This is a genomic window from Micromonospora sp. HNM0581 (assembly GCF_012726175.1).
GTDB lineage: Bacteria > Actinomycetota > Actinomycetes > Mycobacteriales > Micromonosporaceae > Micromonospora.
Map to the genome: position 1 here is coordinate 288,358 of NZ_JAASAD010000001.1, position 227,509 is coordinate 515,866.

223 protein-coding genes, 4 tRNA genes, 6 pseudogenes and 1 riboswitch (2 of these 234 running past the window's edge) are annotated in these 227,509 nt (G+C 70.0%); of the genes and pseudogenes, 60 read left to right on the plus strand and 173 right to left on the minus strand.

From position 1 onward, the window contains the following. The 10 genes from thiC to HCA58_RS01340 form a co-directional block, all read right to left on the minus strand. Positions 1–1,326, minus strand: the 5' portion of a protein-coding gene (thiC, locus tag HCA58_RS01295) for a phosphomethylpyrimidine synthase ThiC (protein ID WP_169595880.1). Its footprint begins 267 nt before the window's first position; the window shows 1,326 of its 1,593 coding nt (coding positions 1–1,326); the start codon lies at positions 1,324–1,326; its stop codon lies off the left edge, out of view. Between the two features lie 14 nt (positions 1,327–1,340). Next, on the minus strand, positions 1,341–2,129 hold the full coding sequence (gene thiD / locus HCA58_RS01300; RefSeq protein WP_169595881.1) for a bifunctional hydroxymethylpyrimidine kinase/phosphomethylpyrimidine kinase: 789 nt from the start codon (positions 2,127–2,129) through the stop codon (positions 1,341–1,343). Continuing rightward, complete coding sequence (locus tag HCA58_RS01305) at positions 2,126–2,887, minus strand: thiamine phosphate synthase (RefSeq protein WP_169596154.1); 762 nt, start codon at positions 2,885–2,887, stop codon at positions 2,126–2,128. Before HCA58_RS01305 ends, thiD begins: the two co-directional genes overlap by 4 nt. A 62-nt stretch (positions 2,888–2,949) precedes the next feature. Then, on the minus strand, positions 2,950–3,723 hold the full coding sequence (locus tag HCA58_RS01310) for a thiazole synthase (RefSeq protein WP_169595882.1): 774 nt from the start codon (positions 3,721–3,723) through the stop codon (positions 2,950–2,952). Positions 3,724–3,728: 5 nt separating this feature from the next. Next, entirely contained in the window at positions 3,729–3,929 is a 201-nt protein-coding gene (gene thiS / locus HCA58_RS01315; RefSeq protein ID WP_169595883.1) for a sulfur carrier protein ThiS, read from the minus strand. Further along, positions 3,920–5,107 carry a glycine oxidase ThiO gene (gene thiO / locus HCA58_RS01320; RefSeq protein WP_169595884.1) on the minus strand — a complete coding sequence of 396 codons (1,188 nt, stop codon included), beginning with the start codon at positions 5,105–5,107 and terminating at the stop codon, positions 3,920–3,922. Before thiO ends, thiS begins: the two co-directional genes overlap by 10 nt. Beyond that, positions 5,101–5,727 (minus strand): thiamine phosphate synthase, encoded by a 627-nt coding sequence (gene thiE / locus HCA58_RS01325; RefSeq protein ID WP_169595885.1) that lies wholly within the window; start codon positions 5,725–5,727, stop codon positions 5,101–5,103. The genes thiO and thiE overlap by 7 nt, the downstream gene beginning before the upstream one ends. Continuing rightward, positions 5,722–5,830: riboswitch (TPP riboswitch) on the minus strand. It overlaps the preceding gene by 6 nt. A gap of 141 nt (positions 5,831–5,971) precedes the next feature. Then, a complete protein-coding gene (locus HCA58_RS01330; protein WP_169596155.1) occupies positions 5,972–6,922 on the minus strand; it encodes an aldo/keto reductase in 951 nt (316 codons plus the stop codon). 59 nt (positions 6,923–6,981) lie between these two features. Further along, complete coding sequence (locus tag HCA58_RS01335) at positions 6,982–8,661, minus strand: ATP-binding cassette domain-containing protein (RefSeq protein ID WP_169595886.1); 1,680 nt, start codon at positions 8,659–8,661, stop codon at positions 6,982–6,984. A 47-nt stretch (positions 8,662–8,708) separates the two neighbouring features. Beyond that, the gene (locus HCA58_RS01340; RefSeq protein ID WP_169595887.1) at positions 8,709–9,314 is read right to left on the minus strand and encodes a methyltransferase; all 606 of its coding nucleotides are present in this window, start codon (positions 9,312–9,314) and stop codon (positions 8,709–8,711) included. Between the two features lie 130 nt (positions 9,315–9,444). Here HCA58_RS01340 and HCA58_RS01345 point away from each other — a divergent pair, with 130 nt between their 5' ends. Further along, positions 9,445–10,566: a hypothetical protein gene (locus HCA58_RS01345; protein WP_205807228.1), complete on the plus strand. Its 1,122-nt coding sequence runs from the start codon at positions 9,445–9,447 to the stop codon at positions 10,564–10,566. A 31-nt stretch (positions 10,567–10,597) separates the two neighbouring features. Here the strand turns inward: HCA58_RS01345 and truA are convergent, their stop codons facing one another. From truA to HCA58_RS01625, 56 genes are all read right to left on the minus strand, one after another. After that, complete coding sequence (truA, locus tag HCA58_RS01350; protein WP_169595888.1) at positions 10,598–11,428, minus strand: tRNA pseudouridine(38-40) synthase TruA; 831 nt, start codon at positions 11,426–11,428, stop codon at positions 10,598–10,600. A gap of 92 nt (positions 11,429–11,520) precedes the next feature. After that, positions 11,521–12,081, minus strand: coding sequence for a 50S ribosomal protein L17 (gene rplQ / locus HCA58_RS01355; protein ID WP_169595889.1), 561 nt, complete (start codon positions 12,079–12,081; stop codon positions 11,521–11,523). Between the two features lie 34 nt (positions 12,082–12,115). After that, positions 12,116–13,138, minus strand: coding sequence for a DNA-directed RNA polymerase subunit alpha (locus tag HCA58_RS01360; RefSeq protein WP_169595890.1), 1,023 nt, complete (start codon positions 13,136–13,138; stop codon positions 12,116–12,118). Positions 13,139–13,236: 98 nt separating this feature from the next. After that, positions 13,237–13,863 carry a 30S ribosomal protein S4 gene (gene rpsD, locus HCA58_RS01365; protein ID WP_169595891.1) on the minus strand — a complete coding sequence of 209 codons (627 nt, stop codon included), beginning with the start codon at positions 13,861–13,863 and terminating at the stop codon, positions 13,237–13,239. 13 nt (positions 13,864–13,876) lie between these two features. Beyond that, a complete protein-coding gene (rpsK, locus tag HCA58_RS01370) occupies positions 13,877–14,284 on the minus strand; it encodes a 30S ribosomal protein S11 (RefSeq protein WP_013288613.1) in 408 nt (135 codons plus the stop codon). A gap of 119 nt (positions 14,285–14,403) precedes the next feature. Further along, the gene (rpsM, locus tag HCA58_RS01375) at positions 14,404–14,784 is read right to left on the minus strand and encodes a 30S ribosomal protein S13 (protein ID WP_169595892.1); all 381 of its coding nucleotides are present in this window, start codon (positions 14,782–14,784) and stop codon (positions 14,404–14,406) included. 214 nt (positions 14,785–14,998) lie between these two features. Further along, positions 14,999–15,112, minus strand: a complete 114-nt coding sequence (gene rpmJ / locus HCA58_RS01380; protein ID WP_012184307.1) for a 50S ribosomal protein L36 — start codon at positions 15,110–15,112, stop codon at positions 14,999–15,001. A gap of 92 nt (positions 15,113–15,204) precedes the next feature. After that, positions 15,205–15,426: a translation initiation factor IF-1 gene (infA, locus tag HCA58_RS01385; RefSeq protein WP_007073013.1), complete on the minus strand. Its 222-nt coding sequence runs from the start codon at positions 15,424–15,426 to the stop codon at positions 15,205–15,207. Positions 15,427–15,656: 230 nt separating this feature from the next. After that, the gene (locus tag HCA58_RS01390; protein ID WP_169595893.1) at positions 15,657–16,142 is read right to left on the minus strand and encodes a DUF1707 domain-containing protein; all 486 of its coding nucleotides are present in this window, start codon (positions 16,140–16,142) and stop codon (positions 15,657–15,659) included. An 86-nt stretch (positions 16,143–16,228) separates the two neighbouring features. Next, positions 16,229–17,080 carry a type I methionyl aminopeptidase gene (gene map, locus HCA58_RS01395; protein ID WP_169595894.1) on the minus strand — a complete coding sequence of 284 codons (852 nt, stop codon included), beginning with the start codon at positions 17,078–17,080 and terminating at the stop codon, positions 16,229–16,231. Between the two features lie 88 nt (positions 17,081–17,168). After that, positions 17,169–17,822, minus strand: a complete 654-nt coding sequence (locus tag HCA58_RS01400; protein ID WP_169595895.1) for an adenylate kinase — start codon at positions 17,820–17,822, stop codon at positions 17,169–17,171. Beyond that, positions 17,823–19,145, minus strand: coding sequence for a preprotein translocase subunit SecY (gene secY / locus HCA58_RS01405; protein WP_169596157.1), 1,323 nt, complete (start codon positions 19,143–19,145; stop codon positions 17,823–17,825). It abuts the gene before it with no gap. A gap of 231 nt (positions 19,146–19,376) precedes the next feature. Next, complete coding sequence (gene rplO / locus HCA58_RS01410) at positions 19,377–19,820, minus strand: 50S ribosomal protein L15 (RefSeq protein ID WP_164447881.1); 444 nt, start codon at positions 19,818–19,820, stop codon at positions 19,377–19,379. Next, a complete protein-coding gene (rpmD, locus tag HCA58_RS01415) occupies positions 19,820–20,002 on the minus strand; it encodes a 50S ribosomal protein L30 (protein WP_169595896.1) in 183 nt (60 codons plus the stop codon). The genes rplO and rpmD overlap by 1 nt, the downstream gene beginning before the upstream one ends. Beyond that, positions 20,002–20,616 (minus strand): 30S ribosomal protein S5, encoded by a 615-nt coding sequence (rpsE, locus tag HCA58_RS01420; RefSeq protein ID WP_169595897.1) that lies wholly within the window; start codon positions 20,614–20,616, stop codon positions 20,002–20,004. Before rpsE ends, rpmD begins: the two co-directional genes overlap by 1 nt. A gap of 34 nt (positions 20,617–20,650) precedes the next feature. Continuing rightward, positions 20,651–21,040 (minus strand): 50S ribosomal protein L18, encoded by a 390-nt coding sequence (gene rplR, locus HCA58_RS01425; protein ID WP_169595898.1) that lies wholly within the window; start codon positions 21,038–21,040, stop codon positions 20,651–20,653. Then, positions 21,037–21,579 (minus strand): 50S ribosomal protein L6, encoded by a 543-nt coding sequence (rplF, locus tag HCA58_RS01430; RefSeq protein ID WP_169595899.1) that lies wholly within the window; start codon positions 21,577–21,579, stop codon positions 21,037–21,039. The genes rplR and rplF overlap by 4 nt, the downstream gene beginning before the upstream one ends. Before the next feature lie 74 nt (positions 21,580–21,653). Continuing rightward, on the minus strand, positions 21,654–22,061 hold the full coding sequence (rpsH, locus tag HCA58_RS01435; RefSeq protein ID WP_018784557.1) for a 30S ribosomal protein S8: 408 nt from the start codon (positions 22,059–22,061) through the stop codon (positions 21,654–21,656). A 96-nt stretch (positions 22,062–22,157) separates the two neighbouring features. Next, on the minus strand, positions 22,158–22,343 hold the full coding sequence (locus HCA58_RS01440) for a type Z 30S ribosomal protein S14 (protein WP_007073023.1): 186 nt from the start codon (positions 22,341–22,343) through the stop codon (positions 22,158–22,160). Between the two features lies 1 nt (position 22,344). Next, positions 22,345–22,914 carry a 50S ribosomal protein L5 gene (gene rplE / locus HCA58_RS01445; protein WP_169595900.1) on the minus strand — a complete coding sequence of 190 codons (570 nt, stop codon included), beginning with the start codon at positions 22,912–22,914 and terminating at the stop codon, positions 22,345–22,347. Further along, positions 22,914–23,228 carry a 50S ribosomal protein L24 gene (gene rplX, locus HCA58_RS01450; protein WP_169595901.1) on the minus strand — a complete coding sequence of 105 codons (315 nt, stop codon included), beginning with the start codon at positions 23,226–23,228 and terminating at the stop codon, positions 22,914–22,916. Before rplX ends, rplE begins: the two co-directional genes overlap by 1 nt. Before the next feature lie 82 nt (positions 23,229–23,310). Beyond that, the gene (gene rplN, locus HCA58_RS01455; RefSeq protein WP_007073026.1) at positions 23,311–23,679 is read right to left on the minus strand and encodes a 50S ribosomal protein L14; all 369 of its coding nucleotides are present in this window, start codon (positions 23,677–23,679) and stop codon (positions 23,311–23,313) included. Positions 23,680–23,773: 94 nt separating this feature from the next. Beyond that, positions 23,774–24,052, minus strand: a complete 279-nt coding sequence (rpsQ, locus tag HCA58_RS01460; protein WP_093403616.1) for a 30S ribosomal protein S17 — start codon at positions 24,050–24,052, stop codon at positions 23,774–23,776. Next, complete coding sequence (gene rpmC, locus HCA58_RS01465) at positions 24,049–24,285, minus strand: 50S ribosomal protein L29 (RefSeq protein WP_169595902.1); 237 nt, start codon at positions 24,283–24,285, stop codon at positions 24,049–24,051. The genes rpsQ and rpmC overlap by 4 nt, the downstream gene beginning before the upstream one ends. Then, the gene (gene rplP, locus HCA58_RS01470; protein WP_007465292.1) at positions 24,285–24,710 is read right to left on the minus strand and encodes a 50S ribosomal protein L16; all 426 of its coding nucleotides are present in this window, start codon (positions 24,708–24,710) and stop codon (positions 24,285–24,287) included. The genes rpmC and rplP overlap by 1 nt, the downstream gene beginning before the upstream one ends. A gap of 3 nt (positions 24,711–24,713) precedes the next feature. Next, the gene (rpsC, locus tag HCA58_RS01475) at positions 24,714–25,580 is read right to left on the minus strand and encodes a 30S ribosomal protein S3 (protein WP_169595903.1); all 867 of its coding nucleotides are present in this window, start codon (positions 25,578–25,580) and stop codon (positions 24,714–24,716) included. Continuing rightward, a complete protein-coding gene (gene rplV / locus HCA58_RS01480; RefSeq protein ID WP_164447883.1) occupies positions 25,580–26,035 on the minus strand; it encodes a 50S ribosomal protein L22 in 456 nt (151 codons plus the stop codon). The genes rpsC and rplV overlap by 1 nt, the downstream gene beginning before the upstream one ends. Positions 26,036–26,075: 40 nt before the next feature. Then, entirely contained in the window at positions 26,076–26,357 is a 282-nt protein-coding gene (gene rpsS / locus HCA58_RS01485; RefSeq protein WP_013735950.1) for a 30S ribosomal protein S19, read from the minus strand. Positions 26,358–26,369: 12 nt separating this feature from the next. Further along, positions 26,370–27,209, minus strand: a complete 840-nt coding sequence (gene rplB, locus HCA58_RS01490; protein ID WP_169595904.1) for a 50S ribosomal protein L2 — start codon at positions 27,207–27,209, stop codon at positions 26,370–26,372. A 12-nt stretch (positions 27,210–27,221) separates the two neighbouring features. Continuing rightward, on the minus strand, positions 27,222–27,524 hold the full coding sequence (rplW, locus tag HCA58_RS01495) for a 50S ribosomal protein L23 (RefSeq protein ID WP_093403611.1): 303 nt from the start codon (positions 27,522–27,524) through the stop codon (positions 27,222–27,224). Next, entirely contained in the window at positions 27,521–28,171 is a 651-nt protein-coding gene (gene rplD / locus HCA58_RS01500; protein WP_169595905.1) for a 50S ribosomal protein L4, read from the minus strand. The genes rplW and rplD overlap by 4 nt, the downstream gene beginning before the upstream one ends. Continuing rightward, complete coding sequence (rplC, locus tag HCA58_RS01505) at positions 28,168–28,833, minus strand: 50S ribosomal protein L3 (protein WP_169595906.1); 666 nt, start codon at positions 28,831–28,833, stop codon at positions 28,168–28,170. The genes rplD and rplC overlap by 4 nt, the downstream gene beginning before the upstream one ends. 11 nt (positions 28,834–28,844) lie before the next feature. After that, the gene (gene rpsJ, locus HCA58_RS01510) at positions 28,845–29,153 is read right to left on the minus strand and encodes a 30S ribosomal protein S10 (RefSeq protein WP_007073037.1); all 309 of its coding nucleotides are present in this window, start codon (positions 29,151–29,153) and stop codon (positions 28,845–28,847) included. Positions 29,154–29,504: 351 nt separating this feature from the next. Further along, entirely contained in the window at positions 29,505–30,698 is a 1,194-nt protein-coding gene (gene tuf, locus HCA58_RS01515; RefSeq protein ID WP_169595907.1) for an elongation factor Tu, read from the minus strand. Between the two features lie 222 nt (positions 30,699–30,920). Next, positions 30,921–33,017 (minus strand): elongation factor G, encoded by a 2,097-nt coding sequence (fusA, locus tag HCA58_RS01520; protein ID WP_169595908.1) that lies wholly within the window; start codon positions 33,015–33,017, stop codon positions 30,921–30,923. Positions 33,018–33,091: 74 nt separating this feature from the next. Beyond that, complete coding sequence (gene rpsG, locus HCA58_RS01525; protein ID WP_093403604.1) at positions 33,092–33,562, minus strand: 30S ribosomal protein S7; 471 nt, start codon at positions 33,560–33,562, stop codon at positions 33,092–33,094. 1 nt (position 33,563) lies between these two features. Beyond that, positions 33,564–33,938, minus strand: coding sequence for a 30S ribosomal protein S12 (gene rpsL, locus HCA58_RS01530; protein ID WP_013735958.1), 375 nt, complete (start codon positions 33,936–33,938; stop codon positions 33,564–33,566). A gap of 536 nt (positions 33,939–34,474) precedes the next feature. Beyond that, complete coding sequence (locus HCA58_RS01535) at positions 34,475–34,849, minus strand: hypothetical protein (RefSeq protein WP_346775837.1); 375 nt, start codon at positions 34,847–34,849, stop codon at positions 34,475–34,477. A gap of 438 nt (positions 34,850–35,287) precedes the next feature. Continuing rightward, positions 35,288–35,653, minus strand: a complete 366-nt coding sequence (locus HCA58_RS01540; protein WP_169595910.1) for a hypothetical protein — start codon at positions 35,651–35,653, stop codon at positions 35,288–35,290. 159 nt (positions 35,654–35,812) lie between these two features. Continuing rightward, complete coding sequence (locus tag HCA58_RS01545) at positions 35,813–39,727, minus strand: DNA-directed RNA polymerase subunit beta' (RefSeq protein ID WP_169596158.1); 3,915 nt, start codon at positions 39,725–39,727, stop codon at positions 35,813–35,815. Between the two features lie 127 nt (positions 39,728–39,854). Next, positions 39,855–43,286, minus strand: a complete 3,432-nt coding sequence (locus tag HCA58_RS01550; RefSeq protein ID WP_169595911.1) for a DNA-directed RNA polymerase subunit beta — start codon at positions 43,284–43,286, stop codon at positions 39,855–39,857. 579 nt (positions 43,287–43,865) lie between these two features. Continuing rightward, entirely contained in the window at positions 43,866–44,255 is a 390-nt protein-coding gene (gene rplL, locus HCA58_RS01555) for a 50S ribosomal protein L7/L12 (RefSeq protein WP_169595912.1), read from the minus strand. 55 nt (positions 44,256–44,310) lie between these two features. Then, entirely contained in the window at positions 44,311–44,856 is a 546-nt protein-coding gene (gene rplJ / locus HCA58_RS01560; RefSeq protein WP_169595913.1) for a 50S ribosomal protein L10, read from the minus strand. A gap of 504 nt (positions 44,857–45,360) precedes the next feature. After that, positions 45,361–46,077, minus strand: a complete 717-nt coding sequence (gene rplA, locus HCA58_RS01565; RefSeq protein ID WP_169595914.1) for a 50S ribosomal protein L1 — start codon at positions 46,075–46,077, stop codon at positions 45,361–45,363. An 83-nt stretch (positions 46,078–46,160) separates the two neighbouring features. Then, positions 46,161–46,592 (minus strand): 50S ribosomal protein L11, encoded by a 432-nt coding sequence (gene rplK / locus HCA58_RS01570; RefSeq protein ID WP_093403591.1) that lies wholly within the window; start codon positions 46,590–46,592, stop codon positions 46,161–46,163. A gap of 193 nt (positions 46,593–46,785) precedes the next feature. Beyond that, entirely contained in the window at positions 46,786–47,508 is a 723-nt protein-coding gene (nusG, locus tag HCA58_RS01575; RefSeq protein WP_169595915.1) for a transcription termination/antitermination protein NusG, read from the minus strand. Positions 47,509–47,547: 39 nt separating this feature from the next. Next, positions 47,548–47,937, minus strand: coding sequence for a preprotein translocase subunit SecE (gene secE / locus HCA58_RS01580; protein ID WP_169595916.1), 390 nt, complete (start codon positions 47,935–47,937; stop codon positions 47,548–47,550). A 211-nt stretch (positions 47,938–48,148) separates the two neighbouring features. Further along, positions 48,149–48,221, minus strand: a tRNA-Trp gene (locus HCA58_RS01585). Positions 48,222–48,346: 125 nt separating this feature from the next. Then, positions 48,347–48,739, minus strand: a complete 393-nt coding sequence (locus tag HCA58_RS01590; RefSeq protein WP_169595917.1) for a MaoC family dehydratase — start codon at positions 48,737–48,739, stop codon at positions 48,347–48,349. A 1-nt stretch (position 48,740) separates the two neighbouring features. Next, positions 48,741–49,187: a MaoC family dehydratase N-terminal domain-containing protein gene (locus HCA58_RS01595; RefSeq protein WP_169595918.1), complete on the minus strand. Its 447-nt coding sequence runs from the start codon at positions 49,185–49,187 to the stop codon at positions 48,741–48,743. 122 nt (positions 49,188–49,309) lie between these two features. Continuing rightward, positions 49,310–49,477 (minus strand): 50S ribosomal protein L33, encoded by a 168-nt coding sequence (gene rpmG, locus HCA58_RS01600; RefSeq protein ID WP_169595919.1) that lies wholly within the window; start codon positions 49,475–49,477, stop codon positions 49,310–49,312. A gap of 133 nt (positions 49,478–49,610) precedes the next feature. After that, positions 49,611–49,683 (minus strand) — tRNA-Met (locus tag HCA58_RS01605). 25 nt (positions 49,684–49,708) lie between these two features. Then, a tRNA-Thr gene (locus tag HCA58_RS01610) sits at positions 49,709–49,781 on the minus strand. A gap of 92 nt (positions 49,782–49,873) precedes the next feature. Further along, a complete protein-coding gene (locus tag HCA58_RS01615) occupies positions 49,874–52,402 on the minus strand; it encodes a bifunctional diguanylate cyclase/phosphodiesterase (protein ID WP_169595920.1) in 2,529 nt (842 codons plus the stop codon). Between the two features lie 55 nt (positions 52,403–52,457). Further along, positions 52,458–52,604 carry a hypothetical protein gene (locus tag HCA58_RS01620; protein WP_169595921.1) on the minus strand — a complete coding sequence of 49 codons (147 nt, stop codon included), beginning with the start codon at positions 52,602–52,604 and terminating at the stop codon, positions 52,458–52,460. Positions 52,605–53,199: 595 nt separating this feature from the next. After that, a tRNA-Tyr gene (locus tag HCA58_RS01625) sits at positions 53,200–53,283 on the minus strand. A 142-nt stretch (positions 53,284–53,425) separates the two neighbouring features. Between HCA58_RS01625 and HCA58_RS01630 the strand changes: the two genes are divergently transcribed. Next, positions 53,426–53,926 carry a YajQ family cyclic di-GMP-binding protein gene (locus HCA58_RS01630; RefSeq protein ID WP_169595922.1) on the plus strand — a complete coding sequence of 167 codons (501 nt, stop codon included), beginning with the start codon at positions 53,426–53,428 and terminating at the stop codon, positions 53,924–53,926. 218 nt (positions 53,927–54,144) lie between these two features. Here the strand turns inward: HCA58_RS01630 and HCA58_RS01635 are convergent, their stop codons facing one another. The 8 genes from HCA58_RS01635 to HCA58_RS01670 form a co-directional block, all read right to left on the minus strand. Next, positions 54,145–55,404 (minus strand): MFS transporter, encoded by a 1,260-nt coding sequence (locus tag HCA58_RS01635; RefSeq protein WP_169595923.1) that lies wholly within the window; start codon positions 55,402–55,404, stop codon positions 54,145–54,147. Between the two features lie 153 nt (positions 55,405–55,557). Further along, positions 55,558–56,430 (minus strand): zinc metalloprotease HtpX, encoded by an 873-nt coding sequence (gene htpX / locus HCA58_RS01640; protein ID WP_169595924.1) that lies wholly within the window; start codon positions 56,428–56,430, stop codon positions 55,558–55,560. A gap of 118 nt (positions 56,431–56,548) precedes the next feature. Next, positions 56,549–58,021 carry a proton-conducting transporter membrane subunit gene (locus HCA58_RS01645; protein WP_169595925.1) on the minus strand — a complete coding sequence of 491 codons (1,473 nt, stop codon included), beginning with the start codon at positions 58,019–58,021 and terminating at the stop codon, positions 56,549–56,551. Beyond that, positions 58,018–59,550 (minus strand): NADH-quinone oxidoreductase subunit M, encoded by a 1,533-nt coding sequence (locus HCA58_RS01650; RefSeq protein ID WP_169595926.1) that lies wholly within the window; start codon positions 59,548–59,550, stop codon positions 58,018–58,020. Before HCA58_RS01650 ends, HCA58_RS01645 begins: the two co-directional genes overlap by 4 nt. Continuing rightward, the gene (locus HCA58_RS01655) at positions 59,547–61,532 is read right to left on the minus strand and encodes an NADH-quinone oxidoreductase subunit L (RefSeq protein ID WP_169595927.1); all 1,986 of its coding nucleotides are present in this window, start codon (positions 61,530–61,532) and stop codon (positions 59,547–59,549) included. The genes HCA58_RS01650 and HCA58_RS01655 overlap by 4 nt, the downstream gene beginning before the upstream one ends. Further along, on the minus strand, positions 61,529–61,930 hold the full coding sequence (nuoK, locus tag HCA58_RS01660; protein ID WP_346775838.1) for an NADH-quinone oxidoreductase subunit NuoK: 402 nt from the start codon (positions 61,928–61,930) through the stop codon (positions 61,529–61,531). Before nuoK ends, HCA58_RS01655 begins: the two co-directional genes overlap by 4 nt. Next, positions 61,927–62,490, minus strand: a complete 564-nt coding sequence (locus HCA58_RS01665) for an NADH-quinone oxidoreductase subunit J (protein ID WP_169595928.1) — start codon at positions 62,488–62,490, stop codon at positions 61,927–61,929. The genes nuoK and HCA58_RS01665 overlap by 4 nt, the downstream gene beginning before the upstream one ends. Next, entirely contained in the window at positions 62,487–63,122 is a 636-nt protein-coding gene (locus tag HCA58_RS01670; RefSeq protein WP_169596159.1) for an NADH-quinone oxidoreductase subunit I, read from the minus strand. The genes HCA58_RS01665 and HCA58_RS01670 overlap by 4 nt, the downstream gene beginning before the upstream one ends. Before the next feature lie 150 nt (positions 63,123–63,272). On the opposite strand from HCA58_RS01670, the gene HCA58_RS01675 reads away from it, so the two are divergent. Beyond that, entirely contained in the window at positions 63,273–64,304 is a 1,032-nt protein-coding gene (locus HCA58_RS01675) for a glutathione S-transferase C-terminal domain-containing protein (protein ID WP_169595929.1), read from the plus strand. Between the two features lie 157 nt (positions 64,305–64,461). Here HCA58_RS01675 and HCA58_RS01680 read toward each other — a convergent pair whose 3' ends face one another. Continuing rightward, a complete protein-coding gene (locus HCA58_RS01680) occupies positions 64,462–65,424 on the minus strand; it encodes a complex I subunit 1 family protein (protein WP_169595930.1) in 963 nt (320 codons plus the stop codon). After that, positions 65,424–66,134 carry an NADH-quinone oxidoreductase subunit C gene (locus HCA58_RS01685; RefSeq protein ID WP_169595931.1) on the minus strand — a complete coding sequence of 237 codons (711 nt, stop codon included), beginning with the start codon at positions 66,132–66,134 and terminating at the stop codon, positions 65,424–65,426. The genes HCA58_RS01680 and HCA58_RS01685 overlap by 1 nt, the downstream gene beginning before the upstream one ends. Positions 66,135–66,282: 148 nt before the next feature. On the opposite strand from HCA58_RS01685, the gene HCA58_RS01690 reads away from it, so the two are divergent. Next, the gene (locus HCA58_RS01690; protein WP_346775839.1) at positions 66,283–67,329 is read left to right on the plus strand and encodes a glucose 1-dehydrogenase; all 1,047 of its coding nucleotides are present in this window, start codon (positions 66,283–66,285) and stop codon (positions 67,327–67,329) included. A 97-nt stretch (positions 67,330–67,426) separates the two neighbouring features. Here the strand turns inward: HCA58_RS01690 and nuoB are convergent, their stop codons facing one another. The 3 genes and pseudogenes from nuoB to HCA58_RS01705 all read right to left on the minus strand — a co-directional run bounded on the left by nuoB (position 67,427) and on the right by HCA58_RS01705 (position 68,795). Continuing rightward, positions 67,427–68,005 (minus strand): NADH-quinone oxidoreductase subunit NuoB, encoded by a 579-nt coding sequence (nuoB, locus tag HCA58_RS01695; protein WP_169595933.1) that lies wholly within the window; start codon positions 68,003–68,005, stop codon positions 67,427–67,429. 99 nt (positions 68,006–68,104) lie between these two features. Then, a pseudogene (locus HCA58_RS01700) lies at positions 68,105–68,479 on the minus strand (MFS transporter); the annotation flags it as partial. Position 68,480: 1 nt separating this feature from the next. Continuing rightward, entirely contained in the window at positions 68,481–68,795 is a 315-nt protein-coding gene (locus tag HCA58_RS01705; protein ID WP_169595653.1) for an MGMT family protein, read from the minus strand. 61 nt (positions 68,796–68,856) lie between these two features. Here HCA58_RS01705 and proB point away from each other — a divergent pair, with 61 nt between their 5' ends. Next, complete coding sequence (proB, locus tag HCA58_RS01710; protein WP_346775840.1) at positions 68,857–69,966, plus strand: glutamate 5-kinase; 1,110 nt, start codon at positions 68,857–68,859, stop codon at positions 69,964–69,966. An 82-nt stretch (positions 69,967–70,048) separates the two neighbouring features. Next, positions 70,049–71,293, plus strand: a complete 1,245-nt coding sequence (locus HCA58_RS01715) for a glutamate-5-semialdehyde dehydrogenase (RefSeq protein ID WP_169595935.1) — start codon at positions 70,049–70,051, stop codon at positions 71,291–71,293. Between the two features lie 8 nt (positions 71,294–71,301). On the opposite strand, the gene HCA58_RS01720 is transcribed toward HCA58_RS01715, so the two are convergent. The 6 genes and pseudogenes from HCA58_RS01720 to HCA58_RS23090 form a co-directional block, all read right to left on the minus strand. Further along, positions 71,302–72,123 (minus strand): squalene--hopene cyclase, encoded by an 822-nt coding sequence (locus HCA58_RS01720; protein WP_346775841.1) that lies wholly within the window; start codon positions 72,121–72,123, stop codon positions 71,302–71,304. Positions 72,124–72,250: 127 nt separating this feature from the next. Further along, positions 72,251–73,505, minus strand: a pseudogene (gene moeZ / locus HCA58_RS01725) (adenylyltransferase/sulfurtransferase MoeZ). Positions 73,506–73,559: 54 nt separating this feature from the next. Next, positions 73,560–74,375, minus strand: coding sequence for a DUF3152 domain-containing protein (locus HCA58_RS01730; protein WP_169595936.1), 816 nt, complete (start codon positions 74,373–74,375; stop codon positions 73,560–73,562). Between the two features lie 59 nt (positions 74,376–74,434). Beyond that, positions 74,435–75,286 carry a DUF3152 domain-containing protein gene (locus tag HCA58_RS01735; RefSeq protein ID WP_346775842.1) on the minus strand — a complete coding sequence of 284 codons (852 nt, stop codon included), beginning with the start codon at positions 75,284–75,286 and terminating at the stop codon, positions 74,435–74,437. Between the two features lie 97 nt (positions 75,287–75,383). Then, the gene (locus HCA58_RS01740; protein ID WP_169595938.1) at positions 75,384–76,358 is read right to left on the minus strand and encodes an alpha/beta hydrolase; all 975 of its coding nucleotides are present in this window, start codon (positions 76,356–76,358) and stop codon (positions 75,384–75,386) included. A 23-nt stretch (positions 76,359–76,381) separates the two neighbouring features. Beyond that, positions 76,382–77,638 (minus strand): annotated as a pseudogene (locus tag HCA58_RS23090) (hypothetical protein); the annotation flags it as partial. 1,650 nt (positions 77,639–79,288) lie between these two features. On the opposite strand from HCA58_RS23090, the gene HCA58_RS01750 reads away from it, so the two are divergent. The 5 genes from HCA58_RS01750 to HCA58_RS01770 all read left to right on the plus strand — a co-directional run bounded on the left by HCA58_RS01750 (position 79,289) and on the right by HCA58_RS01770 (position 84,120). Next, positions 79,289–79,927 (plus strand): TetR/AcrR family transcriptional regulator, encoded by a 639-nt coding sequence (locus HCA58_RS01750; RefSeq protein ID WP_169595940.1) that lies wholly within the window; start codon positions 79,289–79,291, stop codon positions 79,925–79,927. Positions 79,928–79,989: 62 nt separating this feature from the next. Then, entirely contained in the window at positions 79,990–80,217 is a 228-nt protein-coding gene (locus tag HCA58_RS01755; protein WP_099849490.1) for a DUF3107 domain-containing protein, read from the plus strand. Between the two features lie 426 nt (positions 80,218–80,643). Next, the gene (locus tag HCA58_RS01760; protein ID WP_169595941.1) at positions 80,644–82,317 is read left to right on the plus strand and encodes a DEAD/DEAH box helicase; all 1,674 of its coding nucleotides are present in this window, start codon (positions 80,644–80,646) and stop codon (positions 82,315–82,317) included. A gap of 55 nt (positions 82,318–82,372) precedes the next feature. Further along, a complete protein-coding gene (locus HCA58_RS01765) occupies positions 82,373–83,548 on the plus strand; it encodes an SAM-dependent methyltransferase (RefSeq protein WP_169595942.1) in 1,176 nt (391 codons plus the stop codon). Between the two features lie 119 nt (positions 83,549–83,667). After that, complete coding sequence (locus tag HCA58_RS01770) at positions 83,668–84,120, plus strand: helix-turn-helix domain-containing protein (RefSeq protein ID WP_169595943.1); 453 nt, start codon at positions 83,668–83,670, stop codon at positions 84,118–84,120. Between the two features lie 4 nt (positions 84,121–84,124). On the opposite strand, the gene HCA58_RS01775 is transcribed toward HCA58_RS01770, so the two are convergent. Continuing rightward, positions 84,125–85,177 (minus strand): hypothetical protein, encoded by a 1,053-nt coding sequence (locus HCA58_RS01775; RefSeq protein ID WP_240955373.1) that lies wholly within the window; start codon positions 85,175–85,177, stop codon positions 84,125–84,127. Positions 85,178–85,246: 69 nt separating this feature from the next. Beyond that, positions 85,247–87,427 (minus strand): DEAD/DEAH box helicase, encoded by a 2,181-nt coding sequence (locus tag HCA58_RS01780; RefSeq protein WP_169595944.1) that lies wholly within the window; start codon positions 87,425–87,427, stop codon positions 85,247–85,249. Between the two features lie 93 nt (positions 87,428–87,520). Here HCA58_RS01780 and HCA58_RS01785 point away from each other — a divergent pair, with 93 nt between their 5' ends. Further along, the gene (locus tag HCA58_RS01785) at positions 87,521–88,318 is read left to right on the plus strand and encodes a hypothetical protein (protein WP_169595945.1); all 798 of its coding nucleotides are present in this window, start codon (positions 87,521–87,523) and stop codon (positions 88,316–88,318) included. Here HCA58_RS01785 and HCA58_RS01790 read toward each other — a convergent pair. Then, positions 88,317–88,418 (minus strand): annotated as a pseudogene (locus HCA58_RS01790) (branched-chain amino acid ABC transporter permease); the annotation flags it as partial. The gene HCA58_RS01785 and the pseudogene HCA58_RS01790 overlap by 2 nt on opposite strands. A gap of 128 nt (positions 88,419–88,546) precedes the next feature. On the opposite strand from HCA58_RS01790, the gene HCA58_RS01795 reads away from it, so the two are divergent. Further along, the gene (locus HCA58_RS01795; protein ID WP_169595654.1) at positions 88,547–89,266 is read left to right on the plus strand and encodes a hypothetical protein; all 720 of its coding nucleotides are present in this window, start codon (positions 88,547–88,549) and stop codon (positions 89,264–89,266) included. A 214-nt stretch (positions 89,267–89,480) separates the two neighbouring features. Here the strand turns inward: HCA58_RS01795 and HCA58_RS01800 are convergent, their stop codons facing one another. Continuing rightward, the gene (locus tag HCA58_RS01800; protein WP_169595946.1) at positions 89,481–90,602 is read right to left on the minus strand and encodes a glycerophosphodiester phosphodiesterase; all 1,122 of its coding nucleotides are present in this window, start codon (positions 90,600–90,602) and stop codon (positions 89,481–89,483) included. A 191-nt stretch (positions 90,603–90,793) separates the two neighbouring features. Here HCA58_RS01800 and HCA58_RS01805 point away from each other — a divergent pair, with 191 nt between their 5' ends. After that, positions 90,794–92,128: a potassium transporter TrkG gene (locus HCA58_RS01805; protein ID WP_169595947.1), complete on the plus strand. Its 1,335-nt coding sequence runs from the start codon at positions 90,794–90,796 to the stop codon at positions 92,126–92,128. Next, a complete protein-coding gene (locus tag HCA58_RS01810; protein ID WP_169595948.1) occupies positions 92,118–92,786 on the plus strand; it encodes a TrkA family potassium uptake protein in 669 nt (222 codons plus the stop codon). The genes HCA58_RS01805 and HCA58_RS01810 overlap by 11 nt, the downstream gene beginning before the upstream one ends. Here HCA58_RS01810 and HCA58_RS01815 read toward each other — a convergent pair. The 7 genes from HCA58_RS01815 to HCA58_RS01845 form a co-directional block, all read right to left on the minus strand. Continuing rightward, the gene (locus tag HCA58_RS01815) at positions 92,762–94,540 is read right to left on the minus strand and encodes a serine/threonine-protein kinase (RefSeq protein ID WP_169595949.1); all 1,779 of its coding nucleotides are present in this window, start codon (positions 94,538–94,540) and stop codon (positions 92,762–92,764) included. The genes HCA58_RS01810 and HCA58_RS01815 overlap by 25 nt on opposite strands. Positions 94,541–94,611: 71 nt before the next feature. Next, on the minus strand, positions 94,612–96,165 hold the full coding sequence (locus tag HCA58_RS01820) for a fused MFS/spermidine synthase (RefSeq protein WP_169595950.1): 1,554 nt from the start codon (positions 96,163–96,165) through the stop codon (positions 94,612–94,614). 36 nt (positions 96,166–96,201) lie between these two features. Continuing rightward, positions 96,202–97,206: a hypothetical protein gene (locus HCA58_RS01825; protein WP_169596163.1), complete on the minus strand. Its 1,005-nt coding sequence runs from the start codon at positions 97,204–97,206 to the stop codon at positions 96,202–96,204. 290 nt (positions 97,207–97,496) lie between these two features. Then, positions 97,497–98,306, minus strand: a complete 810-nt coding sequence (locus HCA58_RS01830; protein WP_169595951.1) for an inositol monophosphatase family protein — start codon at positions 98,304–98,306, stop codon at positions 97,497–97,499. Then, positions 98,299–98,751 carry a response regulator gene (locus HCA58_RS01835; RefSeq protein WP_169595952.1) on the minus strand — a complete coding sequence of 151 codons (453 nt, stop codon included), beginning with the start codon at positions 98,749–98,751 and terminating at the stop codon, positions 98,299–98,301. The genes HCA58_RS01830 and HCA58_RS01835 overlap by 8 nt, the downstream gene beginning before the upstream one ends. Further along, entirely contained in the window at positions 98,748–100,595 is a 1,848-nt protein-coding gene (locus HCA58_RS01840) for a sensor histidine kinase (protein WP_169595953.1), read from the minus strand. Before HCA58_RS01840 ends, HCA58_RS01835 begins: the two co-directional genes overlap by 4 nt. After that, positions 100,592–101,797, minus strand: a complete 1,206-nt coding sequence (locus tag HCA58_RS01845) for a fused response regulator/phosphatase (protein ID WP_169595954.1) — start codon at positions 101,795–101,797, stop codon at positions 100,592–100,594. Before HCA58_RS01845 ends, HCA58_RS01840 begins: the two co-directional genes overlap by 4 nt. A 202-nt stretch (positions 101,798–101,999) precedes the next feature. Between HCA58_RS01845 and HCA58_RS01850 the strand changes: the two genes are divergently transcribed. Beyond that, on the plus strand, positions 102,000–104,378 hold the full coding sequence (locus HCA58_RS01850; protein ID WP_169595955.1) for a M28 family peptidase: 2,379 nt from the start codon (positions 102,000–102,002) through the stop codon (positions 104,376–104,378). Positions 104,379–104,384: 6 nt separating this feature from the next. Here the strand turns inward: HCA58_RS01850 and HCA58_RS01855 are convergent, their stop codons facing one another. The 3 genes from HCA58_RS01855 to HCA58_RS01865 form a co-directional block, all read right to left on the minus strand. After that, complete coding sequence (locus tag HCA58_RS01855) at positions 104,385–104,639, minus strand: Smr/MutS family protein (RefSeq protein ID WP_013736060.1); 255 nt, start codon at positions 104,637–104,639, stop codon at positions 104,385–104,387. Positions 104,640–104,746: 107 nt separating this feature from the next. Then, positions 104,747–105,112, minus strand: a complete 366-nt coding sequence (locus tag HCA58_RS01860) for a tetratricopeptide repeat protein (protein ID WP_169595956.1) — start codon at positions 105,110–105,112, stop codon at positions 104,747–104,749. Positions 105,113–105,236: 124 nt separating this feature from the next. Further along, on the minus strand, positions 105,237–106,007 hold the full coding sequence (locus HCA58_RS01865; RefSeq protein WP_169596164.1) for an ROK family protein: 771 nt from the start codon (positions 106,005–106,007) through the stop codon (positions 105,237–105,239). Between the two features lie 61 nt (positions 106,008–106,068). Between HCA58_RS01865 and HCA58_RS01870 the strand changes: the two genes are divergently transcribed. Together HCA58_RS01870 and HCA58_RS01875 are read left to right on the plus strand one after the other, a co-directional pair. Next, positions 106,069–107,706: an ABC-F family ATP-binding cassette domain-containing protein gene (locus HCA58_RS01870; protein WP_169595957.1), complete on the plus strand. Its 1,638-nt coding sequence runs from the start codon at positions 106,069–106,071 to the stop codon at positions 107,704–107,706. A 76-nt stretch (positions 107,707–107,782) separates the two neighbouring features. Next, positions 107,783–108,508, plus strand: coding sequence for a methyltransferase domain-containing protein (locus HCA58_RS01875; RefSeq protein WP_169595958.1), 726 nt, complete (start codon positions 107,783–107,785; stop codon positions 108,506–108,508). A 63-nt stretch (positions 108,509–108,571) separates the two neighbouring features. Here the strand turns inward: HCA58_RS01875 and HCA58_RS01880 are convergent, their stop codons facing one another. Next, positions 108,572–111,397: an adenylate/guanylate cyclase domain-containing protein gene (locus HCA58_RS01880; protein ID WP_169595959.1), complete on the minus strand. Its 2,826-nt coding sequence runs from the start codon at positions 111,395–111,397 to the stop codon at positions 108,572–108,574. A 154-nt stretch (positions 111,398–111,551) separates the two neighbouring features. Further along, positions 111,552–111,770: a zinc ribbon domain-containing protein gene (locus HCA58_RS01885; protein WP_169595960.1), complete on the minus strand. Its 219-nt coding sequence runs from the start codon at positions 111,768–111,770 to the stop codon at positions 111,552–111,554. 38 nt (positions 111,771–111,808) lie between these two features. On the opposite strand from HCA58_RS01885, the gene HCA58_RS01890 reads away from it, so the two are divergent. Both HCA58_RS01890 and HCA58_RS01895 read left to right on the plus strand, forming a co-directional pair. After that, positions 111,809–112,978 carry a lytic transglycosylase domain-containing protein gene (locus tag HCA58_RS01890; RefSeq protein ID WP_169595961.1) on the plus strand — a complete coding sequence of 390 codons (1,170 nt, stop codon included), beginning with the start codon at positions 111,809–111,811 and terminating at the stop codon, positions 112,976–112,978. 72 nt (positions 112,979–113,050) lie between these two features. Beyond that, complete coding sequence (locus HCA58_RS01895; protein WP_169596165.1) at positions 113,051–114,067, plus strand: GNAT family N-acetyltransferase; 1,017 nt, start codon at positions 113,051–113,053, stop codon at positions 114,065–114,067. A gap of 5 nt (positions 114,068–114,072) precedes the next feature. Here the strand turns inward: HCA58_RS01895 and hemB are convergent, their stop codons facing one another. The 7 genes from hemB to HCA58_RS01930 form a co-directional block, all read right to left on the minus strand. Continuing rightward, a complete protein-coding gene (gene hemB, locus HCA58_RS01900; RefSeq protein ID WP_169595962.1) occupies positions 114,073–115,056 on the minus strand; it encodes a porphobilinogen synthase in 984 nt (327 codons plus the stop codon). Between the two features lie 35 nt (positions 115,057–115,091). Continuing rightward, complete coding sequence (locus HCA58_RS01905) at positions 115,092–116,672, minus strand: uroporphyrinogen-III synthase (RefSeq protein WP_169595963.1); 1,581 nt, start codon at positions 116,670–116,672, stop codon at positions 115,092–115,094. Beyond that, the gene (gene hemC / locus HCA58_RS01910) at positions 116,669–117,640 is read right to left on the minus strand and encodes a hydroxymethylbilane synthase (protein WP_169595964.1); all 972 of its coding nucleotides are present in this window, start codon (positions 117,638–117,640) and stop codon (positions 116,669–116,671) included. Before hemC ends, HCA58_RS01905 begins: the two co-directional genes overlap by 4 nt. Then, the gene (locus tag HCA58_RS01915) at positions 117,637–118,965 is read right to left on the minus strand and encodes a glutamyl-tRNA reductase (protein WP_169595965.1); all 1,329 of its coding nucleotides are present in this window, start codon (positions 118,963–118,965) and stop codon (positions 117,637–117,639) included. The genes hemC and HCA58_RS01915 overlap by 4 nt, the downstream gene beginning before the upstream one ends. Next, positions 118,962–119,732 carry a redox-sensing transcriptional repressor Rex gene (locus tag HCA58_RS01920; protein WP_169595966.1) on the minus strand — a complete coding sequence of 257 codons (771 nt, stop codon included), beginning with the start codon at positions 119,730–119,732 and terminating at the stop codon, positions 118,962–118,964. Before HCA58_RS01920 ends, HCA58_RS01915 begins: the two co-directional genes overlap by 4 nt. A gap of 336 nt (positions 119,733–120,068) precedes the next feature. Beyond that, positions 120,069–120,737 carry an HAD hydrolase-like protein gene (locus HCA58_RS01925; protein WP_169595967.1) on the minus strand — a complete coding sequence of 223 codons (669 nt, stop codon included), beginning with the start codon at positions 120,735–120,737 and terminating at the stop codon, positions 120,069–120,071. Between the two features lie 38 nt (positions 120,738–120,775). Next, positions 120,776–121,027 carry a glutaredoxin family protein gene (locus HCA58_RS01930; RefSeq protein WP_169595968.1) on the minus strand — a complete coding sequence of 84 codons (252 nt, stop codon included), beginning with the start codon at positions 121,025–121,027 and terminating at the stop codon, positions 120,776–120,778. Between the two features lie 492 nt (positions 121,028–121,519). Between HCA58_RS01930 and HCA58_RS01935 the strand changes: the two genes are divergently transcribed. The 3 genes from HCA58_RS01935 (at position 121,520) to HCA58_RS01945 (ending at position 123,747) form a co-directional block, all read left to right on the plus strand. Continuing rightward, entirely contained in the window at positions 121,520–121,666 is a 147-nt protein-coding gene (locus HCA58_RS01935) for a hypothetical protein (protein WP_169595969.1), read from the plus strand. After that, the gene (locus HCA58_RS01940) at positions 121,663–122,610 is read left to right on the plus strand and encodes an ECF subfamily RNA polymerase sigma factor, BldN family (protein WP_169595970.1); all 948 of its coding nucleotides are present in this window, start codon (positions 121,663–121,665) and stop codon (positions 122,608–122,610) included. The genes HCA58_RS01935 and HCA58_RS01940 overlap by 4 nt, the downstream gene beginning before the upstream one ends. A gap of 279 nt (positions 122,611–122,889) precedes the next feature. After that, positions 122,890–123,747 carry a DUF5667 domain-containing protein gene (locus HCA58_RS01945; protein ID WP_169595971.1) on the plus strand — a complete coding sequence of 286 codons (858 nt, stop codon included), beginning with the start codon at positions 122,890–122,892 and terminating at the stop codon, positions 123,745–123,747. 99 nt (positions 123,748–123,846) lie between these two features. Here the strand turns inward: HCA58_RS01945 and HCA58_RS01950 are convergent, their stop codons facing one another. The 5 genes from HCA58_RS01950 to HCA58_RS01970 form a co-directional block, all read right to left on the minus strand. After that, complete coding sequence (locus tag HCA58_RS01950; protein WP_169596166.1) at positions 123,847–124,746, minus strand: lysophospholipid acyltransferase family protein; 900 nt, start codon at positions 124,744–124,746, stop codon at positions 123,847–123,849. Between the two features lie 56 nt (positions 124,747–124,802). Further along, positions 124,803–125,876: an NAD-dependent epimerase/dehydratase family protein gene (locus HCA58_RS01955; protein WP_169595972.1), complete on the minus strand. Its 1,074-nt coding sequence runs from the start codon at positions 125,874–125,876 to the stop codon at positions 124,803–124,805. A gap of 117 nt (positions 125,877–125,993) precedes the next feature. Then, the gene (locus HCA58_RS01960; protein WP_007465623.1) at positions 125,994–126,095 is read right to left on the minus strand and encodes an AURKAIP1/COX24 domain-containing protein; all 102 of its coding nucleotides are present in this window, start codon (positions 126,093–126,095) and stop codon (positions 125,994–125,996) included. 221 nt (positions 126,096–126,316) lie between these two features. Then, positions 126,317–126,526 carry a helix-turn-helix domain-containing protein gene (locus tag HCA58_RS01965; protein ID WP_007465625.1) on the minus strand — a complete coding sequence of 70 codons (210 nt, stop codon included), beginning with the start codon at positions 126,524–126,526 and terminating at the stop codon, positions 126,317–126,319. A 367-nt stretch (positions 126,527–126,893) separates the two neighbouring features. Next, entirely contained in the window at positions 126,894–127,814 is a 921-nt protein-coding gene (locus HCA58_RS01970; protein ID WP_169595973.1) for a proline dehydrogenase family protein, read from the minus strand. 69 nt (positions 127,815–127,883) lie between these two features. Here HCA58_RS01970 and HCA58_RS23300 point away from each other — a divergent pair, with 69 nt between their 5' ends. The 3 genes from HCA58_RS23300 to HCA58_RS01985 are packed head-to-tail and all read left to right on the plus strand — an operon-like array spanning position 127,884 to position 129,935. Next, complete coding sequence (locus tag HCA58_RS23300) at positions 127,884–128,189, plus strand: hypothetical protein (protein WP_240955375.1); 306 nt, start codon at positions 127,884–127,886, stop codon at positions 128,187–128,189. Between the two features lie 2 nt (positions 128,190–128,191). Further along, entirely contained in the window at positions 128,192–129,358 is a 1,167-nt protein-coding gene (locus tag HCA58_RS01980; protein ID WP_169596168.1) for a glutathionylspermidine synthase family protein, read from the plus strand. Positions 129,359–129,377: 19 nt separating this feature from the next. Further along, on the plus strand, positions 129,378–129,935 hold the full coding sequence (locus HCA58_RS01985; protein ID WP_169595974.1) for a CGNR zinc finger domain-containing protein: 558 nt from the start codon (positions 129,378–129,380) through the stop codon (positions 129,933–129,935). Between the two features lie 26 nt (positions 129,936–129,961). Here the strand turns inward: HCA58_RS01985 and HCA58_RS01990 are convergent, their stop codons facing one another. Both HCA58_RS01990 and HCA58_RS01995 read right to left on the minus strand, forming a co-directional pair. Further along, positions 129,962–130,768, minus strand: a complete 807-nt coding sequence (locus HCA58_RS01990; protein ID WP_346775843.1) for a sugar phosphate isomerase/epimerase — start codon at positions 130,766–130,768, stop codon at positions 129,962–129,964. A 76-nt stretch (positions 130,769–130,844) separates the two neighbouring features. After that, positions 130,845–131,789 carry a Ppx/GppA phosphatase family protein gene (locus HCA58_RS01995; protein ID WP_169595975.1) on the minus strand — a complete coding sequence of 315 codons (945 nt, stop codon included), beginning with the start codon at positions 131,787–131,789 and terminating at the stop codon, positions 130,845–130,847. A 72-nt stretch (positions 131,790–131,861) separates the two neighbouring features. On the opposite strand from HCA58_RS01995, the gene HCA58_RS02000 reads away from it, so the two are divergent. After that, positions 131,862–132,671, plus strand: a complete 810-nt coding sequence (locus HCA58_RS02000) for a hypothetical protein (RefSeq protein WP_169595976.1) — start codon at positions 131,862–131,864, stop codon at positions 132,669–132,671. A gap of 23 nt (positions 132,672–132,694) precedes the next feature. Here HCA58_RS02000 and HCA58_RS02005 read toward each other — a convergent pair whose 3' ends face one another. Both HCA58_RS02005 and HCA58_RS02010 read right to left on the minus strand, forming a co-directional pair. Next, on the minus strand, positions 132,695–133,378 hold the full coding sequence (locus HCA58_RS02005) for a response regulator transcription factor (protein WP_169595977.1): 684 nt from the start codon (positions 133,376–133,378) through the stop codon (positions 132,695–132,697). Between the two features lie 56 nt (positions 133,379–133,434). After that, a complete protein-coding gene (locus HCA58_RS02010; protein ID WP_346775844.1) occupies positions 133,435–134,724 on the minus strand; it encodes an ATP-binding protein in 1,290 nt (429 codons plus the stop codon). Between the two features lie 200 nt (positions 134,725–134,924). Between HCA58_RS02010 and phoU the strand changes: the two genes are divergently transcribed. Then, the gene (phoU, locus tag HCA58_RS02015; RefSeq protein WP_169595978.1) at positions 134,925–135,569 is read left to right on the plus strand and encodes a phosphate signaling complex protein PhoU; all 645 of its coding nucleotides are present in this window, start codon (positions 134,925–134,927) and stop codon (positions 135,567–135,569) included. A gap of 65 nt (positions 135,570–135,634) precedes the next feature. On the opposite strand, the gene HCA58_RS02020 is transcribed toward phoU, so the two are convergent. Further along, entirely contained in the window at positions 135,635–136,402 is a 768-nt protein-coding gene (locus HCA58_RS02020) for a phosphoglyceromutase (RefSeq protein WP_169595979.1), read from the minus strand. Between the two features lie 151 nt (positions 136,403–136,553). On the opposite strand from HCA58_RS02020, the gene HCA58_RS02025 reads away from it, so the two are divergent. Then, positions 136,554–137,861, plus strand: coding sequence for an MFS transporter (locus tag HCA58_RS02025; protein ID WP_169595980.1), 1,308 nt, complete (start codon positions 136,554–136,556; stop codon positions 137,859–137,861). A gap of 410 nt (positions 137,862–138,271) precedes the next feature. On the opposite strand, the gene HCA58_RS02030 is transcribed toward HCA58_RS02025, so the two are convergent. The 3 genes from HCA58_RS02030 to mshA form a co-directional block, all read right to left on the minus strand. Further along, positions 138,272–138,970 (minus strand): hypothetical protein, encoded by a 699-nt coding sequence (locus tag HCA58_RS02030; protein WP_169595981.1) that lies wholly within the window; start codon positions 138,968–138,970, stop codon positions 138,272–138,274. A 77-nt stretch (positions 138,971–139,047) separates the two neighbouring features. Next, entirely contained in the window at positions 139,048–139,581 is a 534-nt protein-coding gene (locus tag HCA58_RS02035; RefSeq protein WP_169595982.1) for a YbjN domain-containing protein, read from the minus strand. 124 nt (positions 139,582–139,705) lie between these two features. After that, positions 139,706–141,055, minus strand: a complete 1,350-nt coding sequence (mshA, locus tag HCA58_RS02040) for a D-inositol-3-phosphate glycosyltransferase (RefSeq protein WP_169595983.1) — start codon at positions 141,053–141,055, stop codon at positions 139,706–139,708. A 188-nt stretch (positions 141,056–141,243) separates the two neighbouring features. On the opposite strand from mshA, the gene HCA58_RS02045 reads away from it, so the two are divergent. Both HCA58_RS02045 and HCA58_RS02050 read left to right on the plus strand, forming a co-directional pair. Continuing rightward, positions 141,244–142,008: an SDR family oxidoreductase gene (locus tag HCA58_RS02045; protein ID WP_169595984.1), complete on the plus strand. Its 765-nt coding sequence runs from the start codon at positions 141,244–141,246 to the stop codon at positions 142,006–142,008. Further along, positions 142,005–142,802: a class I SAM-dependent methyltransferase gene (locus HCA58_RS02050; RefSeq protein ID WP_205807399.1), complete on the plus strand. Its 798-nt coding sequence runs from the start codon at positions 142,005–142,007 to the stop codon at positions 142,800–142,802. Before HCA58_RS02045 ends, HCA58_RS02050 begins: the two co-directional genes overlap by 4 nt. A gap of 44 nt (positions 142,803–142,846) precedes the next feature. Here HCA58_RS02050 and HCA58_RS02055 read toward each other — a convergent pair whose 3' ends face one another. Next, on the minus strand, positions 142,847–143,929 hold the full coding sequence (locus HCA58_RS02055) for a UDP-N-acetylmuramate dehydrogenase (protein ID WP_169595986.1): 1,083 nt from the start codon (positions 143,927–143,929) through the stop codon (positions 142,847–142,849). A gap of 70 nt (positions 143,930–143,999) precedes the next feature. Between HCA58_RS02055 and HCA58_RS02060 the strand changes: the two genes are divergently transcribed. The 8 genes and pseudogenes from HCA58_RS02060 to HCA58_RS02090 all read left to right on the plus strand — a co-directional run bounded on the left by HCA58_RS02060 (position 144,000) and on the right by HCA58_RS02090 (position 150,819). Continuing rightward, complete coding sequence (locus HCA58_RS02060; protein ID WP_169595987.1) at positions 144,000–144,764, plus strand: maleylpyruvate isomerase family mycothiol-dependent enzyme; 765 nt, start codon at positions 144,000–144,002, stop codon at positions 144,762–144,764. A 245-nt stretch (positions 144,765–145,009) separates the two neighbouring features. After that, positions 145,010–145,152 (plus strand): annotated as a pseudogene (locus tag HCA58_RS23305) (carbohydrate ABC transporter substrate-binding protein); the annotation flags it as partial. Beyond that, positions 145,151–145,321 (plus strand): annotated as a pseudogene (locus HCA58_RS02065) (carbohydrate ABC transporter permease); the annotation flags it as partial. The pseudogenes HCA58_RS23305 and HCA58_RS02065, both read left to right, overlap by 2 nt. Continuing rightward, positions 145,318–146,691: a GH1 family beta-glucosidase gene (locus tag HCA58_RS02070; protein WP_169595988.1), complete on the plus strand. Its 1,374-nt coding sequence runs from the start codon at positions 145,318–145,320 to the stop codon at positions 146,689–146,691. The pseudogene HCA58_RS02065 and the gene HCA58_RS02070, both read left to right, overlap by 4 nt. A gap of 19 nt (positions 146,692–146,710) precedes the next feature. Continuing rightward, the gene (locus HCA58_RS02075; RefSeq protein WP_169595989.1) at positions 146,711–147,718 is read left to right on the plus strand and encodes a LacI family DNA-binding transcriptional regulator; all 1,008 of its coding nucleotides are present in this window, start codon (positions 146,711–146,713) and stop codon (positions 147,716–147,718) included. Positions 147,719–148,157: 439 nt separating this feature from the next. After that, positions 148,158–148,949 (plus strand): hypothetical protein, encoded by a 792-nt coding sequence (locus HCA58_RS02080; RefSeq protein ID WP_169595990.1) that lies wholly within the window; start codon positions 148,158–148,160, stop codon positions 148,947–148,949. Between the two features lie 8 nt (positions 148,950–148,957). Continuing rightward, positions 148,958–150,163 carry a histidine kinase gene (locus HCA58_RS02085; RefSeq protein WP_169595991.1) on the plus strand — a complete coding sequence of 402 codons (1,206 nt, stop codon included), beginning with the start codon at positions 148,958–148,960 and terminating at the stop codon, positions 150,161–150,163. Next, positions 150,160–150,819 (plus strand): response regulator transcription factor, encoded by a 660-nt coding sequence (locus HCA58_RS02090; RefSeq protein WP_205807240.1) that lies wholly within the window; start codon positions 150,160–150,162, stop codon positions 150,817–150,819. The genes HCA58_RS02085 and HCA58_RS02090 overlap by 4 nt, the downstream gene beginning before the upstream one ends. Here the strand turns inward: HCA58_RS02090 and HCA58_RS02095 are convergent. After that, positions 150,816–151,433, minus strand: a complete 618-nt coding sequence (locus HCA58_RS02095) for a sigma-70 family RNA polymerase sigma factor (RefSeq protein ID WP_346775845.1) — start codon at positions 151,431–151,433, stop codon at positions 150,816–150,818. The two genes, HCA58_RS02090 and HCA58_RS02095, sit on opposite strands and share 4 nt — an antisense overlap. Before the next feature lie 394 nt (positions 151,434–151,827). On the opposite strand from HCA58_RS02095, the gene HCA58_RS02100 reads away from it, so the two are divergent. Continuing rightward, entirely contained in the window at positions 151,828–152,586 is a 759-nt protein-coding gene (locus HCA58_RS02100) for a hypothetical protein (RefSeq protein WP_169595993.1), read from the plus strand. Next, complete coding sequence (locus HCA58_RS02105; RefSeq protein WP_169595994.1) at positions 152,583–152,984, plus strand: DUF4913 domain-containing protein; 402 nt, start codon at positions 152,583–152,585, stop codon at positions 152,982–152,984. The genes HCA58_RS02100 and HCA58_RS02105 overlap by 4 nt, the downstream gene beginning before the upstream one ends. 84 nt (positions 152,985–153,068) lie before the next feature. Here HCA58_RS02105 and HCA58_RS02110 read toward each other — a convergent pair whose 3' ends face one another. The 11 genes from HCA58_RS02110 to HCA58_RS02160 form a co-directional block, all read right to left on the minus strand. Continuing rightward, positions 153,069–153,899 carry a hypothetical protein gene (locus tag HCA58_RS02110; protein WP_205807241.1) on the minus strand — a complete coding sequence of 277 codons (831 nt, stop codon included), beginning with the start codon at positions 153,897–153,899 and terminating at the stop codon, positions 153,069–153,071. 4 nt (positions 153,900–153,903) lie between these two features. Further along, on the minus strand, positions 153,904–155,667 hold the full coding sequence (locus HCA58_RS02115; protein ID WP_169595995.1) for a TraM recognition domain-containing protein: 1,764 nt from the start codon (positions 155,665–155,667) through the stop codon (positions 153,904–153,906). Beyond that, entirely contained in the window at positions 155,664–157,472 is a 1,809-nt protein-coding gene (locus HCA58_RS02120; RefSeq protein WP_346775846.1) for an ATP/GTP-binding protein, read from the minus strand. Before HCA58_RS02120 ends, HCA58_RS02115 begins: the two co-directional genes overlap by 4 nt. After that, complete coding sequence (locus HCA58_RS02125; RefSeq protein ID WP_346775847.1) at positions 157,469–158,968, minus strand: SCO6880 family protein; 1,500 nt, start codon at positions 158,966–158,968, stop codon at positions 157,469–157,471. Before HCA58_RS02125 ends, HCA58_RS02120 begins: the two co-directional genes overlap by 4 nt. A gap of 27 nt (positions 158,969–158,995) precedes the next feature. Then, on the minus strand, positions 158,996–160,264 hold the full coding sequence (locus tag HCA58_RS02130; RefSeq protein ID WP_169595996.1) for a hypothetical protein: 1,269 nt from the start codon (positions 160,262–160,264) through the stop codon (positions 158,996–158,998). Position 160,265: 1 nt separating this feature from the next. Next, a complete protein-coding gene (locus HCA58_RS02135) occupies positions 160,266–161,009 on the minus strand; it encodes a hypothetical protein (RefSeq protein ID WP_169595997.1) in 744 nt (247 codons plus the stop codon). A gap of 64 nt (positions 161,010–161,073) precedes the next feature. After that, positions 161,074–161,400: a hypothetical protein gene (locus HCA58_RS02140; protein WP_169595998.1), complete on the minus strand. Its 327-nt coding sequence runs from the start codon at positions 161,398–161,400 to the stop codon at positions 161,074–161,076. A 53-nt stretch (positions 161,401–161,453) separates the two neighbouring features. Continuing rightward, positions 161,454–162,176 (minus strand): hypothetical protein, encoded by a 723-nt coding sequence (locus HCA58_RS02145; RefSeq protein ID WP_346775848.1) that lies wholly within the window; start codon positions 162,174–162,176, stop codon positions 161,454–161,456. Continuing rightward, complete coding sequence (locus HCA58_RS02150; protein ID WP_169595999.1) at positions 162,173–162,727, minus strand: hypothetical protein; 555 nt, start codon at positions 162,725–162,727, stop codon at positions 162,173–162,175. Before HCA58_RS02150 ends, HCA58_RS02145 begins: the two co-directional genes overlap by 4 nt. Positions 162,728–163,004: 277 nt before the next feature. Beyond that, the gene (locus HCA58_RS02155; protein ID WP_169596000.1) at positions 163,005–163,949 is read right to left on the minus strand and encodes a zf-HC2 domain-containing protein; all 945 of its coding nucleotides are present in this window, start codon (positions 163,947–163,949) and stop codon (positions 163,005–163,007) included. Positions 163,950–164,019: 70 nt separating this feature from the next. Continuing rightward, a complete protein-coding gene (locus HCA58_RS02160; protein ID WP_169596001.1) occupies positions 164,020–164,589 on the minus strand; it encodes a sigma-70 family RNA polymerase sigma factor in 570 nt (189 codons plus the stop codon). Positions 164,590–164,974: 385 nt separating this feature from the next. Between HCA58_RS02160 and HCA58_RS02165 the strand changes: the two genes are divergently transcribed. After that, positions 164,975–166,594, plus strand: a complete 1,620-nt coding sequence (locus tag HCA58_RS02165) for a ricin-type beta-trefoil lectin domain protein (RefSeq protein WP_169596002.1) — start codon at positions 164,975–164,977, stop codon at positions 166,592–166,594. Positions 166,595–166,664: 70 nt separating this feature from the next. Here the strand turns inward: HCA58_RS02165 and HCA58_RS02170 are convergent, their stop codons facing one another. Next, positions 166,665–168,155 carry a S8 family serine peptidase gene (locus tag HCA58_RS02170; protein ID WP_169596003.1) on the minus strand — a complete coding sequence of 497 codons (1,491 nt, stop codon included), beginning with the start codon at positions 168,153–168,155 and terminating at the stop codon, positions 166,665–166,667. Positions 168,156–168,364: 209 nt separating this feature from the next. Here HCA58_RS02170 and HCA58_RS02175 point away from each other — a divergent pair, with 209 nt between their 5' ends. Continuing rightward, positions 168,365–170,335 (plus strand): hypothetical protein, encoded by a 1,971-nt coding sequence (locus HCA58_RS02175; protein WP_169596004.1) that lies wholly within the window; start codon positions 168,365–168,367, stop codon positions 170,333–170,335. On the opposite strand, the gene HCA58_RS02180 is transcribed toward HCA58_RS02175, so the two are convergent. The 3 genes from HCA58_RS02180 to HCA58_RS02190 form a co-directional block, all read right to left on the minus strand. Continuing rightward, the gene (locus HCA58_RS02180) at positions 170,314–171,915 is read right to left on the minus strand and encodes a hypothetical protein (protein WP_169596005.1); all 1,602 of its coding nucleotides are present in this window, start codon (positions 171,913–171,915) and stop codon (positions 170,314–170,316) included. The two genes, HCA58_RS02175 and HCA58_RS02180, sit on opposite strands and share 22 nt — an antisense overlap. A gap of 118 nt (positions 171,916–172,033) precedes the next feature. Further along, on the minus strand, positions 172,034–173,281 hold the full coding sequence (locus tag HCA58_RS02185; protein ID WP_169596006.1) for a ricin-type beta-trefoil lectin domain protein: 1,248 nt from the start codon (positions 173,279–173,281) through the stop codon (positions 172,034–172,036). Positions 173,282–173,412: 131 nt separating this feature from the next. Beyond that, positions 173,413–174,204 carry an EI24 domain-containing protein gene (locus tag HCA58_RS02190; protein ID WP_169596007.1) on the minus strand — a complete coding sequence of 264 codons (792 nt, stop codon included), beginning with the start codon at positions 174,202–174,204 and terminating at the stop codon, positions 173,413–173,415. Between the two features lie 154 nt (positions 174,205–174,358). Here HCA58_RS02190 and HCA58_RS02195 point away from each other — a divergent pair, with 154 nt between their 5' ends. Next, on the plus strand, positions 174,359–175,354 hold the full coding sequence (locus HCA58_RS02195) for a YafY family protein (protein ID WP_169596008.1): 996 nt from the start codon (positions 174,359–174,361) through the stop codon (positions 175,352–175,354). A gap of 77 nt (positions 175,355–175,431) precedes the next feature. Here HCA58_RS02195 and HCA58_RS02200 read toward each other — a convergent pair whose 3' ends face one another. From HCA58_RS02200 to HCA58_RS02220, 5 genes are all read right to left on the minus strand, one after another. Continuing rightward, complete coding sequence (locus tag HCA58_RS02200) at positions 175,432–176,346, minus strand: SDR family oxidoreductase (protein WP_169596009.1); 915 nt, start codon at positions 176,344–176,346, stop codon at positions 175,432–175,434. 101 nt (positions 176,347–176,447) lie between these two features. After that, entirely contained in the window at positions 176,448–177,335 is an 888-nt protein-coding gene (locus tag HCA58_RS02205) for an alpha/beta hydrolase (protein ID WP_169596010.1), read from the minus strand. After that, positions 177,332–177,646 carry a DUF2516 family protein gene (locus HCA58_RS02210; RefSeq protein ID WP_169596011.1) on the minus strand — a complete coding sequence of 105 codons (315 nt, stop codon included), beginning with the start codon at positions 177,644–177,646 and terminating at the stop codon, positions 177,332–177,334. The genes HCA58_RS02205 and HCA58_RS02210 overlap by 4 nt, the downstream gene beginning before the upstream one ends. Positions 177,647–177,715: 69 nt before the next feature. After that, on the minus strand, positions 177,716–178,504 hold the full coding sequence (locus tag HCA58_RS02215; RefSeq protein WP_169596012.1) for a hypothetical protein: 789 nt from the start codon (positions 178,502–178,504) through the stop codon (positions 177,716–177,718). Then, on the minus strand, positions 178,501–179,154 hold the full coding sequence (locus tag HCA58_RS02220) for a helix-turn-helix transcriptional regulator (protein WP_169596013.1): 654 nt from the start codon (positions 179,152–179,154) through the stop codon (positions 178,501–178,503). The genes HCA58_RS02215 and HCA58_RS02220 overlap by 4 nt, the downstream gene beginning before the upstream one ends. 112 nt (positions 179,155–179,266) lie before the next feature. On the opposite strand from HCA58_RS02220, the gene HCA58_RS02225 reads away from it, so the two are divergent. Beyond that, the gene (locus HCA58_RS02225; RefSeq protein ID WP_169596014.1) at positions 179,267–180,064 is read left to right on the plus strand and encodes an alpha/beta hydrolase; all 798 of its coding nucleotides are present in this window, start codon (positions 179,267–179,269) and stop codon (positions 180,062–180,064) included. Between the two features lie 115 nt (positions 180,065–180,179). Here the strand turns inward: HCA58_RS02225 and HCA58_RS02230 are convergent, their stop codons facing one another. From HCA58_RS02230 to HCA58_RS02245, 4 genes are all read right to left on the minus strand, one after another. Beyond that, positions 180,180–181,133: an asparaginase gene (locus HCA58_RS02230; RefSeq protein WP_169596175.1), complete on the minus strand. Its 954-nt coding sequence runs from the start codon at positions 181,131–181,133 to the stop codon at positions 180,180–180,182. A gap of 99 nt (positions 181,134–181,232) precedes the next feature. Further along, a complete protein-coding gene (locus HCA58_RS02235; RefSeq protein WP_169596015.1) occupies positions 181,233–182,060 on the minus strand; it encodes a 3-keto-5-aminohexanoate cleavage protein in 828 nt (275 codons plus the stop codon). 132 nt (positions 182,061–182,192) lie between these two features. After that, positions 182,193–183,305, minus strand: a complete 1,113-nt coding sequence (locus HCA58_RS02240) for a folate-binding protein YgfZ (RefSeq protein ID WP_169596016.1) — start codon at positions 183,303–183,305, stop codon at positions 182,193–182,195. Next, positions 183,302–183,730, minus strand: a complete 429-nt coding sequence (locus tag HCA58_RS02245; RefSeq protein WP_169596017.1) for a Fur family transcriptional regulator — start codon at positions 183,728–183,730, stop codon at positions 183,302–183,304. Before HCA58_RS02245 ends, HCA58_RS02240 begins: the two co-directional genes overlap by 4 nt. A 66-nt stretch (positions 183,731–183,796) precedes the next feature. Here HCA58_RS02245 and HCA58_RS02250 point away from each other — a divergent pair, with 66 nt between their 5' ends. Then, positions 183,797–184,645 carry an aminotransferase class IV gene (locus tag HCA58_RS02250; RefSeq protein WP_169596018.1) on the plus strand — a complete coding sequence of 283 codons (849 nt, stop codon included), beginning with the start codon at positions 183,797–183,799 and terminating at the stop codon, positions 184,643–184,645. 65 nt (positions 184,646–184,710) lie between these two features. On the opposite strand, the gene HCA58_RS02255 is transcribed toward HCA58_RS02250, so the two are convergent. After that, positions 184,711–185,304 (minus strand): FABP family protein, encoded by a 594-nt coding sequence (locus HCA58_RS02255; RefSeq protein ID WP_169596019.1) that lies wholly within the window; start codon positions 185,302–185,304, stop codon positions 184,711–184,713. Positions 185,305–185,479: 175 nt separating this feature from the next. Further along, positions 185,480–185,584: a small membrane protein MtfM gene (gene mtfM / locus HCA58_RS23795; protein WP_277351194.1), complete on the minus strand. Its 105-nt coding sequence runs from the start codon at positions 185,582–185,584 to the stop codon at positions 185,480–185,482. A gap of 23 nt (positions 185,585–185,607) precedes the next feature. Here mtfM and HCA58_RS02260 point away from each other — a divergent pair, with 23 nt between their 5' ends. The 3 genes from HCA58_RS02260 (at position 185,608) to HCA58_RS02270 (ending at position 188,473) form a co-directional block, all read left to right on the plus strand. After that, positions 185,608–185,970, plus strand: coding sequence for a DsrE family protein (locus HCA58_RS02260; RefSeq protein ID WP_169596020.1), 363 nt, complete (start codon positions 185,608–185,610; stop codon positions 185,968–185,970). A gap of 74 nt (positions 185,971–186,044) precedes the next feature. Next, on the plus strand, positions 186,045–186,425 hold the full coding sequence (locus tag HCA58_RS02265) for an SCP2 sterol-binding domain-containing protein (protein ID WP_169596021.1): 381 nt from the start codon (positions 186,045–186,047) through the stop codon (positions 186,423–186,425). Next, positions 186,422–188,473, plus strand: coding sequence for a glycogen debranching N-terminal domain-containing protein (locus tag HCA58_RS02270; RefSeq protein WP_169596022.1), 2,052 nt, complete (start codon positions 186,422–186,424; stop codon positions 188,471–188,473). The genes HCA58_RS02265 and HCA58_RS02270 overlap by 4 nt, the downstream gene beginning before the upstream one ends. Positions 188,474–188,505: 32 nt before the next feature. Here HCA58_RS02270 and HCA58_RS02275 read toward each other — a convergent pair whose 3' ends face one another. Together HCA58_RS02275 and HCA58_RS02280 are read right to left on the minus strand one after the other, a co-directional pair. Beyond that, positions 188,506–189,366: a hypothetical protein gene (locus HCA58_RS02275; RefSeq protein ID WP_346775849.1), complete on the minus strand. Its 861-nt coding sequence runs from the start codon at positions 189,364–189,366 to the stop codon at positions 188,506–188,508. 12 nt (positions 189,367–189,378) lie between these two features. Continuing rightward, positions 189,379–189,918 (minus strand): winged helix-turn-helix domain-containing protein, encoded by a 540-nt coding sequence (locus HCA58_RS02280; protein WP_169596023.1) that lies wholly within the window; start codon positions 189,916–189,918, stop codon positions 189,379–189,381. A gap of 286 nt (positions 189,919–190,204) precedes the next feature. Between HCA58_RS02280 and HCA58_RS02285 the strand changes: the two genes are divergently transcribed. Further along, positions 190,205–194,575 carry a S8 family serine peptidase gene (locus HCA58_RS02285; protein WP_169596024.1) on the plus strand — a complete coding sequence of 1,457 codons (4,371 nt, stop codon included), beginning with the start codon at positions 190,205–190,207 and terminating at the stop codon, positions 194,573–194,575. A 61-nt stretch (positions 194,576–194,636) separates the two neighbouring features. Here HCA58_RS02285 and HCA58_RS02290 read toward each other — a convergent pair whose 3' ends face one another. The 5 genes from HCA58_RS02290 to HCA58_RS02305 all read right to left on the minus strand — a co-directional run bounded on the left by HCA58_RS02290 (position 194,637) and on the right by HCA58_RS02305 (position 198,106). Beyond that, positions 194,637–194,972: a DUF1416 domain-containing protein gene (locus HCA58_RS02290; RefSeq protein WP_169596025.1), complete on the minus strand. Its 336-nt coding sequence runs from the start codon at positions 194,970–194,972 to the stop codon at positions 194,637–194,639. A gap of 1 nt (position 194,973) precedes the next feature. Further along, on the minus strand, positions 194,974–195,822 hold the full coding sequence (locus HCA58_RS02295; protein WP_169596026.1) for a sulfurtransferase: 849 nt from the start codon (positions 195,820–195,822) through the stop codon (positions 194,974–194,976). Between the two features lie 211 nt (positions 195,823–196,033). Continuing rightward, entirely contained in the window at positions 196,034–196,111 is a 78-nt protein-coding gene (locus HCA58_RS23950; protein ID WP_311202345.1) for an Ms5788A family Cys-rich leader peptide, read from the minus strand. Positions 196,112–196,183: 72 nt separating this feature from the next. After that, positions 196,184–196,963: a DUF2993 domain-containing protein gene (locus HCA58_RS02300; protein WP_169596027.1), complete on the minus strand. Its 780-nt coding sequence runs from the start codon at positions 196,961–196,963 to the stop codon at positions 196,184–196,186. Positions 196,964–197,074: 111 nt separating this feature from the next. Beyond that, positions 197,075–198,106 (minus strand): hypothetical protein, encoded by a 1,032-nt coding sequence (locus HCA58_RS02305; protein WP_169596028.1) that lies wholly within the window; start codon positions 198,104–198,106, stop codon positions 197,075–197,077. 246 nt (positions 198,107–198,352) lie between these two features. Here HCA58_RS02305 and HCA58_RS02310 point away from each other — a divergent pair, with 246 nt between their 5' ends. From HCA58_RS02310 to mshD, 3 genes are all read left to right on the plus strand, one after another. After that, complete coding sequence (locus tag HCA58_RS02310) at positions 198,353–199,096, plus strand: response regulator transcription factor (RefSeq protein WP_346775850.1); 744 nt, start codon at positions 198,353–198,355, stop codon at positions 199,094–199,096. Between the two features lie 87 nt (positions 199,097–199,183). Next, entirely contained in the window at positions 199,184–200,044 is an 861-nt protein-coding gene (locus HCA58_RS02315) for a polysaccharide deacetylase family protein (protein ID WP_169596030.1), read from the plus strand. A gap of 53 nt (positions 200,045–200,097) precedes the next feature. Beyond that, the gene (gene mshD / locus HCA58_RS02320; protein WP_169596031.1) at positions 200,098–201,024 is read left to right on the plus strand and encodes a mycothiol synthase; all 927 of its coding nucleotides are present in this window, start codon (positions 200,098–200,100) and stop codon (positions 201,022–201,024) included. A 10-nt stretch (positions 201,025–201,034) separates the two neighbouring features. Here the strand turns inward: mshD and HCA58_RS02325 are convergent, their stop codons facing one another. Continuing rightward, complete coding sequence (locus HCA58_RS02325; RefSeq protein WP_169596032.1) at positions 201,035–201,865, minus strand: NUDIX domain-containing protein; 831 nt, start codon at positions 201,863–201,865, stop codon at positions 201,035–201,037. A gap of 69 nt (positions 201,866–201,934) precedes the next feature. Between HCA58_RS02325 and HCA58_RS02330 the strand changes: the two genes are divergently transcribed. Beyond that, positions 201,935–202,903 (plus strand): Gfo/Idh/MocA family oxidoreductase, encoded by a 969-nt coding sequence (locus HCA58_RS02330; protein WP_169596033.1) that lies wholly within the window; start codon positions 201,935–201,937, stop codon positions 202,901–202,903. Positions 202,904–202,963: 60 nt separating this feature from the next. On the opposite strand, the gene HCA58_RS02335 is transcribed toward HCA58_RS02330, so the two are convergent. The 4 genes from HCA58_RS02335 to HCA58_RS02350 all read right to left on the minus strand — a co-directional run bounded on the left by HCA58_RS02335 (position 202,964) and on the right by HCA58_RS02350 (position 206,275). Beyond that, on the minus strand, positions 202,964–203,968 hold the full coding sequence (locus HCA58_RS02335) for an inorganic phosphate transporter (RefSeq protein WP_169596034.1): 1,005 nt from the start codon (positions 203,966–203,968) through the stop codon (positions 202,964–202,966). A gap of 4 nt (positions 203,969–203,972) precedes the next feature. Beyond that, entirely contained in the window at positions 203,973–204,599 is a 627-nt protein-coding gene (locus HCA58_RS02340; RefSeq protein ID WP_169596035.1) for a DUF47 family protein, read from the minus strand. A 143-nt stretch (positions 204,600–204,742) separates the two neighbouring features. Continuing rightward, a complete protein-coding gene (locus HCA58_RS02345) occupies positions 204,743–205,663 on the minus strand; it encodes a PPK2 family polyphosphate kinase (protein ID WP_169596036.1) in 921 nt (306 codons plus the stop codon). 105 nt (positions 205,664–205,768) lie between these two features. Then, on the minus strand, positions 205,769–206,275 hold the full coding sequence (locus tag HCA58_RS02350) for a DUF402 domain-containing protein (protein ID WP_169596037.1): 507 nt from the start codon (positions 206,273–206,275) through the stop codon (positions 205,769–205,771). Positions 206,276–206,414: 139 nt separating this feature from the next. Here HCA58_RS02350 and HCA58_RS02355 point away from each other — a divergent pair, with 139 nt between their 5' ends. Then, positions 206,415–208,565: an ATP-dependent DNA helicase gene (locus HCA58_RS02355; RefSeq protein WP_169596038.1), complete on the plus strand. Its 2,151-nt coding sequence runs from the start codon at positions 206,415–206,417 to the stop codon at positions 208,563–208,565. Positions 208,566–208,649: 84 nt separating this feature from the next. Here the strand turns inward: HCA58_RS02355 and HCA58_RS02360 are convergent, their stop codons facing one another. Then, a complete protein-coding gene (locus HCA58_RS02360) occupies positions 208,650–209,948 on the minus strand; it encodes an AI-2E family transporter (RefSeq protein ID WP_169596039.1) in 1,299 nt (432 codons plus the stop codon). A 167-nt stretch (positions 209,949–210,115) separates the two neighbouring features. On the opposite strand from HCA58_RS02360, the gene HCA58_RS02365 reads away from it, so the two are divergent. After that, positions 210,116–210,454 (plus strand): co-chaperone GroES, encoded by a 339-nt coding sequence (locus HCA58_RS02365; RefSeq protein WP_169596040.1) that lies wholly within the window; start codon positions 210,116–210,118, stop codon positions 210,452–210,454. Between the two features lie 87 nt (positions 210,455–210,541). Next, a complete protein-coding gene (locus HCA58_RS02370) occupies positions 210,542–210,709 on the plus strand; it encodes a hypothetical protein (RefSeq protein ID WP_169596041.1) in 168 nt (55 codons plus the stop codon). Positions 210,710–210,759: 50 nt separating this feature from the next. On the opposite strand, the gene HCA58_RS02375 is transcribed toward HCA58_RS02370, so the two are convergent. Together HCA58_RS02375 and HCA58_RS02380 are read right to left on the minus strand one after the other, a co-directional pair. Further along, positions 210,760–212,256, minus strand: a complete 1,497-nt coding sequence (locus HCA58_RS02375; RefSeq protein WP_169596042.1) for a PrsW family intramembrane metalloprotease — start codon at positions 212,254–212,256, stop codon at positions 210,760–210,762. A gap of 57 nt (positions 212,257–212,313) precedes the next feature. Continuing rightward, positions 212,314–213,570, minus strand: coding sequence for an FUSC family protein (locus tag HCA58_RS02380; protein ID WP_346775855.1), 1,257 nt, complete (start codon positions 213,568–213,570; stop codon positions 212,314–212,316). Positions 213,571–213,807: 237 nt separating this feature from the next. Here HCA58_RS02380 and HCA58_RS02385 point away from each other — a divergent pair, with 237 nt between their 5' ends. Next, on the plus strand, positions 213,808–215,208 hold the full coding sequence (locus HCA58_RS02385) for an FAD-linked oxidase C-terminal domain-containing protein (protein WP_169596044.1): 1,401 nt from the start codon (positions 213,808–213,810) through the stop codon (positions 215,206–215,208). A gap of 22 nt (positions 215,209–215,230) precedes the next feature. Here HCA58_RS02385 and HCA58_RS02390 read toward each other — a convergent pair whose 3' ends face one another. Both HCA58_RS02390 and HCA58_RS02395 read right to left on the minus strand, forming a co-directional pair. Continuing rightward, entirely contained in the window at positions 215,231–215,395 is a 165-nt protein-coding gene (locus tag HCA58_RS02390; RefSeq protein WP_240955377.1) for a hypothetical protein, read from the minus strand. A 42-nt stretch (positions 215,396–215,437) separates the two neighbouring features. After that, entirely contained in the window at positions 215,438–217,261 is a 1,824-nt protein-coding gene (locus HCA58_RS02395; RefSeq protein ID WP_169596045.1) for a glycerol-3-phosphate dehydrogenase/oxidase, read from the minus strand. 117 nt (positions 217,262–217,378) lie between these two features. Here HCA58_RS02395 and HCA58_RS02400 point away from each other — a divergent pair, with 117 nt between their 5' ends. Continuing rightward, positions 217,379–219,874, plus strand: coding sequence for a S8 family serine peptidase (locus HCA58_RS02400; RefSeq protein WP_169596046.1), 2,496 nt, complete (start codon positions 217,379–217,381; stop codon positions 219,872–219,874). Positions 219,875–219,947: 73 nt separating this feature from the next. On the opposite strand, the gene HCA58_RS02405 is transcribed toward HCA58_RS02400, so the two are convergent. Beyond that, entirely contained in the window at positions 219,948–221,129 is a 1,182-nt protein-coding gene (locus tag HCA58_RS02405; protein ID WP_346775851.1) for a benzoate/H(+) symporter BenE family transporter, read from the minus strand. Between the two features lie 60 nt (positions 221,130–221,189). On the opposite strand from HCA58_RS02405, the gene HCA58_RS02410 reads away from it, so the two are divergent. Then, on the plus strand, positions 221,190–221,744 hold the full coding sequence (locus HCA58_RS02410; protein ID WP_169596048.1) for a helix-turn-helix domain-containing protein: 555 nt from the start codon (positions 221,190–221,192) through the stop codon (positions 221,742–221,744). A gap of 81 nt (positions 221,745–221,825) precedes the next feature. On the opposite strand, the gene HCA58_RS02415 is transcribed toward HCA58_RS02410, so the two are convergent. The 6 genes from HCA58_RS02415 to HCA58_RS02440 form a co-directional block, all read right to left on the minus strand. Beyond that, entirely contained in the window at positions 221,826–223,001 is a 1,176-nt protein-coding gene (locus tag HCA58_RS02415) for a histidine decarboxylase (RefSeq protein ID WP_346775852.1), read from the minus strand. Beyond that, complete coding sequence (locus tag HCA58_RS02420) at positions 222,998–223,918, minus strand: hypothetical protein (RefSeq protein WP_240955379.1); 921 nt, start codon at positions 223,916–223,918, stop codon at positions 222,998–223,000. Before HCA58_RS02420 ends, HCA58_RS02415 begins: the two co-directional genes overlap by 4 nt. A 16-nt stretch (positions 223,919–223,934) precedes the next feature. Further along, entirely contained in the window at positions 223,935–225,380 is a 1,446-nt protein-coding gene (locus tag HCA58_RS02425) for an APC family permease (protein WP_169596049.1), read from the minus strand. Between the two features lie 305 nt (positions 225,381–225,685). Continuing rightward, positions 225,686–225,943, minus strand: a complete 258-nt coding sequence (locus tag HCA58_RS02430) for a hypothetical protein (protein ID WP_169596050.1) — start codon at positions 225,941–225,943, stop codon at positions 225,686–225,688. Positions 225,944–226,195: 252 nt separating this feature from the next. Beyond that, positions 226,196–226,714 carry a hypothetical protein gene (locus HCA58_RS02435; protein ID WP_169596051.1) on the minus strand — a complete coding sequence of 173 codons (519 nt, stop codon included), beginning with the start codon at positions 226,712–226,714 and terminating at the stop codon, positions 226,196–226,198. A gap of 192 nt (positions 226,715–226,906) precedes the next feature. Then, positions 226,907–227,509, minus strand: partial view of a helix-turn-helix transcriptional regulator gene (locus tag HCA58_RS02440; RefSeq protein ID WP_169596179.1) — the 3' portion only. 573 nt of this gene lie beyond the right edge of the window; the window shows 603 of its 1,176 coding nt (coding positions 574–1,176); the start codon falls outside the window, past its right edge; the stop codon is at positions 226,907–226,909.

Here is a 227,509-nt window from a genome sequence, read left to right on the forward strand (position 1 = left end):
CCATGCCTGCGCCCCAGGATGCCCCTTGGCCAGGTCAGCCGCGTGCGCCGCGATCTTGTACGCGATCACACCTGCCTTCACGTCATCCCGGTCCGGCAGCCCGAGGTGCTCCTTGGGCGTGACGTAACAGAGCATCGCAGTGCCGAACATGCCGATCATCGCCGCCCCGATGGCCGAGGTGATGTGGTCGTAGGCGGGGGCGACGTCGGTGGTCAACGGGCCGAGGGTGTAGAAGGGCGCCTCGTGGCACCACTCCTGCTGAAGGTCGACGTTCTCCTTGATCTTGTGCATCGGCACGTGTCCGGGCCCCTCGATCATCACCTGCACGTCGTACTCCCAGGCGACCTTCGTCAGCTCACCGAGGGTACGCAGCTCGGCGAACTGTGCATCGTCGTTGGCGTCCGCGATCGAGCCGGGCCGCAGACCGTCACCGAGGGAGAACGTCACGTCGTAGCGGGCCAGGATCTCGCACAGCTCCCGGAAGTTGGTGTAGAGGAAGTTCTCCTCGTGGTGCGCCAGGCACCAGGCCGCCATGATGGAGCCGCCCCGGGACACGATCCCCGTGACCCGGTCCACCGCCAGCGGCACGTACGGCAGCAGCACCCCGGCGTGCACCGTCATGTAGTCCACGCCCTGCTCAGCCTGCTCGATCACGGTGTCCCGGAACACCTCCCAGCTGAGCTGCACCGGATCGCCGCCGACCTTCTCCAGCGCCTGGTAGATCGGCACCGTGCCGATCGGCACCGGAGAGTTGCGCACGATCGCCTCGCGCGTCTCGTGGATCCGCTTGCCGGTGGACAGATCCATCACCGTGTCCGCGCCCCAGCGGGTGGCCCAGGTCAACTTCTCCACCTCCTCGGCGACCGAGGAGCTCACCGCAGAGGTACCGATGTTCGCGTTGACCTTGACCAGGAACGCCTTGCCGATGATCGCCGGCTCGCACTCCGGGTGGTTGACGTTGAGCGGCAGCACGGCCCGGCCGGCAGCGATCTCGTCCCGGACGAACTCCGGCGCCATCCCCTCCCGGATCGCCACGAACTCCATCTCCGGCGTGACCACACCGGACCGCGCGTACGCCAGCTGCGTCGGCCTCTTGCCGCCCGAACCAGCCAGTGGGGTTCCGGCACCTCGTACCGGCGCCACGTCGGCCCGCTCGGCGATCCACGGTCCCCGAAACGGCGCCAGCCCCACCTCCGGGTCCGAGCCCGGTCCGGAGGTGTCGTAGAGCCGCAGTGGTGGGTTGTCGCCGGTCAACTCCACCTCCGCGAACGGCACCCGGATGTCCGGTCGTGACCCTTCGACGTACACCTTCTGACGTGCCTGCATGACAGCCTCCCTGATCAGACGGACCAGCCGAAGTGGTCCATCGGTCCACGTCCCGCACCCAGCTCCCACTCCCGCGCGCCGGTCAGCGCACGGGTCACGTACTCCTTGGCGGCGCCGACCGCCGACGGCACCGGATCGCCAAGGGCCAGCCGCACCGTCACGGCCGCCGAAAACGAGCAACCGGTGCCGTGGGTGTGCCGGGTCGGCACCCTCGGGGCACGCAGCACCGTCGTGCCCTCCGGGCCGTGCAGCACGTCCACCGCCTCCGCACCGGCATCCACGTCACCGCCGGTGACGATCACCCATTCCGGTCCACCTGCCGCCAGGGCCCGCGCCGCCGTGGTCATCTCTGCCACATCGGTCACCGCTGCCCCGGTGAGGGCGGCAGCCTCCGCGCTGTTCGGTGTCGCCACCCGGGCGTACGGCAGCAACCGCTCCACCGCCTCCACCACGCCGAGCCGGTGCCCGCTGGTGGCCACCAGCACCGGGTCGACGACCAGTCGCGGCAGCCGGCCGGCCGCCGCCGCATCGGCGATCGCCGCCGCGACGGCCGGGGTGCCCAGCATCCCGGTCTTGACCGCACGCACCGCGAAGTCCGACAGCACACTGTCGAGCTGATCGGTGACCAGACGCGGAGGCAGCGGCAGCACCGCGTCCACGCCCCGGGTGTTCTGCGCGGTGACCGCCGTCAGCACGCTCGTGCCGTACGCACCGAGCGCGGCGAACACCTTCAGATCGGCTTGGATGCCGGCACCACCGCCGGAGTCGGAACCGGCGACGGTCAGCACAGTGGTGGGGGTCACGGCAGTTCCTCTCGGTCGTCTCGGTTCTGTTGCGTGGCTGCGGTCGAGGTCGGCGGCCCCGCCCTCCATGACCCCGCCAGGACCCGCGGTTCGGTGGTGCAGGCGGCGGTGAGAGCGGCAGCAGTCCGCTGTGGATTCTCGGCGCGCATGACGGCGCCGAGGACCGCCACACCGCAGGCTCCCGCCCGTACGCAGGCGTGCACCTGGGCGGGACTCTCGATGCCGCCGAGGGCCAACGCCGGCACCGGGCTGACCCGGATCAGCGCGGCGAGTCCTTCGGGTAACAGGGGCGGGCCGTAGCCGGGTTTGGTCCGGGTGGGATAGACCGGCGAAATCGTGACGTAGTCCTCGGTGGTCAGACGGCGCAGTTCGACCGCGTCGTGACAGGAGCGACCGACCAGGTCGGCCGGGGGCGGCGGATACGGACCAGCCGCCGGCAGCTGTAGCGCAATCGGAGGGCGGGCGATCTCGCTGGCTCCGCCCCAGGCACCGGAGCTGGGCTGCTCAACGGTGGCCGAACGGTCGGATTCGGCGTCCAGCAACGGGTCGGGGCCGGCGACGATCAACGTTCCGCCGGCCTCGGCCAGGATCGACCGCAGCTCGACGGCGAGGGCGAGGCGTTCCACCCGCGGCAGGTCCCTCTCCCGCAACACGACCCAGCGCACTCCGCCGGCCACCACCGCCGCCACCACCCGGACCAGCCCACCCCGCGCCAGTCGTCGATCGGTGAGCACGACCACGCCGGAGACCGGCGAAATCCTGGTCGGACAGCGTCCCTGGCAGGACACCCCCTGGCCAAGATCGACCGAGTCTGTCCCGGTCACAGGTCGGGTCGACCTTCGTCCGGTGTGGAGGCCAGAGCGTGGAAGCGGCGGGGGATACGACCGGCGGCGTGGGCCAGCCGGCCGGCCTCGACCGCGTACCGCATCGCGGTGGCCATCATCACCGGATCCGCTGCCCTGGTCACCGCGCTGGCGAGCAGCACCGCGTCACAGCCCAGTTCCATCGCCGACGCGGCGTCGGAGGCGGTACCGATACCGGCGTCCAGGATCACCGGCACGCCCACGTCCTGCCGGATGAGCCGAATGTGGTGCGGATTGTTGATCCCCAGGCCCGAGCCGATCGGGGCACCGGCCGGCATCACCGCCGCGCAACCGACGTCTGCCAGCCGCCGCGCCAGCACCGGGTCGTCGGAGGTGTACGGCAGCACGGTGAACCCGTCGTCGACCAGTTCCTCGGCGGCGCGCAGCAGTTCCACCCCGTCGGGCAGCAGTGTCCGCTCGTCGCCGATCACTTCGAGTTTGACCCAGTCCGTCTCGAACGCGTCCCGGGCCAGCCGGGCCACCTTCACCGCTTCACCGGCCGTGTAGCAGCCGGCCGTGTTGGGCAGCAGCCGCACACCGCACCTGTCGAGCAGCTCCAGCAGGCCGCCCGAGCCACCCGGCACCGTCTCCACCCGGCGCAGCGCCAGGGTGACCAACTCGGTACCGGAGGCCCGGATCGCCTGCTCCAGCACGTGCAGATTGGCCGCTCCACCGGTGCCGAGGATCAGCCGGGAGCGGAACCGCACTCCACCCAGTTCGAAACCGTCCATCCGACTCACCCGCCCTGTGCGGCGCTGAGCACTTCGACCCGGTCACCGCCGCGCAGCACGGTGGCCGACCAGCCGGTACGCGGCACCACCTCGCCGTTGACCGCCACCGCTACCCCGCGCTGCTGGCCGGTCACGTCGCGGACCAGGTCCGCGACCGTCAGCCCGTCCGGCAGGCTGCGCCCGGCTCCGTTCACCGTCAGTTCCACGAGTCGTCCTCCGTCGACAGCCGAAAGTTGGGGCGGGTAGCGCTGCCGACGCCGGCCGGACCGACGAACCGGTCCGGCCGGAACGGCGCGAGCAGCGGGTCGGGGCTGCCGACGCCGGTGACCAGATCGGTGATCAGGTCAGCGGTGACCGGTGCAAGCACGATCCCGTGGCGGTGGTGACCGGCGGCCACCAGCACGCCCGGGTGCCCCGGCAGCGGGCCGAGGATCGGGGCATTGTCCGGTGTGCCCGGACGCAGCCCCGCCCGCGTCTCCACCAGGTCGTACTCGGCGATCTCGGGCAGCAGGTCGACGGCTGCCCGCAGCAGCCGCAGCACCGCTCCGGCGGAGACCTCCAGGTCGGAGCGCTCCTCGACGGTCGCTCCGACGACCACCTCGCCACTGTCGCGGGGCACCAGGTAGACCTGCTCCCCGTCGGCGTACCCCCGGATCACGTGCCGGAAGCCTGGCGGCCCGCCGTCGGGTGCGCGCAGTCGCAACACCTGTCCCTTCACCGGACGGACCGGCAGCCCGGTCAGGGCCGCGGTGCCGCAGCCGGCGGCGACAACTGTCACGGCGGCCGTGACCTCGGACAGCCGACGCACCGGCTCGGCGACCAGCCTGGCTCCCGCCCGTTCCGCCGCCAGCCGTAGTGCCGGCACCAGCCGGCGTGGATCGACCTGATGGTCGGTGGCGGCGAGCGCGCCGCCACGTATCCGCGGTGCCAGCGCCGGCTCGCGTTCGCGCAGCTGCGACGGGCGCAGTGGCGTCACCGGCAACCCCAACTCCTGCTGGTACGCCCAGAGCCGACGCGTCTGCGCGAGGTCGTCGGCGGTCAGACCGACCATCAGGGTGCCTTCGGTGCGGTAGCCGATGTCGCTGCCGACCGCCTCGCCCAGCTCGGCGGCGAACCCCGGCCAGCGCCCGGCCGACTCGGTGAGTAGGCCGGTCAGTTCCCGCTCACCGAAGTACGCCTCGGCGACCGGCGCCAGCATCCCGGCGGCGACGTGCGAGGCACCCGACCCGGGTGCCGGGTCGTGCACGGCCACCCGCAGCCCGCGTGTCGCGCACCGCCAGGCGACCGCCCATCCGATCGGTCCACCCCCGACCACCGCCACATCCGGTGCAAGGGAGGACCCTCTGTCGACGCTTCCGGTGGCGGCGGGGCCCCCGGCTAACACGAAAGGCCCCGTAGCAGCTGGGCGGCGGCGTACGCGGGGTCGCCGGCCCCGGATAGCGCACCGACCACCGCCACCCCGTGCGCGCCGGCGGCCCGCAACTCGGGTACGTCCGTCGCCGTCACCCCGCCGATGGCGACAACCGGTACCCCGACCGCCTCGACCACCGCTCGGACACCGGCCACGCCGATCGGCGGTGGTAACCCGTCCTTGGTGACGGTGGTGCGGCACGGCCCCACGCCCAGGTAACTCGCTCCGGCGGTGGCCGCCGCCAACGCGGTTGCCGGTTCCCGCGCGGTGGCGCCCAGTACCGCCGCCGGGCCGAGCACCTGCCGGGCCGCCGCCACGGGTAGATCGTCGGCACCGACGTGGCCACCGGCGGCGCCGGTGGCCAGTGCCACATGCAGTCGGTCGTTGACCAGGCAGGGCACTCCGTACGGCGTGCAGAGGGCCAGCACCTGCCGGGTCAGCTCGTACGCCTGACGGTCGGTGGCCTCGTCCTCGACGCGGACCTGCACCACCAACTCGGTGCGTGCCACCGGCAGTACGGCACGCAGCACGGCGAGGGTGTCCCGCCCCGGTCGGGTGTCGGTGATCAGGTGCAGTCGTCCCAGGGACGGCACGGCAACTCTCCTCCCTGCGCCGGCATTACCCGGATCAGGTTCGACGGTCGGGGGCTCACAGCCCCCCTCTCAGCCCGGTCGACCGGGCTCCCGTGGGTCACTTGGGTGCCACCGTACGGCACATCGCGCGGCCTGCCAAGACGCTGGGCAGCACAGGGCGCGGCGCGACTGGTGCGGTGGCCAGGAGCCTCTGCGGCGCGGTGCCGGGCCGACGCGGCCGGGTGAAGGTTTCCGCGCACCGCCCCTAGCGGTCGAGGACCGCCCGGAGGGCCTTGAGGTCGGTGTCGGTTGGTTGCCAGGCGCCTGCCTCGGCGTTGGCGCGCACCTGTTCCGGTGTGGTGGCACCGGCGATGACGGAGGTGACTGCCGGCTGGGCGGCGAGCCCACCGATCGCCACGTGCAGCATCGGCACCTGCCGTTGCGCGGCGTACGCCTCGATGCCCTCGATGGTGTCCCAGTCGGCGGCGGCGAGCCGTTGCGCGTACCGGCCGCCACCGGACAGGCGGCTGCCGGCGGGTGGTGCCTCACCCCGCTTGTACTTGCCGGTGAGCAGCCCGTTGGCCAGCGGGAAGAACGGCAGCATGCCCAACCCGAACCGGTCGCAGGCCGGCAGCACCTCGATCTCGGCATCCCGGTTGAGCAGGCTGTAGTGGTTCTGCGCGCTGACGAACCGGGCGAAGCCCCGGGTCTTCGCCGTCCAGTCGGCGTCGGCGATCTGCCAGCCGGCGAAGTTGGAGTTGCCGAGGTACCGCACCTTGCCGGCGCGGACCAGATCGTCCAGGGCGGACAGCGTCTCGTCGATCGGGGTCCCCGGGTCCGGCTCGTGGAACTGGTACAGGTCGATGTGGTCGGTGTCCAGTCGACGCAGTGACGCCTCGACCGCCCTGATCACGTACCGCCGCGAGCCCCGCACCCCGAAGTCGCGTCCGTTGCTGCCGGCCATCGACATGCCGAACTTGGTGGCCAGCACCACCTCGTCGCGGCGGCCCTTGAGGGCCGCACCGAGTTGCGCCTCCGACGCGCCGTGGGGCTCGCCGTAGATGTCGGCGGTGTCGAAGAAGTTGATGCCGGCGTCGAGGGCCGCGTCGACCACCGCGCGGGTGCCGTCCGGGTCGAGTTTGCGGCCGAAGTTGTTGCAGCCGATCCCCACGACGGACACCACGAGCCCGGAGTCGCCCAACCGGCGATAGGTCATCTCACTCACCAGGTCACCCTATGTCGCCTCGTAGGCCGGTCGCAGGGGCCCGGGGCCAGCTAGGCCACGTCCCAGACCGGCTCGTCGGTTTCGACCACTTCGCCGTCGCCCCGGAACAGCAGGAACCGGTCGAAGGTGCGGGTGAACCAGCGGTCGTGGGTGACCGCCACCACCGTGCCGGAGAATGCGGTGAGTCCGGTTTCCAACGCCTCGGCCGAGGCCAGGTCGAGGTTGTCGGTGGGCTCGTCGAGCAGCAGCATGGTCGCACCGGACAGTTCCAGCAGCAGCACCAGAAAGCGGGCCTGCTGCCCTCCGGAGAGGGTGCCGAAGCGCTGGTCGCCCTGCCCGGCCAGTTCGTACCGGGAAAGCGCCGCCATCGCCGCATGCCGGTCCATGCCGGTCCGGTGCTCGTCGCCCCGCCAGAGGATCTCCACGAGGGTCCGCGTCATCAGCTCGGGTCGGTCGTGGGTTTGCGAGAAGTGTCCTGGGCGTACCCGCGCGCCGAGCCGGGCCGTTCCGTCGTGCGCCACCGGCGCAAGCGCCGCCGCGGCATCGACGGGGCCGTTGGCCGGGTCCGGATCTGTTCCACCGCGGGCCAGCAGGCGTAGGAAGTGGGACTTGCCGGTGCCGTTGGCACCCAGCACCGCGAGGCGGTCGCCGTACCACAACTCCAGGTCGAAGGGGTAGGTCAGGCCGTCCAGTTCCAGCTGCTCGCAGATCAGTGCGCGCTTGCCGGTCCGGCCGCCGGCCAGCCGCATCCGGATGTCCTGCTCCTTCGGCGGTACGGGTGGTGGCCCGGCCTCCTCGAACTTGCGCAGCCGGGTCTGTGCCGCCTGGTACCGCGAGGCCATGCCGGAGTTGTACGCGGCTTTCTGCTTGTACATCAACATCAGCTCGCGCAGCTTCTGGTGCTCCTCGTCCCACCGTTTGCGCTGCTCGTCGAGACGGTCGTGCCTCGATACACGCGCCGCGTGCCAGCTGGCGAAGCCACCCGGGTGCACCCAGGCGCTGCCGCCCTCCACCGCGACCACCCGATCGGCGGTGTGTGCCAGCAGTTCCCGGTCGTGCGAGACGTAGAGCACCGACTTGGTCGACTCCCGCAGCCGCGCCTCCAGCCAACGTTTGCCGGGCACGTCGAGGAAGTTGTCCGGTTCGTCGAGCAGCAGCACCTCGTCGGGGCCGCGCAGCAGCAACTCCAGCGCGAAGCGCTTCTGCTGACCGCCGGAGAGGGTCCGGACCAGGCGCTGGCGGGCGGCGTCCCAGGGCAGGTCCAGGACGATGGTGGCGACGGTGTCGAAGAGCACCTCGGCGTCGTACCCGCCGGTCTCGCCCCAGGCGGCCAACGCGTCGGCGTACGCCAGTTGGGCCTTGCCTGCGGCGGTGCTGTACTTGCCACGCAGTTCGGCGTCGCGCATGGCCGCCTCGGTCTCGGCGAGCCGGCGTCCGGCGTCGCGCAGCGCGGGCGGCGCCAGCGACAGGGCGAGGTCAGCGAGCGTCGACTCGTCACCGATCATGCCGATGAACTGGCGCATCACGCCCAGCCCACCGGTACGCGCGATCGCGCCGGTGTGCACCGGCAGGTCACCGGCGACCATCCGCAGTAGCGTCGTCTTGCCGGCACCGTTCGGCCCGACAAGCGCCACCTTGGCGCCCTCACCGACCCGGAACGACACCTCGGCGAAGAGTTCCCGCCCGTCCGGCAGGACATGCCCGACCGCCGCCACGTCCACGTATCCCACGGGGGCATCCTGCCCGAGCCGGCCCGGCGGGCCAACTGTTTACCCGGTCAGGGGGTGACGCGCAACACCCGGAACCCTTTCTGGCTGGCGTGTCGTGCCACCTGCCAGCCCTGCCCGACCAGCCAGCTCTGCAACGAGTCGCCGCCCAGGTGGCGGGCCACCACCAGCCAGGCCACCCCGTCCGGCGTGAGCCGGGGCAGCCAGTGCAACAGCATCCGGTGCAGTTCGTCCTTGCCTATCCGGATCGGCGGGTTGGACCAGATCTGTGCGAAGCGGAGATCGTCGGGTACCTCCTCGGGGGCCGTCACCCGCACCCGCTCGGACAGACCGAGCCGGGTTGCGTTGCCGACGGTCAGCTGCCGGGCCCGCTCGTTCACGTCGACCGCCCAGATCGTGGCCGTGGGTGCGACGTTGCCGAGCACGCAGGTGATCGCTCCGAATCCGCAGCCGAGGTCGAGCAGGTCACCGGCGGTCGTGGTAACCGGTAGGTCGGCCTTGCGCAGCAGCACGGCGGTGCCGGGGTCGAGGCGGCTGGCCGAGAAGACTCCGGACGCCGAGGTGAGGGTGTAGTCACTCCCGGCGACGGTGAACTGCACCTCGCGCGCTTGAGCTGGCGTGTTCGGCTCGGCGGTGAAGTAGTGGTCCCCGGTCACGTGGGTCATTCTCGCACCGGGTGCGGATCGGACCGAAGGTGCGCCGACTGCGGTGGTTCCGACACGTCCATCAACTACGTTTCCCAGCGAAATACCCACTAAAGGGATAAAAATCCCTACTCTGGTCGACATGGTGTATCGGTACGACTCCGATGAGGACGCATACGTCCCGTACCGGGACGACGAGCCCGAGAACAGCTCGCCCCCGCCCAGCCCACCCCCGGCCGGGCCGTCCCCGTCGCGCTTCCCCACCCCGTCACTGGCCCGCCCGAACCAGATCCTGCTGCCGTCGTCGGCACCGCCACGCGGCGTCTCCCCCGCCACGAAACCGCAGAACCCGGCACCACCACGCAGCGACCCAGCCCCGGCCGCCCACGAGGAACCGACACCGGCCAGCGTAGCGACACCGGCCGGCGTAGCCGCGACGCCGGAGGCACGCGTCACGCCTGGCGTACCTCGGCCACGTCGGGTCGGCGGACGCACGTGGCAGATCCTTATCGGTGGTGCTGCGGCACTGGTACTGCTCGCCCTCTGCGGTCTCACCGCCGCCACGCTGCTGGACGGTCGAACCCTGACCGGGCAGCAGGCCGGGTCCACCGCCGCGCCGGACACCGCAGGCGGGTCGGCGACCGCCGAGGCCAGCGAGCTCGACTCCCGGGACACCGACCAGGCTCCACTCACCGCCCGCGAGGTGTTCCCTGCCAGCACGTTGGCCCTCGGCGACGGCGGAAACGGCTACGAGGTGCTCCGCACCCAGTCCAGTGACACCTGCACGGTGGCCGCCACCGGCGAGGTTTCGGAACTGCTGGTTCGGCTCGGCTGCAATCAGGTCGTCCGGGCCACCCTCCGCACACCGGACGGGGACCACCTGGTCACCACGGGGCTGTTCAACCTCACCGACCGGTCCAGCGCCGAGCGGGCCCGGGACCGGATCCGCCAGTTGCTGGACGAGCGGCAGGGCCGTTTCCGCGGCATGTCGGCGGGAGACGACACCGATGCTGTCACCACCGCACCGGCCCGGGTCGGCTGGCAGGTACGCGGCCACTACATCGCCTACGCGCTGGTCACCCGTACCGACGGTGCCACCATTCGCTCCGGTGACACCGGCGTACGCGAGATCCTCTTCGACATGCTCGAACAGCACCTCAACCAGAGCGTGCTGGGGCGGCGTGCCGCAGGGGGGACGGCCAGCCAGCCGACCGGAAGCCCCGCCGACGACACCGGTGCTCAGAACGGGTCCACCGCGGACTGACCGACCCACGACGGCGGGCGGGCCCGGCGGTTCAGCTGTCGACAGGCACCCGTAGCCGTCTGGTCGCCTCAGCCCGGATCGCATAGTCGGTGGGATCGTCGGGGTAGCCGACCGCCACCAGGGTCAACCCGTGCGCCGGTGCCACCGTCACCTCGCTGGCCCGCTGCTGACGGGACAGCAGATCGACCGGCCACCGCACCGGCCGTCGACCGTCACCGGCGACCAACATGGCGCCAACCAGGCTACGGACCATCGCCTGGCAGAACGCGTCGGCCTGGACGGTGGCGACCAAAATCCCGTCGACGTCCCGCCGCCACTCCAGTCTGGTCACCTCCCGCAGCGTGGTGGCGTTCTCCTTGCGGCGGCAGTACGCGGCGAAGTCGTGCTCTCCCACCAGTCCAGCCGCCGCAGCGGTGAGCCGGTCGAGGTCCAGCGACCTCGGCCAGGCCAGGATCTCGTGTCGACGTAACGGCTCGCAGCCCCACCGCTCATCCGTGACCCGGTACTCGTAACGCCGGAACGTCGCCGAGAACCGGGCATCGAAGGTGAGCGGCACCGAACGTATCGCCCGGACCCGCACATCGGTCGGCAGCAGCCGGGCCAGCCGACGCAGCAACCGCCCCTCGTACGCCTGCCAGACGTCGACGGGCAGATCCAGGTGGCAGACCTGCCCGCTGGCATGCACCCCCGCGTCGGTGCGGCCGGCGACGGTCAGCCCGGTTGCGACACCGCCGCCGAGCACCAGATCCAGTGTTTCGACGAGCACCCCCGCGACCGTTCGCCGCTGCGGCTGGACGGCCCAGCCGGAGAAGGCCGTGCCGTCGTACGCGACGTCAAGTCGCAACCGGGTGCGCTCGCCCACCGTGGTACCTCCTAGACGAATCAGGCCCGGCATCCCCGTGATGGGGATGCCGGGCCCGACAAACGGCCTCAGGCCTGCCTCACCGGCCTTGGTCAGGCCTTGCCTTCCTCGGTGGCCAGGTCGCTGTCCCCGCGGGCGGCGGCGGTGTCACCGGAAGCCGACTGCGGCGGCTCGGCGTCCTGGTCCGCCGGACGCGACTCGGGCGCCTCGTCGGCCGGGGCCAACGCCTCGACCTTGTCCTGCTGGGCGGCCTTACGACCAGCGGTCTTCTTGTTCGCCTTCGGCTCGGCGACCTGAAGCTCCTCGACCAGCTCGATGATCGCCATCGGGGCGGCGTCACCCTTACGCGGACCGGTCTTCACGATCCGGGTGTAGCCGCCGTTGCGGTTGGCGTACCGAGGCGCGATCTGGTCGAACAGGGCGTAGACCACGTCCTTGTCCTTGACCACGGTCAGCACCCGTCGGCGCGACGCGAGGTCGCCCCGCTTGGCCTTGGTGATCAGCTGCTCGGCGAGCGGTCGCAGCCGCCGAGCCTTGGTCTCGGTGGTCTGGATCTTGCCGTGCTGGAACAGCGCGGTGGCCAGGTTGGCCAGCATCAGCCGCTCGTGCGCGGGGCTGCCGCCGAGGCGGGGGCCCTTGGTGGGCGTGGGCATGCTTGGTGCTCCTCAGGTGTGGCGGCAGCGCGGACTAGAGCTGCTCGGTCTCGCGGTAGTCGTCGGTGTCGTAGTCCGCCTCGCCGAAGGCGTCCACGACGTTCGCCGGGTCGAAGTTCGGAGCCGAGTCCTTCAGCCCGAGACCCATCCCGGCGAGCTTCATCTTGACCTCGTCGATCGACTTCTGACCGAAGTTCCTTATATCGAGGAGGTCGGCCTCGGTACGCCCTATCAGCTCACCGACGGAGTTGATGCCCTCGCGCTTGAGGCAGTTGTAGGAGCGGACGGTCAGGTCCAGTTCCTCGATCGGCAGGGCGAGGTCCGCCGCCAGCTGCGCGTCCTGCGGTGACGGGCCGATGTCGATCCCCTCGGCCGTCTCGTCCAGCTCACGGGCCAGCCCGAACAGCTCCACGAGCGTCGAACCGGCCGAAGCCAGGGCAGTACGGGGTCCCATCGACGGCTTGGTCTCGACGTCGATGATCAGCCGATCGAAGTCCGTCCGCTGCTCGACCCGGGTCGCCTCGACGCGGTAGGTCACCTTGAGCACCGGGGAGTAGATCGAGTCGACCGGGATCCGCCCGATCTCCGCGCCGGCCTGCTTGTTCTGTGCCGCCGTGACGTAACCGCGGCCCCGCTCGACGGTCAACTCCATGTCGAGCCGGCCCTTGCCGTTGAGGGTGGCCAGCTTCAGGTCCAGGTTGTGCACCGAGACACCGGCCGGAGGCTGGATGTCACCGGCGGTCACGTCGCCCGGGCCCTGCTTACGCAGGTACATGCTTACCGGCTCGTCGTGCTCGGAGCTGACGCAGAGCTCCTTGATGTTCATGACGAGCTCGACCACGTCCTCCTTGACCCCGGGGATCGTGGTGAACTCGTGCAGCACTCCGTCGATCTTGATCGAGGTGACGGCCGCGCCCGGGATCGACGACAGCAGCGTGCGCCGCAGCGAGTTGCCCAGGGTGTAGCCGAAGCCCGGCTCCAGCGGCTCGATGGTGAACCGGGAGCGGGTCTCGTTGATCGACTCCTCGGAGAGGGTCGGTCGCTGGCTGATGAGCATGTCTTCTCTTCTCTTCCGGGGCGCCCGCCATATGACGCCCACGACACAAACTGTTCCGGTGGCCCACCCCGCCGGGGGCGGGCCACCGCAACGAGCCCCTACTTGGAGTAGAGCTCGACGATCAGCTGCTCCTGGACCTGGGTGTCGATGACCTGCCGGGCCGGCAGCGAGTGCACCAGGACCTTCATCTGGCTGGGGATCGCCTCCAGCCACGCCGGTACGGTCTTGGAGCCGGCCTCGGCCTGGGCCACGATGAACGGGGTGAGCTCCTTGCTCTTGACCCGGACCTCGATGATGTCGTGCTCCTTGACGCGGTACGACGGAATGTCGACCTTCTTGCCGTTCACCGTGAAGTGACCGTGCTTGACCAGCTGACGGGCCATGTCCCGGGACTTGGCGTAGCCGGCCCGGTAGACCACGTTGTCCAGCCGCGACTCGAGGATCTGCAGCAGCACCTCACCCGTCTTGGCCTTCTTACTCACGGCTTCCTCGTAGTAGCCGCGGAACTGCTTCTCAAGCACGCCGTAGACGCGGCGGGCCTTCTGCTTCTCACGGAGCTGGAGCAGGTACTCCGTCTCCTTCGTGCGGCCGCGGCCGTGCTGCCCGGGCGGGAACGGCCGGGACTCGAACGGGCACTTCGGACCATCGCACTTGCTGCCCTTGAGGAACAGCTTCATCTTCTCCCGCCGGCAACGGCGGCAGTCGGCACCGGTGTAACGAGCCATCTCTCTCTACCTCTCAGACCCGACGACGCTTCGGCGGACGGCACCCGTTGTGCGGCTGCGGGGTGACGTCGGAGATCTGCCCGACCTCGAGGCCCACGGCCTGCAGCGAACGGATGGCGGTTTCCCGGCCCGAGCCGGGGCCCTTGACGAACACGTCGACCTTGCGCATGCCGTGCTCCATGGCCCGGCGCGCGGCGGCCTCGGCGGCCAGCTGCGCGGCGAACGGAGTCGACTTGCGGGAGCCCTTGAAACCAACCTGGCCGGACGAGGCCCAGGAGATGACGGCACCAGTCGGATCGGTGATCGAGACGATGGTGTTGTTGAAGGTGCTCTTGATGTGCGCCTGCCCGTGGGCGACGTTCTTGCGTTCCTTGCGCCGGACCTTCTTGACAGCGGCTCCGGCACGAGCCTTCGGTGGCATAAGTCTGTGCGCTCCTGAATGGGTTCTGGCTTCTCGCCCCGTTGATTTCGTAGACACCGGTTCCGGTAGGAGTCCGGCCTACCTTGACGGAGAACGACCAGAAATTCCGGTTGAAAGAACTACTTCTTGCCGGGCTTCTTCTTGCCGGCGACGGTCCGCTTCGGGCCCTTGCGGGTCCGGGCGTTGGTCTTGGTCCGCTGGCCACGCACGGGCAGGCCCCGGCGGTGCCGGATGCCGGCGTAGCAGCCGATCTCGACCTTGCGGCGGATGTCAGCGGCGACCTCGCGGCGCAGGTCGCCTTCAACCTTGAAGTTGGCCTCGATGTGGTTGCGGAGCTGGACCAGCTCCTCGTCCGTGAGGTCTCGGACGCGCTTGTCCGGCGAGATGCCGGTGGCGCTGAGCGTCTCCAGGGCGCGGGTGCGACCCACGCCGAAGATGTAGGTGAGCGCGATCTCCATCCGCTTCTCGCGGGGAAGGTCGACGCCGACTAGACGTGCCATGTGCGGGCGTACTCCTCGTGGTGTGCTGGCGAAGGTGTGGACCCGCCCCACCCCGCTACCGGCCGTCCCTGTACTGCCGACGCAGATGACGTCGGCGACCGGGATCGGTCGTTGCCCGAGCGGGCCCCGGCCTTCGACCGGGGGTCGACCACGAACAGGTACGCACTGCGCACCATCCGCGGCTGGGACGAGCATGTGAAATGTGCGGGCTGGTTCAGCCCTGGCGCTGCTTGTGGCGCGGGTCGGTGCAGATGACCATGACCCGGCCGTGCCGGCGGATCACCCGGCACTTGTTGCAGATCCTCTTGACGCTCGGCTTGACCTTCACGGTTGCCTTACTTCCCATCTGGCCCGGCGCCACGAGGCGCGACACCGGACGTCGAAGACGGACACGGGACGTTTCCCGGGCCGCCGTCAGGCTTACTTGTAGCGGTAGACGATGCGCCCGCGGGTCAGGTCGTACGGCGAAAGCTCCACGACGACCCGATCCTCCGGCAGGATGCGGATGTAGTGCTGCCGCATCTTGCCGCTGATGTGAGCCAGCACCTTGTGGCCGTTGGCAAGCTCCACGCGGAACATGGCGTTCGGCAAGGGCTCGATGACCCGACCTTCGATCTCGATGGCTCCGTCTTTTTTCGGCATGTCCTCCGCTGTCCTGACGTCGGTTGCTCCGGACGGCCCACAACGTCTTACACGGGGTGCTTGACCAAGATCAGGCTTCCCGCGCCAGCCGCGGCTCCGCGGCCCGCCGAAGCGCTGGCGGGCATGGCAGAGTGGACGCTGTGCGCCGATCCGAAAGTGTACGCCCGCCAGCACGTCACCGCCAAACCGACCGGCCAGCTGGGCACAACCGGGTGTCAGAAACGGGACTTTCAGCCCAAATCACCACGGTTGCGGGGCCACCCTGGTTCGCTCGTCTCCACCCCGGCGTCGTCGCGGATGCCACCGTCGCCGTCGGCCACTCGCCCTTCCCCCGTGCCCCCCTCGGCCGCCCGCCCCGCCACGCTGCCACCACCGGCCGCCAGTGACGTGACAGCCCAGACGGCCACCACGATGCCCACCGCCCTCAACCACGGTTTCCAGACCTTGACCAGCCAGCGCACGGCCATTCCACGTCCGGCCTCGGCGGGCACCGCCTCGCCCCCGCTGCGAGGTGTCGGCAACACCACGCCGGAAGGCGCCGGCAGGTCACTGACGAGGGCATCCAGGTCGGCGTACGTGCGAGCGGCATAGGTCTGCTGCAACCGGTCGTCGTACTCGTGCAGGTCGAGTCGACCCTCGTCGAGGGCGACCCGGAGCTGTTCGGCGACAGCCTGCCGGTCGACGTCCGCTGCCCGCATCACGTCCCGCTCGTCCATGCCGGCAAGCATGCCACCGCACGGCCAGCATCGGATGCCGACCGACCCCGGTGACGCGGCCTCGGCGCCTCCGTCGAGGCCCGCGCCTATCCAGCCGACGTGTTGCTCGGCTGGCGTGCGGTGACCAGGTCGCCCAGGCGGGCCCGGCCCCCGTCAGCAGCGGTCAGCACCCACACACCGTCGGGCAGCAGGGCCATGGTGTGCTCGACGTGCGCGGCTCGCGAACCGTCACGGGTCACGACGGTCCAGCCGTCGGCGAGTTCCGCCGTACGCGGCGAACCCATGGTGATCATCGGCTCGATGGCCAGTGCCAGCCCCGGCACCAATCGTGGCCCCTTGCCCGGCCGCCCGTGGTTGAGCACGTGCGGATCCTGATGCATCTCGGTACCGATGCCGTGGCCGCCGTAGCCGTCGACGATGCCGTACCGTCCGGCCTTGCGCACCGCGCGTTCCACCGCATGCGAGATGTCGGTCAGCCGACCCCTGCCGCTGGCCGCGCCACGCGCGGCCGCCGCGATCCCGGCCCACATCGCGTCCTCGGTGACCTCGGCCATCCGCAGCAGCGCCGGATCGACCTCACCCACGCCGACCGTGATCGCCGCATCACCGTGCCACCCGTCGAGCACCGCACCGCAGTCGATCGAGATCAGGTCACCGTCGGCGAGAACCTGCTTCGGTGAAGGGATCGCGTGCACGATCTGCTCGTTCACCGACGAGCAGATCGACGCCGGGAAACCGTGGTAGCCCTTGAACGACGGTGCCGCTCCCGCCTCGCGGATCGTCGTCTCGGCGATCGCGTCCAGGTCTGCGGTGCTCACGCCAGGGGCGATCGCCTCCCGCATCCGGCGAAGCGCCGACGCGACCACGAGGCCCGCGGCACGCATCTTCTCGATCTGCTCTGGAGTCTTCAGCTGGATGTCCAGCTGGGGACGACGCATGAAGGCGCAACCTTTCGTTACCGAAACAGCGGGATACGCCCGGCGTACCCCGCTGTCAGCACTCTATCCGGCGGGAAGCCGGGCGACCTCAGCCCCCGTAGGAACGGAGGGCATCGATGGCGCGGACCGTGACGTCCTCCACCGGGCCGGTGGCGTCGATGCCGACCAGTTTGCCCTGCGCGCCGTAGTAGTCCACGAGCGGCGCGGTCTTCTCGGCGTACTCCCGCAGCCGGGCTGCGATGGTCTCCGGCTTGTCGTCGTCCCGCTGGAACAACTCCGCGCCACACCGGTCGCAGATGCCCTCCCGGCTCGTCGAATCGAACTCGACGTGCCAGATCTTACCGCAGCCCCGGCAGGTACGCCGACCGGAGAGCCGCCGGATCACCTCGTCGTCGTCGACAACGAGTTCGAGCACGATGTCCAGAGCGGTGCCGAGATCGGCGAGGAGCTTGTCCAGTGCGGCGGCCTGCGGGGTGGTACGCGGAAACCCGTCGAGCAGGAAACCCTCGGCAGCATCCGGCTCGGCGAGCCGATCCCGCACCATGTTGATGGTCACCTCGTCCGGCACGAGCTTGCCAGCGTCCATGTACCGCTTGGCCTCGACGCCGAGCGGGGTGCCCTGCGACACGTTCGCCCGGAAGATGTCGCCGGTCGAGATCTTCGGCACGGACAGGTGCGCGGCAATGAACTCCGCCTGTGTGCCCTTGCCCGCACCCGGCGGGCCAACCAGAACCAGTCTCATCTACCGCAGGAACCCTTCGTAGTTCCGCTGCATCAGTTGGCTCTCGATCTGCTTGCTCGTCTCGAGAGCCACACCGACCATGATCAGCACTGCGGTACCACCGAACGGGAAGTTGAGGTACTGCTGCCGGTCCAGCCAGATGAAGAAGAAGTTCGGCAGGATCGAGATGATCGCGAGGTACAGCGCACCCGGCAGGGTGATGCGGCTAAGGATGAAGTCCAGGTAGTCGGCGGTCGGCTTACCGGGACGGATGCCCGGCACGAAGCCGCCGTACTTCTTCATGTTGTCCGCGACCTCGGTCGGGTTGAACGTGATCGAGACGTAGAAGTACGTGAAGAAGATGATCAGCAGGAAGTAGACCGCGATGTAGATCGGGCTGGTCGGGTCCACCAGGTTGTTCTGAATCCACGCCTGGGTCTTGCCCGGGTCGTTCTGGTCGAAGAACTGCAACGCCAGCTGCGGAAGGTAGAGCAGCGACGAACCGAAGATGACCGGGATCACACCCGCCTGGTTGACCTTCAGCGGGATGTAGGTCGAGGTGCCGCCGTACATCCGCCGGCCGATCATGCGCTTGGCGTACTGCACCGGGATGCGGCGCTGCGCCTGCTCGATGAAGGTGACCGCCGTGATGACCACCAGGACCAGCGCGATCACGAGCAGGAACTTCCACCAACCCTGGCTCTCCTTGATCCGCCAGCCCTCGCTGGGAAGCCGGGCCGCGATCGAGGTGAAGATCAGCACAGACATGCCGTTGCCGACGCCGCGGTCGGTGATCAGCTCACCGAGCCACATGACCATGCCGGTGCCGGCGGTCATCGTCATCACCAGGATGGACAGGGTCAACCAGTCCGGGATGCCGGTGCCGGTCGGGATGATCTCCTCGTTGCACTGGTTGTTGAACAGCTGCCCGGAGCGGGCCAGTGCCACGAACGCCGAGGCCTGCAGGATGCCCAGCCCCAGCGTCAGGTAGCGGGTGTACTGGGTGATCTTCGCCTGGCCGGCCTGACCCTCCTTACGGAGCTGCTCCAGCCGGGGAATGACCACCGTCAGCAGCTGCAGGATGATCGACGCGGTGATGTACGGCATGATGCCCAACGCGAAGATCGACAGCTGCAGCAGCGCGCCGCCGGAGAAGAGATCGAGCAGGTTCAATACGCCAGTGGAGCCCTCGATGGCCTCCAGGCACTTCTGTACGTTGCCGTACGAGACACCCGGGCTGGGTACGGTGGCGCCGAGCCGGTAGATCGCGATGATGCCGACCGTGAACAGCAGCTTCTTACGCAGGTCAGGCGTACGGAACGCACTGAGAAAGGCGGACAGCAACTTCTCCTCCTGCGCGAGGCGGGCCGCCGGTCGTCCCTGGCGGGTCGGGGTGGGTCCGGGCAAGCGCCCGATATCCATGGCTGGGAAGGGACTCTAACAGCCCGATCCCGGTCCGGGCAGATGTGCCCGGCTACATAAACCGGATCCGATGTTACCGGGCGCACAGGCCCGCAGTAGACCATGGTGCCCGCCAGTTGGAGTCAACTGGCGGGCGCCATCGATGAAACTGCACTACAGCTCGGTGACCGAGCCACCAGCGGCTGTGATCTTCTCCTTGGCGGACGCGCTGAACGCGTGCGCGGAAACCTGGAGCGCCACCCCACCGAGGTCCCCGGTGCCGAGGACCTTCACCGGCTGTCCCTTGCGGACCGCGCCGGCCTCGACCAGTTCGGTCGGGCCGACCTGGCCACCGTTGGGGAACAGCTCGGCCAGGCGGTCCAGGTTCACGACCTGGAAGACCACCTTGAACTTGTTCTTGAAGCCCTTCAGCTTCGGCAGGCGCATGTGGATGGGCATCTGCCCACCCTCGAACGCCGCCGAGATGTTCTTCCGGGCCTTCGAACCCTTGGTACCGCGACCGGCGGTCTTGCCCTTGGAGCCCTCACCGCGACCCACGCGGGTCTTCGCGGTCTTGGCACCCGGCGCCGGACGCAGGTGATGGACCTTGATCGTCATTACTCGACCTCCTCGACCTTCACGAGGTGGTTGACCGTGAAGATCATGCCGCGGATCTCGGGCCGGTCCTCCTTGACCACCACGTCATTGATCCGCTTGAGACCGAGCGACCGCAGCGACTCGCGCTGGTTGTGCTTGGTCCCGATGTCGGAACGGACCTGGGTGACCTTGAGACGTGCCATCAGGACGCCACCTCCGCCCGTGAGGCCAGCATGGCCGCCGGCGCGACATCCTCGACCGGCAGGCCACGCCGAGCAGCCACGGCCTCCGGGGACTCCAGCCCCTTCAGCGCGGCCACGGTGGCGTGCACGATGTTGATCGGGTTCGACGAGCCGAGGCTCTTGGAGAGCACGTCGTGGATACCCGCGCACTCCAGCACGGCACGAACCGGACCACCGGCGATGACACCCGTACCGGCCGACGCCGGCTTGAGCAGCACCACTCCGGCGGCGTCCTCGCCCTGCACCGGGTGCGGGATGGAGGAGGCGATCCGCGGCACCTTGAAGAAGTGCTTCTTGGCCTCCTCGACACCCTTGGCAATCGCCGCAGGCACCTCCTTGGCCTTCCCGTAACCCACGCCGACCGTGCCGTCGCCGTCGCCCACGATCACCAGGGCGGTGAAGCTGAAGCGACGACCGCCCTTCACGACCTTGGCGACGCGGTTGATCGCGACGACCCGCTCGAGGTGCGGGGTCTTCTCGGCGGGCGCGTTTCCGCGGCCGCCCTCACGGCGGTTGTCGCGGCGACCACCCTCGTTGCCACCGGACCCGCCGCCACGGCGCTGTTGACCTGGCATCAGCAGCCTTCCTTCTCTCTCGTGACGGGGACTGTCAGAACTCGAGCCCGGCTTCGCGGGCGGCGTCGGCGAGCGCGGCGACCCGCCCCGCGTACCGGTTGCCGCCGCGGTCGAAGACGACCTTGGAGATGCCCGCGGCCTTGGCCCGCTCGGCCAGCAGGGTGCCGACCTTGCCAGCCAGGGCGCTCTTGTCGCCCTCCGTACCGCGCAGCGAGGCGTCCAGGGTCGAGGCCGACGCCAAGGTGTGACCCTTGGTGTCGTCCACGACCTGGGCGACGATGTGCCGCAACGAACGGGTGACCACGAGACGGGGACGCGCGGCGGTGCCGCTGACGTTCTTGCGCACTCGGAAGTGCCGCCGCGCCCGCCCGACGGCACGCTTGGCGGCGACGCCGCGGCGGCGCTTGAGCAGCGTGGCGCTCACTTCTTACCTGCCTTTCCGGCCTTACGACGAATCACTTCGCCCTGGTACTTCACGCCCTTGCCCTTGTAGGGCTCCGGCGGGCGGATCTTCCGGATGTTAGCGGCGACCTCACCGACGAGCTGCTTGTCGATGCCGGCCACGTGGAACAGCGTCGGCCGCTCCACCGTGAAGGTGATGCCCTCGGGGGCCTGCACCTGCACCGGGTGCGAGAACCCGAGCGCGAACTCCAGGTCCTTGCCCTTGGCGGTGACCCGGTAACCGGTGCCGGCGATCTCCAGGCTCTTACGGTAGCCCTCGGTCACCCCGACGATCATGTTGGCGACCAGGGTACGGCTGAGGCCGTGCAGCTCCTTGGCCTTACGCTCGTCGTTCGGGCGGTTGACGCTCAGCTGCCCGTCCTCGACCCGCTCGATGGTGATCGGCTCGGCCAGAGTATGTGACAGCTCACCCTTGGGGCCCTTGACCTTGACGGTCCGGCCGTCGATCGTCACGTCGACACCGGACGGCACCGGGATCGACTTACGTCCAATACGCGACATTATCGATCATTTCCTTCGTTCGCGACTGCGGGGCTCCGCTGCGCTGCGCTCCTCGCGCTCACGGCACGCCTCCGTTACCAGACGAAGGCGAGGACTTCCCCGCCAACGCTCCGCTTGCGGGCCTGCCGGTCGGTCAGCAGTCCCTGGGACGTCGAAATGATCGCCACGCCCAGCCCACCGAGCACCCGGGGGAGCCCGTCCGACTTGGCGTACACCCGCAGACCGGGCTTGGAGACGCGCTTGATACCGGCCAGACTCCGCTCCCGGTTCTGGCCGTACTTCAGCTCGACGACCAGTCGCTTGCCGACGGCACCCTCCTCGGGCTCCTCGACCGACCAGGTGGCGATGTATCCCTCGGACTTGAGGACCTCGGCGATGTTCGCCTTGATCTTCGAGTACGGCATCGTCACCCGGTCGTGGTACGCCTGGTTGGCGTTACGCAGACGCGTGAGCATGTCTGCGATCGGGTCGGTCATCGTCATGAAAACTCGTCAACCTTTCTCGCCGGGGTTCCCGCGACACGCGCAGGCCTACGGCGAAGAGACAGTCCAGCTGACGCGCCGCAGCGCGCTGGGCTATTACCAGGAAGCCTTGGACACGCCGGGCAGCTCACCGCGGTGGGCCATCTCCCGGATACACACCCGGCAGAGCCCGAACTTGCGGTAGACCGCCTTCGGACGCCCGCACCGCTGGCAGCGGGTGTACGCGCGAACCGAGAACTTCGGCTTCGCGGCCGCTTTGAGGATCAGCGCCTTCTTGGCCATCTCAGTTCTCCTTGAACGGGAAGCCCAGGAGCTTCAGCAGCGCCCGGCCCTCGTCGTCGGTCGTGGCGGTCGTGACCACCGTGATGTCCATGCCCCGCTGGCGATCGATCTTGTCCTGGTCGATCTCGTGGAACACCGACTGCTCGGTCAGCCCGAACGTGTAGTTGCCGTGCCCGTCGAGCTTGCGCCCGTCCAGGCCGCGGAAGTCACGGATACGCGGCAGCGCGATCGACAGCAGCCGGTCCAGGAACTCCCACATCCGGTCGCCGCGCAGGGTCACCTTCGCGCCGATCGGCATGCCCTCCCGCAGCTTGAACTGCGCGATGGACTTCGTCGCCCGCCGGACCTGCGGCTTCTGGCCGGTGATGGTGGCCAAGTCGCGGACCGCCCCGTCGATGAGCTTGGCGTCCCGGGCAGCCTCGCCCACGCCCATGTTCACGACGATCTTGACCAGCCGCGGCACCTGCATCGGGTTGCCGTACTCGTACTTCTCGCGCAGCTGGGCGATGATCTCGTTGCGGTACCGCTCCTTGAGGCGCGGCATCGTCTTGGTCTCGGTAGCCGTGGTCATCACAGGTCCTTACCGGTGCTACGCGCGATGCGAACCTTCTGGCCGTTCTCGTCGAAGCGGTAACCGACACGGGTCGGCTTACCGTCGGAGTCCACGACCATCACGTTCGAGACGTGGATCGGAGCCTCCTGGGTGACGATGCCACCGGTCTTGGCGCCACGCTGGGTGGTGCTGATGCGGGTGTGCTTCTTGATCCGGTTCACGCCCTCGACCAGGACCTTGTCCTGCCGTGGGTAGGCCGCGATGACCTTGCCCTTGGCACCCTTGTCCTTACCGGCGATGACGACGACCGTGTCGCCCTTCTTCACCTTCATGCCTGCGCCTCCCTGCGGTCGGCGCGCGCCTGAAGCTTGCACCTACTGAGCCTGCTGGTTCGCTCGCTCCGCTCGCTCACGGTCACAACACCTCCGGCGCGAGAGAGATGATCTTCATGAACCGCTTGTCCCGCAGCTCACGGCCGACCGGGCCGAAGATACGGGTACCGCGCGGGTCCCCGCCGTCCTTGATGATGACAGCGGCATTCTCGTCGAAGCGGATGTACGAGCCGTCCGGACGCCGCTTCTCCTTGGCGGTGCGGACGACAACAGCCTTGACCACGTCGCCCTTCTTCACACCGGCGCCCGGGATCGCGTCCTTGACGGTGGCCACGATGACGTCGCCGATGCTCGCGTAGCGCCGACCGGAGCCACCGAGAACCCGGATGCACAGGATCTCCCGGGCACCCGTGTTGTCGGCGACACGCAGTCGCGACTCCTGCTGAATCACGTCTATCTCCTATGTCTGCCGGTTCTCCGGCCGCCGGGGCGGCCGGAGCCTGGCGGAACCTGCGCCCGACCTCTGGGCCGAGCTCGAGCCTTCGCTACTTGGCCTTCTCGAGGATCTCCACGAGCCGCCACCGCTTGGTGGCGGAGAGCGGCCGGGTCTCCATGATCAGGACGCGGTCGCCGATGCCGGCCGAGTTCTGCTCGTCGTGGACCTTCAGCTTGCTGGTCCGGCGCATGATCTTGCCGTACAGCGCGTGCTTGACCCGGTCCTCGACCTCGACCACGACGGTCTTTTCCATCTTGTCGCTGACCACGAGGCCCTCACGGACCTTGCGCCGGCCCCGCGGCTTGGTGGGAGTCGTGTTCTCGCTCATCCTGCAGTCACCTCAGTCGGCGCGGCCGAGAGCCCCAGCTCACGCTCACGCATGATCGTGTAGATCCGGGCGATCTCCCGACGGATAACCTGCAGCCGCCGGTTGTTGTCCAGCTGCCCGGTTGCGGCCTGCACGCGGAGGTTGAACAGCTCCGCCTTGGCCTCGCGCAGCTTCGCGACCAACTCCTCCTCGGAGAGCTCACGCAGCTCGGCGGCCTTAACGCCCGCTGCCATCAGGATTCACCCACTTCGCGCGTAACAATGCGGCACTTCATCGGGAGCTTGTGGATCGCGCGACGCATCGCCTCTCGCGCGATCTGCTCGTTCGGGAAGGACATCTCGAAGAGAACCCGCCCGGGCTTGACGTTCGCGACCCACCACTCGGGCGAGCCCTTGCCGGAACCCATTCGGGTTTCCGCCGGCTTCTTGGTGAGGGCCTGGTCCGGGAAGATGGTGATCCAGACCTTGCCGCCACGCTTGATGTGACGGGTCATCGCGATACGCGCCGACTCGATCTGCCTGTTGGTCACGTACGCCGGCTCCAGAGCCTGGATCCCGAACTCGCCGAACACCACCCGGTTGCCGCCCTTGGACGCGCCGCTGCGGTCCGGGTGGTGCGGCTTGCGGAAGCCCTTCGGGGGCTTGCGCGGCATCAGCATCTGTCAGCCCTCCTGCTGCGTTTCTGCCGGAGCCGAGGCCGCAGCCGCGACAGCGGCGCTGTCCACCGGCTCGCCACTCGGCGTCTCGGCCTGCTGCGCGACGGTCGTCGCGGCAGCCCGGCCGGCCTCGGTGCCACCGGAGGTCGTGCCGGACGAACCCGACCGACCACGGCGCGACCGATCCGGCCGGTCGCCGCGCTCCCGGCGCGGGCGCGACGGAGCCTCAGCCGGAGCCTCCCGACCCGGCACCGCGTCACCCTTGTAGATCCAGACCTTCACACCGATGCGGCCGAAGGTGGTACGGGCCTCGAAGAAGCCGTACTCGATGTTGGCCCGCAGCGTGTGCAGCGGCACCCGACCCTCGCGGTAGAACTCCGTACGGCTCATCTCGGCGCCGCCGAGGCGACCCGAGACCTGCACCCGGATGCCCTTGCACATCGGGTTCTTCATCGCCGACTGCATCGCCTTACGCATCGCACGACGGAAGCTGACCCGGCTGGAGAGCTGCTCGGCCACGCCCTGGGCGACGAGCTGTGCATCCGACTCGGGGTTCTTCACCTCGATGATGTTCAGCTGTACCTGCTTGCCGGTGAGCTTCTCCAGCTCGCCACGAATCCGGTCGGCCTCCGCACCCTTACGGCCGATGACGATGCCCGGCCGTGCGGTGTGGATGTCGACGCGGACCCGGTCGCGGGTGCGCTCGATGTCGACCTTGGAAATGCCGGCGCGCTCCAGCCCCTTGGACATCATCCGGCGGATCTTGACGTCCTCGCCGATGTAGTCCTTGTAGAGCTTGTCCGCGAACCAGCGGGACTTCCAGTCGGTCGAGATGCCGAGCCGGAACCCGTGCGGGTGAACCTTCTGACCCATTACTCGGCGCCCTCCGTGTTGCTCTGCGTCTCGGCCGGCGCGGTCTGCTTCGCCGGAGCCGCCTTGTTCGCCGACTTCCTCGGCGCGGCCGGCGCGACCGCCTCGACCGCCACGGTGATGTGGCAGGTGCGCTTACGGATCCGGTACGCCCGGCCCTGCGCCCGCGGCTGGAACCGCTTCATCGTCGGGCCCTCGTCCACGAACGCCTCGCTGACGAGCAGCGCGTCGGGGTCCAGCCGCTCGTTGTTCTCCGCGTTGGCGATCGCGCTCGCGAGCACCTTGTACACCTGCTCGCTCGCCGCCTGTGGCGCGAACTGCAGCACCGTGAGCGCCTCCTTCGCGGGCAGGCCGCGGACGAGGTTGACCACCCGGCGCGCCTTCATCGGCGAGATGCGCACGTACCGCGCAACCGCCCGCGCGCCCGGAAGCACCGGAGCGTCGCCCTTTCCTGGCATCGCTGTAACCCCTTGATCCTCTATCCGTATGCCCGCGGCGTCAGCGCCGGCGGCTCTTCCGGTCGTCCTTCTCGTGACCCTTGAACGTGCGGGTCAGCGCGAACTCGCCGAGCTTGTGCCCGACCATCGCCTCGGTCACGAACACCGGGACGTGCTTGCGTCCGTCGTGCACGGCGATCGTGTGCCCGAGCATCTCCGGGATGATCGTCGAGCGGCGCGACCAGGTCTTGATGACGTTCTTCGAGCCCTTCTCGTTCTGCGTCTCCACCTTCTTGAGCAGGTGGTCGTCGATGAACGGGCCCTTCTTCAGGCTGCGAGGCATGTCTTATCTCCCTCAGCCGCGCTTACGCGTGGCGTAGCGACGGCGGACGATCAGCCGGTCACTCGGCTGGCCCTTACGACGGGTGCGGCCCTCGGGCTTGCCCTGCGGGTTGACCGGGTGGCGACCACCGGAGGTCTTGCCCTCACCACCACCGTGCGGGTGGTCGACCGGGTTCATGGCGACACCACGGACGGTCGGGCGCTTGCCCTTCCAGCGCATCCGGCCCGCCTTGCCCCAGTTGATGTTTGACTGGTCGGCGTTGCCGATCTCACCGACACTGGCGCGGCAGCGCACGTCCACCCGCCGGATCTCACCGGACGGCATACGAAGGGTCGCGTACGCGCCCTCCCGACCGAGTAGCTGGATGCCGACGCCAGCGGAACGGGCCAGCTTCGCGCCACCACCCGGCCGCAGCTCCACGTTGTGGATCGTGGTACCGACCGGGATGTTACGCAGCGGCAGGTTGTTGCCCGGCTTGATGTCGGCGCTCGGACCCGACTCGACGGCGTCGCCCTGCTTCAGGTCCTTCGGCGCGATGATGTAACGCTTCTCGCCGTCGGCGTAGTGCAGCAGCGCGATCCGCGCGGTGCGGTTCGGGTCGTACTCGATGTGCGCCACCTTGGCCGGCACACCGTCCTTGTCGACCCGCTTGAAGTCGATGATCCGGTACTGACGCTTGTGACCACCACCCTGGTGCCGGGCGGTGATCCGGCCGTGCACGTTCCGACCGCCCTTCTTGGGCAGCGGAGCCAGCAGCGACTTCTCGGGCGTCGACCGGGTGATCTCGGCGAAGTCCGCGACGCTGGAGCCACGCCGGCCCGGCGTCGTCGGCTTGTACTTACGGATAGCCATTGTCTACACCCCTCAGCTGACCGGGCCGCCGAAGGCCTCGATGCGGTCGCCCTCGGCCAGCTTCACCATCGCCCGCTTGGTGTCCTTGCGCTTACCGAACCCGGTACGGGTCCGCTTACGCTTGCCCTCGCGGTTGAGCGTGTTGACCGTCAGGACACGGACGTTGAAGATCTGCTCGATAGCGATCTTGATCGCCGTCTTGTTCGCGTCCGGGTGCACCAGGAAGGTGTACCAGTTGCGGTTCAGCTCGCTGTAGCTCTTCTCCGAGACGACCGGCGCGACGATGATGTCGCGCGGATCGGCGATCGTGCTCACTTGCCACCCTCCTCGGTGGTCTCGGCCGGCACGCCCAGGAACTCGTCCAGGGCCTCCTTGGTGAAGACCACGTCGTCGGCCACCAGCACGTCGTACGTGTTGAGCTGGCCAGCCTCGATCAGGTGCACCCGCGGCTCGTTGCGCAGCGACACCCAGTTCAACTCGTCGATGCTGCTCAGCACGACCAGCACCCGCCGGGCGGTGGTCAGTTTGGCGAGCGCCGCCAGAGCGGCCTTCGTCGACGGCTTATCGCCCGAGACGAACGCTTCGACGACGTGCACCTGACCGGCACGTGCCCGGTCCGAAAGGGCGCCACGCAGCGCGGCGGCCTTCATCTTCTTCGGGGTGCGCTGGCTGTAGTCGCGCGGCACCGGGCCGTGGACCACGCCACCGCCGGCGAACTGGGGCGCGCGGATCGAGCCCTGACGTGCCCGGCCGGTGCCCTTCTGCTTGTACGGCTTCTTGCCGCCGCCGGCTACCTCACCCCGGGTCTTGGCCTTGTGGGTGCCCTGTCGGGCGGCAGCGAGCTGCGCCACGACGACCTGGTGCATCAGTGCGATGTTGGCCTGCACGTCGAAGATGTCGGCGGGCAGCTCGACCGCACCGGTCTTGGTGCCCTCTGAGTTGAGGACGTCAACGGTGGTCACTTGCCCGCACCGCCCTTCTTCGCCTTGGCCTTGGCCGCGGTACGGACCAGGACCAGCGCGCCCTTGGGGCCGGGAATGGCGCCACGGACGAGCAGGAGGTTGTTCTCGGTGTCGACCGCCTGGACGGTCAGGTTCTGCACGGTGTAGCGCACGCCGCCCATGCGGCCGGCCATCCGGGTGCCCTTGAAGACACGACCCGGGGTGGCGCAGGCACCGATGGAGCCCGGCGAGCGGTGCTTACGCTCGACACCGTGGCTGGCGCGCAGACCGTGGAAGCCGTGCCGCTTCATCGGGCCGGCGTAACCCTTGCCCTTGGTCTTGCCGGTCACGTCGATCGAGGCACCGGCCGGGAACTCCTCGACCGTGACCTCCTGGCCGAGCGAGTAGTCCGCGGCGTCGCTGGTACGCAGCTCGACGATGTGCCGGCGCGGGGCCACGTCGGCCTTGGCGTAGTGCCCGCGCAGCGGCTTCTTGGCCTTACGCGGGTCGATCGTCCCGTACGCCAGCTGGACCGCGGAGTAACCGTCCTTGTCGGCGTCACGAACCTGGGTGATGACGCAGGGGCCGGCCTGAACCACGGTCACCGGGACAACGCGGTTGTTGTCCCAGACCTGGGTCATGCCGAGCTTTGCGCCCAGGATCCCCTTAACTTGCCTGTCCATGTGTCCGGTCCCTACAGCTTGATCTCGATGTCGACGCCAGCCGGCAGGTCGAGGCGCATGAGCGAGTCGACCGTCTTCGGGGTCGGGTCGATGATGTCGATCAGTCGCTTGTGCGTACGCATCTCGAAGTGCTCGCGCGAGTCCTTGTACTTGTGCGGCGAGCGGATGACGCAGAAACGGTTGATCTCCGTGGGCAGCGGCACCGGGCCCGCGACCTGCGCCCCGGTACGCGTCACCGTCTCGACGATCTTCCGAGCCGAGGAGTCGACGACCTCGTGGTCATAGGCCTTGAGCCGGATGCGGATCTTCTGTCCCGCCATGGTGGCTTCTGTTCCTTCTCTCGATGCCGCTGTGTTGCGGGTGCCTGTGCCGGCTGGCACAGAGCCCTCTTCGCCCACCCCCGCGGTCGGGCGTGTCGCGCCCTGGGGCCAGGCTCCGCCCCGGGACACCGGAGCGATCCTGACCGCGGTGGGTCCAAGCGCCGGGTCACACTGAGGCGACCTGAACGCCGCGCGAGGGTGGTTGACGGGCGAGCCGCCAACCACCCCACGCCCGACTGCTCTGCCTACCCGGCGGTTCGGCCGAAGCCCAACACGGGTGGCGAACTGTCGTTACGCAACCTGACTAGTATGCCGCACGACCGGCGGCCGGTCTAATCGGGGTTACCCAGCTCACTTGATGATCTTGGTGACGCGACCAGCGCCGACCGTACGGCCACCCTCCCGAATCGCGAACTTGAGGTTCTCCTCCATCGCGATGGGCTGGATCAGCTTCACGGTCATCGTGGTGTTGTCGCCCGGCATGACCATCTCGGTGCCCTCGGGGAGGGTGACGACACCGGTGACGTCGGTGGTCCGGAAGTAGAACTGCGGACGGTAGTTCTGGAAGAACGGGGTGTGCCGGCCACCCTCCTCCTTGGAGAGGATGTAGACCGTCGCCTCGAACTCCGTGTGCGGAGTCGTGGTGCCCGGCTTCACGACCACCATGCCGCGCTCGACGTCCTCACGCTTGATGCCGCGCAGCAGCAGACCGACGTTCTCACCCGCACGGGCCTCGTCGAGCAGCTTGCGGAACATCTCGATGCCGGTGCAGACCGTCTTCTGCGACTTCTCGCGGATGCCGACGATCTCCACCTCCTCGTTCGGCTTGAGGATGCCGCGCTCGGCGCGGCCGGTGACGACGGTGCCCCGACCGGTGATCGTGAAGACGTCCTCGATCGGCATCAGGAACGGCTTCTCGGTCTCGCGCTCGGGCTGCGGGATCGCCGTGTCAACGGCGTTCATCAGCTCCATCAGGCGACCGGTCCACTCCGGGTCGCCCTCCAGGGCCTTCAGCGCCGAAACCCGCACGACCGGCAGGTCGTCGCCCGGGTACTCCTGGGACGAGAGCAGCTCGCGGACCTCGAGCTCGACGAGCTCCAGCAGCTCCTCGTCGTCGACCATGTCGCTCTTGTTCAGCGCCACGACGATGTACGGCACGCCGACCTGGCGGGCCAGCAGCACGTGCTCGCGGGTCTGCGGCATCGGGCCGTCGGTCGCCGCGACCACCAGGATCGCGCCGTCCATCTGGGCGGCACCGGTGATCATGTTCTTGATGTAGTCGGCGTGACCGGGGCAGTCGACGTGCGCGTAGTGCCGCGCCTCGGTCTGGTACTCGACGTGCGCGATCGAGATCGTGATGCCGCGCGCCTTCTCCTCCGGCGCCTTGTCGATCTCGTCGAACGGCGTGTACGGGTTCAGGTCCGGGAACTGGTCGTGCAGGACCTTGGTGATGGCCGCCGTCAGCGTCGTCTTACCGTGGTCGATGTGACCAATGGTGCCGATGTTGACGTGCGGCTTAGTCCGCTCGAACTTCGCCTTCGCCACTGGTGTCCTCCTGTGGACTTCTTGGTTCGTTCGCCCCGGCGCGCCAGGAGCGGCGCTTAGGACTCTGTCGACAGCCTTTCCGGCCTGACGGCCGGAGAGCTTTGTGGGTTCTGCGGCGATGAAGCCTACAGGCCCGGAATTCACACAATCCGACCGAGGTGGTCGCGGTCGGGGATCTCCTCCCGCGACCACCATCGGATCACCGATCAGATCAGGTGAGCGTCACTCACCCGTCGCCTTGGCGATGATCTCCTTGGCCACGGAGGTCGGAACCTCCGCGTAGGAGTCGAACTGCATGCTGTAGCTAGCCCGGCCCTGGGTCTTCGACCGCAGGTCGCCGACGTAGCCGAACATCTCCGACAACGGCACCAGGGCCCGGACGACACGGGCGCCGCTGCGCTCCTCCATCGCCTGGATGATGCCGCGTCGGGAGTTGAGGTCGCCGATGACGTCACCCATGTTCTCCTCGGGAGTGGTGACCTCAACAGCCATCATCGGCTCGAGCAACGCGGGATCGGCCTTGCGGGCCGCGTCCTTCATCACCATCGAGCCAGCGATCTTGAATGCCATCTCCGACGAGTCGACCTCGTGGTACTGGCCGTCCAGCAAGGTCAGCTTGACGCCGACCAGCGGGAAGCCGGCGAGGATGCCGTACTGCATGGCGTCCTGCGCGCCCGCGTCCACCGAGGGGATGAACTCCCTTGGGATACGCCCACCGGTAACGGCGTTCGCAAACTCGTAGGTCGGTGCGTCGTTGCCCAGCGGCAGCGGCTCCAGACTGACGATCACCCGCGCGTACTGGCCGGATCCACCGGTCTGCTTCTTGTGGGTGTACTCGACCTTCTCCACCGTGCGGCGGATGGTCTCGCGGTACGCCACCTGCGGCTTGCCGATGTTCGCCTCGACGTTGAACTCACGGCGCATCCGGTCGACCAGGATGTCCAGGTGCAGCTCGCCCATACCGGAGATGACCGTCTGGCCGGTCTGGTCGTCCAGCTTGACGCGGAAGGTCGGGTCCTCCTCGGCCAGCCGCTGGATGGCGGTGCTCAGCTTCTCCTGGTCGGCCTTGGTCTTCGGCTCGATGGCCACCTCGATGACCGGCTCGGGGAAGGTCATCGACTCCAGGATGACCGGATTCGCCGGGTCGCAGAGGGTGTCACCGGTGGTGGTCTGCTTCAGCCCCTGCACCGCGATGATGTCGCCAGCCTTGGCGGAGCCGCGCTCCTCCCGCTTGTTGGCGTGCATCTGGTAGATCTTGCCGACCCGCTCCTTGCGGTCCTTCGTGGAGTTGACCACCTGGGACCCGGATTCGACCACGCCGGAGTAGACCCGGACATAGGTGAGCTTGCCGAGGTGCTTGTCAGTCTGGATCTTGAACGCCAGGCCGGAAAAAGGCTCCGACGTGGAGGGCTTACGCTGCATCGGCGTCTCACCGTCGGTCGCCGTACCCTCGATCGCCGGGATGTCCAGCGGCGAGGGCAGGTACTCGATGACGGCGTCGAGCATGGGCTGCACGCCCTTGTTCTTGAAGGCCGAGCCGCAGAGCACCGGGTTGGCCTTGCTGGCGATGGTGGCGCGCCGGATGGCGGCCTTGATCTCCTCGAGGGCGATCTCCTCACCCTCCAGGTACTTCTCCATCACCGAGTCGTCGACGTCGGCCAACGTCTCCATCAGCTTCTCGCGCCACTCCGCAGCGGAGTCGGCCAGCTCGGCCGGGATCTCCTCGATCGCGTAGTCCTCACCCTTCTGGGTCTCCCCGCGCCAGGTGAGGGCGCGCATCTCGACCAGGTCGACGACGCCGATGTGGTCACCTTCGAGCCCGATCGGGATCTGGAGCACCAGCGGGGTGGCGTTCAGCCGGTCGATCATCATCTGCACGCAGCGGAAGAAGTCGGCACCCGTCCGGTCGAGCTTGTTGACGAAGCACATCCGCGGGACGTTGTACTTGTCCGCCTGACGCCAGACGTTCTCCGTCTGCGGCTCCACGCCGGCCACGCCGTCGTAGACCGCGACCGCACCGTCCAGGACTCGCAACGACCGCTCCACCTCGACCGTGAAGTCGACGTGGCCGGGCGTGTCGATGATCTGGATCGTGTGGCCCTTCCACTCGCACTTCGTGGCGGCGGAGGTGATGGTGATACCGCGCTCCTGCTCCTGCTCCATCCAGTCCATGACGGCAGCGCCCTCGTGGACCTCACCGATCTTGTACGTGATACCGGTGTAGAACAGGATTCGCTCGGTGGTAGTGGTCTTACCGGCATCGATGTGCGCCATGATGCCGATGTTGCGTACGTTGGCGAGCGCGTCTGCGGCGGCCACTTCAATCCCTACTTATCGTCGTCCCGACACAACTGGTGGCGGTCCCGGCACCTGATGGCACCGGGACCAGGGTGTTACCAGCGGTAGTGCGCGAAGGCCTTGTTGGACTCGGCCATCTTGTGCGTGTCCTCGCGCCGCTTGACAGCGGCACCGAGGCCGTTGCTCGCGTCGAGCAGCTCGTTCATCAGCCGCTCGATCATGGTCTTCTCACGCCGGGCGCGGGCGTAGGTCACCAGCCAGCGCAGGCCCAGCGTGGTGGCCCGGGCCGGCCGGACCTCGACCGGAACCTGGTAGGTGGCGCCACCGACACGGCGGCTGCGCACCTCGAGGGTCGGCTTGACGTTGTCCATGGCGCGCTTGAGGGTGACGACCGGGTCGGTGCCGGACTTCTCCCGGCAGCCCTCCAGGGCGGCGTAGACGACGCGCTCGGCGAGCTGACGCTTGCCGCGCAGCAGAATCTTGTTCACCAGCTGCGTGACCAGCGGCGAGTTGTACACCGGGTCAGCGACCAGCGGTCGCCGCGGAGCAGGTCCCTTACGCGGCATGTCAGCTCTTCTCCTTCTTCGCGCCGTAACGGCTGCGCGCCTGCTTGCGGTTACGGACGCCCTGGGTGTCCAGCGAACCGCGAACGATCTTGTAACGCACACCGGGGAGGTCCTTCACCCGGCCACCACGCACGAGCACGATCGAGTGCTCCTGCAGGTTGTGCCCGACACCGGGGATGTAGGCGGTCACCTCGACCTGGCTGCTGAGCTTGACACGAGCGACCTTGCGCAGCGCCGAGTTCGGCTTCTTCGGGGTGGTGGTGTACACCCGGGTGCACACGCCCCGCCGCTGCGGAGATCCCTTGAGCGCCGGGGTCTTGGTCTTGGTCGTCTTCGCCTGACGGCCCTTTCGGACCAACTGCTGAATGGTGGGCACCGGGTTTCTCCGCTCCCTTCGGCCACTGTTCGTGGCCGCGCCGTCTGCCGTAGCCGATCTGGTGACCGGCCCTCCTACATTCCGGCCAGGGCCACCTCACGGAGGTCCCGGCACCCGCGGTCGGGCGTGTCGCCCTGGTCGCGGTTCCCCGTACGGCGCTCGCGCGCTGATCCGGGGTCTGTCACCGGCACACGGGTCGCCGCAGGCCGGATCTCTGGCTCAGTCGTGGTGCCGTCCGAACATCGGAACACCGTCTCCGGCGCACGCACGAGTTGCCCGGGCTGGCCCGGGCACAAGGGGAAAGAGTACCTACCACAGCCGTGCAGGTCAAAACGGAAGACCTGCCGGACGTCAAACCACTTGCCGGCTCGCCTCTGTCGCCCCGCCCGCCCATGATGGGCACCTACGGACACCAGTGTACCGGCTCAACCGGGCACCGGCCCGCGAGCCCCCGAGCCCGCCGTTTCCTGGCCCGACGATCGGGCGGCGTCCGCATCGAGGGCCTCGGGCGAACCGAGACGAGACCCGACCTCCACTCACTGGGCCAGAACCAACAGCAAGGCCAGCCCCACCCCAAGCAAACAGAGCAACAGGCCGACCCCACCACAGCTGACCCCTGCGACGGCCAGGCCACGTCCGGTGAACCGGACCGCCGGAGGAGGCGCGGGGCGTCGAATCTGCCGCATCCCGAGCAGCCCGGCCACCACTGCGCCAGCGCCGGTCAGACCACCCAGGGCCGCGAAGGCACCCGCCGCCCAGGCTCCGTTCGCCCCTCCCCCGACGGCGCCGAAGCAGACGACCAGGATCGAGACCAGGATCGACGTGACACCCGCCACCAGTGAACCGACCGCCAGACCGGAAGCGACCGGAGGCACGTCCAGGTGTACCACCGCGAACGGGGTCCCGGGCACCGGCTCCACCCGCCTCGGCGGCCGGGAACGCTCCTGCGAGGGTGGCGGCGGCATCCAGCCCGTACCGCCGACTGGCCACCTCGCGGCCGACGGCACCCACGGCACCGGGCCGGCTGCCGGTGTCCCGAGGGCGGCGGAGGAAGGCGACGCCGAGCCGGGCGGCGGGCCGAGAGGAGGGTAGACAGGCGATACTCCGGGTGCTGACGGCGACGACGTCGGTGTGTCGGTCTCCTCCCGGTCCGGCCTGGACCACACCGTCAGATCGGTGTCGGGGCACCCGGCGGTGGGCTGAGCGGATTCGCCGCTCTCGGGACGCGCCGGTTCCGTCACGGGATCCTCCTCGTCGGGCAGCGTCCACGCACCGCGCGACGGACACCGGTCAGGCTACCGCCGGCAGTCCGGCCCCGGTGCCCGGCGCGGTGGCTCACAGTCGCCCACTCAGTCGACGTTCGGCGCGAAGTCCTGCCCGTACGGCGCCTCGGCGAGCCGGACCACCCCGATCACCAACGCCACCACCAGGCTCACCGCGACCAGCACCAGGCCCGTCCAAGCCAGCCGCTCGCCGCGACGCAGCCAGGCCGCCCCGGTGAGGAAACCCGCCGAGGCGTACGCCTCCCGACGCGCCTGTCGAGCCAGCTGCAGGGCCACAGTGGCCGGCACCACGCCACCGATCAGCAACCCCGTCATAGCCGCCATCAGACCAAGGGCGAAAACCGCCCGGGCCTTGGTCGCCCGGACCGGATCCGGGTCCAGCGGGTGACGCGGTGCCGACGCGAGGGGCGCCGATCCGGGTGCGATCGTCATGACCACATGATGCCTCCGCCGACGGACGTCCGCGCCGTACCCGACGCACGAGGTTCAACTGCGTGCCGCAACCGTCCCCACAGAGCCGGCAGACGGGCGGACACACGAGAAGGCCCCGGCGCAGGGCGCACACCGGGGCCTTCCACGTCACTACGCGAGCTAGCGGTACGACCCGAAGTCGAAGTCGTCCAGCGGAACCGCCTGGCCGCTGGCCGGCCCGAAGCCGTAGTCGGTCTCCGGGTACCCGGTCATCGAGTAGACCTTGGCCTTCGCCTCCTCGGTCGGCTCCACCCGAACGTTGCGGTACTTGCTGATACCGGTACCGGCCGGGATGAGCTTACCGATGATCACGTTCTCCTTGAGACCGATGAGCGAGTCGCTACGGGCGTGGATCGCCGCGTCGGTGAGCACCCGGGTGGTCTCCTGGAAGGAGGCCGCCGAGAGCCAGGAGTCGGTGGCCAGCGAGGCCTTGGTGATGCCCATCAGCACCGGGCGACCGGCAGCGGGTTCGCCGCCCTCGCCGACGAGCCGGCGGTTCTCCGACTCGAACAACGCCCGGTCGACGAGCACACCCGGCAGGAACTCGGTCGAGCCGGAGTCGATGACCGTCACCCGCTTGAGCATCTGGCGAATGATGATCTCGATGTGCTTGTCGTGGATCAGCACACCCTGGGAGCGGTAGACCTCCTGGACCTCCTGGGTCAGGTGGACCTGGACCGCCCGGGGGCCGAGGATGCGCAGCAGCTCGTGTGGGTCGATGGTGCCCTCGGTGAGCTTCTCGCCGACCTCGACGTGGTCGCCGTCGTGGGCCCGCAGCCGGACCCGCTTCGAGATCTTGTCATAGACGATCTCGTCGCTGCCGTCGTCCGGGATCACCACGATCTTGCGCGACCGCTCGCCGTCCTCGATCCGGATCCGGCCGGGGGTGTCGGCGATAGGTGCCTTGCCCTTCGGGATCCGAGCCTCGAAGATTTCCTGGACACGCGGCAAACCCTGGGTGATGTCCTCACCCGCGACACCACCGGTGTGGAAGGTACGCATCGTCAGCTGAGTACCCGGCTCACCGATGGACTGAGCGGCGATGATGCCGACCGCCTCACCGACGTCGACGATCTTGCCCGTCGGCAGCGAGCGACCGTAGCACGCACCGCAGACGCCCAGCTTCGACTCGCAGGTGAGCACGCTGCGCACCCGGACGGTCTCGACCCCGGCAGCGACGATCCTGTCGACCAGGATCGAGTTGATGTCCGCGCCCCGCTCGGCGACGACGGTGCCGTCCGGCCCCTTGATGTCGTCGGCCAGGGTACGGGCGTGCACGCTGGTCTCCGCGTGCTCGTGCACCACGAGAGTGCCACCTTCGGCGGCCACCGCACTGCTGGCGTCGATCCGCTGACCCACCTGCATCGGGATGGCCCGGTCGGTGCCGCAATCCTCCTCGCGGATGATGACGTCCTGCGAGACGTCCACCAGACGTCGGGTCAGGTAACCCGAGTCGGCGGTACGCAGGGCGGTGTCCGCGAGGCCCTTCCGCGCACCGTGCGTGGAGATGAAGTACTCCAACACGGACAGACCCTCCCGGTAGCTGGCCTTGATCGGCCGCGGGATGATCTCACCCTTCGGGTTGGCCACCAGACCACGGATCGCCGCGATCTGCCGGAGCTGGAGCAGGTTACCGCGAGCACCCGAGTTGATCATCTTCCAGAGCGGGTTCTCCTGCGGCAGCGCGGTGTCCATCTCCTTGGCGACCTCGTTGGTCGCCTTGGTCCAAATCTCGATGAGCTCGCCGCGACGCTCCTCGGCGGTCATCAGACCACGCTGGTACTGCTTGTCGATCCGGTCAGCTTCCTTCTCGTACCGCTCCAGGATCTCCCGCTTACGCGGCGGAGCGATGACGTCCTCCATACCGATGGTCACGCCGGACCAGGTGGCCCAGTGGAAACCGGCCTCCTTCAGCCCGTCGAGGGTGGCAGCGAGCGCCACCTTCGGGAACCGCTCGGCGAGGTCGTTGACGATCGCGGAGAGCTGACCCTTGCGGATCTCGTAGTTCACAAAACGGTAGCCCTGCGGCAGGGTCTCGTTGAACAGCACCCGGCCGAGGGTGGTCTCCACCGTCAGCGGCTCACCCGGCACCCAGTCGTCGGGCGCGGTCCACGGCTGCCCACCGGCACCGTTGTCCACCTCGACGACGTCCCGAAGCCGGATCTTCACCGGCGCCTGCAGGTGCAGCTCACCATTGTCGTACGCCATCCGCGCCTCGGCGTCCGAGCTGAACGCCCGGCCCTCCCCACGCTCACCGGCGGTGAGGTGGGTCAGGTGGTAGAGCCCGATGACCATGTCCTGGGTGGGCATGGTCACTGGCTTGCCGTCAGCCGGCTTGAGGATGTTGTTCGACGACAGCATCAGGATCCGCGCCTCGGCCTGAGCCTCGGCGGACAGCGGCACGTGCACCGCCATCTGGTCACCGTCGAAGTCGGCGTTGAACGCGGTACACACCAGCGGGTGGATCTGGATCGCCTTACCCTCGACCAGCTGCGGCTCGAAGGCCTGGATGCCGAGTCGGTGCAGGGTCGGTGCCCGGTTGAGCAGCACCGGGTGCTCCCCGATGACCTCTTCCAGCACGTCCCACACGACCGGCCGCTGCCGCTCGACCATCCGCTTGGCGGACTTGATGTTCTGGGCGTGGTTGAGGTCGACCAGCCGCTTCATCACGAACGGCTTGAACAGCTCCAGCGCCATCTGCTTGGGCAGGCCGCACTGGTGCAGCTTGAGCTTCGGGCCGACCACGATCACTGAACGGCCGGAGTAGTCGACACGCTTACCCAGCAGGTTCTGACGGAACCGGCCCTGCTTGCCCTTGAGCATGTCGGACAACGACTTGAGCGGACGGTTACCCGGTCCCGTGACCGGCCGGCCGCGGCGGCCGTTGTCGAACAGCGCGTCGACGGCCTCCTGCAGCATCCGCTTCTCGTTGTTGACGATGATCTCGGGTGCACCGAGGTCGATCAGTCGCTTGAGCCGGTTGTTCCGGTTGATCACCCGGCGGTAGAGGTCGTTCAGGTCACTTGTCGCGAACCGGCCACCATCGAGCTGCACCATCGGGCGCAGATCCGGCGGGATGACCGGCACGCAGTCCAGCACCATGCCGAGCGGCGAGTTGCGGGTGTTCTGGAACGCCGCAACGACCTTGAGCCGCTTGAGCGCCCGGATCTTCCGCTGGCCCTTCCCGGTACGGATGGTCTCCCGCAGATTCTCGGCCTCGGCCTCAAGGTCCATGTTCTGCACCAGAGCCTTGATCGCCTCAGCACCCATGCCGCCGGTGAAGTACTCACCGAAGCGGTCACGCAGCTCGCGGTAGAGCAGTTCGTCGGTGACCAGCTGCTTCGGCTCCAGCTTGCGGAAGGTGTCGAGCACCTCGTCCAGGCGGTCGATCTCGCGCTGGGCCCGGTCGCGGATCTGGCGCATCTCGCGCTCTCCGCCCTCCTTGACCTTGCGCCGGACGTCCGCCTTCGCGCCCTCGGCCTCCAGCTCGGCCAGATCTGCCTCGAGCTTGGCCGCACGCTTCTCGATCTCCGAGTCGCGGCTGTTCTCCGACTGACGCTTCTCGGCCAGGATCTCGTTCTCGATGGTCGAGAGGTCACGGTGACGCGCTTCGGCATCAACGCTCGTCACGACGTACGAGGCGAAGTAAATGATCTTCTCGAGGTCCTTCGGGGCGAGGTCCAGCAGGTAACCCAGCCGGCTCGGCACGCCCTTGAAATACCAGATGTGGGTCACCGGAGCCGCAAGCTCGATGTGGCCCATCCGCTCACGGCGGACCTTCGAGCGGGTCACCTCGACGCCGCAGCGCTCACAGATGATGCCCTTGAACCGGACCCGCTTGTACTTGCCGCAGTAGCACTCCCAGTCCCGCTGCGGACCGAAGATCTTCTCGCAGAAGAGCCCGTCCTTCTCCGGCTTGAGGGTGCGGTAGTTGATCGTCTCGGGCTTCTTGACCTCGCCGTGCGACCACTGACGAATATCGTCCGCGGTCGCCAGCCCAATTCGCAACTCGTCGAAAAAGTTGACGTCGAGCACGTTCAAATCCCTCACACGTCGCTTGGTGCGTCAGCAGCTCACCGGGTTTTGGTTTCGGGGCGGGGTGACCCACGAAGGATCAAACCTGACCGCCCGGAGTGGGTCGCCCCGCCCCGAAACCCCAACGTCACACTTCCTCGACCGAGCTCGGCTCACGCCGGGACAGGTCGATACCCAGTTCCTCCGCGGCCCGGAACACCTCGTCGTCGGTCTCACGCATCTCCAGGGCCACGCCGTCGCTGGAAAGCACCTCGACGTTGAGGCACAGCGACTGCAGCTCCTTGAGCAGCACCTTGAACGACTCCGGGATGCCCGGCTCCGGGATGTTCTCGCCCTTGACGATGGCCTCGTAGACCTTCACCCGGCCGAGAACATCGTCGGACTTGATCGTCAACAACTCCTGCAGGGCGTACGCGGCACCGTAGGCCTGCATCGCCCAGCACTCCATCTCACCGAAGCGCTGACCACCGAACTGCGCCTTACCACCCAGCGGCTGCTGCGTGATCATCGAGTACGGGCCGGTCGAACGAGCGTGGATCTTGTCGTCGACCAGGTGGTTGAGCTTCAGGATGTAGATGTAACCGACCGCGATCGGGTCAGGCAGCGGCTCACCGGAACGACCGTCGAACAACTGCGCCTTACCGGAGGAACCGATCAGCTGCCGACCGTCACGGTTGGGCAGGGTCGAGGCGAGCAGACCGGAGATCTCCTCCTCCCGGGCACCGTCGAAGACCGGAGTGGCCACGTTGGTGTCCGGCACGGAAGAGTCGGCACCGATGCCCTGGAGCTGCCGCTTCCACTCGGCGTCGTCACCCTCGACCTGCCAGCCCGTCTTGGCCACCCAGCCCAGGTGAGTCTCCAACACCTGGCCGATGTTCATCCGGCTCGGCACACCCAGCGGGTTGAGCACGATGTCGACCGGGGTGCCGTCCTCCAGGAACGGCATGTCCTCGATCGGCAGGATCTTGGAGATGACGCCCTTGTTGCCGTGCCGGCCAGCGAGCTTGTCACCGTCCTGGATCTTCCGCTTCTGCGCGACGTAGACCCGGACCAGTTCGTTGACCCCCGGCGGCAACTCGTCGCCGTCCTCCCGGGAGAAGGTACGCACCCCGATGACCGTGCCGGTCTCACCGTGCGGCACCTTCAGAGAGGTGTCCCGGACCTCACGGGCCTTCTCGCCGAAGATCGCGCGAAGCAGCCGCTCCTCCGGGGTCAACTCGGTCTCACCCTTGGGCGTGACTTTGCCGACCAGGATGTCACCCGGGACGACCTCGGCTCCGATCCGGATGATCCCACGCTCGTCCAGGTCGGCGAGCATCTCCTCGCTGACGTTCGGGATGTCGCGGGTGATCTCCTCCGGGCCGAGCTTGGTGTCCCGTGCGTCGACCTCGTGCTCCTCGATGTGGATCGAGGTGAGCACGTCCTGCTGCACGAGGCGCTGCGACAGGATGATCGCGTCCTCGTAGTTGTGCCCCTCCCAGGTCATGAACGCCACGAGCAGGTTTCGCCCGAGCGCCATCTCGCCCTCGTCGGTGCACGGACCGTCGGCGATGACCTGGCCGGCCTCGACCCGGTCGCCCTCGAAGACGACCGGCTTCTGGTTGACGCAGGAGCCGGCGTTGGAGCGGCGGAACTTGTGCAGGAGGTACGTCCGACGGTGGCCGTCGTCCTGGTGGACGGTGATGTAGTCGGCGCAGAGATCCTCGACCAGGCCACCGACCTCGGCCACGACCACGTCGCCGGCGTCGACGGCGGCACGGTACTCCATGCCGGTGCCGACCAACGGGGACTCGGCCTTGACCAGCGGCACCGCCTGGCGCTGCATGTTCGCGCCCATCAGGGCCCGGTTCGCGTCGTCGTGCTCGAGGAACGGGATCATCGCGGTCGCGACCGAGGTCATCTGCCGCGGCGACACGTCCATGTAGTCGACGGCGGCCGGCGTCACGTCCTCGGTCTCGCCGCCCTTACGACGGACCAGGACGCGGTCCTCAGCGAACGAGCCGTCGGCCCGCAGCGGCGCGTTGGCCTGCGCCTTGACGAACCGGTCCTCCTCATCCGCGGTCAGGTAGTCGATCTGGTCGGTGACCCGACCGTCGATGACCTTCCGGTACGGCGTCTCGATGAAGCCGAACGGATTGACCCGGGCGAAGGTGGACAGCGCGCCGATCAGACCGATGTTCGGACCTTCCGGCGTCTCGATCGGGCACATCCGGCCGTAGTGGGACGGGTGCACGTCACGAACCTCGAAGCCGGCCCGTTCCCGGGACAGACCACCTGGGCCGAGCGCGCTCAGCCGACGCCGGTGGGTCAGACCCGCCAGCGGATTGGTCTGGTCCATGAACTGGGACAGCTGCGAGGTGCCGAAGAACTCCCGGATCGCGGCGACCACCGGACGGATGTTGATCAGGGTCTGCGGCGTGATCGCCTCGACGTCCTGGGTGGTCATCCGCTCGCGGACGACCCGCTCCATCCGGGACAGGCCGACCCGAACCTGGTTCTGGATCAACTCACCCACGGTACGCAACCGCCGGTTACCGAAGTGGTCGATGTCGTCGGCCTCGTAGCCCTCCTCACCGGCGTGCAGCCGGCAGAGGTACTCCACGGTGGCGACGATGTCGTCCTCGGTCAGCGTGCCGGTGGTGATCGGCACGTCCAGCTCGAGCTTCTTGTTGAACTTGTACCGCCCGACCTTGGCTACGTCGTACCGCTTCGGGTTGAAGAAGAGGTTGTCGAGCAGGGTCTGGGCGTTCTCGCGGGTCGGCGGCTCGCCAGGGCGCAGCTTGCGGTAGATGTCGAGCAGCGCCTCGTCCTGACCGGCGATGTGGTCCTTCTCGAGCGTCGTCATCATGAGCTCGGACCAGCCGAACTTCTCACGGATCTGCTCGGCCGACCATCCGATGGCCTTGAGCAGCACCGTGACGGCCTGTCGACGCTTCCGGTCGATGCGTACGCCGACCGTGTCGCGCTTGTCGATGTCGAACTCCAGCCAGGCACCCCGGCTGGGGATGACCTTGACGCTGGAGAGGTCGCGGTCGGAGGTCTTGTCCGGCTGCTTGTCGAAGTACACGCCCGGCGACCGGACGAGCTGGCTGACCACCACACGCTCGGTGCCGTTGATGATGAAGGTGCCCTTCGGCGTCATCATCGGGAAGTCACCCATGAACACCGTCTGGCTCTTGATCTCGCCGGTGGTGTTGTTGGTGAACTCCGCGGTCACGAACAGTGGCGCACAGTAGGTGAGGTCCTTCTCCTTGCACTCCTCGATCGAGGCCTTGACCTCGTCGAAACGCGGCGCAGAGAAGGAGAGCGACATGGTGCCGGAGAAGTCCTCAATGGGACTGATCTCGTCGAGAATTTCCGCGAGACCCGAGCGTGCGTGCGGGTCGTTCGCCGACCGGCCCTGCCAAGCCTCGTTGCCGACGAGCCAGTCGAAGGACTCGTTCTGAATGGCAAGGAGGTTGGGGACCTCGAGGTGTTCGGTGATCCGACCGAAGGAAACTCGGCGGGGAGCGAATGCGCTCGACGTACGACTGGTCTTCGCAGGGCGGGAAGCTGCCAAGATGCGTCCTTCCGAGGACCGGTGCTGCAGAACGGCTGGTACGCGTGCACTCCAATGACCCCACCGAGAAATATCCACATGCGGACATTTCCGAGCAGGGGTCAAGTCGGAAGGCAGCGCAAACTAGCAGTGTAGCCGAGAGGCTAACCGCTGTCCAGCCCACCCCGCAGGTCGTTGCGGAACGCGCCTCGGGCTCCCTCGAACGGGTCTCACCGGGCCGCTCGGAACGCAACGTCCCTGTCGGGCCGCTTGGGTCTGCGTGGCGAGTGGTGCTGCCGCTGCAATACCCGCGCGGTGGCCGTCGCAAGCGCGGAAGGTCTTGCTGATGTCAGCGTGCCTGGCAGGCCAGGGTCGCGTCAAGGGCCCTTGTCTGCATCGGGCGCCCTTTCCCACCCACGAGCGAGCCCGACGGCAGGATCGACGCAGCACACAGCCAGCCCGAACCACAGTCGACGCCCTGCTCAGGGCGATCAAAGGCAGGGCACGAACACGGCGGGCGGCGATCCACTGTCGGATCGCCGCCCGCCGTGACGTGATGTGCCCGGTTCCTACGAGCCGGACCGCCAGGTGGGACTCAGGTCACTTGAGAGTGACCTTGGCGCCCTCGCCCTCGAGCTTGGCCTTGGCCTTCTCGGCGGTCTCCTTGTTGGCCTTCTCCAGGACCGCCTTCGGAGCGGCCTCGACCAGGTCCTTGGCCTCCTTGAGGCCCAGGCCGGTCAGCTCCCGCACGACCTTGATGACCTGGATCTTCTTGCCACCGTCGGCGTCGAGGATGACGTCGAACTCGTCCTTCTCCGGCTCGGCCTCGGCGGCAGCGCCGCCGGTGGCCGGACCCGCCATCATCATCGCGGCCGGAGCGGCGGCGGTGACCTCGAAGGTCTCCTCGAACTGCTTCACGAACTCGGAGAGCTCGATCAGCGTCATCTCCTTGAACGCGTCGAGCAGCTCGTCGGTGCTGAGCTTCGCCATGTCTGGCGTCCTTTCCTCATGATTCAAACTAAGAACGTGGTGCACCGGCGCGGTCTCAGGCCGCCTCGGTGCCTTCCTTCTCGCGCTTGTCCTGCAGTGCAGCCGCCAACCGGGCGGTCTTCGACAGCGGGGCCTGGAACAGGGCCGCAGCCTTGCTCAGGTTGCCCTTCATCGCGCCGGCCAGCTTGGCCAACAACACTTCGCGGGACTCCAGGTCGGCGAGCTTCGTGACCTCGGCCGCGGAAATGGCCTTGCCCTCGAAGACACCGCCCTTGATGACGAGCTTCGGGTTGGCCTTCGCGAAGTCGCGAAGACCCTTCGCCGCTTCGACGACGTCGCCCGAAACGAAAGTCAGCGCGGTAGGACCGGTGAACAGCTCGTCAAGGCCGGAGATGCCCGCGTCCGCCGCAGCACGCTTGGCCAGCGTGTTCTTGGCAACCGTGTAGCTGGTCTCCTTGCCGAGTGAGCGCCGCAGCTGGGTTAGCTGGGAGACCGTCAGACCGCGGTACTCGGTCAGCACGGTGGCACCCGCGCTGCGGAAACTCTCGGTCAGCTCTGCGACGGCCGTGGCCTTGTCGGCCCGGATCGGCTTGTCCGCCATGTCCCTCCTCTCTCGTTGCTCGAGGCTGATCCACCGTCGCAGGTGAGCCTGTGACGGGGCCTAGGTGCCGAGACAACAGAAGAGCCCCGGCGCAGGCGCTCGGGGCGAGGGACGGCGGGATCAGACGGTCGTCGAAGGACCACCGGAAGCTGCCGATGTCGCTTGCCGCCCTGCGCGGGTCGCCCGTTGTCGCGGGACCTTCGACCGTGCCGAGGCACGGTGACCAGCGGTCTCTGGGTGGAACTTCACGCACAACAAGCTGTGCGACGTTACGAGGTTACGCGACCCGGCACCGACCTGCCAAACCGCCCCTAAGTACGGCTGGTCACCGCCGTGCAACAGCACGCAGAACAGCCGACCACGCACCACGTCGATGATGCCGGTCGACGGAGGCACCGGAACACAGCAGCGCCGACCGAGACGATGATCCGGCCGGTCCGGCGGGCACAAAGGACGCGGGGCTCCGCCACCAGGTGGCGGAGCCCCGCAGCGCGTAGGTCTTGCTCAGCTGTCGGCCGAACCCTCCTGCAGGTTCTTCACCACATTCGGGTCGACCGGTACGCCCGGCCCCATCGTGGTGGTGAGGGTGACCTTCTTGAGGTACTTACCCTTCGCGGCCGACGGCTTGGCCCGCAGCACCTCGTCGAGGACCGCCGCGTAGTTGTCGACCAGCTGGGCCTCGGAGAACGAGGACTTACCGATAATCAGGTGCAGGTTCGAGTGCTTGTCCACCCGGAAGGTGATCTTTCCGCCCTTGATGTCGGACACGGCCTTGGTGACGTCCATGGTCACCGTGCCGGTCTTCGGATTCGGCATCAGACCGCGCGGGCCCAGGATCCGCGCGATCCGGCCGATCTTGGCCATCTGGTCGGGGGTAGCGATCGCCGCGTCGAAGTCCAGCCAGCCGCCCTGGATCCGGGCGACCAGTTCGTCGGTGCCGACCTCGTCGGCGCCGGCGGCGACAGCCTCCTCGGCCTTCGCGCCAGCCGCGAAGACAATCACACGGGCGGTCTTGCCGGTGCCGTGCGGCAGGTTGACCGTGCCGCGGACCATCTGGTCCGCCTTGCGGGGGTCGACGCCGAGGCGCATCGCGACCTCGACCGTGGCGTCGAACTTGACGGCGGTGGTCTCCTTGGCCAGCTTGACGGCCTCGACCGGGGTGTAGAGCTTGGACCGGTCGATGACCTCGGCGGCCTTGCGGTAGCTCTTGCTGCGTTGCATCTGCTGTTTACTCCTGTGGTCTCTGGCGGGCCGCGATGCTCGCGTGCCCTCCCACGATCCGTACGGTTCGGTGTCAACCGACGTCAGTCGGTGACGTTCAGACCCATCGACCGGGCGGTACCGGCGATGATCTTCTCAGCCTGGTCGAGGTCGTTGGCGTTCAGGTCAGCCATCTTCTTCTCGGCGATCTCCCGCAGCTGGGCACGGGTCACCGAGCCGACCTTCTGCGTGTGCGGGACACCCGAGCCCTTCTGCACACCGGCAGCCTTGATCAGCAGCCGGGCGGCGGGCGGGGTCTTCAGCACGAAGGTGAAGGACCGGTCCTCGTACACACTGATCTCGGCGGGGACGATGTCGCCCCGCTGCGACTCGGTCTGCGCGTTGTACGACTTGCAGAACTCCATGATGTTCACGCCGTGCTGACCGAGCGCAGGACCGACCGGCGGTGCCGGGGTGGCCTGGCCTGCCGGCAGCTGAAGCGTGAACGTCTTGACGAGCTTCTTCTTCGGAGGCATGTCTCTTCCTGGGGCTTGGAACTGGGAAAGGTTCACACGACACAACCATCGGTGCACGCACGGTCAGCGCGCATGCGACGGCGGCGACGTTCTAGGGTAGCGCAGACCTGATTCCCGGCAGCCACGGAGGTTGGCCAGGCAGGTGAACCCGACGGCGTCGGCAACCGGCGACCTGTCGCCGGTTGCCGACGGCTCAGATCTTGGCGACCTGGTTGAAGTTCAGCTCCACCGGCGTCTCCCGACCGAAGATCGACACCAGCACCTTGAGCTTCTGCTGGTCAGCGTTGATCTCACTGATCGTGGCCGGCAGGGAGGCGAAAGCACCGTCGGTGACCGTCACCGAGTCGCCGACCTCGAAGTCGAGGACCTTCACCTCGGGCTTGGCCCTCTTCTGCTCGGTCTCCACAGCCGGTGCCAGCCACTTGAGGACCTCGTCGAGGCTCAGCGGCGCCGGCCGGTCGGCGCGGTCCGTGGCGCCGACGAAACCGGTGACCCCGGGGGTGTTCCGTACGCAGGAGTAGGACTCCGCGGTCAGCTCCATCCGGACGAGAATGTAGCCGGGGAACACCTTGGCCTGTACCTGAGAACGCTTGCCGTTCTTGACCTCGACCTCTTCCCGGGTCGGCACCTCGACCTGGTAGATGTAGTCCTCCATGTCGAGGGACGTGATCCGGGTCTCGAGGTTGGTCTTGACCTTGTTCTCGTAGCCCGCGTACGAGTGCACCACGTACCAGTCGCCCGGCGCGTACCGCAGCTTCTGCCGCAGCTCCGCGACCGGGTCGAAGTCTTCCTCGGGAGCCGGCTCGGTCAAGGCGAACTCCGGCTCGCTGGCGGCCTCGACCGACTCGTCTCCAGCCGCCGTGGCCACCGTGGACTGCTCGTCCGGGGTGTCGGCGGTCTCGTCGTACTCAGGCACGCTTGCTCACTTCCGTCACTATCGGCACGTATCAGCCGGTCAGCTGGGGTTGCCGAAGACCCACAGCACACCCTTGGCGAAGGCGAAGTCGAGGCCGGCCACGATCGTCAGCATCACCGTGACGAACGCGATCACCACCGCCGTGTAGGTCAGCAGTTCCTTACGGGTCGGCCAGATGACCTTACGCAGTTCGGCCACGACCTCGCGGATGAAACGCGCGATGCGGCCGAACAGGCCCACCTTGTCGCCGTCGGTACGCGTCTTACGGCCGTCGGCGGAATCCGCCTTGGCCCGCGAACGAGTGGCGGTGCGACCCCGCGAAACCGGCTCGTCCGCGTCGGTGGCGTCATCGTCGGCGCTGTCGTCGACGACCTCGTCGTGCAGGCGCTCGTCGTCGGCGTCCTCGCCGTGCCGCTTGTTGTCGGCCACTTCGCCCTCCGTCGCGGGATGTCGGTGTCGCACGCGGGGCGCGTGCGCGGCGCTTGGTCACGCCGGCCGGACCAACCGTCCCGGGACGGGCCGCGGCCGGCGGATCACCGGAAGGGCCCCGATGCCTCGGAACCTCCCCGCCGATGCCACCACCACGGGCCGGACGCCACCAGAAGGTGGCGCGACCCACGGAACGGTCAGGCCTGAGGCGCAGGGGTGACAGGACTTGAACCTGCAGCCTGCGGTTTTGGAGACCGCTGCTCTGCCAATTGAGCTACACCCCTGTGCGGCAAGACTCGCCCCACCCGGCCACACGACCAGGCAGGAGTCACATGCCCCACGGCGGACCAGTGTACGGGTACCGACCCGACTTTCCCAACCGGTCCGCCTGACGCGCCGCGCGGCGTCGTCAGCCGGCCGTGCGGACAGTAGCCCGCGCCTGCGACAGCACCTTCTCCCCGAGGCAGGTCGCGGTGACGTCCAGCCTGGTCAGACCCTCCTCGGTCGTCTCACGGACCACTGCGGTGACAACGATCTCGGTGCCGACGTTGTCGTCGGGAACCACCACCGGCCGGGTGAACCGCACGCCGAAGTCGACGACCGCGTCGGGCGAACCGGCCCAGGCGGTGACCGCCCGACCGACGAGCGCCATGGTGAACATGCCATGGGCGATCACACCGGGAAGACCGACCTTGGTGGCGAACCGGTCGCTCCAATGGATCGGGTTGAAGTCGCCCGAGGCACCGGCGTAACGGACCAGGTCCGCCCGGGTCACCCGGAACGTCTGAGCGGGAAGTTCCACGTCACGCCTCCCCGCGTACGACAAGCTTCGACCAGACCGTGACCACCGGTTCCCCGGCGGTGGTGCTCACATCGGTGCGGGTGGTCAGGAACTCGTGGCCACCACGACTGGTGATGTCCTCGACGGTGTTCACACAGATCAGCTCGTCGCCGGCCACCACCGGCCGGGTGTACGCGAACCGCTGGTCGCCGTGAACCACCCGGCTGTAGTCGATGCCTAGTGCCGGATCCTCAACCAACTGCCGGCTGGCCGCCATCGTGATCGCCACCGGAAACGTCGGCGGCGCGACCACGTCCGGGTGGCCCAGCGCACGGCCGGCCGCCGGATCGTGGTGGGCGGGGTCGTTCGCACCGATCGCCGTTGCGAACTCGCGGATCTTCTCACGGCCCACCTGATAGGGGGCGGTCGGCGGATAGGTCCGACCGACGAAGGACTGGTCCAGGGGCATGCCGCGAACCTACACGCAAAGCGCGATCGCCGATCCGAGCGGTCGACGTCGGCCCAGGCCGCGCCGTCCGTACGGACCGGCGATCATGACGTGTGGATCCGGACCCAGCGGCCCGGACGGGTTCAGCGCGTCTCGCGGTGCAGGGTGTGCCGCCCGTCCCGGCGGCAGAACTTCTTCAGCTCGACGCGGTCCGGGTCGTTACGGCGGTTCTTACGCGTGATGTAGTTGCGCTCCTTGCACTCCACACACGCCAAAGTGATCTTCGGCCGGACATCGGTCGCCTTCGCCACGGCGGAGTGCCTTCCTCGATAACGGATACAACTACGGCGCTGAAGCCTACGTGCCACCTGGTCGGACACGCAAAGCGGGCGCCTGTGGCGCCCGTCCCACCGACCGCCGGAGATTCTCCGGAGCGGACGAGAGTAGCGGTGGCCGGACTTGAACCGGCGACACAGCGATTATGAGCCGCTTGCTCTGCCATCTGAGCTACACCGCCGCGGTGGGCCCAGCCGGACCCTCTGAGCCCCCTTACGGAATCGAACCGTAGACCTTCTCCTTACCATGGAGACGCTCTGCCGACTGAGCTAAGGGGGCCTGCGCGATCACTCGGTGCCCGCGCAGAGCTAAGAGTACACGGCCCGATGGAGCTGGTGAAATCGGATCCCCAGGGACGTCGTACGCCCAGCTCAAGGCACCACACGCAGCCTTGGAAGCTCGCTACTGGCGATCGACTCCGGATCGATCTGGGCGCCGAACCACGCCTCCAGACGCTCGAACGGCAGCGGACGGCTGAACAGGAACCCCTGGCCGACCTCACACCCGATGTCCTGGAGCAGCTCCAGGGTCAACTCGCTCTCCACACCCTCCGCCACCACCGTCAGACCGAACTGCTGGGACAGGGTGACGACGGCGTTGACGATTGCCAGGTCCCCCGGGTCGGTGGCCATACCCTGCACGAAGGAGTGGTCCACCTTCACCTCGTGTACCGGCAGACGACGCAGATGAGCCAACGAGGAACTCCCGGTGCCGAAATCGTCCACCGACAGCCGTACACCCAGGTCGCGCAGGCGGCGGAGGGTCGGGATCGGACGCTCGGTGCCGTCGAGAACGCCGGCTTCGGGAATCTCCAGGGTCAGCAGCTGGGCCGGGACACCGTACTCCGCAAGCAGCCCCCGGACCTGCTCCGGAAAGTGCTGGTCGAGAAGCGTACGCGCGGACAGGTTGACCGCGACGGCGAGCGACTGGTCGCCGTGCGCCCAGTCCCGGCTGTGCCGCAGCCCCTCGCGGAGCACGAACTCGGTGAGCCGGCCGAGCTGGCCGGTGTGCTCCGCCACGGCGACGAAGTCCGCCGGAGCGACCGAACCGTGCGTCGGGTGTTCCCACCGCGCCAGGCACTCGACCCCGATGAGCCGGCGGTCCCGCAGCGTCACCTTGGGTTGGTAGTAAACCTCGAGCTCGCCGTTGTCGAAGGCGTTGCGTAGGTCACCGGCGAGACCGAGCCGGTGCAGCGACCGCGACTCCAACGCCGGCGTGTAAAGCTGCACGCTGCCCGGAACCGCCTTCGCCGCCGTCGCCGCCACGTCGACCCGCTGCAGCAGGTTCGCCGGCGCGTCACCATGATCCGGGTGTACGACCACCCCGACCGCGGTGTCCACGTCCAGCGTCAGCGAGTCGAAGACCATCTCGTCGCGGATCTGTTCCCGCAACTGGCCGGCGAGCTCGACCGCTGCCTCCGCGCTCTCCAACCGCAACGTCACCAGGAACTCGTCGCCACCGGCCCGCCCGACCAGCGCGGCCGACGGCACGCAGCCACGCAGCCGGTCAGCGACCTCGACCAGAACCTTGTCCCCCGCCGCGTGCCCCAGGGCCTCGTTGACCTGGCGCAGCCGGTCGACGTCGAAGAGCAACAGCGCGACCACCTCGCCCGGAGCACGGACCCGGACCGCCTCGGCCAGCGCACCGAGGATGCGGCGGCGGTTGGGCAGCTTGGTGAGCCCGTCGTGATACGCGTCGTACCGCAGCCGGTCGACCAGGCGGGAGTTCTCCAGCGCGACCGCAGCATGCGCGGCGACCGTCTCGAAGACGGTGATGTCCGAGGTACGGAAGAAGTTGGTGTCGCCGAGCCGATTCGCGACCTCTATCGTGCCGATGACCGCTTTGCCCGACCGCAACGGCACCACGATCACGTCCTTGGCCGTGGCCCGTCCCATCGGCTCGCGCAGCAGCGGGTCGGTGCCGAGTCGGCTACCGATCGCCACCGTCTCTTGGCGGGTCACCGCCGCCGTTCGCAACTCGGCCGGGGTCAGCGCTGAGTCGAGTAGTCCCGGCTTGCCCTCCTGCGCGGTCAGTAGCACCTCCGGGTGCCGCCCCTGAGCCGGCAACCAGAGGGTGGCGTACTCGGCCTGCATGAGGCTCCGGATCCGGACCAGCAACGCGTCGATGAGCGTGCCGTCCGACCCGCTCTCCGTCATCGCCTTGGTCAGCTCGTACATGTCGGCGAGCGTGCGATGCTGACGCATGAACTGGGTATAGGAGCCATAGACCAGCGCGAACGCGACGGCCAGCCCGGCGAACAGCAGGACAGCCCACGGGGTGCTCTCCAGCGCGATGATGATCAGCAGCCCGATGGAGAGGTTGACCGCGACAGTGAGCAACATCGGCGGCGCGGCGCGGAGCAACTCCCGCCCGGCCTGCCAGCCCTGGACCACTGAGATCACCGCGACCACAGCGGCCAACGCGACGAGCGTGTTGGTGCTGACCGCCACCAGCAGCATGCCCCACGTACCAGGTCCGACGCCCTCCGGCAGCGGCAGCAGTCTGTAGACCGTCGCCGCGAGGGACGTCCCGGCCGCCGCGAGCGCGAGATTGAACCAGAACTTCGCAGGCAACAGTTTGCGCCGCAACTGCACCACGAGCGTGGCGACCGTGTACGCGAGCACCACGGACAGTGGTGGCAACAGGTAGAGCCCGACAACCAGAGGAATCTCAGTCGGGGTGACCGCCAGTGCCTGACGGCGGACCACAACGTTGATCGTCGGCCACGCCGCAGCCACCATCGCCACGGCGAACAGCAGGGTCAGCGGCAACTCGCCCAGGGCAGGATCAGCGGTCAGGCCGAGAAGCAGTGAGAGGAGAACAGCACAGAGTGCCAGTGGCCCGGTGATGAACCAGGCAAACTCCGTCCGCCGACGGTTGAGGCGAGGGCGAGACGGCATGGTCCCCCTCAGAAAGTGGATCAGCGTCCGGCGAACACGCCCGAGCCGAGACCCGTCAGGAAAGGAGCGTACCCAGCAGCGGCATGTTCCACTCGAAGCTGTTCGTCGCGGAGTTGAGTTCGACGGCAACGCCCGACACGACTACCAGGCTGGAGACCAGCAGCAGGGAGCCGATCAGACGACCCAGGCGTTGAGCAGACATGGTTGCTCCTGGTGGGGTGACTAAGTATGTAACGAGGGCTCCCCGATGGTGCCACAGCGGATAGGCCGCTGGAAAGTTGACAGCGCCGATGTCCATCCGGTTGTCGCGACGTTCCGGCACATGCGTACCAGCTGACCGTGGATCCGAGCAGGTCAGGAAGTTCGGGTTCGTGGCGAACAAGGAAGAAGTGGCCAACCGGCTATTAGCCGGCCAGCGGGACGAAGCGGATCTTGCGGACAACCGGCCGACACTTTGGACGGTCACCACACCACGGACGGCCTGAGCCTCTACCAACGAAACGCCCGCCTACTCCTCGTCACCACTCGCAGCGGGCACCCCGGCTGCCAGAGTATGCGGGAGACGCCACGCCAGCCACCCCCATGGATGTCTTGCCCGAAACTCGACAGCGGCCCGCACGGCCCCAGCCTGCAAGCACACAACAGCCAAAGGTGGGCACACACGGTAGCCGGCCGGCTCCTCAGCGGCGACGTGACCACCAACGCTCGCCTCGACCAAGGCCAGAGCGGGACTGAGCGAGACCACGAGAAAGGCCCCTGACCGGCGTTCCTCGCTGGTCAGGGGCCGTTGGTGCACCTGGTGGCGGGTAGAGGATTCGAACCTCTGTAGCTTTCGCGACGGATTTACAGTCCGCTCCCATTGGCCGCTCGGGCAACCCGCCAGGGCATGCCTCCGCGCCGTGGCGCGGCGGCGGAAGCAAGGATAGCGGCTCCACCCGCTCCCTTTGCAACCGGGTACCGTCAGGGAGTCGTACCCTGGGCAACCAGGGCCAAAGGATCACAAACCGGCCGGACAGCAGGAGCATGAGTATGGCAGCGAACCCGTCGTTCGACATCGTGAGCAAGGTCGACCGTCAGGAGGTCGACAACGCCCTCCGGCAAGCGGAGAAGGAGCTCGAGACGCGGTTCGACTTTCGGGGCACGGGCGCAGGGATCTCCTGGTCGGGTGAGGAGGCGATCAGCCTCCAGGCAGAGACCGAGGAGCGGGTCCGGGCCGCGTTGGATGTGTTCAAGGAGAAGCTGGTCAAGCGGAGCATCTCGCTGAAGTCGCTGGACGCGGGCGAGCCGCGCCCGTCGGGCAAGGTCTTCAAGCTCGACGCCAAGGTGATCCAGGGCATCGACCAGGACAAGGCGAAGGTGATCAGCAAGAAGATCCGCGACGAGGGCCCCAAGGGCGTACAGGCCCAGATCCAGGGTGACCAGCTGCGCGTCACCGGCAAGAAGCGGGACGACCTTCAGGCGGTCATCGCGCTACTCAAGGCGGAGGACTTCGGCGTTGCCCTCCAGTTCACCAATTACCGCTGAGCTGCGCAGTCGCACGACTGCGGTGGTTGCGCCCCGGTGTTGCCTGGGCGGAACCGCCGCGGTCGCACCGATGCCGCCCGCCCACCGTTGATCCCGGGTCGTGGTGGTGAGGAGGCTTTTCTGGTTGGCGCCCCGCTTCCGGTCGCGCGACGCCGGGGTTTCGACGAGCTGGGCCGACCCGCAGGGCGGTCGCCGGTTCGCCTTGACGACTGGTCGGGTCAGACCGCGGCGGGCTGCTCGGCGCGGACGGCGGTGGCCTCGGCACGAGTGATGGGGCCAGCCGGCAGGCCGGCGACTGCAGCTCCGACGGCAACTGCGGTTCCAGCGAACAGGAACGCCCACGGTACTCCGCCGGCGTGGTCGACGATCAGGCCGGAAACGGCGCCGCCGACCGCGCTCGCGCCGACCGACATGGTCACCACCCAGGTGTACGCCTCGTTCAGCATGCCGGTCGGCGAGATCCGCCCGACCAGGGTGTTCTCCAGGGTCAGCGCGGGAGCGATGGCGGCTCCGCCGAAGAGTAGGGCGGCGCCCAGCGCTTCCGGTGTCGGCATCATGGCGAAGACGGCGAAGCTTCCGGCGAGTACGGCGAGCAGCCAGGCGAACAGGCGCGTCATGTTGCGGGCCGGGCGGCGGACCCCGAACCAGAACCCGCCTATCGCACTGCCGATTCCCCAGACGGCCAGCAGCAGGCCGGCGAGGCCGTTCGGGTCGTCGGAGTTGTAGCGGGTCGCGAATGCCGGGACGGTCACGCCGGCCGCCCCGAAGGCGATGCCGATGCTGGCCACGCAGAGCAGCAACGCCGGAAAGCCGGCGACTCGAAGTGGACCGAGGCCACGGGCGTGGTGTTCCCGGGAGTGCGGACGCCAGCCACGCATGGCCTTGCCGAGAGCGACCGGCAGGGTACCGACCAGGGTCACCACCGCGGCGCCGATCAGCGCTGCCCCGGCGTCGGCGACGAGCACGAACCCGGCCACCAGCAGCGGACCGAGCACGAAGACGATCTCGAATAGTGTGGTTTCGGCGGCCAGTGCCGTGTTGCGCAGGTGGTACCGACCGGAGTTGACGTTGGTCAGGCCGTTCCAGGCGCCGCGGATCGCGGCGGTCATCGGCGGGTACGTTCCGCCGGCCGCCGCCGAGGTGAGCAGGACCAGCGCGAAGGGGACGGAGTCTGTGCGGGCCGCCCAGAGCAGCCCGACCAGCGCCAACGGGTGGGCGAGAGCGGTGCCGAGGAGTACCGGGGTGGGACCGATCCGGTCGGCGATCCGGCCGGCAACCGGGCTCAGCGCGGCACCGGACAGGGCGTAGCAGCCGCCGGCCACGGCTGCTAGCGAGTAGCGTCCCGTCACTCCTTCGACGACGAGCAGCAACGCGAGCGGTGTCATGCCGATCCCGAGTCGCCCGATGATGCCGGTGATCAGCAGGGTCGGTGCGCCGGGAATCTGCCAGACAGCCAGGTATCGGCGCAGCCCAGCCACTGCGAACCTCCACGGGATGTAATGAGCGAGAATCGTTTAGACCCTAACGCCCCACCGTCGGCCCACCACCCGGCCGAGAGGTTTGGCGACGCTCACCTGTCCGTGGCGGGGGCGTCGTGGCTGCCGGCAGTCCGATCGCCGCACCACGGCTGTTCATCGCTGGTGGCGCACCGGGCCGGTACGACTCGCCAGCTGTTCGAGCCGGGCGACCCGCTGTTCCATCGGCGGGTGGGTGGCGAAGAGCGCGGCCACTCCGCCGCCCCGGAACGGGTTGGCGATCATGAGGTGGGCGGTGCTGGTGAGCTGCCCCTCGGCGGGCAACGGGCGCCGCTGGGCACCCATGTGGATTTTGCGAAGGGCGCTGGCCAGAGCCAGTGGGTCCCCGGTCAGCTCGGCGCCAGATACGTCCGCCTGGAACTCGCGACTTCGGCTGATCGCCAGTTGGATGACGGTCGCGGCGATCGGTCCCAGGATGATGGTGAGCAGCAGGACCAGCGGGTTGGGGCTGTCCTCGTCGTTGCCGCCGAGCGGGATGAAGAGGGCGAGGTTCGCCAGCATGGTGATGATGCCGGCCAGGCCGGCTGCCACGCTGGAGATGAGGATGTCCCGGTTGTAAACGTGGGACAACTCGTGGCCGATGACGCCGCGCAGCTCACGGTAGTCGAGCAGCTCGACGATGCCCTGCGTGACGCAGACTGCCGCGTTCTGCGGGTTGCGTCCGGTGGCGAACGCGTTGGGCTGGGCGGTCGGGCTCACGTAGAGCCGGGGCATGGGCTGCCGGGCCGCGGCGGCCAGTTCCCTGACCATGTGGTACAGCTCGGGGAACTGTGCCTCGCTCACCGGCTGCGCCCGCATCGAACGTAGCGCCAGCTTGTCGGAGTAGAAGTACGTGACGCCGTTCATCACCAGCGACACGAGTACGGCGATGACCAGCCCGCCACTGCCACCGAGCCAGTAGCCCACCGCCAGGATCAGCGAGGTGAGCAGGCCGAGCAGCGCGGCGGTCTTCAGACGGTTGTGGTGCACGATCTCTCCTTCGGTGCGCGGATGACTGGATCCGCTGACCGGTACAACACCCAGGTACCCGCAAACCATCCGTCCCATGACTGCGAGTTACCTGAGTGGCGGGCGGGCGACCCGGGGTTCAGCCTCCGGCGAGATCGAGGACGATCTGCGGGGCGAAGCCGACGATCACAGCCAGCACCGTCGTCACCGCCAGTGCCGCAGCCACCGCGCGGGCCGGTCGGACGCCGACGGCCGTGACTTCGCCAGCCGGCGCGTAGAGCAGCGCGGCAGCTCGCAGGTAGTAGGCGAGGCCGATGACCGCGTTGACCGCCACCACCAGGGCGAGCCAACCGGCGCCTCCGCCGAGCAGCGAACGGACCACGGTGACCTTGGCGAACAGCCCGGCCAGGCCGGGCGGCAGGCCGGCGAGACCGATCAGCGCGAACGCCAGCCCGGCGCCCACCCACCGGTGTCGCCGCGCCGCGCCACGCAGGTCGTCGAGGTCGCCCCCGTCCGCGCCAGCCGGCCGCAGAGCCACCACGCCGGCGAAAGCAGCCAGTTCCAGCAGTACGAAGAAGACGGCGTACGCCACGGTGGCTGCGTACGCGGTGCTCCGGGCCGCCGCGTCGCCCGACAGCGCCAGCGCGCCGAGCGGAGCGAGGATGTAGCCGGCCTGGGCCACCGAGGACCAGGCGAGCAGCCGTACGGTACGCCGCTGGCGCAGCGCCACCAGGTTGCCGACGGTCATGGTCAGCGCGGCGACCAGCGCCAGCACCGGCCCGGTGACCTCCGGCGGCAGCGCCTGGCTGACCACCGCCAGCAGGGCGATCACCCCGCCGAGCTTCGACGCGGTCGACAGGTACGCCGCCACCGGCAGTGGTGCCCCGTCGTAGGTGGCCGGTGCCCAGGCGTGGAACGGCACCGCCGCGACCTTGAACGCCAGTCCCGCCACCACAAGGATCACCGCGACGGTGGTCAACGGAAGGTCGGGTACTGCCTCGTCGGCCAGCAGGGTACCCAGCCGTTCCAGGTGCAGCCCACCGGTGGCCGCGTAGAGCAGTGCGGCACCGAGCAGGGTCAGGGTGGTGGCGACCACGCTGACCACGAAGAAGGTCACCGCCGCCTCGGCGCTGGCCAGGCTGCCCCGACGCAACCCGACCAGGACGTACAGCGGAAGGGTGAGCACCTCCACCGCGACGATCAGGGTGATCAGGTCACCGGCCGCGCCGAGCACCACGCCACCGGTCATCGAACAGGCGAGCAGGAAGCAGTACTCCCCCACCGGGGTGTTGCCGGCCCGCAGCAGCGGCCCGGACAACGCCAGCACCCCGAGAACCAGCAGCGCGACAAGCGCGGCAACGAGGGCCGACCAGTCCCCGAAGACGTACGAGCAGTCGGTGCCGACGCAGAACGTACGCCGGTCGGCTCCTGAACCGACCGCCGCCGCCGCGACCGCAGTGATGACCGCTCCGGCGACCGCCGTCGCGACGGTGGCCGACGCCCGGACCAGCAGCAGGTCCACCAGGAGCACCAGCACGGCCGTTCCGGCGGCCACGTACGCCGGCAGCAGCGCCACGTGGTCGACGCTCTGCACCAGACTCGGCCCGCTCACGGCAGCACTCCCACCAGAGCCTCGACCGGGGCTTCGGCGATGCCGAGCACCAGCGTCGGTGCCAGCCCGACCGCCAACGTGAGCAGCACCAACGGTGTCCAGGCGGCAAGTTCGGCTGTAGCGAGGCCGGGTCCTAGCACGGCGACCGCCGGGGTGGGCTCGCCGTGGGTGACCCGTCGCAACAGCCGCAGCAGGTACGCCGCCGTCAACGCTCCGCCGATCGCGGCCGACACCGCCAGCGTGGTCCAGAGCGCTCCGCCGGACTCGACGGCAGCGACCACGGCGAACGCCTCCCCCCAGAAGCCGGCCAACCCGGGCAGTCCCAGTGAGGCGACCGCCGCGAACGCGAGGAGCCCGGACAGGCGTGGGGCGGTCTCCCGCAGCCCGGACAGCTCACTCAACGCGCCGGTGTGGGTGCGGTCCTTGATCGCTCCGGCCAGGAAGAACAACAGGGCGGTGATGATCCCGTGGGCGACGTTACCGACGAGGGCCGCCTGGATGCCGGTGGCGGTCAGGGTGGCTACCCCCAGCAGCACGAAGCCCATGTGTCCGACACTCGAGTACGCGATCAGCCGTTTCAACTCCGTCTGGGCCAGGCAGACGAGCGAACCGATCAGGATGGCGGCGACGGCGAGCACACCGAGCGCCGGTGCCGCCCAGCGGGCCCCTTCGGGAGCCACCCCGACGGCAACCCTGATCAGGCCGTAAGTGCCCATCTTGAGCAGCACCCCGGCGAGCAGCACGCTGCCGACGGTCGGTGCCTGGGTGTGCGCGTCGGGCAGCCACGAGTGCAGGGGCCACAGCGGGCTCTTCACCGCGAAAGCCAACGCGAGCAGGCTGAAAGCGGCCAACTGGGTGGTCCGGGACAGTTCGGTACCGCCGGTCAACGCCACGATGTCGGCGGTGCCCGCGGCGGCCACCACGACGTACACGCCGACCAGCAGCAGCACCGAACCGGAGAGGGTGTAGAGGGCGAACTTGCGCCCCGCCCGCCGTCCCGCGTCGCGTGACGCCGGGTCGGCACCGTCGCCACCCCACCCGACGATGATCGCGTACATCGGCAGCAGCACGACCTCGAAGAAGAGGAAGAACAGCACCAGATCGAGGGCGAGGAAGGTGCCGAGGATCCCCACCTCGACGACGAGCAGCAACGCCACCAGGGCCCGACCGTCACCCCGGCCCGGCACCCGCCACAGGGTGTAGACGCAGCAGAGCAGAGTGAGCAGGGCCGTGAGCGCCACGAGTGGCCAGGAGATTCCGTCCACGCCCAGGTGGAAGCGCAGCTCCAGGCCCGGCGCCCAGGGCAGGTCCACCGCGTGCCAGGGACGCACTGCCGCAGCGGTCGCCGCGTAGGCCGTCCAGCCCTGGTTCCGGCCGACGGGCAACGCCACCGCCGCGACCAGGGTCAGGGTTGCGGCGATCACGCCGACCAGTCGGGCGGCCCGGTCGCGTGGAATGGCCGCCACCGCCAGCGCACCGAAAGCCGGTACCGCGAGCACCGCGAGAAGCAGGAACCCACCGGACGTCATGCCGTCACTCCGATCAGGGCGGCGGCCAGGCCGAGCAGCAGTGCGCCGGCCAGAACCGCAGCGGCGGCCCGGGGCAGGGCCGCCCGGTGCAGGGTGTCGAGCCCGTTGCCGAGGCTGCGGGCGGCGCGTCCGGTGCCGGTGACCGCGCCGTCCACCACCCGTTCGTCGGCGGCACGTGCCGTCCGCGCCAACACCACTGTCGGGCGTACGACGACGGTTCGTTGCAGGTCGTCTAGCCGGAACGCGCGGGCGAACACCGACCGCAGTGGACCGAGCGCCACCACCGGGTCGGCACCGCCACCCCGCCGCCAACCGGCCCAGGCAAGTCCCGCGCCGACCACGAGCAGTGCCAGCGGCAGCAGCACCGTCGGGGTGAGGTGGATCAGCCCGGCCGGCGGCATCAGATCCGACATGGCGTCGGAGGCGGCAGGCGGGGTGGGTTGCAGTTGCCGGGAGAACCAGTTCGAGAAGCCGAGCAGGCCGAGCAGGGCCGCCGGGACGGCCAACGCCAGCACCGGCCAGCGGAGCACGGCCGGCGGATCGTGCGGTGTGCGGTCCGTTCCCCACGGGCCCACCGCCGGATCCTTCGGATGGGCCAGCGGGGTGCGGGGGGTACCGAAGAAGGTGCACAGCAGCAGCCGGGTGGCGTACCAGGCGGTGACGGCGACACCGACCAGCCCGGCGAGCCAGACCAGCCAGCCCACCGAGCCCGGCGCGGCACCGTCGCCGTGCAGGGCGGCCTTCTCGGCGGCGGCGAGGACGCCCTCCTTGCTCCAGAAGCCGGACAGCGGTGGTACGCCGGCCAACGCACCGAGCCCGATCACGGTGCACCAGAAGGTCACGGGCATGCTGTGGCGTAGCCCACCCATGCGGGACATCAACGTGGTGCCGACGGCGTGGATCACGGCGCCTGCGGCGAGGAACAGCAGCGCTTTGAATGCCGCGTGAGTGAGCAGGTGGAACAGTGCAGCCGGTGGGGAGCCGACGGCGAGCGCGCCGGTCAGGTATCCGATCTGCGAGACGGTCGACCAGGCGAGCACCCGCTTGATGTCGTCCTGTGCGGTGGCGGCCAACGCGCCGAGCAGCAGGGTCACCGAGGCCATCACGCCGAGCACGGTAAGTGCCGTCGGGGTGGCCTCGAACAGCGGCCAGAGCCGGGTGACCGCGTACACGCCCGCAGCCACCATGGTCGCGGCGTGGATCAGCGCGGAGATCGGGGTCGGACCGGCCATCGCGTCCGGTAGCCAGGTGTGCAGCGGGAACTGGGCGCTCTTACCGGCCACCCCGGCCAGCAGCAGCAGACAGGCGATGGTGCGCGTGGCGGCGCTGTGTTCGTGGGCGAGCACGTCGGCGATCCGGAAACTGCCGGCCGAGACGCCGAACAGCGCGATGCCGAGCAGGAAGCCGACATCACCGACCCGGGTGACCAGGAACGCCTTCATCGCGGCGGCCGGTGCCTCCGGTAGTCGCCGGTCGTGGGCGATGAGCAGATACGAGCAGAGTCCCATCACCTCCCAGCCGACCAGCAGCATGACCAGGTCCCCGGAGACCACCACCAGCAGCATCGCGGCGGTGAAGAGGTTCACCTGCGCGGCGTACGGCGGGTAACGGTGGTCGGGCTCATCGGGCGACCCCTGCCGGAGGTAGCCGATCGAGTAGATCTGCACGGCCACGGCGACCGTGGTCACCGCGACGGCGATCAGGCTGGCGGCACCGTCGAGGCGTACCCCGAGGGTGACGGTCAGCCCGCCCAGCTCGATCCAGGTGGTCGACGACTCGGCCGGCCCGTCCACGGTGACGAGCAGAGCCACCGCGAGGGCGAGGGAACCGGTCGCGCCGACCACCCCGAGGATCGCGGCGACGCGGCGGATGGCATCTTGACCGGTGGCGGTGTGCGACGACGGGGGCAGCAGCAGGCCAGCCAAGCCGGCGGTCATCGGTACGAACGGCAGCAGCGCACCCAGCAGCGTCGTGGTGTTCACCGCGGGCCCTCCGGCTCGTCCCCTGAGACATGTGGGTGATCCGGGGCGGCACCACCGGGGCGGGCAGCGGCCCGGGCGGACTCGTCGGGCGGGTGTCCGGCCAGCGGGATCGCGTCGACGGAGACACTGGCCCGCATCCGGTAGAGCTGGAGCACGATCGCCAGCCCCACCCCGATCTCGGCGGCAGCCAACACGATCACGAACAGCGCGAAGACCTGTCCGCCGTGTGGCAGCACCGCCTTCGCCGTGGTGTCGGCGGTGACCAGGATCAGATTCACCGCGTTGAGCATCAGCTCGACGGCCATCAGCACCAGCACCGCGTTGCGTCGCCGCAGCACGCCGTACCCGCCGAGGCCGAACAGGAGCGCGGCGGTGACGTACGGGATGACCGGTCTCACCGCGACCGCCCCCGCTCGCCCGGCACTTCGTCCCCGTCGCCGGTCGACGAGCGGGCAGGTCGGGTGGTGCCGATGTCGGGGCGGGACAGCACGATGGCGCCCACGAGCGCCGAGAGCAGTAACACCGACAGCACCTCGAAGGGCAGCACCCAACTGCCGAACACCTGCGCCCCGAGGCGTTCGGCGGTGCCCGCCTCGGGCACCTGCACCGTCGTCCAGCGGTACGCGTCGATCAGCAAGGCCGCCAGTCCGAGCCCTGTCCCACCGCCGATCAACGTGGCCGGCCAGCCGGGACGGTCCAGATCGTCGGAGGCGCCGATCGGCGCACGGGTCAGCATCACCGCGAACAGCAGTAGCACCACCACCGCGCCGACGTAGATCAGCACCTGCACCCAGGCGACCAGTTCGGCGGCGAGCACGAGATACATACCCGCCACCGCACCGAGACAGACCACCAGGTAGAGGCCGGCACGGACCAGGTGCCGGGTCGCCACCACGAGCAGCGCCGAGCCGACCGCCACCGCGCCGAGGGCGAGCAGCAACGCGTCCACAGCGGTCACCCGGACGTACCTCCGTCGTCCGCGCGGGGTGGCGCCGGGCGGCGCTCGGGGCGTACCACCGGGACGGTGGGGCGGGCCGCGGACACGCCCGCGACGGCGGCCTTACGCGCGGCGGCGGTCTCCTCCTTGGCCGGCTCACCGTTCGGGTCGTGCGCCGGAGGCGGCGGCACCGTGGCCATCCACTCGCCCAGGTGGTCCTTGTCGTGCAGCAGGTCCTTGATGTCGTACTCGGCGTACTCGAACTCCGGCGACCAGTGGAGCGCGTCGAAGGGGCAGACCTCGATGCAGATACCGCAGTACATGCAGAGCGAGAAGTCGATGTCGAACCGGTCGAGTACGTTGCGCTGCCGGGCCCGGGCGGCTCCCGGCACCGCCACCTCCTCCTTGTGCGAGTCGATGTAGATGCACCAATCCGGACACTCGCGGGCGCAGAGCATGCAGACCGTGCAGTTCTCCTCCAGTAGCGCGATCACCCCGCGTGAGCGGGGCGGTAGCTCAGGTACGACGTCCGGGTACTGCGTGGTGGTGGCGCGTGTCGTCATCGTCTTCAGCGTGACGGCGAGCCCCTTGACCAGGCCACTGCCGGGCAGGCCGGTCGCCTCGCTTCGCTCGCGCTCGCTCATGCCGAACATCCTGCCCTGTGGCCACGGCGTGCGCGACCACCACCCGGGGATAGCCGGGATGGCGGACACGGCCTTCACCATTTTTCGCCCGGCCACCGAGCCGACCGGCGGAAGATCCGCCATGATGGGCGGGACGAGTCGGGCACACCCTGGGGCGACATGGGCGAGGACGGCAAGGGCACCGGTGGAAAGTACGTCGAGCCGGGTGAGTTCAAGCGGGACCAGAACTACATCACCACCCGGATCACCGTCGACGGGCGGGACGGCTATCCGGTCGAGCCGGGTCGCTACCGGCTGGTGGTCAGTCGCGCCTGCCCGTGGGCCAACCGTCTGATCATCGTACGCCGCCTGCTCGGTCTCAAGGACGCCATCTCGATGGGCGTCGCCGGTCCCACCCACGACGCCCGCAGTTGGACCTTCGACCTCGACCCGGACGGGCGGGACCCAGTACTCGGTATCGAACGTCTCCAGCAGGCGTTCTTCGCGCGCTACCCGGACTATCCCCGGGGCATCACCGTGCCGGCCATCGTGGACGTGCCCAGCGGGCAGGTGGTGACGAACGACTACGCCCAGATGAGCCTGGACCTGTCCACCGAGTGGGGCGCGTACCACCGGCCCGGTGCACCGCAGTTGTACCCGGAGCACCTGCGCACCGAGATCGACGAGGTGAACGCGGTGGTTTTCGCCGACGTGAACAACGGCGTCTACCGGTGTGGCTTCGCCGGCAGCCAGGACGCGTACGAGCGGGCGTACCGGCGGCTGTTCGACCGGCTGGACTGGCTCAGCGAACGGCTGGCCGGGCAGCGCTACCTGGTCGGCGACACCATCACCGAAGCCGACGTGCGCCTGTTCACCACGCTGGTCCGGTTCGACCCCGTCTACCACGGCCACTTCAAGTGCAACCGGCAGAAGCTCAGCGAGATGCCGGTGCTGTGGGCGTACGCCCGGGACCTGTTCACCACGCCCGGCTTCGGCGACACCATCGACTTCGACCACATCAAACGGCACTACTACGAGGTGCACCGGGACATCAACCCGACGGGCGTGGTCCCGCTCGGCCCCGACCTGTCGAACTGGCTGACCCCGCACGACCGCGAGTCTCTCGGTGGGCGCCCCTTCGGCGACGGCACCCCACCCGAGCCGCCCGCCTCCACCGAACGCGTCGACCCCGCCCACACTCCCCTGAGCTGACCCGCACCGCACTCCCGGTCATGCTTGCGTCGTCCCGCCCCGCGGGGCGGGACGACGGCGGCGGCCGTCCGGCCTGCTCGGTGCCGACGTTCCCGCCGCCGCCAGCGTGATCAGGTTCGTGGTCGGGGAGAGCAGACGTTAGTGCCGGGATGGCCGGTCAGAGAGCCAGGCGGACAGCGGTGGTGAGGACGAGCTGGGCCAGCGCCGCGGGGACGAGGACGAGCCAGCAGAGCCGCTGGAGCTGATCCTCGCGAAGTCGGGGAAAGGACACCCGCAGCCAGATGATCACAAAGCTGACTGCGGCGACCTTGAGCAGGGTCCACAACCAGCCGAGCTGCGCATCGGCGAACGGGCCCTGCCAGCCACCGAGGAACAGCACGGTGGTGAGCGCGGCGATCACCACGATGCCGACGTACTCGGCCAGCAACAGGAACGCGAAGCGCAGGCCGGTGTACTCGGTCAGATAGCCGAAGACCAGTTCCGAGTCGGCTACCGGCATGTCGAAGGGCGGGCGGCGGATCTCCGCCAGGCCGGCCACGAAGAAGATCACCATCGCTGGTGCCTGCCAGAGCAGCCACCACGGCTGCCACGCCTCGACGATTCCGGAGAGGCTGAGCGTGCCGGCGGCCATCGCCACCGACGCGGCGGCCAGCACCAACGGCAGCTCGTAGCCGAGCAACTGCGCCGCACCACGTAACCCACCGAGCAGGCTGTACTTGTTGGCCGAGGCCCAGGCCGACATCAGCACGGCAAGCACACCCACGCCGACCACCGCGAGCACGAAGAAGAGGCCGATGTCCAGCGGCTGCCCCACCAGGTCGTTCGGACCGAGCGGGATCACCAGCAGGGCCAGCAGGTACGGCATCAGCGCCACCGCCGGAGCCAGTCGGAACACCGGCCGATCCGCCGCGCGGGGGGTCACGTCCTCCTTCTGGACGAACTTCACCCCGTCGGCGATCAACTGCGCCCAACCGTGGAACCCGCCCGCGTACATCGGGCCGAGCCGGCCCTGCATGTGGGCCATCACCTTGTGCTCCGCCTGCCCCACCAGCAGCGGGAGGACAAGGAAGGCGGCCAGCACACCACCGATCCGGACGACCAGCTCCAGCCAGAGCGGCATCAGGCCCTGCCTTCCTCGTCGGCGGTCGGGCGGCCGCGCATGCCCGGTGCCGGACGGGCCGGACGCTCCCGGGCCGGACGGGCCGGGGCACCCCCGCGCGGGCCCTCCCCCACCCCACCGGCACCGGCGGGAGTCGGCACGACTCCCCACTCGCCCGGCGCGGGTACGCCCGGTGGTCGAATCGGACGACGTGCGCCGCCGGCTTCCGACTCACCCGGTTCCTTGGCACCCGGCCAGGGTTTCGCCACCCGGGAGGCGAGTACGAACTCCTTACGCAACGGATGCCCCTCGAATTCGGGTGGCAGCAGCAGCGGACGCAGGTCGGCGTGCCCAGCGAAGCCGATACCGAACATCTCGTGGGTCTCCCGCTCGTGCCAGTCGGCACCCGGATAGACCGCGACCACGGAGTCGACCGTCGGCGCCTGACGCGGCACCCGGGCACGCAGCAGCACCCCGTGTCGGTGCGGAGTGGACCAGAGGTGGGCCACCACGTCGAACCCGTCGACCAACTCGTCGACCGCCGACAACCAGTCGAAGTAGTCGAAGGCCAGCTCACTGTCGTCACGGGCCGCCAGCAGCGCGGCCCGCCAGGCGTGCGCGGGCACGTCGACGGTGGCCCGGGCGTGGACCTGACCGCCGGAGACCGTCACGGTGGCCTCGACGGGTGCGAGCAGCGCGACGAGCCGCTGGCCGACCTCATCCGGTGTCATGCCGCCGATCCTAGGCCCTGCTGCCCGAGCCCTCGGCCGCAACCGAGGTGAGCCCCACGGCAGCCGATCGACCCTGCCGTGCACGCGGGCGGGTGATTCCGGTGAGCTTCGCCGGTGCCGGCTTACCGGCGACCACCAGGATGGACCTGTGCGCGCTCTGACCGTCATCCCCGGAGTCCCCGGTTCGCTGCGGCTACGCGACGATCACCCGGAACCGGCCCCCGAAGAGGGGCCGATCCTGGTGGAGGCCCTCTCGGTGGGCGTCTGCGGAACCGACATCGAGATCATCGAGGGGAAGTACGGTGAGGCGCCGCCTGACACCGACCACCTGGTGCTCGGTCACGAGTCACTGGGTCGGGTGCTCGAAGATCCGACCGGCACCCTGCAGCCAGGTGACCTGGTAGCCGGAATCGTTCGACATCCCGATCCGATGCCCTGCCCGAACTGTGCGGCCGGTGAGTGGGACATGTGCCGCAACGGCTTGTTCACCGAGCACGGCATCAAGGCGCTGCCGGGCTTCGCCCGCGAGCGGTGGCGGTTGCAGCCCCGTTTCGCGGTGGGACTCGATCCCTCGCTGATCGAGGTGGGCGTGCTCCTCGAACCGACGAGCGTGATGGTCAAGGCATGGGACCACGTCGACCGGATCGGACTACGGGCGGAGTGGCAGCCGCGCACGGCGCTGATCACCGGTGCCGGGCCGATCGGCCTGCTCGCCGCGCTGCTGGCCAGCCAACGGGGTCTCTCCGTGCACGTGCTCGACCTGGCCACGGAGGGCCCGAAGCCGGCGCTTGCCGGCGCACTCGGTGCCACGTACCACTGCGCGCCGCTCGATCAGCTCGATCTCGAACCGGACGTCATCGTCGAGTGCACCGGCGCACCTGTGGTGGTGCTCGAGGCGATGTGCAAGGTGGGTCCGAACGGGATCGTCTGTCTGGCCGGCGTGTCGAGCGGTGGGCGGACCATCGACTTCGACGCAGGTGCGCTGAACCGGACTCTCGTGCTGGAGAACAACGTCGTCTTCGGCGCGGTGAACGCCAACCGGCGGCACTGGGAGGGTGCCGCCGAGGCACTGTCCAAGGCCGACCCGGCCTGGCTCGCTTCGCTGATCACCCGTCGGGTGCCGCTCGCCGATCACGCCACCGCCTACTCCCCCGGACCCCAGGACATCAAGGTCGTGCTCGACTTCGCCGCCTGAAAGGCTCGGGCGGACGTGGGGTCACCGGGTCGGCTGCCGGGCAGCCGGCTGTCGTGGGAACAGGTCGGCGACAGCAGATGATCGGTGCGCCGGAGTTTCAGGCGCTCGGCGGGCGAACCGGCGGCGAGGTCAGGGCTGCGACGGAACGGGCCGGTGCGCCATCGCTGGGTGGGGCATCGACCGGCGCGGCGAGCGGGTCGGGCCGCGACACGCCGCCGATGCCGGATCGCTCGGCGGCGATCTTTTCCTGCAGGCGGAGGATGCCGTGCAGCAGCGCCTCCGGCCGAGGCGGGCAGCCGGGCACGTAGACATCGACCGGGATGATCTGGTCGACCCCCTTGGTCACCGAGTACGAGTCCCAGTAGGGGCCGCCGCAGTTGGAGCAGGCACCGAACGAGATCACGTACTTCGGCTCGGGCATCTGGTCGTAGAGTCGCTTGATCGCCGGGGCCATCTTGTCGGTGACGGTGCCGGAAACGACCATGAGGTCGGCCTGCCGGGGGCCGTGGGCGAACGGGATCACACCGAGTCGCATGAAGTCGTGGCGGGACATGCTGGTCGCGATGAACTCGATCGCGCAGCAGGCCAGACCGAAGTTGAACACCCAGAGCGAGTAGCGGCGGCCCCAGTTGAGCACGAACCTGATCGGCTCGCCGAGCACGGCCGGCAACTGCACCTCGGGTCTCCCTCCACTGTCCCCGACAGTCAATCACAGTTGCCCGGGTATGCGTCCGCCACCGTCCAGGCGGAGGGCACCGACAGGCGGTGTCCGCTCCCCCATCCAGCGGAGCCCGGGAACACCCCCACCGGCCGCGTCGCGCACCAACGGCGCCACCGCACCGGCAACCAGGATGGCCAGCGCCAGCACCGCGATACGCCAGGTCATCAGCCGGGTGCGTTCGGCGTAGTCACCGGTCAGTTCGGCCGGCATCGCCACGTACGGCACCTGGAAGAAGGCGAAGGCCGTCGCGGTGGCCAGGAAGGCGACGGCGACGTACGCCCCGGCTGCCGGACCGGCACCGGACGGCGCGGTGAAGATGGCACCGAACAGCACGGCAAGTGCCAGCCCTCCGACGAGCAGGAAAGGACGGCGGGCGCCCCAAGGCGATCGGGTGCGGTCGGAGATCCGCCCCGCTACGTTATGGCGGAGGTCACATCCCCTCTCCGGGCCACCACACAGCCGACCGCATGTCCACCCCGGTCCCGCGCAGCGGTGTCCCCTCAGCCAGCCAACGCGCCCCCGCTTCGCGGGCCAACCTGGGCGGCAACCCACCCGACGCATTCACCACCCGATGCCACGCAGCCCCACCACCGTGACGCGCCATGATCACCCCGACCAGCCGAGCCGACATCCGTCCGGAACGCTCGGCCAAGGCGTCGGCGACCGCACCGTAGGACATCACCCGGCCCGCAGGGATCCGGTCGACCAGTTCCAGCACTGCCTCGACGTACTCGTCAGGTGTCACAAGTGGCCAGACTATGGGAACGGCGGCGGGCCCCGCCGCGACGACAGCGCAGAATGGGCGGGTGCGCGACGCAGTCACTGCGGCCCGGCGGGTCGTCGTCAAGATCGGGTCATCCTCGTTGACCACCGCCACCGGCGGACTGGACGACGAGCGGGTGGACGCCCTAGTCGACGCTCTCGGCCTGCGGGCCGCCGACGGCCGCGAGGTGGTGCTGGTCTCCTCCGGCGCGATCGCCGCCGGCCTCACCCCGCTCGGGCTGCCCCGACGCCCACACGACCTGGCCACCCAGCAGGCCGCCGCAAGCGTCGGGCAGGGCCTGCTGATCGGGCGGTACGCCGCCGCCTTCGCCCGACAAGGCCGCACCGTGGGACAGGTGCTGCTCACCGTCGACGACGTGACCCGTCGAGCGCATTACCGCAACGCGTACCGCACCCTGCGCAAGCTGCTCGACCTGCGGGCAGTGCCGATCGTCAACGAGAACGACACGGTCGCCACCGAGGAGATCCGGTTCGGCGACAACGACCGGCTGGCCGCGCTGGTCGCCGCGCTCGTCGACGCCGACCTCCTGGTGCTCCTCTCCGATGTCGACGCCCTATGGACCGGCGACCCGACCCGACCCGGCTCCCACCGCATCGCCGAGGTACGCGACGAGACCGACCTGGTCGGAGTCGAGATCGGCGGTAGTGGCCGCGCGGGAGTCGGCACCGGCGGCATGGTGACCAAGGTCGAGGCGGCCCGGATCGCCACCGGTTTCGGCATCCCGGTGGTGCTCACCTCCGCCGCCCAGGCAGTCGCCGCGCTTGCCGGTGAATCGGTCGGCACCTTCTTCCACCCCAGCCCTCGACGCCCCGCCGCCCGACTGTTCTGGCTCGCCCACGCCACCGCGCCACGGGGCCGGCTACACCTCGACCCCGGTGCGGTTGCCGCGGTGGTGGGACGACGCAAGTCGCTGCTGCCCGCCGGGATCACCGCCGTGGACGGCACGTTCACCGCCGGCGACCCGGTTGACCTCGTCGACACCTCCGGCGCACCCGTGGCCCGGGGGCTGGTCAACTACGACGCGGTGGAGCTGCCCGGCCTGCTCGGGCGTTCCACCGCCGACCTCGCCGCGGCACTCGGACCGGCGTACGAACGGGAGGTCGTCCACCGCGACGATCTGGTGCTGCTGTGAGCCGGCCGAAGTGATCGCAAGGGCCCTTCCTGTACACGAGGGCTACGACAGGGTGCCCTTCCTTACCTTCAAGGAGTAGGAAATGCGCGTGAGTGAGCAGGCCCGCCGGGCGCGAACGGCGGCGCAGACGCTGGCCGTGGCGACGCGTACCGCCAAGGACGCAGCGCTGCACGCGATGGCCGACGCGCTTGTGGCGCGTACCCCGGAGATCCTGGCGGCGAACGCCGCGGACCTGGCAGCAGGGCGTGACGCCGGACTGGGCGCGGCCGTGCTGGACCGGCTCGCCCTCGACGAAGGGCGGATTGCCGACATCGCCGACGCGCTGCGCCAGATGGCGGCGCTGCCCGACCCGGTCGGCGAGGTGGTCCGCGGCTCGACCCTGCCCAACGGGTTGGAGCTGCGGCAACTGCGGGTGCCGTTCGGGGTGGTCGGCATCATCTACGAGGGGCGACCCAACGTGACGGTGGACGCCGCCGGGATCTGCCTGAAAGCCGGCAACGCCGCGCTGCTGCGGGGTTCCTCCTCGGCCGCGCACTCCAACGCGGCGCTGGTCTCGGTGCTGCGCGACGCAATCGCAGCGGCCGGCCTACCCACCGACGCGGTGCAGCTGGTCGATGCCAGTTCCCGCGACTCGGTGAAGGAGTTGATGCGGGCCCGGGGCCTGGTCGACGTGCTGATTCCGCGCGGCGGAGCGTCGCTGATCCGCGCCGTGGTCGAGGAGTCGACCGTCCCGGTCATCGAGACCGGGGTGGGTAACTGCCATGTCTACGTGGACGCCACCGCCGACGTGTCGATGGCTGTCGCGATAACGCTCAACGCGAAGACGCAGCGCCTGTCCACCTGCAACACCGCCGAGTCGCTGCTGGTGCACGCCGACGTCGCCGATGCCTTCCTACCGGTGATGCTGGCCGCGTTCGCCGAGGCCGGCGTGACCGTGCACGGCGACGCACGGGTGGCCGCCCACTCCGACGCCGTGGTCCCGGCAACCGAGGAGGATTTCGGTACCGAGTACCTCGCCGCGGACATCTCCGCTGCTGTCGTGGACTCGCTGGACGCGGCGGTCGCGCACATCGGGCGGTACGGCAGCGGCCACACCGAGGCGATCGTCACCGACTCCCAGTCGGCCGCCCGGGAATTCGCGGCGCGGGTCGACTCGGCGGCCGTGATGGTGAACGCCTCGACCCGGTTCACTGACGGCGGCGAGTTCGGCTTCGGTGCCGAGATCGGCATCTCCACCCAGAAGCTGCACGCCCGTGGTCCGATGGGCCTACCCGAGTTGACCAGCACCAAGTACGTCGTCACCGGCACCGGCCAGCTACGCCCCTGACCCTGGCCTCAGCGAAAGGCACGGATGACGGCGAGCGTGGTGTGCACGTCGAACTGGTGGCCGTCGTCGCTGGTCCACCCGCCGTCACTACGCTGCGTCTCGGTGAGCCGGCGTCGGGCGGCCACCAGCGTCCATTCCTGAAGATCGACGCCCACCCGGTGCAGCGTCACGCCTAGCCAGGCGGCGTCGGCCGCCGACGCCTCCGGCAGCCGCTCCGCCAGCACCGCCTTGATCTGTGCCGACTCGTAGAACATCTGCTGCCGGTGCAGGACTGCCGCGCTCAGCCAACCGGTGGCCAGGAAGGACGGCCAACTCCCGTCGGGGCGCAACTGGGCAGCGAGCGCCTGGCTGGCGGCCTGCACCACCCCGGCGTACGCCCCACCGACCCGGTGATCCAACGGGCCGGCGGCCCGCGCGTCCAGACCCGCTGCGGTCAACCAGAAGGCGGCGTTGGCGGTGAGGTACATTTTCGCCTCCGGGCTACCCGGACGGGCCCACTCGGGTGCGGAGTCGGCCAGGGCTTCGTCCTCCTCCCAACAGCCGTCACGTCGCTGGGCTGCGGCGAGCCAGTCCAGCGCCCGCCGGGCGCTCGGGCGGCCCAGCGCACCGAGGTCGTCCAGTTCCGCGAGGCGGAAGCAGGTCGCGTCGACCGAGGCGACCTCGTCGCCCCAGGACGCCGGCCAGCCACCGCCGGGTGTCTGGCCCACCTCGGCGCTGTCGAACACTTCCGGCGGTGGCTGCGCGCCGGTACGCAGCCAGGACATGCGGGCACGCTCCACCGCGTCCCCGTGCGCCACCACGAACCCGATCGCGGCATCGATGTCGACCACGGCGGCCACGCTACCGACGTAACCGTGATCCCGCCTCAGGAGTACGGATAGGTGAGTCGGACCGAGGGCAGGAGTCAGAAGGGGCCCCTGCTCCACCTGACGGGGTCAGCAGGCAGAGGCCCTTCTCTCAGTAGGCGGGCAGCGACGGATCGATCTGCTTGATCCAGGAGAGCACGCCGCCCTGTACGTGCACGGCGTCGCGGAATCCGGCCGCCTTCAGCGCGGCCAACGCCTCGGCGGAGCGGATGCCGGACTTGCAGTGCAGAACGATCTGCCGGTCCTGCGGAAACTCGGACAGTGCCGTGCCGGAGAGGATCTCGCCCTTGGGGATCAGGGTGGCGCCGGGGATGCGGACGATTTCGTACTCGGCCGGCTCCCGGACGTCGACGAGAAAGATGTCCTTGCCCGCGTCCTGCCACTCCTTCAGTTCGGCCGCGGTGATGGTCGCGTCGACCACCGCTTCCTGGGCTTCCACCGACACCGCGCCGCAGAAGTCCTCGTAGTCCTCCATCAGGTCGGTGAGTGTGGGGCGTTCGCCGCAGAGTACGCAGTTCGGGTCCTTCCGAACTTTGATCTTCCGGTAGCTCATCTCCAGGGCGTCGTAGACCATCAGCCGGCCGACCAGCGGCTCGCCGATGCCGGCGAGCAACTTGATCGCCTCGTTGACCTGGATCGAGCCGATCGAGGCGCAAAGCACGCCCAGCACGCCGCCCTCGGCGCAGGAAGGCACCATGCCCGGCGGCGGGGGCTCCGGGTAGAGGCAGCGGTAGCAGGGACCGTGCTCGGCCCAGAACACCGACGCCTGGCCGTCGAAGCGGTAGATCGAGCCCCAGACGTACGGTTTGCCGAGCAGCACCGCCGCGTCGTTGACCATGTACCGGGTAGCGAAGTTGTCAGTGCCGTCGACGATCAGGTCGTACTGGGCGAAGATCTCGCGGACGTTGTCGCGGTCCAGCGCGGTGTTGTGGATCTCGACGTTCACCAGCGGGTTGATCTCGCGGATGCTCGCCGCAGCCGACTCGGCCTTCGAGCGTCCGACGTCGGACACCCCGTGGATGATCTGACGCTGAAGGTTGGATTCGTCGACGGTGTCGAAGTCGATGATGCCCAGGGTGCCGACCCCGGCGGCGGCCAGATACATCAGGGCAGGCGATCCGAGTCCGCCCGCGCCGACACAGAGCACCCGGGCGTTCTTCAGCCGCTGCTGACCGGTGACCCCGACGTCGGGGATGATCAGGTGGCGCGAGTAGCGGCGGATCTCGTCAACGGTCAGCTCGGCGGCGGGTTCGACGAGCGGGGGCAACGACACGGTGAACTCTCCCCGGGGATCGATGTGGTGGGCGACCGCGCCATTGTCGCTCGCCGACCCGGCCATCGGCCATGAGCAGGGACACGCCGCCCGCTATGCGGGAGTGGGAATACCCGGCGAGCCGGCGTCAGCCGATCAGCTCACCGGCGTACCGGCGGCCGGCGAGGATCGGCCAGGCGTTCGGCAGGCAGCCGTCCAGGCCGTACGTCTGCTGCTGCATGACCGGCGCCAGGTCTCCCGGCCCGGGGCACGCCTCGTGCCCCTCCCCGATTTCGTGTCCGACCTCATGGTTGATCACGTAGGCCCGGTAGACCTCGAGCGGTGCGGCGTAGTCCGGTACCGCCTCCAACCAGCGGGCCAGGTTGATGATGACCTGACCGGGCAGCCGGCAGGAGGTGTAGCCATCGGTGGTCAAACCACCCTCGGCGCACATCGCCTCCGAGGTGTGCGGCGTGGCGAGGTAGATGGTGAAGTCGGCGGACTCCGCCTCGGCGATCCGCTGTACGCGCAGCTCCCCGGTGCCGATCCAGCTACGCGGGTCCGCCAGCACTACGTCGACTGCGGCGGCGAAGGCGGCCGGGTCCTGGCCGGTGCCCTGCTCGACGGCGACGCGGTAGCGGGCCACCGGACCGCCCACGCCGCGCGCCGGCGTCTGGCCGCCAGCCACCGTGAACATGCCGTCACCCACCCAGGGGTACCGGCTCGGTCTGATCTGTCCGTCGCCGCCTGCTCCGTGCGCGATCCGGTCACCGAAACCCTGATGTGGCGCCGCCGCCCGGTGACCGGTTCGGGCCAGCAGCATCGCCGCCGCGACGGCCAGCACCAGCACCACGCCCAGGGTCACCACCGTTCGGCGTGCACTGACCGGCCGGTGGTGACGATCCGACGGCCCACCCGAAGGATCTGGACGGTCGTGATCGTGCCAGAGGGGTGCAGTTGGCATGACGTCATCGTCGCACCTAATTCCGGCACTTCACCGCATTTTGACCGGCCGACGACGAGTCAGAGTGGCGGACCCTCGTATCGCCGACCGTCCAGGTACGGCCAAGGGTTGGCGACGCAGCCCTTGAGGAAGAGCGTCTGCTGCATCATCACCGGAGCCGGTTCACCACGGCCCGGACAGCGTTCGTGGCCGTTGCCCAACTCGTGCCCCACCTCGTGATTGATCACGTACTTCCGGTAGAGCGACAGCGGCACGTCGGCCGCGACGAAGTGCGGTACCGACAGCCGCCACCGGTCCAGATTGATGATCACTCTGCCGGGTGCACGACAGGAGGTGTACGGCCGTCCATCCACCCGGATGTCCACCCCCCCGGCGGCGCACATCCGACCCGCCGTCCCAGCCGTGGCCAGGTAGACGGTGAACTCGTGCCGGTCGGCACCGTCGACCTGACGCAGCCGCAGCCGACCGCTGTCCACCCAACTGCCCGGCCCGGCGAGCGCCGCGCCAACCGCCAGTGCGAACTCACCCGCGTCCGCGCCGGAGCCGGACTCCACCGCCACCCGGTAACGCCGGAGGTCACCGGCCGTACCCAGCACCGGGCCGGCCCCACCGGCATAGGCGAACCGCCCCGGTCCGGTCGACGGGATCGGGCCGGGCTCCTGCAGGACAGGCGCCACCGGTGGCGGAGACACCCGCACGGTAGCCGGGGACGCCACCGGTGCGGGGAGCGTCGCGGCCACAGCCGGTTCCGAGGCCACCGGGACGGCCTCGTCGGCCGCGCCCAGACCCACACCGGTGCCGCTGGCCACCATCGCCACCGCGGCACCCACGGCGGCCACCAGCGCCGCCACTCGGATCAGCGCACCCGGTCCGCGTCCCCGGCCTCCCCCGCCCCGGGCGACGATGCTCACATCCGTCGCTCGATCCTGATGGGAAAATTCCTGCCGGACGGTACGACGGCCAGTGAAAAGAGTCGATCCACGACGGCTACCGGGGCTGTGCACCCGGTCATCCTGCCAGGTCCGCCCGAAGGGCCGTTCGCCCCGTCTCGGCGAGCAACCCCAGCACCGCTCGGGCCACCAGCCGCGGCACCTCAAGCTGAGCCACGTGACCGACACCATTGATCATCAGGAGTCGACTGTCCGGGATCACCCGCGCGGCCTGCGGCGCCACCCGCACGTCGACAAGCCGGTCCTGACGCCCTCCGATGACGAGTGCGGGAGCACGCACCGCACCGGCCATCCGCCACAGTGAGCCCGACCCGGGCAGGTACGACCGCACAAAGCTGGAGACCAGGCCACGGAAGGTACGCACGTACGCCGCCGCGTAGTGCGCCGCCTCGTAGCGGACCCGGATCTCCTCCAGTGCCTCACGCCGACGCTGGTCGCTGATCCGGCTGAGGTCGGCCACACACGCCTCCATCACCTGCTGGGCCATCACCTCCGGCGCGAGTTGAGCCAGCCGCCAGGCGGCAACCCGTTCGCCCCGGGGAATCGCCAGCAGCGGAAGCATCCGACCCTGCAACGACCGGCGGAAGTCGAGAAACGGCAGGGCCGGCGACACCAGGGTCAGTGTGCGGACCAGATCCGGCCGGAGAGCGGCCACCCGCACCGAGATCGCACCACCGAGCGAATTTCCGAACAGGTGCACCGGTCCACGGTCGGCGTACTCGATCCAGCGGATCACCCGGTCGGCGAAGACCGGCACCGTGTAGCGCCGGCCCGGCTCACTGCGACCGAACCCGGGCAGGTCGATCGCCTGCCCGTCCAGCCGATCGGCGAGCAGCCCCGCCAGATCGGTCCAGTTCTGTGACGAGCCGCCCAGTCCGTGCACGTACAACGCCGGTTCGGCGTCCGCACGGGTGGCCGGCGTCTCGCGGACGTAGGTGACGGCCCCGTCGAGTCGCACCTCGCGGCCCGGCCAGGGCGGCGGAACCGAGTGGGCGGGCAGCAGCCGTTCGGGCCAGAGGGTGGCAGGTTTCACCGTTCCAGTCTGCCTGGAACGGCTCACGCCAGCAGCGCCTCCAGCCGCCGGTTGACCGCGGCCAGCGTCGCCCGCACCACCGCCTGCCGGGGATCGCCGGCCACCAGGGCGGAACCGGCCAACTGTTCGACCCACCCGTCGCAGACCAGGAGCACCACCACCGTGGCCACGTCGCAGTTTCCGAACGGCACCACCGCGGCGTGTTCCACGAAACATCGTCCACGTTCCGCCGTGGGGCCGGCGGTGTAGAGCAGTTCGTCGACCGCCGCCGCAGCGGCGACGCCGCACAGCCGCAGGACGAACCCGTCCACGGCGGGCCCGGTGGCGTGCCCCGAGGCGTTCTGGTCGCCGGCGACCAGACGGACCTCGACGTTGGCGTCGAGCCCGAACGTGCTCACCTGCACGTGGTCCAGTACCACCCGGGGGCCCGGCATCCCACCGGTGTCCAGCGGTCGCGACGGCGCGGACTCGGTCGTGGTGAGTTGCCCGCCGGAGTAGGACGAGCCGAGGGTCACCGGACTGCCCGACGCACCCGGCTCTTCGACGACTGCTCTGCCCCGGTTCGGTGCGGGGGGCTGCCGGCGCCGCCGGATGGTTTCCGGCGCACTCTCCGGTCGACTCGGCGGAGGCTCCGTCCGGCTGCCGCAGGATCGGGCGGAGGGACGCCGCGGCTCCCCGGACGGGCGTACCTCACCTGCCTCGCTCCGGCTTTCCGCAGGGCGCCGACGCGCCGGCCCGGCGGGGACCGCGGGCAAGCCACGAGGTGCCGCGGCCAGCCCCATCCGCTCCTGCAACAACCGGGCGACCTGTCGACTCACCTCGGCCGGGTCGGCACCGTCGGCGAGGTCGAGCCGCAGGCTGTGTGCTCCGGCAGGGGTACGTCGCAGGGCGGCGTCACGTACGCCCCCGACGCCTCGCACGGCGGCGAGGATCGCGTTGACGTCGAAGCCTTCCGGCCGGTCCCGCAGCGGGGCGGGCTCGTCGTCCCTGCGAAGGTGGGTGGCTATCCGGGCAAGTTCCGGCGTTTCGGCGGGTGGGTCCACAGCTGGCGGCTCCGGCACGACGGGTACGTCCGGTTCGGCGGGAACGCGCTGCGGCAACTCTGCCGCGGTGTCGTCCCGCGCACTGTCGCCGGCCAGCCCGGTCGGCGGATCCGGCTCGGGGGCGGAGCGGCGCGCCGCATAGGGAGCCGCGCTCGTCGGGACGGGCGCGGCGGGAGTGCGTTCCCGACGACCGGGCTCATCCGGGGCTTGACCGGGCGCGGCCGTTCCGTCGGCCGGGTCAGGCGGTACGGGAGCTGAGGCGGGCGCGGGTGCCTGCGTGTCCGGGACCGGCCGCAACCGGAACGGACGGTACCCGGGAGGGTCGGCAGCTGACCGAGGCTCGGTGACCGGCGGCGGCGAACCGGGATCCGGTGCCTCCCGTCGGCTCTGCCCACCGGGGTGTGCGGCACCGGAGGTGGGGGATGGCGATCGGGTGCCGGCCGGTGGGGCGCTCGTCGGAGCGGCAGCCGGCGGTGGGTCGGCGGGCGGGGAACTGGCCGGGGACAGCGCCCAGGGCAGGTGTTCCTCGGCCGGCTGTCCACCAGCCCGGCTGCCCCAGGGTTGGCTCTCCTCGTGGCGCGTCCCCCACGGTGAGCCCTCGTCCGCCGGTGCACCACTCACCGGCGGCAGCGCCCACGACGGACGCTGTGGGGCCGGCGGTGCGCTGGCCGGATCGCCGCTGGTCGGGGGCGTCTCCCAGGACGGACGGTCCTCGGCTGGCGGCAGGTCCGCCGAACGCGCCCACGCGGGACGTCGTGCGGACGGGGGCCCGCTCGTCGGATCGACGCCGGGCGGCTGGTCCACCGCCTCGGGCTGTCGTCCCGGACCCGGCTCAACGTCCCTGCGCGGTTCGTGCGGCCGGGGCCGCTCCGCTCGCACCGGTTCGTACGGTCGGGTCGGTTCGGCGCGCAGCGGATCGTACGGGCGGCTGGGCTCGCTGGCCCAGTTCCGGGTCGGCACCTCACCGGACCGGCGGTCGGTAGGCCCATCCTCGTCGCGTGCCCACGATGGTGCCCAATCGCGGCCCCGGTCGGGCCGAGCCCATCTGGGCCGGGCCTCGTCACCGACGGGACGGTCGGTAGGTGACCAGCCGGTGGGCTCGTCGATGCCGGCAGCCCGAGGGCGGTCAGCCGGGAAGCCGTCGTCCCAGCCGTGCTGCCGACCGCCCGCCGGACCGTCGGCGGACCGTTCGGCGGTGGGAGCGTGCAGGCCGGGTGGCATCTCGAAGCCGGAGGGGGCGGTGCCTACCGGCGGCACCTGCACGGCCGGGGGCGACGGGGTCGGCACACCGTTGACCGGCTGCTCGCCGGAGGGCACCGGACGGGGCGCCGGCACGACGAGGCGGTCCTGGCTTTGGTCCTGCTGGCTCGGGTCGGACAGGCCGGGAGGCGCGCTGACCGGGGCGCGCCGGCGGGCGGTGGGCTGGTCCACGGCCGGCGTGCCGTTCGCCTGACGCCCGTTGACGTGGTTGCCGTTGACCCGGCCGGATCGTTCAGAATCCGCCTGCTCACCGATGGGAGCGGGCAGGTCGGCATGGCGGGACGAGGCGGTGGCCCAGCCGGAGGGTGACTGCGACCGCAGCCCGGCGTGGTCGGGACCAGGCGCGTCTTCGGGATCCCACGACCAGTCGACCGGTGAGGCCGCCCATCCGTTGCCGGAACGGGCCAGGTCATCGCGCCGACCCGTCCCGTCGCCGTGCTCTCCCGGGGTGGCGGCACCGGGTTGCCCTGCTTCACTCACCGCGCGCTCCTTGGTCGCCCACGCTGAGGCTACCGTGTGGCGACAGTGGCGATAAGTTACAGCGGCGGGCCAATTCCGCGCGGGGTCGAGAAGCCCCGACCGGTTCGGGTGGATATGCCGGCTCGTACGACAACCTCGGAGGTTCCCATGACCGCTGTGGGGAACGGCGCCCAGACCGCCGGTCGACCCACGCGCCTGCCCCGTTCGGCGCGCCGCAAGCAGCTACTCGCCGCTGCTCAGGAGGTGTTCGTCGCGCAGGGTTACCATGCTGCGGCCATGGACGACATCGCGGAGCGGGCGGGAGTCTCCAAGCCGGTGCTGTACCAGCACTTCCCGGGCAAGATGGAGCTCTATCTCGCACTGCTCGACACGCACTGTGACGCGATAGTCGCCAAGGTGCACGACGCGATGGCGAGCACCACCGACAACAAGGAGCGGGTCAGCGCGTCGGTTCGGGCGTACTTCGACTTCGTCGATCACGAGAGCGAGGCCTTCCGTCTGGTCTTCGAGTCGGATCTGCGTAACGAGCCGGCCGTGCGGCAGCGCGTGGAGCGGGTCGAGCAGGGTTGCATAGCGGCGATCACGGACACGATCATCTCGGACACCGGAGTCAGCAGGGCCCATGCCGAGTTGCTCGCCTCGGGCCTGGTGGGTGCGGCGGAGACCGCCGCTCAGTTCTGGTTGGCCGGTGGCCGTCAGGTACCCAAGGCCGAGGCCGAGGCGTTCGTCGCGGCGCTGTCCTGGCGCGGCATTGCCAGCTTCCCGTTGCAAGGTGAGTCAGCCTGACCTTCGCCCCCGCGATCGGATAGCCTTCGCAGGGCGGCCGTTTCGCCCATGGAGGAGGCACAGTGGAGGTCAAGATCGGCGTGCAGTACGCGCCGCGCGAGCTGGTCCTGGAGAGCGCACAGTCGCCGGCCGAGATCGAGCGGATCGTGACCGACGCCGTCGCCAGGGGCGAGGGCACTCTCTCCCTGACGGACGAGAAGGGGCGGCGGATCATCGTGCCGGTCGGCAAGGTCGCCTACGTCGAGATCGCCGAGGCGTCCCCTCGGGCGGTCGGTTTCACTGTCCGCTGACGTCACCGTAGACCGGCGGCAGGGACAGCGGGGCGTATCACCACGCCTCGCCGCCCTGTTGCCGGTTCCACCGCATCGTCGGGGCCCGACCGCCGTAGCCGCCCGACGATAGCCGTCCGCGCCGGATGCCCGGTGTTCAGCGGCCCTGGCCGCTCATCTCGTGATTCAGGTCACCCACAACGTTTGCGCCCCCGTTCCCGCCCCTGGAATCGGAACGTTGTCGTGGCCGTTCAGGTAGCATGGCCGCAGTTGCCGCATGTGCCGATCCGGCCGGAGTCAAATCCGCTCCGGTCGAAGTCCGTCCAGCGGCACGCGTGCGGCCCGGTCCGCTCGGCTCTCTGCCGCCGACCGTGTGGCCCGCGTCATACCGACCGCGCCCTGAGGACATGACGGGGCGCACCCACGAGAGGGCACCCCCAAATCCATATGAGTGAACCGATTCAAGACCTCACCGAGGGCCCGGAACTGGCCCCGACCGCTCCGGTCCGACCGGAGGCACCGACCTTCGCCGAGCTTGGCGCGCGTGCCGAGACCGTCGACGCGCTGGCCACGGCCGGCATCACCCGCGCCTTCGCCATCCAGGAGTACGCGCTGCCGATCGCGCTGCGGGGGGCCGACCTGATCGGGCAGGCCCCGACCGGCACCGGCAAGACCCTCGGCTTCGGCGTGCCGTTGTTGGAACGGGTCTTCGCACCCGGCGAGGGTGGCGACGGGCTACCGCAGGCGCTCGTCGTCGTACCGACCCGCGAGTTGGGCATCCAGGTCGCTAAGGACATCGCCGCCGCGAGCCGTACCCGGGGCGTACGCGTGTTGCCGATCTACGGTGGTGTCGCGTACGAGCCGCAGATCGAGGCTCTGCGCAAGGGTGCGGAAATCCTCGTCGGCACCCCCGGCCGGCTGTTGGATCTCGCCAAACAGAAGCATCTGCGCCTGCACGGTGTTCGCGCGCTTGTGCTGGACGAGGCCGACCGGATGCTCGACCTCGGCTTCCTCGACGACGTCGAGCGGATCCTGGCGATGCTGCCGGAGGACCGGCAGACCATGCTCTTCTCCGCGACCATGCCCGATCCGATCGTGACGCTGTCCCGGCGTTTCCTGCGTCACCCGATCACGATCCACGCCGGTCACACCGCCGAGACCGGCCCCTCACCACAGACCGAACAGCTCGTCTACCGCACCCACTCGATGAACAAGATCGAGATCGTGGCCCGGGTCCTTCAGGCCGACAGCCGTGGCCTGACCATCATCTTCACCCGGACCAAGCGGGCCGCGGACCGGGTCGCCGAGGACCTCGACTTCCGGGGCTTCGCGGTCGCGGCGGTGCACGGCGACCTCGGCCAGGGGGCCCGGGAGCGGGCTCTGCGGGCATTCCGGGCCGGCAAGATCGACACCTTGGTCGCAACCGATGTGGCGGCCCGGGGCATCGACGTCAGCGGCGTCACCCATGTGATCAACTACGACTGCCCGGAAGACCAGGACACCTACACCCACCGGATCGGCCGGACCGGTCGTGCCGGCGCGAGCGGTGTCGCGGTGACCTTCGTCGACTGGGACGACATGCCCCGCTGGCGGATCATCGACAAGACCCTCGGCCTGGACATGCCCGAGCCACCGGAGACCTACCACACCTCGCCGCACCTCTACACCGACCTGCACATCTCCACCGAGGTCACCGGCACCCTGCCCTCCGCAGAACGTACCCGCGCCGGCTTGGCCGCCGAGGTCGAGGAGGACCTCGGCGGTGGCCGCCCCCGCCGCGGCGAGCCACGCGGTGCACGCCGCAGAGGTCGCGGCGAGGGCGGGCGTGGCCGCGGCGGCTCCGGTCGCGGCCAGGACGGTGGCGACATCCCGCTGGACGCCACCGCCGAGAGCACCGTCTCGGAGGGCACCCGAACGCCCCGGCGACGCCGACGCCGACGGGCCGGCGAGGCGACGACGGGCACCGAGACCGCCTCGCCGAACGTCGACAGCACCCCCGTCGAGACGGCCACCGGACGAGGCGAGGACGCCGCCGGTGAGGCCGCTGCGCGCCCGCGCCGACGCCGCCGCCGACGTGGTACCGCCTCCGGCGGTACGCCGGCCGAGCCGACCACCGACTGACGACGCACCCCTGAGGCGGCGAGCGGCTGGTGCCGCCGTCCCGGAAGATGGAACGATGCCCGAACCACTGCACTCCGCCCTGGCCGAGGTCCGCTCGATGCTGCTCGGACCGGCTCTCACCCGGGCCGTGGCCGCCGGACGACGGCGCGGTGAGCGTCCCGCCACGGTTCGGGCCGAGTTGCGTCCCGTCGCGCTCAAGGCCGGCCAGCGGCTGCAGATCTCCACCTCCGACGGGGCCCGGCCACACACCCGGAACCTGAGCCCCGGGCCGGAGGCGGAGGCGGCGGTGGAGGCGCTGCTTGCCGAGCCGTTCGGCAACTGGCACGTGGAGACCATCGACGCCACCCTGCAACTGCGGGTCACCAAGTCGGGCGAGGCCCAGGTGCACCGCAGCACGGCGAGCCGGTCGGCCGCCGCGACCGTCTCCGGGCACGACCGGAGCAAGGCATACCTGCTCGACCCCGGTGACCCGCTCTTCGCCACGATCGGCGGCTCAGCGGCCAAACGCCGGCAGGTCGACGCGTTCCTGCGGGCGCTCACCGCCACCCTCCCCGACGGGCGGCTGTCCGGGCAGTCGGACCGCCCACTGCGGGTGGTCGACCTTGGCTGCGGCAACGCGTACCTCACCTTCGCCGCGTACCGCTACCTGACCCGGTCGGGCCTCGACGTCGAACTGGTGGGGGTGGATGTACGCGACGATCAGCGCCGCCGCAACACCGAGCTGGCCGAGCGGCTGGGCTGGGCCGGACAGGTGCGTTTCGTCGCCGGCACGATCGCCGACGCGACCGTCGATCCGCCACCCGACCTGGTGCTGGCGCTGCACGCCTGTGACACCGCCACCGACGAGGCGCTGGCCCGGGCGGTGGGTTGGCGCGCCCGTTGGGTGCTCGCCGCGCCGTGCTGCCACCACGACGTCGCGGCGCAGCTGCGTAACCGTCCCGCTCCGTCGCCGTACGATCTGCTCACCCGGCAGGGCATCCTGCGGGAGCGCTTCGCCGACGTCCTCACCGACTCGCTGCGTGCCGGGCTGCTGCGGCTGCACGGCTACCGGGCCGAGGTGGTCGAGTTCGTCGACTCCGCGCACACCCCGCGGAACCTGCTCGTCCGGGCCCGTCGGACCGACATCGACCCGACCGCCGCGCAACGCGAGGAGTATCGGGACCTGGTCGACCAGTGGCAGGTCACGCCCCGGTTGGAGACACTGCTCGCGCAGCTGTCGTCGACGGTGTGACGAATTCGTCCCCGGCTGTCGGGATCGTCGGGTCATTCAGTCGATCGTTCGGCGCCCTTTCCCGTACTACTGTCGAAGAGCGCACCGTCGGGTGCCGGTCGGGAGGTAAGACCCACCGGATGGGTTCGGTAGAGGTTTCGCCGCAGATGGCCTTCGCGCGTTTCGTGCGCCGTACCATCGACGACGCCCGTGACGAGCGCGGCTGGACCGTCACGGAATTGGCCGCCCACACCGGCGTCGGTCGCTCGACCGTTTTCCGCTGGCTGGCCGGCGACTGGCACGACTACCCGGAACTGGCGAAGGTCCGCAGCTTCTGTGCGGCCCTCGACCTGCCTGTCGCGGCGGCTTTCCGCGCCCTCGGCCTGCCCGACGCGGGCGCCGGGTCGGAGCGACGCGGCGGCGACGGCACGGTGGAGGCGGACGTGCGGGTGATCCTGCAACGGTTGGCGGATCCGTCGGTGCCTGCGGAGGAGAAACACCACATCCGTGACCTGCTGCGCTACCTCGCGCGACGGCCGATCCGGCGGCCCGCCGACCCCGCCGCCGCGCCGATGCGCCGGACAGCCGGCTGACCCGCTACAGCACCGACACCGTGAACTCCGCCGTGCGTGCCACTCCTCCGGTGGAGAAGTCAAGGTAGAGGCGGTAGCGTCCGGGCGTAGGCACGGTGAGCCAGAACCGGATCGCCCCGTCGACCGGCTCTGCCTCCGGGTGCACGTGCAGGTAGCCGAGGTCACCCTCGCGTAGTGCGACGAGGTGGCCATACGCGCCGAGGTGACGCTCCAGTGCCGGATCCGCGCCGTCGGCACCGGTGACCCGGAAGTCGACAGGCACGGTGAGCCCGGGTCGGGCAACCCCACGGTATTCGACGGCGAAACTGTCGACAGTGCTCGTGGTCGCTGGACTGGGCAGCTCACGGGGCACGTAGTCGCCGGGCGCCACCAGGTCGACCCCGAGCGTCGTCGCCGTCTGCCGGCCGTCGTCGGCGACGGCCGTGAAATCGGCGTACGCACGCCAAATGCCGGACGTGGGCAGTGTCAAGGGCACCGACCAGGTGCCGTCCACCGCCATCGTGGGGTGCAGGTGCTGATAACCGGACAGGTCCCGACGCACCACGATCACGTGCATCGGCTTGTCGTGCACGACCGCGAACCGGGTGACCGCGCGGCGCTGCCCGTCGTGAATCTGGAACCGCAGCTCGCTGGCACGCCCGGCAACGAACTCGGCGACCAGTGGGCGCAGGGTGTAACCGTCGCTGCTGATCGCCAGACCGCCGGCCTCGGCCGCCGCGTCCTGGTCGGTTCCGTGCGCGTGTGCGCCGGTACCGGGGGCGTGGGTGTGTTCGGCGAGCACACTGTCGGGGCCACCGGCCGCCACGGAGGCGCCGCCCCCGTTGATCCGCCCGAGCCCGAACCCGAGCAGCACCGCCAGCACGAGCCCGCCGACCACCAGAGCCAACCGCAGTGTGGCACGATCCGGTACGGTCGAAGCCGCACCGGCTTCCCGGCCTGTCGCAGACGCGCCGACGACTTCGTCGGCTGCATCCGCGTCGGGTTCCTGGTCTGCGGCCCCCCGCACAGCGGTACGCACCACCCCGAGCGCGGGTGCGTCGGGTGCCTGGTCAGCCATGCGCCCACCGTACCGTCGCCCCGATCCGGCAGCGGGGGAGCCGACCCGATCGTGGTTGCGGTCGCACCGTCAGGCGGCGACGGCGAGAGCGAGCGGCAGCACGCCGACGGCACCGGCGCGGCGGAGTTCCCGGGCCGCCATCGTCATGGTCCACCCGGAGTCGACAAGGTCGTCCACCAGTAACACCGGACCGCCCAGACCGGTGACGGCGGCGGCGACCTCGGCGGGGACGGTGAGGGTGCCGTGCAGGGTGCGTACCCGCTGTGCGCTGTTGCCACGCGACTCGTCACCGGCCACCGAACCGGTGGAGATCACCTGGCCCAGCAGCGGCAGCCGCCCGACGGCGGCGATCCGATCCGCGAGCGAACCGACAAGCGTCGGGTGGCGCCGGGAGCTGACCGAGACCACCCCGGCCGGTCGAGTCGGCCAGGGGTCATCACCGTGCGCCCACGCCTTCAGCACCTCGACGATGGCGGCGGTCACGTCGTCGGGCGCTGGGCCATCCGGCGTACCGGGCGCGACGAGCCCGCGTAGCCGGCTGCCCCAACCGAGGTCGGAGAGTCGGCCGACGGCGCGGCCCGGCAGTGCCTGGTCCGCCGGCGCGATGCGCCCCTTCAGCGGTACGCCGACCGATTCCAGCCCGGTCGGCCAGAGCTTCTTCGGCGCGAACTGCACCCCGGGGCGGCCGAGGAAGGTCTGCGCGGCGGTGAGCGCCGCCGCCGACACGTCGGGCGGGAAGAGCGCCTCGGCGCACCTGTCGCATCTGCCGCAGTCGACCGCCCCCGTATCGTCCAGGGATTCGCGTAGGAAGCGCATTCGGCAGCCGGTCGTCGCCGCGTACTCGATCATCGCTTGTTGTTCGGCGGCGCGGGCGGCGGCGACACGGCGCAGCCGGGCCTCGTCGTAGGTCCAGGGTTCGCCGGTGGCGAGCCAACCACCCCGCACCCGGCGGACCACGCCGTCCACGTCGAGCACCTTGAGCATCAGCTCCAACCGGGCCCGCCTCAGGTCCACAAGTGGTTCGAGTGCCTGCGTCGACAGCGGCCGGTCGGTGTGCAGCGCGGCCAGTACCGCACGGACCTGCTCCTCCGGCGGGAACGCCAGCGAGGCGAAGTACCGCCAGATCGCCGCGTCCTCGGCGCCGGGCAGCAGCAACACCTCGGCGTGTTCGACGGCCCGCCCGGCCCGACCCACCTGCTGGTAGTACGCGATCGGCGACGGCGGCGCACCGAGGTGCACGACGAAGCCGAGATCCGGTTTGTCGAATCCCATGCCCAGCGCGCTTGTGGCCACCAATGCTTTGATCTTGTTGTCCAGCAGGTCCTGCTCGGCGGCGCGGCGGTCGGCGTCCTCTGCCTGCCCGGTGTACGCGGCGACCGCCCAACCGCGCGAGCGGAGGAACTCGGCGGTCTCGGTCGCCGAGGCCACCGTCAACGTGTAGACGATGCCGGAACCGGGCAGCCGGTCCAGATGATCGGCGAGCCAACCGAGTCGGTGCGCAGGGCTCGGCAGGTCGAGTACGCCCAGCCGCAGCGACTCTCGGTCCAGGCTGCCACGCAGCACCAGGACGTCCGGACGCGGCCCGGTCGCGGCGGCCGGCTCGCTACCCAACTGCTCAGCCACGTCCCGGCTCACCCGGGCGTTGGCGGTGGCGGTCGTCGCCAGCACCGGGGTGTGCTCGGGCAGGTTGCCGAGGAAGGTACGCAGCCGACGGTAGTCCGGCCGGAAGTCGTGCCCCCAGTCCGACACGCAGTGCGCCTCGTCGACCACCAGCAGACCGGTGGTGGCGGCCAGCTTCGGCAGCACGGTGTCCCGGAAGTCCGGGTTGTTGAGCCGTTCCGGGCTGATCAGCAGCACGTCCACCGCGCCAGCATGGATCTCGGCGGTGATCCCATCCCATTCGTCCATATTCGCCGAGTTGATGGTGCGGGCCCGGATCCCGGCCCGAGCTGCGGCGTCGACCTGGTTGCGCATCAGCGCCAGCAACGGCGACACGATGACCGTGGGGCCGGTGGGAGCAGTCACGCCCTGCGGGTCGTCACCGTCGCGCCCCCGCAGCAGCGCCGTCGCCACGAAGTACACGGCAGACTTGCCCCACCCGGTGCGCTGCACGCAGAGCACCCGACGCCGGTCCACCACCAGCGCCTCGACGGCCCGCCACTGATCCTCGCGGAGCCGGGCCTGCGCGCCGGCCAGCCGCTGGAGCACCGCCTCGGCCCGCTGCCTTACCGCCGTCCGTTCCTGACTCATCCGACGTTTCTACCAGCGGCACGGCGGCACGACCGGGGCCGCCGCCTGGAGTGTGTTCTACCATTCCCGTTCGACACCGGAGAGAGAGACGAGATGACTCAGTGCACCGGCACCACCGCCGCGTACCGGCGTCTCGCGGCCCTGGCCGCCACCCTGCTGGCCGCGACTCTGGTGGTCGGATGTGAAGACGAAGCCGCCCCGGAAGCGGCCCCACCACCGCCTGACCCGAAACAGGAGTTGCTGGCGGCCGTACCGAACGACCAGGACCCGGCCTTCCGCTTCTCCACGAGCGACGCCTCGGGCGATGTCTCAGGGGTGGTCGACCCGGTGAACCAGGGCATGAACATCGACACCGTGACCAAGGACGAGGACTTCACCCTGGAGATGTCCTTCCGGATGGTCGAGTCACGCACCTGGGTGAAGGTGAACTTCGAGGGCGCCCAGGACATCCAGAAGCTGATGAAGCTACCCACCAAGTGGATGGAGTTGGACCCGGCGAGGGTCGAGGAGCCGGACACGCTACCCACCTACGAGGGCACCGACCCGGGCAACACCGACGCGATCATCCGCGCGGCCACCGACGTCCAGGCCGGCGAACCGGGTACGTACACCGGTGTGGTGGACCTGTCCGCAGCACCGGAACTGGCCGACGCCCTGGAGGGTGTGGCCGCCCTCGGCGACGCCGAGGGCCAGCTCCCGTTCAGCGCGGTGGTCGGCGCGGACGGCAACCTGTCCTCGTTGACGCTGGAGATCCCGGCTGCCGGCAAGAACAAGGCATCCGAGTACGTGGTCGAGTACTTCGACTTCGGCGCGACCCCAGCGGTCGTCGCGTTCACCGAGGAGCAGGCCCAGCAGGCGCCGACCGCCGCGTACGACCTGCTCAACGGCTGACCACCAGAAGGTACGCCAGCGCCAGCCAGTACAGGTTCACCGTGTTGGCGACCCCGACCAGCCCGTCCGGCAGCCCGGAAACGTCGAGCGGCAGCCGTTCCGCATTGTGTGTGGTCGAGAGCCATGCCCTGGCAGCGCGCCTCACAAAGGGCTTTTACGGACAAATAGCGCTATAGGTCCCTAGGCTGGCGATGTCCCGCTACACGCACCTTCACCACGGGGAAGATCGTGAAACTGTTTCGAGTCACTGCCGTCATGATGACGGCCGGCATCGCGTTGGTGATGACCCAGAGTTCGGCCCTCGCGCAACCCCCACGCTCCCAGCCCATCGAGGACACCAGCATCAACATCAACCCGGGCAACGTCCCGACCACCGCGGCCGACTTCGAACAGGAGTGCGACCCGAACCTCGGCGGCGGACCCTACCCGAACCGGGACGTCTGGGTGTTCAACCTGCCGTCGGTGCAGCGGGACTTCGTATCCGTCACCGCCACCTTCAGCGTGCCCAACGATGGCATGGTCGACGTGACCATCCCCGACGCCGAGGACAGCGCCATCGTCCGGATCGGCACCAGCAAGGCGTGGGTGATCCTGCCCGCAGGCTGGACCCTGATCACCGCCACCGCAGTCGTGACCGGTGATCCCGATCCCGGCCTACAGTTCGTCCTCACTCACACCTGCGCCGCCAGCGCCAGCCCTACTCCCACCCCCACACCGACCGGCAGCCCCACCCCAACCCCCACCGGCAGCCCCACAGCGACGCCGACCGGCAGCCCGACCATGACGCCGACCGGCGGTCCGACAGTGACGCCGACCGGCTCGAAGCTGCCGATCACCGGCACCTCCGGAGGTGGCGGTCTCCTGATGATCACTGCCCTGGGTCTGGGCGCGATCGTGCTCGGCGTGAGCTTCCTGACGCTACGTCGTCGACGCGACCTGAACGGCTGACGCAGACCTGTCGCGGGGTGGGCGGTCACCGCCGACAACCGGCCACCGGGGACACCCGGGCCTCCCGCCCCGCGTCCGGGCACCGAGATCCATCCGGATCAGGAACCACTCGTCAGACCAGAATCCGGCGGGACTGGACTGGGCGGACGGGTTGGGGGGCCCGCCGGCCGGGGGGCGGACGGCGGGCCGATCGGTGCGGTGACGGTGAGCGGGGTCAGCGGCGGGGCAGGGCGGCGCGGGCAGCCACGGCGGTGTCAGGGTGGTCGGTGAAGACACCGTCGAGGCCGAGACGGTAGAACAGTTCGTACTCGGACTGGATGTCGCCGCGGGCGTTCAGGTCGGTGCCGATCCGGAGGTCGGCCGGGAGGAACTGGTTCTCTGCCCGGAACGTCCAGGCGTGCACGACCAACTTCTCCTCGTGCGCGTCATTGATCAGCGTCGTGGGGGCGAGCAGATCGCCGGCACCGTCGCGGGGCACGATCAGATCCTTGTGCACCCCGACGCCGTCGGCGTACCGGGCGATCCACCGCAGGCCGACTGGGGTGGCCAGGTCACGGTAGGTGCGTTGATCGCCGGCCACGGTGAAGTCGTACGGCCGGCCGCCGGCACTGAGCAGCTGGACCAGCCGTACGTCGATCATGCGGTCGAGCTGTCGCAGGTTGGCGGTCTCGAAGGACTGGATGATCACCGGGGCGTTCCGCTTGGTCATCTTGTTGCGGCGAAGCACCTCGACCAGCGGCTCCTCCAACGGCAGCCCGATCGAGGCGAAGTACGTCGGGTGCTTGGTTTCCGGGTAGACACCGATCACCCGGCCCCGCGCCTTCCCCTCGACCCGGGCCAGGTCGATCACCTCCTGGAAGGTGGGCACCTGGAACTGCCCGTCGAACACGGTGTTGGTCACCCGCACCTGCGGCAGCCGCTCCTTGGCCCGTAGGGTACGCAGCTCGGCGAGGGTGAAATCCTCGGTGAACCAGCCGGTCACCGACACACCGTCGATGACTTTCGTCGCCTGGCGGTCAGCGAACTCAGGCCGGACCGCCACGTCGGTCGTACCGCTGATCTCGTTCTCGTGCCGGGCGACCAGCACGCCGTCGGCCGTGGCCACCAGGTCCGGTTCGATGTAGTCGGCGCCCATCCGGATCGCCAGCCGGTACGCCTCAAGCGTGTGCTCCGGCCGGTAGCCGCTGGCGCCCCGGTGGCCGATCACGATGGGCTGGTCGTCCACACCGGCCGGGTCGCTGGAGCCCGCTGGCTTCGCCGTGGCGACCATTGGCGTGGCCACGGCGGCTGCGAGCAGGGTCACCGACACACCGAGAGCGGAAAGGGTACGTCGCAAGGCAGTCTCCTTGACTCGTCGGAAGACTGCCTCAGCAGACCTGGCCGGGCTGACGGCGAGTTGGTCCACACCTGACCATCCGGTGAAAACTCCACCGTCGCGCCCGTGAGAGCGGGGCAGAGGTGAGCCGGTGAGGGGATGGGGATGCTGGTTCCGGCCCGGCACAGCGGGCGGAATCGGAAGATTGTCAGGTGCGTCGGTTCCTACGTCACCCGGTGCGGCTCGTGCCGCTGGCCTTCCTGGTGGCGATCCTGATCGGCACCGGCCTGTTGATGCTGCGTCCGATGACGGTCGAGTACCAGCCCACCTCGTTCATGACCGCACTGTTCACCGCCACATCGGCGATCTCGGTCACCGGGCTGACCGTCACCGACACCCCGAACTACTGGTCCGGGACCGGACTGGCGCTGATCACCGTGCTCACCCAGCTCGGCGGGCTCGGCATCCTGACCGGGGCCGCGCTCGTGATCCTCACTGTCTCCCGGCGGCTCGGCCTGCACAACCGGCTGTTGGTGCAGGCCGAGACCGCCGAGTACGGGTCAGGCGACGTACGCCGTCTGTTGCTGCGCATCGCCGCAACCGTGTTCGCCTGCGAGCTGGCGATGACCGTCATCATCACCGGTCGGCTCACGCTCGGGTACGACCAACCGTTCTGGGGGTGTCTCTGGACGGCCGCGTTCCACTCCATCCAGGCGTTCAACAACTCCGGATTCTCGCTCTACCGCGAAGGGCTGTTGGCCTTCTCGAACGACCCGTGGGTCAGCCTGCCGTTGGCCCTCGGCGGCATCGTCGGCGGTCTCGGCTTTCCGGCCCTGTTCGAGGTGGCACGACACTGGCGGCGGCCCGCCAGGTGGGCGGTCGCCACCAAGTTGACCATTTGGGGCAGTGCCGCCCTGATCGCTTTCGGTGGGACGGCGTTCCTGGTCGCCGAGTGGGCGAACCCGTTCACGGTCGGCCAGTACGACGTGCCCGGCAAGGTGGTCGCCGCGTTCACCCAGATCGCGCTGGCCCGCACCGGGGGCTTCGAGGTGGTGCCGACCGATCTGCTCCGGGAAGAGAGCTACCCCCTGCTGACCGGGTTGATGTTCATCGGCGGCGGTAGCGCCAGCACCGCGGGGGGAATCAAGGTTTCCACCTTCTTCCTGCTCGCCTTCGTCATCTGGGCGGAGGTCCGGGGCGAGCCGGACGTCACCGTCGGGCATCGTCGGATCGCCACCGCCAGCCAGCGGCAGGCCCTCACCGTCGCGCTGCTCAGCGTCGCCATAGTGGCCGCCGGCACCGCCGCACTGATCGGGATGACCGACGAGCTTCCGTTCTACGCCGCGCTGTTCGAGGTCACCTCGGCTTTCAGCACCACCGGCCTCTCGGTGGGCGTGCTGTCGTCGCTGTCCGACGGTGGTCAGTTGCTGCTCACCGTACTCATGTACCTCGGCCGGGTCGGGCCGCTCACCTTCGGCTCGGCGATCGCTCTGAACACCCGACACAGGCTCTACCGCTACCCAGAGGAGCAACCCATTGTCGGATAGGAAACCGGACGCGGGTGGTATCGCCGTGATCGGCCTCGGCCGGTTCGGCAGCCATCTGGCCGAGTCGCTCTCCGCCCTCGGCCGCGACGTGCTGGCCATCGACCGGGACGCCCAGCATGTGCAGAAATGGTCGCCGATGCTCGATCAGGTGGCGCAGGCCGACGCGGCCGACGAGGACGCGCTGCGCCAGCTCGGCCTGTCGGACGTGAGTCGGGCGGTGGTGGCGATCGGTGCGTCAGTGGAGTCGAGCGTGCTCGCCGTGCTGGCTCTCGTGGAGCTTGGCGTACCGCAGATCTGGGCGAGGGCGACCTCGGCGCAGCACGCGAAGATCCTCTCCTCGGTCGGTGCACACCACGTGATCTCGCCGGAGGCGGAGACCGGTGAACGGCTCGCCCATCTGATCGTCAGCAGCATGCTGGACTTCGTGGAGTTCGGTGACGCCTTCGCGGTGGCGCGGGTCCGCGTACCGCGTTCGCTCGCCGGCCACTGCGCGAGCGAGATCCAGCTGGAGCGGTACGGCGTACGGGTGGTCGGAATCAGACAACCGGGCGAGAACCGCTACCGGTACGTCTCGGACAGACTGGACCTCGCCCCGGACACGATCCTCATCGTGGAGGGGACCATCGAGCAGGTTCAGCGCTTTTCCACGCTGCCCTGACCGGTCGGCTCAACGCCGGGGGGCCTCGCCCCGGGCTTGTCGGGCTGGGGCTCGTCCCCGCCCCGCGGGCCACCGCCGTCCCCTCGGTCGCCGTCCCCTCGGTCGCCGTCCTCGTCCATACCCGTACCGCCCTTGCCCTTGGCGCCCTTTCCCTTACTGCCGCTGCTGCTCTTGGCGGGCGGCTTGTCAGCCCTGGGCTGCTCGCTCCTCGTTCCGGCCCCGCCCGAACCCGCCTTCCCAACCGTGGCCTGCACCTTCTTGGCCGTAGCCGACGTGGTGGGGGCCGGCTTGCCGGCCGGCTCGGTACCGGCCACCCCGGAGACCTGCACCCCGCACACCTCCGGGCCCACCCGAAACTCCACCGGCAGCGGGTTCGTCCCGGTGTAGCGCCCGGTCAGGGTCAGCTTCTCGGTGGCACCCGGCGCCAGCGCGGGACGCTGCGGAGCCGGCTGCACCGTCACAGCCCGGCCCTGCTGCCGTGCCGGCACCGGCGTCGCGCCGGTCACCTCCTGGCCGCCGGGGAACGCGAAACTCAAAATCCAGTCCCGCAGCTCGTTGTCCCCGGTGTTGGTCAGGCTCACCTCGGCGGTGAAGTCCCGACCGGAGTCCTTGCGCAGTACGTAGTTCACCTGACAGGCAACGGGCGATCCCCCGCCGACCCGTGCCTGGGCGATCTGGTCGATGCCGCCACTGGCCGGGCTGTGCGACGTGACGCCCCAGACTGACGCGGTGACGGCCATCAGCCCGGCGGCAGCCGCCACCGCCTCCACCCGACGTCGCCGGTCCAGCAGACCACGGCGGTGGCGTGGGCCAGCCAGGGGCAGCGCGTCGGTCGCGGCGGACCGGGGCAGGATCGTGGTGCCGGCATCGATCAGCCGCGACGCAGCGGAGGCACCCGAGCAGCGGGACACCGGTACCTTCCCGACCGCGTCGGCGAGCCTCCGAGCCACCTCGGTGGTGGCCGGGCGGTCCGCCGGTCGTTTCGCCAGACAGCGCTGCACGAGGTCGACGACGTCGCCCGGCAGGCCGGGTACGTCGGGCATCGGGTCCGGCTCGCGGTACATGTGTGCGCGCAGCATCTGCGTGGTGGTTCCCGCCTTCCAGGGCAGCCGACCGGTGAGCATCCGGTACAGCAGCAGCCCTACCGCGTACACGTCGGTGGCCGGGCTGACCTGGCCGTTGTCGAGCCGTTCCGGGGCAAGGTAGGCCGGGGTGCCGAGCAGCGCCCCGTCAGGCCCCTTCTCGCTCTCCCCCACCAGCGCGGAGATACCGAAGTCGACCACCTTCACCCCGGTGGCGGTGAGCATCACGTTGCCCGGGGATACGTCACGGTGCACCACACCTCGGGCGTGGGCGGTGGTTAGCGCGGAGGCGACCTCGACCGCCACCGTCACGGCCTCCCGCCACGGCAGGTGTCCGTCACGGGCCAACCGCGCCGTCAACGGGCCGCCGTCGATCAGCTCCATCACCACGTACGGCACGGTCACCCCACCCTGTTCGGACTCGCCGTAGTCGTACACGTTGGTGATGTTGGGGTGACAGAGCCGGGCGGCAGCCTGTGCCTCGACCCGGATCCGGTGCCGGAACGCCCGGTCGCTGGCCAGCCGGGAAGCGAGCACCTTCACGGCGACCTGCCGGCCGAGCACCTCGTCGAAGCCGCGCCAGACCACCGACATGCCGCCCGCACCGAGCTGATCGATCAGCCGGTACCGCTCACCGAGCAGCCGAGACCGCCTGCCTACCCCACCGCCCATGGTGGGCGATGTTGCCCGACCTGAGGTTCCTTACACCTGCATGGTCCGCTTCGGTCACCGATGTCACCCGATCAGGCGGTGGCGAGCAGTTGGTCCACCGGTGCGTAGTCGTCGGTGAGCACCAGCGCGTCGCCAACGAAGTCCGTCAGTTCACCGCCGCTGAGCAGGCTGACCGGTTCGTTGACGTCGTCGAGCCGGGCCCGCACCGCAGTCAGCGGTAGCGGTGCGTCGGAAGCCATGATGAGGAAGTTGGAACCCTGCTCCCCGGCCAGCGACTCGGGCGGGGCGATCAACGCGACGTGCTCGAACTCGGCGGCGACCGTGGCCACCTCGCTGCGGATGAACCGCAGCGGCGGGTAGTCGATGACGTTCTGCACGTACACCCCGCCCGGGCGGGTCACCCGGCGGATCTCCGCGACCATCTCCCGGGTGGCCAGGTGCCAGGGAACCACCAGATGCCCGAAGGCGTCACCCACCACGAAGTCCCGGCTGCCGGTCGCCTCGGCGGCGACGAGCATCCGCGCGTCGCCCACCACGGCCCTCAGGTCCGGCCCCTGCCGCAGGCCCAGTCGCTGCTCCCCCAGCTCGACCAACCCGCCGTCGATCTCGAACACCAGGTTGTCGGTTCCAGGTCGGGTGGCGGTCAGATAACGCGGCACGGTGAAGCCACCGCCGCCCAGGTGCAGTGCGTCGAGCCGCTGTCCCGCCGGGGCGAGCACGTCGGCCGCCGCACCGATCCACCTGGTGTAGGCGTACTCCAGGTGGGTCGGGTCGGCCAGGTCCACGTACGAGTGCTGGGCCGAGTTGAGCAACAGCGTCCGCCCGCTGGACCGTCCCGGATCGGCCTGCACCCGAGCGCAGTGGTACGCCGTCTCGATGTCACAGGGATCCGGGGCGACCATGGTCAGCCCCGCCCCGGCCAGGCCGAGCACGGCAAGGGCGGCCTTGACCCGGGCCGGACCGGGCAGCGCGGCCCGGTCCTGCCGGTGCAGGTAGACACCGAGCGTGATCCCGGTGAGGCCGAGGGAAGCGGCCAACCCGAACAGGATCACCGTGCTGGGCAGCGCGGCCACCAGCACGAACCCGGTGACCAGGGTGGCCGTGACCGCGCCCAGGGTGCCGATGCCGGAAAGTCGACCGACCACCTGACCGGTGCGGCGCAGGTCGGCGAGCTGCAACTTGATCACCATCGGGCTGACCGCCGAGAGCAGCATCGCGGGAGCGAACACGGCGACCGCGACGAGCAGCAGGATGGCGCTGGCCGCCCCACCCCGCAGCACCTCACCCGCGTACCGCACCGCCGGCAGGGTTATCGCGGTGGCGATGCCGGAGAGCACGAGCGCCGGAGCCAGCATCGTACGAGGATTCCGCCGGTCGGCCAGCCAGCCGCCCGCCCACGCCCCGTACGCGATCGCCGCGAGCGCGATGCCGATGACCGAGCTGGTCACCTGGAGCGTGACCCCGACGTACGGCCCGACCAGGCGCAACGCGGCGGTCTCCAGGACCAGGACCGCACCGCTGGAATAGAAGACCAGGAACGCGGCGAGCCCGTTGGGCAAGGCCCGGGCCGACTCCGGCGGGACCGGCGCGGACGGGGCCGCCAGCTCAGGCGTTGGAGAGTTCATCGTGGCGATGGTACGCAGCCGTTTCGGGACCGCAGGTCAGTACATCGAGAGATGAACGTGGTTCGTGTGGTCTGCGGCGGGGCTGCCGCTCCCGCTGTACGCCCGCCACCCGGTGCCCGGGTGCCAGATCTGGCGATACCAGATCACGTAGAGCACACCGAGCCGGTCGGCGTTGCGGACGTGCCAGGCGGCCAAACCGTCGCCGTACGTCTTGTCGCCACCGGTCGCCGTACGGTCCTCGAAACCGTTGGTGGCCGCCGAGAAGTCGCAGGCCCGACCCTTGGGGTGCTCGCCGGAGCCGCCGCTGCGGTAGCAGGAGACGTGCCGCTTGTAGCCGGCTGCCTGGGTCTGCTGCAACGCGTGCAGGGTCCGTGGCGTGATACAGCCCGAGGTGGTCGGATCGTTCACCGAGCACGACTCACCCGGCCAGGAACCGTCGGAGTTCCGGGGCGCCGGCTTCGCCGAGGTTGAACTGCCGCCGCTGAATCCGCCGCCGCTGCCCGAACTGACCGCCGCCAGCGCCGCCTCGGCCTCCTTCTTCTTCTTCGCCATCACGGCCAGCTGTTTCGTCTGCTCGCGCACCTCGGCGTTGATCGCGAGCTTCGCCTGCCGGGCCTGCTCACGCGCCTCGGTCAGCTCCCTGACGCGACGGCCGTCCCGCTGGGCCATCATGTCGAGGTTGGCGGCCCGCTGCACGAAAGCTTCCGGGGTCGCGCTGTCCAGCAACACGGCAGCCGGGCTGAGCCGTCCGACCCGGTACGACTGTGCGGCCACCTCACCGACCAGTACGGTCAGCTCGTTCAGCCGGCTTTCCATCTCGGAGAGCTCCGTCGCCATCTGCGCTTGCCGCTTCTTGGAGGCATCCAGTTCGCGCTTGGCGTCGATATGCGCCTTGGCGGTGGCCTCCAGGGCGTCCCGCAGCTTCTTGCTGCCACCCTCGTTGGGCTCGGCGTACGCCGGCACGGCACCCACACCGAGCAGCAGCGCCACACCGGCGAGCAGGGCGATCAGCGGCCGGCGAACGTTCCGCCGGACGGACATGTACCTGCGCACGGAAGCATCCTTTCGTCGGCCGCCGGCCCCGGTTGGCACCCCTGCGCGGCGACGACCCCGCCGGCGCCGGTCGGCGGCCTGCTGGCGGATGGCCGCCGGCCAGAATACCGGAACCGGCTCTCCTGACCAGCCCACCGACCCCCACCCCCGCCGATCCTCAACTCTCCGCGACCGCTACCTGACCCCCCGCACCCACCACGCCGGCGTTGCTCATGAGGTTGGCGGCCAGTCGTGGGTGGTGAGACCGCCGCTGACGTGAGGAGAACGACGGAGTGGGATCAGACGGGCAGGAGGGTGGTATGGACCTCGGTCCACACCTCGGCGTTGACGGCCACCAGCAGGCCGTGCTCCGGACCAGCCGGATGGTAGTCCGAACCATCCAACCGGCGGGCCACGCCGCCTGCCGCCCGCACCAGCAAGGTGCCGGGACCGTGGTCCCAGGGCAACGTCCGCCAGAACAGCACGAACTGCTGGCGACCGGTCAGCACGTCGAGATACTCGCGACCGGCACAATGCTGCCCCGGCAACAGTTCGCCCAGCCGCGCACCGCCCGCCTCCACCGTGCGCCGCGCCGGCACCGGCAGGAACTTCGTCATCGCGGCACCCCGCAACTCGCCTATCGGCGGCGCTCCGGCGGGCAGACGCAAAGGCCGACCGTCCAGGTAGGTGCCCTCGCCGCAACGGGCGGTCGCCAGTACGTCGGCGAGCGGGTCGAACACCCACGCCGCCACCGGCTCGCCATCGGTGAGCAGGGAAACCATCAACGCGAACGGGCGGCGGCCCGCAGCGAAGTTCGCGGTGCCGTCGACCGGGTCGACAAGCCACACGTCCCCGGCGGCACGCAGATGACGCAGCAGGGCGGGATCGTCGGAAACAGCTTCCTCGCCGACCACCACCGAACCGGGACGCAGCCGGAGCAACCCGGCGCTGATCATTTCCTCTGCTCGGCGGTCGGCGACCGTGACCAGCTCTCCGGGGGCCTTCTCGCTCACGTCCGTGACGTCGAGATGGCGGAACAAGGGCAGTACGACGCGGTCGGCAGCCTCCCGCAACAGCCCGGCGACGTCGTCGAGCAGGGTGTCAGCCACGCGGCGGCAGCTTCACCACGCTGACGAAGAACTCGTCGATCTGCCGGACCACCGAGATGAACTGCTCGAAGTCGACAGGCTTGGTCACGTACGCGTTCGCGTGCAGCTGATAGCTGCGCAGAATGTCCTCGTCCGCCTGGGACGTGGTGAGCACCACCACCGGGATCCGGCAGAGATCCGCGTCCTTCTTGATCTCCTCCAGCACCTCCCGGCCGTCCCGCCGGGGCAGATTCAGGTCGAGCAGGATCAGGTCCGGCAGCTCGACGTGCGAATACTGACCTTCGCGACGCAGGTAGGCAAGCGCCTCGGCGCCGTCGGAGACGACGCTGAGCCGATTGCGCAGCTTGTGCTCCTCGAACGCTTCCTGGGTCATCAGCACGTCACCCGGGTCGTCCTCGACCAGGAGCACCTCGATCGGGCTGTTGCCGTCCGCCGGCGCGGTCATCCCACCGCCTCCTTCATGCCACCTGTCCCACCGCCGGCCGATGACGGGCCGGCGACAGCCGTGGGGCGCTCCGATCCGCCGCCGGCCTCGGCGCCGACGGTACCGTCACGAGTCGGAGCCGCATCATCCGCCTGGGTTGTCTGATCAGCGCGGTCACCGGCACCGGCCCGGTCCTCCGCGTCAACCGGACCTTCGGCACCAGCCCGACCCTCGGCAACGGTTCGGTCCGATGTCACGGCCGCAGCCGCCACCGGGGCGGGGCCGCCCCCATCAGTCGTCCCCTCCTCGCCCTCGACCTCAACGGGAAGCGCGGGCAGGGTGAATCGGATCGCCGTCCCCTCGGGTACGTCCGTGTCCACCCAGACCCGACCACCGTGGTACTCCACGATCTTCTTCACGATCGCCAGCCCGATCCCGGTACCGGGATACGCGTCCTTGGCGTGCAACCGCTGGAAGATGACGAAAATCTTGTCGGCGAACTCGGGCTCGATTCCGATGCCGTTGTCCTGGCAGCTGATCTCCCACTCGTCGCCCACCTGCCGGGCCGAGACATGTACCTTCGGTGGCACGTCCGCCCGACGGAACTTCACCGAGTTGCTGACCAGGTTCACGAGCAGGTTGGTCAGCAGCGGCTCCTCACCGCGGATGACCGGAAGCTCACCCCAGGTCAACTCGGCGTCGGCGTACTGCCGGGCCGGCTCGGTCTGCGCCGCCACCTCCGCCATCAGGTGATTCAGGTCGACGTCAGTGAATCCCGTGGTGAGCCGGCCGATCCGGGAGAACGCCAACAGATCGTTGATGAGCCGCTGCATCCGCTGCGCACCGTCCACCGCGAAGGCGATGTACTGGTCGGCCCGCTCGTCCAGCCGGCCGGCGTACCGTCGCTGGAGCAGCTGGCAGAAGCTCGCCACCTTGCGCAGCGGCTCCTGCAGGTCGTGCGAGGCGACGTAGGCGAACTGTTCGAGGTCACGGTTCGAGCGGGTCAGCTCCTCGGCCTGCTTCTGCAACTGGGTGTTGACCCACTCGATTCGTTCCCGGGCCTCGCGCACCTCGGCCAGGTCAGCAGCGATCTTCTGGCGCATCGCGTCCACGTCCGAGCCGAGGCGACGGAACTCGGGCGGCCCGGACCCGACGATGCCATGGTCGTAGTCTCCGGTGGCCACCTCCCGCACCTGTCCCGCCAAGCCGGTCAGGGGCCGGATCACCATCCGCTCCAGGGACACGAGCAGCAGCGTCCCGGCGACCACCACCACGAGAGCCGCAATGATCAGCAGCAGCACCAGGAGGCTGCTGGTCTGGCGTACCTTGGCTGCGGCCTGGTCGCGGACTTCGAGGATGCCCTCCTGGAGCGCGTCGACGGCGAGCCGGATCTGGTCGAACTGGCGGCGGGCCTGTTCGGTGACCAGCTGCTGACCGGCTTCGGCGCCGCCGGTCTCGATCGCCTGGATGACCGGCAGAGCGACCGTCTGCCGCCACTGCTCCGCCCGCTGCCGCACCGTGTCGAACTCGTCACGCAGCTGTGGGTAGCCGGCCAGGAGCCGGCCCATCGAGTCGGTCAGCTCCTGCTCGCGCTGCCGACCGGCCTCGAACGGGCCGAGATCGTCCAGGTCGCCGGTCAGGGCGTACCCGCGGATCGCAGTCTCCTGATCGACCAGGACCGCGAGCAGCTCCTGAGAGTGCACCCGCAGCGGACCCGCCTGGTTGAGCACCGCGTCGATGTTCGCCCGGTTACGGGTGGCAACCACCGCCTCCGCGACTGCCACCCCGATCAACAGCAGCCCGACGACCGCGACGAGCACGGCCAACCGACCACGCAGGCTCCAACCAGCGCCCGAGGTCGTCACCGGCCACCACCCCGCGTGACCAGCAGCATCGCCACGTCGTCGGCGAACGGGCCGTCATTGAGCTGCTCGGCCCGGCCGACCAGCCAGGCCGGCAACTCCGGCAACGGGACCGCCCTGCTGGCCGGCTCGGCCAGCAGCCGGGTCAGCCCGGGAACGTCGAGCCGCTCGTCGCCCGCGCCGACCCGGCCCTCGATCAGACCATCGGTGTACATCAGCAAAGACCAGTCCTCGGTGTCGAACTTCAGGTCGAAGGCGACCGGCCGCCGTGGCCGTACGCCGAGCAGCAGGCCACCCGGGGCCGGCACCGGAGTCACCCGGCCCTCGGCGAGCAGCACCGGGGGCGGATGGCCGGCCAGACGCACCGTCGCCCGGCCAGCGGCGAGATCCAGCCGGGCAGTGGCCACGGTTGCGAAGATCTCCTGGAGCCGGCGCTCACTCATCAGCACCTGTTCCAGCGCGGGAAGCACCTCGTCGTCCGGCACCCCGGCGAGAATCAGCGCCCGCCAGGCCACCCGAAGCTCGACGCCGAGTGCCGCCTCGTCCACGCCGTGTCCGCAGACGTCACCGATGATCAGATCCACCCGGTCGGGCCGGGTCTGCACCACGTCGTAGAAGTCCCCGCCGATCAGGGCGGCATGCCGGCCGGGCCGGTAGAAGGTATGCACCGCGATCTGGTCGGTCGACATCAGCGGCTGGGGCAGCAGGCCGCGTTCCAACCGGGCCGACTCGGCCTGGCGCAGCTCCACCTCACGCAACCGGCGGGCGTTCTCGTCGGCCCGCTTACGCTCCACCGCGTAGCGCAGCGCCCGGGTCAGCAGGATGCCATCGACCTGACCCTTGACCAGGTAGTCCTGCGCCCCTTCGGCAACCGCCACGATGCCCAAATGTTCGTCGGTGCGACCGGTGAGCACACAGACGGCCGCGCTGCCGGACATCTCCAGCACCTGACGCAGCCCGTCAAGCCCCTGGGCGTCAGGCAGACCCAGGTCCAGCAGGACGCAGTCGACACCCGCGATCCGCCGGCGTGCCTCGCTCAGGCTGGTCGCCATCAGCAGATCCACTCCGGAGTTCGTCTCGGCGAGCAACTCGCCGACCAGGAAGGCGTCGCCTTCGTCGTCCTCGACCAGCAGCACCCGCAGCCGCTCTCCCGGGGGCAGGTTCGGGTTGCCGCCCAGCCCACCCTGCGGGTACGGCCACGACACGACGGAGGAACCGGTCGTCCCGGTCCCCCGGGCCGGCCGGGTCGCCGCCACAATTGGCGGCTGATCGCTGGTGATGTCGGGCTCCTTCCGAGTGCCCTGCTGATCCTGTATTAGATAACGTTCGCACACAACACGACGGGGCGCCCTCAGGCGGCATGGAGGATGATGTCCATCCCAGGACCACCCCTCGCGAGGAGTCACCGTGGGCGCACCCCCCAGCCCCGCCGCAGATCAGGCCCTCACCCGACCGCACCGACGTCCCCTCGCCGCGCTGGCGGCACTGGTCGCGCTCGTCGCCGTCGGCGCGGGGGCCCTGCTCGACCTGCGCCCCCCGGCACCCCGGGCCGTCGACGCGCCGAGCGGCGAGTTCAGCGCATCACGGGCGTACCCGCACGTGACGCAGGTCGCCGGACGGCCGCACGTAGCGGGCAGCCCGGCCAACGACGAGGTCCGCGGCTACCTCGAAGGCGTACTGCGTGACCTCGGGCTCCAGACGCAGGTGCAGGACACCGTCGCCGAGGAGGCGGGACAGCTCAGCGGCGCGGCGGGCGGGACAGCCCTGGCCCGGGTACGCAACGTGGTTGCCCGGTTACCCGGAACGGATCCCACCGGCACCGTGTTCCTGGTCGCGCACTACGACGCGGTGCAGTCCGGCCCAGGCGGTAACGACGACGCCGCCGGAGTCGCGACGATCCTGGAGACGGCCCGGGCGCTCACCGACGGCCCGCCACCCCGAAACGACGTCGTGTTCGTCCTGACCGACGCCGAGGAGGCGTGCCTCTGCGGTGCCTCGGCGTTCGCCTCCGAGCATCCGTTGGCGGCAGGCAAAGGAGTGGTGCTCAACCTTGAGGCGCGAGGTCGCACCGGTCCGGTGATCATGTTCGAGACCTCACCGGAGAACGCCCGCCTGGTCGAGATCTTCGGCCGGGCCGCACCGCATCCGGTGGGCACCTCGTTCGCGGTCGAGGTGTACCGCGCCCTGCCCAACGACACCGACTTCACCGCCTTCCTCGACGAGGGATTCGCCGGACTGAACGCGGCCTACCTCGACGGTGCCGCGATCTACCACTCCCCGCTGGACATCCCCGACTCGGTCGACCGGGCCAGCCTCCAGAACCACGGTGACAACACCCTCGGTCTCGCCCGGGAGTTCGGCCGGGTCGACCTCGCCGACCTCCGCGCCGGCCACGATGCCACCTACTTCCCCGTGCCGGGCGGCCTCGCCCGCTACCCCGGCTGGCTGGCGCTGCCGCTGGCCCTGCTGGCCCTGGCCGGTGTGGTCGCACTCGGCTGGCTGGCCCACCGCCGCGGTCGGGTCACCGCCGGTCGGCTGGCCGCCGGCTTCGGCCTGGCCCTGGTGCCGATCGTGGTGGCGCCGATCGCCGCCCAACTCCTCTGGGCGGGGATCGGCGCCCTCCGGCCGGGCTACGCAGAACTACTCGACCCGTACCGGCCGACCTGGTACCGACTGGCCGTACTGTCGCTCGCCACCGCCGTCGTGTTCACCTGGTACGCGCTGACCCGTCGGCGGGTCGGCCCGGCCGCGCTAGCCATCGGCGGGCTCGGTTGGCTGGCGCTGATCGGCCTGCTGCTGGCCGTCGTGGCACCCGGCGGGGCGTACCTGGCGACCCTGCCCGCCCTGGCCGGAGCGGTCGGCGGGCTGGTGACGCTGTTCACCCGCCCCGACGGGCCGGTACCGGTGACGGCGGTGACCGTCGCGGCGGCGGTCGCGGTGACTCTCCTTCTCCCCACTGTGGTGCTGCTCTTCCCGGCGCTCGGCATGGCGATGGGCGGCGTCGCGGCGCTCTTCGCGGTGCTGCTCGGCCTCGCCGCGCTACCGGTGATCGAACTGCTGCATCCACGGGTCGGCGGCCAGCGAGGCATGGCGGCGCTGCGGGCCCGCCGACTCGGTGCCGTGCCCGCGGGGGCCGCCGCGCTGGCCACGGTGGTCCTCGCCGGCACCGGCTTCGCCGTCGACCGGTTCGACGCCACGCACCCCGCACCGACCCACCTGATGTACGCCCTGGACGCCGGCACCGGACAGGCCAGCTGGCTCAGTCACGAGGCCGAGCCGCAGACCTGGACCGACGAGTACGTCGACGGCCCCGTCCAGGTCGCCGACGAATTCCCCGGCATCGGCGGCGACGCACTGCTCGGTGGTCCGGCACAGCCCGCCGACCTACCCGCGCCCCGGTTGGACGTGCAGGCCGACAGCGCTGAGACTGGTGCGCGAACGCTGACCATGCGGCTCACGCCGCAGCGCCAGGTGCGTCTGGTCACCCTGCACGTCGACGCGAACACCGCGACGGTACGCAGCGCCCGGGTGGCAGGCCGGCAGGTGCCGGTCGAGCAGCGTGAGGGCCGGTGGGGCTTCGGGATCGTCTTCCACGCCCCACCCCCGGAGGGCATCGAGATCATCCTGGTCGTGGAGCCGAAGAGCGACCGGGTCGAGCTGCGGGCGATGGACGCCAGCGACGGCCTCGACGCGCTACCCGGCTTCCGTCCCCGCCCACCGGATGTCGGTGTCGCCGGCACCCACAGCTCCGAGATGCTCGCGGTGGCCCGCACCTATTCCCTGTGAGGGCGGCTACTTCCAGCGAAAGTGGACGAAGAGGCGGCCGAAGTTCTTGGAGTCCTTCTCGACCCGGTGGTAGAGCTGCTTGACGTCCTTCTGGTCGAGGAAGCGCAACACCCGCTTCTTGAGCTGGCCGGAGCCCTTGCCTGGAATGATCTCGACGAGAGTGGCCTTCTTCGCCACCGCCTCGTCCATGATCCCGCGCAGTGCCCGGTCGATGTCGTGGCCCTTGTTGAATATGTCGTGCAGGTCCAGCTTCAGCTTCATGCCACGTCCACCGTCCGGTCAGCTGTCATAAGCCTCATGGTAGGCAGGTCACCGGCTGGGCTGGAACGACGACAGGGCAGCCCGGTCGGGCTGCCCTGTCGAGGCGGTCAGCGACCACCCACCCGGGTCTCGACCCGGCGCAGGGCGGTCGTGTAGTCGTCGTTGGACGCGTGCATGGCCGCCGCGATGCGCAAGTGGCGCAGCGCGTCGGTGTAGCGGTTCAGCCGCTCCAGCGTCCGGCCCAGGACGTGGTGGGCGTAATGGTCGCTGGGGTTTCGGTCGACAAGCTCCCGCAGCTGCGCCTCGGCTCGGCTCAGCTGGGCCGACTGGAAGTAGGCCCGAGCCAGCAACTGCCGTACGGCGGCGTTGTCCGGCTCCGCCTCGATGATCGGTTCGAGGAGCCGGGCCGCGCCGCCGGGGTCGCCCGCCTCGAAGAACAGGGTCGCCCGCCGGTACTCGGCCAGAAGATCCATGCCGCCACCCCCTCCGTGTCGTACCTCTGCTCCGACGCTGGCACAACACCTGCCGTGCCGCGACTGTTCCCGACCGCTTCTCCGGCCCGACCCTGTCGGCAGGGGCCCGCCGGTACACCGCGCGTCAGCAGGGTGCCCTTCCGTGCACCGCAGCGAGGTTCCAGGCGCGGACGCCGCCGACGATGCCGGCGCTGTTGGGGACCACCACGACGTCGTCACCCATCCGGGTGAGCTGCTCGAAGCGGATCCGCCGCGAGTTCCCTCCGCCCAGATAGAGCCGGTCCCAGCGAAACACCGGACGCAGCCACTCCACCACCTGCCGGATCCGCCTGGACCAGAACGCGTCGCCGAGCCGACGACGCTCGGGTTCCCCGACGTACGTGTCGTAGGTGGTGCCCCAACGCACCGGGGCGTGTGACAGTTCGAGGTGCGGAGCGAGCACACCGCCCTCGAACAGGGCGCTGCCCAGCCCGGTGCCGAGGGTCAGCACCAGTTCGCAGCCGGTGCCGGCGACCACCCCGGCACCGTGGACCTCGGCATCGTTGAGGACCAGTACCGGCAGACCGAACGCGGTCGAGAGCGCACTGCGGGCGTCGAACCCGGACCATTCGGCGAGCAGAGCCGGGTCGGTCCTACTTCGGGGGCCCGAGCGGGTCACGTAGTGCGGGGTGGCCACCACCACGCCGTGCCGGATCATGCCGGGCATCCCCACCGTGACCCGCCCGGCTGCGGGCAGTCGACGGCCGAGTTCGACGAGGATCTGGACGAACAGGTCCGGCGGCAGGGGGTACGGCGTCGGTACCCGCAACGGCTGGGCCCTCATCGTGCCCGCGTCGTCGAGGACGGACGCCTTGATCCCGCCGCCGCCGCAGTCGATCGCCAGAGTGGTCAACACGTTCATGAGTCTGCCTCGTCCCGGGAGTCCGTCACCCGGCGACGGGTAGGCTCGACTGCTTGTGAGCGCCACACTGATCGTCAAGGATCTCGCCGCCGGGCACGGGGAACGAACCCTCTTCACCGGGCTGGACCTCGTGGTCGCGCCCGGAGCCGTGATCGGCCTGGTCGGCGCCAACGGGGCCGGCAAGTCGACGCTGCTGCGTACGCTCGCCGGCCTGTTGCCGGTCGAGGCCGGTGACGTGACGTTGAGCCCGCCCGGCGCGAGCGTCGGGCATCTGCCGCAGGAGCCGGAACGCCGCCCCGGGGAGACGGTGCGGGCGTTCCTGGCCCGCCGCACCGGCGTGACCGGGGCGCAGGCTGCCCTCGACGCGGCAACGGATGCGCTCACCACCGGCGTGCCGGGGGCTGACGACGCCTACGCCTCCGCGCTGGAGAGCTGGCTCGGGCTCGGCGGGGCCGATCTGGACGAGCGTGCCGAGGAGGTGGCCGACGAGTTGGGACTCGCCGTCGATCTCGGCCAGGAGATGGCGAGCCTTTCCGGCGGGCAGGCGGCCCGCGCCGGGTTGGCGTCGTTGTTGCTCAGCCGGTACGACGTCTTCCTGCTCGACGAGCCGACGAACGATCTGGACCTGGCGGGTCTGGACCGGTTGGAGAGCTTCGTCACCGGGCTGCGCGCCGGCACCGTACTGGTGAGCCACGACCGGGAGTTCCTCGCCCGTACGGTGACCTCGGTGCTGGAGCTGGACCTGCACCAGCAGCAGGTGAACCACTTCGGCGGTGGCTACGCGGGGTACCTGGACGAGCGGGAGGTGGCGCGCCGCCAGGCGCGCACCGATTACGAGGAGTACGCCGACACCCGGGCCGCGCTCCAGGCACGGGCGCGGACCCAGCGGGCCTGGATGGAGAAGGGGGTCCGCAACGCCCGGCGCAAGGCCACCGACAACGACAAGATCGGTCGCAAGTTCCGGGCCGAGTCGTCCGAGCAGCAGGCGGCAAAGGCCCGGCAGACCGAGCGGTTGATCGAGCGTCTGGAGGTGGTGGAGGAACCGCGTAAGGAGTGGGAGCTGCGGATGGAGATCGCCGCCGCGCCCCGCGCCGGCACCGTCGTGGCGACTCTCCGCGATGCGGTGGTACGCCGGGGCGGTTTCACCCTCGGCCCGGTGCGTCTTCAGATCGACTGGGCGGACCGGGTCGCGGTGACCGGGGCGAACGGTTCCGGCAAGTCGACCCTGCTGGCCGCCCTGCTCGGCCGTCTGCCGCTGGACGCCGGGCAGGCCGCGCTCGGGCCGGGCGTGGTGGTCGGTGAGGTGGACCAGGCCCGCGGACTGTTCCTCGGCGACGCGCCGCTGCTGGACGCGTTCCGGGCCGCTGCACGGGACATGTCCCCGGCGGACGCGCGTACGCTGCTGGCCAAGTTCGGCCTGCGTGCGCAGCATGTGTTGCGACCGGCCGCGACGCTCTCCCCGGGCGAACGGACCCGGGCCGCGTTGGCCCTGTTGCAGGGGCGCGGCGTCAACCTGCTGGTGCTGGACGAGCCGACGAACCATCTCGACCTGCCCGCCATCGAGCAACTGGAGTCCGCGCTGGCCAGTTTCCCGGGCACGCTGCTGCTGGTGACCCACGATCGGCGGATGTTGGAGGCGGTACGCCTCGACCGACGGTTGCGGGTGGATGCCGGGCGGGTCACCGAGTTCTGATCCGGTACCGAATTCAAGGACGACCGGCGCATATCAGGCGACTGACCGGGTAACGGGCCGGCCGGAGGTGGCCGGGATGGTGGCGTTGGCACACACTCCGTCCTCTGCCGAGCGGTTGCGGGCGATGGACGGGTTCCTCACCGAGACGTGGACGGATCAGGTCCGCCACGACGAGCGGCTGCGCCCGCTCGGCGTCGAGGTCCGCTTCGACCGGGGCGTCGCCCACCTGAGCGGTGACGTCGACGAGCCGGCCCAGTTGCGACTGGTACGCGAACAGGTTGGCCGGTTGGCCGGCGTCTTCGGCGTCTGGTGTCGGGTACGGGTCGGCGGACGCGAACCGGTGGTGGTCGACCTGGGATGCGGTGCCACCAAGCAGTGGCCGGGCAACCTGGGGCTCGACATCTTCCCCGCTCCGGGGGTGGACGCGGTCGCCGATCTCTCCCGTTCCCTGCCCCTTGCCGACAACTCGGTGGACGTGCTGTTCGCGGTGCACATCCTGGAACACCTGATCGACTTCCTGCCGTTACTCGACGAGTGTCACCGGGCGCTGCGCCCCGGCGGTGTGCTGCACGTGATGAGCCCCTGGTGGGGGCACGTGAACGCGGTGGCCGACCCGACCCACGTGCGGCTGCTGGACGTACAGACCGTCAAGGGCATCTGCGTGATGCGACCTCCGGGCACCCCCCGCTGGTACCCCCTGCACGCCGGCAGCGACGGCGCGTCCATCTTCGCCGACCTCACGCCGCTCGGACCTGACGACGACGGCCCCTCCGTCACCCATCTGGCCCGCTTCTTCGACTAGCCCCCGGGGCGAAGCCCGACCTGCCGCACCCGGAACGTGTCACCCCTCAGTGACGGCGGTCCGTCAGGCGTGCTCGGTGTGGCGGTCGACGGTGCTCGACCGACGCGGGACGGACCGACCCGTCCCGCTAGCGAACCGCCACGAATCGGCAACCAGGTCGGGATGCTCGACACCGAGCGCCAACCCGACCGCCTCGTCCAAACCAAGTCCGGTGCCCTCGCCGTACGCCTCGTCGAAGACGGCGTCACCAAGCGCCCGCCGCAGCGCTGCCTGCCGCTCGACCCAGTAGGACTCGTAGATGCCCGGCGTCGACCGCAGCCCCGCCCTGGTCGCCTGAGCGGCACCGAAGAGCCGGGCTGCGGTCAGCGGCTGCTCACCCACCGCGCAACGCACCGCGATCGCGTTCAACGTGTCGCAGGCCCGCCCGTGAAAACCGTGACTCATCCGCGACCGGAGCGCCACCATCAGGTGCTCGTGCGCGGCCACCAGGTCACCCCGGGCCAGTGCGACCATGCCGAGCAGCATGTCCACGGAACGGCGCCCCCGGTCGACCGGCCGCGACGCCTCCACCGGCCGGGCCGCACCGAGTAGTTCCGCCGCCTCGTCGAACGCACCCCGCCGCCACAGCAACTCGGCCAACCGGAACACGGCGAACAACGCCTCCGACTCGACCCCCTGCTCCTGCGCCCAGTCGATGACCTCCCGGCAGACCCGCTCCGCCTCGGCGAACTGCCCCAGGTCGAGGAGCGGGGCGGCACGGCCGGCGAGCACCCTGGCCAGTAGACCGGCATCGCCGGCCTGACGAGCCGCCGCCTCGGCCCGCTGCGAGTAGCGCAGTTCCTCACCGAACTCGCCGTCGCCACCGGCGTGCAGCGAATGCATGTGGTAAGCCGCCGCCAGCTCGTCCTCCGGGATCACCTCACCGGTCTCGGCCAGCCGACCGTACAACCGGAACAGCCAGAGCCGCCCTTCCCGGGCCAGCCCGCGCTCGCGCCACCACTGGTCCAACCCGCCGGCCAGCTGCAGGCCGGCCCGCGCACTGCCGCCCGTGGCACACCAGCGCAGCGCGGCACGAAGCTCACCGGCCAGTGGATCGAGCGCGTACAGCGACAGCGTCACCGGCTGCCCGTCCGGGCCGAGGTGTGCCTGCCGCAGGGCGTACGTCGACCATGCCACGTGCCGGTCCCGGGCGGCCTGCTCCTCGCCGGCTTCGGCGAGCCGACGTGCCGCGTAGGCTCGGATAGGGTCGAGCATGCGGTAGCTGCTACCGCCCGCGTACGGCTCCGCCAGCACCATCGACTTGTCGACAAGCACCGACAGCGGGGCGAGTGGGTCGTCATCGAGCAGCCACTGCACGGTGGGCAGGTCGACCGGGCCGGCGAACACCGCCAGCCAGCGGAGCAGTCGCGCGGCACGTGGCCCGAGCGTCCGATATGACCACGTCACCGTCGCCTGCATGGTCAGGTGTCGTTCGACCGCAGAGCGGGCCGCTTTCGTGGCGGAGGTCGAGGGATCGACTCCGGTGGCCGCAGCGGCCAGGTCCACCGTGTCCCGCTGGCTGCCGGTGTCACCCCGGTCGGCTGGCGACAGCGACGGATCCTCGCGTCCGGCGTCGAGTGTGCCCAGCACGTCGTCGAGACGCTCGGCGAGCTGCCCCACCGAGAGCACCCGCAGCCGGGCCGCAGCCAACTCGATGGCGAGCGGCAACCCGTCCAGTCGCCGCACCACCCGCCGCACGTCGGCAGACTCGGACGGGTCGGGTTGCCGCCCACCGCGGGCCGCCGCCGTACGGTCCAGTAGCAGCGCCACCGCGTCGCTCTCGGTACCGTCGGGCGCCGGTTCGACCGACAACGGCGGAATCCGCCACACCACCTCGCCAGGTAACGCCAACGGCTCCCGGGTCGTCGCCAGCACCCGTACGCCACCACCACCGGCGAGCAGCCGGGACACCGTCTCCGCAGCGGACGCCGGCTGGGCGTCGCAGGTGTCGAGCACGATCAGCATCCGGCGCGGTGCCGCGTACTCCACGAGCGTGTCGACCATCGGACGGCCCGGTTCCGGACGCAACCCCAGCACGGCGGCGACCGCGAAGGCGACAAGCCCGGGGTCGGTGACCGCGGCGACGTCGACGAACCAGACGCCGTCCGGATACTCGTCCACCAGGTCGGTGGCGAACTCCACGGCCAGCCGGGTCTTGCCACTACCGCCCGCGCCCAGCACCGTGACCAGTCGGTGCCGGGCCACGAGTCGCCTCAACTCGGCGCGTTCGGTGTGCCGACCGACGAACGTGGTGACCTGGATCGGCAGGTTGTGCGCCACGACGTCGGCGGTACGCGGTCGCGGGAACTGCCGTTCCAGGCCGGGTGCCACGAGCTGGAAGAGTCGTTCCCGGTCGTCGAAGCCGCGCAGCCGGTGCAGCCCGAGGTCGAGCAGGGACGCTCCGGCCGGCAGTGGGCGGGCCCGCCGTGCCGTGGCAGCGGAGCAGAGGATCTGTCCACCGTGGGCGGCGGCGGCGACGCGTGCCGCCCGGTGCACCTCGGCGCTGGCGTACTCGCCGTCGCGTGGCTCCGCCCAACCGGTGTGCAGTCCCATCCGGACCCGGGGGGCCGCCTCGGGCGCCGGCCAGTCGTGCGTACCGAGTGCCCGCTGCGCGGTCAGACAGGCGGCCACCGCAGCACCGGCATTGTCGAAGGCCAGAAAGAACGAGTCGCCCTCGGTCAGCAGCTCCGCGCCCTCGGTCGCGGCTATCGTCCGGCGTAGCAGTCGCCGGTGCTCGGCCAGCACCGGCCGGTAGCCCGACCCGAGCAGCTGCGCCAACCGGGTGGAGCCCTCGATGTCGGTGAAGACGAAAGTCACCCAGCCCGTCGGGAGGTGGAGTCCTGGCGACATGCGCGAAACCTCCCCCCCTGGCCCGGGCACCATACCTCCCGGGACCGGATCGTCACGCATCGTGAGAACGGTCGGCGGAGCCTTCGCCCCAAGGTGCCACCGGACCCGGTGTCCGGGCAAGGCCGGCGTCACCCGGACCGTCCGCCGGGCGCGGTCAGCAGCCGCAGCCACCACCGCAGCAACCGCCCGCAGCGGGCTCGGACGGGGCACCTGACCCGCCACCACCCCGGCCGGTGACTGCGACCGTGGAGAGCAGCTTGACCGTGTCGGCATGCCCCTGGGGGCAGGAGGCCGGCTCACCGGCCCTCGCCATCGGACGCTTGACCTCGAACGTGGCGCCACAGGCGCGGCAACGGAACTCGTACCGGGGCATGGCGTCAGCCTACGACCGGACCTGACGGCTGCGGGTACATGGGTGATACTCGACGGGTGGCAGACGGTGAAGCGCACACCACCCTTCGGCCCCTCCGACCGGCCACGCCACGCGGCGACTCCGGCGCGGCCCCGGACGGGCCGGCATCCAGGCTGCCCCGGCCCCGCCGACCCTGGCTGAGTTCCGGCGAGCCAGCTGACAGCAAGACCCCGGACCCGCCGGTCAGCGGCCCGGAAGCGAAGACCACCGACGACGAGTCCGCTCCGGTCTCCGGCACATCGGCAGCCCGGCGCCGCCGGGCCCGCTTCGTGCACGCCGTACGCCTGCCGGGGCCCCGCGCCGCGGCCCGCGCGACCCGTGACTGGTCGCGGCGACCCAGTGGCCGGCTGACCGTTCCTGGCGTGTTCCTGCTCGCCCTGGTCGCCGCGACCGCCACGGCCGGCGCGCTGCTGGTGCCGGCGACCCTCGACGCCTCACGTCCGGCGGCGGTCGACGCCACCACCGATGCGCCCGGCGGGCTGCCCGACGATCTGCCACCTTCCGGTGAGGTGCCACCACCCGGTCAGTTTCCGCCGCCCACCGCGACTCTTCCGCCCGGTGCGACTCCGTCGGGTGGCACCGCTCCGGCCGGCGGACGCCCGTCCGACACCCTTGCCGGTTGGGCCCGTGACACGGGGGCCAGGGTGGGCATCGACCCGATCGCCATGCAGGCGTACGGCTACGCCGAGCTGGTGCTGGCCGAGACCGACCGTGCCTGCGGATTGAGCTGGACCACGCTGGCCGCGATCGGTCTGGTCGAGTCCCGCCACGGCCAGGCCAACAATGCCCAGCTCGGTGCGGACGGCCGGGCGGTACCGGAGATCATCGGTCTGCCGCTGGACGGCCAGGGCAACCGGATGCGCATCGCCGACACCGACCGCGGTGAGCTGGATCGCGACACCACCTACGACCGGGCTATCGGGCCGATGCAGTTCATCCCGACCACCTGGGAGGAGATCGGCGCCGACGCGGACAACGACGGGCGCAAGGATCCGCACAACATCCACGATGCCGCCCTCGCCGCCGGCAGGTACCTGTGCAAGGGCGGACGCAACCTCACCATTCCGGGTGACTGGTGGAACGCGATCCTGTCGTACAACGACGTCCGAAGGTACGCCCAGGACGTCTTCGACGCCGCCAACCGATACGGACAGGCCAGCCGCACGTGAAGTGATCGTCCGCATACATTGGAGAACTGGACACTTCCCCCCGGCTGCGGTTGACGGCAAGCTAGACGGGTGATGGTGCGCGAGTGGGACCCCAGGACCGCGTCGTCCGCCGAGATCGCGTCCCTGCTGGACACGCTGAACGCGGTCTTGGCGGCCGATCTCCCGCAGGATCCGCCGTGGCGGGAGAGTTCCCTGCGGGAGTACCTCGCCGAGGTGATGCCGGGCGAACGACGGATCGCCTGGATCGCCCAGGGGGAACCGGCTGCCGACGGCACCCCGGGAGCCGTCCTCGGTCAGGTGCACGTGTTGCTGCTCGGCAACATCGGCGTGCTCGAGGTTCTGGTCCACCCCAGCGTTCGACGCAACGGGCTGGGGCGTGATCTCGTCCTACGCGCGGCACGTCGCGTCTACCAGGAGGGCTTCGAGTCGATCGGGGTGGAGGTGGTCGGTGACACTCCCGCCGTCGCCTTCTACGAGTCGCTCGGCTTCAGCCGGGAGTACGTCGAGACGCGCAGCGTCCTCGATCTCTCCAGCGTCGACTGGGCCGAGTTGGCGGAAATGTCCACCGGGGTCGGTGCGGGCTACCGCATCCAGTTCCACCCCGGCGGCCCACCGGACGAACTGATCGAGGCGTACGCGCGGGCCAAGGCCGAGACTCAGGACCTTGAGGACGGCGAGCTACGGCCCAGCTCGTACGACCCGCAGCGGCTTCGGGACAGCCTCGACTGCCTGCACCGACGGGGCATGCAGCCGTACATCGTGCTCGCCCTGCACCAGCAGACCGGTGCGGTGGCCGGCCTGACCGAGGTGGTGGTGCCGGCCCAGCATCCGACCCGTGCCGACCAGTACGACACCATCGTGGTGCAGGACCACCAGGGTAATGGCATCGATCGGGCGATGAAGGCCCGCATGCTGTTGGAGCTGCGCTCCGCCGAGCCGCAGCTGACCGAGGTGCAGACCTGGAACGCCCAGGCCAACGAGTCCATGCTCAAGGTCAACGCCGAGTTGGGTTACCGCACCGACCGGGACTGGTGCGAGTACAGCATCGACGTCGCCGAGCTGGTCCACCGTCTCGACGCGACGCGCTGACCCGGTCAGTAGCGCTGGCGGAGCAGTTGGGCCGCCTCGACGGCCCAGTAGGTCAGGATGATCTGGGCACCGGCGCGCCGGATCGAGGTGAGCGTTTCCATGATCACCCGCTCGCGGTCGACCCAGCCGTTCGCGGCAGCCGCCTCGACCATCGCATACTCCCCGGAGACCTGGTACGCAGCCACGGGGACGTCCACGGCGGCGTGAACCGCCGCCACCACGTCGAGGTACGGCAGCGCCGGTTTGACCATCACCATGTCGGCCCCCTCCGCGACGTCCAGCGTGACCTCACGCAACGACTCACGCAGATTCGCCGGATCCTGCTGGTAGGCCCGCCGGTCCCCCTCCAACGCCGACTCGACAGCGTCACGGAAGGGGCCGAAGAAGGCCGAGGCGTACTTCACGGCGTACGCGAGCACAGCAACATCGGTGTGACCGGCCACGTCGAGTGCCTGGCGTACCACTGCGACCTGGCCGTCCATCATGCCGGACGGACCGACCACCCCGACCCCTGCGGCGGCCTGCGCCACCGCCATCTCGGCGTAAGCGGCGAGGGTGGCATCGTTGTCGACCTCGCCGGTCGGGGTGAGCAACCCGCAGTGCCCGTGCGAGGTGAACTCGTCCAGGCAGAGGTCACTCATCACCACGGTGGCGTCACCGACCTCGGCGACCACGTCCCGGATCGCGACGTTGAGGATGCCGCCCGGGTCGACGCCACCGGAGCCGCAGGCGTCCCGCGATGCCGGTACGCCGAACAGCATGATCCCGCCGACGCCGGCCTGTACCGCCCCCACGGCCGCCTTGCGCAGGGAGTCGCGGGAGTGTTGGAGCACACCCGGCAGTGAGGCGATGGCGCGTGGCTCGGTGAGTCCCTCCTTGACGAACATCGGCACGACCAGCTCGGCCGGGTCGAGGCGGGTCTCGGAGACCAGCCGGCGCATCGCCGCGGTACGGCGCAGCCGACGGGGCCGGATCTCGGGGTACGGCATGAACCCTCCCTGACGACCGTCCGGAGCCGGGACGGCTACCGGAACCTCAGCGCGGTCGGCCCCTGCACCTTCGAACCACGGCGCTGCTTCACCGGCATCGCGGCGAGCTTCTCCCGCAGCTCGACGGCGTAGCCGGCGAGCGCCTCCACCAGATCGGGCACCGACGCGTGCGGGGGCTGGACGTCGACCCGCAGGCCGAACTCCGACGCGGTTTCCGCAGTCTTGGGCCCGATGACAGCAACAACGGTACGCGTGTGCGGCTTGCCGGCGATGCCGACCAGGTTCCGGACCGTGGAGGACGAGGTGAACAGCACGGCATCGAACCCGCCCGACTTGATCGCGTCCCGGATCTCGGCGGGCGGCGGGGCGGCCCTGACGGTCCGGTACGCGGTCACGTCGTCGACCTCCCACCCGCGCTCGGTGAGCCCGGCGGCGAGCGTCTCGGTGGCGATGTCGGCGCGCGGCAGCAGCACCCGGCCGACTGGATCCAACACCTCGTCGTGGGGCGAGAACTCGGCCAGCAGTCCCTCGGAGGACTGCTCACCGGCGGGAATCAGCTCCGGTTGGATGCCGAAGGCCCGGACCGCGTCGGCGGTGGCCTCGCCGATACATGCGATCTTGACGCCACCGAAGTGTCGGGCGTCCAGACCGTGCTCGGCGAACTTCTCCCAGACCGCCCGTACCGCATTGACCGACGTGAAGATCACCCAGGCGTACCGACCGTCGACCAGGCCCTTGACGGCCCGTTCCATCTGGGCCGGGGTACGCGGCGGCTCCACCGCGATGGTCGGCACCTCGCAGGGAATCGCACCGTACGCACGCAGCCGGGCACTCATCGCGCCGGCCTGCTCCTTGGTACGGGGCACGAGTACCTTCCAGCCGTACAGCGGACGGTTCTCCCACCAGCTGAGCTTGTCCCGCTGGCCCACACCGTCGCCGACGGTCAGCACCACCCGGCCGGTGAACCCGAGTGCCGCCGCGACGAAGGAGTCCACGGTCGACGTGGTGGTGTACTGCGTCTCCCCGGTGCCGTCACCGGTCACCCCGACATCGGTGGCACCATTCACACCGGCGGCGAGCAGCCCGTCACGGACAGCGGCCAGGTCACCGGCGTCGACCGCCAGCGCAAGCGACCCGCGCTGCACGGCCGCCGCCAGCGCCTCGAAGTTCAGGGCACCCACGTCCTCGACATCGGCGGCGGTGCGTACGCCCGGCAGCGGCACACCCGCGTAGGTGGCCACCCCCTCGGCTTGGCCGACACCGGGCACCACCTCGAAGTGCGCGGCGGTACGCGCCACCGCCTGCACCTCCTTGACCACCGAATCGTGGCCGAACGGGTCACCGGCCACGAGATGCACCGCGTTCTGCCCGGACCGGGCCGCCGATATCAGGATCTTGGCCACGTCGCCCGGCGCGCCCTCGGCCGGGGTGAACTGCGCATCGGAGCTGGCCTCCGCCCGGACGACGTCGAGCAGCGACTCGGGCACTCCCCGGTCGTACACCACCTGGTCGGCGTCGACCAGGGCGTCGTGCGCCCGGCGGGTCAGCAGGCCCGGGTCGCCGGGTCCTGCCCCGACGAACGCGATACGGCCTACGGGCTTACGGGTGCGGGTCATTCTGTGCTCCCAAATTGCTGGGTCCCCGGGCCGTCGTGTCCTTGCGGGCCGAGGATCGAGTCGGCGCCGAGGTCGAGGAGTTCGGCGGCGAGTGCCTTACCGATCTCCGCCGCATCGGCGGGCGTACCGGTGCGGGACAGCCGGACCTCGTGCGTACCGTCCGGGCTGATCACCGCCCCGCGCAGGTAGATCTCATCGCCGTTCTCGCCCTCGGCGAGTTCGGCGTAGGCGGCGACCGGAGCGGAGCATCCGGCCTCCAGGGTGGCGAGCATCGCCCGCTCCGCGGTGACCGCGGCGCGCGACGGTGCGTGGTCGAGCGTGGCGAGCAGCTCGACCAGATCGGTGTCGTCGAGCCGGCACTCCACCGCCAGTGCCCCCTGGGCGGGAGCCGGCAGCATCAGCATCGGGTCGAGCGTTTCGGTGACGGCGTCGGTCCGGTCGATACGGGCCAGACCCGCCCGGGCCAGGACGACGGCGTCCAGGTCGGCGTCGGGGCCCAGCACCCGGGCCAGCCGGGTGTCGACGTTGCCCCGGATCGGGGTGACCGACAGGGCCATGCCCAGCGCGTGCAGCTGCGCGATCCGACGCAGCGCACCGGTGCCGACGACCGCGCCCGGCGGCAGCTCGGCCAGGGTCCGGCCGTCTCTGGCGACGAGCGCGTCACGCGGATCCTGACGGGGCGGCACCGCCGCGATGTGCAGACCCGCCGCGGTCGCGGTGGGCAGATCCTTGTACGAGTGGACAGCGAGGTCGATGGTCCCGGCGGCAAGTGCGTCGCGTAGTGCTGACACGAAGACGCCGACACCGAGCCGGTGCACCGGCGCGCTGGACCGATCGCCGGCCGTCACCACCTCGACCAGTTCGACCGGACGGCCGGTACCTGCGGTGATCGCCTCGGCGACCTGACTCGACTGGGCCATGGCCAGTTTGCTGCCCCGGGTACCGAGGCGCAGCGGGGCATCGGTCATCGCTCGCCTCCGGCTGGTGGGGTGATGTCGGGCACGGTGTCCACCGGCGAGGTCTGCGGGACCTGGAGGTCGAACAGTTCCCGCAGCAGGGCTGTGTACTGGTCTCCGCCCGGTTCGGCGGCGAGTTGACGGACCCGGACGGTCGGCTGGTGCAGCAGCCGCTGGACCACCCGGTGCACGGTGCGGGCCACCTCCGCGCGCTGGTCGTCGCTGAGGTCGGGGCGGCGTTGCGCGAGCCGGCGCAGCTCGGCGGTGACCACGTCGTCGGCCCGGCCACGTAGGGCCGCGACGGTCGGGGCGACATCGGCACCGCGCAGCCAACTGAGGAAGGACTCGACCTCGCCGGTCACGATCCGCTCGACGGCGGCAGCATCGGCGGCCACCGGGCCGTCGGCGAGCAGCGCCGCCATCCGGTCGATGTCGATCACCTCGACACCGGGTAGCTCGGCGACGCCGGGGCCGACGTCCCGTGGTACCGCGAGGTCGAGCAGGACCAGTGGGCCGCGCCCCGGGTCGCGGCCGGCAGCGGCGGCGGCGACCACCTCGCGGGTGAGGACCGGCTCGGGCGAGGCGGTGGCGGCCACCACGATGTCCACCGTGCGCAGTGTCTCGGTCAGCTCGGCCATCGGTCGCGCGCCGGCACCGTAGGACTCGGCCAGCCGGACGGCACGGTCGGTGCTCCGGTTCGTCACGGTCAACGGCCCGGCACCGAGCCGGGACAGCGTCGCCACGCCCAGCGAGCCCATCGCGCCGGCGCCGACGATCAGTGCGGGACGCTCGGTGAGGTCGTCGTCGAGGTGACCGGCAGCGAGCCCCAGCGCGGCGGTGACCACGCTCTGGCCGGCGCGGTCGATGCCGGTCTCGGAGTGGGCCCGCTTACCCACCCGCAGTGCCTGCTGCATCAGTTCGTGCAGCAGCCGCCCGGCCGTGTCGGCCGCACTGGCCCAGTGGTAGGCGTCACGCAGTTGCCCGAGGATCTGCGCCTCACCGATCACCATCGAGTCCAGGCCGGCGGCGACCCGGAAGACGTGATCCACCGCAGCCGCGTCGAAGTGTACGTAGAGGTGGTTGGCGAGCGCGGCCGGTTGACAGCCCGCCTGCTCGGCGAGGACTGCGCAGATGTCACCGAGGCCACCGTGGAAACCGGACACCGCCGCGTAGACCTCCACCCGGTTGCAGGTGGAGACGAGGACGGCCTCGCTGACGTAGGGCTGCGCGACCAGACGCCCCAGTGTGTGGTCGAGCCCGCTGGGAGACACCGCGAGGCGTTCCAGGATGGCGACCGGCGCGGTGCGGTAGGACGCGCCCACGACGAGGAGTTTCACGTGCCGATCGCCTCCTGACCTTCGCTGACCGCCAGTCCACCGGACAGCGCGGTGAGAGCGGAGCCACCGGTGGCGGGAAGCGCGGTCAGGGATGCCTTGCGGTGTTCGTGAAACGACAGGATCTGCAGTTCGATCGCGAGGTCGACCTTGCGCACGTCGACGCCTTCGGGAACCGTGAGTACGCACGGTGCGAAGTTCAGGATGCTCGTGACGCCGACGGCGACCAGCTGGTCGGCCACCCGTTGCGCAGCGGCGGCCGGGGTGGCGATGACACCGATCGCGATGGACTCCTCGGCGGCGACCCGGGGCAGCTCGTCGACGTGCCGCACGACCAGTCCGCTGATCTCTTCGCCGACGCGTTCCTGGTCGGCGTCGAAGAGCGCGGCGATCCGAAAGCCGCGGCTGGCGAAACCGTCGTAGCCGGCCAACGCGTGGCCGAGGTTACCCACGCCGACCAGGGCGACCGCCCGACGCTGGGTGAGCCCGAGCACGTACTCGATCTGATCGATCAGCAGCCCGACGTCGTAGCCGACGCCCCGGGTGCCGTACGAGCCGAGTTGGGACAGGTCCTTGCGGAGCTTCGCCGAGTTCACCCCGGCGGCATTGGCCAATCCTTCACTCGAAACCGTCTCGTGACCGGTTTCGGCCAGGTTGTGCAGGGCACGAAGGTACTCGGGGAGCCGGGCCACCGTCGCCTCGGGCAGGTCCGGGAGCGCCGGTACGGCACCTGCGCGACCGGGCGCGCCAGGGTGACGGTGCTGACTCATGAGACTCCGTGCGGTGCGATCCTCGACCAACTCCACCGGTCGGCCTTTTCGGGACTCCCGCTGACGACCGATGTTGCCGGCTGTGCTAGCAGGACGCGTCGGAATTACACAGTAGGCGCTTGTGAAGACGTGCACAAATCGCGATCTTGCTGGCACGGCCCACGCCCCCACCGGCCCCTCCATTCCACAAGATCGATCACCACCTCGTCATAGGGATCCGCACGAGTATCGCTCCATCCCGACTTCTCTGACCAATCACTCGCTGCCCGCCTTCGACATTCAATTGGCCGACGGCCGACTTATCGCCCCGAAAGACCGATTCTGTAGGCGGTGACGTCACGCTCGGTGCAGCGGATCGACCAGGTGGGTGGCGAGGGTCACCGCTCCGGTGAGGGTGTCCGCGACGGGGTGGCCGGAGGCGACCAGCCGGGAGCGGTCGGTGAAACCACCGGTGTAGAGCACGGCGTGGGCACCGACGGACCGGGCCGCGTCGGCGTCGTCGAGCGAGTCACCGATCAGCACCACCGATCGACCGTCGACACCCAGCGCGTCGAGGTGCCGTACCAGCGACTCCGCCTTACGGTCGCCACCGACCTGGGCCCGCAGCCCGTCGACCCGGGCGAACCGCCCGGCCAGCCCGTACGTCGCGACGGCCGGCACCAACTCGTCGTGGAACCACATCGACAACAGGGACTGGCTACCGGACCAGGCCGTCATCGCGTCCACGGCGTCGTGCGCCAGCTCACAGCTGGTCAGACCCGACCGGTAAGCGTCGTGGAAGATCCTGTCCAGTCGACCGAACGCGTCGTCGCCCACCGCGCGACCGAGGACCTCCGCGTAGTAGTCGGCGATCGGCCGCCGGAACCGTACCCGGTGCTCGTCGGAGCTGACGCTCGGCCCGCCCTCGCTGGCGAACACCGCGTTGGTGCAGGCCACCACGAGGCTCAGGTCGTTGAGCAGGGTGCCGTTCCAGTCCCACACCAGATGAGGGCTCGCAGAGGTCATCGCCGCACCCTATCCGGCAGCCCGTGGATACGACCGCCTCACAGTTGCGGGGTGGTCAGGTCACGCAGCAACCGCTCCTCCTCGACCCGCCAGTAGCCGTGCTCCCTACCGTCGAGCAGCACCACAGGCACCCGGTCGCCGTACTCACGTTCCAGCTCCACGTCACCACTGACGTCCCGTTCGGTCCACCGGTCGCCAGTGACCGCGACCACCCGGTCGAGGGCCGCCTTGGCATCCTCGCAGAGGTGACAGCCAGGACGAGTGATCAGCGTCAGGCGAGGTTCACGCATTGGTCTCCTCTGTCGTGCCGAGTTGGGTCTGGCGTACCTTCCCCACCGCCGAGTGTGGCAGCACGTCGCCGGAATCGACTCCGGAGGGTACGTGAACTTGGCCAGATTACGCGTGTGGGGGCGACGGTCCACGAAGGCACGGCCGGTCCCGCTTACGGAACCGAACCCGTCACCGACCGTGCGGTACAGATGCGACAGTCCCGGCCCGCCGATGGTCCGACCGCTGTCTGCACCAGACTCCAGCAGGCCGAAGCTCCTGACGGTCGACCCGACCTCTAGCTGCAAGAACATCGGCTTCTCTCAAGCAGCTTCGTCGTCGGTTGTCAACTACGCCCGACGGACAACCGGTCCGCCAGCCCAGCGACACGTCGGGAAATACTTTGGCCCTGTGTAACGGACTTGCCACGCGCGGGTGACGTTGGCCCTATCATCACTCGGGTCGGCTCACCCCATTTGCCGTGAGTCGACACCCCTCAGCCCGAGGAGGCCCCCGTGCCGTTGAGCGCATTGGACCAGCACCTCAAGGGGATCTGCCGCCCGCCGGCACACCCCGGAGCCAGCCTGCCCGACAGGGCACCGACCGGTGGACCGGTCGGTGTCGCGTTGGCGGCCACCGGCGGAACGGAGGCGGCGCGATGACCACCTTCGGCTTCGCAGAGCGTCCGGTCGGCCTCACCGGTCCGGTCGCCCGCGCTCCGATGAACGAACGCGGCGGCCTCCACGGCACCCCTGACGCATCGACCAACCTGACCGTCCGTGGTGATGGTGCCGCGCGCCGGGTGGGTAGTAGGCCCCATCAGAACGAGCCGCCACATAGACCTCCCATACCTGGCGGAAACGCCAAACCTGCCGGTGGGCGGTTAGCGTCCCCGAACCGCCCGACGATGCCGGCTCAGGCTCGGCGCAGTGGGGACACACCGGTCACCGAGGTGTCCACCACCGAGACCGCGGTACTTCCCGCGGTGCCCGCGACGACCGGCACCTCGACCGGGTTCCCGAGCCGCCCGGATCCCTCCGATCCGGCCACCGAGGTCTGGGCCCTCGTCGAACGCGCCCAGGCCGGCGAGGCCGAGGCGTTCGGGCTGATCTACGACCGCTACGTGGACACAGTGTTCCGCTTCGTCTACTTCCGGGTCGGCAACCGGCAACTCGCCGAGGACCTCACCTCCGACACCTTCCTGCGCGCCCTCAAACGGATCGGCAGCTTCACCTGGCAGGGGCGCGACCTCGGGGCCTGGCTGGTCACCATCGCCCGCAACCTGGTCGCCGACCACTTCAAGTCCGGCCGGTACCGGCTGGAGGTCACCACCGGCGACGTCCTCGACGCCGACCGGGAGGATCGGGGTCCGGAGGGCAGCCCGGAGGCGGCGGTGGTGGAGCACATCACGAACGTCGCCCTGTTGAGCGCGGTGAAACGCCTCAACCCGGAGCAGCAGGAATGCATCGTGCTCCGCTTCCTCCAGGGTTTCTCGGTGGCCGAGACAGCCCGGGCGATGGGCAAGAACGAGGGCGCGATCAAGGCGCTGCAGTACCGGGCGGTCCGGGCGCTGGCCCGGCTGCTTCCGGACGGCTTCCAGCCGTGAACGTCCGCACCGTCACGGTCGCTGCCGCTCCAGCCCACTGCCGGTCACTCAGCCCGGCAACGATCACTTTGCGTAATTTCTGCACCGCGTGGGCCGTAACCCACCCCCGGCACTGCGCGTTTCTCCGAGTGCGACCGGTGACAGACCGGGAGCCCACGGGGGCCTCCGGATGATCTGCGATGGTGCCGACGACGGTCACCCACCGTGGTGAACCAGGTTCACCGGTCGCTGGCGGTGAACACGGCCGACCGGCCGTGACCAGCGAGAGGAGGTGCCACGGTGGACAACGCCCTCTTCTCCCGTCGGCGCGCCGAGCGCTTCGCGCAGCTTCTCGACGAAGCCAACGGCGGCCGACGTCATCACGTGAAATCCAGGAACGACGACCACCTCGCACCACTCGTCACGCTCGGCCGGCAGCTCGGTGCCAACGCGCCGGACGCCGAGGTCGACCCGGAATTCCGCACCGGCCTGCGGGCGATGCTGCTCGCGACCGCCGCTCGTGAAGGCATCGGCACCGCCGCCGCACGACCGGCCGAGCGGAAAACGTCCACTCGTGGATCACTCCTACCTGCGGTCACCGCCCGGCGGGCCCGTGCTCGCGGTGCGATCCTGATCGGCATCGCCGCCGGTGCCGTCGCAGTTTCCGGCATCTCAGCGGCAAGTGAGAACGCAGTCCCCGGTGACGCGCTGTACGGCATGAAGCGTGGCACCGAACGGGCGCAGCTCGCGCTCACCAGCTCCGACATCAGCCGGGGTCAGCTCTTCCTCGACTTCGCCCGTACCAGGTTGGCCGAGGCCACCACGTTGCGGGGCAACCCGAGCGGGTACAGCGCCGTGCTGGACGACATGGACGCGGACACCCGACAGGCCGTACGCATACTCACCGGAGCGGCGGCGCAACGCTCGGATCCCACGGCGCTTGCCGCAGTCGACGCGTTCCTCGCAGACCAGCGGCGTTCGCTCAACACACTGGAGGGCCGTGGCTCCCGGATCGACCGGGTTCGCACCGGCGAGTCCCTGGCTCTGCTCGAAGCCGTCGCCGAGCGGGCCGACGCTGTGCGCGCCGCCATCGCCTGTGGTCAGCAGTTCACCGTCACCAGCGACACGCTCGGCCCGATCCCCGCCGTCTGCGCCTGACCGGCGCCCCGCAGCCGTCGGGAGAGCTGCAAGATCTGCGGACTGATCCGATCCGACACCGAGTATGGCCGCGTTCGACGCCCTTCCCGGTGCGCTCGCTCAGGGACCGAACGGGTCCGGGCGCCGTTCCAGCAACTGGTGCAGGGTCTGCTGGATGGTCTCCCGTACCTGGTCGGCGAGGTTGAACACGACAAGCGGATCGTCCGCGGAGTCCATCAGGTGCTCCGTCGGGATCGGCGGGCAGAACTCGATGAGCCACTTGCTCGGCAACGGCACCATGCCCAGCGGCCCGAGCCAGGGGAAGGTCGGGGTCACCGGGAAGTACGGCAGCTTGAGCAGGCGGGCCAGTGGTTTGATGTCGGCGAGCATCGGATAGATCTCCTCGCCGCCGACGATGGCCACCGGGATGATCGGAGTGCCGGTGCGAAGCGCCGCCGAGACGAAGCCTCCCCGACCGAAGCGTTGCAGCTTGTAGCGTTGCGCGTACAGCTTGCCGACGCCCTTGAAGCCCTCCGGGAAGACGCCCACCAGCTCGCCGTGGCGCATGAGCCGCTCGGCGTCCGGGTTGCAGGCCATCGTGCCGCCGGTCTTGCGGGCGATCTCGGAGACCACCGGCATCCGGAAGACCAGATCCGCACCGAGCAGCCGCAGATCGCGGTGGTCCGGGTGCTCGTGGTGCAGCACAGTGGAGAGGATCAACGCGTCCAGTGCCACGGTGCCGGAGTGGTTGCCGACGATCAGCCCCGCCCCGTCCGTGGGTACGTGCGCCAAGCCGGTGACCTCGGTACGGAACCAGTCCCGGTAGAGGCGGCGCAGCAACGGGTGGAAAACCGCCCCGGTCAGGTCACGGTCGAAACCGAACTCGTCCACCTCGTAGTCGCCGGCCAGCCGTCGGCGCAGGAAAGCCAGACCGGAGGCGACCCGGCGGTCCCAAACGTCGCCCACCTGCTCCGGCGCGGTCGGGCGGTGTCCGTTGCGCTGCGCCGGGTCGGTCGGCACCGGCACCGCATACCGGTCGTCGAGGCGTGCCTCGTCGTGTCGTTCCTCGGGCCCGGTCACGACCGCTCCCGGACGGCGGCCCGAACCTGCCGGATCTGGTCCAGCACCAGCTGCTCGGCGGCGGCCAGTTGGTCCCGGGTCACCACGGCACGCCCGTGGTGTGCCCGGACGAAGTCGTCGAAGGCGGCGGCGGTCGAGCGGGGCGTGAAGGCGAACTCCCCCTCCAGCCGGGAGATGTCCACCACCCGGCCGTGCACGAAGAGGTCGACCTGGTCGAGGCCGTAGCGACCGAAGCCCATGACGCGGGCCAGCGCGACGGCACCGGACAGGCCCGGCTCCAGCACCGGCACGGAGATCCGACCGGCTCGACGGATCGCCTGCGACAGCGCGAGCACTCCCGGCCCGGCGACGTTGAAGGTGCCGGGATGATCCTCGACGACCGACCGGTGCAGCACCTCCAGCGCGTCGTCGAAGTGCAGGAACTGCAACCGGGCGTCCCGACCGAAGATGGTCGGCACCACCGGCTGCGCGAAGTACCGGGTCAGTGTGGTGTCCGCCGTCGAGCCGATGAACGGTGCGAAGCGCAGCACGGTGGCGGTGACGTCACCGCGTCGACGGCGAAAACCCCGGACGTACCCCTCGATGTCGAGGATGTCGCGGCCGAAGCCACCCCGCGGTACCTCACGCGGTTCGGTCTCCTCGGTGAAGACGGCCGGATCGCGGAACGAGGCGCCGTACGCCGCGGTGGAGGAGCGGACCACGATCTTGCGTAGCCGTGGTGCCCGTTGGCATGCGGCGAGCAGTTGCATGGTGCCGATGACGTTCTGCTCCTTCATCGCCGCCCGGCCACCGTGTTGCGGATCGGGGGCGCTGACCAGGGCCAGGTGCACCACGGTGTCCACGTCGAGGTCGGCGAGGAGGCCACCGACGGAGCCGGCGTCGACCTGGATCCGCTCCACCTGGTCGAGCAGTGCGTCGACCTCTGGCCCCGGTTCCGGCAGATCGATACCGATGACCCGGTCGATCCGCGGGTCGGCGGCGAGCCGGGCGGCGACGTGTGCGCCGAGATAGCGACTCACGCCGGTCACGACGACGACCCCCGGGGGGCTCTGGGAGCCACCGGGGGTCATGTCTGGCACCCACCTCGGCAGGTGGGACCGAGCCGGGGCAGCCACGGCCTGATCACCTGAGCCTCCGAGGGTCGACAGTTGGCGAGGGACGGACGCCGGGACCAGGCCCGGCGTCGGTCACTTGCCGAGACGGCGACGCTGGACGCGGGTCTTGCGCAGCAGCTTGCGGTGCTTCTTCTTAGCCATGCGCTTGCGGCGCTTCTTGACCACCGAGCCCATACGACAGCCTTTCGATGCAACGTGCGGCGCGACCGGGAGGACACCACGAACCCGTGGCGTCGGCGACCGCTTGCGGACAGGGACCGGACCGGCGGGGTGGGCGGCGGAGCGCACCAGCGGTCACGATCGGAGTCCAGCGTAGCGGGACTGCGTCAGCAGGACCAACGCGCCCCCGCTCGATGCCCGTTCCACCGGGCCCGGGTGGCCCGGCCGCACCAGGGTCAGGCGGTCTCCTGGAAGGCGCCGCGCAGGTACTCGTGGACCGCGTGCTCCGGCACCCGGAACGACCTGCCCACCCGCACCGCGGTCAGCTCGCCGCTGTGCACCAGGCGGTAGACCGTCATCTTCGACACCCGCATGACCGTTGCCACCTCGGCGACGGTCAGGAACTTGACCTCCGACAGCCGACCGTCGGACTGCGACCCGGCCATGGCTCACCCGACCCATCCCATGCCCGGCGCGTGCCGCCACACGGGTCCTCCCGCGCGGCCGGCGACGCGCGTGTTACCAGTACGGTAGCGGGACGGCTGTGACCGGCGCGATCCCTTCCTGCAACTGATCATGGATCGTGCCGGTGCGGCGGCGAAAAACCCCTGGTCGGGTAGCGTCCTCAAGATTCTGGCGACGATCAACCTCGGCCGCGGGTATCGAGGATCTCACTCGGCACGCAGGACCACCACCGGGTCGAGTCGACCGGCCCGCTGGGCGGGTACCACCCCGAAGACGATGCCGACCGCTGCCGAGACACCTAACCGGCATCCCCGATCGTGTCGATCGGGGGTGCCCGGCGGCTACGGGCTACTTCCGGGAGACAAGCGCGCGAGCGAAGAACGCCAGGTTGGCGGGGCGTTCGGCGAGACGGCGCATCAGATAGCCGTACCAGTCGTCGCCGTACGGTAGATAGGTACGCACCGTGTAACCCTCGCCCACCAGACGGGCCTGCTCCTCCGGCCGGATGCCGTAGAGCATCTGGAACTCGAAACGGTCGGGATCACGGTCGAACCAGCGTGCCCGGTCCTCGCCGATGGCGATCAGGCGCGGATCGTGAGTGGCCAGCATCGGATAGCCGTCGCCGGACATGAGGATGTTGAGGCACCGGACGTACGACCTGTCGACGTCGCGGGCCGACTGGTACGCCACCGACTCCGGCTCCCGGTACGCGCCCTTGCACAGCCGCACCCGTGACCCGGCGGCGGCCAACTCGCGGCAATCGGACTCGGTACGCCGCAGGTATGCCTGTAGCACCGCCCCGGTCGACGGGTGGTCCTTGCGGAGCTTGGCCAGGATGTCCAGGGTCGAGTCGGTGGTGGTGTGGTCCTCCATGTCGAGGGTGACCGTGGTGCCCGCCGCCTCGGCGGCGGCGCAGATCGCCCGGGCGTTGTGATAGGCGAGTTGCTCGTCGAATCCCTGACCGAGCGCGGAGAGCTTCACACTCACCTCGGCGGCAGGGGTCAACGTCGCCTCGGCGAGCATCCGCAGCAACGCGAGGTACTCGTCCCGGGTGGCGTTGGCCTGCTCGCCGGTGACGGTGTCCTCACCGAGGTTGTCGAGGGTGACCGCGAGACCGTCGTCGACGAGTTCGCGGGTCGCGCGTAACGCGTCGTCGGTCTTGGCGCCGGCGACGAACCGGCGGACGACGTCCCGCGAGAACGGGGCCGTCGCGACGAGCCGCTCGACCCGGGTTGACCGGGAGGCGGCGAGGATGACGGTACGGAGCATGAGCCGAGCGTAACGCCCACTCCACCGCAAGATACGTGCCCTGCCGGCCTGCGGCGCGGGGCGGACGGGATGGCGTTCATCGGTTACAACCATGTCGTGGACCAACGCCCCCGCCGCCGGCTCCGGTCGGCCTCCGTGCAGCTCGGCGCGATCACCGCTCTGGCGCTCGCCCTCTCCGGCTGCGACATGACCTCCGACGACGACGATGACGACTGCGCCCTCGGCCCCACCGGTGGCGGTGAGACGGTCTCCCTGGCACTGCGGGTGCCCCCGACTGCCGGGAACAGCGTCGGCCGCGCCGCCCCCACTCCGGTCGGCGCGGCGGTGCCCGAACGCAGTGGCTTCGGCACACACCTCGCCTCCTGCGGCGGTTGAGCATGCGCCGCGAGCTGACCACACCGCGCCCCGACTGGGACAGCACCATCCGCGACCAGGGCTTGGTCTACGTCGACACGGAACTACCCGACGGTGGAACGATGTCGTACTGGGACGAGTCCGCCGCGTACGCCTTCGAACTGGACGAGGTGCTACGGCTGGAGGAGGCCACCGAGGAACTGCACCGGATGTCGGTCGCCGCCGCCGAACACGTGGTCGCGCGTGACCGGTACGCCGAGTTCGGCATCCCGGCGTGGGCGGCCGAGGCGGTCGCCCGCGCACTGCGGGAGACGCCACCGACCCTCTACGGCCGCTTCGACCTCTGGTACGACGGTAGTTGGCCGCCGAAGCTGCTGGAGTACAACGCCGACACCCCGACCGCCCTGGTCGAGGCGAGCATCATCCAGTGGTACTGGCTGGAGCACACCCGGCCTGAACTGGATCAGTGGAACAGTCTGCACGAGCGGCTCGTCGGCGCCTGGGCGAAGATCGGCGCCGGGCTGCACGACCGGCAGGTGCACGTGGTCTGGTCGAACGAGGAGGAGACCGGCGAGGATCACATGACCGCCGGCTACCTGGCCGAGACCGCCCGCCAAGCGGGCCTCGACGTCGACCTGCTGCCGATCCAGATGCTCGGCTGGGACGGCCGACGCTTCGTCGACGCCGCGGACCGCCCGGTGACCACCTGCTTCAAGCTTTACCCGTGGGAGTGGATGCTCGCCGAACCGTACGGCCCGCTGGCGCTGGAGCCGGGAACCCCGACCACCTGGATCGAGCCGGCCTGGAAGCTGCTGTTGTCGAACAAGGCGCTGCTCGCCGTGCTGTGGGAGCTCTACCCGGGGCACGAGTTGCTGCTGCCGGCCTACCTGGACTCGCCGCGTGGGATGTCCGAGTACGTCGCCAAGCCGCTGCTCGGTCGGGAGGGTGCCGCGGTGCGGATCGTCACCCCCGGTGGCGAGATCGACAGTCCAGGTGACTACGGCGACGAGGGCTACTGCTACCAGGAGTTCCGGGCACTGCCCGAGTACGCCGGCAACCACCTCGTACTGGGTAGCTGGGTCGTCGACGGCGAGTCTGCCGGCGTTGGGCTGCGGGAGAGTACCAGCCTGATCACCGACGGCTATGCGCGCTTCCTGCCGCACTACATCGACGCGCCACGCCCGGCATGAGTCGTCTACCGTTGGGGGGGTGAACTTCGATGCGTACGCCCGGACCGGGGTTGACCTTGTCAACGCGCGCCTGGACGACCTCGACGATCTGCGTGCCGTCTTCTGCGACGACCAGGGGTGGATGCGCGACGAGGTGGCGGAACGGGACCTGCCGACCTTCCGGCGCGCACAGAAGCGGCTGCGTGACGTCTTCGAGTACGGCACCTCAGGGCGCGACACCGAGGCGGTGAACGAGTTGAACACCCTGCTGGAGGCGTTCCCGGTGCAGCCGCGCATCTCGGGGCACGACTCCAGCGACTGGCACATGCACGTGACCAGCCGAGGTGCCTCGGTCAGTTCGGAGTACCTCGCTGGCGCGGTGTGGGGTCTGTCGGTGTGGCTGTGCGAGTACGGCAGCGCCCGGTTCGGCGTCTGTGCCGACGACCGCTGCGGCAACGTCTACCTGGACACCTCGTCGAACTGCTGCCGGCGGTTCTGTTCGGAGCGCTGCGCCACCCGCTCGCATGTGGCCGCGCACCGGGCCCGTAAGCGGGCTGCCGTGCCCAGCCAGCCGGAGACACTGACACCGGTCTCCTGATCTGCCCCGGTGGGGACGGTCGGGCTTCAGACGTCGACCGGTGACGTCGTGCTGAGGTGCTGCCGGGCGAAGGCCAGCGCCTCGCGTAGATCCGTCTCCCGTACCTGCCGACTCTTCGCCCCCCGGGTGGTCACCTCCACCGCCACCGATCCGGAGAAGCCCCGCCCGGCCAGTGAACGCAGCAACTCGGCGCAGGGCTGGTTGCCTCGTCCCGGCACCAGGTGCTCGTCGCGACCCTCACCGGTGCCGTCCCCGAGATGAACGTGCGCCAGACCGTCGCCCATCCGGTCCGCCATCGCCAACGCGTCGCTGTGCGAGGCCGCGCAGTGCGACAGATCCAGCGTGTACGATGCGTAACCGACCTCGGTGGGATCCCATCCGGGCACGTACGGGACGAACTGGCGGCCGGCCATCCGTACCGGGTACATGTTCTCCACCGCGAACCGCAGACCACCGAACTCGCCGGCCACCCGGTCGAGCCCTTCGGCGAAGCCTCGCGCATAGTCCCGTTGCCAGGTGAACGGCGGGTGCACCACGACCGTCGGCGCTTGCAGCGTCTCGGCCAGCACCGCCGCCCGGCGCAGCCGCTCCCACGGATCGGGGCTCCACACCCGCTGGGTGACCAACAGGCACGGTGCGTGCACGGAGAGGACCGGCACCCCGTAGTGGTCGGAGAGTCCCCGCAGCGCGCCCGCGTCCTGGCTGACCGCGTCGGTCCACACCATGACCTCAAGGCCGTCGTAGCCATGCGTCGCGGCCAGCTGAAACGCCGCCGCGGTCCGCTCAGGAAAGACCGAGGAACTGGACAGGAGCACCGGGACGCGGGAAGTCACACCATCGAGGGTAGCCGGGATACGTCCGGGCATCATGACGAGAACCGGCGAAGCGGACATCGATGGACGATCCGTATCACACCGCAGCTAGTCGATCCAGTCGGCTGAGGATCACACCCTCCCGTAGCGCCCACGGGCAGACGTCAACCGCGTCGACCCCGAGCCGACGCATCACCGACTCGGCGACGACGGCACCGGCCAGCAGCTGATGGGCCCGGCCGGCACTGACCCCCTCCAACTCGACGAGTTGCGCCGGCGGAATGTACCGGATGAAGCCGAGCACCTGCCGCAGCCCGGACCGGGTGAGCCGGCGTCGAGCCCAGAGCCCGGCGCCGCTGGGTGCCGCACCGGCGAGCCGGGCCAGCGTACGGAACGTCTTGGAGGTCGCCACCGTTCGTTCCCACCCCACCTCGGTCATCCGCTCGACCACCGGATCGAGCTGAACGTCGACGTACTGCCGCAACTCCTCCACCGCTTCCGGGGTGGGCGGGACAGCGCTGTCCGGATCGACGCCGAGCCGGTCCCTGGTCAGCCGCCCGGCCCCCAGCGGCAGGGACACCGCGACGTCCGGATCCTCGTCGACACCGGCCGCGACCTCCAGCGAGCCGCCGCCGATGTCCAGCACCAACAGTCGCCCGGCGGACCAACCGAACCACCGCCGGACCGCGAGAAAGGTCATCCGCGCCTCGTCGGCACCGGAGAGCACCTCCAGCCGTACGCCGGTGGAATCCCTGACCCGGGTCAGTACGTCGGCCGCGTTCGTGGCATCGCGCACCGCCGAGGTGGCGAAGGCGATCAGGTCGTCGACCTCCAGGGCGGCAGCCGACGTACGCGCCGCCTCCACCGCCGTGATCAGCGCGGCCGATCCAGCCTCGCGCAGTGCGCCATCCGGACCGATCTGCTCGGCGAGCCGCAGCACGGTCTTCTCCGAGTGCGCCGGCCACGGATGCGCGCCACGATGGGCGTCAACCACCAGCAGATGCACCGTGTTGGAACCGACGTCGAGGACACCCAATCGCATGGAAGAACCCTAGGCCCACCGGGTTCGCGCCACTGAGCGGCCCGCCCGCCACACCACGCGTACGCTGGCCGGGTGACAGGGCAGATCGAACTCCATGTGCTGGTGGACGACCCGGCCGACCCGCGTAGCCGGGAGGTGCCGCTGGGCTTTCCCCGGGAGTGGGTCGAGTTCGTCGACCCGGCGGACGAGCGGCACCTGATCCGAGCCGACCTCACCTGGCTGCTGTCCCGGTGGACCTGCATCTTCGGCAAGGGCTGCCACGGCATCGTCGCCGGCCGGTCGGCCGACGGCTGCTGCTCGCACGGTGCGTTCTTCACCGACTCCGACGACGAATCGCGGGTACGCGCCGCGGTGAAGCGGCTGACGCCGCAGACCTGGCAGCACCACCGGCGCGGATTCAAGAACTGGACCGAGAACGACACCGTCGACGGTAGGAACCCCGCACGGCGGACGGCCACGCGGGATGCGGAGGGGCCCTGCGTCTTCCTCAACGACGCGGACTTCCCAGGCGGGGGTGGCTGCGCGCTGCACGGCCAGGCGCTACGCGACGGGGCTCATCCGCTGGAGTACAAGCCGGACGTGTGCTGGCAACTGCCGATCCGGCGCGACCAGGAGTGGGTCAAGCGGCCGGACGACACGAAGGTGCTGGTGTCCACGCTCGCCGAGTTCGACAGGCGCGGCTGGGGCGCCGGTGGGCACGATCTCGACTGGTGGTGCACCTCCTCCACCGACGCCCACGTCGGCACCGAACCCATGTACTCGTCCTACGCCCCGGAGCTGACCGCACTGATCGGCGAGCCCGCGTACACGAAACTGGCCGAGCTGTGCGCGGCACGGAGCCGGCAGGGCCTCGTCGCGCCGCACCCGGCCGACAACGCCTGACACCCGGGGGTGGGCGGGGCGGATCAGGGCTCGAACTTGTAGCCGAGGCCGCGCACGGTGACGATGTGGCGCGGGGTGGAAGGCTCCGGTTCGATCTTCGAGCGCAGCCGCTTGACGTGCACGTCGAGCGTCTTCGTGTCGCCGACATAGTCGGCACCCCAGACGCGGTCGATCAGCTGGCCCCGGGTGAGTACCCGACCCGCATTGCGCAGCAGCAGCTCAAGTAGCTCGAACTCCTTCAGCGGCAACTGCACCGCCCCGCCGTCCACCGTCACCACGTGCCGCTCGATGTCCATCCGGACCGGGCCGGCCGCAAGCGTCGGCGCACCCGACTCGGGCGCCTCCGGGCTCTGCCGGCGCAGCACCGCGCGAATCCGGGCGACCAGTTCCCGGGGGGAGTACGGTTTGGTCACGTAGTCGTCGGCGCCGATCTCCAGGCCGACCACCTTGTCGATCTCACTGTCCCGCGCGGTGACCATGATGATGGGCACGTGCGAACGCTGGCGCAACTGCCGGCAGACCTCGGTACCGGACATCTCCGGCAGCATCAGGTCGAGCAGGACGATGTCGGCGCCGGTCCGGTCGAACTCGGTGAGAGCCGACGTCCCCGTGGCGGCCACGGTGACCTCGAAACCCTCCTTGCGCAGCATGTACGACAGTGCGTCCGAGAACGACTCCTCGTCCTCGACCACCAGAACGCGACTCAACGGCGTTTCCTTTCATCGGTCGGACCGGGCGGAGCCCAGCCTGATCCAGGTGCGGTTCAGACCTGCCGGAGCTCGGCCGGACCGGCCTCGATCCCAGCAGGTGGCAGTGTCGCCAGCAGGTCGTCAGGCGGACTGGCTGGCAGCCGGAGGGTGAACGTCGACCCACCACCAAGAGTGCTCGTCACGTCGACCCGGCCGCCATGATTGCTCGCGATGTGCTTGACGATCGCCAATCCCAGGCCCGTACCGCCGGTCGCTCGCGAGCGCGCCTGATCGGCCCGGTAGAAGCGCTCGAAGATGCGCTCGACGTCGGTGGGGGCGATGCCGATTCCCTGGTCGGTGACCGCGATCTCCACCTGTTCCCCGGCGGTACGGGTGGCGATGCGTACCGTCGTGTCCTCAGCCGAGTAATTGAGGGCGTTCTCCACCAGGTTCGCCACCGCGGTGGCGAGCTGGTTGTCACTGCCGTACACGGTCAGGCCCCGCTCCGCTTCGACGGTCACCTCGATCCGGCGGGCGGCGGCAGCGGTCCGGGTCCGATCGATCACCTCGGAGATCACCCAGTCGACCGCGACCGGTTCGGGAGCCGGTTGCGGCTCGGCGCCCTGTAGCCGGGTCAGCTCCAGCAGCTCCTGCACCAGCCGCCCCAACCGGGTCGACTCGTGTTGGATTCGCTCGGCGAACCGCCGGGCGGCGATCAGGTCCTCGGAAAGATCCGGGCGCCCCTCGTCGGCCGGCTCGGTGGCGTCGAGCAGCGCCTCGGCGAGCAGCTGCAACGCACCGATCGGGGTTTTCAGTTCGTGGCTGACGTTGGCCACGAAGTCTCGACGTACCCGGGCCAGCCGGTGCGACTCGGTCACATCGGCCGCTTCCACCGCGATGTACCCGCTGCCCAGTCCCATCGCCCTCAGGTGCACGCCGAGCGGGTTCTCTCCGGCGTTGTCGCGGCCTCGGGGCAGGTCGAGCTCGATCTCGCGCCGCACACCGGTGCGCCGCACCTGCCCCGCCAGGGTACGGATCAGCGGATGCGCCGTGATCGAACCCGGCTGTCCCCCCGTCCGAAGCAGTCCCATCGCCCGTGCCGCCGGATTGACAAGTACCGGCACATCGTCTGAGTCGAGCACCACTACCCCTGCGCGCAGCGAATCGATCGCGCGGCGGCCGAGCTCGACCTGAATGTCGTCGACGATCGCGAGCCTCCCCTTGCCGAACCGGAAACCGGCCCACCCGTTTCCCGTGGGGCCGGTCGACCGGCGTGCCCTCGGGATCGTGCGGGACAGCCACAGGCCAGCGCCGACCCCGACCACCAGGGCCGTAGCCACACCTACCGTCACCGCCCACGTCACTCGGCGATCGTAGGGTCATTGTTAACCTGACTACCGCCCAGAACAGGACGAAGCACTCTCACTTCCGAAGAAGTTCACCTGCACGCCCGGCTCAGTTCATCGGTGTTCACCTCCGATCCGCCCGGGAGTCATAGCTTCGCGTCCTAGCTGCGCGAATCCCCGCTGGCGGGAGCGCCGGCACCGACCGACAGGACACGACAATGCGCGACGAGTTCCGGGCCGAACTTCAGGCCGTCAGCCAACTGCTTGTCGAAATGGCGGAGGGGATCCAGGCGGCACTGCGGCAGGCGACCCGGGCCCTGCTCACCGCCGACCGCCGGGCGGCCGAGTCCGTGATCGAACGGGACGCGGAGATCGACGAGCTCTACCACCAGGTCGAGGAGCGGGTATGTGACCTGCTGGCCCGTCAGGCACCTGTCGCCTCCGACCTGCGGGCCATGATCACCGCGCTGCACGTGGCTGCCGACCTGGAGCGGATGGGTGACCTGGCCGACCACGTGGCCAAGACCGCGTTGCGCCGACACCCGTCGCCGGCTGTGCCGGCCGAGCTGCGCCCGGTCTTCACGGACATGGCCGGCATCGCCGACCGGATGGCCGAGAAGATCGCCTCGGTGCTGGCCCGCCCCGATGCCGACCTCGCCGCCGAGCTGGACCGCGACGACGACGCCATGGACGAGCTGCACAAGGGGTTGTTCGGGGTGCTGCTCGGCGCCGACTGGCCGTACGGTGTGGAGACCGCGATCGACGCCACCCTGCTGGGGCGATTCTACGAACGCTTCGCCGACCACGCGGTCAACAGCGCCGAGCACGTCGTCTACCTGATCACCGGCGAAACCGTCCCCTGACGAAGGAGGGGCCCCTGTCGACGCCGGGCGCACGGCAGGGGTCCCTCCCAAACGAATCGACCAGCTCAGCGGCCCTGGTTGGCGACCGCAGCGGCGGCCTCCTTCGCGGCCTCCGGGTCGAGGTAGGTGCCCCCGAGCGTCTGGGGACGCAGCAGCGGGTCCAGGTCGTAGCGCAGCGGAATCCCGGTGGGAATGTTGAGCTTCGCGATGGCCTCGTCACTGATCTGGTCCAGGTGCTTCACCAGCGCCCGCAGCGAGTTTCCATGCGCGGCCACCAGCACCGTACGACCGGCCAGGATGTCCGGCACGATCGAGTCGTACCAGTACGGCAGCATCCGCTCGACGACGTCCTTCAGACACTCGGTACGCGGCATCAGCTCGGTCGGCAGCAACGCGTACCGCGGATCGCCGACCTGCGACCACTCGTCGTCATCCGCGATCGGGGGCGGCGGGGTGTCGTACGAGCGGCGCCAGCGCATGAACTGCTCCTCGCCGTACTCCTCAAGGGTCTGCTTCTTGTTCTTGCCCTGCAATGCGCCATAGTGACGCTCGTTGAGTCGCCACGACCGACGCACCGCGATCCAGTGTCGGTCGGCGGCGTCGAGTGCCAACTCGGCGGTCCGGATGGCGCGACGCATCACGCTGGTGTGCACCACGTCCGGCAGCAGGCCGTGTTCGCGGAGCAGTTCGCCACCACGACGCGCCTCACTCTCCCCCTTCGTGGTCAGGTCGACGTCGACCCAGCCGGTGAAGAGGTTCTTGGCGTTCCAGTCGCTCTCGCCGTGCCGCAGCAGGACCAGCGTCCCGACGGTGGGCCCCTCGCTAGCTGTCATGCGGATCATCCTGCCGCACCCCGTGGTGGACCGCGCGGGAAGGGTGGTGACGACCACCACGTGGAAATACGGATGACCGCGATTCCGGCAGCCCACTAGGTTGGTAAGGATCCAACAGAACATCAGGCATTACGGGAACGGGGGCGCGGGCGTGCGCGCTGTACGGGGTTGGTTCCGGGACACCACGGGCGGGCTACCGCGGACCTTCTGGTACCTGTGGACGGGCACGCTGATCAACCGGCTCGGCTCGTTCGTCCTGGTCTTCCTCGCCATCTACCTGACCCAGGAACGCGGCTTCTCCGCCGCGCAGGCGGGCCTGGTGCTCGGTGCGTGGGGTGTGGGTGGCGCGTTCGGCACCACCGCCGGCGGCACCCTGACCGACCGGTGGGGCCGCCGACCGACCCTGCTCACCGCCCATCTCGGTGCCGCCACGATGATGCTCGCCCTGGGTTTCGCCCGTGACCTGTGGACGGTCACGGCAGGTGCGTTGCTGCTCGGCCTCTTCGCTGAGGCGGCCCGCCCGGCATTCGGCGCCACGATGATCGATGTGGTGCCGGATCGGGACCGGCTGCGTGCCTTCTCGCTCAACTACTGGGCGATCAATCTCGGCTTCGCCTGCGCCGCAGTGCTCGCCGGCTTCGCGGCACAGGCCGGTTACCTGCTGCTCTTCGTGGTCAACGCGGCCACCACGGTGGTCACCGCACTGATCATCTTCGTGAAGGTCAAGGAGACCCGAACGATCACCGTCGACCTGCCGCGCGGGGGCGCACCGGCCGGGCCCCTGCGGGCCATCCTGGCCGACCGGGTGTATCTCGTTTTCGTCGCCCTGAACCTGCTCGGAGCGCTCGTCTTCCTCCAGCACATCTCGATGCTGCCGATCGCGATGGCCGACTCCGGTCTGAGCCCCGCCACGTACGGGTCGGTGATCGCACTCAACGGCGTGCTGATCGTGGCCGGGCAGCTCTTCGTACCCCGGCTGATCAAGGGGCGCAGCCGGTCACACGTGCTCGCCCTGGCCGCGGTGGTGATGGGCGTGGGCTTCGGGCTCACCGCGTTCGCCGAGGTCGCCTGGTTCTACGGGCTGACCGTGCTGATCTGGACCATCGGCGAGATGCTCAACTCGCCGTCCAACGCCACCCTGATCGCCGAACTCTCCCCCGCCGAGTTGCGCGGACGCTACCAGGGCGTCTTCTCGCTCTCCTGGCAGCTGGCCGGGGCGGCGGCACCGATCCTCGGCGGGTTGGTGCGGGAGCAGGCCGGCAACGCGACCCTCTGGGCCGGCTGCGCCGCGATCGGTCTGGTGATGGCGGTGGGCCACCTGCTCTCCGGGCCGGCACGGGAACGGCGTGCCCTCGCGTTGCGTACCGTACGGGCCGAACCGGTGGTCACCACCCAGTCGACCGCACCCCGACCCGCCGCACCGCAGGCCGCCGAGCCGGTGACCACCTCGCGAGGTTGAACGCCCCGCGCGAGGGTGAAACGCCCCGGGGGCTGCACCAGCGGCCCTACCCACCCCCCCCCCCGCGGGGGGGCTCATTCCCGTACGACCGGCGGCGGCGGGCGGCACTCACCCCCGTAAGCGACGCCCGCTCGCGCCGCCGGTCCAAACAGGTGGGCCACCGTCCCCCAACGGTGTCGGTCCACCTGTCCTCCGTGCCCCACCCGGTCGTACAGATCTCATCGATCCGCCGCTCCCCCGAACGGTGCCGAGCGCGACACGGTGCAGTAAAGCTAATGCGGCCTGACCTCGCGATTCAACCCACGCAGCTGTCTCGCCCGTCACAGCGGCAGTCCTGTTCAAGATGACGCCCAGGGTCCTCTCGGTTCTAGGCCAACAGGTGTTACCCGGGTGCTATTCCGGTAAACCTCTCACCCGTCCTCACGGTCGGGTGACTCGGTCCGGAAGAAGTTGCTCTGCCGGCCGTCCCGCATCTGCTCCTGGTAGATCAAGTTGAGTTTCCGCAGGTCGAAAGTGTGGAACCACTCGTCCCAGGTGATCTCGCGGATTCGGCTGCTCTCCCGATAACCCGGCATGTTGAACGTCAGCACCCCGATCCGGCCCGCACGCTCGGTACCGCTGACGGTCGCCGGTTTGGCTCCCCGCTCCCGGGCCCATCGTCGAATGACGTCGTGGCTGGTGGTCACCAGGCTGCGCCCGAGGCGCTCCGGCCGGTCCTGCAACGACGAGATCAGCTGCGAAGACCGGACCGACCGGGAAGTCGACCGACCGGTCCGCGCCGCACCCGAGGCGGACCTGCGGGCCGCGCCTGTCGTCCTGCCGGCGGTGCCGGCCTTCTTCGTGCTGGCCGCCCGACCGGCCGGGCCGCTGCCGCGACGCCCGGCGCCGCCGGCCCGCAACGTCTTGACGAGCGTCTTCACCAACTCCGGCTTACGTAGTGCCGAAATGCCGGAGACCCCGTGTCGCCGCAGTTGTCCCCGAAGGTCGTCCACCCGCATCCGGGCGATCTCCGACTCGGAGATCCGAGGCGTGTTCGGGGTCCGGTCGCCACCCTGCCGTCTGGTCCTGGTCGCGGTACCGCCGCGACCCGAGCTGCTTCGCTGAGCCATGGACGCTCACGCTCCTCGCCACTCGCTGTCTCGGCGCGGCGGGTCCCAACGCCGCACCGCGCGCAGCGGCTTACCCGTCAGGAGCGGTCCGAACCTCCGACGTCCGGTGGAGCCGACCGGGCAGCCGCCGCAGGCTCGAACAGGTGCGCGAAGGCCGCGAGGTTCGCGGTCGACTCGCCCCGCTTCACCCGCCACTCCCACTCGCGGCGGATCGAACTGCCGAACCCGATCTCCAACATGGTGTCGAAGGACTCGTCGGCGTAGGTGAGCACCGCGCCGAGCAGCCGATCAAGCTCGTCGGCGTCGACAGCGTGCGGGTTGACCCGGCCGGTGAGATAGACGTCGCCCGCCGCGTCGATGGAGAACGACACGGCGTACATCTTCGCGTTGCGCTGCAACAACCAGGCCCACAGTTCCTCGCGCCGCTCGTCCGGCTGGCGCATCACGAACGCCTCGATCCGCAGCGCGTGCTCGCCGACGATCAGGTTGCAGATCGTCTTGAGCTTGTGCGTACCGGGCAGGGTCACCGCGTATGACCCCGGGCCGGTGGACTCGCAGGCGAGTTCCCGCTCCGCGCAGACGGACTCGACAAGGGCACCGAGATCACTCATCCGACCAACTCTACGGCGGACCACCACCGCACCGCCCGGCCGCCGGCGAGTGACCGTCGGATCCGGTCCATCGGCCGGGCGCACCCCCGGTAGGCTGCCCGCCGGTGCCGGGAAGCGTTCCGCGTCAGCAGCGGGAGACGGTGAGTTCCGCCGCGAGCCCGGCCCGGTTGTCGGCGATCGCCTCACCGTAGACGCTGAGCAGACCGGCGGCTGTGCGGTGCCAGGAGAAGGCCCCGGCGTGCCGGGCAGCACCGACGGACAACTCCGTGCGTCGGGCCCGGTCGGGCAGAAGGCGGGCCAGCGTACGCGCCCAGTCCGACGGGTCGTGTCCGTGCACCAGCACCCCGCTCACCTGGTCGCGAACCGCAGTGACCAGTCCGCCGACGGCGGCGGCCACCACAGGTGTACCGCAGGCCTGCGCCTCCAGCGCGACCAGACCGAAGGATTCGTTGTACGACGGCACCGCGACCAGATCCGCCGCCTGGTACAGCAGGGGCAGTTCCGCGCCGGTACGCGGGGGCAGGAAGTGCACCCGGTCGGTGACGCCGAGCGTCGCCGTCAGCTCGATCAGCGCGGTGGGCCGATCCAGCCCGGTGCCGCTGGGGCCGCCGCAGATCACCACCGAGACCTCTCGGGCCAACGCGGGATCCTGTGCCTGCAGGGCGGCGATCGCCCGGATCAGTACGTCGGGCGCCTTCAACGGCTGGATCCGCCCGACGAAAGCGACAAGGTGGCCTCGGGCCGGCAGGCCCAACCGGATCCGGGCGGCGGTCGTGGCGGCGTCCCGATCACCGGCGGCGGGACGGAAGCGATCCAAGTCCACGCCGGGCTCGACCACGGTGACCCGGGTGGGGTCCGCGTCGTACCGGCCGATCAGGTCCTGCGCCTCGACCCGGGTGTTCGCCACCAGCCGGTCCGCCTCCGTGACCACCTGTTCCTCGCCGATCAACCGAGCCTTCGGCTCCGGCCGGTCGCCGGCGGCCAGCTGCGCGTTCTTCACCTTGCCCAGGGTGTGCGCGGTGTGCACCAGTGGCACTCCCCAACGGTCCTTGGCCAGCCAACCCACCTGGCCGGAGAGCCAGTAGTGGGAGTGGACGAGGTCGTAGTGGCCTGGCGGGCGGGCCGCTTCGGCGCGCAGCACCCCTGCGGTGAACGCGCAGAGCTGACCGGGCAGTTCCTCCTTGGTCAGGCCTTCGAGCGGGCCGGCCATCACGTGCCGGACGGTCACCCCCGGAGCCACCTCCACCACCGGCGGCAGGTCACCCGAGGTGGCCCGGGTGAAGATTTCGACCTCGACGTTCGCCTCGGCCAGTCGCCGCGAAACCTCCAGGATGTAGACGTTCATCCCGCCCGCGTCCCCGGTACCCGGTTGGTGCAGCGGTGAGGTGTGTACCGACACGGTCGCGATCCGCCGGGGTCGTGGCCACGGCAGCGCAGCTCGTTGACGACCGACGCCGGTGTGCTCTCTCGCCACGTCCGCTCCCTATGCCACGATCGATGCCGTGCCCGCACTGCCGGCGCTCCTGCGTCAACGCTGCCTACCGCGTGTCATCTTCCCGATCGCCGACGGGAAATACGTCGGGCAGGCGCTCGGGCGTGACCGACCTCATGGCGGCCGTGCCGCCCGCCGCCCGCCGGCCGGCCGGGAGCGAGAATGGCCGGATGAGTCGTGTCGCGATCGTCACCGGAGCATCGAGCGGAATCGGCGCCGCCACCGCCCGGCGGCTTGCCGGTGAGGGTTTCCACGTGCTCGCCGCAGCACGCCGTACCGACCGGCTGATCGATCTGGTCGCGGAGATCACCGCCTCTGGCGGCTCCGCCACCGCGGTGGGCTGTGACGTCACCTCCGACGAGTCGGTGGCCGGCCTCGCCGAGGTCGCGCAGCAGGCCGGCGGGCCGGTGACCCTCCTGGTGAACAACGCGGGCGGTGCTCGGGGCCTCGATCCGGTGGAGTCCGGCGCGGTCGAGGACTGGCAGTGGATGTACGACGTGAACGTGCTCGGTACCTTGCGGGTGACCCAGGCGCTGCTGCCGGCGCTCGAAACCTCCGGTTCCGGCACGATCGTCGTCGTCTCGTCGACCGCCGGATTGACCGTCTACGAGGGCGGTGGCGGCTACACCGCGGCAAAGCACGCACAGACCGCGATCGCCGGCACGTTGCGGTTGGAGCTGTGCGGACGTCCGGTGCGGGTGATCGAGATCGACCCGGGCATGGTGAAGACCGACGAGTTCTCGTTGACCCGTTTCGGTGGGGACGTCGAGCGGGCGGAGGCGGTCTACGCCGGTGTCGCCGAGCCGCTGCTCGCCGAGGACGTCGCCGACTGCGTCGCCTGGTGCGCCACCCGACCACAGCATGTGAACGTGGACCGGCTCGTGGTCCGGCCGCTGGCCCAGGCCGCGCAGCACAAGGTGCACCGGACGGGCTGATGGTGGCGCCGGCCTCCCGGCCGCTCGGTGTGGTCACCCGGGGTACCACCGCCGCAAACCGGCTGCGGCGGGTGGACAACTGGGTCACGGAGACCTGTGCCGACCCGTTGCGTGCCGCGCCGGATCCGCTGGTGGTGGATCTCGGCTACGGCGCGACCCCGGTGACCGCGGTGGAGTTGCGGGACCGGCTCGCCGCCCGCGTCCGGGCGGATGTGCGGGTCGTCGGGTTGGAGATCGATGCGGGACGCGTCGCCGACGCCCAGCCGGCCGCCAACCCGCCCGGGCTCACTTTCGCCCGAGGCGGCTTCGAGCTGGCAGGTCTGCGCCCTGCCCTGGTCCGCGCGTTCAACGTGCTACGTCAGTACGACGAGAGCGAGGTTGCCGGCGCGTGGGACACGATCCGCGCCGGGCTGGCACCGGGCGGGTTGCTCGTCGAGGGGACCTGTGACGAGGTGGGACGCCTCGCCGGATGGGTGCTGCTCGACGCCGACGGACCACTGTCGCTGACGCTGGCCGCCCGGCTGACGACCCTGCGTTCCCCGGCTGCGCTGGCCGAGCGGCTGCCGAAGGCGCTGATCCACCGCAATGTGCCGGGTGAGCGGATCCACGACCTGCTCCGGGAGCTCGACGATGCCTGGCACGCCGCCGCCGGCTACGCGCCCTTCGGCCCTCGCCAACGATGGCTGCGTACCGTGTCCACCGTCCACGCCCGGGGTTGGCCCGTCCTCGACCGTGCCCGTGCCTGGCGCCGTGGCCGCCTGACCGTCCCCTGGACCGCCATCGCCCCCGCCTAGGGCGCAGACCACGAACGTTCACCGGTCGGACGACGGCCAACGGGTCAGAGAGTGCAGTTGATCAGTACGGGTTCGGGGTGCAGGGTGACGCCGAAACGGGTCTGGACGCCATCGCGGATCGCACCGGCCAGCACGAGCAGGGCCCGTGTGGTGGCGGTGCCGGTGGGGTTGGTCAGGGCGAGGGTGTGCTTGGTGGAGATGGCTGTGCCCTCGGGACCGGGATGCCCCTTGCCGAAGCCGGCCTTCTCGATCAACCATGCCGCGCTGACCTTGACCTTCCCGTCGGCTCCGGGCCACGCCGGTGGTTCACCCACCTCGGCGGCCCGCTGCCTGAGCTGTCCGTACGCCGCAGCGTCGAGGACCGGGTTGGTGAAGAACGAGCCGACGGAGCGGGTGTCCGGGTCACCCGGGTCGAGCACCATGCCCTTGCCGGCGCGCAGTCCCAGCACCGTGGCCCTGGCCTGGGCCAGCGGCACCCGGACGCCGACCTCGACGCCGAGCGCCCGGGCAAGTTCCGCGTAGCGCACCGGGCCGGACAGGGGCGAGCGGGTCAGCCGGAAGTCCACCGAGAGCACCACCCAGCGCTCGCTGTGCTTGAAGATGCTGGACCGGTACGCGAAGCCGCAGTCGGCCGCCTCGACCTGCCCGACCGTCCCGGCCACCCGGTCGTAGACCTGCACGGCGGTGATGGTCTCGGCGACCTCCTGCCCGTACGCCCCGACGTTCTGGATCGGGGTGGCGCCGGTCGAGCCGGGGACACCGGACAGGCACTCCAACCCCGACCAGCCGTTGCGTACCGTCGCGGCAACCAGTTCGTCCCATGGCTCGCCTGCCTCGACGCGTACCGTCACGGTCTGCTCGTCCTCGGTGAGCACCCGCAGGCCCCTCGACCGGACGAGGACCACCGTTCCGGAGAAGCCACTGTCGCCGATCACCACGTTGCTTCCGCCGGCGAGCAGCAGGATTTGCGTTCCCGCTTGGCGTACCTGGTTCACGATCTCGTCGGCGCTGGTGGCGGTGACCACGCGCTCAGCCGGCCCACCGAGGCGCAATGTGGTGTATTGCGCCAGATCGCCGGTGGTGGCGCGTTGGGTGGCGGATGTCGGCTGGGCGTAGACGTCGGACACGCCTCTCACCCTAGGCTGAGGGGTAGCCGTGGCACCTACTGGTGGCCCGGTCACCCCCGGGAGGATGGCGATGAGCAGATTGCACGGTACGAAGGACTTCTGGATCGGCGCGCTCCGGGCGGAGGGCCCGGCGTTCGCCGCCGCGGTGGCCGAGGCGCCGCCCGAGACACCCGTGCTGTCCTGCCCCGGTTATACCGTGACCGACCTGACCCGTCACCTCGCCGGCATCTATCGGTGGGTCCACGACGTCGCTGGTTCGGGTGAGTCGGCCGCACCGCAGGACAGTGCGCCAACGCCGGTCGAGTCGGTGGCGGGTGTCACCGTCGTGCAGCAGTGGCAGCAGGCGTACGACGAACTGATGGCGCTCTTCGAGTCCCTCGATCCGGAGGCTCCGGCGTGGAACTGGGCTCCCCAGCCGAAGAGGGCCGGTTTCTGGCCGCGCCGGATGGCGCACGAGACGGCGGTGCACCGCTGGGACGCCCAGCTCGCCATCGCCGCGGGTGAACCGATCGAGGCCAAGCTCGCAGCCGACGGGGTGAGCGAGGTGCTGGACACGTGGCTGCCGGCTGGCCGGCGCCGGGCGGGCGGCCCGTGGATGGGTGTGGTCCGGCTGACCGCCACTGACGCCGACCAGGAGTGGTATCTGCGCCTGCGCGGCGAGGGGGTCGCCCTGCTCGACACCGGAACCATCCTCGACCACGACGACCACCACGCCCGGGTACACGTCACCGGCACCGCCAGCGACCTGCTGCTGGCGCTGTGGGGACGGGTCAGTTTCGACACCCTGACGGTCGCGGGTGACCGCACTCTGCTCGACGGAGTCCGCACCGCCTGACCTCCTCCCAACCTCGTTGATCATGAGGTTGGCGGCAGAGTCGATCTCGCCAGTTGCCGCCAACCTCATGATCAGTCGGCGCGGGTGGACGGTGGGTCGGTCGGGGCGATTCCGTGGCGGGAGCCGAGAGAGCGCTCTCTTGACATGACCCCGGGGTGGACTGCAGGCTACGAGAGAGCGCTCTCAGAACCCTCCCACCACCCCGACCTGAGAGGGGTCATCAGACAAAATGGGCACATTCCCGCGTCACCGCCGCACGGCGGTCGCTCTGGCCACCATCGCCTGCCCCGCCTGGATGACCGGCGTGATCGAGAGCAACGCAGGGCCGGAGGCCAAGGGCAAGTGGGACATCGCCCGGGTGCCGGGCAACGGCGGCAACTGGGGCGGAGAACCCGACCGTCCAGCTGTCGTTGCGAGCCCTGTCCGACGGCTACTACCAGGACATGTCCCAGGTGTTCACCGGCACGGCCATCGCCACGCTGCCACTGTTACTGGTGTTCGTCCTGTTCGGCCGCCAGATAATCGGCGGGATCATGGAAGGTGCGGTTAAGGCGTGACTGAGTTGCGATTTCCGGAGAACTTCCTCTGGGGTGCGGCCACTGCGGCGTACCAGATCGAGGGTGCGGCCCGTGACTTCGGGCGCGGCGAATCGATCTGGGACACCTTCAGCCGTACCCCCGGCAAGGTGTATGCCGGCCACACCGGTGACGTCGCCTGCGACCACTACCACCGCTACGCCGACGACGTCGCACTGATGGCGGAGCTGGGGTTGCAGGCGTACCGCTTCTCGGTGTCCTGGCCCCGCGTCCAGCCCGACGGCAGCGGCCCGGTCAACCCGCGCGGTCTGGACTTCTACGACCGCCTGACGGATGCGCTTCTCGGCCGGGGGATCGAGCCGATCGTGACGCTCTACCACTGGGACCTGCCGCAAACGTTGCAGGATCGGGGCGGCTGGACCAGTCGCGACACCGCCGAGCACTTCGCCACCTACGCCTCCGCCGTGTACGCCCGCCTGGGTGACCGGGTCGGCACCTGGACCACGCTCAACGAACCGTGGTGCTCGGCGTACCTCGGCTACGGCAACGGCGTACACGCTCCGGGAGTGCGGGACGCGGGTGCCGCCTTCACCGCCGTACACCATCTGCTGCTCGCGCACGGCCTGGCCGTCCAGACACTGCGCGCCGCTGGCGCCGACCGTGTCGGGGTCACGCTCAATCCCGCCGACGTACGCCCCGCCGATCCGGACAGCGCAGCCGATGCCGCCGCCGTACGCCTGGTCGACGGCCTACACAACCGGATCTTCCTTGATCCGCTGCTGGTCGGCGGGTACCCGGACGATGTTCGCGAACATGTCGCGCGGATCGTCGAGCCCACCTTCGTGCGGGACGACGACGAGAAGTCGATCGCAGCGCCCATCGACCTGCTCGGCATCAACTACTACGCGCCGACCTACGTCGCCGGTCGACCGGACGGTGCCGGTGGCGGCGGAGCGTACCCGGGCACCGAGGGGGCGGTGCAGTTCCTGGATCCGGTCGGGCCGCTCACCGACATGGGCTGGATGATCGAACCAGCCGGGCTGACCCGGTTGCTGGAACGCATCGCCACCGACTACCCGGCGGTACCGCTGCTGATCACCGAGAACGGTGGCGCCTTTCCGGACGAGCCCGCCACTGACGCGAGCACCCCGGTTCGGGACACCGACCGGATCGCCTACCTCGACGGTCACCTGCGCGCCGCCCACGAGGCCATCGCCCGGGGCGTCGACCTGCGGGGCTATCTCGTATGGTCGTTGCTTGACAACTTCGAGTGGGCCGAGGGGTACCGTAAGCGATTCGGCATCGTGCACGTCGACTACCTCACTCAGCGGCGTACACCGAAGTCCAGCGCCCGGTGGTACCAGGAGGTGATCTCCCGGAACGGGCTGTGACGAGGTGGTGGTTTCTCCGATGGCGGGGGCGCAGCGTCCGACCCTGGAAGCGGTGGCACGGCGGGCCGGTGTGTCCCGGGCCACCGTCTCCCGGGTGGTCAACGGCTCGACCACGGTCGCCGAGCCGATTCGGGAGGCGGTCCGCGTGGCGGTCGCCGAGCTGGGCTACGTGCCCAACCTGGCCGCACGTACCCTCGTCACCCAACGGACCGACTCGATCGCTCTGGTGATGCCCGAGGAGGCCACCCGGGTCTTCTCCGACGACCAGGTCTTTCCCGGCATCATCCGTGGCGCCGCACAGGAGTTGGAGACCGCCGACAAGCAGTTGGTGCTGATGCTTGCCGGCTCGCCGGCCGGGCACGAGCGGGTCGCCCGGTACACCACCGGGCGGCACGTCGACGGGGTGCTGTTCGCCTCGCTGCACGGGGCCGATCCGCTGCCCGCCCGGCTGGCGGCGCTTGGTATTCCGGTGGTGTGCAGCGGCCGGCCACTCGACGGGGCGGACATTCCCTACATCGACGTCGACCATGTCGGCGGGGTCACCCGGGCGGTCCAGCACCTGATTGACGGCGGGCGACGCCGGATCGCCACCATTGCCGGGCCGCAGGACATGGTCGCCGGCATCGAGCGACTCACCGGTTACCGGGACGCGATGGCCGCCGCGGGGCTGCCGGTTGTGGTGTCGGCGGGCGACTTCACCCGCGAGTCGGGAGCGGCGGTGATGCGCGAGCTACTCGCCGCCCACCCCGACCTGGACGCCGTCTTCGCCGCTTCGGACCTGATGGCCCACGCTGCTCTGCGTACGCTGCGCGGGGCGGGGCGGCGGGTACCCGAGGACGTGGCGGTGATTGGCTTCGACGACATCGAGACCGCCGCTTACACCGACCCGCCGCTGACCACCGTCCGGCAACCGATAGTGGAGCTGGGCCGGCAGGGCACCCGGCTGTTGCTCCGGCTCGCCGCCGGTGAGCAGGTCGAGCCGGCACTCATCCTGCCCACCGAGCTGATCGTCCGCGATTCCGCATGAGCTACACCTGAGACGGCCCCTGCCCCTGACTCACCATCCGGTGTCCGAGTGCGCGCCGAGTTCTGTGATATTCGGCATTTCTCCCTCGTTACGCACGATGTCTGCCAGGAAACCGGGTCTTTCGCCTCAGGCGCTTCACCGACCACACGGCTACGATCCGGTTCGATCTACTCACCTCCAATCCACGAGCATCCGAGCAGTTCGATGCTGCTCACGGGCCGTCGCGCCAGGACCGCCGATCGGTGCCGGTGAGTTTCGCGGCCGGTCGACGACAGGGCCGCCCCGGCCGACGCGAGCCCACAACAGACAGTTTGCTGCCCGTTGCCCGCCGGATCGCGCCCGAAGCGGAACGGCACAGCGTTGTCCGGCAACAAATCCGGTATGTACCGTGGGCCCGTCACGCTCAGGTTCGTGACCCGATCCGTGGGGGAGTTCAACGGTGCCCACCGAAACGGCGTTGCACCCGGCCGACGAGGGCCGCCGCGATCTCGACAGCACCCCGGATCGCCCTAACCGCACCGGGCAACTGGTGGGAGTCGCCACCCTGGCCGGCGTGATCGCACTCACCGCAGCTGCGGTCCCGTGGCTTCTGACACCGGATGGGAACCGGTCACCCGGCAGTACGTCCTTCGTGGCGACGAGCAGCCCGACCGCCCCCGCACAGTCGCCCTCCGCCAGCGGTGTGCCGACCTCGGCCGCACCGACCACACCACCGACCGGGGCGGCGGCAGCCCCGGAACCACCGGGCAGCAGGCCGCCCTCGACGCCAGACCAGTCAGGCACCCGGGTCGCACCCGCACCAACCCCGCCGGTAGCGCCGTCACCGGCCGCCGCCAGCCCGGACAGCTCCCCGCCGGCACCATCGTTCAGCCCGGTGAGTGTGGAGGCCGAGGACCCTGGCAACCTGCTCAGTGACGGTGCCGCCGTCGTCGCCTGTGGCACCTGCGACGGCGGCGCCCGGGTCCGGTACGTCGGCAGGGTCACCGCCTACCTCACCACGGCAACCGCCGGCAGGCGCACCATAACCGTCAGGTACGAGGTCGACGGCGAACGTGGTCTCCAGATCTCCATAAACGGTGCCGCACCGACCAGCCACCGCGTCTCCGGAACCGGCTGGGGCACACCGCAAACCCTGCGGTACACCGCGACGGTCCCGGCTGGGCGGATCAGCATGGCCTTCTACAACGACGCCGGCCCCGCCCCCGACATCGACAAGATCACTATCAGCTGACCGCACGGATGAGCCGATTCGTCGCGTACGTCGCGCTGTGCCGAGCCATGCTGCTCGGCCGGTTGGCGTTGACGCTGGCAGCCGTCGGCGTCGGCATCCGGCTCACCGACGACCCCTGGCTGACGGTCGGCACCCTCGTGCTCATCGCCATCGCCACGAGCGTGCAGGTGACCGTGTTGAGCCGATGGCCGGATGTCATCCGGTGGCGGCTGGGGTTCCTGGTCGTCGACGCGGCCATCATGATCGTCGTACTCGTGCTCAGCCAGGGGCATGTGGCCTTTTTCTGCTATGCCGCTGGCTTCGCCGCCCTCACCGGCGCGCTGCTCGGGGCCCGCGCGTTTCCGCTCTGGATCGCCGACGCCGGTCTCGGGCTGGCCGTGGCCGCGCACCTGCTGCGGACCGGCGGGACAGCGGACTCCGTCGCTGCGCCTTTCGTGTTGGCCTTCCCGATGATCAATATCGTCTGTGGCTACGGCGCGGCGGTGGTGACCGCCGCCCTGGCCCGCTACCTCGACGCTTCGATCGTGGCCGTGGCCAGCGCGTACCAGTCGGCGGCAGCCTCGGAGCGGGCGCGACTGGCACGCGAGTTGCACGACTCCGTGGCCAAGACGCTACGCGGTGTCTCCTTCGCAGCCGTCGCTCTGCCCACCCTGCTACGTCGCCAGCCCGAGCTGGCCGAAGAACTCGCCAGTACCGTCTCCGCCGGAGCCGACACCGCCATCCGTGAGGCTCGCGAACTGCTCAGCGGGCTACGTCGGGACGCCCTCGACCGGCCGTTCGCCGAGCACCTGCGGCAGGTGTGCGATGCCTGGACGCGGTGGAGCGGGGTACCGGCACGAGTCGATGTCACGACAGGCGAAGAGCCGACTCCGTCGGCCCGGTACGAGCTGACCCAGATCCTCAATGAAGCGTTGGAGAACGTGGCCCGGCACGCGAAGGCCACCCAGGTCCACGTCAGCCTGCACCAATGGGAGGGACATGTGGTGCTCACCATCAAGGACGACGGCACCGGGTTCGCTCCTCCCGACGAGCTGACCGCCCTGTCCGCGCAGGGCAGCTTCGGAGTCGTCGGCATGGCCGAACGAGCCCAGGCGGTAGGCGGCGCGCTACGGCTAGACTCGTCCTTCGGCGCGGGTACCAGCGTGGTGGCCCGTGTTCCGGTGTCGACCGTCGCCCACACCGCCATGACCCGGCACGGCGGATGGCAGGCATGATCAATGTTTTGGTCGTCGACGACAACCCGATCGTCCGGATGGCGCTGCACGGTTACCTTTCCAGCTCCGAGGACGTGAAGGTGGTCGGTGAGGCAGCGGACGGGCGGACCGCCATGGCCGTCGCTCGACAGCTACGCCCCGACGTGACTCTGTTGGACCACCGGATGCCGATCGCCGACGGTCTCAGCGTGGTCCGTCAACTCGCCGAACACTCACGCGTCCTTGTCCTGACCAACGACGGCGACCATGACCTGATCGCCGGCATGCTGCGCGGCGGCGCTCACGGATATCTGGTGCACGGGGAGTTCGAACCGACCGAACTGCTGCGTGCGGTCCGTGCGGTGGCGGCCGGTGAGGGTTGGCTGTCGGCGCGCAGCGCCTCGGTGACCATTTCCATGCTGCGCGAGCAGGCGGCCCGTGAGCAGGCAGAAGCGGAACGCACCGCGGCGGCCCGGGCGCGACGCGAAAGGTTCGGTCTGACCCGGCGTGAGCAGGAGGTGATGGCGTTGCTCAGAGCTGGGCACTCGAACGCGGCGATCGCCCGTCAGCTGCTCCTCACGGAGAAGACGGTGAAGAACCACCTGGCCAACATTTTCACCAAGTTGCAGGCCACCAACCGCACCGAGGCGGTGGTGCGCTGGGCGGACCAGGCCTAGACCATGGCAGGCCGTTGCACCCGGGACGTCGTCACCGCGTCGTCGCCCCGGTCGAGGATCCCCCGCACTGCTCGGAGAGCGTAGAACGACCGGGACCGGACCGTCCCCTCCGGAATTCCGACCCGGTCGGCCACCTCGGCGACGGAGGCGCCGCCGTAGTAGAGCTCGACGAGCACGGCACGGTGCTCGGGCGTGATCCTGCGGAGCGCATCGGCCAGGGCGAGCCGGTCGACGATCTCGTCGACCGCGTTGCACGGCGACGGCATCCAACTGACATCGACGCCGTAGCTCTCCAACGGCCGGGCGGCACGGGCCCGCGCAGCATCGATCATCAGGTGCCGGGCGACGATGAACAGCCACCGGCGTACGGTGTCCGGCTCCGACGGCAGCTCCGCCATCCGACGCCACGCCCGAAGCATGGTTTCCTGCACCAGATCCTCGGCGAGTTCCCGTTGACCGTGCGTAAGACGGAGCAGGAAGGAGTAGAGCGGTTGGGAGTTCGCGGCGAAGATCGCCCGCATCCGGCGGACCGCGTCGACGTCGGCGGGTCTCGACGGGCAGACATCGGTGTGCATCGCGGTCACCTCCTCCGGGCCGGCTGGTCTCAGCGGCACACCGCACGCTAACGACCTGCGGTCTGCCGCACCTGAGGCGAAGGGCCCACAGAACGCCAAGGAGCGACACCGTAGCTCTCCGTCCGACCGGGCACCCCGGGCCCGGCAGCGTCGACACCAGCGGCCGAGCACCCGGGCGGACCGCTGCCGCAGCCCGCGCACCGCCGACCGTCGCGACGCCGGCGAATCGGGGCGCCGGAAGTTCTGCACCTCCGGGTTGAACCGCCAAGGCCACCGGCCCGTCAGGCGGTCGTCCGGTAGCTACCAAGACGGAGGCAGCACGGTGAATAGACGAGATTGGCGGGACAGACGGGACAGGCGGGACAGGCGGGATGACAGGCGTTCGCACGACATCCGGATGAGCCGAATCAGCTACGAGCGGCAGGTTCAAGCGATGAACGGCAGACGGCGACAGTCACCTCAGTCGAGTTCGGACTCCGACGAGGCCGAGCTGCGTGACCTGACCGCGCAGAATCTGCACCGGGTCCAGTTCCGAGCGGTCAACAATGGGCAGTCCGCGCAGTGGCGTGCGACCCCGCACGGCCAGCCCAACGTGGTCATCTACGACCCCACGTTCTCCTATGCCCAGCCGGGACAGCCGGGCCTGACGGCGTCAAGCAGTCTCGCGCACGAGGTGGGTGGCCACGAGGTCGCCGACCTAACGTTCCAGCATCCCGACCACGCCGCCCTGCGGGCGACCAACCTGCACCTGCCCGGCGACGACGTAGACAGCCCCGCGCTGCATGACTCGTACCGACGACAGTCTCGGACCATCCACGAAAACTGGGAGGAGGTGCGAGACGCAATTCCTGGGGACACGTCCATCGCCCAGAACCAGGGCTGGGCCGACTATGTGAACGCCCGGGTCGACTACGCCCAGGCGAACCCGCAAGTGCACAACGAGTCGGTCGCCGGCGACACGTTGGATGCGCTGCGCCGAAGCCAGCTCGCCGACGGACCCGTCGGCAACCAGCTCCGGGCCATCTCCCGGGAGGCCAGCGTCCGGCGCCAACTCGGCGGGGAGGTAGCACGGGTCGAGCGGGTGCAGGGCACGTCGTCCACCCGGATGCCCGCCTACGTGAACACTCTGGCCGGGCCGAGCGGTAGGCACCAGCAGTCGAGCGGTAGGCAGCAGAGGAGAAGGGGCCGATGACCGTAGGCCCGCCGACACCGCCGCCTCCGCCCACGCCGCGCTTCATCCATTACCTCGACGGCGAGGAGTACGACGATGCCCTGGCCCACCTGTGTATCTGGGTCGAGCACGTCCTGTTACCGACGTACGGACGGGAGGTCACCTCGTCCCTACCGTGGTGCCCACGCTGGTGGAATCATGCCGAAGCGGTTGCTCAACTCCACGCCCTCTGGCTGACCTGGCAGGAGCTGACCGGCTACCCCGGCGGACCGTTGGGGCCGGCCAACTGGCATCGGGACTACCTGGATCCGGTGATGGCCACCCTTCGTGACCCGGCTGGGCCGTTCGCCGGCTGCAAGGCCGGAGTACATCGAGCCAAGACTCCACCCACCGTGGAGACCTTCGCTATCGACTCCTGACGATCCACTGAGGGGAGTACGGCGACCGGTCGCCGTACTCCCCTCGTCGCTGCAACAGTTGCACATGACGCAGGTGCCAGCAGGTCAACGTATCGAGTCGCTCGCCTGTTCCTCCGAGCCGGACGAGGCGGTCACGTCCGGCTCCGGTTCTGAGGCGTTCGCGTCGGCGTGTGGCTCGTCGTCATCGACGGTGTACTCCGCGAAGAGCCCGCGAATCTGAAACGGGTAGCTGCCCAGTGCGAGGACGGGCATGCCGCCCTGGGCCTCGACACCTGCAAGACCGATGTCCCAGGCCATCAGGGTCAGGGTCAGCTGGTCGCCAACCGCCTTCCGCTCCGCCAGCAGTTCCCTGATCTCCCTGGCCAGATGACAGAAGTAGCGGGCGTGGGCGTGGACCGAGTCCTCCGCGTCGAGCACTGACGCCTCGCCGCTGTCGTCGTCGTCCTCGCCGTACTCCTCGAACACCTCGGGCGTCAGCTGGGAAAGCCCCTTCCTTCCCTGTGGGCCTTCCCGCTCCGCGTCGAACCCGGACGCGTGATCGATCTGAGCCGCGATGATCACGGGAGTGAGCAGGTTGCACTTTCCGGCGGCGGCCTTGATCGGTGCGACCAGGTCCTGGTCCGGCACCTGCGTCGCGTCGAAGGCGCCCCGTCCATCTCCACCGGCCAAACGGATCAACGCGTTGGTCCTTGTTGCCGACTCGCTGGCCTCGGCGGAATCGGCTGCGTACGAGGTCATCTGTGAACCACCGGCCATCGCGAAGATGACCAGCAGGACGATCAGCGCCAGCAGCGCCAGCACCGCCAAGGGGAACAACCCCACGACCGAGATGACCAGCCAGAGCAGCTGCGCCGAATCGAACCTGGTCAGGGACCTCGTCGCCGGACCGGCCGCACGAACCTTCCCGAGTGCCATGGGGTCAGCCGACCCGACGGGACTCGCGGCGGCGCCACCTCGCCGCCGCACGTTCGGTGATGGCCTGCACCTCGGCCGCTGCCGCCACCGCGATCGGCGCGGCGTTGGGCTCCCGATACCAGGGGCGTAGCCGGATCAGGGCCGGCCGGACTCCGGTTGCCAGCAACAGCGCGGTTCCCTTCGGCAGAGCCCGGATCTTGTCCGCCGGCAGCACCTGCTCCTGCCGGTACGACACCGATCGCGACGATCCCTCCCGGGAACGGGAGTAGCTCGGGGTCCGGACATCGTGCTGGCCGACCAACTTGGCGACCTTGTCGACAAAGTCGGCATCGTCCAGTCCGGCACCGAGCAGTTTGATGGTGGCCGCGCTCCAGAGCGCATCCATTCCCACCTCGCCCCAGACCCGGACGCCCTGCCGATAGCTCTGCAACAGCGTCACCACGCTGATACCCCGTGAGCCGAGGTGGCTGTAGAGGTCAGGCAGGTCGGAGATGCGGCAGACGTTCGCCGCCTCGTCGAGGATCGCTGTCAGCGGTGGATCCAGCCGCCCGCCCATGCGTTCGGCAGCGACCACCCCGGCGCGGACAACGGCGTCCGCCAGCCCGGCGATCACGCCGGCAGCGGAACCGCCACCGTCCTTGGACAGGAGGTACAGAGTGTCCCTACCGAGGACGTGTTCCGCCGGGATGAACTGCGGCAGCTGCGGGTCAGGGCTCACCCAGGCCACGATCTGCGGATCGAGTAGGCAGGCGACGCACTGCCGGGCGGTCTCGTAGATGCCGTCACGGGTCTCCACGGCACCGCGTACGGTGCCCTGCAACTGGTCCGCCATGGCGGTCATTTCCAGGTCGCGGAGCAGGTCGATCGGCGTACGGTCGGCGGGGTCGGCGAGCCAGGCCAGCATCTCGTTGACGGATGCGCCACTGCGGGAGGCGGCGAGGAAGAGCGCCATGAGCGTATTCTGGGCCGCCGCGATCCAGAAGTCCTTCTTCGACGAATCGTCATTGACCGAGCCGACGAAGTGTCCGGCCAGCCGCCGGGCCCCCTCGACGGTGTCGCAGCCGCTGAGCATGTCCCACCACATCTCGCGCTCGGTGTACGCGATGCCCTGCGGGTCGAAGGTCCAGACCCGGCCGACCTTCGACCGCTCCTGCCGGGTCACGGTGAACACGTCGGACTTGTTCGACGTCAACAGGACCGCTCCGGGAGCCCGTAGCACGCGTGGCACGGCGATGCAGGTGGACTTGCCGGAGCGCGGCGCCATCAGGTCCAGCTCAATGTCCTCGTAGGAGGAGCGCAGCTCCGGTCCGGCCGGCACGAGGTCACCGAGCAAATTGCCGGTGTCGTCCGGGCGTAACCGGGAAACACCCTTCAGCCCTGGACGCAACTGACGGGCGCGGGCCTCGATCCCCTTGCCCGTCAGGTCGCTGAGTTCAGCGGCCCGAGCAAGGCCACGGGGTTGCCGGAGGCGGCGGAGGAACCTTCTGATCAGGATGGCCGTCGGTGCGGACCCGAGCAGGACGAGCGTCACCGCGCCGCCGTAGGCCAGGTGGGATGGCAGCCCCGGCCAAACCTCCTCGGTAGCACCGCCGAGCAGGCTGAGATAGACGTCCACCGTGAAAGGCGGCACCTGCCAACCGTGCCCGGTGAGCATCGCGGCGAGGATGCCGCCGAGCCACAACGGTACGAAAATCACCAGGTTGAGCAGTGCGACTCCGGGAATGAGCCACGGCAGGTAGTCGCCGCCGGCCCCACCCGGGCGGCTCACCGACACCTCAGATCGTCAAAACGCTGGTCGCTCTGACCGGTCGTACCAGCTCCGGGGTGAGGCAGGTCGCCGCCAGTCACCGCGCGCACCACGGCGGCCCGCTCGGCCAGCAACCGTTCCGCCTCACCGTCGGCGATCCAGCGGGTGTTCGTGTCATGCAGGTGGCGCTCGGCATCGGTGATCGCGACCCGGATCGGGATCCCCGGACGCCCACCGACCTTGATGAGGAAACGGCCCCGGCCGGGTGGTTCCTCGTTCGCGCCGTCCTGGGCCCAGCCCGGTGGCGACGACCAGGACGCCACCAGCTCGATCTCCCGCCGGGAGAGCCCCACCACCCGGCCCAGATCCTCCATCTCGGCCTTGGGCAACCCGGCGCAGGCCACCATGCCGGCGCGCTCCACGAAACCCCGGGCCTTAGCCTTGTCGGCCTCCGACCCCAATGCCTCGGCGTCCTTCAACGTGTGCGTGATCTTGGCGTCGGCGAGACCGAGCGACCGGTTGAGCCGGGTAAGTGCGTCGATCCGGTCGACGATGCCGGAGGCCGCGCGGAGCGGTCGCCACAGCTCGTCGAGAACTGTGAAGAACCAGCGTCGGGGGGCGAGTCCAACGTCAGCCAAAGCGTGCGACGCAGCGACCGTGCCCAGTCCGTCCGACCAGGCCGCGAGCATCGCCGCCGCGGTCAACTGCCCGTCGGCCTCACCGATGCGGGAGATGTCGATGCAGACCGCGACAGCATCCGGGTCGATCCTGGTCGAGGTCTCCGAGGCGAAGGTGTCACCGAGCGGGCCGTCGAGGATGCCGAGCAGCGACCGGTGCAGCGGATCGACAGCGTCCCGGTAGCGCGACTCCTGGCCGCGGTCCAGGGTGACCTGCCGGACTCGGGGCGGGCCCTCCTCCAGGACGCTGAGCAGCTGCGGCAACCGGAAGGTCCGCCCCGGCGGGGTACGCTCGCGCAGGTGCCGCAGGCAGGCGGAGAGCACGGACTGCTCGTGGTCGCTGATCGGCACACCCCGGACGATGGTGAGCAGCGCCGCGACCATGTTCAGGACCCGCCCGTGTGTCTCGGCGGCCAACGCCTGCCCCGCCTGGCCCCCGATCTTCGCGGCGGCCACACCCATCGCGCCCGGGTCCAGGATGTTCAGTCCGCCGACGCCACGGGCGATGGAGATGACCTGTCCCCCGAGCGCCCGCACGGTGTCGGCGTAGTCGGGTTTGAGGTCACCGAGCACCAGCGGCACCACCCCCTGTGCGCTCAGCCCGATGAGCATCCGGTTGATCAGCGTCGACTTGCCCAGACCGGGCATGCCGAGCATGAAAAGTGACGGGTTGGAGATGTACCGGGCCCGGGTGAACCAGTTGAGCGGGTCGCCGCAGACCGTGGCTCCGGTGTTGATGTGCTGGCCGAGTGGGACTCCGGTCATCGGGGCACCGGAACCGGAGGCGAAGGGCCACAGGCCGCAGGCCTGAACGGTGGTGGCCCGCCACATGGTGGGCGGGTCAACTGCCGCCACCCGGCCGCCACCCAACGCGTACGAGCCACGGTGCGGCACGGTGTCGTCCCGGTTGGCCCGGGCCAACCGCTGGAGATAACGCTGTTCGGCCAGTTCCTCCTGGGCCTGCCGCCGACGTGCCCGGCGCAATGCCCGGCGCGTCTGCCTACCCGTCTCGTCGAGTTCCCGAACCTGCGTATCGACGTCCGGCACGACCAGCCCGGACAGGGCGGTCGTGGGTCCGGAGGCGTGCCGCGGCCAGCCCGCCCCGATGTCCAGCACGCGGGGGCCGACCTCGGCCGGCGTGGGCGTCACAGCGCCTCCTTCAACTCGTGCGGCACCATCGTCTGTTCCCACGGCAGAATGCCCACCGGCAGCGTGCAGGAGAACGCGGCAGCCTGCATCCGATCCGCCGGGCGCATCGCGATCCGGGTGGCACCGAGCAGGTTTCGCATCGTCACCTCCGCGTCCCGTACGTCGGCGGCGGAGTCGACGGTCAGCGTCACAAGCATCGAAAACTCGACCAGACCCGCCCCGCTGGCCTCCTCGGCAGCGGTCTGCTCGGCGGCCTCGATCTCGGAGATCGCGCGGGCCCGTACCAGGCCCCGGGTCGAGTTCGCCATGAACTGGGCGGACCGGCGATCCGATTCGACGATTCTGGCGGAGGTAGCGGGGTCGATCGGGCGGTAGACCAGAGTCACCCGCTTACGCCGGATGCCGGGTACGGGATCCAGCAGGCTGCGCAACACACCGGAACGCACGGTGCCGCGCGGTGCGAGCGTCAGCAGCCAACTGCGGGACACCCCGGAGTCGTGCTGGTAGTAGGTGACCGTTTCGACCGCGGCGGCCGGGCCGGCGTCGGCCCACTCCAGCCCCGTCCCGCCGTGCTGGGCTCGTACGTCGAGCACCTCGGCGGCGACAGCCGGGTCGTACGCCACCCGGACAACCTCGGCGATCCGCTCCGCCGACAGCGGCTCCGCCGACCCGCCGCCGGCCGCCACCAGACCGCTCAGCACACCCGGTAGCCGCAACGCCAGATCGGCGAGCATGGTGTCGTGGTCACGCCGCGCACCGCCCGGTGCCGAGTAGGTCAGGGTCAGGAAGGTGTTCATCTCCGACGAGGCGTCCGGGTACGTCTGCACCACCTCCTCCATGACGGCACGCGCGGCAGGCGGGGCGTTCGGGGAGATGCGTCCCAGCACCTCGGTAGCGAGCCGGGTACCCGGGTCCGGCGCGGTTTCGACCACCACCGACGCACCACGCAGCCCCGGCTCGTGCGACAGCCGGGAAAGCCAGTCACCCCAGAGGGCCACCCAGGTGTCCACCTGGTCCGGATCGACGAGTGATCCGCCGTCGGGTTCGCAGGCGAGCACGAGGGTGTACTGGTTGCGGTGGCGGTGGTGGAGGACGCCGAAGGGGCGATCGTAGGGGTCCCTTCCCTCCAACATGGTGACCCGGCTGAGCAGCCCCGGCGGACGGAACCGACCGCCGGGGCGCGTCGACAGCGGCCCGGCGACATACAGGTGCTGCCCTTTGGACTTGCGTCGCATCCAGCCGATCCGTACGGCAGCCATGTCGTAGACGTTGCGGCCGTCCGCGGTGCGTATGGCCAGTGGCGTCAGCAGCACCGCGAACGGCAGCCCCATCACCAGGGCCACGTTGAGCGAGATCATGGAGCCGATCAGGACCAGCACGAGCGCGCCGAACAGGCCGATGGTCCCGACCAGACCGAACGATCCCAGGCCGGCCTTCCGCGGACGACGCCAGTTGCCGTACGTCGGTGTCTTCAGGGGTTCCGCTGTCGTACTCACGATGCTCGTTTCTCCTGTTCGGGCGGATCAGTGACGTTCGTCTGGGAGCGCCCCGCCGGCGATGTTGCCGGCGTGTCGGTGGGTGCTCACCGCGGTGCGCGCACCGTGCTGCACCGCCGAGGCCGCGACGCCGGCCGCGCCCCTGGCGAACTGCGCGGCTCTCCGTCCGGCATCGGTATCGGATCCGCCTTCCGACGCTGCGCCGGAGGGGCCGGCGGAATCGCCGGAACCGTTGGCAGGCGCACCGCCCGAGCCACCTGACGGTTTGCCGCCGGAACCACCACCGGCGCCACCTGCGCTGGCTCCTGCGGGGGCGCCACTGGCCGGTGCGCCGCCTCCGCTCGGCCCCCCGGATCGGCCGACGGACACGCCCGGGCCACCCCCGCCGGCGATCCGCTTGGCACCGGTAGCCAGCGCACCGGCCGCAGCGCCACCGGCGGCGGCGCCCGCTCCGACACCATCCCTGGAGCCGAAGCTCGCCATCGCCGGCACGACCAGCCGCATCAGCGCGGGCAGCGCCACCGCAGCCATCAGCAGGATCGCCGCTCCGGCGAGCTTGTAGTGCTGCGCGTTGTCTTCGCCGTCCACGTTGTCGGTGGCACCGATCATGGCCGCGCCTGAGTACATGATCAATCCGACCACGGGTTTGAACGCCAACCAGGCGACCATCCAGGCGATGTGCTTGCGCCACCACCCGCCGCCCCACTCCGACATCGAGGCTGCCGCGGCCAGCGGCAACGTGCCGGTGAGCAGCACCATCACGCCGAGGCGCATGTACATCAGGATGACGTGGATGCAGCCGGCGATCAGTAGGAGCAGACCAATGATGATCAGGAGGAAGGCGGTGAGGCCGTCCGTACCGCAGTTGGCGATCAGTTTGAGCTGCGCCTTGATGCCCTCCTCGTAGAGGTGGTCGGAGTAGGCATCCGCCTCGCTGGCCAGCCAGTTGGCCACCCACCATGCGACGCTCACCGTAATGATCATGCGGACCAGACCCATGAGCGCGGTGATCAGGGGTTGTCCCCTGCGTTCGAGCGCCATCCGGAAGGACGCCGCCAGCAGCGACGCCACGGCGATCGTGACGACCAGCCAGTCGGTCTGCAGGTGGATGCTGTCGTTGAGCGTCTGGTCTCCGAGGGTGGGAATGTCTCCGAGGTTGGCGAAGAGTTCGACCGCGGCACCCAGGATGGCGCTGGCGATGTCGCTCAGGATGCCGTCGATACCTCCCTCGAAGAAGCCGACGACCTGCCCGATCGTGCCGATGTAGACGGCGTCACCGGTAGCACACTCCGACATGTCACACCCCGTCCCACAACACGAACCCGGCGAGGGAGACAACGGGGCTGACCCGGGCGTAGAGGCCGCCGGATCTCAGCGGTCGTAGTTGCCAGTCCACCCCGTTCCAGTCGACGACGTAGTCGAGGGAGACATGGACCAGGTTCGCCTGCCGGACCAGCACCCTGACTGTCGCGGTGCTCGGCGAATACCTGACCACGAGGAATCCGGCCAACTCGTTGGCGGTCTGCACCGGCCCGACGTCCGGCATAGACGCGCGCATCGCGTCGAAGTAGTCCCGCCCCAGCCCGGGTACGAGTTGCTGCTGGCTGACCGTACGCCAGTGGGGACCGCTCATCTGGCGGGAAATCGTGTGTGCCGCCATGACGGCCCCCATCGGGGTGTGCGCGAAACACCACAACAGCGGACCTGTGGTCTTCACCGGGCCCGCCGAGGCCGACAGCGGGGTCTGCGCCCCGTTCAGGGCCCGCCAGGTGATGTCCCGGGGTGACTCGGTAGGCAACCGCTGCCCGGAGTCATCGGTCCGGCACCCCTGCGGCCGGTCCCCGTGGGGAGTCAGAGGCCCGATCGCCGGTCCGGCGGGGGCGGCGGCACCGGGGGCGGCGGCCGGGCTCCCGACGAGCGCCGCGACCGCGCCGGTGCACAACGCGACGGCCAGGAAGGTCGCCGCCAGCTGCCACCTGCGATGCTGCCAGAACGGCCGCTCCTCGCCTGTCTCGTCGACGGGCGCGAACATCGATCTCATCACACCTGCCCTGTAGGGAACACTCGGACCGGCGGTCGGCGAGCGGGTCGGTCACCGCCTCCCGTCAGGGGAAGATCCAGGTGACGATCGGACCTGCCATCGCGACCAGGATGCAGCCGCCCAGCACCATGCCGAGGCGGCTGACATGCTCGGAGCTCTCGCCCCGCTTGTGGGAGATGGTCATGACCGAACCGGTGAGCAGAATTCCGACGACACCGGCCGCCGTTCCGGTCCACGACACCAGCCCCAGCACCTGGGACACTCGTTCGGCGAGACCTTCCGGCAGACCACCGCCGGTGTCCGGCTGCGGCACCGCGACCGCGAGGTTGTCCGGTGCCTGGGGCATCGCCGCAATCCGCGCTACCGCGCGGTAGTAGATGTCGCCGAACATGGTGTTCTCTCCTCCAAGATCAGATGTTTCCTCGATTTGGCACATCTGGGGTGTCAACCGGTGAGGTCGAGCCATGCGATGAGGGGGCCCGCAGTGCTCGCGAGCAGACACGCCGCGAGGACGAAGGCGAGGTGTTTCATGTACTCGGTCCGCTCTTCGAGGGCACCTCGACGCAATTGGGACGCCAGCGTCGCACCACTGATGAGCAGTCCGGCCACGGCTGCGGCGGTCACCAGCCAGGCCATAAGATCCAGCAGTTTCATCACTGCCTGATCGCCGTTCGTGTTGATCGTGTAAGGCTCGACGACCGGCGGCGAGAACTGGAGACTGTTGATCGGGGTGTCGCACTCGAACTTGCCGGCGTGCACCGTGCCCGAGAGAACGCAGCTGGTCGCCCCGGTGATGTCGATATCGTCCTTGGTTACCGACTCCCCGGCGAGACCGGTGTGCATCTCGATGTCGATCTTCACGACGTCGCCCTCGCTATGGGGGGCGGACAATCTGAAGCTTGACACCATTAAATAGTTTTGTCTTCCGGTGCAGATCCGGTCACTACCATTTCCGCGCGGCCTCGCCATGGTCGTGGTGGTCTTGAGGCACATGGTGTAGTCGTACACGGAACTGTTTCCGTCGATCTCAACGGTGTAAGTACCCTCGGCCGCCGTCGCACTAGAAGGTAGGACCACGCTCAGCCCCGTGAACGAGACGACGACAGCGGTGGCGCAGCGGACCGCCCGGGCCACGACGCCCGCGGCACGGTCGGCAACCCCGTTCACGGCTGCCTCCGCGACCTGACGTGCCGGTCGACCACCGCGGACAACCGGGACAGTTGCCGTGGCAGCTGCTTCGGCTCCGCGCCTACCCGGAGCTGCGGGATCCACGGCAGCCGGTACACCGGGGAGATGGACCGGAGCAGCCGGATCCGGGCGAGTAGCGGCGGGGGGAGCCAGCCCGGCAGGTCGGCGATCAACACCACGCCGACAAGCCGCAGGTCCGCCGGATGCCGTCCCTCCCGCATCGCGTTCAGCACGCGGGACACCGCCCGCAGCCCGTCCAGGTTCGTCCGTCCGGTCACCATGACCTGAGCGGGTTCGGCGAGAGCCGGATCCGGCCATCGGCAACCGATGTCGGTGCCACCGAGCAGCCGAGTGAGCGTGCTCGCCCCGGCTCCACCGTGCGCACCGATCCAGCCGATGCCGTCGGCGGAGAGGCTGTCACGTCGCCATGCCGACCCACCGGCGTACGCCGGCACACCGGGCAGCTCACCAAGCTGCGTCGTGCCGGCCGCCGAGCCCGGCCGTGGTGGTGCCACGGAGCCCCTGCTCATCTGCCTCGCCTCCCTCCTGCTCGCCCACCCGCGGTAGCCAGCCGAACCTCCCGGCAGCGGGTGACGGCTCTACGGCGCAGCCCACCGCTCGGTTCACGACCAGTTCGGACTTTTTTTCGCAGCCCGCTGGCGTCGACCGACGGGACGCGAGCAGCGGGCCGGACGGAGACTGCCGCGACAGCACCGGTGAGATCCGACGGGTACGGCAGCCGCGTCCCGGGGAAGTGGCCACCAGCTCGTCGGCCGGATTCGGTGCGGTCAGTGAGAGTGCGGCCGGTCAGTCAGGTGTCGCCGGGCTCTGGGCGATCGGCGCGGTCACGATGGCTGAGCCGTCGACCAGCCCGACGGTGATGAAGGACAACTCGCCGACGGGCAGGGAGGTCTCGCCGGCCACCTCCTGCGGCCCGGACGAAGCAGTCCAGTCGCGCACCACGTGGGTGGCACCGTCGCGGGTCACCGCGAACAGGCGGTAGCGGGTGCCCTGCCGCAGGCCGGTGACGGTGATCCGGATGGTGGCGCTCTCGGCGGCGCCCACGGTGATGGCGACGGAGAGGCTGGCACCGTAGCCGGGTGCTTCCCCTGACGCGGTCAGCACCCGGTCAGGGCCGGCGGCCCGCTCGTTGACCGTCATCACTCCGCCCACCAGCACCAGGACGACCGCCATCGCACCGGCCCACAAGGCCCGACGCCGCCGCCGCGAGCCGACCGTCGACGGTGGACGCGCACCGGCCGACCCTCGACCGGTCGGGCGGTTGCCGCAGGGGCGGACCGCGACGGCGCGTGCTTCTCCGCGGTCACGCCTCCGCGTATCGATCACGCCCGAGGCCCCCGGAGTCCGCTCGGCTCCGTCACCCGCGGTTCCGCTGCCGGCGTACGCCGTGTCGTGGGCGTCCGCCGGCGCCGCAGCCGCCGCTGACAGCTCCGCATCCTCGACCGTGGGTGGCGCGGACGTCGGCTCCTCGGTAGCCGGTGACGCGAGCGTCGACTTGTCCGTGACCGGAGCCTCGGGCAATGACGCCTGATCGGAAGGCGACCAGTCCGCTTCGCCGAGCCCGGCAAGCCCACCAATGCCGGGACCGATGGCGGCTGCCTCGTCGAGGCAGTGCCAACAACCGGCGAGGTGATCTTCGAAGGTCTCGCGCTCAGCGTCGTCCAAGGCCCCCAGCAGGTAGAGAGTCAGTCTCTCCCGCTCGGCCATGGCGTGCTCTTCGCCTGCGCGCATCCAGCCCTCTCCTCGCACGGGTCGGCACCACGCGGTGTTGTCTGGCCTACGCCTGATGCCGGATCTGACATCAGGACGTTTCAGCAGGTCCGATAGCGGCTTGCAAAGCGCGCACCGCATAAAAGGCTCTGGACTTCACCGTACCCTCGGGTATGCCCAGGCGCACCGCCGCCTCGGCGACGGAGGCCCTGCGGTAGTACATCTCCCGGAGCACCTCACGGTGCTCCGGACTCAGCTTCGTGAGCGCCAACCGGACCGCTTGAACGTTCACCACACGGTCCATTTCGTCGTCCGTGGTAGGCACTCGGTTGAGATCCGGCAGACTGACCTCCGGCGGCCGAGCCTGCCGAGCCCGCATCGCGTCGATCGCCACATGGCGGGCGACCGTGTAGAGCCACGGCGCGACCTTCGACGGATCGGCGGCAAGTGTCTCCGCATGACGCCACGCCCGCAGGAAGGTCTCCTGCACCAGATCCTCGGCCAGTTCCTGCTGCCCCAACAGCAGGCGGGTGAGGAAGCGGTGCAGCGGGCGGCGATACTCCTCGACGACCCGGTTCAACAGTGTCGTGGCAGCGGACCGCTCGACGGAGGCGCTGTCCGGAAGGCCCGGTCCAACCGCTTCGTGGGGAACCGTCGACACAGACCGCCTCCCTGACGGACAGAGCGCACCCTGCCGCCCGGGTGGGACACGACACGTCCTCGCCCCCCGCGGCCCTGGGAGGCAGCATAGCCCGCCGGTGACGCGCGGACAGATCGTAGGTGGACAGTAGGTTCACCAGCTCCGCAACCGACGACCCAGCCGCCGCTACGGATCGCGAGTCCTCGCTGGCCGACACCGGTCACCTCCCCACTGGACGATCGATGACACGGCCGTGTCGCCGCCGTGCGCCCACCGGTTGACGGACTCGCGCCCCACTCGGTTCACTGCTCGCCCGGCAGAATCCCGAAGAAGTTCGCACCAGATCTGAACGTCGGGTCACCGCGATGCGTCACGACAGGTGTCGCCACGCCGAAGGGGATGGCCCGTGACAACCGACCTCACCCACCTCAAGTTCAACCTCGGCCGTACACCACGCAAACTGCTGGCCGGTGTGCTGGCCGTACTGGCGGTGCTGGCCGCCGTGCTCGCCACGATCAACTGGAGTGTCGCCTCCGCTCAGAACGACACCGTGGTCGGCGATCCGGTGAGCGAGAAGCAGATGACGGCCATCGTCGCCGCTGCCCGCTCCTGCCCGATGCTCGACCCGGCGAAGATCGCCGGGCAGCTGATGGCCGAGTCCAACCTCAACAACAACGCCCAACAGACCGCCTCCGGCGGTAAGGGCATCGCCGGCCTCGACGACGAGGACTGGAAGGCGTGGAAGCCGTGGCCGGACGCCAGCCGTTCGGACATCTCGGCGAGTATCCTGGCCCTCGCCCACCAGATGTGTGATCTCAGCGGGCAGCTCCGGCTGGTCGGTGTCACCGGCGACACCTGGCGTCTCTCAGTCGCAGCCTTCCACAGCGGCCTGACCGAGGTCACCAGGGCTAAGGGAGTGCCCGCCGGAGCGGTCGATTACCTCGACCTGGTCAGCGGCTACGCCGGGTACTACGGCAGGTTGAAACAGTTCGGTGGCAGCGGTGACCCCACACCGACCGCTCCGCCGGCGAACGAGGCCAAGGGAGTACCCACCGAGTACGTCCCCCTCGTCGTCGCGGCCGGGTCGGTCTGCGAACAGGTGACCCCACCGATGATCGCCGCTCAGCTGATGGCGCTCTCCGGCTTCGACGCGAACCTGCTGGGCACGAACGGGCAGCGGGGCGTCGCGCAGTTCCTGCCCGAGGTGTGGCAGGCGTACGGGCCCGAGGGCAGCTCCGCCTGGGATCCGGCGATCGCAGTTCCGGCCGTCGGCGACGCAATGTGTGGACTGCACAAAGAGTTGTCCGGCCTGGATGGCGATCCGTACCTGCTGGCGCTCTCCGCCTACCGCAACGGTCCGACAGCCGTGCGACAGACCGGCGGCGCCCTGGATCAGTCGACCGAGACGTTCCTACGTGCCGTGAAGGCGCTCAACGATCTTTACGTGCTCGACACCCGGCTCGCCAAGCCCACGCCGAGCGAACCGGCGCCGACGCCCGCCGCTGCACAGCCGCAGCAGAGCGAGCCGGCCGACGAACCGAGCGCCGAGCCCGAACTGCCGACCGACAAGCCGAAGCCGCCGGCCAACGAGCCGGAGCCGACCACCGCGGCCCCAACCCACGCCGCCGCAGCGAAGCCGGCCCGCCCAGCCGGGTTGAAGCAGATCTTCCACCCGCGTACCGGAAAGTGCGTCAGCTCCGGCACCACCGGCGACGGAACGCGGCTGGTGCTGAAGACCTGCCGGGAGGAACCATCGCAGTGGTGGGACTTCCGCAGCGACGGCACGATCCGCTCGCGTGACCTCTGCATGGACATCGCCTGGGCCGCCTCCGCCGACGGCACCGCCATTCAGGTGGCCTACTGCAATGGCAACCCGGCCCAGGACTGGCAGCTCAACGACCAGGGCGGCATCATCAGCAAACTCAACGGCAAGTCGGTCGACGTCAACATGCACGTCGACGGCGACACGCCGCTGGAGCTGTGGATCTATGTCGCCAACGAGGAACAGACCTGGCACAAGCGGTAGCGCTGCCACCGACAGGCGGGGTACGGGCGTTTCGCCCGTACCCCGCCTGCGTTTCCCGAGTGTGCTCCGATCAGCCGTAGGCGCGGCGGCGACGCAGTTGCAGCGTCAGAAAGGCACCGCCGCCGATGAGCGCCAGCCCGACCAGGACGAGAGCGCCCAGCACACCGCCACCACTATCGCTGTCCGTGCCGACTTCGACCGGACGTTCCTGCTCGACGGGTCGGGCGACCGAGGCCGCCGGGTTGATCATGCCGGCGCCGTACGAGTCAGGGGTGTCGCCGCCGAGCTGATCGGCGGTGCGGTGAATCCGCTGCTCGACCTGGCCGGCGTTCAGCTCCGGGTACGCCGCCCGAACGAGCGCGGCCTGGCCGGCCGCGAAAGCGACGGCGAAGCGGGTACCCGTGTAGCTGAGCGCCCCGACCTTGCCCGGCCCGACGCTCGTCACGTCAGCGCCCGGCGCCACCACCTCCACGGTGCCCGGGTGGTACTCCTCGACCAACTGGTTGTCGGCACCGACCCCACCGACGAGCAACAGTGCACCGGTGGCGTCGGAATCACCCGCTGCCGGAAGCGTGACCGGCTTCGTCGGCGCACCAGCCACCACGAGTACGTCGTGGCTGAGCGCGGTGGTCAGCGAGGCGATGACCGCCGGAGCTGCCAGATCCACGTGTGAGCCGAGAGCCACCACCGAGGCACCCGCGCTCACCGCCACCTCGATGGCGTTCGCCGCGTCCGTGGCCTGACTCTTCCCCGACGAACCCACCATGCGTACCGGCAGGATCGTGGCGTCCGGAGCGAGACCGGCCGGAGTACGGTCGCCGTCGGCGGTCGCCGCGATGATGCCCGCCATCGCGGTGCCGGTCCCGTGGCAGTCGGAGTCGCCCCGCCCGTTGCCGACAGTGACGTCCGCACCCACCGCGATACGGCCACTGAACTGATCGAGTTCACCGTCCACTCCGGAGTCGACGACCGCGACCATGACGCCGTTGCCGCGGCTGAGGTCCCATGCCCCGTCGGCCGCCATCCGCAGCTGTGCCCAGTCCGAACGGCTGCTCGACGCGGCGACGGCGGTGCAACCGGACGTGCTCTTCGTCCCGGTCGGGGATGGTGTGGCACTCGGACTGGCGCTCGGGCTCGGTCTGGCACCGGAGCCAGCGGACGGCTTCGCAGCCGCAGTGGGTGACGCCGCCTTCGTCGGCGTGGCGCCGCCGGACGGAATCTGGCCGTACTTGACCCCCTCACCCGCCGCATCCCACGGCAGAACCAGATACCAGCCACGGTCGAGCTTGGCCGGATCGGTCAGGCTCGCCCCGTCCGGCTGCACCCGCCCGGCGTTCAGGTTGTAGATCTCCGCGGCCCGCTCACCGCTACCGAGGAACCGGTTCGCGATCTCGGCGAGGTTCTCCGGCTGTCCCTGGTACGTCGCGGCTACGACGTAGTACTTGACGTAGGCCTGCGGGTCCGGCGGGGCCTTCTGCGCCACCGACGTACCGGCCATCGCCACGACCAGGCAGCAGGCAACCGCCACGCCCGAGAGCAGGCGTCCAACGTTCGCCAGCACCGATCTGTCCTCCTTCACCGACCTGTGGCCGATCTGTGCGGCCCACCCTCTACAGCGGATGAGCGACGAATCCGTTCAATCGAATGAGCAGAATGCTTCGCATTCAGTGAACCGGTGCCCGATGATCCTCGTCGTGAAGGCATGGGCCCCGTTCGCGGCCCCGGGCCTGACGGTGATCCGTCGAGCCGAACGGACGGTGGTGAGAGCGCGTGTACGCGATAACCAGCACGGCAGCAACGGGCATCGACAAGCCGTCAGTCACCCGCCGGTTCGACCCCCGCCGACACCGACGGGTAACCGGGCTGTTCGACCTCTGGCTGGAACCCGGCATCCATGGTGGACTGGTGGTGCCGGACAGGCCCGACCGACCGTTGACCGCGACGGCCATCACCGACCTGGTCAGGCGCTCCGGCGAGACCGCGAACGACGTACGGATCCTCACCCAGGACGGCACCCGGTACGCGGAGCTGTTCAGCGAGGTCGCCGGGCTGCTCGCCCACGACGTACTGGTCAGCCCGGACGGTGCGGTCATCCGGCACCACGGCCGGCAGACCGGCGACGGCCCGATGCATGCGATACCGCTGGATCGGACCACCCGGCAGGCACGAGACTGGATCGTCATCCAGCCGCCCGAGCTGGCCACCCCCCTACCAGGTTGGTTCAGCCTGGATCAGGGTCTGGTACGGCCACGTACCGGCGTCGTCGGTCTGCCCCTGCCGGGCGGACTCGTGCTGGCCACCCGAGCCGACTTCGTCAGCCGGCGGGCCGCCGCACACCGGCTCAACGCGGCCTCCGACGGGCTGGTCACGATAGCGGTGACCGCCCGCTCCGGCGGCTTCCTGGTCGGCGACTACGGCGGCACCCAGCGGGTGTGCGACGGCGATCAACTCGCCGCGCTGCTGGGCGACCTGCCGTTGTACGGCAGTGAACTGCGGCTCTGGCTGACCTGGCCGTCCGATGCGGACGAGCAGCAACGGCTCGGCGTCCAGGCTCAGGAGCTCGCGGAGACGACCGGGGCAACCGTGTGGACACCGCCTCCCGGCGGCAGCGCGGAACTGGTGGACGGACGGCAGGACCTGCGGGCACTCGACCAGGCGGGTGGGCCGGGCCGGTGGCGGGCATTCCGACCCCGGATCGCGCCGGACCCGCCCGCGCTGCGGGCGACCGCCGCCGGACTGCTGGTGCCGGCCGCCGGCGAACTGATCATCGTGTCCGCCGGGACGTCCGCGTCGGCCCCCGCCGACCCTACGCCCGACCAGCCGGCAGTCACCGGACCGCCACAGCCGGAACCGCCGCCGGTCGCCGTTCCGGTGCTGCCGCTTCCCCGGCCGCCACTGGCCACCGAATCCCGGCGGTCGGTGTACGGGCCGCCGTGGCTGTCCGCGGCCCAACAGGTCAACGCCGAAGAGTTCGAGGCGTTCGTCGCCGCGCCGGGAGGTGCCGAGTCCATCGCCGACGGGCTGCCCGGTGCCGAACTCTTCCTGCTGGCGTTCCTGGATCCCCGGTCGGTGCCGGACGGTAGCCAGCTGCTACGGGTACGGGTCGAAGCGGGAGGCGCGATCCCGATGGAGGTGCTCCGGGCGACCCTGCCCGCGCGCCTTCAGCACCTACGCGGCCTGCGCGAGGCGTACCTCCTGCCGGCCGCACGCCTGGACCGGACCTTCGCGGTCGACACCTTCGACATGGACCACGCCGGCCGCCTGACACCAACCGGCGGGTGCGACGACGAGCCGCTGCGAATCCGGTGCACCTCCCGGGCCCGTGCGCTGGCCGGCCTGCCCCACGAGGTACGCCGCTGGCCCACCTTCGGCAGCCGCCGGGCGTACGCCGTCCTGCCGGCGGAGCACCCTCAGCTGCCGCGAAACTGGCTGCGCCTGCACCGGCACCGGCCGCCGACCCGGCCGGGACGGCTGCTGTTGGAGCTCCAGGTACCGAGGAGACGCGCGATCGACGTTCTGTCCACCGCCGATCTTCTCGCCCCGCTCACCCGGGTCCGTGCCCAGGCGGAACCGCTGCGCGCCGCACAGGTGGAGCTGATCCTCAGCAGCCGCTCCTACCCACGGGTGCGGGTGGGCGCCGCGTACCGCGTCGAGGGGGATGCCTGGCAGCGCCTACCCCGGACACCGAAGGGCCCGTTGCCGTCCGTCCTGTCGCAGCTTCACTCCCCGGTGCCGAGCTGAGCCGTCCACCGGCCGTTCGGCACCGGACCGATCACCATGGGAATGCACCGACCACCCGTGGAGGCGGCGAGCCCTCGAATTCCGGTGCCCTTCGGTAGTCCCGTGGTGACGACGACGTACCGGTCTGCGTCCAGGTCGCCCGGTACGGAAAACCTGTACAGGTCGCCCGGCGCGGGAAGCCCGTCCAGGCGACGGCAGTCGTCGAGGCTGTGGGTGCCGAGTGCGTCGCCGACGACGGCGACGCCGATACCGCCCGCCCGCAACTGCCGGGCGTAGGCAGCAGCCAGTCGACGACACTCGTCCAGCTCACCGACCAGGGTGAACACGTCGGGCGCCCGGGAAAGGTCGACCTGTAGTCGCCAGCCGTCCCGGTGCCCCAACACCAACGGCACGGTGGCGAAGGTTGCCGGTTCGTCGTCGGCGAGCCAGGCGTAGGCGGGCCCATCAGCATCGCTCGTGACCCCGATCAGACGCACCACGATCGGACCAGCTTCGGTGCGCACCTCGGCCCGGACATACGGCACGTCGCCGTCGGCCGGCAACGCCGGCCGGGGCACGTCGGCGCCGACCTGCTCACCGTGACCGCCAGCGTCAGCCAGTGCCGGCGCTACCAGCAGCTCCGGTGGCACCGGCGGGGGCAGGCTGACCGCGATCGGTGACACGTCGACACGGGGCAGCCAGTCGGGCCGGGGACCCGACGACACCAGCGGACCGGGCTCGGCCGGAGGCTGCGGCTCGGAAGGTGGCACCGGCAGGTTCGGTCTCGCCGGGTGCTGCCGCGTCGACGGACTCGGTGACTCGGCGATCGGAGGTGTCAGGGGTGGCGGCCCCAGCGGGCCCGGCGGAGCCGGCTGCGGGGTGGCTGCCGCGCCGGCGTCCAGTTCTGCCGGGGTCGGTGTGTGGTGCCGCTCCGGCGGCCACGGCCCGTCATCGAGGGTGACCGAGCGCGCTCCTTGTATCCGTCGGGGCAACACCAGGAGTGCGCCGACGGCGAGGAGCACCGCAAGTATGCCCGCGCCGATCCGGATCAGGTTGGAGTTGAGGGGAGCAGCCTTATTCGTCGGTGCGGCGACGGCCGGCGACGAAGCGGTCGTGACCGGCGGCGGCTCCGCGTTCGGGACGGGCCGGGTCGTGACCTTCGGTGACGGTGACGGTGGCGGTGCCGCCGTGCCCGGGGATGCTTTCGCCGTGCTCTGCGCCGACGACGGTGTGGGTGGCCCGATCGACGGGAGCGGGCCGGTCCGCACTCCCGGACCGTCGGCGTCGCGGGGCAGCGCCAGTATCCAACCCGGCCCCAACTCGACGCCGTCGGTGAAGACCGAACCGTCCGGCTGCTGACGGCCACGGTTGAGTTCGATGATCTCACGGAACCGGTTCCCGTTGCCCAGGGTGACGACAGCGATGCGGTACAGGTATTCCCGCTGACCGTCGACCGGCGGTCCCACCATGTAGTACTTGCCGGTGTCATCAGGCGCCGCTACGACCGCTGCCGCTGGCACGACTGGCACGAAGACAATCGCCAGCAGCAGCGGTAACGCCCACCAGACCCGCGCCGCCGGTCGGCCGCGCCCTGACTTCATCGGTATCCTCTCGCTCCCGGTCGATTCGTCTCATCGCGTGGCCGACCGCCGACCGCCGTTCGGCGACCCGGTGCACCATGACGGCGCAACCGTCCGGCGCCCGGCCCGTGCGAGCGCCTCAGCCTCCGGCGGCACGCCAGGTCTGATTCTCCTGCCCGGGGTTGCACTCCCAGATCTGCAAGGGCGCACCGTCGTCAGCATTCCAATCGCGAACGTCGAGGCACTTGCCGGAGTGCGGATTGCGCACCATGCCGTTCTCGGCGACCCAGATCTGCGCCGGCCCACCGTTGCAGTCCGCCAGTTGCACCTTGGTTCCGTTGTCCCGCGCTGCCCAGGCGACGTCCATGCACCTGTCGAGTGCCACGAGGGAACCGTTCGGACCCTGCGCGAACTGCTGCGCCGGGGTGCCGTTGCACTGCCAGAGCTGCAACTGCACGCCATCGGCTGAGATGCCACCCGGCACGTCGACGCACTTGTCGGCGTACCCGCGCAGGCTGAACGCGGTCCCGACCGGGTTTCCGACAGGCGGGGCGGGCGGCGCAGCCGGCGGGGCGGGCGGCGCAGCCGACACTCCGCCGTTGCGGAACGTCACCGTGAAGTCCGCGCAGCCAGGGCAGTTGAAGACGGTCTCGTTGCCGGGCACCTTGTCATGGGTGGACCACAGGTACGCGCGCGGGCCGAAGGGTCGCAGGGCTTCGGTGTACGCGCTCTCCCCGTCCCGGTTCGGGTTGACGCAGTTGATCCGGTCACCGGTCTGCGGATCACGCGTGGCGTGTGCGTCGGGGCAGGCGGCGAGCATCTGTCCGCCGGAGCAGTCCGTCCGGACGCAGCTCCCGGCGACGGCTGGGTTCGGAGCACCGGGCGCCTCGATCGTGATCACCACGGACAGCGCGTCGACGTAGCTCACGTTGTACCACGGTGCCACGGGACTGTTCTGGTCGAAGTTGAACTCGGCCAGGCTCACCGGTTCCGCGCCCCGCTCGCAGTGATCCAGGTGGGGGCCGCAGTCACCGACGAGACACCGGAACGTGCTACCCGGTTCTCCGCTGCACCGTTGCCGGGCGAAGAACCTGCCGCGCCAGTGACCCGGCTGCCCGTCGTCCGGTACGACGATGCTCTTCGACTCGCCCGGTGCCAGCACAGGCAGCCCGGTGATCCGTCGCGAACCGTCGCCGCTCTCACCTGCACCGACCCACAGCGTCTCCCCGGTGGCGTTGACGAACGTGACCCGTTCCCCGGCGACGGCGTCGGAGCTGCTCGACATCACCACGACGAGACCGGCGGCGAGAACCGTCACGACGACGAGCGCTGCTCGGGTGCTCGTCCACACTTGACGTATCGGTGCCGAGAAGTTCTCCGTTGTCATGTGGCCCTCCATTACGGTGTCCGGCGGATACACCCGGTTCGTTTCCGGGTGTGGCACGCGCATGACGGAGCAGGACCGCCCTCGGTTCACCCGGCACCGGTACGGATTGGCGCGACCAGATCGCCCTCGGGTCAGCTCTGCGTGATGGGGTGGCCGAGTGAGCGGCGGGCCAGCAGGGTGGCACCGGCTACCGCAGCCGGCATCAGCAGCACGGCACCGAGCGGGATCAGGAAGCAGACGAAGACCGCGACTCCGAAGCCGAGCGCGGTGGGTCGGTCCGCCTTCAGGGCCTTACGACGGTCCGGCAAGCGCTTGCCGCGTCGGGAGAAGGGCACGCCGGTGAGTTCCACGGCGAGCAGCCAGCCGCCCACCGCCGCACCGATGACCGGCACGACGGTCTGGCCGACGAGCGGAATGAAGCCGGCGACGAACAGCGGCAGACCGAACGACGCGGCCAGCGCCACCATGCGGAGCGAGTCCGTGGCGCTGCGGCGCATCGACGGCCAGAACGGGACCGCCACCCCGTCCGGTGTACCGCCGTAGCGCTGCTCCACCCGTTCGGAGATCTTCTCGTAGAAGGGGTCACCGATGACCAGGGTGACCGCCGTGAAGGTGAGCACGGTGAGCAGGCCACCGAGACCGAGGAGGGCCAGTGCGGTGATCACCCGGACCGCGCTGCGGGGCGTCACCGCCCAGCCGTCGGCGAACGGAGTAGCCATGGTGGCCAGGTCCTCGACGAAGAAGACCAGGAGAGCGTACGCGGTCAGGAAGACCGCCCCGGAGATCAGCGCCGGGACGACGCCGAGCAGCATCAGACCTGGGCTGCGTACGTAGAGGCCGACGCCCCGCAACAGCAGCGTGACCCCGCCGACGAAGCGGCGACCCGCGCCCACGACGGTGGAGGGAATCTCGGATGCATGCACGTCAAGGAGCGTAGTCACCGGTCGGCGCAGCCACCGATCGGCAGATCGCCGCACTCGGCCGAGGTCGATAGGATCACCTGTGGTGGGTGGGTTCACGCCGGTCACGTGGGAGTGGGCGCGGGGTGAGCGGGCACGGGATGGACGGTGAACGGCGGTGCGGGCGTCCCGGTTGCTCTCCCTGCTGCTGCTGTTGCAGACCCGTGAGGTGCTGACAGCGGCGGAACTGGCCCGCGAGTTGGAGGTCTCCGAACGGACGGTGTACCGGGACGTGCTGGCACTCTCCGCCGTCGGCGTGCCGATCTACGCCGACCGGGGGCGGGCGGGCGGCTACCGGCTCCTCGGCGGCTACCGCACAAGGCTCACCGGACTGTCCCGGGACGAGGCGGAGGCGCTTTTCCTGGCCGGACTGCCCGGCCCGGCCGGCGACATGGGTTTGACAGACGCGGTCGCGGCGGCGCAGCTGAAGGTGCTCGCGGCGCTGCCACCGAGCCTCCGCGACGCTCCCGCGCGTACCAGCCAGCGGTTCCACCTGGACGTGCCAGGCTGGTATCACGAGACCGCACCGCCACAGTGGTTGACCGAGTTGGCCGGGGCGGTCTGGCGCGACCGGGTGGTCACTATCCGCTACCGGCGAGGGGAACACGAGGTGGATCGCCGGGTCTGCCCGTACGGACTGGTCCTCAAGAGCGGGACCTGGTATCTGGTGGGCCGGGTCGGCGAGGACGTGCGCACCTACCGGGTGGACCGGGTGATCGCGGTCGAGTCGCACGGGGAGGGCTTCGACCGGGATCCGGGATTCGACCTGGCCGGCCACTGGCGGGCCCAGGCCGAGGCGTTCCTGCGCGGCATGCTGCGGGCCGAGGTGACGGTCCGGCTGAGCCCCGCCGGCCTGCGCCGGCTCCGCCACCTCACCGAGATCCCGTTCGGGTACGACGCTGCGGTCGCCGCCGCCGACGAACCCGACGGGCAGGGCTGGGTGAGGACCCGCCTGCCTGTCGAGTCCGTCGACGTGGCCTACACGCAACTGCTGGCGCTCGGGCCGGAGGTGGAGGTGATCGGGCCACCGGAGCTACGGTCGCGGCTGGCCGAGGCGGCGGGGCGGGCCGCTGCGCTGTACGCCGGCGGTCGACGGCACGACCACACGGCGTAGTACGACCCGCTCCACCCCGGCACCTGTCGAATCACCCTGGTGTCGTACCGCCCGGCAGTGCCGCCGGTCGGGCTGTCTCAGCGATAACCCGTGACGTCGGCGGGCTTGCCGGCGTCGACCACCTCGGTGATGTAGCGGTAGGCGTCCGGCCGGCTTCCGTCGACGTCGGTGAAACCATAGACCTTGGCCAGGTCGCCGGCCGAGACGGACCGGCCGCTCCAGCGGGCCCGGTCCGGGTCTGCGGCGAGCGCGACGACCGCCCGGCCGACGAACGCCGGGGTCTCCGAGATGAGGAAGTGTGGATCCTTGGCCGCGCCGTCGCGCCAGTTGGCCTCGGTGACGCCGAAGTGCTCAAGCATCGCCTCCGACCGCAGCCAGCCCGGAGTGAGCGCGACCGCGGTCGCACCGTACGGCCGCAGCTCGTGGGCCCAACTGAAGGCGAGACGGTTCACCGAGGTCTTGGCCAGGTCGTAGAAGACCGATAGCCGGTAGTTCTCGTCGTTGTACGCCTTCGTACCGTCACCGATCTCCACGACAAGCCCACCGGGGCGGCGGATCAGCAACGGCATCGCGAAGTGACTGGTGATCACGTGCGTGTCGACTGCCAGCCGCAGGGTCCGCAAGCCCGCGTCGAGCGGCTGCTCCCACACCGGCTTTTCCCAGGTGATGAGCGGATCGGCGCCCCACACGTCGTTCACCAGCACGTCGAGTTGGCCCTGTTCGGCGTCGATCCGTGCGACCAGGGCACGCACCTCGTCGGGCAGCAGGTGGTCGGCCCGGACCGGGATGCCGGTGCCGCCGGCCGCGGTGACCAGTTCGGCGGTCTCCTCGATGGTTTCCGGGCGGTCCAGTTCGGAGCGGCCGGCGCGGCTGCTGCGGCCGGTCGCGTACACGGTGGCACCCGCCGCGCCGAGTTGCACGGCGATCTGCCGACCGGCGCCCCGGGTGGCGCCGGCGACCAGTGCCACCGTTCCGGTGAGAGGTTTCGTCATGCGGACCACGCTGCCATCAATACCTGACACCTGATGGCAGGTATCAACGACTCGGGCCGTTTTTCGCAAGCTGCGGCGGCAGAAGGCGAGGAGGGTGGGGTTCACCCGTTCAGGAAGTCGGAGATGCGGCCACGCAGATCGGCGCGTTCCGTCCAGAGGACACCCGGCTTGTCGTACCGGTGCAGGGTGGCCCGGGGCAGCGCAGCGGCCAGTTCCTCCGCCACCTCCACCGGATGCAGGTCGTCGCCTTCGGTGGCGATGACAAGTGCCGGTGCGGTCACCTGGGCGAGCACGCCCGCGTCGAGTAACGGAACCTGCTCCGGCAGCTCGACGAGCCCGGCGGCGAGGCCGTGGCGCAGCAGATGATCCAGCCGTTGCCGCAGGTAGGCCCAGCCGGCCGGAGTGTTGCGTGCGACCGGGGGCAGTTCGGTGGCGACGGCCTCCGCCACCGCCGAGGCGTCCCCGCTCCGCACGGCCGACAACAGCTCGGTCAACCGAGCCCGGGCGACCGGTCCACGTGGCCGGTCGAGCGCGGCGGGAAGAAGGAAGACGAGACGCTCGAACCGTTCCGGACTTTCCGCGAGCAGTCGGCACAGCGCACCAGCGCCCAGGCTGGCTCCGAAGGCGCGCGTAGCACCGCCCAGGTCGGCGATTGCTCGCAGGTCACGGGCCAGGTCCAGGTAGCTCCACGGTCCGTCGGGCGCGTCGGAACGGCCGTGGCCGCGAAACTGGAAGAAAATCCGGCGGCCGTCGACGCCGCTGCCGAACGGGCGGGTGGTCGCGATTCCGTGGGCCAGCCCGTGCGCGAACACGGTGACCGGATCACCGACGCCGGTGACCAGCCGTTCCAGTCGTACGCCGTGCGGTGTGGCGACCAGCTCGGTTTCCGGATCGGGCAATGGTGGTCGCCCGGTCCGTGGGGCACCCGGACCGGGCCCCCAGGTGCGTGGTCCGCCGTCCGGTGGAGGTGGCCAACGAAAGGCTCTCACCAGGACCCTCTGTTGTCACCCAGGTCGCGTAGCCCGACCCGGACGTCAAGCAGATAGATCAGTGCCGCCGCCACACCGATCAGCCCGAAGATGCTGAGGGTGGCGCGGGTGAGCAGGGTGAGCAGGAGAGTGACCGCCAGGATCGCGATCCAGCCGCCCTTCGGCAGGGTCCCGACGGCCGGGAAGGCATCGGACCGTTGCGTCACGGCGTGCACGAGAGCCACCCCCTGCACGATCAGTGCGAAGACGAACAGGATCAGATCGATCACCAAGCGGACGTCGAAGACGAAGATCGGTGCGGCGTAGGCCATGACGGCAAGCTTATGCCGGCGATCCCGAAACCGTGGCGACAGGACGGCCCGGGATCGCCGGCTACTGACTCACTGGGTCCGCTTGGCGCCTCGGGGCAGCTTCGCCGACGGGCTGTCAGTCCGCTTGGTGGCGGTCTGCCGGGTGGTCGACTTCGCGCGGGTGGCCTTCTTCACCGCAGCCGGCTTGGCCTCCACGATCTCGGCCACTTCGGCCGGGCTCGGCACCTCGGCCGGCGGAGTCTTCCCGGCGGTCGTGTCCGTGGACGCCCGCACCGGCGTGGTGGCGCCGGTCGCCTCGATGTCGCTGTTCACCGTGTCCGCTGCCTCCAGCACGCCGGTGCCCACCACGCGTTCGCCCCGCGCCACCAAGGCACCGTACGCGGCGAGCGCCCGCCCCTGCGCGGCCTGGGCACCGGCGACGACCACCGCGGCGTTACGGGTGGCCAACTCGCGCAGTCGGTCCAGATCGGCGGCTTCCCGCAGCTTGTTAAGTTCGGTCGCCCCGGGGAGCCGGTGCAGGTCCGCAGCCGCACGGAGTTTGTGGAGATCCGCGGCCTCACGGAGCTTGGCCAGGTCGGCGTGCTCGCGTAGCCGGTTCAGGTCGGCCGTCTGACGCAGCGCCCCGGCCGTCCGGTTTGCACTACGTATTGTGTGGTTGGCCTTCTGGCGCAGCTCGAAGCCGGTGACGACGGCTTTGCCACCGAGTTCGTTGACGACCCTGCCACCATCGGCGACCGCTCGGTCACGCAGTCCACCGACAACGGCGGGGAGTCTGCGCAACTGCTGTAGGGCCAGTTCACCGGCGCCGGCCGCAGCGTAGATCGGGGCGGGGATGCGATTGGTCCTGGGCTGTGTCATGTCTGCTTCTCCTCCTGGACCGCAGGCGCGGTCTTGCGGACCACCGTGCGGGCGGCCTTCCTGGCTGGGGTGCTGTTCGGGGCGGGTGCGGGACCCGCTTCGGTCACGGCGACCGATTCGAGAACCGCCTCGGTCGGGGTACCCGCCGCGGTGGTGGGTCCGGTCGCGGCCAGGTTCGCCACGTCGGGTGCAGTGAGGCCGTTCGCGTCGAGGGTGCCGGTCGCGGCGGATCCGTCGGTCCGGTTACCTCCGGCCGAAGTGCGGTCCTCGTTGCTCGGCTCGGCAGCTGTCGCGGTGGCCTCGGCCAGTCGCGCGTTTTCCCGGCGAAATGTCTCGTATATCTGGGTCAAAGACTGTTTCTGGGCCATCGTCAGATCCGGGTCGACCGCGATAGCGGCCAGCACACCCTGAGCCTCCCTGTCGTCGAGCAACCCGGCTCGCAGGTACATCGCCGGGGTGGAGACCCGCAGCGCGCTGGCGAGCTGCTGGAGCACCTCGGCGCTGGGCCGGCGCAGGCCGCGCTCGATCTGGCTCAGGTAGGGATTGCTGACCCCGGCCTGATCGGCCAGTTGTCGAAGTGAGATCTTGGCGTTCCGCCGCAGGTCACGTATGAACCCGCCGACGTCGGGAAGGTCCTTGGAAGCGGCCATGTCTCAACACTAACCAGCACTGCTAGCAGCTGCAAGCGTAACGCTAGCCAGAGTTAGCGAGGTCTCATCCGTCGGCTTGCGAACCGCTCGCGCCCGACCGTACCGTCCTGCGGTGACCAAGATCCAGGTAAATGAAGCCCTGCTGGCGTACGAAGAGACCGGCACCGGATCGCCCGTCGTGCTGCTGCACGCCGGCATCGCCGACCGCCGGATGTGGCGGGACCAGATCGGCGCGCTCGCTACCCGCCACCGGGTGATCAACCTCGATCTGCGCGGGTACGGAGAGTCCGACCTACCCCCGACCGCCTTCGCCCACCACGACGACGTGGTCGGACTGCTCGACGCCCTCGGACTGGCCAGTGCGGCACTCGTCGGCTGCTCCTTCGGTGGGGCGGTCGCGATCGACACCGCACTCGCCCACCCGCACCGGGTGAGCGCACTCGCCCTGCTCGGCACCGCGGTGTCCGGGCACGACTGGTCGGAAGCGACCAACGACCTGTGGGAGAACCTGGTCGGCGACGTCGACCCGGCGGACTTCGCCGCAGCAGCCGCAGGCGAGGTGCGGTTCTGGGTGGTGGGCCCGGAACGCGAACCCACGAACGTCGACCCCGAGCTGATCGCCTTCGCCACCGCGATGGACGAGCGTGCGCTGGCCGCCGAGTTGGCGTTGAGCGCCGTGGACGTGGCCGAACTCGACCCGCCGGCCATCGGACGACTCACCGAGCTGGCCATGCCCGTGCTGGTCGCGGTCGGCGCGGCGGACGTGCCCGACATCCGCCACCTGGCCGATCACATAGCGGCCGAGGCACCACACGCGGTGCGCCTGCCCGACGTACCCGATGCCGCCCACCTCCTCCCCCTCGAACGCCCCACCGAAATCAACAAGCAACTCCTAGCCTTCCTCCCCTGACACCCCACACCCTCGGCGTCGATCATGCAGTTGCGGTAGACGGCAGATGCGACTCACAGCACCATTCCGGGCGCCACAACTGCCCGATCGACGAAGAGCGCACCGGGGTGTGGGGTCACCAGAGGGAACGGGTGGCGCCAACGGGGAGGCCGCCGCCGAAGATCGGCGCCTCGGCGAACTCCGTGAGCACCGGGGCGTCGACGCCCAGCCTGCGCAGGGCCGAGACCAGGACCGGCATCCGGGCCCGGCCGGCACCATCGTCGATTTTCAGCGCCACAGCGCCGACCCCGGGCAGCACCGTCGCGATGACACCCTCCGCGCCGACCTTCGCCAGCAGTCCGGGTACGCCACGCATCAGCCGGGTGTCGTCTGCCTGCGTACCGCCGACCACCTCCGGGTGGGCCCGCATCGCATCGGCCACCAGGCCAGCCCCGGTGCCGCCCTCGGCAGTGACCAACCGCAGGTATGCCGTGGCCAGTCCGGTCAACGACGTGGACAGCACGGGAGCGCCGCAGCCGTCGACACCGACAGCCACCACCGCCTCACCGGTGAACTCCTCCACCGTGTCACGCAGCCGACGCTGGAGCGGGTGCTCGACACACCAGTAGCCCTCCCTGGACCAACCGGCCGAGCTGCAGGTCAACAGCATTCCGGCGTGCTTTCCGGAGCAGTTCATCTGTATCCGGGTCGGGCCGCCACCAGCCCGCAGCACCGCCGCCCGAGCGAGCTCGTCGACCGGCAGCTCCGGCGGGCAGTGCAGGGCATCCTCGTCGAGCCCGGCCCCCGCGAGCAGCCCAGCGACCCGGGCCAGGTGGAACTCCTCCCCCGCGTGGCTGGCCGCGACCATTGCCAGATCGGCGGATCCGGTGAGCGGCAGCCCGGCGCGGAGCATCCCGACCGCCTGCATCGGCTTACTCGCCGAGCGTGGGAAGATCGGCGAAGTGACGTCACCCGCGGCGGCCAGCGGCGCGCCGGTGTTGTCGAGCACGACCACCGAGCCCCGGTGCACGCCCTCCACGAAGCCGGACCGAACCACCTCGGCGAGCGGTACGCCGCCCTCGTACGTCATTCCCACAACGTGGACGGTACCGAGGCACTCGATCGACCCCACGCCGGGGTGAGCAGGAACCACAGCACCCGGCGTAAAGAACGCTGAGCGAAGTGTTCCTTACAGTCCGAGCAGGACACGTGCCTCGGCGGTGTTCAGCGGTGGGCGTTGGGCGAGCTGGGCGAAGCCGACCGCACGAGCAACCAGCTGCATGTTCGACTCCACCTGGCGGCCCTTCGCATACGTCACCGTGTCCTCCATCCCCACCCGCAGGTGACCGCCGGTCGACAGCGCGGCGAGCAGCACCGCAAGGCTGGTACGCCCGATGCCGGTCGCCGAGAACGTGGTGCCCTCCGGCAGCTCCCGGAGCATCTGCTGGGCAGCGACGAGCGTCGCGGTGGTGCCCGGCATGCCGCCCGGCACACCCATCACGAAGTCGACGTGGACGTGGCCGCCGTGCGGTAGGCCGTACCGCCCCAGCAGACGTTGCAGGGCGCTGAGGTGACCGAGGTCGAAGATCTCGTACTCCGGCACGATGCCGCGCTCCTGCATCCGGGTGTGCAGCTCGACGACGAACTCCCACCGGTTGAGGAAGACCTCGTCGCCGAAGTTGACCGTACCCATGGTGCAGGAAGCCATGTCCGGTGCGGCGTCCAGCACGGCGAGCCGGTCGGCCTCGGGATCGGTGACCGCGCCCCCGGTGGAGAGCTGCACGATGAGGTCGGTGCTCTCCCGCAGCGCCGCCACGGTCGCGCGGAGCCGACCCGGATCCAGGGTCGGCCTGGCCTCGTCGTCGCGGACGTGAACGTGGATCACGGAGGCGCCCAACGCCTCGCACTCCTTCGCAGTGAGCACCAGCTCGTCGAGGGTCACCGGCAGTGCCGGCACCTCGGTCTTCACCGACTCCGCGCCGGTGGGGGCAACTGTGATCAACGTCCCTGTCGTCATGCCGGCGATCCTAGAGCGCCCCCGGCCAGCCGCGGGGTCGGCAGGGTAGCCACCCCGGGCGACCGCCGGATCAGCGGACCGGGCGCAGGGCCCCGGATCCTCGCCGACCGGTCGGCCGAATCCGCAAACGCCCTACGAAGGATCGATGGCGGCGGCGCTGTCGCCGACGCGGAGTGCGGCGTCGTCGGGCACCGAGCGCTTGACCACCGCGAGCGCGACCTGGCCCAGCTCGTGATGAAGCACCGCAGTACCGACGAAACCGACCGTGCGGCCGTCCAGAGTCACCGGGCTACCGGCCACCGGTAGCTGGTCCGTGGACACCCCGTCGAGATGCAGCAACACCATCCGGCGCGGCGGTCGACCCATGTTGTGCACCCGGGCGACGGTCTCCTGCCCCCGGTAGCAGCCCTTGTCCAGATGCACAGCCGGGGCGATCAGATCGACTTCGGCGGGAATCGTCCGGTGGTCGGTGTCGACGCCGACCCGGGCCCGCCGGGCAGCCACCCGCACCGCCTCGTACGCCCACAGCCCGGCCGGGAGCACCCCGTTGTCGCACAGCCGCGTGACCAGCTGGTCCATCGCGTGCCGGGGAACCAGCAGGTCCACGCCGAGCGGACCGCGTCGGGCCCAGCCGCCCTGCGGCAGCGGCTGCACGTCGTAGCGGGCAGTCGGGCGGATGGGCAGCTCACCCGACCGGAACTTAGGACCGGGCACCCCCACCACGTCCGGTTCGGCGAGCGGCGGCACGTCGAGCAGAGCCACCGCCTCGGCGGTCTTCGGCCCGACCAGCGACAGCAGGGCGTGCTCGGCGGTGACGTCCCGGGGATCGACCTGGCTGAAGAAGCGCATCTTCTCCAGGTAGGTCAGCAGCCCTGCGGTCGCCCCCGGCTCGGTGTCAAGCCAGACGGTGTCGCCGTCCTCAGCCACCATGGCGTGCTGCTCGACACGGCCATGCGGCGACAGTACGAGCAGTTCGGTGCCCTGCCACCGGCCCAACCCGGCCAGGTGCTGGGTGGTGAGGGTGTGTAGCCAGGAGATGCGCTCCGCACCCGACACCGTGACGACACCCCGGTGGGACCGGTCCACCAGGCCGACCTCGGTGTCCAGCTGACGCTGTTCGCGCATCGGATCGCCGTAGTGCGCGGCCACGCCACGCACCCCGGCCGCGGTGTGCGTCGGCTCCGGCTGGTCCCGGCTGGACTCGTCGATGCTCTCCACAAGCACCGCGCCCGGCATGTCGATCATGAATGCTCCCCGTCTACGCACCGCGCGCACAAGCCGAAGAAGGAGACGTGGCCGATGTCCACCCGAAAGCCCCGATCACCGGCCAGCTGGTCGGAGAGCGGATGCAGCAGCTCCGGATCCACCTCGTCGATCGCGCCGCACTCGCGGCAGACCAGGTGCACGTGCTGGTCCTCCCCTGCGGCGTGGTAGGTCGGCGATCCGTGCGACAGGTGCGTGTGCGTGACCAAGCCAAGCCGTTCCAACAGCTCCAACGTGCGGTAGATGGTGGTGATGTTGACCCCGGCGGCAACCTCACGTACCGCCGTGTGCACCTGCTCAGGGGTGGCGTGCCCCAGGTCCAGCACCGCCTGGAGGATCAGCTGTCGCTGCGCCGTCAGCCGCAGCCCACGGGCGCGGAGCAGTTCCGCGAGGGAGGATTCGGACACCCCCCGATCATAGTTCGGTCGCACGCGTCCCCCCGACAACGAGCAGCGCCACTAGGCTCGGGCCTCATGATGACCCCGCGGATCGGAGTGTTGGGTCGCGGGCTGCTGCCGGCCGGTGAACCAGTGCTGCGCGGCGACGACCTCGGCGTACTACGCGGCGACGGGCTCTTCGAGACCATGCACCTACGCGACGGGCGGCCCTGGCTGCGCCGGGAGCACCTGGCCCGGCTGCGAACCGGAGCGGCTGCCGTGGAACTGACCCTGCCGGCGGACACCGCCCTGGTCGAACTGCTCGACGAAGTTGCCGCCGGCTGGCCGGTCGAGGTGGAAGGCGCCCTCCGGCTGGTCTGCACCCGAGGACCGGAGGGAGGCGGCTCGCCCACCGTGTACGCCACCTTGTCGGAGGTCCCCCCATCGGCCCGGTACGCCCGGCACGACGGGGTGGGTGTGGCCACCCTCTCCCTCGGGGTTCCCGCCGAGGCCCGCCCGGAACTGGACTGGCTGCCGGCGGGCATCAAGTCGACGTCGTACGGGGCGAGCAGCGCCGCCCGGCGCTGGGCAGCCCGGGCCGGCGTGGACGACGTACTCTGGATCTCCTCCGACGGGTACGCCCTGGAAGGCCCGACCGCCAACCTCGTCTGGCTGGCCGGGGAGACGCTGTGCACGGTGCCCGCCCGACGCACCGGCATCCTGCCCGGCACCACCGTCGCCTGGCTTCTCGCACACGCCGCCGAGGTCGGCTGCGGCGCCGCCGAACGCATGATCACCCCGACGCAGCTGCGCGATGTCGACGGGGTGTGGCTCACCTCGTCCGTCCGCGGCCTGGTCGCGGTGCACACCCTCGACGGAACGCGACTGCCTCCCAGCCCACACACCGGAGCACTACGGGAACTGCTCGGCTTTCCGCTGCCCTGAACCAGGCCCGGCGGCAGCCGGCGCGGCCCGCACCCCCGCCTACGAGTGACCGGGTTGGAAGCGGATCAGCCGGCGACCCGGACGAGGCGGGCCGACAGGTGCGGAGACAGCGGCTGACCCATGGCGGCCATGTCCTGCGCGTAGAGCAGGGCACCCTCGACGATGCCGAAGAGGCGATGCCCGGCGGTGACCTCCTTGGCGGTGGAGGTACGCACCACCGCGTCGGTGACGAACTCCACCTGGGTGCCCCTGCGCCGGCCGAGATGCAGCTCCATCACCCCCGTGGGTGTGGTCAGCAGTGCCTCCAGCTCGTCGGTGGCGCGGTCGCCGTCAAGTACCGGACGCCACCAGCCGACCTCCCGGCCCGCCGGACGCACCGGACGGCTCTGCTCGTCGAGGATCCACGCCCGCGACTCGTAGAGCAGAAACGGCCGCCCGTCATGGCTGATCCGGATTTCCTGGGCGAAGTCGAAGTCCTCGATGTTGGGGAAGCCGCCCCGACCCCGACCCCGCCACACCCCGATGTACGGCAGCAGGCCGTCGAGCGTGGGATGCAGCTTCGGGCCGACCCGCAGGTCGTGGCTCTCCTCGAAGGGGTACGCCTCCACCGGCGGCGCGTTCAGCCAGGGCGGCGGAGCCAACGGATTGTCGTCACTCACGACGCCATCTTCGTCCGCGACTGCGGGGCTGGCAAAACCGGCTCACTCCTCGCGCTCACCACAATCACCTTCGTTCGCGACTGCGGGGCTCGCAACACCGGCTCACTCCTCGCGCTCACCACAATCACCTTCGTTCGCGACTGCGGGGCTCGCAACACCGGCTCACTCCTCGCGCTCACCACTTGCCTCTTGACACGCGGACCGCAAGGTAGACCAGGCCACCGGCGAGCGCGCCGAGGCCGGCGACCAGCAGGCTGACGAACCCGATCTCGGTGACCATTCGGGTCATCCTATGCTGGCGGCATGGCCCGCACTCTCGTCGTCAAGGCCACCGCCGGCGCCGACGCACCGGAACGGTGCGCCCAGGCGTTCACCGTGGCGGCCACCGCAGGTGCCGCCGGGGTACCCGTCTCACTCTGGCTCACCGGGGAGTCGACCTGGTTCGCGCTGCCCGGCCGGGCGCAGAACTTCGAACTTCCCCACTCGGCCCCGCTGGCCGAACTGCTGCACGTCATCCTCGCCACCGGCACGGTGACGGCCTGCACCCAGTGCGCTGCGCGCCGGGACATCGACTCCGGCGACGTCATCCCCGGGGTGCGGATAGCCGGAGCTGCCGTCTTCGTCGAGGAGACGATGGCTGAGGGAGCGCAGGCGCTCGTCTACTGAACCCGGCTGGCCAGGCGCACCGGGAAGCCGACAGAACCTGCCCGACAAGGCGGACGAATGCCTACGATTCGGGTGTGACCGAGGCCACCCAGCAGTTCTTCGCAGCCCTGCCGGCCCGTGCCCCGGAGGTCCTCCGCTCTCCGGCCACGGGGACGCTACGGATCGACCTGTCCGACGGGCAACGCACCGAGCACTGGCTGATCCGTATTCGTCCGGGAGTTGTCGAGGTCGACCAGGGGATGGAGCACAGCGATGCGACCTGGTACTGCAGCGAGGATCTCTTCGACCGGCTGATCGTAGGGCGAGTCCACGCTATTTCCGCGTTGTTCCGAAACGACACCGCTTTCAGCGGCGACGTGGTGCTGTTTCTCGCTTTCCGACGGTTCTTCCCGTCCCCACCCGGCACCCGGGACCCCCGCGAGGTCGCCCGCGAACACGCCAGGTGGACCCGGTGAAGGAGCTGGTGAGCATCCTCGACGGCAACACGTTCCTGGTCAGTGACCGCCGGGGCGACGTCGAGCCCTCGCTGGACTTTCCGACCGGGCTGTTCGCCTTCGACACCCGCTTCCTGTCCACCTGGTTACTGCTCATCGACGGCGAGCGGCTGCACGCCCTCTCCATCGACGACGCGGAGTCCCACCGAACCCGTTACTTCCTCGTGCCGGGCGAACCGACCCACTTTCTGGACGCGCAGCTCTCAGTGATCAGGCATCGGGCGATCAGCGGTGATCTCTCCGAGGAACTGACCGTACTCAACCACTCGGGCCAGGAGAAGAGCTTCACCGTCCGGGTGGAGATGGCTGCCGACTTCGCGGACATCTTCGAAATCAAGGACACCCAGCGCAAGAAGGGGCACGACACCGCAACGGTCGGCGAGGACTCGCTGCGGCTGACCTACCGGCGCGACGCGTTCCACCGGCAGACGACGATCCGGAGCAGCACGGCCGCCCAGGTCGACCGCCGGGGCATGACCTTCCCGATCCGGGTCGGACCGCACGGCGAATGGACCACCCGGTTGACGGTCACCGTTGTCATCTACGGTGCGCGCGGTCAGGACATCCGCTCGGTGCTGCCCTTCGCGGGCAGCCGGACGACAGCTGCGATCGAGGCAGAACACGCCGAGTTCGTCGCCATGGCGCCGAAGCTGGGCTGCGACTGCGAACCAATGGTCCTGGCGTACCGGCGCAGCCTGACCGACCTGGCCGCGCTGCGGTACGAGTCGATCACGCTCGGCGTCCGGCTGATGGCCGCCGGCCTGCCGTGGTTCATGACGTTGTTCGGCCGGGACAGCATCTTCACCTCGCTTCAGGTACTGCCGTTCGTACCGGAGCTGATCCCACCGACGTTGACCATGTTGGCGGGGCTTCAGGGCCATCGGGTCGACGACTTCCGCGACGAGGAGCCGGGCAAGATCCTGCACGAGTTGCGCTACGGCGAGTCGACCGGCTTCGAGGAACAGCCCCACTCGCCCTACTACGGCGCGGCCGACTCGACCGCCCTGTTCGTGATCCTGCTCGACGAGTACGAGCGGTGGACCAGTGACGTCGAGCTGGTCAAGCGCCTGGAGTTCTCCGCGCGGGCCGCGTTGAACTGGATCGACACGTACGGCGACCTGCTCGGCACCGGATACGTCTGGTACCAGACCCGCAGCCCGCAGGTCGGCCTCGAAAACCAGTGCTGGAAGGACTCCTGGGACGCGATCTGCTACTCCGACGGGCGGCTGCCGAGCTTTCCGCGAGCGACCTGCGAGTTGCAGGGCTACGCGTACGACGCCAAGCTGCGGGGTGCCCGGCTGGCCCGACTGTGCTGGGACGATCCGCTCTACGCCGACCGGCTGGAACGGGAGGCCGCAGAGCTGAAGGAGCGGTTCAACCGGGACTTCTGGCTACCGGACAAGGAGTACTACGCACTGGCGCTGGACTCCGACGGAAGCCCGGTCGACGCGCTCACTTCCAACATCGGGCACCTGCTCTGGAGCGGCATCGTCGACGAGTCCCGAGCCCGGCGGATCGCCGAGCACCTCCTCGGCCCCCGGCTCTTCTCCGGCTGGGGAATCCGTACCCTCGCCGACGACCAGGGCCGCTACAACCCGATCGGCTACCACGTCGGCACCGTCTGGCCGTTCGACAACTCCATCATCGCCTGGGGGCTGTGGAAGTACGGTCTCCGGGAAGAGGCGGGACGAATCTGCGAGTCGATGTTCGAGGCCTCGCGCTATTTCCTCGGCCGGCTGCCGGAGGCCTTCGCCGGCTACGAACGTGACCTGACCGACTACCCGGTGGAGTACCCGACCGCGTGCAGCCCACAGGCGTGGTCGGCGGGCACCCCGTTGCTGCTGCTACGGGTGATGCTCGGACTCGAACCGCAGGGCGAGCACCTGATCATCGACCCGTTCGTACCGGCCGGAGTGGGCCGGGTGGAACTGCTCGACATCCGTGGCCGCTGGGGCCGGGTGGATGCGTTGGGTCGCAGCCGCGACAAGGGGCCCAGTCGGCCGGAATGAGCGAAGCGCACCCCGGCAGTCCGAGGCAGAGTTCAGCCGGCGCAACCTGTCGTCGCGGAGACGACGATCCGCTCCGGCTGGAAGTCGGCGAGTACCGCCACGCCGTCGCGCCGGTAGGCGTACACGTCGGGAGTCTCCACCACCGGCGTGCCGCCGGCCAGCGGTGCGAGAGCGGCCTGGGGCGCCGTTGACACCTGGTCGACGACGGCGCGGATCGTACGGGCCGTCCCGCCACCCGGGCAGGGTGCGCCGATCACCGACTGGGGGGTGCCGTCGTGGGCGTCGAGGGCACGCACCGCCTCGGCCAGCACTGCGGTCTCCGGGCCGGCGGGGACAGACCCGCCGCTGTCGTAGTCCTCACCCACCGGCCGGCACCCGGTGTCCACGGTGAGCCGGATCCGACCGTCGGTCGCCGGCCGCCCGGTCACGGTGACGAACTCGCCCGCGTCGCCGCGTAGTCGGGGGCCTTCGGGGGTGAGCCGGACACCGGCCCGCCACCGTGCGGGCAGCAGGTCGGCGATCTGCTCCAACAGGGCCTGTTCCTCGCCCACGGGCGCGGCGAGATCGACGGCGCGGGTCAGCGTCGCTCCGTCCGCGAAAGGACTGATCCGGCAGCCCCGGTCGACCTCGGGTGGGGTCAGGGCCGGCACACCACCGCTGGCCGCCGCGACGAGTTCACCGATCGCGCCGTCGACAACCGGCCCGGCCTGCGTGAGGGTACGCTGCTCACGGACGGTCGGCGGGTCCTCGGTCGAGGACCTCCAGGTGAGACCGGCCAGCAGCACCGCCCAGACCACCGTCACCGCGATCAGCCAGGCCGGCCACCGGGGGTCGGCAGCCGGTGGCCGGGGACCGGTCGACGGGGAGTACCCGGGGTGGACGGCGTTGCTCACCCGGCCATCGTGTCACGCCTGGTGCGACCTTCCGTTGGGACCGCCGTCGCCGGACTCCGGTGGCACGCTCAACCGGTAGCCGACGCCGCGCACGGTCTGCACCTGCGGCCCGTCGGGCAGCGTCCGCAGCTTGCGGCGCAGCCGCTTCACCGCCGAGTGCAGGATCGCGGTGTCGCCGAGGTAGGCACCACCCCAGACGGAGGCGAACAACTGTTCGTAACTCCACAACGTGATCGGCGGGCTCACCAGCCGGGCCAGCAGTTCCCGTTCGGTGCGGGTCAGCCCCAACGGGGCGCCACGCCAGGTGACCAGGTGTCCCACCCGGTCGACCACCAGGTCACCCCAGCTGGCCGGCCGTTCCGGCGAGTGTTCGCCGGACGTGTCGCCCGACCCGTCCGGCTCTGCCGGTGGGGCGGGGAACACCGCGCGTAGTTGGGCGAGATCCGCGCAGATCACCACCGGCCCGACACCTTCGAGCCGCTGCACCACGCGTTGCCGGACGGTGGCATCGGAGCTGACGCAGACCAGGATCGGAAACTCTGGACCGGACACGACGCCTCCCCCGGGACATCCCTGAAGTGCGACTCCCACCGATCGCCAGTGACGGTCACCGATGACGTCGGTTTCAGACTAGCGGTCAGCATCGCGCCTCGTCACTGACCGAGTACTGACCGACGCGTTCCATTGATCACGGACGGTCAGCGCAAGAGCATGACTTTCAGCGGGCGGAGGCACCACCACCGGCCACCCACATCGCTCCGGCCGCTCCGTGCCGCCGCATCGCGGTGCGCGGGTGTGCGGGCCCGAACAGATCGGGCCGACGACGTGGGGAGGAACCTTGTTCACACGACCATCCACCCGGTCACCACGATGGCGGGCGGTTGCGGTGCTGACCGCCGCCGTGCTGTGCGTCACCGGCCAGCCCGCGCTCGCCGCGCCGGACCGACCGGTACAGCAACGGGCCGCAGTCGACGCGGAACTGCTCGATCAACTCGACACGACGCCGACCGCACCGTTCCTGGTCTACCTGGCCGAGACCGCGCCGTTGGCGCAGGCCGCCCGGATGCGTAACCCGGACGGCCGGGCCGGAGAGGTGCACCGGCTGCTCACCACCACCGCCAGCCGTACCCAGCGCGGCCTGCGTACCCGGCTCGACGCGCTTAAGGTGCCGCACACCGCGTACTGGATAGCCAACGCGGTACGGGTCGAGGGCGACAAGGCGCTTCTCGACGAGATCGCCCGCCGACCCGAGGTCGCCCGGATCGAGCCGAGCCGCAGCTACCCGCTGATCCAGCCCACCACGACCGAGGCCGCGCGGGCACGCACCGCCGCCATCGAATGGGGACTGACGAACATCGGCGCACCTCAGGTCTGGGACGAGTTCGGTACCCGTGGTGAGGACGTCGTGGTGGCCAACATCGACAGTGGCGTCCGCTACGACCACGCCGCCCTCGTAGCCTCCTACCGGGGCAACCTCGGCGGCGGCAGCTTCGACCACGCGTACAACTGGTTCGACCCGACCGGCGTGTGCACCGGCACCGCGCCCTGCGACAACAACGATCACGGTACCCACACGATGGGCACCATGGTCGGCGACGACGGCGCCGGAAACCAGATCGGTGTCGCACCCGGTGCGAAGTGGATCGCCGCCAAGGCATGCCCGTCGGTCAACTGCTCCGACGCCGCACTCCTCGCCGCCGGCCAGTGGATGCTCGCCCCCACCGACGCCAACGGCCAGAACCCCCGGCCGGACCTGCGGCCCGACATCGTCAACAACTCCTGGGGCGGCGACGGGGGCGACCCCTGGTACCAGCAGACCGTCGCCGCCTGGCGGGCCGCCGGCATGTTCCCCGTCTTCTCCTCCGGTAACGAGGGCCCGGCCTGTGGCAGCGCCGGCTCACCCGGCGACTACACCGACGCGTACGCCGTCGGCGCGTACGACGTGAACAACGTGATCGCCGGTTTCTCCGGTCGCGGCTCCGGCACCGATCCGCTGAAGCCCAACATCGCCGCCCCCGGGAGCAGCGTCCGTTCCAGCGTCGGCAACGGCGGATACGCCTCGTTCAGCGGCACCTCGATGGCGGCTCCGCACGTGGCCGGCACGGTGGCTCTGCTCTGGGCGGCGGCACCCGGACTACGCGGGAATCTCACCGCGACCGAGGAACTGCTGGACCGTACGGCCCGCGACGTCGAGGCCACCACCTGCGGAGGCACCACGGAGGACAACAACGTCTTCGGTGAGGGACGGCTCGACGCGTACGCGGCGGTACGGGACGCGCCGCGCGGGCCGGTCGGCCAGGTCACCGGAACCATCACCGACTCCGGTGACGATGATCCGCTGTCCGGCGCGACGGTGACCGACGGCCCCCGCAGCACCACCACGGGCGCCGACGGGCAGTACACGCTCACCGTTCCGGCCGGCGAGACCACGCTCTCGGTGAGCGCCTACGGCTACGCCGACCAGTCGGCGACGGTGACGGTGCCCGACGGGGGCACCGTGAACCGGGACTTCGCGCTGTTGGCCACTCCGGCGGTCACGGTGAGCGGAAAGATCACCGACGGTTCCGGCCACGGCTGGCCGCTGTACGCCAAGATCGATGTCGCGGGTCGGCCCGGTGACCCGGTCTTCACCGATCCGGTCACCGGCCGCTACTCCGTCACCCTGCCCGGCAACACCGCGTACCGGCTGACCGTGACCGCCCGGTACCCGGGTTACCGCACCGTCACCCGTGAGGTGGCCGTGGGCGACGACCCTACCGAGGTCGACGTGGCGGTACCCGTGGACGCGGCCTGCACCGCCGCCGGCTACACGGGACAGTTCGGCACGCCCCTGCTCACCGAGAGCTTCGACGCGACGAGCGCACCGGACGGTTGGAGAGTGCAGAACCGCACCGCCTCCGGCGGTTGGGTCTTCGACGACCCCGGCTCCCGGGACAACCTCACCGGCGGTACCGGCGCTTTCGCGATCATCGACAGCGACGACCTCGGCTCCGGTAACACGCAGGACACCGATCTGGTCACCCCACCGGTCGACCTGTCCACGACTGCCGCACCGGTGCTGCGGTTCCGCAGCGACTGGCGGGCCGTCGGCATCAGCGACACCGCCGACGTCGATGTCTCCACCGACGGTGGGTCGACCTGGACGAACGTCTGGCACCAGACCGCCAGCCGGCGTGGTCCCCGGGTCGAGGAGGTGTCGCTGGCGCCGGCCGCGAACGCCGCTTCCGCGCTGGTCCGCTTCCGGTTCAAGGGCACCTTCGCCTGGTGGTGGCAGGTGGACGACGTGGAGGTGGTGAACCGGGAGTGCTCGCCCGTGCCCGGTGGGCTGGTGGTCGGCACCACCACCGACCGCAACACCGGTGACCCGCTCAACGGCGTGACGGTGGTCAGTGACCACCGTCAGGGGGAGCGGGCGGTCTCGGCGGCCACGCCCGAGGACCCGGCCGAGCCGGACGGCTTCTACTGGGTTTTCTCCACCCTCACCGGCACCCACCCGTTCACCGCCGGGCGCAGCCCGTACACGTCGGTCACCAAAGAGGTGCCGGTCACGGCCGACCGGGTCAAGCGGGCGAACTTCGCTCTCCTCGCCGGCCGTCTGACGGTCAGTCCGACGTCGGTCGAGTCCCATCAGCCGTACGGCAGCACCCGCACCACCCGGGTGACGGTCAGCAACACCGGCAGCGCGCCCGCAAGCGTCGACCTGCTGGAGCGCGCCGGCCAGTTCGACCTGCTCAAGCGGGAGGGCGCGCCGCTGCGGGAACAGAAGATGAAGGGGATCAGCAAGGCCCGCACCGGTTCCGCGTACGGCGGGGTGGGGCCGCAGGCCGCCGTCGAGGACGAGGCGTGGACCGACATCGCCAAGCTGCCGGCGGCGATCTACGACAACGCCGCCGCGTGGTTGGACGGGAAGATCTACTCGGTCGGCGGTGGCGGCGGCACCGGCACCGAGCGCAAGGCATGGGCGTTCGATCCGGGGCCCGGGGCCTGGACCGCCCTGCCCGACCTGCCGTCAGTGCGTTCCAAGCCCGCCACGGCGGCCATCGGCGGCAAGCTCTACGTGCTCGGCGGCTGGGGTGCTGACGACGCCCCGGTTGCCACCGTCGACGTCTTCGACCCGGCCAGTGGCACGTGGAGCACACTGCCGGGCGCGACGAACCCGGTTCCGGTCGCTGCGGCCGGCGCGGCCGTAGTCGGTGGGAAGGCGTACCTGGTGGGTGGCTGTACCGACGCCACCTGCACGGACAGCGACGCACTCGTGGTGTTCGACGCGGCAACCGGATCGTTCAGCACCGCTGCCGCCTACCCACACCCGGTGTCATGGCTGGCCTGCGGTGGGATCGGCGCCTCGGTCTACTGTGCCGGCGGCACGGGCAGCACCGAGTACACCGACGCCTACCGGTACGACCCCGCTGCCGACAGTTGGAGTCCACTGCCGGAGCTGCCGTTGGAGCTGTGGGGCTCGCAGTACGCGGCGGCCGGCGGGCTGCTGGTTCTCGCCGGCGGGGTGACCGACGGGTCGACCGCGGTCACCAACCGTACGGTCGGCTTCGACCCGGTCACCGGGGCCTGGCGTGACCTGCCCAACGTCCGGTTCAGTCGGTACCGGGGAGCCGCGACCTGCGGCGCGTACAAGATCGGCGGATCGCCGAGTTCGTTCGTGGGCAGCGCGGACAGCGAGCGGCTCGGCGGCCTGGAACTCTGTGCCGCCGAGGGGGACCTGCCCTGGCTGAGTAGTTCCCCGACCACGTTCACCCTGGCACCGGGTGAGTCGAGGACGGTGACCGTCTCCCTCACCGCCACCGAGACGGCGGGCGTCGACCAGCCCGGCCGGTACGCGGGCGAACTCACCACCGCCTCGGACAGCCCTTACCCGGTCACCCCGGTCTCGGTGGTGATGAACGTGTCACCGAAGGGCAGCTGGGGCAAGATCATGGGCAGCGTCACCGGTACGACCTGCGGTGGTGTGACCGTCGGCATCCCGGCGACGGTACGGGTGAACCTGATCTCGGCCGGCACCGGCACCACGCTGACCGCCGAAGCCAACGGTCGCTACGCCTGGTGGCTGCCGAAGGGTCGCTACGAGGTGATCGTGGCCAAGGACGGCTGGGTGCCGCAGGTGAAGCGCCATCGCATCGAGGCGGGCATCGTCGGCACGCTCGACTTCGCCTTGACTCCGGCCTCCACCTGCACCAGAGCCACCGGCATCTGATCCTCCCGGTGGCCCGCGCCCAGACGGGGACGCGGGCCACCGGGTGATCAGAGCGTCGTGCTCAGTCGGTGACGGTGACTGCTACCTCGTTGATGCCACGATTGGCGGTCACCGTGGTGTCCCCGTTGCCCTGGCGGGAGAGCGCCCGCAGGGTCCAGTCGCCCGGCGCGGCGAAGAAGCGGAACTGACCGGCCGCCGAGGTCACCACCTCGGCGGTGAACTCACCTGTCGAGTCGAGCAGCCGGACGTACGCGCCCGGCACCGCCTCGCCCGCCCCTGAGCGGACGACACCCGTGATGACGGTCTCCCGTTCCAGGTCGAGGCCGGCAGGCAGCGGAGCGGCCTGATCGGGGGCCGCGCAGCCGGCGGTGGTGCTTGCTGCGGTGGGTGCGGTCATCTCAGGCCTCCCCCGGCTCGTCGCCGAGCGCCACCGGTACACCGACGAGCGAGCCGTACTCGGTCCACGATCCGTCGTAGTTCTTCACGTTGCGGTGGCCGAGCAGTTCCTGGAGCACGAACCAGGTGTGCGAGGAACGCTCGCCGATGCGGCAGTAGGCGATGGTCTGCTTGCTGTCGTCCAGCCCGGCCTCGCCGTAGATCTTGCGTAGCTCGTCGTCGGACTTGAAGGTGCCGTCCTCGTTCGCCGCCTTGGACCACGGCACGCTGATTGCGGTCGGGATGTGGCCGCCACGCTGCGCCTGTTCCTGCGGCAGGTGGGCGGGGGCGAGCAGACGACCGGCGTACTCGTCGGGGCTGCGGACATCGACCAGGTTTTTGGTGCCGATCGCGTCTACGACCTCGTCACGGAAGGCCCGGATGCTGGTGTCCGGCTCGCTGGCGGCGTACTGCGTGGTCGGGCGGGTGACGGCGTCGGTGACCAGGGGGCGGGCGTCCAGCTCCCACTTCTTGCGACCGCCGTCCAGCAGCTTGACGTCGCGGTGGCCGTAGAGCTTGAAGTACCAGTACGCGTACGCGGCGAACCAGTTGTTGTTGCCGCCGTAGAGGATGACGGTGTCGTCGTTGCTGATGCCCCGCTCGGACAGCAGCGCCTCGAACTGGGTCTTGTTGACGAAATCCCGGCGGATCGGATCCTGGAGGTCGGTCTTCCAGTCCAGCTTGATGGCCCCGGCGATGTGGCCGGAGTCGTAGGCCGAGGTGTCTTCGTCGACCTCGACGAAGACGACGCCCGGGGCGTCGAGGTTCTTCTCGGCCCACTCGGCCGATACGAGTGCGGTGTCGCGACTCATCAGATCACTCCCTGGTGAGGATGGATGGTGAGCCAGCGCGCGGTTTTCGTGGGATGTGAGCTTGTCGCACCACGCGCGGGACCCATAGCTCGGAACGGATCACGGGTTCGTGCGACGGCGCCGCTGCCGGGCGTCCGGTGGGGTGCACCGGGAACGAGGTACGCGTGCCCCGAGTGCCTTGGCCGCTAGGCGGCCCGAGTCAGCCCCGCCGTCAGATGACGGGGCGACACAGGCAGGTGGCCACGCGGCACAGGTCGACCGCGCGCCGTTTGGTGAGGAGCGTCCCCATGAGCAGGGAGCCTACCAGCGATCCCAGGTATCTCTACCGGACCGACCAGCATCCGGGATGCCGGGTCGGCGGTCAGCCGGCGGAGTTGATCGGCACGTCCCGTGCGGCGGCGGTCACCGTCAGCCCCTGCGGCTGCGGCCTGACCTCTCGAACGGTGAGCTGGAACGGTAGTTCCGGCAGAGGCACGTCGACCGAGATGCTGCGGGCGAAGTTGCTCACCAGGGCACGAGCCAACGGCACGTCCGGCAGCCCCTCGGCGTTGAGGTCGTCGAACTGCAGGGCCACCTGACCTTGCTCACCGACGACGATGTCGGCGGTGCCGGTGACCGTCAACTGTTGACCGAGGACGTCCACCGGAGCGGTGACGGCGAGTCGTCCGTCCCGTTCGCCGAGGGTCAACCCTTCCCGATCGAGCAACGCCGACAGGCTCTGGTAGCTGATGGTGCCGGTGCCGTTCACCGTCTCGGCCACAACCTCGCCCTGGCCGGTGCGCAGAGTGTCGAGCGAGGCCCGTACGTTCCGAGCGTCCACGTCCAGACTGGGCAGCACGACCGCGTCGCCCTGCACCGAGGCCTGCACGTCCCGCAGCTTGATCGAGATGCGCTCGTACCTGCCGTCGATCACCTGGGTGAGGAACGGAAAACCGCCGACCTCGACTTCGGGCGGTGCGGACTGGGCGTTCTGCTGGGCGACCTGCTGTCGGACCTCGTCGGCGATGGTGCGCTCGGCCACGCTCGCCGCCACCCGGTCGGCGATGGCGATCAGTCCGGCGAGCACGAGCAGCAGGACGACGAATCCGATCAATGCCTTGCGCCCACGTCGCCCCGGCCGCCGTTCGTACGCCTGCTCCACGCCGTCTCCTGTCTCGTCGTACACCCCGCTGCCCCCAGCGGTGAACCGTGGTACCCGTGGTCTGGATCTCTCAATCGCGCGGGGTCGGGTCGTGCCGCCACGTACCGGCCGTCAAAGCACGAGCCGGCACATCAGGTACGCGGCGGGCGCCGCCATCGCGAAGCCACCGAGTGGGCCCTGCATGTGTCGTGCGGCCCAGACCGACGGCATCTCGCCGGCCATCATCCGGCCCGCCTCCGCGTAGCTGACGGCGAGGTCGGCCAGCACGGCGACGACAGCCGCCACCAGACCGATGATCGCGGCCCGGGTGGGGGTGAACGGGGTGACCAGATATCCACCGAGCAGTGCACTGATGAGCGTGCCGACCATGGCGCCACCGACCACACCGGCTGCCCCTCTGGGCACCTGTGGTGCCAGTCGCGGCCAGGCTGCGGCGGCGTCGGCCAGCCGGGCGACGACGAGCGCCACCCCGGCCGCGGTCAGGCAGACCGCGATCGCCTGGGTGCCGGCCGGGATCCGGCTGAGCACGATGAGCGTGGCGATGCCGACCACTCCGAACACGGTGGTGGCGGTGGTCCGCAACGAGTCGGTCACCCGGACCCTGTCCACCCGTCGGACCAGTTGACCGAGCAGCGCCGCGAGCACCCCGCCGACCGCGATGTAGAGCAGCGGCGCCAGCCGGGCCTCGGCCGACCGTACGGCCACCACGTCGGCCGCCACCGCGGTGGCGGCGCCGACTCCGAGGACGACCGCCAGTGCCGGCGGCCGGGTGACCATCGTCCAGGCGAGGAGGAACATCACCTGGACGATGGTCACCACGAGAGTGAACGGCAGTCGGTGACCTGGGCTGGAGGTCTGCGCCGCGACCACCAGGCCGAGGCCGAGCAGCGCGGCGAAGCCTCCGATGGCGAGCGAGATCTTGCGGCGTACCTCGACCTGGGGTTCCGCCTCGTCCTCGTCGTCGGGGTCCGCCTCGTCGTCGGGGCGGCGGGCCGCCCCACCGCGACGCAGGCGGCGCGGGCCGCGTGAGCGCCCCTGGTCGATCTCCGCGGCCGGCCCGGTACGCGGCGCAGCGCCGGCCGGGGAGGATGGCTCGTCGGCCCACGGGTCACGACCGGTCTCGGGCGAGTTGGCGGGAAACACGCACCGATCGTGCCAGACCAACCTCACATCGCGTATGACAGCGTTTCGGCGACGTTAAAACCTGGTCCGCAATAGTGGGCAGATAGGGCAAAGAGGAAACCACACAGAGTTCGTACGCAAGCGATCGGTTACGCTCATCGACGAAACCCGCCCGTCAGCGACGCCGGGACCCACGGAAGTTCCCAGCGCCACACCCCGCAGGAGTGCCGCTGGTCGCGTGCGGCCACAACGGCCGCCGGGACGGAGGTGATCGTGGAGATCCTGCTGTTGGTGACCGCACGGGCAGGCGAACCATCCGCAGTGCTACCGGCACTGGACCTGCTGCCGCACTCGGTGCGCACCGCGCCCCGCGACGTCCGCACCTTGGTCGCCGGCCCGAGCCCGGACGCCGTGCTCGTCGACGCCCGCTCCGAACTGAGCGAGGCTCGAGCCACCTGCCGGATGCTGCACGCCACCGGGCTCGGGGTGCCGCTGGTCGCGGTGGTCACCGAGGCCGGGTTGATCGCACTCAACGCCGACTGGGGCGTCGACGACGTCATCCTCGCCTCTGCCGGCCCGGCCGAGGTGGAGGCCCGGTTGCGGCTCGCGGTCGGCAGGTTGAGCAACGCGACCGCCGGAGCCGGTGGCTCGATTCGGGCCGGCGAGCTGATGATCGACCCGGACACCTACGCGGCGAAGCTGAAGGGCCGGCCACTCGATCTCACCTACAAGGAGTTCGAGCTGCTCAAGTTCCTCGCCCAGCACCCCGGCAGGGTGTTCACCCGCGACCAGTTGCTGCGCGAGGTGTGGGGTTACGACTACTTCGGCGGTACCCGGACGGTCGACGTACACGTACGTCGCCTGCGCGCCAAGCTCGGCTCCGAGTACGAGTCGATGATCGGCACCGTCCGACAGGTCGGCTACAAGTTCGTGGTGCCGTCGTCGCGGACCTTGCCGGAGAACGCCGAGCACGCGCCGCTACCGATACGGGCCCTCGCCAACGAAGGCTAAAATTCCCATATGCCCTTTTTGGTTGACTTGTGCATCTTATGGTGACTGCCAGTTGACCAGCGGGGGGCCTCTGTGGGCGGTAACCAGATGGGGGCGGCACGTGCCGTCGGGATGATCACGCTCGTCGTGACGGCGGTGCTCGGCTCGGCGTACCTGCTCGGGCGAGGGTTGGTGCCCGACGTGTCGCGAACCGACACCACCGTCACCGCGACCGGCGCCGCCCACGTCGAGTACGCGGACCAGTCCGCTGCCGACGCCGACCCTGACACCGCCGCTACGACCGACACCGGATCGAGCGAGCCGGACGACTCCGACGAACAGGAACAGGAACACGACCCCAACTTCGGACCGATGGGTACCCGGGTGAGCACCGGCACCGCCGGCGTCGCGCTCACCTTCGACGACGGACCACACCCCGACTACACGCCTCAGGTCCTCGCGATCCTGCGGGAGCACCACATGACGGCCACGTTCTGCGTGGTCGGCAAGAACGCCCAGGCGTACCCGTGGCTGGTCGAGCAGATCGTCGCCGAGGGACACACGCTCTGCAATCACAGCTGGGACCACGACGTCGCCCTGGGCGCCAGGCCAGTCGACTGGATCCGCGCCGACCTGATGCGGACCAGCGAGGCGATCCGCGCTGCGGCGCCGGACGCACCGATCGCCTGGTACCGACAGCCCGGCGGAGCCTGGACCTACTCGGTGATCGCCGTCTCGCGTGACCTCGGAATGACACCACTGCACTGGACGCTCGACCCCTCCGACTGGCGGGCACCGGGTGCCACCCGGATCGCCACCTCGGTGATCGACGAGGCGCGACCCGGCTCGATCGTCCTGCTGCACGACGCGGGCGGTGACCGTCAGGGCACCGTCGACGCGTTGTACCAGATCCTTCCGGAACTGGCCGGCAGGTTCGAGATCCAGGCGCTGCCGCCGCGCGGGCTGTGACGACGTCCCCACCGACCCTGCGGGCACAGCTGCGGTGCGGCTACGGTGATGCGATGAGCAACACCCAGTCGGGCATCGACCAGGTCCGTCGCCTCGACCGGCTCGGTCCGGCGGAGGTCGACGACGTGCTGGCGCTCGCCCGTAGGGCCGGAGACGCCGACGGCGCGGACCCGATGGACGAACACGTACTGTTCCGCCTGCGTGACGGGCACTCGGCGGCGGGGCACCTGGTCGCCCGCTGTGCTGACGGCACGCTCACCGGGTACGCGCACCTCGACATGACCGACCCGGACAGCGGCGTCGACGTCGAACTGATGGTCCACCCGGCGTACCGGCGGCGGGGCACCGGACAGGCGCTGGCCCGGGAGGTGTTGGCCACCGCCACCGGGCCATTGCGGGCATGGGCGCACGGCGACCACCCCTCGGCTGCCGCCCTCGCAGTCGACCTCGGCTTCCACCGGGCCCGGGTCCTCTGGCAACTACGTCGGCCGCTCACCGCCCCGCTGCCCGGAACACGCCTGCCCGACGGGGTGACACTGCGCGCGTTCCGTCCCGGCAGTGACGACGAGGCCTGGCTGACACTCAACGCCCGGGCCTTCGCCGACCATCCGGAGCAGGGCCGGTGGACCGCCGAGGACCTACGGGTACGCAGCAACGAACCATGGTTCGATCCGGCCGGTTTCCTGCTCGCCGTCGAGTCGGCGACCGGAAGGCTACTGGGTTTCCACTGGACCAAGGTGCACGAGCGGCCCGGCTCCGCCCGCATCGGTGAGGTGTACGTGCTCGGGGTCGAGCCCTCCGCCCACGGCGGCGGGCTCGGCCGGGCCCTGACCACGGCCGGCCTGGCGTACCTCCGTGACCGACGCGGACTGGACCGGGTGATGCTCTACGTCGACGAGTCGAACACCGGCGCCGTGGCGCTCTACGAGCGGCTCGGTTTCGCCCGCTGGTCCGCCCACGTCAACTACCGGCTCGGCTGATCCCTCCGAATCAGGTCAGGTGGAACCGGGGTTGGTTCGCATCGGCAAGATCCAGCTGGGGCATGATCGGGGTGACCGCGTCCCGGTTCGCCGCCGCCTCCACCACTGCGGCGAGGTCGGCGTAGGCAGCCACCTCGCCGAGGGTGACCAGGGTCGGCGGGACCATGGTCAGCTCACCGGCGGCACCCAACCTCCGCGCGTCGTCTGGTCGGATCCACAGCGTGTGGTCGGCCTCGCCGGAGACGTCGCGGGTCCGCTGCCCCTCGGGCAGCAACGCCACGAAGAAGTACGTGTCGAACCGGCGCGGCTCGAACTCCGGGGTCACCCACCGGCTCCACGGCAGCAGCAGGTCCGACCGGAGGGTGAGCTTGCGCCCGGCGAGCAGGTCGGCGAAACCGACCCGCCGTTGCTCCAGGTCGACCCGGGCGGCCTCCCACCCGTCGTCGCTGACATCACCGACGACCCGCGTCGGATCCGGTCCGGCGAGCAGCACCCCCGCCTCCTCGAAGACTTCGCGTGCCGCCGCACAGACCACCGCCCGCGCCGCCGCCGGGGCCAGCCCGAGGCGTACGCCCCAGTCCGCTGGTGTCGGGCCCGCCCAGTCCAGGGGGGTCGCGGAGTCGGACGGGTCCACACCACCGCCTGGGAAGGCGTACATGCCGCCGAACGCCATCGCCACGACCCGGCGGATCAGATAGACCTCGAATCCCCCGTCAGCCGGACGGAGCAGCAGCACGGTGGCGGCCACCCTGGGCACCACCGGCGCCGCGCCGGAGGCCAGGAACCGGCGGGCGTGCTCCACGAACGTGGGCGGCGCCGGAAAGCCGCTGTCGGTCGTCATGCGCCGAGACTAGTCTCGACCCGTGGGTGCCCTGTACAGCGCTCTGCTGACCTTCGGTAGCGTCGCGCCATGACTCGTTGGGGCATCCTGGCCACCGGCCACATCGCCGCCCGCTTCGCCGAGGATCTCCGGCTGGTGCCGGGGGCCGAACTTGTCGCGGTCGGTTCACGTTCCGCCGAGACCGCGGAACGCTTCGCGCAACGGCACGGAGTACCTCGGGCGTACGCCTCCTGGGCAGACCTGGCTGCGGACGCCGAGGTCGACGTCATCTATGTCGCCACCCCGCACGCCGCCCACCACGAGGCGGCCCTGACCTGCCTCACCGCTGGTCGGCCGGCACTCGTGGAGAAGCCGTTCACCCTGGACCTGGCCACCAGCACCGAACTGATCGACACTGCCCGTGCCGCCGGGGTCTTCCTGATGGAGGCGATGTGGATGCGGTGCAACCCGCTCATCCGGCGGGTCTGCCAGCTGGTCGCCGAGGGGGCGATAGGCACGTTGACCGCCGTCCGGGCCGACTTCGGCGTCGCCGGTCCGTTCCCGCCCGACCACCGGATGCGCGCCCGGCAACTGGGCGGCGGCGCGCTGCTGGATCTCGGCGTCTACCCGATCAGCCTGGCCCATCTGCTGCTGGGCGCCCCGCAGCACGTACGGTCCTGGGCGAAGTTGGGTCCCGAGGGCACGGACGAGAACACCGGCCTGATCTTCGGGTACGACACCGGCGCCGTGGCCACGTTGAGCTGCAGCATGGTGGGTGCCACCGGGCTCACCGCCTCGATCATCGGCAGCACCGGGCGGATCGACCTGCCCGAGCCGTTCTTCCGACCCGACGGATTCACCCTGCACCGCGCCGACGCGGAACCAGAGACGGTCACGGAGGAACTGGCCGGCTCGGGCTACCAGTACGAGGCGATCGAGGTACAGCGGTGCCTGGCCGCTGGATTGACCGAGAGCCCGCTGGTGCCGCACTCGACCACCTTGGAGATCATGGGCCTGCTGGACGACATCCGCGCTCAGATCGGCGTCTCCTACCTCTGACGCGGCGCACGGGAGAGGCTCTGCTGACGTCACGCGTTGGCGGGGCCCCTTCCGTGCATCTCAGCCGAAGATCGGGCGGACCAGGAAGTACATCAGGGCACCGATCGACCCGGCGGCCGGGAAGGTCAGGATCCAGGCCCCGACGATGTTGCCGGCCACGCCCCACCGCACCGCCGAGAGTCGCTTGGTGGCACCCACACCCATGATCGCCGAGGTGATCGTGTGCGTGGTGGAGATCGGCGCCCCGAGCACCAGGGCGTTGAAGTAGAGCACGCCGCTGGCCACTGTCTCGGCCGCGAAACCTTCCGGAGGACGCAAATCGATGATCTTGCGTCCGAGTGTCCGGATGATCCGCCAGCCACCGGCGTAGGTACCGGCCGCCAGTACGGCCGCCGAGGTCCAGAACGCCCACTCCGGGATGTAGGTGGCATCCTCCTGGTAGCCACCGACGAAGAGGGCCAGCACCACGATGCCGATGGTCTTGGCGGCATCCTGCATGCCGTGGCCCACCGACATGGCCGCCGCCGAGGCGGTCTGTGCCCAGCGGAAGCCTCGGTTCAGCTTGCCCGGATGCCCGTTTCGGAAGATCCACTGCACCGCGACCATCGCGATGTAGCCGAGTAGGAAGCCGACCATCGGCGACAGGATCATCGGGACGATGACACTCCCGCCGATGCCGGTCCAGAGCACCGTGCCGGAGGCGGCGACGGTCGAGCCGACCAGGCCGCCGATCAGGGCGTGCGAGGACGACGATGGTAGCCCGAAGTACCAGGTGATGATGTTCCAGGTGATCGCGCCGATCACCCCGGCGAAGACGATGCCGAGGCTGGAGACCCCGGTGGGCAGCTCGACCAGGCCACTGCCGACGGTCTTGGCGACCTCGGCGCCGAAGTGGGCACCGACGAAGTTGCCGACCGCGGCCATGGCCAGGGCGACCCTGGGTGTCAGCGCCCGGGTGGAGATGCTTGTCGCGATCGCGTTGGCGGCGTCGTGGAAGCCGTTGGTGTAGTCGAACACCAGGGCCACCCCGATCACCGCCAGTACGGCGATGAGCTCGGGACTCACGGGATCAGGACTCCTTGACCGCGATGGTCTCGACCGTGTTGGCGACGTGCTCGAAGGCGTCGCAGGCGGCCTCCAGCTCGTCGGCGACCTCCTTCATCTTCAGCACGGTCAACGCGTCGTACTCGCCGGAGAAGAGGCGTACCAGCAGCATGCGGTAGGCCTGGTCGCCGTCGTTCTCCAGCCGGTTGATCTCGATCCAGTAGTCCTCGAGATCCTTCATCGACTTCAGTCGGGGCATCGCGTCGGCGGTCAGCTTCGCCTGCTGGTCGAGCACGTGCACCAGTTCGTGCATCTCCCGTGGCAGCGACGGCAGCTTGGTCAGCCCGTAGAGGTAGAGCAGGTTGCCCACCGCCTCCAGGTGGTCCATCACGTCGTCCAGCAGTGAGCCGAGGCGGTAGATGTCCTCCCGGTCGAAGGGGGTGACGAAGGTGGAGTTGATTTTCTTGTACAGCTCGTGGGTGATCTGGTCGCTGTCGTGCTCCACCTCGGTGAGTCGCTCGCTCACCGACTGCACCTCGACGTCAGGCAGGGCCAGCTCGTTGAGCAGCTCCGTACCCCGGACCAGATTCTGCGCGGCCCTGGTGAAGAGCTGGTAGAAAGCGCCCTCGTTGGGGCGGAAGGAAAACCTCACAGCACGGACCTCGTCGTGTCGGGTGGAAGGGGTGGCGGCGGTCGCTCCGGCGCCCTGCTGAGGGAATGCTAGGGAACCGTCAGTCGGGCGATAATTCGGCCCACCCCCGGCCAGATCACATTCACCGCCCATTCAGCTTATGTTCACTTTTGCCGGCCCGTGGTTCCCAGCAGCCGCTCCCGTTCCCGCTCGATGTCGAAGTCGGCTGGCGGATACCCCAGATCAAGAGTGTCGAACGTCTCACGCAGCAGGTGCGCCACCGCCCAGTCCCGGTACCACTTGCGGTCCGCAGGAACCACGTACCACGGCGCGACGTCCGTGCCGCACCGGGCGAGCACCTCGGCGTACGCGGCCTGGTAGTCGTCCCACCGGGAGCGGGCGTCGACGTCGGACGGGTGGTACTTCCAGTGCTTGGTCGGATCGTCCAGACGAGCCAACAACCGGCGGGCCTGCTCGACGTTGGAGATGTGCAGGAAGACCTTGACCACGACCACGCCGACCTCGGTCAACTCCCGCTCAAACTCGTCGATCTCCGCGTACCGGGGCCGCCAGAGGTCCTCCGGAGCCCCCTGTTCGACCCGGGGCACCAGCACGTCCTCGTAGTGGGAGCGGTTGAAGACCCCCAAGCCACCGGGCGGCGGCAGGGCCCGACGGATCCGCCACAGAAAGTGGTGCCGTAGTTCCTCGGCGGTCGGCGGACCGAACGCCCGGATGTGCACGCCGAGCGGATTCATCGCCCCGACCACCCGCTTGACCGTGCCGTCCTTGCCACCCGAGTCCATCGCCTGCAACACCAGCAGTACCCGTCGCCCGGCGCCCGGATCGGCCTTGGCCCCCGCGAACAGCATCTCCTGCTGCCGGGCCAGCCTCGCGCCCAGCCCGGCAAGCTGCCGTCGGGCCCAGGCCTTACGATCGGATCCGGTCACCTCGGCGCCGGGTAGCCCCGGAGTCGAACGGGAATCGATCTCCGCGAGGTCCACCGGCCCACCGGGCCGTACCCGCAGCAGGTCTCCTATCGCGCCGTCGCCCGGCGCCACCACGTCAAAGCCACCGTCGTCCACCATCGGAGCATCATCACCCGTCCGCCGCCGGTCCGCGCGACGGAGACGGAACGTGCCCGGAATCCGTTCGGCACTGCGGGGTCAACCCGCCAACGCCACCGGCATCTGTCAGACCACCAGGGCCAACCATTTGCGGTACGCGGTGGCGAAAGGCTCCGTACCGTCACCGAGCGCACCGAGCAGCCAACGCGCCGCCGCCTCGGCCTCCACCACCAGATCGTCGGGGTACCCGAAGCGGGCCCGGTGCTCGGCGAACTCGTCCTCGTCACGCAGCTCGACCAGGCCCGTCTCACGACGCCGGACCACATCCAGGTCGAGGTCGATCAGGTGGACAGTGTCCTCGCCCTCCCAGCGGGCCGGGCTGGCGATGTCGCAGTAGACCTCGCTGGTGCGCGGCGGCGGGTTGAACATGCCGGTCCACCAGGCGTGGTGCGGCACCAGCAGCACGAAGGGAATCTGCTCGACCGACGGCCGGCCGTGGTAGACCGAGCTGGTGCCGGCCGACACGCCGAGCCAGACGCCAAGGTCGTCCTCGGCCAGTCGGCGGGCCGGGTAGTCGCGGTGGGCGCTGCCGTCGAACTTGCGGTAGATCACCCGGATCACGTCGCTCGGCATGAGTCGCACCCTAGCCGATTCCACCCACACGTCGCCGTCGGGAAGTTTCCGGACCACGTGGCGTTGCGCTGCCCTGCTGGCGACCACGACACGGCCGTTCGGTACCGACCGCGTCCGCCCCGGCGGGTACCGTGCCACGGTGACTCCGCCCCGCAGCGCCACCGGAACCGGCTCCACCCGCGACAAAGCCCGTCGGCGGGGCGACCGGCCGGGCGGAGCCGAGCTGCTGTCCGCCGCGATCGGGGCGGTACCGGGTGGGACGACACGTCCAGGGCAGCAGCAGATGGCGGCCGCGATCGAGGATTGCGTCGCCACCGGTGACCATCTGCTGGTGCAGGCCGGTACTGGTACCGGCAAGTCCCTGGCGTATCTCGCCCCGGCGTTGACCGTGGACGGACCCGTGGTGATCTCCACCGCTACCCTGGCGTTGCAGTCCCAGCTGGTGGAGCACGACCTGCCCCGGCTGGCCGACGCCGTCGAGCCGTTGCTACGGCGCCGCCCGACGTTCGCCGTACTCAAGGGCCGCCACCACTACCTCTGCCTGGCCCGGCTGGAGAATTCCAACGCGGACGAACCGGAAGACACGCTCTTCGACGCACCGGCCGATCGCCCCGGCGGCACGCGCTGGCTCGGCGAGGCCGGCCGGCTGGGCAAACAGATCCAACGCCTGCGGGATTGGGCCCTGGAGACCGACACCGGTGACCGCGACGAGTTGGACCCGGGTGTCGACGACCAGACCTGGCGGTTGGTCTCCATGCCCGCCCGCGAGTGTGTCGGCGCGTCCCGCTGCCCGTACGGCACGGAATGCTTCGCCGAGACCTCCCGGGCCCGGGCCCGGGAGGCGGACATCGTGGTGACCAATCACAGCCTGCTGGCCGTCGACATGCTCGCCGGCCGGCATATCGTCCCGCCCCACCGACTGCTGGTCGTCGACGAGGCCCACGAGCTGGCAGAGCGGGTCTCCTCGGCGGCGCAGGCAGAGCTGACCCCGGAGCTGATCGACAGGTCCGCCCGGCGAGCCCGTCCGCTGCTGCGCCCGGAGACGGCCGAGGCGTTGACCGCGTCGGGTGACGCCCTCGCGATCGGGCTGGCCGAGGCACCTGTCGGACGTATCACCAGCGGGCTACCCGGGCCGCTCACGGAGGCGTGCACGCTGTTGGACGCCGCCACCCGTACCGCCCTGGACAGCATCGGTGACGTCAAGGCCGACGACCCGGACCCGGTCCGCAAGCAGCAGGCGAAGGCGGTCCTCGACGAGTTGTCCACCACGGCCCAACGGTTGCTGGAGGAGGCCGAGCACGACGTGGCCTGGGTGGAGCGCAACGACGTGACCGGACGGCGGGCGCTCGTGGTGGCTCCGCTCTCGGTCGCCGGCACCCTGGCCACCCACCTCTACGACGAGCGCACCGTGGTGGCCACCTCGGCCACGCTCGCGCTGGGCGGGCGGTTCGACACGGTCGCCCGCGCGCTGGGCCTCGACGCGCCGCCACCGGAACCACCGTCGCCGGCTGCCGCCGCCCTGGCCAGGGCCACCCAGCGACCGGCCGGTGGCGGCGAGACGACCGATGGTGTCGTGCCCACCCGGCCGGGCGGTGCGGGTGCGGCGACCGACTCCGGGCTCGGATGGCGTTCGCTGGACGTCGGCTCGCCGTTCGACTATCCCCGCCAGGGCATCCTCTACGTGGCCGCCCACCTGCCCCGACCGGGGGCTTCCGGGCTGCCCGAGGCCGCCGGAGAGGAACTGCTCGCGCTGGTCACCGCGCTCGGTGGGCGTACGCTCGGGCTCTTCTCCTCGCGGCGGGCCGCGCAACAGGCGGCGGAGCTGCTACGCGCCCGGACCGATCTGCCGGTGCTGCTTCAGGGTGAAGAGGCGTTGCCGCTGCTGGTCCGCCGGTTCCGCGAGGAACGGTCGAGTTGCCTGTTCGGGGTGATGTCGTTGTGGCAGGGGGTCGACGTCCCCGGCGATTCGTGTCAACTTGTAGTGATAGATCGACTTCCTTTTCCTCGTCCCGACGAACCGCTCGCCGCAGCTCGTGCGGCAGCGGTGGACGCGCAGGGCGGCTCCGGCTTCGCCGCGGTGAGCGTCCCGATCGCGGCGGTCCGGCTTGCTCAGGGCGTGGGCCGACTGATCCGCGCCAACGGTGACCGGGGCGTGGTGGCGGTGCTGGACTCCCGGTTGGAGACGGCCCGTAGCTACGGGTCCTTCCTGCGCCGCTCACTGCCTCCGTTCTGGTACACGACCCGCCCGGAGGTGGCCCGGGGGGCGCTCACCCGTCTCGCCGCCAGCTGAGCCGTCCGGGCGGTACCGCCCGGACGGTGGCGGACCGCTGGCGGTCCCAGGGCCCCCGGACGGGATCAGGGTGTCCGGGCGGGGTCAGGGTGTCCGGGCGGCGACGACCACCGCGTCGGGAGGGGTGTCGGGGACGCGCCGGGCGGCGAGGCGGCGTACGGCCGTGTTGAGCACCGCGATGACGGGCACCGCGACCAGTGCTCCGGTGATTCCCGCGAGCACCACGCCGGCAGCCAGGCCGATGATCACCGCGAGCGGGTGGATGGCGACCGCCCTACCCATGATCAACGGCTGGAGGATGTGACCCTCCACCTGCTGCACGCCGATCACCACACCAAGGATGATCAATGCGGTGACCGGGCCACTGTCGACCAGCGCCACGAGCACCGCCACACCTCCGGAGAGAGTCGCACCGACGATCGGGATGAACGCGCCGAGGAAGACCAGGGCGGCCAGCGGGAAGGCGAACGGGATGTCGAAGATGACGAGGAAGATGCCGATGCCCACGGCATCGATGAACGCGACGAGCACCGTTGCCCGGACGTAGGCGACAAGCGTCGCCCACGCGGCCCGACCTGCGTCGTCGACCTTCCAGCGTGCGGCGACGGGCAGCAGCCGGACCAGGAACCGCCAGATGATGTTGCCGTCGCGCAGGAAGAAGAAGGTGGCGAAGAGGACCAGCACCGTGCCGGTCAGCACCTCGGCCAGGGTGGTCGCGGTGGAGAGGGCACCGCTGGTGAACCGCTCGGTGTTGTCGTCGACCCACTGCTGGGTCTCCTCGATGTACCGGTCGAGGTCGTTGTCCGACAGGTGCAGCGGCCCGGTCTTCAGCCAGTCCTGGATCTGTTGCAGACCCTGGGTCGACTTCGCGGCCAGCTCCGGAACACCCTCGATGAACTCGTTGACCACCAGGGTGAGCGTGCCGATCACCGCGGCCAACCCGGTGACCAGCACCACCGCGGTGGCCAGTGACCGTGGCAGGCGGGCCCGGAGCAGCCAACCGACCGCGGGCGCCAGCAGTGCCGACAGCAGCAGCGCCACCGCCAACGGGATGATCACGATCCGTATCGTGCCGACGAGTTCCAGCAACGCCCAGAAGACGATGCCGACGACGATCAGCCGCCAACACCAGGCAGCGGCGATCCGCAGCGCGTGCGGCACATCCGCGTCGTCGCGGCTGGCAGTCGAGTTGTGCAGCGGGGCGGGTGTCTCGGCACCCACCACGGTCGCCGACGCCGGTGCCACCGGCCCAGGGCTCGACACCGACGCCACGTTCACCGGCCCGGGCTCTTCGGGCGGCGCCGGACGGCCCGCTCGAACCGATTCCCGGCCCGACTCGTACGCGCGACGCAGCCGTCCGCGTATCCGCTCCAAGCGGCTCAAGCGCACCTCCCGGCAGATCCTCGCCTGCGCACTGCGTCAGGTCGGACAGGATACGCCCGACCACGTGACGGTAGGACGGTTTCGCCACCCACAGTGCCCCGTCCGAACCGGCCGCTAACCGGTGACCACCGACGGAGGACGAGGGACGACACGGTAGCGTCTGCGGCGTGACCGCCGACGCTGACCTCGACTCCGGCCTGCCGATCCGACTACTGCACGACCGCGTGCTGGTGCGGATGGAGGGCAGCGACGGCGAGCGGCGTTCCAGCGCCGGCATCGTGATCCCCGCCACCGCGGCGGTCGGCAAACGCCTCGCGTGGGCTACCGCGGTCGGGGTCGGGCCCAACGTGCGGGCCGTCGTCTCCGGTGACCGGGTGCTCTTCGACCCCGACGACCGCTCCGAGGTCGAGCTGCACGGTCGGGGCTACGTGCTGCTGCGGGAACGTGACGTGCACGCGGTGGCCGCCGAACGGGTCGAGGAGAACGCGACAGGTCTGTATCTCTGACCGACCTCGCCGCCCTCGACCGGCCCCGTGTCGTTTGCCGCGCTCCCCGGCGGGAAGCCAGCCGCACCACCGGCCTGGGGAGGGACGATGCCGGTATTCGTGAAGAAGGTGCTGGCCTGGGGAAGCCTCGCGTTTCTGATCTACTTCATGGCGTTCCGGCCGGACGGCGCCGCACAGATGTTCAAAGCCATCGGTGCGGCCCTGATGATGATGGCCCAGGGGCTCGGGGACTTTCTCACCAGCCTGATGACCTGAGCACAGCCGGCCTGCCGGTCAGCCCACGACCGGCAGGCCGGCGTCGGCGGTCAGTGGTGGCCGGGCGGCCAGGGTGTGGCGGGTGGTGGCCCGTACCAGCCCTGCTGGCGGTAGCCGGCGGGGAACGCGGGCGGTGGGGGCGGCGCGGTCAGCACCACCGGAATCGGGACGACCGGCTCTTCGGGTGCCTCCACCGCCCGCTGCGAACCGTCCGGGAACTTCAGTAGATAGCGGTGCCCGTCCCAGACGCCGACCGGTGACTGCGGGTCGCGGCCTACGAAGTACGACCGGTACGCGGCGATGGCACGGAGCAGTTCCTGTTCCTCCCGGGCCGTGCGGTCCCGGTCCGCGGGACGGCGGTCCAGCCCACGGGCGGCACCGTCGCGCAGCAGCGCCAACCGGGTGGCCGCGAACTGGTAGCCGCGCATCGCCCGTACACCGGCGTCGCCGGCCACCCGCCGGGCCCACACCCGGGCCGCGTGCCGTCGGCCGAGGCTGCTCAATGCGGCCACCTCCGGTGGCGTGAGCCAGCCGGCCCGGACGTAGTCCGGCAGCACCCGCTCGGTGAGCCGTCCCTCCCAGGCCCGCAGCCACACTGCCAGGCCGACCATGGCGAAGAAGATCGGCACCATCACGCCGACGAAACCGAAGAGGGAGATCAACACCTGTCCGGTGGCCTGGGTCAGCGTCGGCAGCAGGTTCCACGTCCCGTGCAGCATCATCGCCAGCAGCAGCCCGGCGACCGGGGCGAAGAACCGCACCCTGCGGTCGGCCGAACGGGCGGCGATACCGAGCCCGATACCGGCCATCGAGGTGAACAACGGGTGGGCGAACCCGAAGAGCAGGATCCGGACGATGAAAATGGCGATGACCTGTTGCGCCCCGGTCGCCGGACCGTACTGCTCGACCCCCGACGCATATCCCAACCCACCCAGGTAGAGGATGTTCTCCACCATGGCGAAGCCGATCGCGGAGAGCCCGCAGTAGACGAGGCCGTCGGTGATGCCGGACCACTCGCGCCGACGGAAAACCAGCAACAGGATCGGCCCGAGGGTCTTCGTCAGTTCCTCGATGAAGGGCGCGACCAGGACGGCGGTGAGCGCGACCGGCAAGCCCTGGTCCTCGAACCAACCGGCTGCCGTCTCGTTCACCCTGAGTGACGCCGCAGTGGAGACGAACGCGCCCCAGGTGAAGCAGAAGATCAGATACTTCAGCGGCTCAGGCTCGTAGCGATCCAGCCAGAGGAAGCAGGCCACCAGCACCGGCACCGGCAGTACCGCCGCGGCGGTACCGACCAGCAGCGCCTCCGGGCCCAGACTCGTGCCGAGGGTGAAGAGCATGAAGATCGCGCAGGCCGCGATCAGGATGATCACCCCGACCAGTACCAGCGCCCGCCGCCAACTGAGGCGACGGCGTGGCATTGCGGGTACGCCGCCGTCCTCGCCGGGTGCGGCGGGCACTGATGGCGACGGCGGCAGCGATCCGCCGGACGGGGTGACGGCCATGCGGTCAGCGTAGTCATGCCCGACGCGGGTGGCCGGGCGCATGGCCGTCCGGGCAACTCGGAATCGTCCGGCCGCAGCGTGCGGTCCACCGACAGTCGCTCAGCCGACCGGCGGGGCTGCGGGCCGCTGCGCGGCCGGTTCCGGCCCGGCCGCTACACCCGGTCGGTTCAGTTCCCCGAAGGAACGGCGCACCAGCTGGTTCGCCTCCTCCTGGCTGATGCCGGAGGCCACCAGCAGGTCACTTGCGGTGGTACGTACCTGAGCCACCACCACACTGCCGGAGAAACCAACCCCGTCGCCGTAGGCCCGACCGGCCTCGCTGACGGCCCGTAGCGACCACTCCCGGGCCTGTTCGGGCTCCTCGCCCTGGGCGAACTCCTTCGTCAACAAGCGCACCGCCTCCGCGAGGTGGGCGATCGCATCGGGCATCGGTTCCGGCACCGGCTCCTCGTCCTCGACCAGAGTCACCGCACGTCGGATCAGCGTGCCGCTGTTGCGCATCGCCCGGTCGATCGGGTCGGCCGCCTCCGCGTAGTGGGTGAGTTCGCTGCGCCGGTGCCACCGCGCCGGGGACAGCAACGCGGTCTCCTTCGCCCCCTCGATCGCCTCGCCGAGGGCGGCCAGTTCCTGCTTGTTGTTCCGCAGCCGGTCCAGCGCCTGCTGGATACTGTCCCGGTTACGGTCCCGCAGTCCGTCGGCGGTGATGTCGAGCTGCCCGGCCAGCAGGTCCAATGCCGGTCGCGCCGCCCGGTTGAGCACCCGTAGCGGATTGAGTGGCAACAGGATCGCGGTGACCAGGAGCGCGATGCCGCCGCCGACGATCGCGTCGATGAACCGGGGCAGTTCCAGGTCCTCCACCGACGGACTGAGTGTCACGATCAGTACCGCGGTCGCGGCGGCCTGGATGACGATGGCGACGCTGCCACCGGCGAAGACGGTGAGCACGATGGCGGAGGTGACGACCAGCCCGAGTTGCCACGGCCCGGTGCCCAGAAGGTAGATGAGCAGGTCGCCGACGAGCACGCCGACACCCACCCCGAGAATCAGTTCGATGGTCCGGCGGAACCGCTGGCCCACCGAGACGGCAAGCGTGCCGACGGCGGAGATCGGAGCGAAGACCGGCTGCGGATTTCCCAACAGCTCGTGCGCGGCCAGCCAGGCCAACCCGGCAGCCAGACCTGCCTGGGCGGCCAGCCCGAGCGACAGGCGTACCCGGTGCAGCCGGTCCCGTAGGCTGGCCTTCCCACGGTGGTGCAGCTGCGCCATGGTCTCGGCGATCCGGGCCGTGTCGACGTCGGACCGGCCGTCCCGCTCGCCGTCACGACGCAGCAGCCGTGACAGTCCGTTCCGGGCCACCGCCATGGCCGGGACTACCCACCTGACGCCCGGACATTCCCGCCGGCGCGGCACCTCACCCGGGCGGTGGCGCCCGCTCCCGCCCGGGTGCCGGATCGGACCGCCGACGGCGGTGACCACATGGTGACCGGCCCCCGTCCGGGTGGCCGCTTCGGGTGCGACATCCGGCTTCCAGCGGCGGTGCGCGTTGTCGACCCAGGTTGATGATCACAAGTGCCCGGTCGTAGCCTCGGCCGCATGGCCACCTCCCGCCTCCTCGAAGAGCTGCGTTCCACCATCGGACCGGATGCGGTGCTCACCGATCCGGATCTGCTGCGTGGGCACGAGCGGGACGAGGCCGACCTGTGTACGTCGGCGACACCGCTGGTGGTGACCCGGCCGCGTAGTACCGAGGAGGTCGCCGCGGTGGTCCGGGCGGCCGGGCGGCACGGCGTACCGGTGGTGCCGCAGGGTGCGCGTACCGGGCTGGCGGGCGCGGCGAACGCCGTCGACGGTGCGGTGGTGATCAGCACCACCGCGATGGACGCGATCCTGGAGATCGACCCGGTGAGCCGGATCGCGGTCGTCCAGCCGGGCGTGGTGAACGCCACGCTCAGCGCGGCGGTGGGCGGGCACGGCCTGTGGTATCCGCCCGACCCGGGATCCTGGGAGTCGTCCACCGTCGGCGGCAACGCCGCCACCAACGCGGGAGGCATGTGCTGCGTCAAGTACGGCGTGACCGCCGAGTACGTGCTCGGGCTGGAGGTGGTGCTCGCCTCCGGCGAGGTGCTGCGCACCGGACGACGTACCGCCAAGGGTGTCGCCGGCTACGACCTGACCCGGCTCTTCGTCGGATCGGAGGGCACCCTCGGGGTGATCACCGAGGTGACGGTGGCGCTGCGACCCGCTCCGGCGGAGTCACTGACCCTGGTGGCCGTGTTCGGATCGACTGCCGGGGCAGGCGAGGCGGTGGCCCGGATCGCCGTCGAGGGGCTCTCCCCCAGCCTGCTGGAGCTGCTCGACCGCACCCACCTGACGGCGATCGAGGCGTACCGGCCGATGGGGTTACGGACCGACGCGGAGGCGCTGCTGCTGGCCTGCGCCGACACCGGTCCCCGGGCGACAGCTGACCTCGCCGAGTTGGCTGCGGTCTGCGAGGCGGCCGGTGCCGAGGAGGTGTACGCGGCCAGCGATGCCGTGGAGGCCGCCGCGCTGTTGCAGGCCCGCCGATCGGCGCACCCGGCCATGGAGAGGTACGCCGCGCAGACGTACCCGGGCGGTAAGGGTGGTCTGATCATCGACGACGTGGCGGTTCCCCGGGCAGCGCTGGCCGCCCTGCTCGACGGCGTGTCCCGGATCGCGGTCGAGTGCCAGGTACCGATCGGGGTGGTCGGTCATGCCGGCGACGGCAACATGCATCCCAACATCGTCATCGACCGGGCCGATCCGGCGAGCCTGGAGCGCGGCCGGCGAGCCTTCGACGAGATCATGCGGTTGGGGCTGGACCTGGGCGGCACCTGCACCGGTGAGCACGGCGTCGGCCTGCTCAAACGGGACTGGCTGGCCCGGGAGATCGGTCCGGTGGGTGTCCGGGTACACCAGGCGATCAAGGCGGCGCTCGACCCGACCGGCCTGCTCAACCCGGGGAAGGTGCTCTGAACTGCCGCGACGCCCCCGATGGCTAGCCGACCAGTTCGGCGGGCGTGTTCTGCGTGCGCAGCAGCAGGATCTCCTCCGCCACCGGCGGCCGTTCCTCCCCGGGGCAGTCCTGCGAGGTGATCAGGCCGGTCGAGGTGACTCCGTCACCGGCACAGTCGATGCACTTCCAGCGCCCGTCGGGCGCCACGTTCAGGGTGCGTAGCGGACCATCGGGCGCGTCGTTCTGGAGTCAGCGGGTCAGGTCCGCCGCGCCGTCGTCGGCACCCCGATCCGCCGGGTAGCCGCGTACGTCCGGCGCACCGAGTCGCGCAGCGTCGGCGGTGGCGTCGTCCGGCATCAGCTGGGACTGCCGCTCGGCCTCCACCCGGGCCCGGTAGTGGGTCACCTCCCGGGCCCGTCGGGCCACGTCCCAGCCCAGCACCGCACCCATCAACTCGGCCGTGTGCTCGGCCGACTCCAGGCCCCGGTGTGCGGTCTCGATCGAGACCCGGGTACGCCGGGTCAGCACGTCCTCCAGGTGCAACGCCCCCTCGGCCCGGGTCGCATAGGTGACCTCGGCGGCGAGGTATTCCGGTGCACCAGTCAGCGGGGAGGCCAGCAGCGGATCGACGTCGACAAGGGCGAGCAGGTCCAGGGTGAGGCTGCCGTAGCGCTCCAGCAGATGTTCCACCACGCCCACCGGCAGCCCGTGGCGGCGGGCCAGGTCCGCCCGGTCCCGCCACATGGCCGCGTACCCGTCCGCACCGAGCAGCGGCAGATCGGCGGTACGCGAGACACTCCCGCCACCGAGCCGGCGCACCGCCCGGTCGACCACGTCGGCCGCCATCACCCGGTACGTCGTGTACTTCCCGCCGGCGACCAGCAGGAGTCCGAGCATCGGCTCGATGACGGCGTGTTCCCGGGACAGCTTCGAGGTGGAGTCTGCCTCACCCGCCAGCAGCGGGCGCAGTCCGGCGTAGACACCTTCGATGTCGGCGGTGGTCAGCGGACGGTCCAGCACCGTGTTGACCTGCTGGAGCAGATAGTCGATGTCGCTGGCCGAGGCCGCCGGGTGCGAGCGGTCCAGCCGCCAGTCGCTGTCCGTGGTGCCGATGATCCAGTGGCCACCCCACGGAATGACGAACAGGACACTGGTCGCCGTACGCAGGATGAGGCCGGCCTCGCCGGTGATCGCCGAGCGGGGCACCACCAGGTGCACACCCTTGGACGCCCGGACCCGGATACCGGGGCGCAGTCCGACGTCGTCGAGCATTCGGGACATGTCGTCGGTCCAGACACCGGTGGCGGCGATGACCGTGCGGGCGCGTACCTCGAACTCGGCTTCGGGTGAACCGGCGGGTGCCTCCAGGTCGCGGACCCGGACCCCGGTGACCTCCCGGGCCTGCCGGATCAGCCCGACCGCACGGGCACTGCTCACCACGGTCACGCCCAGGCTGGCGGCGGTGCGGGCCAGGGTGACCACCAGGCGGGCATCGTCGACCTGCCCGTCGTGGTAGCGGATCGCGCCGGCCAGCCCGTCCGAGCGCAGACTCGGGAAGACCCGGCGAGCACCTTCCCGGCTCAGGTGCCGGTGCAGCGGCATCCCCCGACCGCTGCCGAAGAGGCCGGCGAAGGCGTCGTACGCGGCCACCCCGGCGCCGTAGTAGGCCCGCCGCAGCAGTCGGGCAGGCAGGTCGCGGACGCCCTGACCGGCGGGGAGCGGCACCAGGAACGGCACCGGTCGCACCAGGTGCGGCGCCAGCCGGGTGGCCAGCAACCCACGTTCGGTCAGCGCCTCGTGCACCAGACCGAACTCCAACTGCTCAAGGTAACGCAGGCCACCGTGGATGAGCTTGCTGGATCGGCTGGAGGTGCCGGCGGCAAAGTCACGGGCCTCGACCAGGGCCACCTTCAGGCCTCGGGACGCGGCGTCGACGGCCGCTCCGGCCCCGGTCACCCCGCCCCCGATGACCAGCACGTCGAACCGCTCCGCGCGCAACCGACGCAGGTCGGCGGCGCGGCGGGCGGGCGACAGCTGCCCGGCAACGGACCGCAGAACGCTCGGATCACGCACCCGTCCACGGTAACGGTCCCGGCGTGGCACCGACACGTGCCGGGTACGGACCGCACCGCAGGTGGTCTGTCCCGCTCGTCCCTGACCAGCGCATCGACGACGTCGTACTGTGTGCGAATGCGGGAGGACCCGACCACGACCGGTTCGACGAAAAGTGGCTGGGCGATCGTCGCGGCGGTGTTCGCCGGCTGTTGGACGGTCGGGGTGGCGGTCGTGGCGCAGACCGGCGGCTGGCTTGTCGACCAGGTGGTCCTGGTCAGCGGCGCTGACCGGTGGGTGCCGTGGTGGCCGGTCGTCTGCCTGTTCACCGTTCTGCTGATCGCTGCCGCGACGCTACCGCTGGCTCTGATACCCCGCTCGGTGGCGGTACGGGTCACCGGCCGGCGCTGGCTCGCCGGCACGCTCGTACTCGGCGTGCTGGGGCTGCTGCGGACCATCCCGCCGGTGCACCACGAGGCGTACCTCGCCGCGCTGGCCGGAGCGGCCACGCTGCTGACAGTCGTTTCGCTGCGGCTCCCTCCGCGCGTACTCACTCCTGGCCGATGGAGTGGGCAGCGCCAACAGTCCCGCGGCCGACCGTCGACGGTGACCCTGCTCGCCGTGACCGCCGGGCTCGCTCTGCTCCTGCCCTGGGTTCTCTTCGGTGCCCTGGGCGGCCTGCTGGAGACCCTGCTCGCCGGGCTGGCCGCCACGGCGGTCGGTACGCTGGCCGCAGCGCTTCTCGACAGCGGGTTCTGGGCCCGCTTCGAGGTGGGCGAGCCACCCTGGCCGGGCCGCCTGGTGCTGGTGGGCGGGCTCGTGGCCGGCGTGGTGCTGTTACTCGTGGGGGCCGGCACCGGGCAGTCCGGAGCGCAGCTACCGTTGCTGGTGACGTTGCCTCCGGTCGGCTTCGCCTTGGCCGCACTGCACGCCGTGACCCGCCGTGCCATCGGATCCGACCTGTCCCGGGCGGACCCGGCGGACGGTGTTGTGGACGACCCGGTCGTGGGGTTTGCCGCGGCCCATCGACCGGTCGGGCCGTCGGGCAGGGCACCGACCGCGTGGCTGGTGGGTCTCTGCGTGCTCGGTCCGTTGGCGTTCAGCGACCCGGAGGAGATCAGCCTGGTACTGGTCGGCGCCCGTGACGTGCCCTTCTGGGTGGCTGCCGCCACCGGGGCCGGGTTCGCCGCCGGGCTGGTGCTCGCGGTCGCCTACGGCCTGCTGCTGGCCCGGCGTCGAGCCCGCGTGCCCCGTCGGGTGGCGGCTGCGACGAGCGCCGTGACGCTGCTGCTCACCGTCGGGCTGGCCGGCTTCACCATCGGCCAGCCGGGGCTGCACGGGGAGCGGCTCTTCGTGCTGCTACGTGAACAGGCGGACCTCACCGGCATCGACGGCGGACCGGGCAGGGTGGGGCGCGACACCCGCGCCGCAGAGGTGTACCGACGGCTCGTCGAGACCGCCGAGCGCACCCAGTCCGACCTGCTCCGTGACCTACGCCGGGCACGGCTTCCCCACACGTCGTACTACTTGGTGAACGCGATCGAGGTGGCTGGCGGGCCGGCGGTCAGGGCCTGGCTGTCGGGCCGTACCGAGGTGGCTCGGGTGCTGGTCGGTCAGCGACTACGGCCGTTGCCGGCACCTGCGCAGAGCGCCTCCGGTGGGGTCGGGCCGCCGACCGGGACGCCGTGGCACATCTCCATGATCGGAGCTGATCGGGTATGGGTCGACTTCGGGGTCACGGGTGCCGGGGTGACGGTGGGCAGCTCGGATTCGGGGGTGGACGGACAGCACCCGGCCCTCGCATCGGGTTTCCGGGGCGGCGGGGATTCGTGGTCGGACCCGTGGAATGGCAGCCGGGAACCGACCGACCGTAGTGGGCACGGCACCCACACCTTGGGCAGCGCAGTCGGTAGAGGCGGCATCGGCGTGGCTCCCGGGGCGCAGTGGACCGGTTGTGTGAACCTCGACCGCAATCTTGGTAACCCGGCCACCTACCTCGACTGCCTCCAGTTCATGTTGGCGCCGTTCCCGACCGGAGGTGACCCGTTCACACAGGGAAGGCCCACGCGGGCGCCGGACATCTTGACCAATTCGTGGGCCTGCCCGCCGGTCGAGGGATGTGACCCGCTGGCGCTACGGCCGGCTACGGCGGCGCTGGAAGCCGCCGGGATCCTCGTCGTCGCGGCGGCCGGCAACACGGGCCCGTCCTGCGGTTCGGTGTCGGACCCACCGGCGCCGTACGCCGACGTGTTGGCCGTCGGTGCCATCGACGACCGTCGACGGGTCACCGACTTCTCCTCGCGCGGTCCGGCCGCTGGCGGGGTTTCCAAGCCGGATCTGATGGCACCGGGTGCCGACATCCTCTCCGCGATGCCCGGCGGGGGGTACGCGGTCCTCGACGGCACGTCGATGGCAACTCCGCAGGTGGCGGGGGTGGTGGCGCTGATGTGGTCGGCCAACCCGGATCTCGTCGGTGACCTCGTCCGCACCCGGCGGATCCTGCGTGAGACGGCCAGCCCGCTGCGGGCCGGCAACGGGTCGTCGGGCGGGCGGTACTCCTGCGACGGCGTGGGAAATGTCGTCGGTGCCGGGCTGGTCGACGCCTACGCTGCCGTTGGCGCCGCCCGCAGCTGATCCAGGCAGCGTATGGTCCGCTCCGGCTCCGTGTGCCGGGTGTCAGCAACTGGTCGACGTCGGTTGCCGGACGTCACCGCGCCATCGCCGCAGCGTCCGCCAAGATCCGGCGACGGCGCGTCACCAGCCAGGCGGCCAGGCCGGCGAGCAGACCCCAGAAGGCTGCACCGATGCCGAGCACGGCGACGCCGGATGCGGTGACCACGAAGGTGACCACAGCGGGCAGGAGCATGCCCGGGTCAGCTACCGCGTTGCTCAGTGACGTGCCGAGCGCGGGTAGGAGGGCCAGGCCCGCGACGGCGATCACAAGGACCGGTGGGGACAGCAGCACCAGGGTGGTCGCCGCCCCCGCACCCAGTCCCAGCATCAGCTGGCCACCGGCCAGAGCCAACGTCGCCGGCCAGCGTCGGGCCGGGTCGGGATGCGCTTCGGGACCGGCGGTCAGTGCGGCGGTGATGGCGGCGAGGTTCACCTGATGGCCGCCGGCCAGGGCACCGGCCGCGCTGACCAGACCGGTCGTGACCAGCGCCGGCCGGAGCGGTACCCGGTATCCGTAGGCGGCCAGCACGGCAGCGCCCGGAACGTTCTGACCGGCCATGGTGACCAGGAACAACGGGAGCGCCAGACCTACCAGGGCACCGACGTCGAGGGTGGGGACGTTCCAGGTCAGGGTCGGTCGTAGCGTGGCGACGGCAAGGCCTGTGTGATCGGTGGTGAGGGTGATCGCCACCACGGCCGTGACGAGCGCACCGGGCACAGCCCAGCCGCGCGCGTAGCGCAGCAGCACCGCCCAGGTCGCGATCACCGGCACCGCCAGGGTCGGGACGTCCACCAGGGCCTGCACCGGGGCCGTGCACAGCGGCACGAGGATGCCGGCGAGCATCGCGCCCGCCACAGGCTTCGGAATGGCCCCGATCAGGCGTGCCAGCCATGGCACGAGTCCGGCGGTCACGGTGAGCGCCGCGCAGACCAGGAAGGCCCCGACGGCGGTGGGGAAACCGCCGGCTGGTGGGCCGGCTCCGACGAGCAGGGCCGCGCCCGGTGTGGACCAGGCGATGGCTATCGGAATTCGGTGGCGCAGCGTGAGCACCGTACCCGCCACACCGATGCCGAGGCAGGTGACGAGCAGACCCGAGGCGGCCTGGGACGAGGTGGCGCCCACCGCCTGCAATCCGGCGAGTACGAGTGTGAACGAACTCGCGTAGCCCACGATCGCGCTCAGCAGGCCCGCGACGACCGGCCTTACCTGTTCCACGCCCACCACCCCTCCCGATCGTTCCGTAAACGGAACGATGCCGGATGGCACCATACGCAGGTGAGCACGCGCGGAACAAGTCCCCAGGGGATCTCGGTCGGCCGCAGGTTGCGCGAACTGCGCGAGGTACGCGGACTCACCCTCTCGGAACTGGCACGACTGGCCGGAGTGGGAAAGGCGACCCTGTCCGGACTGGAGAACGGCACCCGCGACCCGCGGCTGGAGACCCTGTACGCGATCGCCACCGCACTCGGCGTACCGATGAGCGCCCTGACTCTCGACCGGGGCGCCCCGGCCGCGACCGCCTCGCCGGTACGGGGAGAGGCGGTGGTGTCGACGCTTCTGGAGGTCTTCGAGGAGCCGGCCGCCACCTACGAGCTGTTCACCCTGCGCATCCTCGTCGGCGTCGAACAGGTCTCGCCCGCCCACCCGGTGGGCGTGACGGAGCACCTCACCGTGTTCCGCGGCCGGGCCAGGGTCGGGCCTGTCGACACACCTCTGTCGGTCGGCTGCGGCGACCACGTCTCCTGGGCCGCCGACACCCCGCACGTCTACGCCGCCGTGGGGGCCGGGGAGGTCGAGGCGAGCCTGCTCATCCGCACTCCCCGCCGGTGATCTGAAACCGGGTGCCGGGACGGTGGGGGCCGGTCGCCCTCCCCTCAGGAGCGACCGGCCCCGGACAAGGGCCCCGGGGGTTTATCTGGCGCGGGGGCGTGGGATCGCCGCGGCGGCCAGGTCGGCGGCCAGCGCATCGACCTGGCCGGTGGTGATGCCGGGCATACAGATGATGTGGCTGACCGGCCCATCGGTGGCCAGCAGCCATTTCTTACGGACCGCCTCGGGTGGGGTGGGCAGGACGACGGTGAGCGCGTGCGGCCACCGGCGGGCCGGCCAGCCTGCCGCCCGTAGCCGCTCGACGGCGTAACCGGCGACACGTCGGGCCTCAGCGACACGCCACCGGTGCCCTTCGCGGCCGTGCAGCGCGATGGCGTGCCAGAGGAGAGCGGCGGCCAGCCCGCAGCGAGAGCCGGTGATGGTGGTGTCGGTGGCGGCGGTGTAGGCGATCGGCTGGCGGGCCGGGTTTCGCACGCTGTCGCGGACCAGCACCACCCCGCAGGGGGTGGGGACGCCGAAGAACTTGTGACCGGAGATCGCGACGGAGCCGATGCCGCTGGTGTCGTCCAGGCGCAGCGCGCCGTCGAGGGCGAGGGGGATACCGGACAGGGCGGCGTCGACGTGCACATGCCCGACCATGCTGTATTCGGTGAGGATCGCGTGGATGCGGTCAGTGTCGTCGACGGCTTCGGTCATGGTGGTGCCGGCGGTGGCAACTACGATCGCGGGCCACCGTCGCCGTTTGCGGACCTGTTCGGCAAGGTGGTCGTAGTCCATCTGCCCGTCCGGGTGTGCCCGCACGACCACTTTGTACGTGGCGAGCATGTCAACGATTTTGCGGATGGAGTAGTGGGCGGCGGTGGAGTAGTAGATGCGGGCGGTCGGCCACCGTCGGTAGGCGGCGTGCAGGGCGGACAGGTTGCCCTCGGTGCCGCCGGTGGTGACATAACCCCACCGGTCCTCGGCCGGCATGCCCACCAGCTCGGCGACCCAGGCGATGACGGCCTGCTCCAGTACCCGTGTGTGGGCGACCCCGCCCGGGTCGGAGGGGTCGCCGATGTTGTTCCACAACCGGTGGCCGAGGCGAGCCATGACGGCCGTGTGGTCGAGGTCGACCGCACCCGGGTAGCCGATACTCGTTGCTGCGGTGGCGGTGGCATCGGCGACGAGATGATCGAGGACAGCGGCGATGTCCGGGCCGCGGCGTAGATCCGCCGCTGTCGCCAGGTCGAAAGCGTGAGTGTGGGTGTGGGTCACGTCGCCGGTCCCTGCCGCAGGTGGCCGGCAAGGGTGTGGTGCAGGGCGGCGAGGTGCCGCCAGATCTCGCGGGTGTGGTAGTCGCCCTGCACGGTCAGGTTGGCGTGCGGGTTGTGCCAGTGGGCGGGCCGGTCCGCGTCGAGGGGCTTACTGGCGCGGATGCCGTCGTAGTGCAGCGGGGCGTGCGGATTTCGGTCGATGTCGATGGCAGTGCCGTCGGTCAGCAACAGGTAGCAGCGGCCCCGCAGGTCGAACACGGACCGGTGCTGTGCGGTGGCGGACGGCTCCCGCAGCAGGCGGGCGAGCTGGTTCCAGCGGCCGTCGTCGGTGTCGAGGGTGGAGGCGCCGACACCGACGTACACAGCATCGCCGGGCAGGTTGATGTCGCCGCCGTTGACCATGGACCGTTCCGGGCCCAGCGGATGCCACCGCCGGCCCGCGGTGGTGTGCGCGATGTTCGTGGCGGCTATGTCGGCGAGGTCTGCCAGCATTTGAGGCAGGTCGTCGGATTCGGGGGCGGACAGGAACAGCCGCCACCCCGTGTGCAGTCGGTACCTCTGCGGCTCCGTGGCGGCCGGTGCGGTGAAGAACAACATGACGGCGTGGGGGCCGAGGGCGTCTCGGGTGCCGTAGCGCTGGTCTGCCTCGACCGCGTGGCCAGAGTTGAGGCGTTTCGCTCGGGCGGTGCACTGCCGGCGCAGGTCCGCCCACCATGCGGCGTCTCGGCGGGTCATCTCCTCGATGTCGGCCGGTGAAGGCCCCGGCGGCGGGGGCGGCGGGGGCTGGTCGTGTGGTGGCTGGAACTCGACGCGGGTGTGGGCGCGAGCCGGTCGCAGTTCCACGGTGGGTTCGGGATGCCAGCCGGGGTGCAGCGGGTCGTGGGGGCCGTGCGATCCGGCCGATGTCGCATAGGTCATCATCGGTAGCCCTCGATCAGATGTTGACGTTGATGGCGTCGGGGACCGCGTTCGTGGCCGGTGTGCCGTGGCCGATACCCGCATACACCTGCGGCTGGGTTTGTCGTAGATGGCCGGCCCACATGCCACCGGCCGCCGCTGTCCCGGCGACGATCGCGGGCAGCAGCAGCGGCAGCAGCGACCCGGGGGCGGCACCGAGCAGCGCCCCGGCGTTGCTGACCATCGCGACGAGCACCACCGAGCCGGCGAGTAGCCCCAGCGTGGGCGCGACCCGCCACTGCCACAGGCCGCCGTCACCCCGAGCGGGTTTCGGTGCGGTCAGGGCTGATGCCGACGCGGCCAGCAGCAAACACAGCAACCCCAACGCGCCCAGCGTGGACAGCCACGCGAACATCTGCCCGACCGGGTCCGCGCCGACCAGCGCGAACCCGCCCACCACCACGGCGGCGGTGGCGGTTTGGGTCAGAGACCCGCCACGTGGCGCGGCCACTCGGGCGCCGCCGTCTGCTCCGGCAAGCCCGGTCGGTAGCACCCCCTCGCGGGCCATCGCGAACACGTACCGGGCGATCACGGAGTGAAAGGCCAGCATCGCGGTGATGATCGCAAGGATCAGCAGCAGCCCTGCCGCGGTGACCCAGAAGGTGCCGGCCCGGTCGAGGATCGTCAGCGGCAGGTCCGGGTCTGCTGCGGCGGCCTGCCCGGGACTGGCCGGCCCGACGGCCAAACCCATCGCCCACGCTGCCGTGGCGTACACGACGCCGAGCACCAGCGCCCCGGTGATGGTGGCGCGGCTGACCGCCCGCCGGTCGACGGCCTCCTCCACGAACGAGCCGGGGGCGTCGATGCCCATGAGGGAGGCGACACCGAAGGCGACCGCGCCGCCGATACCACCGACCGCGAGGCCGGAGGCGTTGAATCCGTCCCAGGAGAGTGTGTTCGCGGAGCCGACCCCGGCGGCGATGAACACGGCGACGACGAGCAGCGACACGGTGAGGACCCCGGCCAGCAGCCAGGTGGAGCGGACGACCGGCCAGCGGCCGAACACGGCGACCGAGGCGAGGGCGATACCGGCCCACACGGGCCATGATCCGCCGAGCTGGGCGGCGAGTGTCGCGCCGAGCAGTCCGTAGAGGCTGATCTGGATCGCGTTGTAGGCGAGCAGGGCGACCATGCCGCCGGCCACGCCCCAGCCTCTGCCGAGCCCGGAGGCGAGGATGCCGTAGTAGGCGGCGGGGTGGCTGACCTGCCGGGCCTTGGCCGTGTAGCCGACGGCGAGCAGTGCCACGGTGGCGGCGACGAGGAGGTAGGTCGCCGGTAGGGCGGTCACGCCGGTGGCGGCGTAGATGGCGGGGATACCGCCGAGGAGGACGACCAAGGGTGCGGATGCGGCGGCACCGAATGTCCACAGGCCGGCGGGGGTGACGGTGCGGCGGGCCAAGGCGACCTGTACCTGCGCGGTCATCGGGCTCGTGCGGGCGGTTCGTCCGGCCGGCGGCTGCCGGCGGCGGCGTGAGGTGGCAGGCATAGGTCGTCTTCCTGTGAGATTCGGTGTGCGTGGAAGGGCCGAACTCCGCACGCCTGCGGGGTCCGGCCGGGGTGATTACAGAGATCGCCGCAGTGGTGTGCGCGCGATGGCCACCGCCCCGATGAACGGTGTCGCCGCCCGGTGCGCCCGGTGCCGGCGCGGTAGCCCGTCCACGGCCTCGTCGGGTTGCCGCCACATGCGCCACAGGACCGGCCCGCCAGTGCCGACATCACAAGGTCGCGTCACCGGTAGCCTGCCATGTTGTCGCGGATGGCTGTGACGAGCACGAGCGCGTCCCAGCAGTGCGTCCGGTCACAGTCGGGGGCCCGGTGGTTGCATTCGTGGCCGTGGACCAGGACCAGGCCGCCGTAGCTGCTCTTCCCGACTGCCACTGTGGATATGAGGGCGTCACGGTCGGCTGGCACATCGGGGCTCGGATACCACTCGCCGGCTAGTAGCCGCAGCACCCGCCCCGAGGGGACCTCGATTAGCACTCGCATGTGTACGCCCCTGAGTCGTGTGGCCGGGGGCTGCGGTAGACGTTCGTCGGCACCGGTCGGGCGAAGAGGACGGTGCCGATGGGACCGCGTCTACCGCAGCCCGTCGACGGGGAGTTCCGCAGGCGACAGGCCGTGACGTTGTGTGTCGACGACCCGCCGCGCGTTCACCCCTTTTGCGGCCACCTGCAACGTTGAGGTGACCTGGATGTAGGTTGCCCGCTACTGGCCGTCAGGCAGTCCCACATCGGGTAACTACCCCGAGGTGGGGTAGCGGCGGCTGCGGTTGGTCGGCTTCCGGCGTTTCGGCACCGGTGCCGTCGTACCCGTGGCGGGGGTGCCCTGCCTGCGCACACACTCCGGTTCCGGGCACACGCACCGGAACCGGACTTCGTCGGAGGGGATGGCGGCACCGCCGCAGTGGTGGGGTATGGACAGGATCGACGGCTGGCAGCCCATGCAGTGCACGTCGGCTATCGGTTTGGACCGGCGGATCCAGCCGATGATGCGGTGATGCAGGTCCATCGGGTCGTCGTCGGGCAGGTCGTCGAGGGCCTGGTAGTAGTGGCTGGCCATGTACTGCGCGAGGTTCGCCTCGTCGGTGCTGTATGCCTTGAGTAGTCGGGCCCGTAGGGGTGGGCAGGGCCACGGCTCGCCGCATCGCTGGCAGTCCCATGCGGGTCGTTGCGGGACGTGTAGGTCCCGGTAGGCGGCTTCGGCCATGCGTGCCCGGTAGCCGGGGTCATGGTCGTGGTCGTGGTCGTGGTCGCGCATCCGCACCCCCGGGCTGTCCGCACATGGCGGGTAGGGCTGCGGTGCCCGCGCGTACGCGACATCGGGCCGCTCGGGTGACGGCGGGCACCGCAGCCCTACCCGTCACCGAACGTAAGAGGACGCTCACCGATGGTGTGGCCCACGCCGGGGGACTACCCCACGGCGGGGCAGCTGTCCCGGCTGATGGCGAGGTCAGATGATGCCGGCCGCCGCGGCGAGGCGACGCACGTCAGCGCGGGTCGTCGGTGTCTCCCGGGTCAGCAGTTCCCGCACCGTGCCCTGCATCAGCGGCACCCCTGCGTCCTCCGGTGAGGTCCGCAACGCCGCCAACAGCATGTGGACCGCCGCGAAGTCCTCCCGCCGGTTCGCGTACGCGCGGGCCATGTGCAGCAGATGCGTGCGCCGTCGCTCGATGCTCGGGGACCGTCCGGCGTCGACCCGTTCGCCGATGCGCAGCGCCTCCCCCGACCGGGACAGGTCCAGGGCGACGGCCGCCCGGTGCACACCGACGTTCGTGGGGCCGAAAAACAGCCAATGGTGCGTCGTTTCGCCGACTTTCGCGGCGAGTTCGTCGGCGCGCTCCAGAGCCAACGCGGCTTGACGTTCGTCGCGGCGGCGGGCGTGCTGCACAGCGGTGAGCAGGTGCAGCCCGCCGAGCGCGGCCACCGTCGCCGGGTCCTCGGCGGTGCGGGTGTCGGCGATGGCCTGCGCGCACACGTCGATGGCATGTTCGGCGAATCCCCGGTTGGACAGGGTTTGTCCCAGGTTCCAGGCGGCGGCGGCCCGGAAGCTCGG

What these genes read in the sequence shown, in the direction of transcription:
- HCA58_RS01310 (WP_169595882.1), bottom strand. Translation starts at nt 3,723, where the DNA reads ATGGACGGTTTCGAACTGGGTGGAGTGCGGTTCCGCTCCCGGCTGATC.
- HCA58_RS01330 (WP_169596155.1), bottom strand. Translation starts at nt 6,922, where the DNA reads ATGACCTATCGCCGGTTGGGCGACTCCGGGCTCGTGGTGTCCGTCGTG.
- HCA58_RS01345 (WP_205807228.1), top strand. Translation starts at nt 9,445, where the DNA reads ATGGTGTATCGGTACGACTCCGATGAGGACGCATACGTCCCGTACCGG.
- rplQ (WP_169595889.1), bottom strand. Translation starts at nt 12,081, where the DNA reads ATGCCCACGCCCACCAAGGGCCCCCGCCTCGGCGGCAGCCCCGCGCAC.
- HCA58_RS01360 (WP_169595890.1), bottom strand. Translation starts at nt 13,138, where the DNA reads ATGCTCATCAGCCAGCGACCGACCCTCTCCGAGGAGTCGATCAACGAG.
- rpsD (WP_169595891.1), bottom strand. Translation starts at nt 13,863, where the DNA reads ATGGCTCGTTACACCGGTGCCGACTGCCGCCGTTGCCGGCGGGAGAAG.
- rpsK (WP_013288613.1), bottom strand. Translation starts at nt 14,284, where the DNA reads ATGCCACCGAAGGCTCGTGCCGGAGCCGCTGTCAAGAAGGTCCGGCGC.
- rpsM (WP_169595892.1), bottom strand. Translation starts at nt 14,784, where the DNA reads ATGGCACGTCTAGTCGGCGTCGACCTTCCCCGCGAGAAGCGGATGGAG.
- infA (WP_007073013.1), bottom strand. Translation starts at nt 15,426, where the DNA reads ATGCCGAAAAAAGACGGAGCCATCGAGATCGAAGGTCGGGTCATCGAG.
- HCA58_RS01390 (WP_169595893.1), bottom strand. Translation starts at nt 16,142, where the DNA reads ATGGACGAGCGGGACGTGATGCGGGCAGCGGACGTCGACCGGCAGGCT.
- map (WP_169595894.1), bottom strand. Translation starts at nt 17,080, where the DNA reads ATGCGTCGTCCCCAGCTGGACATCCAGCTGAAGACTCCAGAGCAGATC.
- HCA58_RS01400 (WP_169595895.1), bottom strand. Translation starts at nt 17,822, where the DNA reads ATGAGACTGGTTCTGGTTGGCCCGCCGGGTGCGGGCAAGGGCACACAG.
- rplO (WP_164447881.1), bottom strand. Translation starts at nt 19,820, where the DNA reads ATGACGATCAAGGTCCATCACCTGCGTCCGGCGCCGGGTGCCAAGACC.
- rpmD (WP_169595896.1), bottom strand. Translation starts at nt 20,002, where the DNA reads ATGGCACGTCTCAAGGTCACCCAGGTCCGTTCCGACATCGGGACCAAG.
- rpsE (WP_169595897.1), bottom strand. Translation starts at nt 20,616, where the DNA reads ATGCCAGGTCAACAGCGCCGTGGCGGCGGGTCCGGTGGCAACGAGGGT.
- rplF (WP_169595899.1), bottom strand. Translation starts at nt 21,579, where the DNA reads ATGTCGCGTATTGGACGTAAGTCGATCCCGGTGCCGTCCGGTGTCGAC.
- rpsH (WP_018784557.1), bottom strand. Translation starts at nt 22,061, where the DNA reads ATGACGATGACCGACCCGATCGCAGACATGCTCACGCGTCTGCGTAAC.
- HCA58_RS01440 (WP_007073023.1), bottom strand. Translation starts at nt 22,343, where the DNA reads ATGGCCAAGAAGGCGCTGATCCTCAAAGCGGCCGCGAAGCCGAAGTTC.
- rplE (WP_169595900.1), bottom strand. Translation starts at nt 22,914, where the DNA reads ATGACCACGGCTACCGAGACCAAGACGATGCCGCGCCTCAAGGAGCGG.
- rplX (WP_169595901.1), bottom strand. Translation starts at nt 23,228, where the DNA reads ATGAAGGTGAAGAAGGGCGACACGGTCGTCGTCATCGCCGGTAAGGAC.
- rpsQ (WP_093403616.1), bottom strand. Translation starts at nt 24,052, where the DNA reads ATGAGCGAGAACACGACTCCCACCAAGCCGCGGGGCCGGCGCAAGGTC.
- rpmC (WP_169595902.1), bottom strand. Translation starts at nt 24,285, where the DNA reads ATGGCAGCGGGCGTTAAGGCCGCCGAGCTGCGTGAGCTCTCCGAGGAG.
- rplP (WP_007465292.1), bottom strand. Translation starts at nt 24,710, where the DNA reads ATGCTGATGCCGCGCAAGCCCCCGAAGGGCTTCCGCAAGCCGCACCAC.
- rpsC (WP_169595903.1), bottom strand. Translation starts at nt 25,580, where the DNA reads ATGGGTCAGAAGGTTCACCCGCACGGGTTCCGGCTCGGCATCTCGACC.
- rplV (WP_164447883.1), bottom strand. Translation starts at nt 26,035, where the DNA reads ATGCCAGGAAAGGGCGACGCTCCGGTGCTTCCGGGCGCGCGGGCGGTT.
- rpsS (WP_013735950.1), bottom strand. Translation starts at nt 26,357, where the DNA reads ATGCCTCGCAGCCTGAAGAAGGGCCCGTTCATCGACGACCACCTGCTC.
- rplB (WP_169595904.1), bottom strand. Translation starts at nt 27,209, where the DNA reads ATGGCTATCCGTAAGTACAAGCCGACGACGCCGGGCCGGCGTGGCTCC.
- rplC (WP_169595906.1), bottom strand. Translation starts at nt 28,833, where the DNA reads ATGGACAGGCAAGTTAAGGGGATCCTGGGCGCAAAGCTCGGCATGACC.
- rpsJ (WP_007073037.1), bottom strand. Translation starts at nt 29,153, where the DNA reads ATGGCGGGACAGAAGATCCGCATCCGGCTCAAGGCCTATGACCACGAG.
- rpsG (WP_093403604.1), bottom strand. Translation starts at nt 33,562, where the DNA reads ATGCCGCGTAAGGGACCTGCTCCGCGGCGACCGCTGGTCGCTGACCCG.
- HCA58_RS01540 (WP_169595910.1), bottom strand. Translation starts at nt 35,653, where the DNA reads ATGACGATCGCACCCGGATCGGCGCCCCTCGCGTCGGCACCGCGTCAC.
- rplL (WP_169595912.1), bottom strand. Translation starts at nt 44,255, where the DNA reads ATGGCGAAGCTCAGCACCGACGAGCTGCTCGACGCGTTCAAGGAGATG.
- rplJ (WP_169595913.1), bottom strand. Translation starts at nt 44,856, where the DNA reads ATGGCGGACAAGCCGATCCGGGCCGACAAGGCCACGGCCGTCGCAGAG.
- rplA (WP_169595914.1), bottom strand. Translation starts at nt 46,077, where the DNA reads ATGCAACGCAGCAAGAGCTACCGCAAGGCCGCCGAGGTCATCGACCGG.
- rplK (WP_093403591.1), bottom strand. Translation starts at nt 46,592, where the DNA reads ATGCCTCCGAAGAAGAAGCTCGTCAAGACGTTCACGCTTCAGCTGCCG.
- HCA58_RS01595 (WP_169595918.1), bottom strand. Translation starts at nt 49,187, where the DNA reads ATGCCCCTGGACCAGTCCTTCGTCGGTCGGACCTATCCGCCGACCGCC.
- HCA58_RS01615 (WP_169595920.1), bottom strand. Translation starts at nt 52,402, where the DNA reads ATGCCGTCTCGCCCTCGCCTCAACCGTCGGCGGACGGAGTTTGCCTGG.
- HCA58_RS01620 (WP_169595921.1), bottom strand. Translation starts at nt 52,604, where the DNA reads ATGTCTGCTCAACGCCTGGGTCGTCTGATCGGCTCCCTGCTGCTGGTC.
- HCA58_RS01630 (WP_169595922.1), top strand. Translation starts at nt 53,426, where the DNA reads ATGAGTATGGCAGCGAACCCGTCGTTCGACATCGTGAGCAAGGTCGAC.
- HCA58_RS01650 (WP_169595926.1), bottom strand. Translation starts at nt 59,550, where the DNA reads ATGACGTCCGGTGGGTTCCTGCTTCTCGCGGTGCTCGCGGTACCGGCT.
- HCA58_RS01670 (WP_169596159.1), bottom strand. Translation starts at nt 63,122, where the DNA reads ATGTTCGGCATGAGCGAGCGCGAGCGAAGCGAGGCGACCGGCCTGCCC.
- HCA58_RS01675 (WP_169595929.1), top strand. Translation starts at nt 63,273, where the DNA reads ATGGGCGAGGACGGCAAGGGCACCGGTGGAAAGTACGTCGAGCCGGGT.
- HCA58_RS01680 (WP_169595930.1), bottom strand. Translation starts at nt 65,424, where the DNA reads ATGCCGCTCTGGCTGGAGCTGGTCGTCCGGATCGGTGGTGTGCTGGCC.
- HCA58_RS01685 (WP_169595931.1), bottom strand. Translation starts at nt 66,134, where the DNA reads ATGACACCGGATGAGGTCGGCCAGCGGCTCGTCGCGCTGCTCGCACCC.
- HCA58_RS01715 (WP_169595935.1), top strand. Translation starts at nt 70,049, where the DNA reads ATGCGCGTGAGTGAGCAGGCCCGCCGGGCGCGAACGGCGGCGCAGACG.
- HCA58_RS01730 (WP_169595936.1), bottom strand. Translation starts at nt 74,375, where the DNA reads ATGCCAACTGCACCCCTCTGGCACGATCACGACCGTCCAGATCCTTCG.
- HCA58_RS01750 (WP_169595940.1), top strand. Translation starts at nt 79,289, where the DNA reads ATGACCGCTGTGGGGAACGGCGCCCAGACCGCCGGTCGACCCACGCGC.
- HCA58_RS01760 (WP_169595941.1), top strand. Translation starts at nt 80,644, where the DNA reads ATGAGTGAACCGATTCAAGACCTCACCGAGGGCCCGGAACTGGCCCCG.
- HCA58_RS01765 (WP_169595942.1), top strand. Translation starts at nt 82,373, where the DNA reads ATGCCCGAACCACTGCACTCCGCCCTGGCCGAGGTCCGCTCGATGCTG.
- HCA58_RS01770 (WP_169595943.1), top strand. Translation starts at nt 83,668, where the DNA reads ATGGGTTCGGTAGAGGTTTCGCCGCAGATGGCCTTCGCGCGTTTCGTG.
- HCA58_RS01775 (WP_240955373.1), bottom strand. Translation starts at nt 85,177, where the DNA reads ATGGCTGACCAGGCACCCGACGCACCCGCGCTCGGGGTGGTGCGTACC.
- HCA58_RS01780 (WP_169595944.1), bottom strand. Translation starts at nt 87,427, where the DNA reads ATGAGTCAGGAACGGACGGCGGTAAGGCAGCGGGCCGAGGCGGTGCTC.
- HCA58_RS01785 (WP_169595945.1), top strand. Translation starts at nt 87,521, where the DNA reads ATGACTCAGTGCACCGGCACCACCGCCGCGTACCGGCGTCTCGCGGCC.
- HCA58_RS01815 (WP_169595949.1), bottom strand. Translation starts at nt 94,540, where the DNA reads ATGGGCGGTGGGGTAGGCAGGCGGTCTCGGCTGCTCGGTGAGCGGTAC.
- HCA58_RS01820 (WP_169595950.1), bottom strand. Translation starts at nt 96,165, where the DNA reads ATGAACTCTCCAACGCCTGAGCTGGCGGCCCCGTCCGCGCCGGTCCCG.
- HCA58_RS01825 (WP_169596163.1), bottom strand. Translation starts at nt 97,206, where the DNA reads ATGTCCGTCCGGCGGAACGTTCGCCGGCCGCTGATCGCCCTGCTCGCC.
- HCA58_RS01835 (WP_169595952.1), bottom strand. Translation starts at nt 98,751, where the DNA reads ATGACCGCGCCGGCGGACGGCAACAGCCCGATCGAGGTGCTCCTGGTC.
- HCA58_RS01855 (WP_013736060.1), bottom strand. Translation starts at nt 104,639, where the DNA reads ATGAAGCTGAAGCTGGACCTGCACGACATATTCAACAAGGGCCACGAC.
- HCA58_RS01860 (WP_169595956.1), bottom strand. Translation starts at nt 105,112, where the DNA reads ATGGATCTTCTGGCCGAGTACCGGCGGGCGACCCTGTTCTTCGAGGCG.
- HCA58_RS01875 (WP_169595958.1), top strand. Translation starts at nt 107,783, where the DNA reads ATGGTGGCGTTGGCACACACTCCGTCCTCTGCCGAGCGGTTGCGGGCG.
- HCA58_RS01880 (WP_169595959.1), bottom strand. Translation starts at nt 111,397, where the DNA reads ATGTCGCCAGGACTCCACCTCCCGACGGGCTGGGTGACTTTCGTCTTC.
- HCA58_RS01885 (WP_169595960.1), bottom strand. Translation starts at nt 111,770, where the DNA reads ATGCCCCGGTACGAGTTCCGTTGCCGCGCCTGTGGCGCCACGTTCGAG.
- HCA58_RS01890 (WP_169595961.1), top strand. Translation starts at nt 111,809, where the DNA reads ATGGGTGATACTCGACGGGTGGCAGACGGTGAAGCGCACACCACCCTT.
- HCA58_RS01895 (WP_169596165.1), top strand. Translation starts at nt 113,051, where the DNA reads ATGGTGCGCGAGTGGGACCCCAGGACCGCGTCGTCCGCCGAGATCGCG.
- hemB (WP_169595962.1), bottom strand. Translation starts at nt 115,056, where the DNA reads ATGCCGTACCCCGAGATCCGGCCCCGTCGGCTGCGCCGTACCGCGGCG.
- HCA58_RS01905 (WP_169595963.1), bottom strand. Translation starts at nt 116,672, where the DNA reads ATGACCCGCACCCGTAAGCCCGTAGGCCGTATCGCGTTCGTCGGGGCA.
- hemC (WP_169595964.1), bottom strand. Translation starts at nt 117,640, where the DNA reads ATGACCGATGCCCCGCTGCGCCTCGGTACCCGGGGCAGCAAACTGGCC.
- HCA58_RS01920 (WP_169595966.1), bottom strand. Translation starts at nt 119,732, where the DNA reads ATGAGTCAGCACCGTCACCCTGGCGCGCCCGGTCGCGCAGGTGCCGTA.
- HCA58_RS01925 (WP_169595967.1), bottom strand. Translation starts at nt 120,737, where the DNA reads ATGACCTCTGCGAGCCCTCATCTGGTGTGGGACTGGAACGGCACCCTG.
- HCA58_RS01930 (WP_169595968.1), bottom strand. Translation starts at nt 121,027, where the DNA reads ATGCGTGAACCTCGCCTGACGCTGATCACTCGTCCTGGCTGTCACCTC.
- HCA58_RS01940 (WP_169595970.1), top strand. Translation starts at nt 121,663, where the DNA reads ATGACCACCTTCGGCTTCGCAGAGCGTCCGGTCGGCCTCACCGGTCCG.
- HCA58_RS01955 (WP_169595972.1), bottom strand. Translation starts at nt 125,876, where the DNA reads ATGACCCCCGGTGGCTCCCAGAGCCCCCCGGGGGTCGTCGTCGTGACC.
- HCA58_RS01960 (WP_007465623.1), bottom strand. Translation starts at nt 126,095, where the DNA reads ATGGGCTCGGTGGTCAAGAAGCGCCGCAAGCGCATGGCTAAGAAGAAG.
- HCA58_RS01965 (WP_007465625.1), bottom strand. Translation starts at nt 126,526, where the DNA reads ATGGCCGGGTCGCAGTCCGACGGTCGGCTGTCGGAGGTCAAGTTCCTG.
- HCA58_RS01970 (WP_169595973.1), bottom strand. Translation starts at nt 127,814, where the DNA reads ATGCTCCGTACCGTCATCCTCGCCGCCTCCCGGTCAACCCGGGTCGAG.
- HCA58_RS23300 (WP_240955375.1), top strand. Translation starts at nt 127,884, where the DNA reads ATGGCGTTCATCGGTTACAACCATGTCGTGGACCAACGCCCCCGCCGC.
- HCA58_RS01980 (WP_169596168.1), top strand. Translation starts at nt 128,192, where the DNA reads ATGCGCCGCGAGCTGACCACACCGCGCCCCGACTGGGACAGCACCATC.
- HCA58_RS01995 (WP_169595975.1), bottom strand. Translation starts at nt 131,789, where the DNA reads ATGCGATTGGGTGTCCTCGACGTCGGTTCCAACACGGTGCATCTGCTG.
- phoU (WP_169595978.1), top strand. Translation starts at nt 134,925, where the DNA reads ATGCGCGACGAGTTCCGGGCCGAACTTCAGGCCGTCAGCCAACTGCTT.
- HCA58_RS02020 (WP_169595979.1), bottom strand. Translation starts at nt 136,402, where the DNA reads ATGACAGCTAGCGAGGGGCCCACCGTCGGGACGCTGGTCCTGCTGCGG.
- HCA58_RS02030 (WP_169595981.1), bottom strand. Translation starts at nt 138,970, where the DNA reads ATGGCTCAGCGAAGCAGCTCGGGTCGCGGCGGTACCGCGACCAGGACC.
- HCA58_RS02035 (WP_169595982.1), bottom strand. Translation starts at nt 139,581, where the DNA reads ATGAGTGATCTCGGTGCCCTTGTCGAGTCCGTCTGCGCGGAGCGGGAA.
- HCA58_RS02045 (WP_169595984.1), top strand. Translation starts at nt 141,244, where the DNA reads ATGAGTCGTGTCGCGATCGTCACCGGAGCATCGAGCGGAATCGGCGCC.
- HCA58_RS02060 (WP_169595987.1), top strand. Translation starts at nt 144,000, where the DNA reads ATGAGCAGATTGCACGGTACGAAGGACTTCTGGATCGGCGCGCTCCGG.
- HCA58_RS02075 (WP_169595989.1), top strand. Translation starts at nt 146,711, where the DNA reads ATGGCGGGGGCGCAGCGTCCGACCCTGGAAGCGGTGGCACGGCGGGCC.
- HCA58_RS02085 (WP_169595991.1), top strand. Translation starts at nt 148,958, where the DNA reads ATGAGCCGATTCGTCGCGTACGTCGCGCTGTGCCGAGCCATGCTGCTC.
- HCA58_RS02090 (WP_205807240.1), top strand. Translation starts at nt 150,160, where the DNA reads ATGATCAATGTTTTGGTCGTCGACGACAACCCGATCGTCCGGATGGCG.
- HCA58_RS02100 (WP_169595993.1), top strand. Translation starts at nt 151,828, where the DNA reads ATGAACGGCAGACGGCGACAGTCACCTCAGTCGAGTTCGGACTCCGAC.
- HCA58_RS02105 (WP_169595994.1), top strand. Translation starts at nt 152,583, where the DNA reads ATGACCGTAGGCCCGCCGACACCGCCGCCTCCGCCCACGCCGCGCTTC.
- HCA58_RS02110 (WP_205807241.1), bottom strand. Translation starts at nt 153,899, where the DNA reads ATGGCACTCGGGAAGGTTCGTGCGGCCGGTCCGGCGACGAGGTCCCTG.
- HCA58_RS02130 (WP_169595996.1), bottom strand. Translation starts at nt 160,264, where the DNA reads ATGTCGGAGTGTGCTACCGGTGACGCCGTCTACATCGGCACGATCGGG.
- HCA58_RS02135 (WP_169595997.1), bottom strand. Translation starts at nt 161,009, where the DNA reads ATGAGATCGATGTTCGCGCCCGTCGACGAGACAGGCGAGGAGCGGCCG.
- HCA58_RS02140 (WP_169595998.1), bottom strand. Translation starts at nt 161,400, where the DNA reads ATGTTCGGCGACATCTACTACCGCGCGGTAGCGCGGATTGCGGCGATG.
- HCA58_RS02150 (WP_169595999.1), bottom strand. Translation starts at nt 162,727, where the DNA reads ATGAGCAGGGGCTCCGTGGCACCACCACGGCCGGGCTCGGCGGCCGGC.
- HCA58_RS02155 (WP_169596000.1), bottom strand. Translation starts at nt 163,949, where the DNA reads ATGCGCGCAGGCGAAGAGCACGCCATGGCCGAGCGGGAGAGACTGACT.
- HCA58_RS02180 (WP_169596005.1), bottom strand. Translation starts at nt 171,915, where the DNA reads ATGAAGTCAGGGCGCGGCCGACCGGCGGCGCGGGTCTGGTGGGCGTTA.
- HCA58_RS02185 (WP_169596006.1), bottom strand. Translation starts at nt 173,281, where the DNA reads ATGACAACGGAGAACTTCTCGGCACCGATACGTCAAGTGTGGACGAGC.
- HCA58_RS02200 (WP_169596009.1), bottom strand. Translation starts at nt 176,346, where the DNA reads ATGACGAAACCTCTCACCGGAACGGTGGCACTGGTCGCCGGCGCCACC.
- HCA58_RS02210 (WP_169596011.1), bottom strand. Translation starts at nt 177,646, where the DNA reads ATGGCCTACGCCGCACCGATCTTCGTCTTCGACGTCCGCTTGGTGATC.
- HCA58_RS02215 (WP_169596012.1), bottom strand. Translation starts at nt 178,504, where the DNA reads ATGACACAGCCCAGGACCAATCGCATCCCCGCCCCGATCTACGCTGCG.
- HCA58_RS02220 (WP_169596013.1), bottom strand. Translation starts at nt 179,154, where the DNA reads ATGGCCGCTTCCAAGGACCTTCCCGACGTCGGCGGGTTCATACGTGAC.
- HCA58_RS02230 (WP_169596175.1), bottom strand. Translation starts at nt 181,133, where the DNA reads ATGACGTACGAGGGCGGCGTACCGCTCGCCGAGGTGGTTCGGTCCGGC.
- HCA58_RS02235 (WP_169596015.1), bottom strand. Translation starts at nt 182,060, where the DNA reads ATGACGACAGGGACGTTGATCACAGTTGCCCCCACCGGCGCGGAGTCG.
- HCA58_RS02240 (WP_169596016.1), bottom strand. Translation starts at nt 183,305, where the DNA reads ATGATCGACATGCCGGGCGCGGTGCTTGTGGAGAGCATCGACGAGTCC.
- HCA58_RS02250 (WP_169596018.1), top strand. Translation starts at nt 183,797, where the DNA reads ATGATGACCCCGCGGATCGGAGTGTTGGGTCGCGGGCTGCTGCCGGCC.
- mtfM (WP_277351194.1), bottom strand. Translation starts at nt 185,584, where the DNA reads ATGGTCACCGAGATCGGGTTCGTCAGCCTGCTGGTCGCCGGCCTCGGC.
- HCA58_RS02260 (WP_169596020.1), top strand. Translation starts at nt 185,608, where the DNA reads ATGGCCCGCACTCTCGTCGTCAAGGCCACCGCCGGCGCCGACGCACCG.
- HCA58_RS02290 (WP_169596025.1), bottom strand. Translation starts at nt 194,972, where the DNA reads ATGACCGCACCCACCGCAGCAAGCACCACCGCCGGCTGCGCGGCCCCC.
- HCA58_RS02295 (WP_169596026.1), bottom strand. Translation starts at nt 195,822, where the DNA reads ATGAGTCGCGACACCGCACTCGTATCGGCCGAGTGGGCCGAGAAGAAC.
- HCA58_RS23950 (WP_311202345.1), bottom strand. Translation starts at nt 196,111, where the DNA reads ATGGGGACGCTCCTCACCAAACGGCGCGCGGTCGACCTGTGCCGCGTG.
- HCA58_RS02315 (WP_169596030.1), top strand. Translation starts at nt 199,184, where the DNA reads ATGGGGGCGGCACGTGCCGTCGGGATGATCACGCTCGTCGTGACGGCG.
- mshD (WP_169596031.1), top strand. Translation starts at nt 200,098, where the DNA reads ATGAGCAACACCCAGTCGGGCATCGACCAGGTCCGTCGCCTCGACCGG.
- HCA58_RS02325 (WP_169596032.1), bottom strand. Translation starts at nt 201,865, where the DNA reads ATGACGACCGACAGCGGCTTTCCGGCGCCGCCCACGTTCGTGGAGCAC.
- HCA58_RS02330 (WP_169596033.1), top strand. Translation starts at nt 201,935, where the DNA reads ATGACTCGTTGGGGCATCCTGGCCACCGGCCACATCGCCGCCCGCTTC.
- HCA58_RS02345 (WP_169596036.1), bottom strand. Translation starts at nt 205,663, where the DNA reads ATGGTGGACGACGGTGGCTTTGACGTGGTGGCGCCGGGCGACGGCGCG.
- HCA58_RS02350 (WP_169596037.1), bottom strand. Translation starts at nt 206,275, where the DNA reads ATGCCGAGCGACGTGATCCGGGTGATCTACCGCAAGTTCGACGGCAGC.
- HCA58_RS02370 (WP_169596041.1), top strand. Translation starts at nt 210,542, where the DNA reads ATGCCGGTATTCGTGAAGAAGGTGCTGGCCTGGGGAAGCCTCGCGTTT.
- HCA58_RS02375 (WP_169596042.1), bottom strand. Translation starts at nt 212,256, where the DNA reads ATGCGCCCGGCCACCCGCGTCGGGCATGACTACGCTGACCGCATGGCC.
- HCA58_RS02385 (WP_169596044.1), top strand. Translation starts at nt 213,808, where the DNA reads ATGGCCACCTCCCGCCTCCTCGAAGAGCTGCGTTCCACCATCGGACCG.
- HCA58_RS02400 (WP_169596046.1), top strand. Translation starts at nt 217,379, where the DNA reads ATGCGGGAGGACCCGACCACGACCGGTTCGACGAAAAGTGGCTGGGCG.
- HCA58_RS02420 (WP_240955379.1), bottom strand. Translation starts at nt 223,918, where the DNA reads ATGACCTATGCGACATCGGCCGGATCGCACGGCCCCCACGACCCGCTG.
- HCA58_RS02425 (WP_169596049.1), bottom strand. Translation starts at nt 225,380, where the DNA reads ATGACCGCGCAGGTACAGGTCGCCTTGGCCCGCCGCACCGTCACCCCC.
- HCA58_RS02430 (WP_169596050.1), bottom strand. Translation starts at nt 225,943, where the DNA reads ATGCGAGTGCTAATCGAGGTCCCCTCGGGGCGGGTGCTGCGGCTACTA.
- HCA58_RS02435 (WP_169596051.1), bottom strand. Translation starts at nt 226,714, where the DNA reads ATGCGCGACCACGACCACGACCACGACCATGACCCCGGCTACCGGGCA.